General features: G+C 71.1%; 222 protein-coding genes, 1 tRNA gene, 1 rRNA gene, 2 pseudogenes and 1 riboswitch (1 of these 227 cut by a window edge). Of the genes and pseudogenes, 115 read left to right on the top strand and 111 right to left on the bottom strand.

Going from position 1 to position 221548, the window contains the following annotated elements:
* A protein-coding gene (serC, locus tag ACIRD7_RS24805; protein WP_403456857.1) for a phosphoserine transaminase crosses the window boundary here: on the top strand, window positions 1–978 show its 3' portion. It extends 141 nt beyond the left edge of the window; the window shows 978 of its 1119 coding nt (coding positions 142–1119); its start codon lies beyond the left edge, outside the window; its stop codon occupies window positions 976–978.
* A 78-nt stretch (window positions 979–1056) separates the two neighbouring features.
* On the opposite strand, the gene ACIRD7_RS24800 is transcribed toward serC, so the two are convergent.
* Window positions 1057–1878: an ABC transporter permease gene (locus tag ACIRD7_RS24800; protein ID WP_403456856.1), complete on the bottom strand. Its 822-nt coding sequence runs from the start codon at window positions 1876–1878 to the stop codon at window positions 1057–1059.
* Window positions 1875–2867 (bottom strand): ATP-binding cassette domain-containing protein, encoded by a 993-nt coding sequence (locus ACIRD7_RS24795; RefSeq protein WP_403456854.1) that lies wholly within the window; start codon window positions 2865–2867, stop codon window positions 1875–1877. Before ACIRD7_RS24795 ends, ACIRD7_RS24800 begins: the two co-directional genes overlap by 4 nt.
* An 87-nt stretch (window positions 2868–2954) precedes the next feature.
* On the opposite strand from ACIRD7_RS24795, the gene ACIRD7_RS24790 reads away from it, so the two are divergent.
* On the top strand, window positions 2955–3752 hold the full coding sequence (locus ACIRD7_RS24790) for a TetR/AcrR family transcriptional regulator (protein ID WP_403456853.1): 798 nt from the start codon (window positions 2955–2957) through the stop codon (window positions 3750–3752).
* 105 nt (window positions 3753–3857) lie between these two features.
* Here ACIRD7_RS24790 and ACIRD7_RS24785 read toward each other — a convergent pair whose 3' ends face one another.
* Window positions 3858–4826, bottom strand: a complete 969-nt coding sequence (locus ACIRD7_RS24785) for a WD40 repeat domain-containing protein (RefSeq protein ID WP_403456852.1) — start codon at window positions 4824–4826, stop codon at window positions 3858–3860.
* Window positions 4827–4925: 99 nt separating this feature from the next.
* Between ACIRD7_RS24785 and ACIRD7_RS24780 the strand changes: the two genes are divergently transcribed.
* Complete coding sequence (locus tag ACIRD7_RS24780; RefSeq protein ID WP_403456850.1) at window positions 4926–5609, top strand: SGNH/GDSL hydrolase family protein; 684 nt, start codon at window positions 4926–4928, stop codon at window positions 5607–5609.
* 160 nt (window positions 5610–5769) lie between these two features.
* Here ACIRD7_RS24780 and ACIRD7_RS24775 read toward each other — a convergent pair.
* The 4 genes and pseudogenes from ACIRD7_RS24775 to ACIRD7_RS24760 form a co-directional block, all read right to left on the bottom strand.
* Window positions 5770–6804 (bottom strand): annotated as a pseudogene (locus ACIRD7_RS24775) (MFS transporter); the annotation flags it as partial.
* A gap of 90 nt (window positions 6805–6894) precedes the next feature.
* On the bottom strand, window positions 6895–8040 hold the full coding sequence (locus tag ACIRD7_RS24770) for a hypothetical protein (RefSeq protein ID WP_403456848.1): 1146 nt from the start codon (window positions 8038–8040) through the stop codon (window positions 6895–6897).
* 178 nt (window positions 8041–8218) lie between these two features.
* Complete coding sequence (locus ACIRD7_RS24765; RefSeq protein ID WP_403457494.1) at window positions 8219–8854, bottom strand: cysteine hydrolase family protein; 636 nt, start codon at window positions 8852–8854, stop codon at window positions 8219–8221.
* 97 nt (window positions 8855–8951) lie between these two features.
* Window positions 8952–9530, bottom strand: a complete 579-nt coding sequence (locus ACIRD7_RS24760) for an isochorismatase family protein (RefSeq protein WP_403456846.1) — start codon at window positions 9528–9530, stop codon at window positions 8952–8954.
* 159 nt (window positions 9531–9689) lie between these two features.
* On the opposite strand from ACIRD7_RS24760, the gene ACIRD7_RS24755 reads away from it, so the two are divergent.
* Window positions 9690–10682, top strand: coding sequence for a GlxA family transcriptional regulator (locus tag ACIRD7_RS24755; RefSeq protein ID WP_403456845.1), 993 nt, complete (start codon window positions 9690–9692; stop codon window positions 10680–10682).
* 66 nt (window positions 10683–10748) lie between these two features.
* Window positions 10749–11741: an aldo/keto reductase gene (locus ACIRD7_RS24750; protein WP_403456843.1), complete on the top strand. Its 993-nt coding sequence runs from the start codon at window positions 10749–10751 to the stop codon at window positions 11739–11741.
* A 131-nt stretch (window positions 11742–11872) separates the two neighbouring features.
* On the opposite strand, the gene thpR is transcribed toward ACIRD7_RS24750, so the two are convergent.
* Window positions 11873–12445: an RNA 2',3'-cyclic phosphodiesterase gene (thpR, locus tag ACIRD7_RS24745; RefSeq protein ID WP_403456840.1), complete on the bottom strand. Its 573-nt coding sequence runs from the start codon at window positions 12443–12445 to the stop codon at window positions 11873–11875.
* Between the two features lie 25 nt (window positions 12446–12470).
* Between thpR and ACIRD7_RS24740 the strand changes: the two genes are divergently transcribed.
* Together ACIRD7_RS24740 and ACIRD7_RS24735 are read left to right on the top strand one after the other, a co-directional pair.
* Window positions 12471–12989: a GNAT family N-acetyltransferase gene (locus ACIRD7_RS24740; RefSeq protein WP_403456836.1), complete on the top strand. Its 519-nt coding sequence runs from the start codon at window positions 12471–12473 to the stop codon at window positions 12987–12989.
* A gap of 108 nt (window positions 12990–13097) precedes the next feature.
* Complete coding sequence (locus tag ACIRD7_RS24735) at window positions 13098–13688, top strand: Uma2 family endonuclease (protein WP_403456835.1); 591 nt, start codon at window positions 13098–13100, stop codon at window positions 13686–13688.
* Between the two features lie 15 nt (window positions 13689–13703).
* On the opposite strand, the gene ACIRD7_RS24730 is transcribed toward ACIRD7_RS24735, so the two are convergent.
* Window positions 13704–14975, bottom strand: a complete 1272-nt coding sequence (locus ACIRD7_RS24730) for an MFS transporter (protein WP_403456832.1) — start codon at window positions 14973–14975, stop codon at window positions 13704–13706.
* Between the two features lie 102 nt (window positions 14976–15077).
* Window positions 15078–15515: a MarR family winged helix-turn-helix transcriptional regulator gene (locus tag ACIRD7_RS24725; RefSeq protein WP_093904463.1), complete on the bottom strand. Its 438-nt coding sequence runs from the start codon at window positions 15513–15515 to the stop codon at window positions 15078–15080.
* Between the two features lie 119 nt (window positions 15516–15634).
* On the opposite strand from ACIRD7_RS24725, the gene ACIRD7_RS24720 reads away from it, so the two are divergent.
* The gene (locus ACIRD7_RS24720; RefSeq protein WP_030048376.1) at window positions 15635–15817 is read left to right on the top strand and encodes a ribbon-helix-helix protein, CopG family; all 183 of its coding nucleotides are present in this window, start codon (window positions 15635–15637) and stop codon (window positions 15815–15817) included.
* Window positions 15818–15865: 48 nt separating this feature from the next.
* On the opposite strand, the gene ACIRD7_RS24715 is transcribed toward ACIRD7_RS24720, so the two are convergent.
* Complete coding sequence (locus ACIRD7_RS24715) at window positions 15866–17317, bottom strand: NCS2 family permease (RefSeq protein ID WP_403456828.1); 1452 nt, start codon at window positions 17315–17317, stop codon at window positions 15866–15868.
* Between the two features lie 118 nt (window positions 17318–17435).
* On the opposite strand from ACIRD7_RS24715, the gene ACIRD7_RS24710 reads away from it, so the two are divergent.
* Together ACIRD7_RS24710 and ACIRD7_RS24705 are read left to right on the top strand one after the other, a co-directional pair.
* Window positions 17436–17732 (top strand): DUF2530 domain-containing protein, encoded by a 297-nt coding sequence (locus ACIRD7_RS24710; RefSeq protein WP_403456826.1) that lies wholly within the window; start codon window positions 17436–17438, stop codon window positions 17730–17732.
* 104 nt (window positions 17733–17836) lie between these two features.
* On the top strand, window positions 17837–20233 hold the full coding sequence (locus ACIRD7_RS24705; protein ID WP_403456823.1) for a cation-translocating P-type ATPase: 2397 nt from the start codon (window positions 17837–17839) through the stop codon (window positions 20231–20233).
* Window positions 20234–20261: 28 nt separating this feature from the next.
* Here ACIRD7_RS24705 and ACIRD7_RS24700 read toward each other — a convergent pair whose 3' ends face one another.
* From ACIRD7_RS24700 to ACIRD7_RS24690, 3 genes are all read right to left on the bottom strand, one after another.
* Window positions 20262–21152 carry a hypothetical protein gene (locus ACIRD7_RS24700; protein ID WP_403456822.1) on the bottom strand — a complete coding sequence of 297 codons (891 nt, stop codon included), beginning with the start codon at window positions 21150–21152 and terminating at the stop codon, window positions 20262–20264.
* Window positions 21153–21404: 252 nt separating this feature from the next.
* The gene (locus ACIRD7_RS24695) at window positions 21405–22952 is read right to left on the bottom strand and encodes an FG-GAP-like repeat-containing protein (RefSeq protein ID WP_403456821.1); all 1548 of its coding nucleotides are present in this window, start codon (window positions 22950–22952) and stop codon (window positions 21405–21407) included.
* Between the two features lie 158 nt (window positions 22953–23110).
* On the bottom strand, window positions 23111–23578 hold the full coding sequence (locus ACIRD7_RS24690) for a hypothetical protein (protein WP_403456819.1): 468 nt from the start codon (window positions 23576–23578) through the stop codon (window positions 23111–23113).
* A 475-nt stretch (window positions 23579–24053) separates the two neighbouring features.
* Here ACIRD7_RS24690 and ACIRD7_RS24685 point away from each other — a divergent pair, with 475 nt between their 5' ends.
* A complete protein-coding gene (locus ACIRD7_RS24685) occupies window positions 24054–27521 on the top strand; it encodes a colicin E3/pyocin S6 family cytotoxin (RefSeq protein ID WP_403456816.1) in 3468 nt (1155 codons plus the stop codon).
* The gene (locus tag ACIRD7_RS24680) at window positions 27518–27748 is read left to right on the top strand and encodes a hypothetical protein (protein ID WP_403456813.1); all 231 of its coding nucleotides are present in this window, start codon (window positions 27518–27520) and stop codon (window positions 27746–27748) included. Before ACIRD7_RS24685 ends, ACIRD7_RS24680 begins: the two co-directional genes overlap by 4 nt.
* Window positions 27749–27804: 56 nt before the next feature.
* On the opposite strand, the gene ACIRD7_RS24675 is transcribed toward ACIRD7_RS24680, so the two are convergent.
* The 3 genes from ACIRD7_RS24675 to ACIRD7_RS24665 all read right to left on the bottom strand — a co-directional run bounded on the left by ACIRD7_RS24675 (window position 27805) and on the right by ACIRD7_RS24665 (window position 33847).
* Window positions 27805–30954 (bottom strand): sacsin N-terminal ATP-binding-like domain-containing protein, encoded by a 3150-nt coding sequence (locus tag ACIRD7_RS24675; protein WP_403456812.1) that lies wholly within the window; start codon window positions 30952–30954, stop codon window positions 27805–27807.
* Window positions 30955–31067: 113 nt separating this feature from the next.
* Window positions 31068–33275 (bottom strand): trypsin-like serine protease, encoded by a 2208-nt coding sequence (locus ACIRD7_RS24670; protein ID WP_403456809.1) that lies wholly within the window; start codon window positions 33273–33275, stop codon window positions 31068–31070.
* A gap of 83 nt (window positions 33276–33358) precedes the next feature.
* Complete coding sequence (locus tag ACIRD7_RS24665) at window positions 33359–33847, bottom strand: hypothetical protein (RefSeq protein ID WP_403456807.1); 489 nt, start codon at window positions 33845–33847, stop codon at window positions 33359–33361.
* Between the two features lie 361 nt (window positions 33848–34208).
* Between ACIRD7_RS24665 and ACIRD7_RS24660 the strand changes: the two genes are divergently transcribed.
* The 3 genes from ACIRD7_RS24660 to ACIRD7_RS24650 all read left to right on the top strand — a co-directional run bounded on the left by ACIRD7_RS24660 (window position 34209) and on the right by ACIRD7_RS24650 (window position 38483).
* A complete protein-coding gene (locus ACIRD7_RS24660; RefSeq protein WP_403456806.1) occupies window positions 34209–37499 on the top strand; it encodes a hypothetical protein in 3291 nt (1096 codons plus the stop codon).
* A gap of 100 nt (window positions 37500–37599) precedes the next feature.
* The gene (locus tag ACIRD7_RS24655; protein ID WP_403456805.1) at window positions 37600–37983 is read left to right on the top strand and encodes a hypothetical protein; all 384 of its coding nucleotides are present in this window, start codon (window positions 37600–37602) and stop codon (window positions 37981–37983) included.
* 68 nt (window positions 37984–38051) lie between these two features.
* Window positions 38052–38483, top strand: coding sequence for a hypothetical protein (locus tag ACIRD7_RS24650; RefSeq protein ID WP_403456803.1), 432 nt, complete (start codon window positions 38052–38054; stop codon window positions 38481–38483).
* 10 nt (window positions 38484–38493) lie between these two features.
* Here the strand turns inward: ACIRD7_RS24650 and ACIRD7_RS24645 are convergent.
* The 3 genes and pseudogenes from ACIRD7_RS24645 to ACIRD7_RS24635 form a co-directional block, all read right to left on the bottom strand.
* A pseudogene (locus ACIRD7_RS24645) lies at window positions 38494–39031 on the bottom strand (class I SAM-dependent methyltransferase).
* An 81-nt stretch (window positions 39032–39112) separates the two neighbouring features.
* Complete coding sequence (locus ACIRD7_RS24640) at window positions 39113–39334, bottom strand: DUF397 domain-containing protein (protein ID WP_403456800.1); 222 nt, start codon at window positions 39332–39334, stop codon at window positions 39113–39115.
* Window positions 39331–40206, bottom strand: coding sequence for a helix-turn-helix domain-containing protein (locus ACIRD7_RS24635; protein WP_403457493.1), 876 nt, complete (start codon window positions 40204–40206; stop codon window positions 39331–39333). Before ACIRD7_RS24635 ends, ACIRD7_RS24640 begins: the two co-directional genes overlap by 4 nt.
* Before the next feature lie 156 nt (window positions 40207–40362).
* Between ACIRD7_RS24635 and ACIRD7_RS24630 the strand changes: the two genes are divergently transcribed.
* From ACIRD7_RS24630 to ACIRD7_RS24620, 3 genes are all read left to right on the top strand, one after another.
* Window positions 40363–40896, top strand: a complete 534-nt coding sequence (locus tag ACIRD7_RS24630) for an ATP-binding protein (RefSeq protein ID WP_403456798.1) — start codon at window positions 40363–40365, stop codon at window positions 40894–40896.
* Between the two features lie 140 nt (window positions 40897–41036).
* On the top strand, window positions 41037–41894 hold the full coding sequence (locus tag ACIRD7_RS24625; RefSeq protein WP_403456796.1) for a helix-turn-helix domain-containing protein: 858 nt from the start codon (window positions 41037–41039) through the stop codon (window positions 41892–41894).
* A 166-nt stretch (window positions 41895–42060) separates the two neighbouring features.
* The gene (locus ACIRD7_RS24620) at window positions 42061–42609 is read left to right on the top strand and encodes a Uma2 family endonuclease (RefSeq protein WP_403457490.1); all 549 of its coding nucleotides are present in this window, start codon (window positions 42061–42063) and stop codon (window positions 42607–42609) included.
* A gap of 3 nt (window positions 42610–42612) precedes the next feature.
* Here ACIRD7_RS24620 and ACIRD7_RS24615 read toward each other — a convergent pair whose 3' ends face one another.
* Window positions 42613–43539 carry a DUF3027 domain-containing protein gene (locus ACIRD7_RS24615; protein ID WP_403456794.1) on the bottom strand — a complete coding sequence of 309 codons (927 nt, stop codon included), beginning with the start codon at window positions 43537–43539 and terminating at the stop codon, window positions 42613–42615.
* A 336-nt stretch (window positions 43540–43875) separates the two neighbouring features.
* On the opposite strand from ACIRD7_RS24615, the gene ACIRD7_RS24610 reads away from it, so the two are divergent.
* The 4 genes from ACIRD7_RS24610 to ACIRD7_RS24595 all read left to right on the top strand — a co-directional run bounded on the left by ACIRD7_RS24610 (window position 43876) and on the right by ACIRD7_RS24595 (window position 47372).
* Window positions 43876–45303, top strand: coding sequence for an MFS transporter (locus tag ACIRD7_RS24610; protein WP_403456793.1), 1428 nt, complete (start codon window positions 43876–43878; stop codon window positions 45301–45303).
* Between the two features lie 83 nt (window positions 45304–45386).
* A complete protein-coding gene (locus ACIRD7_RS24605) occupies window positions 45387–45860 on the top strand; it encodes a DUF2771 domain-containing protein (protein ID WP_403456791.1) in 474 nt (157 codons plus the stop codon).
* Window positions 45830–46534 (top strand): futalosine hydrolase, encoded by a 705-nt coding sequence (locus ACIRD7_RS24600; RefSeq protein WP_403456788.1) that lies wholly within the window; start codon window positions 45830–45832, stop codon window positions 46532–46534. Before ACIRD7_RS24605 ends, ACIRD7_RS24600 begins: the two co-directional genes overlap by 31 nt.
* A complete protein-coding gene (locus ACIRD7_RS24595) occupies window positions 46524–47372 on the top strand; it encodes a 1,4-dihydroxy-6-naphthoate synthase (RefSeq protein WP_403456785.1) in 849 nt (282 codons plus the stop codon). The genes ACIRD7_RS24600 and ACIRD7_RS24595 overlap by 11 nt, the downstream gene beginning before the upstream one ends.
* Window positions 47373–47385: 13 nt before the next feature.
* Here ACIRD7_RS24595 and ACIRD7_RS24590 read toward each other — a convergent pair whose 3' ends face one another.
* Window positions 47386–47769: a cold-shock protein gene (locus ACIRD7_RS24590; RefSeq protein ID WP_383414030.1), complete on the bottom strand. Its 384-nt coding sequence runs from the start codon at window positions 47767–47769 to the stop codon at window positions 47386–47388.
* A gap of 165 nt (window positions 47770–47934) precedes the next feature.
* Here ACIRD7_RS24590 and ACIRD7_RS24585 point away from each other — a divergent pair, with 165 nt between their 5' ends.
* A complete protein-coding gene (locus ACIRD7_RS24585; RefSeq protein ID WP_403456784.1) occupies window positions 47935–48186 on the top strand; it encodes a hypothetical protein in 252 nt (83 codons plus the stop codon).
* On the opposite strand, the gene ACIRD7_RS24580 is transcribed toward ACIRD7_RS24585, so the two are convergent.
* From ACIRD7_RS24580 to ACIRD7_RS24570, 3 genes are all read right to left on the bottom strand, one after another.
* Complete coding sequence (locus ACIRD7_RS24580; protein ID WP_403456782.1) at window positions 48162–48779, bottom strand: HAD family hydrolase; 618 nt, start codon at window positions 48777–48779, stop codon at window positions 48162–48164. The two genes, ACIRD7_RS24585 and ACIRD7_RS24580, sit on opposite strands and share 25 nt — an antisense overlap.
* Window positions 48780–48869: 90 nt before the next feature.
* Window positions 48870–49883: a hypothetical protein gene (locus ACIRD7_RS24575; RefSeq protein WP_403456780.1), complete on the bottom strand. Its 1014-nt coding sequence runs from the start codon at window positions 49881–49883 to the stop codon at window positions 48870–48872.
* Between the two features lie 75 nt (window positions 49884–49958).
* Window positions 49959–51617, bottom strand: a complete 1659-nt coding sequence (locus tag ACIRD7_RS24570; protein ID WP_403456777.1) for a substrate-binding domain-containing protein — start codon at window positions 51615–51617, stop codon at window positions 49959–49961.
* 211 nt (window positions 51618–51828) lie between these two features.
* Between ACIRD7_RS24570 and ACIRD7_RS24565 the strand changes: the two genes are divergently transcribed.
* The 3 genes from ACIRD7_RS24565 (at window position 51829) to ACIRD7_RS24555 (ending at window position 55203) form a co-directional block, all read left to right on the top strand.
* Entirely contained in the window at window positions 51829–54606 is a 2778-nt protein-coding gene (locus ACIRD7_RS24565; RefSeq protein WP_403456775.1) for a helicase-associated domain-containing protein, read from the top strand.
* Window positions 54607–54782: 176 nt separating this feature from the next.
* On the top strand, window positions 54783–54911 hold the full coding sequence (locus tag ACIRD7_RS24560; RefSeq protein ID WP_403456774.1) for a hypothetical protein: 129 nt from the start codon (window positions 54783–54785) through the stop codon (window positions 54909–54911).
* A gap of 76 nt (window positions 54912–54987) precedes the next feature.
* Complete coding sequence (locus tag ACIRD7_RS24555) at window positions 54988–55203, top strand: hypothetical protein (protein ID WP_403456772.1); 216 nt, start codon at window positions 54988–54990, stop codon at window positions 55201–55203.
* Here ACIRD7_RS24555 and istB read toward each other — a convergent pair.
* Window positions 55181–56398: an IS21-like element helper ATPase IstB gene (gene istB, locus ACIRD7_RS24550; RefSeq protein ID WP_403456770.1), complete on the bottom strand. Its 1218-nt coding sequence runs from the start codon at window positions 56396–56398 to the stop codon at window positions 55181–55183. The two genes, ACIRD7_RS24555 and istB, sit on opposite strands and share 23 nt — an antisense overlap.
* A 141-nt stretch (window positions 56399–56539) precedes the next feature.
* On the opposite strand from istB, the gene ACIRD7_RS24545 reads away from it, so the two are divergent.
* The gene (locus ACIRD7_RS24545) at window positions 56540–58183 is read left to right on the top strand and encodes a DNA repair helicase XPB (RefSeq protein ID WP_403456768.1); all 1644 of its coding nucleotides are present in this window, start codon (window positions 56540–56542) and stop codon (window positions 58181–58183) included.
* A gap of 49 nt (window positions 58184–58232) precedes the next feature.
* Here the strand turns inward: ACIRD7_RS24545 and ACIRD7_RS24540 are convergent, their stop codons facing one another.
* Complete coding sequence (locus tag ACIRD7_RS24540; protein WP_403456765.1) at window positions 58233–58412, bottom strand: hypothetical protein; 180 nt, start codon at window positions 58410–58412, stop codon at window positions 58233–58235.
* A gap of 404 nt (window positions 58413–58816) precedes the next feature.
* Here ACIRD7_RS24540 and ACIRD7_RS24535 point away from each other — a divergent pair, with 404 nt between their 5' ends.
* On the top strand, window positions 58817–60865 hold the full coding sequence (locus ACIRD7_RS24535; protein ID WP_403456763.1) for a HelD family protein: 2049 nt from the start codon (window positions 58817–58819) through the stop codon (window positions 60863–60865).
* 373 nt (window positions 60866–61238) lie between these two features.
* Here the strand turns inward: ACIRD7_RS24535 and ACIRD7_RS24530 are convergent, their stop codons facing one another.
* Window positions 61239–61934 carry a copper homeostasis protein CutC gene (locus ACIRD7_RS24530; RefSeq protein WP_403456762.1) on the bottom strand — a complete coding sequence of 232 codons (696 nt, stop codon included), beginning with the start codon at window positions 61932–61934 and terminating at the stop codon, window positions 61239–61241.
* A gap of 118 nt (window positions 61935–62052) precedes the next feature.
* Window positions 62053–62727: a maleylpyruvate isomerase family mycothiol-dependent enzyme gene (locus ACIRD7_RS24525; protein WP_403456760.1), complete on the bottom strand. Its 675-nt coding sequence runs from the start codon at window positions 62725–62727 to the stop codon at window positions 62053–62055.
* Between the two features lie 217 nt (window positions 62728–62944).
* Here ACIRD7_RS24525 and ACIRD7_RS24520 point away from each other — a divergent pair, with 217 nt between their 5' ends.
* From ACIRD7_RS24520 to ACIRD7_RS24510, 3 genes are all read left to right on the top strand, one after another.
* Window positions 62945–63595: an HD domain-containing protein gene (locus tag ACIRD7_RS24520; protein WP_403456759.1), complete on the top strand. Its 651-nt coding sequence runs from the start codon at window positions 62945–62947 to the stop codon at window positions 63593–63595.
* Between the two features lie 27 nt (window positions 63596–63622).
* The gene (locus ACIRD7_RS24515; RefSeq protein WP_403456757.1) at window positions 63623–64744 is read left to right on the top strand and encodes a GNAT family N-acetyltransferase; all 1122 of its coding nucleotides are present in this window, start codon (window positions 63623–63625) and stop codon (window positions 64742–64744) included.
* Window positions 64745–64836: 92 nt separating this feature from the next.
* Window positions 64837–65325 carry a carboxymuconolactone decarboxylase family protein gene (locus ACIRD7_RS24510; protein WP_403456754.1) on the top strand — a complete coding sequence of 163 codons (489 nt, stop codon included), beginning with the start codon at window positions 64837–64839 and terminating at the stop codon, window positions 65323–65325.
* Here ACIRD7_RS24510 and ACIRD7_RS24505 read toward each other — a convergent pair.
* Window positions 65322–65591: a DUF4031 domain-containing protein gene (locus tag ACIRD7_RS24505; RefSeq protein ID WP_403456753.1), complete on the bottom strand. Its 270-nt coding sequence runs from the start codon at window positions 65589–65591 to the stop codon at window positions 65322–65324. The genes ACIRD7_RS24510 and ACIRD7_RS24505 overlap by 4 nt on opposite strands.
* Window positions 65588–65974 (bottom strand): hypothetical protein, encoded by a 387-nt coding sequence (locus ACIRD7_RS24500; RefSeq protein ID WP_403456750.1) that lies wholly within the window; start codon window positions 65972–65974, stop codon window positions 65588–65590. The genes ACIRD7_RS24505 and ACIRD7_RS24500 overlap by 4 nt, the downstream gene beginning before the upstream one ends.
* 55 nt (window positions 65975–66029) lie before the next feature.
* Here ACIRD7_RS24500 and ACIRD7_RS24495 point away from each other — a divergent pair, with 55 nt between their 5' ends.
* From ACIRD7_RS24495 to ACIRD7_RS24475, 5 genes are all read left to right on the top strand, one after another.
* Entirely contained in the window at window positions 66030–66932 is a 903-nt protein-coding gene (locus tag ACIRD7_RS24495; protein WP_403456748.1) for a MurR/RpiR family transcriptional regulator, read from the top strand.
* A gap of 61 nt (window positions 66933–66993) precedes the next feature.
* Entirely contained in the window at window positions 66994–67929 is a 936-nt protein-coding gene (murQ, locus tag ACIRD7_RS24490) for an N-acetylmuramic acid 6-phosphate etherase (RefSeq protein WP_403456745.1), read from the top strand.
* Between the two features lie 25 nt (window positions 67930–67954).
* The gene (locus ACIRD7_RS24485; protein WP_403456743.1) at window positions 67955–68809 is read left to right on the top strand and encodes an aldo/keto reductase; all 855 of its coding nucleotides are present in this window, start codon (window positions 67955–67957) and stop codon (window positions 68807–68809) included.
* Between the two features lie 84 nt (window positions 68810–68893).
* Complete coding sequence (locus tag ACIRD7_RS24480; RefSeq protein WP_403456742.1) at window positions 68894–69427, top strand: DinB family protein; 534 nt, start codon at window positions 68894–68896, stop codon at window positions 69425–69427.
* 29 nt (window positions 69428–69456) lie between these two features.
* Window positions 69457–70029 (top strand): hypothetical protein, encoded by a 573-nt coding sequence (locus ACIRD7_RS24475; RefSeq protein ID WP_403456740.1) that lies wholly within the window; start codon window positions 69457–69459, stop codon window positions 70027–70029.
* Window positions 70030–70032: 3 nt separating this feature from the next.
* Here ACIRD7_RS24475 and ACIRD7_RS24470 read toward each other — a convergent pair whose 3' ends face one another.
* The 6 genes from ACIRD7_RS24470 to thrC all read right to left on the bottom strand — a co-directional run bounded on the left by ACIRD7_RS24470 (window position 70033) and on the right by thrC (window position 77311).
* Window positions 70033–71481 carry an MFS transporter gene (locus ACIRD7_RS24470; RefSeq protein WP_403456738.1) on the bottom strand — a complete coding sequence of 483 codons (1449 nt, stop codon included), beginning with the start codon at window positions 71479–71481 and terminating at the stop codon, window positions 70033–70035.
* 139 nt (window positions 71482–71620) lie between these two features.
* The gene (locus ACIRD7_RS24465; protein WP_403456735.1) at window positions 71621–72748 is read right to left on the bottom strand and encodes an NADH:flavin oxidoreductase; all 1128 of its coding nucleotides are present in this window, start codon (window positions 72746–72748) and stop codon (window positions 71621–71623) included.
* 335 nt (window positions 72749–73083) lie between these two features.
* Complete coding sequence (groL, locus tag ACIRD7_RS24460; protein WP_403456733.1) at window positions 73084–74706, bottom strand: chaperonin GroEL; 1623 nt, start codon at window positions 74704–74706, stop codon at window positions 73084–73086.
* A 347-nt stretch (window positions 74707–75053) separates the two neighbouring features.
* On the bottom strand, window positions 75054–75260 hold the full coding sequence (locus ACIRD7_RS24455; RefSeq protein ID WP_019057200.1) for a cold-shock protein: 207 nt from the start codon (window positions 75258–75260) through the stop codon (window positions 75054–75056).
* Window positions 75261–75702: 442 nt separating this feature from the next.
* Complete coding sequence (locus ACIRD7_RS24450) at window positions 75703–75978, bottom strand: ubiquitin-like small modifier protein 1 (protein ID WP_128432056.1); 276 nt, start codon at window positions 75976–75978, stop codon at window positions 75703–75705.
* 46 nt (window positions 75979–76024) lie between these two features.
* On the bottom strand, window positions 76025–77311 hold the full coding sequence (thrC, locus tag ACIRD7_RS24445; protein WP_403456731.1) for a threonine synthase: 1287 nt from the start codon (window positions 77309–77311) through the stop codon (window positions 76025–76027).
* Window positions 77312–77329: 18 nt separating this feature from the next.
* Window positions 77330–77499: riboswitch (SAM riboswitch) on the bottom strand.
* A gap of 131 nt (window positions 77500–77630) precedes the next feature.
* Between thrC and ACIRD7_RS24440 the strand changes: the two genes are divergently transcribed.
* Complete coding sequence (locus tag ACIRD7_RS24440) at window positions 77631–78575, top strand: glucosyl-3-phosphoglycerate synthase (protein WP_403456729.1); 945 nt, start codon at window positions 77631–77633, stop codon at window positions 78573–78575.
* Between the two features lie 95 nt (window positions 78576–78670).
* Complete coding sequence (locus ACIRD7_RS24435; RefSeq protein WP_403456728.1) at window positions 78671–80104, top strand: trehalose-6-phosphate synthase; 1434 nt, start codon at window positions 78671–78673, stop codon at window positions 80102–80104.
* On the opposite strand, the gene otsB is transcribed toward ACIRD7_RS24435, so the two are convergent.
* The 3 genes from otsB to ACIRD7_RS24420 all read right to left on the bottom strand — a co-directional run bounded on the left by otsB (window position 80092) and on the right by ACIRD7_RS24420 (window position 82716).
* Window positions 80092–80958: a trehalose-phosphatase gene (gene otsB, locus ACIRD7_RS24430; protein WP_403456726.1), complete on the bottom strand. Its 867-nt coding sequence runs from the start codon at window positions 80956–80958 to the stop codon at window positions 80092–80094. The genes ACIRD7_RS24435 and otsB overlap by 13 nt on opposite strands.
* A gap of 156 nt (window positions 80959–81114) precedes the next feature.
* Window positions 81115–81366, bottom strand: a complete 252-nt coding sequence (locus ACIRD7_RS24425) for a DUF3263 domain-containing protein (RefSeq protein WP_403456724.1) — start codon at window positions 81364–81366, stop codon at window positions 81115–81117.
* Window positions 81367–81417: 51 nt separating this feature from the next.
* On the bottom strand, window positions 81418–82716 hold the full coding sequence (locus ACIRD7_RS24420) for an ABC transporter substrate-binding protein (protein WP_403456721.1): 1299 nt from the start codon (window positions 82714–82716) through the stop codon (window positions 81418–81420).
* Window positions 82717–82826: 110 nt separating this feature from the next.
* On the opposite strand from ACIRD7_RS24420, the gene ACIRD7_RS24415 reads away from it, so the two are divergent.
* From ACIRD7_RS24415 to ACIRD7_RS24395, 5 genes are all read left to right on the top strand, one after another.
* Window positions 82827–83771 (top strand): ROK family protein, encoded by a 945-nt coding sequence (locus ACIRD7_RS24415; RefSeq protein ID WP_403456720.1) that lies wholly within the window; start codon window positions 82827–82829, stop codon window positions 83769–83771.
* 131 nt (window positions 83772–83902) lie between these two features.
* Window positions 83903–85009, top strand: a complete 1107-nt coding sequence (gene nagA / locus ACIRD7_RS24410) for an N-acetylglucosamine-6-phosphate deacetylase (protein ID WP_403456717.1) — start codon at window positions 83903–83905, stop codon at window positions 85007–85009.
* A 144-nt stretch (window positions 85010–85153) separates the two neighbouring features.
* Window positions 85154–86071 (top strand): 1-phosphofructokinase family hexose kinase, encoded by a 918-nt coding sequence (locus ACIRD7_RS24405; RefSeq protein ID WP_403456715.1) that lies wholly within the window; start codon window positions 85154–85156, stop codon window positions 86069–86071.
* 137 nt (window positions 86072–86208) lie between these two features.
* On the top strand, window positions 86209–86565 hold the full coding sequence (locus ACIRD7_RS24400) for a peptidase inhibitor family I36 protein (RefSeq protein WP_403456713.1): 357 nt from the start codon (window positions 86209–86211) through the stop codon (window positions 86563–86565).
* 312 nt (window positions 86566–86877) lie between these two features.
* On the top strand, window positions 86878–87192 hold the full coding sequence (locus tag ACIRD7_RS24395) for an SH3 domain-containing protein (protein WP_403456711.1): 315 nt from the start codon (window positions 86878–86880) through the stop codon (window positions 87190–87192).
* Window positions 87193–87266: 74 nt separating this feature from the next.
* On the opposite strand, the gene ACIRD7_RS24390 is transcribed toward ACIRD7_RS24395, so the two are convergent.
* Both ACIRD7_RS24390 and cdgB read right to left on the bottom strand, forming a co-directional pair.
* Complete coding sequence (locus tag ACIRD7_RS24390) at window positions 87267–88214, bottom strand: CBM35 domain-containing protein (RefSeq protein ID WP_403456709.1); 948 nt, start codon at window positions 88212–88214, stop codon at window positions 87267–87269.
* Window positions 88215–88332: 118 nt separating this feature from the next.
* On the bottom strand, window positions 88333–90024 hold the full coding sequence (gene cdgB, locus ACIRD7_RS24385) for a diguanylate cyclase CdgB (protein WP_403456706.1): 1692 nt from the start codon (window positions 90022–90024) through the stop codon (window positions 88333–88335).
* A 337-nt stretch (window positions 90025–90361) separates the two neighbouring features.
* Here cdgB and ACIRD7_RS24380 point away from each other — a divergent pair, with 337 nt between their 5' ends.
* Together ACIRD7_RS24380 and ACIRD7_RS24375 are read left to right on the top strand one after the other, a co-directional pair.
* Window positions 90362–90961 carry a flavin reductase family protein gene (locus tag ACIRD7_RS24380; protein WP_403456703.1) on the top strand — a complete coding sequence of 200 codons (600 nt, stop codon included), beginning with the start codon at window positions 90362–90364 and terminating at the stop codon, window positions 90959–90961.
* Between the two features lie 107 nt (window positions 90962–91068).
* Window positions 91069–91575 (top strand): GNAT family N-acetyltransferase, encoded by a 507-nt coding sequence (locus ACIRD7_RS24375; RefSeq protein ID WP_403456701.1) that lies wholly within the window; start codon window positions 91069–91071, stop codon window positions 91573–91575.
* On the opposite strand, the gene ACIRD7_RS24370 is transcribed toward ACIRD7_RS24375, so the two are convergent.
* Together ACIRD7_RS24370 and arfB are read right to left on the bottom strand one after the other, a co-directional pair.
* Window positions 91572–92462 carry a sigma-70 family RNA polymerase sigma factor gene (locus ACIRD7_RS24370; RefSeq protein WP_403456700.1) on the bottom strand — a complete coding sequence of 297 codons (891 nt, stop codon included), beginning with the start codon at window positions 92460–92462 and terminating at the stop codon, window positions 91572–91574. The genes ACIRD7_RS24375 and ACIRD7_RS24370 overlap by 4 nt on opposite strands.
* A 586-nt stretch (window positions 92463–93048) precedes the next feature.
* Entirely contained in the window at window positions 93049–93477 is a 429-nt protein-coding gene (gene arfB / locus ACIRD7_RS24365) for an alternative ribosome rescue aminoacyl-tRNA hydrolase ArfB (RefSeq protein WP_403456698.1), read from the bottom strand.
* Window positions 93478–93653: 176 nt separating this feature from the next.
* Between arfB and ACIRD7_RS24360 the strand changes: the two genes are divergently transcribed.
* The 3 genes from ACIRD7_RS24360 to ACIRD7_RS24350 all read left to right on the top strand — a co-directional run bounded on the left by ACIRD7_RS24360 (window position 93654) and on the right by ACIRD7_RS24350 (window position 95328).
* On the top strand, window positions 93654–94229 hold the full coding sequence (locus ACIRD7_RS24360; protein ID WP_030050335.1) for a TerD family protein: 576 nt from the start codon (window positions 93654–93656) through the stop codon (window positions 94227–94229).
* A 76-nt stretch (window positions 94230–94305) separates the two neighbouring features.
* Window positions 94306–94848: a GNAT family N-acetyltransferase gene (locus tag ACIRD7_RS24355; protein ID WP_403456696.1), complete on the top strand. Its 543-nt coding sequence runs from the start codon at window positions 94306–94308 to the stop codon at window positions 94846–94848.
* 6 nt (window positions 94849–94854) lie between these two features.
* A complete protein-coding gene (locus tag ACIRD7_RS24350) occupies window positions 94855–95328 on the top strand; it encodes a hypothetical protein (RefSeq protein WP_403456695.1) in 474 nt (157 codons plus the stop codon).
* A gap of 70 nt (window positions 95329–95398) precedes the next feature.
* Here the strand turns inward: ACIRD7_RS24350 and ACIRD7_RS24345 are convergent, their stop codons facing one another.
* Window positions 95399–96862 (bottom strand): M1 family metallopeptidase, encoded by a 1464-nt coding sequence (locus ACIRD7_RS24345; RefSeq protein WP_403457488.1) that lies wholly within the window; start codon window positions 96860–96862, stop codon window positions 95399–95401.
* A gap of 7 nt (window positions 96863–96869) precedes the next feature.
* Here ACIRD7_RS24345 and ACIRD7_RS24340 point away from each other — a divergent pair, with 7 nt between their 5' ends.
* Window positions 96870–97370 carry a hypothetical protein gene (locus ACIRD7_RS24340; RefSeq protein WP_403456694.1) on the top strand — a complete coding sequence of 167 codons (501 nt, stop codon included), beginning with the start codon at window positions 96870–96872 and terminating at the stop codon, window positions 97368–97370.
* Between the two features lie 47 nt (window positions 97371–97417).
* Here the strand turns inward: ACIRD7_RS24340 and ACIRD7_RS24335 are convergent, their stop codons facing one another.
* On the bottom strand, window positions 97418–98095 hold the full coding sequence (locus tag ACIRD7_RS24335) for a pentapeptide repeat-containing protein (protein ID WP_403456693.1): 678 nt from the start codon (window positions 98093–98095) through the stop codon (window positions 97418–97420).
* 167 nt (window positions 98096–98262) lie between these two features.
* Between ACIRD7_RS24335 and ACIRD7_RS24330 the strand changes: the two genes are divergently transcribed.
* Both ACIRD7_RS24330 and ACIRD7_RS24325 read left to right on the top strand, forming a co-directional pair.
* Window positions 98263–99441 (top strand): FAD-dependent oxidoreductase, encoded by a 1179-nt coding sequence (locus tag ACIRD7_RS24330; RefSeq protein WP_403456691.1) that lies wholly within the window; start codon window positions 98263–98265, stop codon window positions 99439–99441.
* Between the two features lie 78 nt (window positions 99442–99519).
* Window positions 99520–100500 carry a zinc-binding dehydrogenase gene (locus ACIRD7_RS24325; RefSeq protein WP_403456688.1) on the top strand — a complete coding sequence of 327 codons (981 nt, stop codon included), beginning with the start codon at window positions 99520–99522 and terminating at the stop codon, window positions 100498–100500.
* Between the two features lie 88 nt (window positions 100501–100588).
* On the opposite strand, the gene ACIRD7_RS24320 is transcribed toward ACIRD7_RS24325, so the two are convergent.
* Both ACIRD7_RS24320 and ACIRD7_RS24315 read right to left on the bottom strand, forming a co-directional pair.
* Entirely contained in the window at window positions 100589–103786 is a 3198-nt protein-coding gene (locus tag ACIRD7_RS24320; RefSeq protein ID WP_403456685.1) for a Tat pathway signal protein, read from the bottom strand.
* A gap of 184 nt (window positions 103787–103970) precedes the next feature.
* Window positions 103971–105377 carry an NAD(P)/FAD-dependent oxidoreductase gene (locus ACIRD7_RS24315; protein ID WP_403456682.1) on the bottom strand — a complete coding sequence of 469 codons (1407 nt, stop codon included), beginning with the start codon at window positions 105375–105377 and terminating at the stop codon, window positions 103971–103973.
* Between the two features lie 54 nt (window positions 105378–105431).
* Between ACIRD7_RS24315 and ACIRD7_RS24310 the strand changes: the two genes are divergently transcribed.
* From ACIRD7_RS24310 to ACIRD7_RS24300, 3 genes are read left to right on the top strand one after another with little or no spacing between them, the layout of a single operon-like run.
* The gene (locus ACIRD7_RS24310; RefSeq protein WP_403456679.1) at window positions 105432–106319 is read left to right on the top strand and encodes an aminoglycoside phosphotransferase family protein; all 888 of its coding nucleotides are present in this window, start codon (window positions 105432–105434) and stop codon (window positions 106317–106319) included.
* A gap of 9 nt (window positions 106320–106328) precedes the next feature.
* Complete coding sequence (locus ACIRD7_RS24305; protein WP_403456676.1) at window positions 106329–106823, top strand: GNAT family N-acetyltransferase; 495 nt, start codon at window positions 106329–106331, stop codon at window positions 106821–106823.
* A gap of 45 nt (window positions 106824–106868) precedes the next feature.
* Entirely contained in the window at window positions 106869–108008 is a 1140-nt protein-coding gene (locus ACIRD7_RS24300; protein ID WP_403456673.1) for a DUF4037 domain-containing protein, read from the top strand.
* On the opposite strand, the gene ACIRD7_RS24295 is transcribed toward ACIRD7_RS24300, so the two are convergent.
* The 6 genes from ACIRD7_RS24295 to ACIRD7_RS24270 all read right to left on the bottom strand — a co-directional run bounded on the left by ACIRD7_RS24295 (window position 108005) and on the right by ACIRD7_RS24270 (window position 113282).
* Entirely contained in the window at window positions 108005–109267 is a 1263-nt protein-coding gene (locus ACIRD7_RS24295) for a wax ester/triacylglycerol synthase domain-containing protein (protein WP_403456670.1), read from the bottom strand. The genes ACIRD7_RS24300 and ACIRD7_RS24295 overlap by 4 nt on opposite strands.
* A gap of 69 nt (window positions 109268–109336) precedes the next feature.
* A complete protein-coding gene (locus ACIRD7_RS24290) occupies window positions 109337–110545 on the bottom strand; it encodes a beta-ketoacyl-[acyl-carrier-protein] synthase family protein (RefSeq protein ID WP_403456668.1) in 1209 nt (402 codons plus the stop codon).
* Window positions 110542–110832, bottom strand: a complete 291-nt coding sequence (locus tag ACIRD7_RS24285; RefSeq protein WP_403456666.1) for an acyl carrier protein — start codon at window positions 110830–110832, stop codon at window positions 110542–110544. The genes ACIRD7_RS24290 and ACIRD7_RS24285 overlap by 4 nt, the downstream gene beginning before the upstream one ends.
* A gap of 26 nt (window positions 110833–110858) precedes the next feature.
* The gene (locus ACIRD7_RS24280) at window positions 110859–112109 is read right to left on the bottom strand and encodes a WS/DGAT domain-containing protein (protein ID WP_403456664.1); all 1251 of its coding nucleotides are present in this window, start codon (window positions 112107–112109) and stop codon (window positions 110859–110861) included.
* A 79-nt stretch (window positions 112110–112188) separates the two neighbouring features.
* On the bottom strand, window positions 112189–112470 hold the full coding sequence (locus ACIRD7_RS24275) for a hypothetical protein (protein WP_403456662.1): 282 nt from the start codon (window positions 112468–112470) through the stop codon (window positions 112189–112191).
* A gap of 71 nt (window positions 112471–112541) precedes the next feature.
* A complete protein-coding gene (locus tag ACIRD7_RS24270) occupies window positions 112542–113282 on the bottom strand; it encodes a hypothetical protein (RefSeq protein WP_403456660.1) in 741 nt (246 codons plus the stop codon).
* 366 nt (window positions 113283–113648) lie between these two features.
* Here ACIRD7_RS24270 and ACIRD7_RS24265 point away from each other — a divergent pair, with 366 nt between their 5' ends.
* From ACIRD7_RS24265 to ACIRD7_RS24255, 3 genes are all read left to right on the top strand, one after another.
* On the top strand, window positions 113649–114131 hold the full coding sequence (locus tag ACIRD7_RS24265) for a hypothetical protein (RefSeq protein WP_403456659.1): 483 nt from the start codon (window positions 113649–113651) through the stop codon (window positions 114129–114131).
* A 190-nt stretch (window positions 114132–114321) separates the two neighbouring features.
* Entirely contained in the window at window positions 114322–114615 is a 294-nt protein-coding gene (locus tag ACIRD7_RS24260; protein WP_403456656.1) for a hypothetical protein, read from the top strand.
* A gap of 253 nt (window positions 114616–114868) precedes the next feature.
* Complete coding sequence (locus ACIRD7_RS24255) at window positions 114869–115162, top strand: hypothetical protein (RefSeq protein ID WP_403456655.1); 294 nt, start codon at window positions 114869–114871, stop codon at window positions 115160–115162.
* Between the two features lie 113 nt (window positions 115163–115275).
* On the opposite strand, the gene ACIRD7_RS24250 is transcribed toward ACIRD7_RS24255, so the two are convergent.
* From ACIRD7_RS24250 to ACIRD7_RS24230, 5 genes are all read right to left on the bottom strand, one after another.
* Entirely contained in the window at window positions 115276–115623 is a 348-nt protein-coding gene (locus ACIRD7_RS24250) for a hypothetical protein (RefSeq protein ID WP_403456654.1), read from the bottom strand.
* Between the two features lie 235 nt (window positions 115624–115858).
* Window positions 115859–116215: a hypothetical protein gene (locus ACIRD7_RS24245; protein ID WP_403456651.1), complete on the bottom strand. Its 357-nt coding sequence runs from the start codon at window positions 116213–116215 to the stop codon at window positions 115859–115861.
* Window positions 116216–116511: 296 nt separating this feature from the next.
* Complete coding sequence (locus ACIRD7_RS24240) at window positions 116512–116895, bottom strand: hypothetical protein (protein ID WP_403456648.1); 384 nt, start codon at window positions 116893–116895, stop codon at window positions 116512–116514.
* Between the two features lie 286 nt (window positions 116896–117181).
* Window positions 117182–117418 carry a hypothetical protein gene (locus ACIRD7_RS24235; RefSeq protein ID WP_194044498.1) on the bottom strand — a complete coding sequence of 79 codons (237 nt, stop codon included), beginning with the start codon at window positions 117416–117418 and terminating at the stop codon, window positions 117182–117184.
* Between the two features lie 188 nt (window positions 117419–117606).
* Window positions 117607–117681, bottom strand: a tRNA-Thr gene (locus tag ACIRD7_RS24230).
* A 217-nt stretch (window positions 117682–117898) separates the two neighbouring features.
* On the opposite strand from ACIRD7_RS24230, the gene ACIRD7_RS24225 reads away from it, so the two are divergent.
* The 3 genes from ACIRD7_RS24225 (at window position 117899) to ACIRD7_RS24215 (ending at window position 120477) form a co-directional block, all read left to right on the top strand.
* A complete protein-coding gene (locus ACIRD7_RS24225; protein WP_403456646.1) occupies window positions 117899–118990 on the top strand; it encodes an ABC transporter ATP-binding protein in 1092 nt (363 codons plus the stop codon).
* A gap of 228 nt (window positions 118991–119218) precedes the next feature.
* The gene (locus ACIRD7_RS24220; RefSeq protein WP_403456643.1) at window positions 119219–119677 is read left to right on the top strand and encodes a hypothetical protein; all 459 of its coding nucleotides are present in this window, start codon (window positions 119219–119221) and stop codon (window positions 119675–119677) included.
* Between the two features lie 68 nt (window positions 119678–119745).
* Window positions 119746–120477: an NDP-sugar synthase gene (locus ACIRD7_RS24215; protein ID WP_403456640.1), complete on the top strand. Its 732-nt coding sequence runs from the start codon at window positions 119746–119748 to the stop codon at window positions 120475–120477.
* A 145-nt stretch (window positions 120478–120622) separates the two neighbouring features.
* Here the strand turns inward: ACIRD7_RS24215 and ACIRD7_RS24210 are convergent, their stop codons facing one another.
* The 6 genes from ACIRD7_RS24210 to ACIRD7_RS24185 all read right to left on the bottom strand — a co-directional run bounded on the left by ACIRD7_RS24210 (window position 120623) and on the right by ACIRD7_RS24185 (window position 126924).
* Window positions 120623–122260 (bottom strand): DoxX family membrane protein, encoded by a 1638-nt coding sequence (locus tag ACIRD7_RS24210; RefSeq protein ID WP_403456637.1) that lies wholly within the window; start codon window positions 122258–122260, stop codon window positions 120623–120625.
* 134 nt (window positions 122261–122394) lie between these two features.
* Window positions 122395–123336: a 23S rRNA (guanosine(2251)-2'-O)-methyltransferase RlmB gene (rlmB, locus tag ACIRD7_RS24205; RefSeq protein WP_403456634.1), complete on the bottom strand. Its 942-nt coding sequence runs from the start codon at window positions 123334–123336 to the stop codon at window positions 122395–122397.
* Between the two features lie 102 nt (window positions 123337–123438).
* Window positions 123439–124836 carry a cysteine--tRNA ligase gene (gene cysS, locus ACIRD7_RS24200; protein ID WP_403456632.1) on the bottom strand — a complete coding sequence of 466 codons (1398 nt, stop codon included), beginning with the start codon at window positions 124834–124836 and terminating at the stop codon, window positions 123439–123441.
* Between the two features lie 52 nt (window positions 124837–124888).
* The gene (gene ispF / locus ACIRD7_RS24195; RefSeq protein ID WP_403456629.1) at window positions 124889–125386 is read right to left on the bottom strand and encodes a 2-C-methyl-D-erythritol 2,4-cyclodiphosphate synthase; all 498 of its coding nucleotides are present in this window, start codon (window positions 125384–125386) and stop codon (window positions 124889–124891) included.
* Window positions 125376–126152 carry a 2-C-methyl-D-erythritol 4-phosphate cytidylyltransferase gene (gene ispD / locus ACIRD7_RS24190; protein WP_403456626.1) on the bottom strand — a complete coding sequence of 259 codons (777 nt, stop codon included), beginning with the start codon at window positions 126150–126152 and terminating at the stop codon, window positions 125376–125378. The genes ispF and ispD overlap by 11 nt, the downstream gene beginning before the upstream one ends.
* Before the next feature lie 289 nt (window positions 126153–126441).
* On the bottom strand, window positions 126442–126924 hold the full coding sequence (locus tag ACIRD7_RS24185; protein WP_003953493.1) for a CarD family transcriptional regulator: 483 nt from the start codon (window positions 126922–126924) through the stop codon (window positions 126442–126444).
* Window positions 126925–127538: 614 nt separating this feature from the next.
* Here ACIRD7_RS24185 and ACIRD7_RS24180 point away from each other — a divergent pair.
* The gene (locus ACIRD7_RS24180; RefSeq protein ID WP_403456623.1) at window positions 127539–128249 is read left to right on the top strand and encodes a DUF461 domain-containing protein; all 711 of its coding nucleotides are present in this window, start codon (window positions 127539–127541) and stop codon (window positions 128247–128249) included.
* A gap of 110 nt (window positions 128250–128359) precedes the next feature.
* On the opposite strand, the gene ACIRD7_RS24175 is transcribed toward ACIRD7_RS24180, so the two are convergent.
* Together ACIRD7_RS24175 and ACIRD7_RS24170 are read right to left on the bottom strand one after the other, a co-directional pair.
* A complete protein-coding gene (locus ACIRD7_RS24175) occupies window positions 128360–129040 on the bottom strand; it encodes a response regulator transcription factor (protein WP_015659563.1) in 681 nt (226 codons plus the stop codon).
* Window positions 129037–130314 carry a sensor histidine kinase gene (locus tag ACIRD7_RS24170; protein WP_403456618.1) on the bottom strand — a complete coding sequence of 426 codons (1278 nt, stop codon included), beginning with the start codon at window positions 130312–130314 and terminating at the stop codon, window positions 129037–129039. Before ACIRD7_RS24170 ends, ACIRD7_RS24175 begins: the two co-directional genes overlap by 4 nt.
* 368 nt (window positions 130315–130682) lie before the next feature.
* Here ACIRD7_RS24170 and phoU point away from each other — a divergent pair, with 368 nt between their 5' ends.
* Window positions 130683–131381: a phosphate signaling complex protein PhoU gene (gene phoU / locus ACIRD7_RS24165; RefSeq protein ID WP_403456616.1), complete on the top strand. Its 699-nt coding sequence runs from the start codon at window positions 130683–130685 to the stop codon at window positions 131379–131381.
* 311 nt (window positions 131382–131692) lie between these two features.
* Window positions 131693–131857, top strand: coding sequence for a hypothetical protein (locus ACIRD7_RS24160; RefSeq protein ID WP_403456614.1), 165 nt, complete (start codon window positions 131693–131695; stop codon window positions 131855–131857).
* A 124-nt stretch (window positions 131858–131981) separates the two neighbouring features.
* Here the strand turns inward: ACIRD7_RS24160 and ACIRD7_RS24155 are convergent, their stop codons facing one another.
* Window positions 131982–134738 (bottom strand): SpoIIE family protein phosphatase, encoded by a 2757-nt coding sequence (locus tag ACIRD7_RS24155; protein ID WP_403456613.1) that lies wholly within the window; start codon window positions 134736–134738, stop codon window positions 131982–131984.
* A 339-nt stretch (window positions 134739–135077) separates the two neighbouring features.
* Between ACIRD7_RS24155 and ACIRD7_RS24150 the strand changes: the two genes are divergently transcribed.
* The 3 genes from ACIRD7_RS24150 (at window position 135078) to ACIRD7_RS24140 (ending at window position 136969) form a co-directional block, all read left to right on the top strand.
* Window positions 135078–135920 (top strand): hypothetical protein, encoded by an 843-nt coding sequence (locus tag ACIRD7_RS24150; protein WP_403456610.1) that lies wholly within the window; start codon window positions 135078–135080, stop codon window positions 135918–135920.
* A 147-nt stretch (window positions 135921–136067) separates the two neighbouring features.
* A complete protein-coding gene (locus tag ACIRD7_RS24145; RefSeq protein WP_403456609.1) occupies window positions 136068–136316 on the top strand; it encodes an SCO4226 family nickel-binding protein in 249 nt (82 codons plus the stop codon).
* Between the two features lie 158 nt (window positions 136317–136474).
* Window positions 136475–136969: a DUF5959 family protein gene (locus ACIRD7_RS24140; protein ID WP_403456608.1), complete on the top strand. Its 495-nt coding sequence runs from the start codon at window positions 136475–136477 to the stop codon at window positions 136967–136969.
* 104 nt (window positions 136970–137073) lie between these two features.
* Here ACIRD7_RS24140 and ACIRD7_RS24135 read toward each other — a convergent pair whose 3' ends face one another.
* Window positions 137074–137835: a phosphoglyceromutase gene (locus ACIRD7_RS24135; RefSeq protein WP_403456607.1), complete on the bottom strand. Its 762-nt coding sequence runs from the start codon at window positions 137833–137835 to the stop codon at window positions 137074–137076.
* Window positions 137836–138048: 213 nt separating this feature from the next.
* On the opposite strand from ACIRD7_RS24135, the gene ACIRD7_RS24130 reads away from it, so the two are divergent.
* Window positions 138049–139305, top strand: a complete 1257-nt coding sequence (locus ACIRD7_RS24130) for an MDR family MFS transporter (RefSeq protein WP_403456605.1) — start codon at window positions 138049–138051, stop codon at window positions 139303–139305.
* A 58-nt stretch (window positions 139306–139363) separates the two neighbouring features.
* Here the strand turns inward: ACIRD7_RS24130 and ACIRD7_RS24125 are convergent, their stop codons facing one another.
* Window positions 139364–139801, bottom strand: a complete 438-nt coding sequence (locus ACIRD7_RS24125; RefSeq protein ID WP_403456603.1) for a DUF2000 family protein — start codon at window positions 139799–139801, stop codon at window positions 139364–139366.
* A gap of 49 nt (window positions 139802–139850) precedes the next feature.
* Here ACIRD7_RS24125 and ACIRD7_RS24120 point away from each other — a divergent pair, with 49 nt between their 5' ends.
* A complete protein-coding gene (locus tag ACIRD7_RS24120; RefSeq protein ID WP_403456601.1) occupies window positions 139851–140657 on the top strand; it encodes an AraC family transcriptional regulator in 807 nt (268 codons plus the stop codon).
* Here ACIRD7_RS24120 and ACIRD7_RS24115 read toward each other — a convergent pair.
* The 3 genes from ACIRD7_RS24115 to mshA form a co-directional block, all read right to left on the bottom strand.
* Entirely contained in the window at window positions 140636–142321 is a 1686-nt protein-coding gene (locus ACIRD7_RS24115) for a glycosyl hydrolase family 28-related protein (protein WP_403456600.1), read from the bottom strand. The genes ACIRD7_RS24120 and ACIRD7_RS24115 overlap by 22 nt on opposite strands.
* A gap of 147 nt (window positions 142322–142468) precedes the next feature.
* On the bottom strand, window positions 142469–142969 hold the full coding sequence (locus ACIRD7_RS24110; RefSeq protein WP_403456599.1) for a YbjN domain-containing protein: 501 nt from the start codon (window positions 142967–142969) through the stop codon (window positions 142469–142471).
* The gene (gene mshA / locus ACIRD7_RS24105) at window positions 142962–144299 is read right to left on the bottom strand and encodes a D-inositol-3-phosphate glycosyltransferase (RefSeq protein WP_403456598.1); all 1338 of its coding nucleotides are present in this window, start codon (window positions 144297–144299) and stop codon (window positions 142962–142964) included. Before mshA ends, ACIRD7_RS24110 begins: the two co-directional genes overlap by 8 nt.
* A gap of 420 nt (window positions 144300–144719) precedes the next feature.
* Between mshA and ACIRD7_RS24100 the strand changes: the two genes are divergently transcribed.
* The 3 genes from ACIRD7_RS24100 (at window position 144720) to ACIRD7_RS24090 (ending at window position 148402) form a co-directional block, all read left to right on the top strand.
* The gene (locus ACIRD7_RS24100) at window positions 144720–145538 is read left to right on the top strand and encodes a class I SAM-dependent methyltransferase (RefSeq protein WP_403456596.1); all 819 of its coding nucleotides are present in this window, start codon (window positions 144720–144722) and stop codon (window positions 145536–145538) included.
* A 208-nt stretch (window positions 145539–145746) separates the two neighbouring features.
* Window positions 145747–146817, top strand: coding sequence for an NlpC/P60 family protein (locus ACIRD7_RS24095; protein WP_403456594.1), 1071 nt, complete (start codon window positions 145747–145749; stop codon window positions 146815–146817).
* 283 nt (window positions 146818–147100) lie between these two features.
* Window positions 147101–148402 carry a PP2C family protein-serine/threonine phosphatase gene (locus tag ACIRD7_RS24090; protein WP_403456592.1) on the top strand — a complete coding sequence of 434 codons (1302 nt, stop codon included), beginning with the start codon at window positions 147101–147103 and terminating at the stop codon, window positions 148400–148402.
* Window positions 148403–148543: 141 nt separating this feature from the next.
* Here the strand turns inward: ACIRD7_RS24090 and ACIRD7_RS24085 are convergent, their stop codons facing one another.
* The 3 genes from ACIRD7_RS24085 to ACIRD7_RS24075 form a co-directional block, all read right to left on the bottom strand.
* On the bottom strand, window positions 148544–148876 hold the full coding sequence (locus tag ACIRD7_RS24085) for a DUF2516 family protein (protein WP_403456591.1): 333 nt from the start codon (window positions 148874–148876) through the stop codon (window positions 148544–148546).
* 141 nt (window positions 148877–149017) lie between these two features.
* Entirely contained in the window at window positions 149018–149719 is a 702-nt protein-coding gene (locus ACIRD7_RS24080; protein ID WP_403456589.1) for a hypothetical protein, read from the bottom strand.
* 113 nt (window positions 149720–149832) lie between these two features.
* Complete coding sequence (locus ACIRD7_RS24075) at window positions 149833–150483, bottom strand: helix-turn-helix domain-containing protein (RefSeq protein WP_403456586.1); 651 nt, start codon at window positions 150481–150483, stop codon at window positions 149833–149835.
* 220 nt (window positions 150484–150703) lie between these two features.
* Between ACIRD7_RS24075 and ACIRD7_RS24070 the strand changes: the two genes are divergently transcribed.
* Window positions 150704–150847, top strand: a complete 144-nt coding sequence (locus ACIRD7_RS24070) for a hypothetical protein (protein ID WP_403456584.1) — start codon at window positions 150704–150706, stop codon at window positions 150845–150847.
* 18 nt (window positions 150848–150865) lie between these two features.
* Here the strand turns inward: ACIRD7_RS24070 and ACIRD7_RS24065 are convergent, their stop codons facing one another.
* On the bottom strand, window positions 150866–151687 hold the full coding sequence (locus tag ACIRD7_RS24065) for an alpha/beta fold hydrolase (RefSeq protein WP_403456582.1): 822 nt from the start codon (window positions 151685–151687) through the stop codon (window positions 150866–150868).
* A 147-nt stretch (window positions 151688–151834) separates the two neighbouring features.
* Between ACIRD7_RS24065 and ACIRD7_RS24060 the strand changes: the two genes are divergently transcribed.
* Window positions 151835–152770, top strand: a complete 936-nt coding sequence (locus ACIRD7_RS24060; RefSeq protein WP_403456581.1) for an NAD-dependent epimerase/dehydratase family protein — start codon at window positions 151835–151837, stop codon at window positions 152768–152770.
* Window positions 152771–152890: 120 nt separating this feature from the next.
* On the opposite strand, the gene ACIRD7_RS24055 is transcribed toward ACIRD7_RS24060, so the two are convergent.
* Window positions 152891–153238 (bottom strand): winged helix-turn-helix transcriptional regulator, encoded by a 348-nt coding sequence (locus tag ACIRD7_RS24055; RefSeq protein ID WP_403456579.1) that lies wholly within the window; start codon window positions 153236–153238, stop codon window positions 152891–152893.
* Window positions 153239–153295: 57 nt separating this feature from the next.
* Between ACIRD7_RS24055 and ACIRD7_RS24050 the strand changes: the two genes are divergently transcribed.
* The gene (locus ACIRD7_RS24050) at window positions 153296–154201 is read left to right on the top strand and encodes an NAD(P)-dependent oxidoreductase (protein ID WP_403456578.1); all 906 of its coding nucleotides are present in this window, start codon (window positions 153296–153298) and stop codon (window positions 154199–154201) included.
* On the opposite strand, the gene ACIRD7_RS24045 is transcribed toward ACIRD7_RS24050, so the two are convergent.
* The gene (locus ACIRD7_RS24045) at window positions 154170–154688 is read right to left on the bottom strand and encodes an HAD domain-containing protein (protein WP_403456575.1); all 519 of its coding nucleotides are present in this window, start codon (window positions 154686–154688) and stop codon (window positions 154170–154172) included. The genes ACIRD7_RS24050 and ACIRD7_RS24045 overlap by 32 nt on opposite strands.
* A 274-nt stretch (window positions 154689–154962) precedes the next feature.
* Between ACIRD7_RS24045 and ACIRD7_RS24040 the strand changes: the two genes are divergently transcribed.
* Window positions 154963–155814 (top strand): nitroreductase/quinone reductase family protein, encoded by an 852-nt coding sequence (locus tag ACIRD7_RS24040; RefSeq protein WP_403456574.1) that lies wholly within the window; start codon window positions 154963–154965, stop codon window positions 155812–155814.
* A 9-nt stretch (window positions 155815–155823) separates the two neighbouring features.
* Here the strand turns inward: ACIRD7_RS24040 and ACIRD7_RS24035 are convergent, their stop codons facing one another.
* Together ACIRD7_RS24035 and ACIRD7_RS24030 are read right to left on the bottom strand one after the other, a co-directional pair.
* On the bottom strand, window positions 155824–157995 hold the full coding sequence (locus tag ACIRD7_RS24035; protein WP_403456572.1) for an aminoglycoside phosphotransferase family protein: 2172 nt from the start codon (window positions 157993–157995) through the stop codon (window positions 155824–155826).
* Window positions 157996–158095: 100 nt separating this feature from the next.
* Window positions 158096–159172 (bottom strand): phosphotransferase, encoded by a 1077-nt coding sequence (locus ACIRD7_RS24030; protein ID WP_403456570.1) that lies wholly within the window; start codon window positions 159170–159172, stop codon window positions 158096–158098.
* A gap of 255 nt (window positions 159173–159427) precedes the next feature.
* Between ACIRD7_RS24030 and ACIRD7_RS24025 the strand changes: the two genes are divergently transcribed.
* The gene (locus tag ACIRD7_RS24025; protein WP_403456567.1) at window positions 159428–160174 is read left to right on the top strand and encodes an HAD family hydrolase; all 747 of its coding nucleotides are present in this window, start codon (window positions 159428–159430) and stop codon (window positions 160172–160174) included.
* Window positions 160175–160179: 5 nt separating this feature from the next.
* Here ACIRD7_RS24025 and ACIRD7_RS24020 read toward each other — a convergent pair whose 3' ends face one another.
* Window positions 160180–161067 (bottom strand): winged helix-turn-helix domain-containing protein, encoded by an 888-nt coding sequence (locus ACIRD7_RS24020; RefSeq protein ID WP_403456566.1) that lies wholly within the window; start codon window positions 161065–161067, stop codon window positions 160180–160182.
* Between the two features lie 174 nt (window positions 161068–161241).
* Here ACIRD7_RS24020 and ACIRD7_RS24015 point away from each other — a divergent pair, with 174 nt between their 5' ends.
* Window positions 161242–161424: a hypothetical protein gene (locus ACIRD7_RS24015; protein WP_403456563.1), complete on the top strand. Its 183-nt coding sequence runs from the start codon at window positions 161242–161244 to the stop codon at window positions 161422–161424.
* Here ACIRD7_RS24015 and ACIRD7_RS24010 read toward each other — a convergent pair.
* Window positions 161415–162152: an HAD family hydrolase gene (locus ACIRD7_RS24010; RefSeq protein WP_403456561.1), complete on the bottom strand. Its 738-nt coding sequence runs from the start codon at window positions 162150–162152 to the stop codon at window positions 161415–161417. The two genes, ACIRD7_RS24015 and ACIRD7_RS24010, sit on opposite strands and share 10 nt — an antisense overlap.
* 29 nt (window positions 162153–162181) lie before the next feature.
* A complete protein-coding gene (locus tag ACIRD7_RS24005) occupies window positions 162182–163060 on the bottom strand; it encodes a winged helix-turn-helix domain-containing protein (RefSeq protein ID WP_403456558.1) in 879 nt (292 codons plus the stop codon).
* Between the two features lie 154 nt (window positions 163061–163214).
* On the opposite strand from ACIRD7_RS24005, the gene ACIRD7_RS24000 reads away from it, so the two are divergent.
* Window positions 163215–163403: a hypothetical protein gene (locus ACIRD7_RS24000; protein WP_128432251.1), complete on the top strand. Its 189-nt coding sequence runs from the start codon at window positions 163215–163217 to the stop codon at window positions 163401–163403.
* 39 nt (window positions 163404–163442) lie between these two features.
* Here ACIRD7_RS24000 and ACIRD7_RS23995 read toward each other — a convergent pair whose 3' ends face one another.
* The gene (locus tag ACIRD7_RS23995; RefSeq protein WP_403456555.1) at window positions 163443–164360 is read right to left on the bottom strand and encodes a winged helix-turn-helix domain-containing protein; all 918 of its coding nucleotides are present in this window, start codon (window positions 164358–164360) and stop codon (window positions 163443–163445) included.
* Between the two features lie 175 nt (window positions 164361–164535).
* On the opposite strand from ACIRD7_RS23995, the gene ACIRD7_RS23990 reads away from it, so the two are divergent.
* Entirely contained in the window at window positions 164536–164715 is a 180-nt protein-coding gene (locus ACIRD7_RS23990; RefSeq protein WP_403456552.1) for a hypothetical protein, read from the top strand.
* 206 nt (window positions 164716–164921) lie between these two features.
* Here ACIRD7_RS23990 and ACIRD7_RS23985 read toward each other — a convergent pair whose 3' ends face one another.
* Both ACIRD7_RS23985 and ACIRD7_RS23980 read right to left on the bottom strand, forming a co-directional pair.
* Window positions 164922–166181 (bottom strand): GNAT family N-acetyltransferase, encoded by a 1260-nt coding sequence (locus ACIRD7_RS23985; RefSeq protein ID WP_403456550.1) that lies wholly within the window; start codon window positions 166179–166181, stop codon window positions 164922–164924.
* Window positions 166182–166283: 102 nt separating this feature from the next.
* The gene (locus ACIRD7_RS23980; protein WP_403456548.1) at window positions 166284–166904 is read right to left on the bottom strand and encodes an aerial mycelium formation protein; all 621 of its coding nucleotides are present in this window, start codon (window positions 166902–166904) and stop codon (window positions 166284–166286) included.
* 169 nt (window positions 166905–167073) lie between these two features.
* Here ACIRD7_RS23980 and dtd point away from each other — a divergent pair, with 169 nt between their 5' ends.
* Window positions 167074–167499, top strand: a complete 426-nt coding sequence (gene dtd / locus ACIRD7_RS23975; RefSeq protein WP_403456545.1) for a D-aminoacyl-tRNA deacylase — start codon at window positions 167074–167076, stop codon at window positions 167497–167499.
* Window positions 167500–167523: 24 nt separating this feature from the next.
* Here the strand turns inward: dtd and ACIRD7_RS23970 are convergent, their stop codons facing one another.
* The 3 genes from ACIRD7_RS23970 to ACIRD7_RS23960 are packed head-to-tail and all read right to left on the bottom strand — an operon-like array spanning window position 167524 to window position 169528.
* A complete protein-coding gene (locus ACIRD7_RS23970; protein ID WP_403456542.1) occupies window positions 167524–168489 on the bottom strand; it encodes a YgfZ/GcvT domain-containing protein in 966 nt (321 codons plus the stop codon).
* Window positions 168490–168498: 9 nt separating this feature from the next.
* Complete coding sequence (locus tag ACIRD7_RS23965; protein WP_403456539.1) at window positions 168499–168936, bottom strand: Fur family transcriptional regulator; 438 nt, start codon at window positions 168934–168936, stop codon at window positions 168499–168501.
* A 16-nt stretch (window positions 168937–168952) separates the two neighbouring features.
* Entirely contained in the window at window positions 168953–169528 is a 576-nt protein-coding gene (locus ACIRD7_RS23960) for an FABP family protein (RefSeq protein WP_403456536.1), read from the bottom strand.
* 266 nt (window positions 169529–169794) lie between these two features.
* Between ACIRD7_RS23960 and ACIRD7_RS23955 the strand changes: the two genes are divergently transcribed.
* On the top strand, window positions 169795–170157 hold the full coding sequence (locus ACIRD7_RS23955) for a DsrE family protein (protein WP_403456535.1): 363 nt from the start codon (window positions 169795–169797) through the stop codon (window positions 170155–170157).
* 8 nt (window positions 170158–170165) lie between these two features.
* Here the strand turns inward: ACIRD7_RS23955 and ACIRD7_RS23950 are convergent, their stop codons facing one another.
* The 8 genes from ACIRD7_RS23950 to ACIRD7_RS23915 form a co-directional block, all read right to left on the bottom strand.
* Window positions 170166–170429, bottom strand: coding sequence for a DUF3099 domain-containing protein (locus ACIRD7_RS23950; RefSeq protein ID WP_403456532.1), 264 nt, complete (start codon window positions 170427–170429; stop codon window positions 170166–170168).
* Window positions 170430–170853: 424 nt separating this feature from the next.
* Entirely contained in the window at window positions 170854–171141 is a 288-nt protein-coding gene (locus ACIRD7_RS23945) for a DUF1416 domain-containing protein (RefSeq protein WP_004986406.1), read from the bottom strand.
* Between the two features lie 63 nt (window positions 171142–171204).
* Complete coding sequence (locus tag ACIRD7_RS23940; RefSeq protein WP_403456530.1) at window positions 171205–172044, bottom strand: sulfurtransferase; 840 nt, start codon at window positions 172042–172044, stop codon at window positions 171205–171207.
* A gap of 127 nt (window positions 172045–172171) precedes the next feature.
* A complete protein-coding gene (locus ACIRD7_RS23935) occupies window positions 172172–172252 on the bottom strand; it encodes an Ms5788A family Cys-rich leader peptide (RefSeq protein ID WP_350751515.1) in 81 nt (26 codons plus the stop codon).
* A gap of 225 nt (window positions 172253–172477) precedes the next feature.
* Window positions 172478–173215: a DUF2993 domain-containing protein gene (locus ACIRD7_RS23930; protein ID WP_403456528.1), complete on the bottom strand. Its 738-nt coding sequence runs from the start codon at window positions 173213–173215 to the stop codon at window positions 172478–172480.
* Between the two features lie 210 nt (window positions 173216–173425).
* Window positions 173426–174634 carry a hypothetical protein gene (locus tag ACIRD7_RS23925; RefSeq protein ID WP_403456526.1) on the bottom strand — a complete coding sequence of 403 codons (1209 nt, stop codon included), beginning with the start codon at window positions 174632–174634 and terminating at the stop codon, window positions 173426–173428.
* A gap of 1 nt (window position 174635) precedes the next feature.
* Window positions 174636–174890: a MoaD/ThiS family protein gene (locus ACIRD7_RS23920; RefSeq protein WP_403456524.1), complete on the bottom strand. Its 255-nt coding sequence runs from the start codon at window positions 174888–174890 to the stop codon at window positions 174636–174638.
* 72 nt (window positions 174891–174962) lie between these two features.
* Entirely contained in the window at window positions 174963–175850 is an 888-nt protein-coding gene (locus tag ACIRD7_RS23915) for an alpha/beta hydrolase family protein (protein ID WP_403456522.1), read from the bottom strand.
* A gap of 182 nt (window positions 175851–176032) precedes the next feature.
* On the opposite strand from ACIRD7_RS23915, the gene ACIRD7_RS23910 reads away from it, so the two are divergent.
* The 7 genes from ACIRD7_RS23910 (at window position 176033) to ACIRD7_RS23880 (ending at window position 182562) form a co-directional block, all read left to right on the top strand.
* Complete coding sequence (locus ACIRD7_RS23910; protein WP_403456521.1) at window positions 176033–176800, top strand: winged-helix domain-containing protein; 768 nt, start codon at window positions 176033–176035, stop codon at window positions 176798–176800.
* Window positions 176801–176917: 117 nt separating this feature from the next.
* Window positions 176918–177940 carry a LacI family DNA-binding transcriptional regulator gene (locus tag ACIRD7_RS23905; RefSeq protein ID WP_403456520.1) on the top strand — a complete coding sequence of 341 codons (1023 nt, stop codon included), beginning with the start codon at window positions 176918–176920 and terminating at the stop codon, window positions 177938–177940.
* 145 nt (window positions 177941–178085) lie between these two features.
* Window positions 178086–179147, top strand: coding sequence for a S1C family serine protease (locus tag ACIRD7_RS23900; RefSeq protein WP_403456518.1), 1062 nt, complete (start codon window positions 178086–178088; stop codon window positions 179145–179147).
* 11 nt (window positions 179148–179158) lie between these two features.
* The gene (locus ACIRD7_RS23895) at window positions 179159–179347 is read left to right on the top strand and encodes a hypothetical protein (protein ID WP_403456516.1); all 189 of its coding nucleotides are present in this window, start codon (window positions 179159–179161) and stop codon (window positions 179345–179347) included.
* Between the two features lie 96 nt (window positions 179348–179443).
* Window positions 179444–180181, top strand: a complete 738-nt coding sequence (locus tag ACIRD7_RS23890) for a response regulator transcription factor (RefSeq protein ID WP_403456514.1) — start codon at window positions 179444–179446, stop codon at window positions 180179–180181.
* Window positions 180178–181611, top strand: coding sequence for a sensor histidine kinase (locus ACIRD7_RS23885; protein ID WP_403456512.1), 1434 nt, complete (start codon window positions 180178–180180; stop codon window positions 181609–181611). The genes ACIRD7_RS23890 and ACIRD7_RS23885 overlap by 4 nt, the downstream gene beginning before the upstream one ends.
* A 177-nt stretch (window positions 181612–181788) precedes the next feature.
* The gene (locus ACIRD7_RS23880) at window positions 181789–182562 is read left to right on the top strand and encodes a carbonic anhydrase (RefSeq protein ID WP_403456510.1); all 774 of its coding nucleotides are present in this window, start codon (window positions 181789–181791) and stop codon (window positions 182560–182562) included.
* 97 nt (window positions 182563–182659) lie between these two features.
* Here the strand turns inward: ACIRD7_RS23880 and ACIRD7_RS23875 are convergent, their stop codons facing one another.
* Window positions 182660–183892 (bottom strand): DUF2993 domain-containing protein, encoded by a 1233-nt coding sequence (locus ACIRD7_RS23875; protein ID WP_403456509.1) that lies wholly within the window; start codon window positions 183890–183892, stop codon window positions 182660–182662.
* A 95-nt stretch (window positions 183893–183987) separates the two neighbouring features.
* Window positions 183988–185796: a bifunctional metallophosphatase/5'-nucleotidase gene (locus ACIRD7_RS23870; RefSeq protein ID WP_403456507.1), complete on the bottom strand. Its 1809-nt coding sequence runs from the start codon at window positions 185794–185796 to the stop codon at window positions 183988–183990.
* 145 nt (window positions 185797–185941) lie between these two features.
* Here ACIRD7_RS23870 and mshD point away from each other — a divergent pair, with 145 nt between their 5' ends.
* The 12 genes from mshD to pstB all read left to right on the top strand — a co-directional run bounded on the left by mshD (window position 185942) and on the right by pstB (window position 198676).
* Window positions 185942–186868, top strand: a complete 927-nt coding sequence (mshD, locus tag ACIRD7_RS23865; protein ID WP_403456505.1) for a mycothiol synthase — start codon at window positions 185942–185944, stop codon at window positions 186866–186868.
* A 133-nt stretch (window positions 186869–187001) separates the two neighbouring features.
* Window positions 187002–187388, top strand: a complete 387-nt coding sequence (locus tag ACIRD7_RS23860; protein WP_403456504.1) for a GntR family transcriptional regulator — start codon at window positions 187002–187004, stop codon at window positions 187386–187388.
* Window positions 187385–188272 carry an ABC transporter ATP-binding protein gene (locus ACIRD7_RS23855; RefSeq protein WP_403456503.1) on the top strand — a complete coding sequence of 296 codons (888 nt, stop codon included), beginning with the start codon at window positions 187385–187387 and terminating at the stop codon, window positions 188270–188272. The genes ACIRD7_RS23860 and ACIRD7_RS23855 overlap by 4 nt, the downstream gene beginning before the upstream one ends.
* Entirely contained in the window at window positions 188269–189270 is a 1002-nt protein-coding gene (locus ACIRD7_RS23850; protein WP_403456501.1) for an ABC transporter permease, read from the top strand. The genes ACIRD7_RS23855 and ACIRD7_RS23850 overlap by 4 nt, the downstream gene beginning before the upstream one ends.
* Window positions 189267–190175: a hypothetical protein gene (locus ACIRD7_RS23845; protein ID WP_403456500.1), complete on the top strand. Its 909-nt coding sequence runs from the start codon at window positions 189267–189269 to the stop codon at window positions 190173–190175. The genes ACIRD7_RS23850 and ACIRD7_RS23845 overlap by 4 nt, the downstream gene beginning before the upstream one ends.
* A 283-nt stretch (window positions 190176–190458) precedes the next feature.
* Window positions 190459–192696, top strand: coding sequence for an RNA degradosome polyphosphate kinase (locus ACIRD7_RS23840; protein WP_403456498.1), 2238 nt, complete (start codon window positions 190459–190461; stop codon window positions 192694–192696).
* The gene (locus ACIRD7_RS23835; RefSeq protein WP_403456496.1) at window positions 192677–193828 is read left to right on the top strand and encodes a CHAD domain-containing protein; all 1152 of its coding nucleotides are present in this window, start codon (window positions 192677–192679) and stop codon (window positions 193826–193828) included. The genes ACIRD7_RS23840 and ACIRD7_RS23835 overlap by 20 nt, the downstream gene beginning before the upstream one ends.
* A 65-nt stretch (window positions 193829–193893) precedes the next feature.
* Entirely contained in the window at window positions 193894–194316 is a 423-nt protein-coding gene (locus ACIRD7_RS23830) for an NUDIX hydrolase (protein WP_403456495.1), read from the top strand.
* Window positions 194317–194562: 246 nt separating this feature from the next.
* Window positions 194563–195687 carry a phosphate ABC transporter substrate-binding protein PstS gene (pstS, locus tag ACIRD7_RS23825; protein ID WP_403456493.1) on the top strand — a complete coding sequence of 375 codons (1125 nt, stop codon included), beginning with the start codon at window positions 194563–194565 and terminating at the stop codon, window positions 195685–195687.
* A gap of 104 nt (window positions 195688–195791) precedes the next feature.
* Window positions 195792–196793: a phosphate ABC transporter permease subunit PstC gene (gene pstC / locus ACIRD7_RS23820; RefSeq protein ID WP_403456491.1), complete on the top strand. Its 1002-nt coding sequence runs from the start codon at window positions 195792–195794 to the stop codon at window positions 196791–196793.
* Window positions 196790–197845, top strand: coding sequence for a phosphate ABC transporter permease PstA (gene pstA / locus ACIRD7_RS23815; RefSeq protein WP_403456489.1), 1056 nt, complete (start codon window positions 196790–196792; stop codon window positions 197843–197845). Before pstC ends, pstA begins: the two co-directional genes overlap by 4 nt.
* A gap of 54 nt (window positions 197846–197899) precedes the next feature.
* A complete protein-coding gene (gene pstB / locus ACIRD7_RS23810; RefSeq protein ID WP_403456487.1) occupies window positions 197900–198676 on the top strand; it encodes a phosphate ABC transporter ATP-binding protein PstB in 777 nt (258 codons plus the stop codon).
* An 89-nt stretch (window positions 198677–198765) separates the two neighbouring features.
* On the opposite strand, the gene ACIRD7_RS23805 is transcribed toward pstB, so the two are convergent.
* Entirely contained in the window at window positions 198766–198945 is a 180-nt protein-coding gene (locus ACIRD7_RS23805; protein ID WP_403456485.1) for a hypothetical protein, read from the bottom strand.
* A gap of 126 nt (window positions 198946–199071) precedes the next feature.
* Here ACIRD7_RS23805 and ACIRD7_RS23800 point away from each other — a divergent pair, with 126 nt between their 5' ends.
* Window positions 199072–199908, top strand: a complete 837-nt coding sequence (locus tag ACIRD7_RS23800; RefSeq protein ID WP_403456483.1) for a hypothetical protein — start codon at window positions 199072–199074, stop codon at window positions 199906–199908.
* Between the two features lie 119 nt (window positions 199909–200027).
* Complete coding sequence (locus tag ACIRD7_RS23795; RefSeq protein ID WP_403456481.1) at window positions 200028–200207, top strand: hypothetical protein; 180 nt, start codon at window positions 200028–200030, stop codon at window positions 200205–200207.
* Between the two features lie 13 nt (window positions 200208–200220).
* Here ACIRD7_RS23795 and ACIRD7_RS23790 read toward each other — a convergent pair whose 3' ends face one another.
* Window positions 200221–200598, bottom strand: a complete 378-nt coding sequence (locus tag ACIRD7_RS23790) for a metal-sensitive transcriptional regulator (protein ID WP_403456479.1) — start codon at window positions 200596–200598, stop codon at window positions 200221–200223.
* A 242-nt stretch (window positions 200599–200840) separates the two neighbouring features.
* Here ACIRD7_RS23790 and ACIRD7_RS23785 point away from each other — a divergent pair, with 242 nt between their 5' ends.
* Both ACIRD7_RS23785 and ACIRD7_RS23780 read left to right on the top strand, forming a co-directional pair.
* Window positions 200841–201461 carry a DUF47 domain-containing protein gene (locus ACIRD7_RS23785; protein ID WP_403456477.1) on the top strand — a complete coding sequence of 207 codons (621 nt, stop codon included), beginning with the start codon at window positions 200841–200843 and terminating at the stop codon, window positions 201459–201461.
* Between the two features lie 7 nt (window positions 201462–201468).
* Window positions 201469–202467, top strand: a complete 999-nt coding sequence (locus ACIRD7_RS23780) for an anion permease (protein WP_403456476.1) — start codon at window positions 201469–201471, stop codon at window positions 202465–202467.
* A gap of 33 nt (window positions 202468–202500) precedes the next feature.
* On the opposite strand, the gene ACIRD7_RS23775 is transcribed toward ACIRD7_RS23780, so the two are convergent.
* Window positions 202501–203634 carry a hypothetical protein gene (locus tag ACIRD7_RS23775; RefSeq protein ID WP_403456475.1) on the bottom strand — a complete coding sequence of 378 codons (1134 nt, stop codon included), beginning with the start codon at window positions 203632–203634 and terminating at the stop codon, window positions 202501–202503.
* A gap of 137 nt (window positions 203635–203771) precedes the next feature.
* Here ACIRD7_RS23775 and ACIRD7_RS23770 point away from each other — a divergent pair, with 137 nt between their 5' ends.
* The gene (locus ACIRD7_RS23770; protein ID WP_403456473.1) at window positions 203772–205328 is read left to right on the top strand and encodes an FAD-binding oxidoreductase; all 1557 of its coding nucleotides are present in this window, start codon (window positions 203772–203774) and stop codon (window positions 205326–205328) included.
* A 41-nt stretch (window positions 205329–205369) separates the two neighbouring features.
* On the opposite strand, the gene ACIRD7_RS23765 is transcribed toward ACIRD7_RS23770, so the two are convergent.
* From ACIRD7_RS23765 to ACIRD7_RS23755, 3 genes are all read right to left on the bottom strand, one after another.
* Complete coding sequence (locus ACIRD7_RS23765) at window positions 205370–206080, bottom strand: phosphatase PAP2 family protein (RefSeq protein WP_403456470.1); 711 nt, start codon at window positions 206078–206080, stop codon at window positions 205370–205372.
* Between the two features lie 197 nt (window positions 206081–206277).
* The gene (locus ACIRD7_RS23760; protein WP_403456468.1) at window positions 206278–207285 is read right to left on the bottom strand and encodes an NlpC/P60 family protein; all 1008 of its coding nucleotides are present in this window, start codon (window positions 207283–207285) and stop codon (window positions 206278–206280) included.
* A 36-nt stretch (window positions 207286–207321) separates the two neighbouring features.
* Window positions 207322–208104, bottom strand: a complete 783-nt coding sequence (locus ACIRD7_RS23755) for a trypsin-like serine peptidase (protein WP_403456465.1) — start codon at window positions 208102–208104, stop codon at window positions 207322–207324.
* Between the two features lie 169 nt (window positions 208105–208273).
* Between ACIRD7_RS23755 and ACIRD7_RS23750 the strand changes: the two genes are divergently transcribed.
* Window positions 208274–208621 (top strand): DUF1330 domain-containing protein, encoded by a 348-nt coding sequence (locus tag ACIRD7_RS23750; RefSeq protein WP_403456463.1) that lies wholly within the window; start codon window positions 208274–208276, stop codon window positions 208619–208621.
* 16 nt (window positions 208622–208637) lie between these two features.
* Here the strand turns inward: ACIRD7_RS23750 and ACIRD7_RS23745 are convergent, their stop codons facing one another.
* Window positions 208638–209402 carry a PIG-L deacetylase family protein gene (locus tag ACIRD7_RS23745; protein WP_403456461.1) on the bottom strand — a complete coding sequence of 255 codons (765 nt, stop codon included), beginning with the start codon at window positions 209400–209402 and terminating at the stop codon, window positions 208638–208640.
* Between the two features lie 125 nt (window positions 209403–209527).
* Here ACIRD7_RS23745 and ACIRD7_RS23740 point away from each other — a divergent pair, with 125 nt between their 5' ends.
* Complete coding sequence (locus tag ACIRD7_RS23740; protein WP_403456459.1) at window positions 209528–209944, top strand: hypothetical protein; 417 nt, start codon at window positions 209528–209530, stop codon at window positions 209942–209944.
* Window positions 209945–209987: 43 nt separating this feature from the next.
* Here ACIRD7_RS23740 and ACIRD7_RS23735 read toward each other — a convergent pair whose 3' ends face one another.
* Window positions 209988–210920: an oxidoreductase gene (locus ACIRD7_RS23735; RefSeq protein ID WP_403456457.1), complete on the bottom strand. Its 933-nt coding sequence runs from the start codon at window positions 210918–210920 to the stop codon at window positions 209988–209990.
* A 90-nt stretch (window positions 210921–211010) separates the two neighbouring features.
* On the opposite strand from ACIRD7_RS23735, the gene ACIRD7_RS23730 reads away from it, so the two are divergent.
* A complete protein-coding gene (locus tag ACIRD7_RS23730; protein ID WP_403456453.1) occupies window positions 211011–211613 on the top strand; it encodes a TetR/AcrR family transcriptional regulator in 603 nt (200 codons plus the stop codon).
* Between the two features lie 21 nt (window positions 211614–211634).
* On the opposite strand, the gene ACIRD7_RS23725 is transcribed toward ACIRD7_RS23730, so the two are convergent.
* Window positions 211635–212600, bottom strand: coding sequence for an alpha/beta hydrolase (locus tag ACIRD7_RS23725; protein WP_403456451.1), 966 nt, complete (start codon window positions 212598–212600; stop codon window positions 211635–211637).
* Window positions 212601–212796: 196 nt separating this feature from the next.
* Between ACIRD7_RS23725 and ACIRD7_RS23720 the strand changes: the two genes are divergently transcribed.
* The 7 genes from ACIRD7_RS23720 to ACIRD7_RS23690 all read left to right on the top strand — a co-directional run bounded on the left by ACIRD7_RS23720 (window position 212797) and on the right by ACIRD7_RS23690 (window position 220810).
* Complete coding sequence (locus ACIRD7_RS23720) at window positions 212797–213282, top strand: MarR family winged helix-turn-helix transcriptional regulator (protein ID WP_403456449.1); 486 nt, start codon at window positions 212797–212799, stop codon at window positions 213280–213282.
* 364 nt (window positions 213283–213646) lie between these two features.
* The gene (locus tag ACIRD7_RS23715; protein ID WP_030950340.1) at window positions 213647–213955 is read left to right on the top strand and encodes a hypothetical protein; all 309 of its coding nucleotides are present in this window, start codon (window positions 213647–213649) and stop codon (window positions 213953–213955) included.
* 198 nt (window positions 213956–214153) lie between these two features.
* Window positions 214154–214987 carry a hypothetical protein gene (locus tag ACIRD7_RS23710; RefSeq protein ID WP_403456447.1) on the top strand — a complete coding sequence of 278 codons (834 nt, stop codon included), beginning with the start codon at window positions 214154–214156 and terminating at the stop codon, window positions 214985–214987.
* Complete coding sequence (locus ACIRD7_RS23705; RefSeq protein WP_403456444.1) at window positions 214977–216290, top strand: hypothetical protein; 1314 nt, start codon at window positions 214977–214979, stop codon at window positions 216288–216290. Before ACIRD7_RS23710 ends, ACIRD7_RS23705 begins: the two co-directional genes overlap by 11 nt.
* Complete coding sequence (locus ACIRD7_RS23700; RefSeq protein ID WP_403456441.1) at window positions 216287–217843, top strand: SCO6880 family protein; 1557 nt, start codon at window positions 216287–216289, stop codon at window positions 217841–217843. Before ACIRD7_RS23705 ends, ACIRD7_RS23700 begins: the two co-directional genes overlap by 4 nt.
* A 6-nt stretch (window positions 217844–217849) precedes the next feature.
* A complete protein-coding gene (locus ACIRD7_RS23695) occupies window positions 217850–219265 on the top strand; it encodes an ATP-binding protein (RefSeq protein ID WP_403456440.1) in 1416 nt (471 codons plus the stop codon).
* Between the two features lie 15 nt (window positions 219266–219280).
* Window positions 219281–220810, top strand: a complete 1530-nt coding sequence (locus ACIRD7_RS23690; protein ID WP_403456438.1) for a TraM recognition domain-containing protein — start codon at window positions 219281–219283, stop codon at window positions 220808–220810.
* 34 nt (window positions 220811–220844) lie between these two features.
* On the opposite strand, the gene ACIRD7_RS23685 is transcribed toward ACIRD7_RS23690, so the two are convergent.
* A complete protein-coding gene (locus ACIRD7_RS23685; RefSeq protein WP_403456436.1) occupies window positions 220845–221387 on the bottom strand; it encodes a GNAT family N-acetyltransferase in 543 nt (180 codons plus the stop codon).
* A 68-nt stretch (window positions 221388–221455) separates the two neighbouring features.
* A 5S ribosomal RNA gene (gene rrf / locus ACIRD7_RS23680) occupies window positions 221456–221548 on the bottom strand; the annotation flags it as partial.

The following is a 221548-nucleotide window of genomic DNA, read 5'->3' as shown; positions in this document are numbered from 1 at the left end:
CCGGTCAAGAACCTGGTCGGGCAGGTGCGCGAGGGCATCCGCGAGCTGTTCCAGCTGCCCGACGGCTACGAGGTCGTCCTCGGCAACGGCGGCTCGACGGCCTTCTGGGACATCGCGACGCACGGCCTGATCGAGAACAGGTCGCAGCACCTCACCTTCGGTGAGTTCAGCTCGAAGTTCGCGAAGGCCGCCAAGCTCGCCCCGTGGCTCGCGGAGCCGGACGTCATCACCAGCGAGCCGGGCACGCACCCGGAGCCGGTCGCCCAGTCGGGCGTCGACGTCTACGCCTTCACCCACAACGAGACCTCGACGGGCGTGGCCATGCCCATCAAGCGGGTCGCGGGCGCCGACGAGGGCGCGCTGGTCCTGGTCGACGCCACCTCGGGCGCCGGCGGCCTCCCGGTCGACGTCTCCGAGACCGACGTCTACTACTTCGCCCCGCAGAAGTCCTTCGCCTCCGACGGCGGCCTGTGGATCGGCGTCTTCTCGCCGGCCGCGATCGAGCGTGCCGAGCGCGTGCACGCGTCCGGCCGCCACGTCCCGGAGTTCTTCTCGCTGCCCACGGCGATCGACAACTCCCGCAAGAACCAGACGTACAACACCCCGGCTCTCGCGACCCTCTTCCTGCTCAACCAGCAGCTGGAGTGGATCAACGGCCAGGGGGGCCTGGACTGGGCGGTGCGCCGCACGGCCACCTCCGCGCGCACGCTGTACGGCTGGGCCGAGGACAGCAAGTACGCCAACCCGTTCGTCACCGACCCGGCCAAGCGCTCGGCGGTCATCGGCACGATCGACTTCACGGACGAGATCGACGCCGCCGCCGTCGCGAAGGTCCTGCGCGCCAACGGCATCGTCGACACGGAGCCGTACCGCAAGCTTGGCCGCAACCAGCTCCGCGTGGCGATGTTCCCGGCGATCGACCCGGCGGACATCGAGGCGCTGACGAAGTGCGTCGACTACGTGATCGAGAAGCTGTAACCACTCCGGCCACCTTGTGCGAAGGGCGCCCGGCGGATCACCGCGGGGCGCCCTTCGCGCGTCCGTGAGCGCTGCTTCTCACCGGCTCAGCTTCTGGAACCTCCGTACCGCCAGCGGCAGGAAGATCGCCGTGAGGATCACCGGCCACACGCCGGCCATCAGCAGCGCGTGCTGCTCGACCCAGGAGTCCCCGCCCCCGGCCGGCGTGCCGAACAGGTCACGGGCGGCCGCGGCCGTGGAGGAGATCGGGTTCCACGCCGCCACCCAGCCCAGCCAGTCCGGCATCAGCTGCGGCGCGACGAAGATGCTGGAGATCATCGTGAGCGGGAAGGCGACGGCGAACAGGCCGCCGGCGGCCTCCGGGTTGGGAACCAGCAGACCCAGCCAGACCCCGATCCAGATCAGCGCGAACCGCAGCCACAGCAGCAGCCCGAAGGCGCCGAGGAAGCCGAGTCCGCCGTCCGGGCGCCAGCCCATCGCGAAGGCCGTCAGCATCATGATCGCCAACTCCGCGCACGCGGCGAGCAGATCGGTGATGCCCCGGCCGGCGACGACGGCCGACGAGGCCATCGGCATCGAGCGGAAGCGGTCGATGACACCCTTCGTCGAGTCGTACACGACGAGCGTCGCGGTGTTGATGAAGCCGAACGCCATGGTCATCACGAACATGCCCGGCATCAGGAAGTCCTTGTAGTCCCCGCCGCCGGGCACCTTCATGGCGCTGCCGAAGACATAGCCGTAGAGCAGGACGGACAGGATGGGGAAGCCCAGCTGCCAGGCGATGTTGACGGGTTGGCGCTGGTAGTGGGTCAGGCCTCGGCGGACGATGTTCCAGACGTCGGCGAGGGTCCAGTACAGGCGGCCGCGCGTGGCCGGGACGGTCAGGTCTACGGCGGTCATGCGACGGCCCCCTTGCCGGTCTTGTCGGTCCGGTCGGTCTTCTCGGTGCGGTGTCCGGTCAGGCGCAGGAACACGTCGTCGAGGCTGGGCCTGCGCAGTCCGATGTCCTCGACCTGGACGCCCTCGTCCTGGAGCGTGCGCGCGACGTCCGTGAGGGCGGACACCCGGTCGGTCACCGGGGCGTGCACCCGCGACTCCTCCTCGTCCGCCTCGGGTTCGCCGTCCGAGACACGGGCGATCACCTTCACCACGCGCGGGATGTCGGACCGCTCGGCGACCACGACCTCGATACGGTCGCCGCCGACGAGGTTCTTCAGCCCGTCGGGGGTGTCGTCGGCGATGGCCCGCCCCTGGTCGATGACGGTGATCTGCGAGGCCAGCTTGTCGGCCTCCTCCAGGTACTGCGTGGTCAGCAGCACGGTCGTGCCGCCCGCCACCAACGCCCGTACGGACTCCCAGACTTCGCCCCGGCTGCGCGGGTCGAGTCCCGTCGTGGGCTCGTCGAGGAAGAGCACGGCGGGCGCCAGGATCATCGACGCGGCGAGGTCGAGGCGGCGCCGCATGCCGCCGCTGTACTTGCCGACGCCCTTGTCGGCGGCGTCGGTCAGATCGAACTGCTCCAGCAGCTCGGTGGCCCGCAGCTTCGCGCGCCTGCCGCCCAGGTGGAAGAGCCGGCCGAACATCTCCAGGTTCTGCCGGCCGGTGAGCACCTCGTCCACGGCGGCGTACTGCCCGGTGAGTCCGATCCGCGCCCGGACCTCGCGCGGCTGCCGGGCCACGTCCAGGCCGGCCACCCTCGCCCGGCCGCCGTCCAGCCTGATCAGCGTGGTCAGGATGCGTACGGCCGTGGTCTTGCCGGCGCCGTTCGGGCCGAGCAGCCCGTGCACCGTGCCCTCGCGGACGGTCAGATCGAAGCCGTCGAGTGCGCGCTTGTCGCCGTAGCGCTTCTCCAGCCCCTCGGCCCGCACCGCGTATCCGTCGTCCCCCATGGGTCCCCCTTTCAGTAATTGAGTACACCGTACCCGATTACGCGTACGCCGTACCCAGTTTTTTCGGCAGGACTTAAGCTGAACCGCATGACGAGCGGCAAGGGCGGCACGAGCGGTACGGAGACCAGCGGCAGCGGCGACATCGTCCGCACGTTGGAGCTGCTGTGGGACACGGGCCGGCGCCCGAGTCGCGGGCCCAAGCCGGCCCTGAGCCTGGACCAGATCGTGGAAGCGGCCGTCCGGGTCGCGGACGGCGAGGGGCTGGAGTCGGTGTCGATGCGCCGGGTGGCCACCGAGCTGGGCACCGGCACGATGTCGCTGTACCGCTATCTCCCCGGCAAGGCCGAACTGCTGGACCTGATGCTGGACCGCGTCCAGCGCCCCTCCGAGAACCCGGCCGACCTCGGCGACGGCGGCTGGCGCTCGGCGCTGGAGGCGATGGGCCGCGCGACGCTGGCCCTCTACCGCCGCCACCCCTGGCTGCTCCAGGTCAACCAGTCCCGTCCGATCCTCGGCCCGAGCGCCCTCGACGGCATGGAGAAGGTCCTCGACCGCATCAAGCCGATGGGCCTCACCGACCCCGAACTGGTCTCCGCGATCATCATGATCGACGGCTACGTCGTCGGCGCCGCGCGCACCCAGCTGTACCAGCGCGAGGCCGAGCGCCGAACGGGCCTGACCGACACGGAGTTCTGGGAGGCCCAGACCCCGGTGCTGGAGAAGATCATGGCCTCGGGCCGCTACCCCCTGCTCGCCTCCCTGGACCAGAACACCTGGGGCCCCGACTTCGACCACTTCGAGTTCGGCCTGCAGCGCATCCTGGACGGCCTGGAGGTCTTCGTGGCCCGGCGCGCGGGTACTTCTGGCGGCGCCGACGGAGCCTAGGGCGACGGCTGCGCGACCTCAGCGGGCGTCGGCGGCGGTGCCGCCGACGGGCGTGAAGTCGCCGCCACAGACGTAGGCACCGGCCCCGTACGGCCCCGCCCCCCGTCACCTGCGTCGCAGCACCCGCCCCAGCCCGAACAGGACGACGCACGCCACGACCACCACGACCGCTCCGACCTTGATGTCGCCGATCGGGCCGTCGCCGGAGTCGTTGTCGGAGGAGGCCGAACTGCCGCCTGCCGAGGACGAGTCGGCGGAGCCGGGTGCGTCCTCGGCCACCACCGCGCTGCCCGCTCCCTCGCTGCCGAGCATGAGTTTGCTGCCGTCGCGTGAGTAGCTGGCCGACTCGCCCTGGCCGAGGGGCACGTTGATGCGTTCCAGGCGTTTGAGGTCGCCGTTGTTCCAGTCGTACGCGATGCCGCCGAAGTAGCCGCGCACGGCCAGCGTCCTGCCGTCCGGGGAGAAGGCGGCGTCGGTGGCCCACAGGTCCACGGGGGTGGTGGGCCTGAAGGTGTTGGTGCCGGAGGGGGAGAGTTTCGCCGGGCCCTCGTACAGATGCCCGCCGTCCTCCTGCTTGTCGATGATGTAGACGCGGCCGGTCTTGGGATGGACGACGAGCGACTCGGCGTCGCGGCTTCCGTCGGTGTACTTCACGACGTACTGCGTGGCCCGGACCGACTGGTCCTTGAGTGTCTTGGGCTCGGGGAGGCGGTAGATCCAGACGTACGGCCACTGCACACCGTCGTTGTCGCCGATGTCGCCGACCCACAGCTCGTTGTCCGGACCCATGGAGATCGCCTCCACGTCCCTGGGGGTGCCCACGCCCGTCATCGTGATCGTGGCGACCGTCTCGCCGGTGCTGCTGTCGACGGCGTAGAGGTTCGCTCCCGCGTCGTCCTGGTCGTTGTGCGTCCAGTAGATGCCCGGGTGCTGGCGTGAGGCGGCGAGGCCGCTGGACTCCGTGATCCGCGGGTCCTTGATCGTGAAGTCCTCGTCGCCGTCGGCGGCGGAGGCGGGCAGGGTGAGCGCACCGGTGAGAAGGACTCCGGCGAGGATGGCTAGCGGTCGGCGCATGCCCCAAGCCTGCCATCCGCCCTGCCCGTTCGGGCGGCGTGTCAGGCTTCACACCCCGCCGGCCCCTACCGGCGGGTAGCGATCGTTCATCATGAGCGGATGCTCAGGTTCATGCCCGTCGGCGACTCCATGACCATCGGCAGCGCCGGCGAACACACATGGCGCTTCCGCATGTGGCAGCACCTGCGTGAGACGTACGGCGGCCCCTTCACCCTCGTCGGCCCGCGCGAGACGCTGTACGACAAGGAGCTGGACGCCCCCACCTCGTACGAGTACGCCGACCCCGACCCGGCCTTCCCACGGGCGCACCTGGCCGGCTGGGGCGAGGGCTGGCTGCACATGGCGCCGCTGGTCGGCGAGGCGGTGCGGCAGTGCCGGGCCGATGTGCTGCTCGTGTCGCTGGGCCTGATCGACCTGGGCTTCTACACGAACGCGCGGCAGACCGCGGACAACGCGCGCGACTTCGTCGCCGGGGCCCGCGCGGCGAACCCGCGGGTGCGGATGGTGGTCCTGCCGGTGATCCCGAACGTCCGCGCCGAGTCGGACCCGCCCTTCGGCGCCGAGGTCGCCCGCTTCAACGAGCTGCTGGCGAAGACGGTGGCGGACCTGGACGAGCCGCGCTCACCGCTTCTGCTGGCGTCCCCGCCACCGTCGTACGACATCCATCGCGACACCTACGACGGCACGCACCCGAACGCGAGCGGGGAGCGCAAGATCGCGGGGGCGTACGCGGAGGCGATGTATCAGGCGTGGGGGCTGGGCGAGCCGTACGACGGCGACTGACGGCCCGCTCGCCGCGGTCGCGGAGGTGTACGTGTCCGGGGCGGGCCGCGAACAGCCCGGCGACCGCCTCCGGCACCAGCAGGGCGATCAGGACGGCGACGGGCACCCCCCAGCCGCCGGTGACGTCGTGCAGCACCCCCACGGCCAACGGGCCGAGGCCGGCCAGCAGATAGCCGGTCGTCTGCGCCATGCCCGACAGCTCGGCGGCGGCCCCCGGGCCGTGCGTGCGCAGCCCGAGCAGCGTGATGGCCAGCGGGAAGGCGCTGCCGGTCGCCACGCCGAGCAGGCACACCCACACCCAGCCGAGAGCGGGGACCAGCAGCAGACCCGCGAGGGAGACCCCCTTCGCCACGACGATGGCGAGGACCAGGAGGCGCTGGCCCCGCATACGGGCGGCGGCGAGCGGGACGACGAAGGCCAGCGGGATGCCGATGGTCAGCATCACCGACATCATCAGCCCGGCCCGGCCGGCGCTCTGCCCGCTCGCCCGCATGATCTGCGGCAGCCACGCCACCAGCACGTAGAACATCAGCGACACCAGCCCGAGGAACGCCGACACCCACCAGGCGAGCGGGCAGCCCAGCAGCGATCCGTCGGCCGGCGCTCCGGGCGCCCGGGGCGGCGGCGTCCCGCGCCGGCGGCCGCCGGCCCCCGGTGCGGCCAGCAGCCCCCACACCGCCGCGGCCAGTACGGCGGGCACCGCCCACACCGCGAGCGCGAACTGCCATCCGGCCGCGGTGCTCACCGGCACCGCGACCGCGGCGGCGAGTGCACCGGAGACCGCCATGAGCGTCATGGTCAGGCCCGTGAACAGGCCGATCCGGCGGCCGAAGTGGTCCTTGACGACCGCGGGCATCAGGACGTTCCCGACGGCGATGCCGGCCCCGGACAGCACCGTCCCCGCGAAGAGCGCCGCCGGCCACGGGGCCGCGCGCAGGGCCGCGCCGAACGCCAGCAGCACGGCCGCGGCGAACACGGCGGCCAGTGTGCCGAGCCGACGGGACAGGCGGGGTGCGAGCCAGGCGAAGGCGCCCAGGCACAGCACGGGTAACGTCGCCAGCACGCCGACCTGGGTGCCGGAAAGTGCGAGCGCCCGCTGGACCTCGCCCATGAGAGGCGGCGTCCCGGTGATCGCCGCGCGCAGATTGATGGCGAGCAGGATCAGGCCGACGACAAGCCACAGCCTGGTGGTCACGTGTGTTCCCCCGTTGTTCCCCCCGCGGCCGTGACGACGGCCCCCTCCTCCGTCCAGGAGAGGGCCGCCTGCCTTCGGGGTGCGGTGCGGTCAGATGCTCACGCTGTGGTTGACCGGGCACTTCGCCCTGCCCGCGGTGCGGAACGCGACACCGGTGGCCCCGGCGGCGACGGGCGTGCCGAGCTGCTTGAGGATCTCGTCGGACAGCAGGTCCTCCTTGCCCTTCAGGGCGTCGGCGACCTTGGTGTCGGAGACGAACACCAGCTCCGCGGCGATGTTGTCCTGGACGATCCGCGCCAGGTTGTCCAGGGCCACCCCGATCGGGTCCGACGGCAGCTGTGCCGTGGGGATGTCGATCAGGTGGGTGTCGACCTTCTTCTGGTTCATCATCGGCTTGATGATGATCTCGGCCTGGTTCAGCACCGACGTCGTCCAGATCGACAGCACCACCGTGTACAGGTCGGCCCAGGCGGCCTCGCCGATCTGCGTCCGCCACTTGCGGCACAGCCGCTGCACGCCGGAGATCTGCGCCTCGGCGGCGTACGTCATGTTCACCCGGATCGACGGATAGACACGTGCCGCGAACCGCTGGAACGAGGCGATGTCGAAGGCGCGGGCGCGGATGGAGTCGGCGATGAAGGTCAGCGCCTCGTCGAGGATCTTCGCGCAGGAGTTCTGCAGGTCCTGCGGCAGCCGCGCCGCGGGCAGGTTGTTCCGCGCGGTGATCAGGGTGTCCGCGAACGCCTGGAGCGGCGTCGTCCAGGCGTCGGTGCCGGGGCCCTTCATCGCCACCATGTCGAGGTCGTGGGCGTCGATCCGGTCGGCGTTGCCGACGTTGGGGACCTTGTCGGAGAGGTACTCCGCGAGCGTGGAGTAGATCCCGAGCGGCACATGGGCGATGGACTTCGCCAGCTCGAACTCCTCGGCCACCGGGTGCTCGACGTACCGCTTGCCCTCGTGGACGAGGGTGAAGGTGCCGCCCTTCGCGTCGTTCTGCACGACGATGACCGGCCCGAGGTTCTTGACCAAGTCGGCTTTGAGCGCCGCGTAGTTGGTGCGCATCGCGGCGTTCACCGCGCGGATGGAGTCCCGGGCCGCGGTCTGGGCGCTCGCCGCGTCCGTGACGGGCTCCGCGTCGAGGGCGGCCGCCGTGGCCGGCTGGGCGACGCTCTGGCCCAGGATGGTGGCGGCGCCGATGCCACTCGCGCCGCCGATGAATGTCCGGCGTGTTGCCATGACTTGCTCTCCGTAACGAATCGGCCGTCAGGTGTTCCCGCCGTGGGGGAAGCGGTGGCGTGGGGGGAACTGACCCGCCGGGAGCCGCGAAGGGCCGGGACGCGGGGAGCAATGAAAGAGGTGTTCCCTCTCCGGCGGCGTGGGGCTGGAGGGAGGCCGGAGAGGGGGACGCGGGACGTCAGCCCAGCGCGGAACGGGACGGGACGACGACGCCGTACAGGTCGGCGATCGTCGCGAGCGCGGCCCGGTGGATCTGGTCGGCGGGCAGTCCGCCGGCGACCGACGGCAGCGGCCGCGTGGCGCAGGCGTCGGCGACCACGGTGGGCCTGTTCCCGCGCAGGAACGCGCCCTCGGCGGTGAACGTCACGCACATGTGCGTCATGAACCCGGCGATGACGAGGTTCTCGTTCCCGGCCCGGTCGACGAGGCTGCCGAGCTCGGTGTCCACGAAGGCGTTGGGGGCCTTCTTCACCACGGTCGGCTCTCCCGTGGCGGGCCTGACCGTGTCGTGGATCCGGCCGATCGGCCGGCGGATGTCGTAAGGGGTGCCCCTACCGCCGTCGTTGACGACGTGGATGACCTTCCCGCCCGCCGCCCGGGCCGCGCCGAGCAGCTCGGCCGCGGCGTCCAGGGCCGGCCGCCAGCCGTCCAGCTCCATCACGCCGCGGGTGTAGGTGTTCTGGTAGTCGACCATGATCAGGGTGGCGGAGGCGAGTGAAGCCGGCTGCTCGGCAAGGTCGTTGAGCTTGCGCAGCGTCGTCGTGCCCGAGGTGTCCGCGTCCGTGTCCGCCGCCTGCGCCGGGGTGTCGCCCAGGCGGGTGGCGCCGAACACCGCGGCGCCGCCGACGACTGCCGCACCACCGGCTCTCAGCACCCCGCGGCGGGACAGGCCGCTCCGCTGCCCGGGCACGTCAGGCCAGCTCCTTCGCGGAGGCGACGACGACGCCGTACGCGTCGGCGATGGCCGCCAGCGCGCTGCGGTGCAGCTCGTCGGCGGACACGTCCACGATCGAGCGGGTGGCGCACGCGTCGGCCGGGACGGTGGGCCTGTTCCCGCGCAGGGCCGCGGACGCCGAGGTGTAGGCGATGCACATGTGGGTCATGAACCCGGCGACGATCACGGTCTCGTGGCCGGCCCCGTCCACGAGTTCGCCGAGTTCGGTGCCGTGGAAGGCGTCCGGGGCCCGCTTGACGACCACGGACTCGCCCTCGACCGGCGCCATGGACGGGTGGATACGGCCGATCTCCGCGCCGATGTCGTAGGGGGAGCCCGCGCCGCCGTCGTGCTGGACGTGGATGACCGTGGCTCCGGCCGCGCGGGCGCGGGCGAGCAGGTCCGCCGCCGCTTCGAGGGCGGGCTGCCAGCCGTCGAGCTCCATCACACCGCGGGTGTAGGTGTTCTGGTAGTCGACGAGGACGAGCGTCGAGGACGCGAGGGCCGCGGGGGTGTCGTCGGCACCGCCGAGTTCGCGCAGCGTCTTGCTGGTCACAGATCTCCTCCAGGTTCCGGGAGTTGAAGGGTTCTCAGGCGCGTTCAACAACCTGTTGAACACACATGCGACGCTATGGCCGGAACCGGTGCGTCGGCAATGACGCGCTCTTTGCAGAAACCGACGCTCATGTCGGCGAGCGAAACAGGGGGTTATCAGGTGGGGACCGTGAACCGGTTGATCGTGATCGTGCTGTTCGAGGGCGTCGACCTGCTCGACGTCACCGGACCGCCGGAGGTGTTCTCCCTCGTCCCGCGCGAGACCACCGGGCGGGACGGCTACGAGGTCGTCCTGGCCGCCGAGACGAGGGAGCCGGTGCGCACGGCGGCCGGCGTGCGGATCCTGCCCGACGCCACGCTCCAGGAGGTCGCCGCGCGCGCCATCGACACCCTGCTGGTGCCGGGCTCGGTCGAGGTGGACGACGAACGCCGGGTCCACCCCATCACCGAACCCGGCACGGTGGCCTGGGTGAAGGCGCTGGCCGGCCGTTCCCGACGGGTGGCCTCGGTGTGCGTCGGCGCCCACATCCTCGCCGCCGCGGGCCTCCTCGACGGCAAGCGGGCGACCACGCACTGGTCGACCGCGCCGCGGCTCGCCGCCGACCATCCCGCGGTGACCGTCGACCCGGACCCGATCTTCATCCGCGAGGACGGCGAGGTGTGGACCGGCGCGGGGATCAGCGCCTGCCTGGACCTGTCCCTCGCGCTGGTCGCACAGGACTTCGGCGAGCAGATCGCGCTGCGGGTCGCCCGCCAGCTGGTGATGTACCTCAAGCGGCCGGGCGGCCAGTCGCAGTTCAGCGTCCCGCTGGAGCCGGTGTCCGCGACGCGGCGCATCGAGGACCTGCGGCTGCACATCCTGAACCACATCGACGAGCGGCTCACCGTCACCGACCTGGCCGCGCACGCCCACGTCAGCGACCGCCAGCTGACCCGGATCTTCAAGACCGAACTGGGGGTGACACCGCACGCCTACATCGAGTCGGCGCGGGTCGAACTGGCCGGCAACCTGCTGGAGACGACCGACCACACGCTTGAACGGGTGGCCTCCGCCTGCGGGTTCGGCACCGTCGACACCCTCATACGGGCCTTCCACCGCCGACTCGCGACGACGCCGAGCGAGTACCGGGCGCGGTTCCGGGGCCGGGGGTGAGGCGGCCCGGAGTGAGCGGCTGGAACCCTTGCCTAGAGCGCACTCCACGTCGCTAGCGTGCACTCCATGAAGTACACGCAGCTCGGACGCACGGGACTCAAGGTCAGCCGACTGGTCCTCGGCACCATGAACTTCGGCCCACAGACCGACGAAGCTGACAGCCACGCGATCATGGACGCGGCGCTGGACGCGGGCATCAACTTCTTCGACACCGCCAACGTGTACGGCTGGGGCGACAACAAGGGCCGTACCGAGGAGATCATCGGCAGCTGGTTCGCCAAGAACGCGGCCCACCGCGACAAGGTCGTCCTCGCCACCAAGGTCTACGGCAACATGGCCGCCGACGGCGAGGCGTGGCCCAACCACGACAAGCTGTCGGCGGTGAACATCCGCCGGGCCGTGGACGCCTCGCTCAAGCGGCTGCGGACCGACCACATCGACGTCTACCAGTTCCACCACATCGACCGGGCCACCGGCTTCGACGAGATCTGGCAGGCGATCGACGTCCTGGTCCAGCAGGGCAAGATCCTGTACGCCGGCTCCAGCAACTTCCCCGGCTACAAGATCGCCCAGGCCAACGAGGCCGCCGTCCGCCGCGGCGGCACCATCGGCCTGGTCAGCGAGCAGTGCCTGTACAACCTCTTCGAGCGCCGCGCCGAGATGGAGGTCATCCCGGCCGCGCGGGACTACGGCCTCGGCGTCATCCCGTGGTCGCCGCTGCACGGCGGACTGCTCGGCGGTGTGATCAAGAAGGAGGTCCAGGGCGTGCGCCGGGCGTCCGGGCGGGCCGCCGAAACCCTCGCCGACCCCGCCGCACGCGCGCGGATCCAGGCCTACGAGGACCTGCTCGACAAGCATGGTCTGGAGCCCGGCGAGGCCGCCCTGGCGTGGCTGCTCACCCGTCCCGGTGTGACGGGCCCGATCGTCGGCCCGCGCACCGCCGGGCAGCTGGAGTCCGCGCTGCGGGCGGCGGAGCTGGAGCTGAGCGAGGAACTGCTGGCGGGCCTTGACGAGGTGTTCCCGGGGCCCGGGCCGTCGCCGGAGGCGTTCGCCTGGTAGGCGGTCGCACGGGCACGGCGGTGGCCCTCGGTCACTTACCGAGGGCCGCCGCCAGCGCCACCAGAACGAACATCAACACAAGCGCACCGGCCATGATCCGGTTCCGGGTTTTCGGGTCCACGCCTTTGAGCCTAACCGGCGCCCGTGAGCGCCCATCGGGCGACCGCCTCGTACCGGGGCTGCTCGCCCGCGATCCCGGACGTCGGCAGCGTGCTGCGCACCAGGGCCAGGTCGTCCACCGTCCAGGTCCGGCTGGTGAACGTGTCGAGGGCGGCGACATACGGCCGTACGTCCACCGCCGCCCGGCTCCTGGCCACCGTCAGGTGGGGCTTGTAGCGCCGGTGCTCCCCCATCGGCACGCCGGCCTTGCGCGCCGCCGCCTCACTGCGGTCCGCCAGCAGCCGAAGGGTCGCCAGGTCCCCCTCGGCTCCCGCCCACAGGGCCCGCCCGTGCCCGAACTGCCCGCCGCGGCTCAGCGCCAGCGGGAAGGGCGGCGTACGGTGCGCGACGCGCTCCAGGCGGGCCGACAGATCGGGTACGAGGTCGTCGTCGACCTCTCCGTAGAACGCGAGGGTGAAGTGCCAGCCGGGGCGGCCGGTCCAGCGCAGCCCGTCCGCGCCCGGAAGCCTCCTCAACTCGGCGACCTCGGCGGCCAGTTCACGGGTGACGTCCTCGGGCGGCAGCACGGCGGCGAAGAGTCTCATGGGTCCAGCCTGGCATCATGAGGCGATGACGATCACCATCCGGGAAGGCGGACCCGGTGACATCCCCGCGATACTCGGCATGCTCGACAGCTGTGTGGAGTGGCTGGTCGCTCAGGGGCGGCCGGGGCAGTGGGGGACGCAGCCGCTGTCCCGGAGCCCGAGAACCGTGGAGTCGGTCACCCGGACCGTGGAAGAGGGCAGTGTCTTCATCGCCGAGGTGGACGGCGCCGCGGCCGCCTCCCTCACCCTCACCGGCTCCCCCGGCCCCTCCCTGTCCCACCTCCCGCCGCCCGGCGAGCCCGAGCGCTACATCCACTGGCTCGCCTCCGACCGCCGCTTCAAGGGCCACGGCGCGGGCAGCGCCCTGCTCGCACACGCCGCCGAGGTGACGCGGCGGGCGGGCGTCTCGCTGCTGCGGGTGGACTGTTACGCGGGGGACGACGGGAAGCTGGTCCGCTTCTACGAGAGCAACGGATTCGTGCGGACCGAGACGTACGCGGGCACGGACGGGTGGCCGGGCCAGGTGCTGGCCAGGCGCGTCTAGGGCGTGGGCCATGAGCGTGACCATGGCCACACGTGCCCCGGTCACCGTGCGTATCGTTGTACTGCGCGGCTGCACTTGTCCGAGTGGTGGCCGGGGAGGAGCGCCACGATGACCGTCCTTGAAGACAGGATCGCGATGGCCCAGAGCGACGACACGTACTGGCTCGACGACATGTTCGAGCGGCTCGAGAAGATGCCCGTCCCCGAGGGATACAAGGTCGAGATCGTCGAGGGGACCATCTACATGTCGCCGCAGCGGGACATCCACTGGGACACCATTCGCAGGATCGTCCGAGCCCTTGAAGACACATTCGGCATGGACGTCAAGGCGTTCTCGGACGTCCGCATCGACTTTCCCGGCCGCAAGAACGGTCTCGCCCCGGACGTCGCGAAGTTGCGCGACGGTGCCGAGAAGACCTCCGAAGGCCGCTGGCGCCACGAGGACGTCGAGTTCATCGCCGAAGTCATCTCCGCGGACACGGCCAAGAACGACTACGGCCCCAAGAAGACCGCATACGCCCTCGCAGAAGTCCCCGTCTATCTCATCGCCGACCCCTACACCGGCAAGTGCCGCCTGTTCACCCAGCCCAAGGAAGGCGACTACATGAGCGTCACGTCTGTCACCTACGGCGGCGACGTCGACATGACGACCACTCACCTTGGTCTCGTCCTCAAGACCGACAAGTTCCCCCGCGACTGACTCAGGTCACCGCCCCTACCCCACCGTCGCCAACTCCTCCCGCTCCCGCGGCATGAACCGCACCCGCGGATGTCCGCGGTTCCAGCCCACCGACAGCCGCAGACCCCCCACCCGGGCCAGTACCAGGGCGATCGTCACCGCTGCGGTCGCCGTGATCGCGCCGCCCACCGCCAGGCCCGCGCGGACGCCGTACGCGTCCGTGATCCAGCCGGCGATCGGTGCGCCCAGGGGCGCTCCGCCCATGAAGACCATCATGTACAGGGCCATCACCCGGCCCCGCATGCTCGGGTCGGTGGCCATCTGGATGCTGCTGTTGGCGGTGACGTTCACCGTCATGCCGAACATGCCGATCGGCGCCATGAGCAGGGCGAAGAGCCACAGGGACGGGGCGAACGCGGCCACGATCTCCATCGTGCCGAAGGCCACCGCCCCCGCCACCAGCACCCGCATCCGGGCCGTACCGCGCCGGGCCGCGAGCAGCGCGCCCGCCAGCGAGCCGACCGCCATCAGCGTGTTGAAGAGGCTGTAGGAACCGGCGCCCGCGTGGAAGACGTCGTCGGCGAAGGCCGAGAGGTAGACGGGGAAGTTGAAGCCGAAGGTGCTGACGAACCCCGCGAGGACGATGGTCCAGATCAGCTCGGGGCGGCCAGCGACGTACCGCAGACCCTCCCGCAGTTGGCCCTTGCCGCGCGGGGCGCGCTGCACCGGGTACAGCTCACGCGCCCGCATCAGCAGCAGCCCGGCGATCGGCGCGACGAACGACAGGCCGTTGGCGAGGAACGCCCACCCCGTGCCGACACCGGTGATCATCAGGCCGGCCACGGCGGGGCCGACCAGCCGGGCCGACTGGAAGTTGGCGGAGTTCAGGCTGACCGCGTTCTGGAGCTGGTCGGGACCGACCATCTCGGAGACGAAGGACTGCCGGGCCGGGTTGTCGACGACGGTCGCCAGGCCGACGGCGAGGGCGGCGAGGTAGACGTGCCAGACCTGGACGTGGCCGGTGAGCGTGAGGACGGCGAGCGCGACACCGGTGACCGCCATCGAGGTCTGGGTGATCAGCAGCGTACGGCGCTTGGGCAGGCGGTCGACGAGGACGCCGCCATAGAGGCCGAAGAGCAGCATCGGCAGGAACTGGAGGGCCGTCGTGATGCCGACGGCCGTGGCGGAGCCGGTGAGGCTGAGCACCAGCCAGTCCTGGGCGATGCGCTGCATCCAGGTGCCGGTGTTGGAGACGACCTGTCCGAGGAAGAACAGTCGGTAGTTCCTGACCTTGAGCGAGCTGAACATCGAGGACTTGCGGGGGCCAGGGGTAGTGGGGGTGGTCGGTGCGGGTGCGGAAGCTGCTCCGGGTCCCGAACTCAAAAGTGTTCGCCTCCTCGCGGTGACTGCTTACAGGTGTGCGAGCTTCTCCAGCACGGGGGCGGCGGCGCGCAGTTTCGCCCACTCGTCCTCGTCGAGGCCCTCGACCAGGGTGGCCAGGAAGGCGTTGCGCTTGCGGCGGCTCTCCTCGAGCATCGCCTCGGCCTGCTCCGTCTTCGTGACGACCTTCTGGCGCCGGTCCTCGGGGTGCGGCTCCAGGCGGACCAGTCCCTTGGACTCCAGCAGCGCGACGATACGGGTCATCGACGGCGGCTGGACGTGCTCCTTGCGGGCCAGCTCACCGGGGGTGGCCTTGCCGCACAGGGAGAGGGTGCCCAGGACCGACATCTCGGTGGGGCTCAGCGACTCGTCGACCCGCTGGTGCTTGAGCCGACGCGACAGTCGCATCACGGCGGAGCGCAGAGAGTTCACGGCGGCAGCGTCGTCGCCATGGGTAAGGTCCGACATGTTCTTTAGAGTAACTCATTACCCTGACTAAAGACCACCTGGTCCGATGTCACTCATCCGGGTGATCCGGTGGCGGAACGTGACACGCGGCACCGACGTGTGCAGCGACCCTCGTGTCCATGGGGACCAGCGTGCTCAGCCTGCGGATAGACCATGAGCTGCTCGAGCGACTCAAAGAGCATGCGGCGAAAAGAGGAATGAGCGTCCAGGACTACGTGGTCCGGACGCTCATCCGCGATGACTTCGACGAGCGGTTCCAGTCCGCCGTCGAGGAGACAGAGAAGTTCTACGGGCTTACGTGAGGGGGCTTACGTGAGACGGCTTACGTGAGACGGCTTACGTAAGACGGCTTATGTGAGCCCCAGCGCCGGCATCAGGTAGTAGAAGGCGAAGACCGCCGAGACGACGTACATCGCCACCGGCACCTCCTTGCCCCGCCCGGCGGCCAGGCGCAGCACCGCGAAGGTGATGAAGCCCATGCCGATGCCGTTGGTGATCGAGTAGGTGAACGGCATCATCACCATCGTCACGAAGGCCGGGATCGCGATCGTGTAGTCGGCCCAGTCGATCTCCTTGACGGAGTTCGCGAGGATCAGGAAGCCGACCGCCAGCAGCGCCGGGGTGGCCGCCTGCGACGGGACCATGGTGGCGACCGGCGTCAGGAACAGCGCCACGCCGAAGAGCGCGCCGGTGACGACGTTCGCGAAGCCGGTACGGGCGCCCTCGCCGACGCCGGCCGTGGACTCCACGAAGGCGGTGGTCGCCGAGGAGGAGCTGGCACCGCCCGCCGCGACGGCGAGGCCGTCGACGAAGAGGACCTTGTTGATGCCCGGCATCTGCCCCTGGGCGTCGGTCAGCTTCGCCTCGTCGCTGACACCCATGATCGTGCCCATGGCGTCGAAGAAGCAGGACAGCAGGACGGTGAAGACGAAGAGGACGCCGGTCAGCGCGCCGACCTTGTCGAAGCCGCCGAACAGGCTGACCTCGCCGATCAGACCGAAGTCGGGGCTGGCGACGGGGTTGCCGGGCCACTTCGGGGTCGTCAGGCCCCAGGACGGCACGTTCGCGACCGCCTCGATGATCACCGCGAGCACGGTCATCGTGACGATCGAGATGAGGATCGCGCCGGGGACCTTGCGGACGATCAGGGCGAGGGTGAGCAGCGCGCCGAGGATGAAGACCAGCACAGGCCAGCCGTTGAGGTGACCGTCGGCGCCGAGCTGGAGCGGGACCGTGGTCTGGGCGACGTCCGGGATGCGGGAGACGAAACCGGAGTCGACGAGGCCGATCAGCATGATGAACAGGCCGATACCGATGGAGATGGCCTTGCGCAGGCTGTAGGGCACGGCGTTCATGACGCGCTCGCGCAGCCCGGTGGCGACCAGCAGCATGACCACGAAGCCGGCCAGCACCACCATGCCCATGGCGTCCGGCCAGGACATCCGGGGCGCGAGCTGGAGCGCGACGACCGAGTTCACGCCGAGACCGGCGGCGAGCGCGATCGGCACATTGCCGATGACACCCATCAGCAGCGTGGTGAACGCCGCCGTCAGGGCCGTCGCGGTGACGAGCTGGCCGTTGTCCAGCTGATGGCCGTACATGTCCTTCGCGCTGCCGAGGATGATCGGGTTCAGCACGATGATGTACGCCATCGCGAAGAAGGTGGCGAGACCGCCACGGATCTCACGGGGCAGCGTGCTGCCGCGCTCGGAGATCTTGAAGAAGCGGTCGAGTGCGCCGTAGGCGGGCCCGGCTCCCGGCTGTTCAGGGGTGGGGGCCTTGGCAGGAGCCGAGGTGGACATGCTTTTGTTGTTTCCTACGAAGAGAAGTGGTCAGACACAAACCGTTTCAGTATGAACATATAAAGCCCCGAACGGCCATCTCCGCGCGTAGACCTGATCGCCTCGTAAGCTGTCCCCCATGGCCGGATTTTTCACGGGACCCATCAAGCACGAGGCACCCGAGCCCCTGGAGGGGCCGGTGGTCCCCACCATCGTGGGCGGCACGATCATCTGGTTCGTCCTCTTCCTCGTGCAGCTCCCGTTCTACGGCTGGTTCGACGACCACGGCCACACCTGGTGGGTGTGGACCTGCCTGGCCGGCGGCGGCCTCGGCCTGATCGGCATCTGGTACGTCCGCGGCCGCGACGCGGCCCTCAAGCGCGCCGCGGCCCTGGAAGCCGAGCGGGAAACCAGCGGCGAACCCCAGTCGCCCTGACGCCGCGCGCCCTACAACCAGGGCACGAGACCCTGTCCTCCCCAAGTCGGAACTTCCGCTCACTCAGCGGGTGAAGGCGTAAATCCGCACGTACCGTCGAATGCATGACGCATACCGACGCGGGCGCCCAAGTGGACTCATCGGTGCACCCCGCCTACGTCCCGGTGGCGACGAGCGGGCTCACCGCCGCGGAGGTGGCCGAGCGGGTCGCGCGCGGGCAGGTCAACGACATACCCGTACGCAGCAGCCGCTCGACGGTGGAGATCGTCCGGGCCAACGTCTTCACCCGGTTCAACGCGATCATCGGCGTGCTCTGGCTGATCATGCTGTTCGTCGCGCCGATCCAGGACAGCCTGTTCGGCTTCGTGATCCTCGCCAACACCGGCATCGGGATCATCCAGGAGTGGCGGGCGAAGAAGACCCTCGACTCGCTCGCGGTGATCGGCGAGGCCCGGCCCACGGTACGGCGGGACGGGCTCGCGGCCGAGGTCAGCACCTCCGAGATCGTGCTGGACGACCTGATCGAGATCGGGCCGGGCGACAAGGCCGTCGTGGACGGGGTGTGCGTCGAGGCCGACGGGCTGGAGATCGACGAGTCGCTGCTCACCGGTGAGGCCGACCCGGTCGTCAAACGGCCCGGCGACCCGGTCCTCTCCGGCAGCTTCGTCGTCGCGGGCGGCGGCGCCTTCCAGGCCACCAAGGTCGGCCGTGAGGCCTACGCCGCCCAGCTCGCCGAGGAGGCCTCCCGCTTCACCCTCGTCCAGTCCGAGCTGCGCTCCGGTATCTCCACCATCCTCAAGTACGTGACGTGGATGATGGTCCCGGCCGCGATCGGCCTGATCGTCACCCAGCTCGTCGTGAAGAACAAGGACCTCGACGACTCGATCGCCCGCACCGTCGGCGGCATCGTCCCGATGGTCCCCGAGGGGCTGGTCCTGCTCACCTCCGTCGCCTTCGCGATCGGCGTCATCCGGCTCGGCCGCAAGCAGTGCCTGGTCCAGGAGCTCCCCGCCATCGAGGGCCTCGCCCGCGTCGACACCGTCTGCCTGGACAAGACCGGCACCCTCACCGAGGGCGGCATGGACGTCACCGAGCTGCGCGCCCTCGGCGGCACCGACGAGGACTACGCCCGCAAGGTGCTCGGCGCCCTCGGCGAGTCCGATCCCCGCCCGAACGCCTCCCTGCAGGCCATCATCGACGCCTACCCCGACGCCGAGGACTGGCGCTGCACCGAGTCCCTGCCCTTCTCCTCCGCCCGCAAGTACAGCGGCGCCACCTTCAGCGAGGGTGACGGCGAGACCAGTACGTGGCTGCTGGGCGCCCCCGATGTGCTGCTGGCCGCCGACGACCCGGCCCTGGCCGAAACCGATCGCCTCAACGAGCAGGGGCTGCGCGTGCTGCTGCTCGCCCGCGCCGGCCGCGAGCTGGACGATCCCGAGGTGGCCGAGGGCGCCAAGCCCGCCGCCCTCGTCGTACTGGAGCAGCGGCTGCGGCCCGACGCCGCCGACACCCTGCGCTACTTCGCGGAGCAGAACGTCCGGGCCAAGGTGATCTCCGGGGACAACGCGGTGTCCGTGGGCGCGGTGGCGACCAAGCTCGGCCTGTCCGGCACCACGGTCGACGCCCGCACCCTCCCCCAGGACAAGGACGGGATGGCGACTGCCCTCGACGACGGCACGGTGTTCGGCCGGGTCACCCCGCAGCAGAAGCGGGACATGGTGGGCGCGCTCCAGTCCCACGGGCACACCGTCGCCATGACCGGCGACGGCGTGAACGACGTCCTCGCCCTGAAGGACGCCGACATCGGCGTGGCGATGGGCTCGGGGTCGGAGGCGACCCGGGCGGTGGCGCAGATCGTGCTGCTGAACAACAGCTTCGCGACGCTGCCGTCGGTGGTGGCCGAGGGGCGCCGGGTGATCGGCAACATCACGCGCGTGGCGACCCTGTTCCTGGTCAAGACGGTCTATTCGGTGCTGCTGGCGCTGATGGTGGTGTTCTGGCAGGTGGAGTACCCGTTCCTGCCGCGCCATCTGACCCTGCTGTCCACCCTCACGATCGGCGTCCCGGCCTTCTTCCTGGCCCTCGCGCCCAACAAGGAGCGCGCGAAGCCGCACTTCGTACGGCGGGTCATGCGGTACTCGATCCCGGGCGGCGTGGTGGCGGGGATCGCGACCTTCGGGACGTATCTGATCGCCCGGCACTACTACACGGGCGAGGGTTCGCTGGACGCCGAGACGAGCGTCGCCACCCTGACGCTCTTCCTGATCTCGATGTGGGTGCTGGCCATCATCGCCCGGCCGTACACCTGGTGGCGGGTCGCCCTGGTCGCCGCGATGGGTCTCGGGTTCCTGGTGGTGCTGGTCGTGCCGTGGCTCCAGGAGTTCTTCGCGCTGAAGCTGGTCGGGATGACGATGCCGTGGATCGCGGTGGGGATCTCGGCGGGGGCGGCGGTCGCCCTGGAGGTCGCTTGGAGGTGGGTCGACCGCCGGTTCCCCGACTAGGCCGTGTCCGACCTAGGGGCGGCAGTGACTACCGCACGTCGACGTAGTCACCCGCCGGAGTGGCCGCCGGAGTCGTCGTCGTGCCCGCGAAGGTGAAGCGGAAGTAGCCGTCCTCGGTGGCCGTGACCGTGGTCTTCAGATTGCCCGTGGCGTTGGTCTTGACGGTCTTCAGCGTCGTGTAGGTGTCGCCGTCCTTCTTGCGGAACTGCAGCTTCACCGGCTGCTCGACATAGCCGTTGTACGTGCCGCGGTCCCAGTTGGCACGGGACAGCTTGCCGGTGACGGTGATCGGCTTGCCCTTCTTCACCGGCTCCGGCGAGGCGTCGACGGTCAGCTTCGAGGCGCGCTGGACCAGCGTGGTGCCGCGATTGGCCTGGGTCTTGTAGCCGACCTTGCTGATGTCGAAGGTCTCGCCGGCCGGGTCCTGCCCGTTGAAGGCGGTCGCCTCGGCCGCGGCCCGCCAGGTGCCGGCGTCCGTGTTGAGCAGCTCGTGGGCGGCCGGGTAGACCTCGATCGTGCCCTTGCAGTCGGCGGTGGTCGCCGAGGTCGCGGTGCACTTGGCCGGCTTGTCACCGAAGAGCCTGTGGTCCGGCCGGAGGTCGGAACCCCGGTAGATGAAGGCGTCGGTGACGAAGTCGGCGGCCTTGATGTTCACGTCCGTGCCATGGGTCAGCGTGTAGGTCACGGCGGTGGAGACGCGGCCGGTGGTACCGACCTTGACCGCCTTGGCGATCTTGACGTTGGAGAAGCTGACGTTCAGGGCGTACGGCTCGCCCTCCGCCCGGACGGACGTGGCCTCGCGGACCTTGGCGACGTCCGGGTAGGAGGCGGCGGAGTCGTCGGCCTGGGCGGCCGGGACGGCGAGGGCGGAAAGGGCCAGGGCGCCGGAGACGGCGGCCACGGTGGCTCTGGTGCGCATGCGTTCCCCTGCTACGGAAAGGGGCCCCGCTGGTCACGTCGGGGCCCGGGTGATCGTGGAGCCTGATGACTCAAGTGATCAGATACGAGGCAGGCGTTGCGGGTTGTGCGGCCACCGCGGAACTTGCGTGAGCTTCGTCACGAACCCGCCGCGCACAACGGGAAGTTCGCGACGAATGCCTTTCCCCGCGCGGGCGAGGGCCGGCTCCGCGGCTCGGAGCCGGCCCTCTCGCACGGTGCCCGGGGTTTGCCCCTAGATCTTGGGCCACATGGTCTTACCGGCCGCCAGAGCGCCCTTGCCGTCGCCCGCGTACCAGCGCAGGTCTCCGGTGCCGGTCAGGGCGGCGAGATCGGCCTTCCCGTCGCCGTCGAAGTCGCCGCCGGCCAAGGCGCGCATGCTGCCCCAGGTCTTGTCGTGCCACATCGAACGGGCCTTGTCGAAGGTGCCGTCGGCCTTGCCCGCGTAGAGGTGGAGCGCTCCGTCGGCGGCGATGGCGGCGATGTCGTCCCGGCCGTCAACGTTGAAGTCGCCGGTGGCGATGTGCTTCTTCTTCCAGGTCTTGTCGGGCCACATGGACTTCTTCTGGTTGACCAGCTTGCCGTTCGCGTCCCGCTTGTACGTGTAGAGGGAACCGTCGGGCCACTGGAAGACGAGCGTGTCCCGGCCGGGCTTGCCGGTCCTGAGCGCGGCGACGGGCAGGCTGTTCTTCCAGGTGGCGTCCGTCCACAGGGGGTCGTGCTGCCAGCCGCCGGGCAGGCCGGGCAGGCGCTGGGTGGCCAGCGAGAGGCGGCCCTCCTTGTCGACCGAGATCGCCTCGAGGCGCTTGCCGTCCCCGAAGTCACCCGCGATGAGGTCCTTGTGCGTGGACCGGCCCAGAGCGCGCAGGGAGTCGCCGTACTGCAGGGTCGCGTCGGGGCGGCTGGAGAAGTAATGCGCGTACCCTCCGGTCAGCAGGGCCGCGATGTCCGTACGCCCGTCACCGTCGAAGTCGGCTGCCGTCATGGCGTCGGTCAGGTGCTTCTGACGCGTCGTCAACCGAACCTGCTGCACCCAGTCGGCGATGTCGTCGACACGAGTGGCGACGGCGCCGGTGCGGGTCTCGTCGGAGTTGAGGCATCCGCCGTCCCAGGACCGGGTGACCACGGCGACGACCCTGCTGTTGGAGTCGAGCACCGGGCCGCCGGCGTCCCCCTTGCACAGGGCGCTTCCCGGAGCGGAGGGCGAGATCGCAAGCGTCGTGGGGTTGACGAGATCCACGCCGAAGGAGCTGGCATGGGCCCGCTCGGGGACCCACTCCGCCTTGGTGCGGCCGTATCCCGCCCCCGTGAGCAGGCCGCCCTGGATCGGCGCGGTGCCGCTGACGTCGGCCGAGGCGATGTCGGGGAACGGCCCGTCCAGTGGGTTGGCCGCGGTGGTCACGTCGTCGAGGCGGGCCATGAGCAGATCGCGGCCGGGGTAGGGCACGATCTCGCGCACCCGCTGCTTCAGATCGGAGACACCCGGCACGGGCGCGTTGCCGTCGGCGGTGACCACCGCGGGCAGCGGTGGCGCGCCGCGGGTGAGCTCGGTGGCCTGCTGGGGGTCGGCGGCGAAGCAGCTGGCGGAGGTGAGGACCCACTGAGTGTCGACCAGGGTCCCGGAGCAGGCACGTTCCTTGTCGGTGCCGCCGGCGATGTGGACCTTGACCACGTACTGATGGTTTCCGTCCGCGACCTGGTCACCGACGACGGACTGGGCCGGGGCCGCGGCCAGCAGACCCGTCGTCAGACCGGTGGCCGCGACTCCGACGACCCACACCATGCGCGTCCTGCCTGGACGGGCGTCTTTCACGTTTCCCTCGAATCAGAATGTCGGCTTCCGCACGGTGCGCCCAGTGCGCGCCACGGTGCGGAGGAGCGGATGGAAGTGCGTTCCGCACGCGCCGGGCGTGCCGGTACGAACGGTGGCGGCTCGGCGGATCAGCCGGTCACTCGCAGCTCGACGAGGACCGAGGGGGCACCGCCCTCGCCCTCGCCGACGGACTCGAACCCACCCTTGGCGACGGTCACCGAGGTGGTCTTCCCATTGGCCGTCAGCTCGGCGCGGATCGGGTGGTCCGCGGCCTCCACGGCGAAGACCTGGGGCAGTTCCAGGGTGAGGCGGCCCGTCTTGGCCGTCGCCCTGAAGCAGTAGGTGCCGGCCCGGTTGACGGAGTCGTCCTTGCGCGTGAGCACACGGATCTGCTGGGCGGCGGGATCGCAGTCGGCCAAGAGAATGCGCCCGTCGCCCTTCTTCAGCCGGATTCCCTTTTCTGTGAGAATCCGGTCGGCGCCGGGATAGCCGTAGTCCTCGACCGCGACGGGCGGGGTCGAATCAGCCGGGGATTGCGGCGGATCGTCGGCCGAAGCGGCGGTAATTCCGGCCAGCGTGACACACGCGACCGCCATTCCGAAAACAACGAGATTTCGGGCACGGAAAGGCACCGAAGAGTCCCTTCAGGCACGGACCCTCGCATCGAGAGGCCCCCGCCGGGATGCGATGAAAAAAGTGGACATACGTGGGCCGCGACCGCGTACGGCCGCCAGATATACCCAGATCATCCGGCTGCGCACACGCGCAGCCGGCCCCCTTTACCCCCTGTAGATAAGAGCTCGCGGCACCCCCGGGCTGGTCAGGCCCCGCCGCAAAAGCAAAGTCGAGTCACAGAGTAAGGACGAATCCGTCCGCCGTCAACTCTCAGCCACTGCGCACCCTTTCGAACGAGCCCGCCTATGCTTACCCATCGACCATTCGGCGACTCGCATTTCGGGGGTCGTCGCCGATATCCGAGACAGGTACTCAGTGAATCGAAGAACTGACCAGTTCGATGCCACCGGGAAAGCGAGACGCCTGATACGCGGCGCGGCTCTGACCGTGTTGCCCATGGCGATCGCCGCCGGTCTGCTCGGCCCCGCTCCGGCGGCCTCGGCCGCCGGCTCCGCCGCCGACGTCGCCGCTCCGGCCGGTGACGCGGTTTCGGACCGCGGCCGGGTCCTGGATCTGTGGAAGCAGGGCGGTCCCGGTCTGCGGGCCGCCGCGGAAGCCGTCCTCACGGGCGGCGACAACGACGTACGGCACTTCCTCGACGACGTCGCGCCGGAGATCGCGTACCAGGACGACCGCGTCCAGACCGCGCAGCTCGTGAGCATCGGCGGACGGGGGCTGCAGGAGGCCGCCCGCAAGGCGCTGACCGGCAGCCAGGACGATCTGCAGGCGTTCCTGAAGGACGGCTGGAAGGCTCCTCTGGAGCAGGACCAGCGTGTCCGCGTCAGCCAGATCATCGACGCGGGCGGGCCCGCCGTACAGAAGGCAGGCCGGGCCGCACTGGCCGGCACGCCCACCGATCTGGCCGACTTCCTCAACGACGGCCAGTACACCCAGCGCGAGGACGACGAGCGGGTCCAGCTCGTACAGATCGTGAGCACGGGCGGCACCAACGTGCGGGCGGCCGGCCGGGTCGCCCTGGACGGAACCGCCGCCGACATCCGCGAGTTCCTCCAGGTCGGCCAGTACGTCGCACGCTCGCGCGACCAGGAACACGCCACGGTCGCCCAGCTCGCCGCCCAGGCCAAGGAGGCCGGACGCCAGGCGAAGGCGGAGACGGAAGCGGCCAAGGACGCCTCGGCGCGGGCCATCGCCGCGTCGGCGCTCGCCAAGGAGGCCGCGCAGAAGGCCGCGGCCGAGACGGAGGCCGCGCGCAAGGACTCGGTGCGCGCCGCGGGCGCCGCCTCCCGCGCGGCCACCGCCGCCAACCAGGCCGCCCGCGCGGCCCAGCAGGCCATCAACGCGGCCCGCTCGGCCAACAACTCGGCCCGCACCGCCGCCAGCGCGGCCACCCAGGCGGCTTCCGCCGCGGCCGGCGCCGCCCAGTCCGCCAGCCGGGCCCGGGGCGCTGCCGCGGACGCGGCGGCGGACCACAGCAAGGCGACGGCGGCCCGCAAGGCCGCCGACGACGCCAACCTCGCGGCCAAGGGTGCCGAACTCGCGGCGGACGCCGCCCACCAGGCCGGTCTGGCCGCGACCGCGGCCGGGGACGCGGCGAAGGCCGCGACGAGCGCGGGCAACAACGCCAACGCCGCCGCCGGCGCCGCGGAGGACGCCAGCCGCTTCGCGGACCAGGCCGGCGCCCACTCCGCCGAGGCCAGTGCCGCCGCAGCGGCGGCGCGCGCCCAGGCCGCGGAGGCCACGCGAGCCGCGAATGCCGCGGAGAGCCTGGCCCGCAAGGCCGCGACCGCCGCGTACGAGGCCCGCGACGCGGCCAAGTCGGCCGCCACGCACGCGAGGAACTCGGCCAAGGCGGCCAATGAGGCCGCCGACCACGCCACGGATTCCTCGAAGGCCGCGGCCCAGGCGACCGCTCATGCGAAGGCCGCCAAGGAGGCGGCGAACACCGCGAGCTCGGCCGTAGCCAGAGCCCGGACGGTGTTCGCGCTGGCCCGTGAGATCGAGGCCGAGGAGCTGACCACCCGTACCAACGAATCGGTCGCGCGGGCCAAACAGTCCAAGTCGCAGGAGGAGCGGCAGCAGGCGGCACAAGCCGCCGTGGCGCAGGGGTCCGTGGCTCTGGAGTCGGACGCCCGGCGGCTGAGCACCGAGGCCTCCGCACCGGACGCCGATGTGCGGCGGGTGGCCGACGAAGGCCGTGAGGTGGCGCTGCGCACCCTGAAGTCCCGTGGCCCCTGGAGCCGCGCGGCGGCGGAGCAGGCGCTGTCCGGTGGTGCCGCCGACGTCGTGACGTACGTCCGTTCCGGGCGGGCCGAGGCCGCGCAGCAGGACCGGCGGTCCCGGGTGGAGACGCTGGCCATGGCGTCGCCGTCGGCCGCCGTGCGCGGCGGGGCCGAGCAGGCCCTGGCCGAGAACTCGGCAGCCGTCGACTCGTTCCTGCAGGACGGTCAGTACGCGACGATGGCGCAGGACATGCGCGTCTACATCACGCGGGTCGTCTCCAACGGCGGTCCCGGCGTCCGGGAAGCGGGGCGCACGGCGCTGAACTCCAACTCCGTGGACCGGTTCCGCTCCTTCATCACCGACGGACAGTACGCGGCCCGCACCGAGGACGAGCGGGTACGCGCGACGCAGCTCATCAACAGCGGCGGCCCCGAGGTCAAGGCCGCGGCCCGGATCGCGCTGGAGGGACCCACGCCGCTACTGCACGCCTTCATCCAGCGTGGCCAGTACCAGGCGCAGCGCAAGGACCAGCTCGCCGCGAGCCATGTCGCCCTGGTGCAGGAAATGATCGCCGGGGCCGCTTCCGTGGCCGCCACCGCACAGAAGAACGCGGCCGAGGCGGCCGTGGTGGCCGCGAAGGCCCGCAAGGCGGCCGAGGACGCCGCCAGGTACGCCAAGGAGGCGGACGAGTCACGGAAGGCCGCCGACGGGTACGCCGACGACGCCAGGAGGTCCGCCGAGGCCGCGAAGAAGTCCGCGGAGAACGCGGCCGCCTCGGCCCGGACGGCGCGTGCCGCCGAGACCGATGCGCATGCGGCGGCGGCCCGGGCCGTCACCTCGGCCACTCGGGCACAGGCGTCCGCGAACTGGGCCCGGGGCTCCGCCGACGAGGCGTGGAGCGCGGCCAACGAGGCGCGGGCGTCGGCGACGGCCGCGGGCAAGGACTCCGCTGCGGCCGGCAAGGCCATGCTGGAGGCCTTCCAGACGGCGGTCGCGAAGCAGGTGCAGGAGGAGGCCGAGTTCCGCAGGACGGAGGAGGCCTGGCGCACCGCCCCGGACCCGGAGGGCCAGCAGGAAGAGGCCGACGAGGGCTGGGTCCCGGACTGGCTGGAGGACAAGGCGGACACCGTCCTCATCTACGGCGAGGCCATCCTCACCAACCAGGATCTGTGGACGGGGCTCGCCGAGACGGGTACCGGTGTCCTGATGATGGGGGTCGGCGCGAGCGGTGATCTCGCCGGTGGGGCCCTGTGCATCACCGGAGTCGGCTGCCTCGCCGGCGCTCCGGCCATCGCCGCGAGCACCTCCCTGATCGTGGGCGGCGGATTCACCACCGCCGACGGCGTCGGCCGGTTCAGCGACGGCCTGGGCCAGGCGCTGCGCGAGGCGCAGAGCAAGAGCAGCGCGGTCCAGAAGGCGCAGACCGGACCGAAGCCCGCGCCGAAGGGCGGACTGCCCGGGTTCCCCAGCGCGGCGAAGGCCAAGCCGAAGACGCCGGTGCAGGGCGGCGGCGGTATGCGCAAGCGCTGGAAGGACCCCAAGTCCGGTGAGATATACGAGTGGGACTCCCAGCACGGCACGGTCGAGAAGTACAACAAGCGCGGCAAGCACCTCGGGGAGTACGACCCGGACACTGGAGCCCAGACCAAGCCCGCGGACCCCACCCGGAAGGTAACGCCGTGATCTTCCTTGTCACCCGCTATCTCAAGGACGAGGACTTCCCCGACTCGTCCACCGACGTCACCGCGGTCGGCGCGGAAGCCTTCGGAGAGCTCCTGGGGATGCCGGCGGACCAGCTGGCCGACGTGTATCCGCTGAAGCGAGAGCACGCCGAGCGCTTCCAGCAGCTGACCGGTATCGCGCTCGACCTGGAGAAGTACGACTACTTCCTGGAACCCGAGGCGGACTGACACCACCAGCAGGGCCGTCCGACCGACCGAAAGGGCGGTCGGACGGCCCCGTTGGCTCAGTCGAACCAGCGGTCGCGAGCCAGTTCCCCGGTCCGCGACGGATCCTCCAGCAGCGCCGCCACCTCGAACCGCCGCGGCCACTGCCGTGCCGCCCACGCCAGGCCCGCGGCCACGCCCTCCAGGGTCGAGGCGTGCAGGGTGCCGTCGTCGGTGAGGCGCCAGTCGATCTCCACGCCGTCCACGACGAGTTCCTCGTGCTCGACGTACGTCTCGGGGGTGCGCGCCCCGAGCAGCGCCCGCACCGACTCCGGTACGTCGTGCTCGGTGCCCTCGCTGGTCACCCGGCCGGTGACGGACTCGCTCAGCCGCCGCACCTGGAACAGCTCGGCCAGCTCGGCGGCCCGCGTCGGCCGTACCGGAAGCAGCGGGACGCCCTCGGTGAAGGGCAGCAGGTCCGGCGAGTCGACGACCACCGCGTCGGCCGCGTCCACGACCTCGACCCGCCCGTCGACCACGGCCCGCAGCTCGTCCGGCAGGGTCACCTGCTCGGGGTCCAGCTCGGCCAGGGCGCCGTACAGGGCGTGCAACTGGGCGGAGCCGACGGGTCGTTCCGGGTCGGCCAGGCGGTCCAGCAGTTCGGCGGCGCCGCCCGGCTCGTCGAGCAGCGCGGCGACGGACGTCCGCACGCCCAGCGCCCGCAGCACCTGCTCGTCGTCGAAGCCGGTCGCGTCCGCCTCGTCGTACAGACCGCGCAGGAGCGGGTCGCCGCCCGAGGCGAGGAGCCCGGCCGGGCGGCGGCCGTCCAGCACCGGGTTGCCGCGCAGCCACCAGGCCGTGTACGGCCGTACGACCTCGTGGGTGCCGTCGGGCAGCAGGATCCGCACCTGCTGGGTGAGGGCGTCCCGCAGCGGCGGCTGGGCGAGCAGGGCGAGGGCCTGCGGCCACTTGTCGTCGTCCACCAGGTCCAGATCGCGTACGGCGATCAGCTCGGTGGCGACCGGCGGTACGGGAGTCTCCGGGAAGCGGTCCAGGATGTCCTCGCACCAGACGTCGACGGCGTCCAGCAGCCCCGCGTCGTCGGGCTCGGCGAAGTCGCCCTCGCGGGGCTCCAGTTCGTCCGGGTCGAGGACGACGTCCGTGGCGCGGACCAGGGCGAAGTTGGCGAGGACGCCGCAGGCGGCGAGCGGCTGCTCGCCCCACTTCTGTGCCAACTCGGCGTCGATGAAGGCGAGTTCGTCCTCGCGCATGACCTGGGCGAAGGGGCTGCCGGGGAGGACGAGTTCGCCGGCGGGGGCGAGCTCACCCTCCTCGTCCGGCAGCGCGAGCGCGCCCAGCCACGGCTCGTCACCGGGTTCCAGGTTCGCGTCGCGCACCAGCGCGAGCACGGTGTCGGCCAGTTCCTCGGCGTCGGGAGCGTCCTCCTCCCAGCTCACCCCGCCGTCGTCGTCGAGCGAGGCGGCGACGGCGGCGCGGACCTGGGGCGTGGTGAGGACCGCGCGGGGCGTGGCCGGGAGGGCACCGAGCTTCTCCAGGAGGGGATGCGCGGCGTCCGGGTGGGCGACCTTGAGGCCGAGGCGGGCCAGGATCTCCGGGTCGATCCGGACGGCGTCCGGCGTGGGCAGCAGGATCTGCCGGGGCCCGATCGTCGTCCGCCCGTCGGCCAACGGCACCGGCAGGCCGGACAGCCGGTCCGGGTCGACCCCGGCGAGGCTGTCGTAGAGCCGCCGCCACCAGCCGGGCTCCTTCTCCAGCCCGGCCAGGCGGTCGATCGCGTCGGTGAGCGGGACCCGGGCGACGCCCAGTGTGCGCAGTTCCACGCGCCGTTCGAGCCCGGCGGGCAGGAGGGTGGGCAGCACCTCGCCCAGCACGAGCACGGTGTCGGCGCCGGCGCCCTCGACGATCTCGGCGTCCCTCGGCCGCAGCGACTCGGGCAGCTCGGAGTCGGCCTCGCGCGCGACGGCGGTGGGCGGGAGGGCGGGCGGGAGGAACTCCGTACGGGGCAGCCGCTCCAGGATCGCCTGGCGCAGGGCCCCGTCCAGTTCGCCCTTGCCGAGCGGGCCGGGCACGAGCCCGATGATGCCCTCGCCCACCGGGCGCCAGTCGGCGAGCAGTTCGGCGTACGCGTCCGCCGCGCGCTGCACGAGGAAGTCGGTCAGCGGGCCGGGGGCGGCGTGCCGGCGGGTGGTGTCGAGCGGGAAGGAGGCGATGAGGAGGGCGGGGACGCCGAGGGGTTCGTCGCTGGGCGTGGGCGCGTGGACGACGGGGGCGGTGCGGGGCCGGTCGGGCGTGCTGTCGGCGGCGTCCACGGGCACGGCCCAGGTGAGCGACCAGCTGGGGCGCAGCCGCTCCTCGACCGGGCGGTCGGCGAGCAGATCGGGCGTGAGCGGGCCGTGGGCGGTGGACGTACGCCAGTGGGTGACGCCGGCCCGGGAGTCCTCCACGACCGTGAAGGCGCCGTCGACGCGGCGGCGCAGGGTGCGCGGCTCGTCGTCGCCGACCTCGATCACGACCTCCTCCATACCGGGGAGGGCGAGGAGCAGCGCGTCGTCGACGGCGTGCAGCAGGCGCTCGGCGAGGTCGGCGGCCGCGGTGTCGCGCAGCGGAAGGATGACGGCCGTGTCGTACGGGTCCGGGGCGGAGCCCTCGGCGGCGAAGGGGAGCCGCAGGAGGGGCACGTGTCCGTCGCGGCGCCGGATCTCGTCCCCGAGCCCGGGGCTGTGGCGGGCGGTCTGCGTCGCCAGCTCCCGCGCCTCGGCGAGCGCCCATCGCACACCGCCGTGCCGGCCGACGACGGCGGGCTCGTCGGTGACGGCGAGGACGGCGGCGAACCCGACGCCGAACCGGCCCACGGAGGCCGTGTCCCGCTTGGCGGAGGCACGCAGGGTGGACAGCGACTCGACACCGGCGGCGTCCAGCGGGGCGCCGGTGTTGGCGGCGACGAGAACACCTTCGCGAAGGGTCAGCCGGAGCCGTCCGGTCACTCCCGCGCGGGCGGCGGCGTCGGCGGCGTTCTGAGCGAGCTCGACGACGAGCCGGTCCCGGTACCCGCCGAGGACGAGGTCCTCCTCGGCGTTGGCGTCCTCCCGGAAACGGGCGGGACTGGTGGCCCAGGCATCCAGCACTCCGCGACGCAGCCGGGCCGTGCCGAAGGGGTCGGCGCCCTCGGGCGCGGGCCGCACGAACTTGCTCACGTTGACTCTCCTCATCGGCGTGATGATGAAGGTACCGCGCGCGGGAGGGGCCGTGACTCGGAGAGGGGTGACGGGCGGCGAGTGTCCCTTTCGCCGCCCGTCGGTGTTGCCGTGTCCTGCGACCGGCCCTAGCGGGCCGCGCGGCCGAACGCGGTTCCCGCGGCCGGGAGTCCGCCCGTACCGGGCTGGTAGGCGGTCACGGAGGCGACCGTGCCGCCGGCGGTCACGTTGGACATCGGCAGCGCGTACAGGGCGCCGGACGAGGACGGGCCGTCGGGCAGGCCCACGTACAGGTTCGTGCCGGTGAAGTGGACGCTGCTGCCCACCTGGTGCCCCGCGGCCGGGGTGCCGGGGATGCCGTCGCCGTCGCCCGCCTCGAGCCAGCGGTCGTTCGCGCCGGGGGTGCCCAGCAGGGAGAACGTGTGGACCGCGCCGGCCTTGGTGGCCGTACCGATGGCCTCGCCGGGGACGCCGACCGCGAGCTTCATCGTCGCCGTGGTGCTCACCGCACGCGGGGCGGTGTTGACCGCGGTGACGGCCTCGCCCATGCGGTCGCCGGCCTCGGAGGTGCCGGAGACGTCGTCGGTGCCGTTGCCCTGGATGAGCTCGGGCAGCTCGGTGCCGGTGCCCGCGGCGGTGACACGGAACAGCACGACACGGCCGGCGTCGGCCTTGGCGGCGCCGTCGATGGTGAGGTCCTCGCCGGGCGAGCCGATAGCGAGGATCGAGTCGGTGGCGGCGCCGGCCCCGGAGGGGCGGTACTCGGTCAGCGAGAGCGACGTGGCGAACTCGTCGCCCGCCTCGGCGGCGCCGGAGACGGTGTCGAGGTCCTGGTCGAGACCGAGCAGCGGCTTGGGGTGGCCGTCGGCGTGCAGGGTGTGCGAGAAGACCGCGAGGTTGCCGGAGGCCGCGTCGCCGCCGATGTCCTCGTTGGGCGCGCCGATGGCGATGTGGTTCGCGTTCGCGGCGACCGAGGTACCGAAGCCGTCGTTCGCCTCGGCGGTGCCGGGGACGTCGGTCTTGTCCTGGTGGACCGAGATGTTGGTGCTGCCGCGCAGGTAGAAGGCCATACCCGCCTTGGTGATGGTGCCGAGGGCCTCACCGGGGACGCCGATCACCAGGTAGGGCTCGCCCACGGCGGTGTGGCCCGCGGCGACGGCGTGGCCCATGCGGTCGCCGGCCTCTGACGCGGACGCGCCGATGGCTCCCGAGCCGGTGCCCTGCTCGAAGTGGGTGTCCTTCTGGACCCCGGTGCCCAGGCCGCCGGCGGCGCCGTAGAGGACGTCGGCCATGCCCGCGTCGGCGAGGGTGCCGATGTCGTCGCCGGGGGTGCCGACGACCAGGTCGGTGTAGCCGTCCTCGTTGTAGTCGACGGTGTCGACGGTCGACCCGAATCCGTCGCTCGCCTCGGCGGAACCGGGTACCCAGTCGAGGTCCTGGTTGATCTCGGCGGTGCCCTTGCCTCCGCCGTACACGACGCGGACCAGGCCCGCCTTGGCGACGCCGCCCACGGTGGCCTCGGGGTCGGTGATCGCGATGTCCTCCACGCCGTCGCCGTTGAAGTCGGTGATGCGGGTGGCGCCGGTCTTGGAGTTCACCCAGGCGGCGAGGTCGTCGACCCGGGTGGTGATGCCGCCGGTGCGCGTCTCGGTGGCGTCCACGCCGAAGCAACCGCCCTGGAAGGAACGGCTGTTGAGGGCGACGAGGGTGGCCGTGCCGCCTGCCCCGCGGATCACCGGGCCGCCGGAGTCGCCCATGCAGGCGGCGACCCCGTCCTTGCCGGTGACGGTGGCGGTGGTCGCTGCGGCCGAGTCCACCGTGTAGGCGCCGGTGTGCAGCTTCAGGGGCGCCCACTCGTCCTTGGTGCGGCCGTATCCGGCGAAGGTGAGCTGTTCGCCGGCGGTGGGCGCGGTGGTGGCGAGGGAGATGGGGGCGACCGTGGTGACGGGGCGGTTGAGGCGGGCCAGGACCAGGTCGCGGTCGCCGCGCGGGACCAGCTCCACGACCGTCCGCTCCACGCCCTGGGTGCCGGTCAGGTCGGCGCGCCCGATGACGGCGGTGGTCCTCAGCTTCGGGGCGCCTGCGGGCACGGCGAGGCTCGCGGCGGGGTCGTCGACGAAGCAGCCGGCCGCGGTGAGCAGCCACTCGGCGTCGACGAGGGTGCCGGAGCAGCCGCGGGTGCCGTCACCGATGTCCAGGCGGGCGGTGTAGCCGTAGGTGGTGTCGGTGGACTCGGCTCCGGTGACAGCGGCGGCGGGCGCGGCGCACAGGGCGATCGGGCCCGCGACCAGCGCCGCGGCGAGCGCGGCGAGGCGAAGGGGTCTGGTGTGACGCATGACCTTGGTTTCTGTGGTGAGGAAGCTGCGCGGCGAGGAGTCACCGGGGCGCAGCAAGGCGGGTGAGGAGCGGCGGCCGGGCGTTACTTGGCGGACCTGATCTCCACGAGCATGAACTCGCGGCCCTGTTCGTCCGCGCTCTCGCCGACCGCGGTCCAGGCGTTCTCGGCGACGTCGAAGCTCGTCTCCTCGGTGCCGACGGTCATGTCGACCTGGGTCGCGTATTCATTGCCCTTGACGCCGTAGACGGAGGGGATCTCCATCGTCAGGTAGCCGCTGTCGCCGGTGACGCGGAAGCAGATCTTGTCCTTGCTGCGGGCCCAGACCTCAAGGAGTCCGGTCTGGCTCGCACAGTCGGCGAGGACGATGTGGCCGTCGCCGCGCTTGAGGGTGATGCCCTGCTCGGCGAGGATCTTGTCGGCCTGCGGGTAGTCGAAGTCCTCGACGGTGTAGCCCGGGGCGTCGTCGGCGACGGCTTCGGTGGTGCCGCCCTGGGCCGAGGCGACCCATGCCAGAGCGCCCACTGCCGTGGCGATCCCCAGATTGCGCACGAGCGCGCTACGTACCTTCATCACTGTCCTAGTTCGTAGATTCCTGTCCGGGGGGCGCAGGAAAAGCCGGGGCTTGAAATACCCCCGGAAGAATTTGCCGAAGAAACGCAAAAGGCGTGACCTGCGGCCGACACATGGAAGCTCAGATTCCGGTTTGAGTCCACCGGATGAACACTGAAAAACTGGACATACCTGCAGCTCAAGTGGTGATGTGCGCCATGATCCGTGAAGGTTGTATGGGATTCTATTAAAGATCGGTTTACGAAAAGTTTAGAATCGATAACGCCCCACCCCTCGCCTAATTCACGCCAGCAACGTGTGTGATCCTGCTCCGGCGATTGAGGGTCATACGGCCCTTTGAATTCCCTGGAGCCTCTTAGTAATGAACATGCTCAAACGGCGGCGACGCGGTGGAAGATCCATATCCGCCCTGGCGCTGACCCTTTCCGTGGCCGTGGTGGGCACGGCCTGGGGCGAGTCCGCGGCGGCGGCCGAGGTCGGCCTGCCCGACAACGCCCGTACCCAGGTCCTCGACGCCTGGCAGCTCGGCGGCCGGGCGGTCCGCACCGAAGCGGAGACCGCGCTGGCCGGCACCGACGACGCCCTGAAGTCCTTCCTCGACTCGGGGTACGCCCGTGCCCGCGCCGAGGATGAGCGCGCCGCCGTCCTCGCCGTCCTCAACTACGCGGGACCCGGTGTGCGGGCCAAGGCCCAGGAAGCCCTCTCCGGCACCGACACGGACGTCCACGCGTTCATCACCGAGGGGTACAAGGGTCCGCTCGCGGACGACCGCAGGATCGCGGTGCTGACCGTCCTCGGCACCGGCGGCACGGCCGTGGTCCGGGAGGCGAACAAGGCCCTCGACGCCGGTACCCCCGAGGCCCTGCAGACCTTCCTCGACTCCGGCCAGTACACCGCCCGGCAGGAGGACGAGCGCGCCGAGGCCACCGCGATGCTCGTCGGCGCGGGCCCGAACCTCACCCTGGCGGTCAACCGGGCCCTCGACGGCACCGCGACCGATGTGAGCGTGTTCCTGGAGAAGGGCCAGCACCTCGCGCGGGCCCGCGACCAGGAGTCGCTGACGATCGACCAGCTGGTGCAGCAGGCCCAGAACGCGGGCAAGCGCGCCGCCACCGCCACCGTCGCCGCGAAGGAGGCCTCCGACCGGGCCGAGGCTGCCTCGGGCGAGGCCAAGAAGGCCGCGCTGAAGGCGGCCGAGGAGTCCAAGGCCGCGCAGTCCGACGCGGTCAAGGCCTCGCGCGCCGCCGGTCGCGCGGCGGACGCCGCCGAGGGTGCCGCCGACGCCGCCCGTACGGCGGTCACCGCCTCGCGCACGGCGATCACCGCCGCCCGGACCGCCGCCGACGCCGCCCAGGCCGCCGCGGCCGCCGCGGCGGCTGCCTCCTCGGCCTCCGTGCGCGCCTGGAACGCCGCTTCCGCCGCGTCCAAGGACAGCGGGCAGGCGACCGCCGCCCGGGACGCCGCGAAGGCCGCCCTGGAAACGGCCGAGAAGGCCCGCAGTGCCGCGACCGCGGCCAAGTCGGCCGCCACCGCGAGCAGCAAGGCGCAGGAGTCCAGCGCCGCCGCCGCGCGGGCCGGCCAGAACGCGGCCGCCTCGGCCGACGCCGCCGCCGACGCCGCCGAGGCCTCCGGGGTCTCCCAGGCCCAGGCCAAGCGGGCCCGGGACGCGGCCAACCTCGCCCGCTCCGCCGCCGACACCGCGACGGCCGCCGCCAACCGGGCCGGCACGCTGGCCGGCAAGGCCGCCCAGGCCGCGAACGAGGCCCACACGGCCGCCAACAGCGCCGCCGACCACGCGAAGGCCGCGGGCGACGCCGCCAATGCCGCCGCCGACGCGGCGGGCGAGGCCGTGGACTGGGCCAACAAGGCCACCTCCAACGCGAACGCGGCCATCACCGCCGCTACGGACGCGAACAGCGCGCTCACGCAGGCCCAGACGGTCGCCCAGCTCGCCCGCGACACCGAGGCCGCGCAGGTGGCGGAGGACCGGGCACTGGCCATCGAGGTCGCCCAGTACGCCGAGACCGTCGAGGACCGCTCCCAGACGGACATGCGCAAGACCCAGGCGGTGCAGGCGGCGACCAGCCAGGAGACCAAGGACCTGCTCGCGCAGGCGGCCGCCGAGAGCGACACCGCCGCGGCGGCCGCGCTCGGCCGCAAGGCCGCGGTCAACCTGATGGACGACCACTCGATCTGGACCCGACAGGCCGCGCAGCAGGCGCTGACCGGCGGCAACCAGGACGTCGTCGACTGGGTGGAGACCGGGTACGCCGAGGCCGCCGGGCTCGACGACCGCGAGAAGGTCCTCACCCTGGCCCGCCTCAACCGGGTCGTCGTCTCGGAGGCGGCGCAGAAGGTGCTGGAGAGCACCGACCCGAAGGCTGTGAGCGACTTCCTGCTCAAGGGCGCCAAGGACGTGCAGGCCGACGACTACCGCATGGCCGTATTCAAGACGATGAGCGGCGCGGGCAAGGCCGTCACCGCCGCCGCCAACGCGGCGCTGAACGACGGCAGTGTCGAGGCATTGCACAAGTACCTGATCTCCGGCTACTCCACCGCGAAGACCGAGGACGACCGGCAGACCACCGTCGCCGCCCTCGCCACCGCGGGCCCCAACGTCGAGGCCGCGGCCCAGGCCGCGCTGGAGGGCCCGGAGTGGATGCTCCACAAGTTCGTCAGCTACGCCCGTTACGAGGCGCAACAGGCAGACCAGGACACGGCCACCCATGTGGCGTCCATCGACACGCAGATCGCCGCGGCGGGCCGTGTCGTTGCCACCGCGTACAAGAACGCGGCGGAGGCCGCCATGGCCGCGGCCGAGGCCCGCCAGGACGCCGAGGACGCCGTTAAGTGGTCGAACGAGGCGCAGACGTCGGCGACGACCGCTCAGAACTGGTCCGACAAGGCGACAGCCTCCGCCACGGCCGCCGACAAGTCCGCCGCCGACGCCGAGGCCTCGGCCGCCACCGCCGCGAAGGCGGCCTCGGCCGCCCGCACCGCGAGCCGCCAGGCCAATTACAAGGCGAACCAGGCCGCCACCTCGGCCAAGTCCGCGGTGGACTCGGCCATGAGCGCACAGGCCGCCTCCGACCAGGCGTACGCCGACGCGATCGCCGCGGGCAAGTCCGCGGCGGAGGCGAAGCAGGCGGCGAACGACGCGAAGAAGGTCGTCGAGCGCAAGCGCCAGGAGGAGATCGCCGCCGAGGCCGCCAAGGCGGCGGCGGAGGCCCGCTACAACAAGGCCAACGGCATCGATCCGGCCAACAACGTGGGCAACGACATGGTCACCGTCGCCTACGAGGAGCCCGCGAACGACCAGAGCGCCGCACAGACGGCCGATGCGCTGGGCACGATCTCCATGGCCCTCGGTCTGGGCGCCGCCGCTACGGCGTTCGTCCCGGGCCTCCAGCCCCTTTCGGCGGCGCTCGCCGGAGCATCATTGGTGTTCACGGCCGCCGGCCTCATCTACACGGGCAAGGCATACGGCTTCGGCAGCGACAAGTTCGTCCAGGAAGCCGCCGGCGCGGTGCTCGGCATGGGCCTCGGTTCCATCGGCGCCCTGGCCGCGTCCCAGGTCACCAGCCATTACGCCGGCGCGGCGCTCGGAGGCATCCACGCCGGTGTCTCCGGGATCATCGACTTCTTCGGCTGAGCCGCTCGGTGCCCGGGGCCGGACGGCGGGGTCCAGGACTCCCGCCGCCCGGCCCCACCCGGCACCACACCTACGATAGAAAGCCACAGAAAGGGCAAAGATGCCGGACAAAACCTCACCACTGTGGTGGCTCTTCGCAGCGCTCAGCGCGGCCGCCTTCATCGCCGCGATGGTCCCTGGCATGGTCAACCGGCGCCAGAAGATCTTCGTCTCCAATGGCCCCGCGTTCACGTTCCTGGTCCTTCTGGGCTTCGCCGGGGTCTACGACAAGTCCGTCACCGAGTGGCTCCCCGTCTACAGCGCCGTTCTCATCGCCTGCGCCCTCTGCGTGGTGGGCCACTGGAAGGCCATGCGCACCTTCATGACCTGGCGCGCGGAGAACCCCGGCAAGCCGGACAACGAAGGCCCGGACACCCCCTGGGTTCTCCAGTTCATCGTCACCCTGCCGGTGTGCCTGATCCCGGCGATCCTGTACGTCCTCTGAGGGGCAAGAAACGTAGGCACCGCTGCGCGTCTGGTGTGGTGGGCCTTGAATCTTCTGGAGGCCCGGCCATGCGGTTCGTCTGCCGAGAGTTCGGACTGTCGGATCTGCCCCGACGCGGTCTCGTTCCGCAGGAGGCTCCCCTGGAAGTCCTGCTCCTCGACATCGAAGCGGAGCTGTCGATCCGGGAAGAGGGGCAGGTGGTGTGGTCCGAGGAGGGGTTCCCGGTGGCCGAACCGGCATACCACCTGGCGTTCTGGCTCCGGGGTCCCGATGCCGGCCGGGAGGACTTCGAGCTCGACTCGATGCAGGCGGAGGAGGGGCTGATCCGCATCGTGGAGTCCGAGCAGGGCCGGCGGGTGGGCTCCATCCACCCACCGGACTTCTGGACCTCACCCGTCGCCTGGGATGTTCTTGTGACGGAGATCGGACAGTTCATCCGGTCCGTGCGTGAGGGCATTGCCGCGATGGGCATCGATCCCGCCTTCATCCCGGAGTCCTGACAGGAGGCGCCTACCCTTCGGGCTTGCGGGCCAGCAGGCAGGCGTGCGGTCTGTTCACCCGTCCGCCGGGCTCCTGCTCCACCCTCGCGGTGACGACGAACCCGGCCTCCTCAAGCAGGCCGGCCATGCGGTCCAGTGGCAGGAGGTACGACTCGTAGGACACCGGACGGCCATAGCCCTGGGTCGGCTGCAGCCGTTCGTCGCCGACGTAGTCTCCCCAGAGCAGGTGGCCGCCGGGCGCGAGCGTGCGATGGAACTCGGCGAACACCGCCGGCAGCCACCGCGGGGGCGTGGGGTGGGTGGAGTACCAGGCCAGGATGCCGCCGAGCTCGTCGTCCCTCATCTCCAGCGCCGTCATCGAGCCCTCGGTGAACCGCAGGTTCGGATAGGCGTGCCGGGCCAGCCCGATCATCTTCGGCGACAGATCGACGCCGAAGCCGGACACCCCCAGCCCCGCCAGGTGCGCCGTCACACGGCCGGGGCCGCAGCCCGGCCGTCCGCACCAGCTCGGCAAACCCCGCCAGCATCGCGCGTGACAGCGGGTCCAACTCGGCGGGAGGCGGAACACGTTCGACGTAATCAGCGGCGACCGTGTCGTACGACTCGCGGACGGCGGTCAGAAGGAGGGCTCAGCCACGCAGGCCATTCGCCGCGTACGGCACGAAGGCCGACCAGGTCTGCGGTGTGAGGGCGAGACGGGGGCCGGCGTCGGGGTGCTTGGAGTCGCGGACGTGGATGGTGCGGGGGGTTATCGCGATCTCGACGCAGGAGTTGCCGTCGTTGCCGCCGCTGTAACTGCTCTTGAACCACGCCAGGTCGGAGGCGTCTCCGGCGGAGGCCTTGCGGATCATGTCTCTCCCAGCAGTTGCTCGATGAAGGCCAATGACTCCCCCGGGGGGAGGGCCTGCGCTCGGATGGTGCCATACCGCAGCTCAAGGATGCGCAGCTGCCTCAGGTCAGTGACAGGACGCCCGTTGAACGCACCGTCGGAGCGCCCCACCGCCGTACCGTCCGCGAACTTCAGCAGCTCGATCCTGCCGTCCAGACCGGAATGGACCTCGCGGTGCGTAGGCATTACCTGGAGGGTGACGCTCCGCATCTGACCCACCTCCAGCAGACGTTCGAGCTGCCGTCGCCACACCATTGTGCCTCCAAGAGGGCGCCTCAGCGGTGCCTCTTCCAGCACGAAGCCGAGCGCGGGCACAGGATCCCGCTCGAAGATGGACTGGCGGGCAACGCGAGCGGCCACCATCCGCTCCACATCGTCCTGCGAGTACGGAGGTTGTGCCGCCTCGATCGCCGCGCGGGCATGCTCCGGCGTCTGCAACAGCCCAGCGATGATGTTGCACTCGTACAGGCCGATCTCCACCGCCTTGGCCTCCATCTCACCCAGCGCCCGAACCTTCTTCGGATACCGGACCTTCTTCACGTCCTCCCACGCGGCGGCGATGAGCCCACCCGCCCCCAACACCTCATCGGCCCGGTCCAGATACTCCTGCCGAGGAATCCGCTTCCCGCCCTCGATCTTGTAGACCAGATCCTCGCCGTACCCGACCGCGCTCCCGAACTCGGCGGCCCGCATCCCCACCGCCTCCCGCCGCAGCTTCAACTGCCGCCCTACGGTCGTGATGACGGCGACACCCCACTCGTCGTCCGGATCCACCTCCCACCCCGGCTCGTCCGCCTCCGTCTTGAGCCGTCCCGCGTCCGCCTCGACCGACATCCCGTACCCCTCCGTCGTACCGCCGCAGTGCAGCAGCGCCCTACCCATGCGCAACGCCCCGACAGCCCGGACACGACCGGACAAGCTCCGGACAGTCACCGTACGCACCCGCCGAGTCACTGTTCACAGTAGGCACGCACGACCACGCTGAGTGACGTGAACCAGGAATCCGCCGAACTCGCCACCCGTGTCCGCAACTTCAGCGTGCAGCTGTCCCCCACCCCACGCGGCGCCCGCCTCGCCCGCCTCCTCGCCACCGAGCAACTCCGCAGCTGGGGGCTGCCCTTGGACACGGCCTCACACATCGTGGCGGAGCTGGCGGCCAACGCGGTCACACACGGCCGGGTGCCAGGCCGGGACTTCCGGATCCTCCTCTACGTCGTCGGCGACACCCTCCGTATCGAGGTCACCGACACCCGAGCCGACCGTCTGCCCCATGCCGTACGCCCCACCCCCGGAGCCGAGTCCGGCCGCGGCCTCGCCATCGTCGACGCCCTGGCCGACCGCTGGGGCGTCACACCGGGGCTGCCGCCGCGCAAGACGGTCTGGGCGGAAGTGGACCTCGCACCGGAACCCGGAAACCCGTGCTCCGGTGGCACGGGCGGTCACCCACAAAGGAATCCGAGGGTGAAAGAACCCCACCGAACCCCACCCCTCCCTCCCGCGGCCCGCACTCACCCTCGAGGGTGAAAATCACCAACTCGACTGGATTTAGGGCTGGTTGCCTGACTTACGCTCAGCGCGACACAACCGCAGACATGCAACGGCCCTCGCCGGGACTGCAATCCCAGTGCGAGGGCCTGACCACCAAGGAAGAAAGCCCCTTCCCGATGGATACGCGAAACCCTAGCGCGCCCCCGCGCGCCCAGTCCCGCCTTGCCGCCAACAACCACCCGAACCGGCGGCACGACCATTCCGGCGGCCTGGTCCACGACAACACCCGCCACACCACCCGCTTCACGGTGATCGGCAACCACCTCGCCCAGCACGCGGAGCTGTCACTGCTCGCGATCGGCCTGGGCGTCCACATCCAGTCCCTGCCCAAGGGCGCCCGCGTCTGCATCAAGACCCTCGCCGGCCGCTTCCCCGAGGGCACCACCCGGATCGCCGCCGCCCTGCGCGAACTGGAGACCCACGGCTACCTGCGCCGCGAGCGCGAACGCATCCCCGGCGGCCAGATCGTCACCCGCACGATCTCGTGCAACCAGCCCGGCAGCCGCCGCCTTGCCCAGGCCACCCCGGCGGCCCCGCCCAGGAAGAAGCGAGCTCCGGGACCCCGCAAACCCCTCCCCGCCGTGCCGCAGCCCGCCTACTCGGCCCCCGCCCTCCTCCAGACGGCCACGGACCTCCTCGCGGACCTCCGCCGCCAAGACCCCCGTCTGCTGCTCTCCGCCTGCGACACAGCCCACCTCGCCCCCGCCGTCGCGGCCTGGCTGGAACGGGACGTCACCCCCGCGTGCGTACACCACGCGCTGACCACGGACCTGCCTCCCGAGCCCCTGTGCCGCCCGGCAGCCCTCCTGGCCCACCGCCTCATCACCCAGCTACCGCCCCCACCCCCATTCGCCCCGCCACCTGCCGTCCGGCACCCCTTCCAGACCTGCGAAGACTGCGACCGCGCCTTCCGCTCACCCACCCCAGGAGTCTGCCGTGACTGCCGGAGCACTCCCCTTGCCACCGCCGCCTGAGCCCGTTCCAGCCGGGGCACGCATCAGGCACCGCTCGCCGAGTGAGGACATCAACTACGCTGACGCCAGGTGTTCGGGCCGTGTCCGTGACCCGGGATCAGGGCCCCAGACCGCCGCTCCCTTGAAGCGCCTGGAGGAAGCCGTGACCGCCGAACTTCCCGACTGGATGATCCCGCCCAGGCCGAGCGGCTGGGAAGCGGACGACCTCGACCACCTCCCGCAGGCACCGCGGCACACCGAACTCATCGACGGAGCCCTGATCTTCATGATGTCGCCGCAGCGGTCCTGGCACTCCCGGCTGGTGGAGAACCTGACCTTCGCGCTCCGGCAATCCGCCCCCGAGGGATTCGAGGTCGAGCGCGAGATGACCGTCCGGCTCGACAAGAAGAGCCGCCCGGAGCCCGACATCCTGGTCACCACCGCCGCATACGACCCCGACCGCACCTGGTACGCACCTGACGACGTCGCCCTGGTCATCGAGGTCGTCTCGGAAGAGTCGGCGGACCGCGACCGGTCCCTGAAGCCCTTCAAGTACGCGCAGGCCAGGATCCCCCACTTCTGGCGCATCGAGGACGAGGCCGGCCACCCCACCGTCCACATCTACGAGCTCGACACCATGACCGGCGCGTACGTTGCCACCGGAATTCACCGTGAGCGTCTGAAGGCCGCCGTCCCCTTCCCGACCGACATCGACCTCGGGAACCTCGTGCCCTGACCCCTACGAGTGCCCCAACTCCGCCGAGTCCTCGTCCACCCCCACCGAAACCGACCCCGAGTCCGCCGCGGGCCGCAGCGGGAACGGGTCGACGCGGGTCTCGTCGATCACCGGAGGCGCCGGGCGGGGCGGCTTCGGCATCACCGCGGCCTCGGAGTGGCCCCCGCAGCCGTACGTCAGGGAGACGACCCGGCCGTCCGCCGGGGAGAACTCGTTCGCGCAGACTCCGAACGCCTGGCCCAGTGAGCCGCCGATCGGGGCGAGGAAGCCGCAGGTGACACAGGAGGCGGGGGCCGCCTGGGCCATGGGGGTCTTCGCGCCGAACGACTCCTCCCAGCGGTCCGCGGCGACGTGCAGGCCGTAGCGGGACAGGACGCGGGCGCGGCGCATGCCCAGTTCCTCGGCGACCGCGGCGATCGAGCCCCGGGACGGGGTCACCGGCAGGTTCGCCGGAGCGCCCGCCGTGACCTCCGCGTCCTCGGCCTCCACCAGCTCGGCCATCTCGTGGGAGACGGCGGAACTCGCCACCGGCTCGTCCTCGCCGGAGTAGCCGGGCTCCAGGCGCAGGTCCTCGGCGTCCGTCGGCAGCAGGTCGCCGGGGCCCATGTCGCCGGGGCGCAGCCGCTCGCTCCAGGGCACCCACTCGGGGGCGAGGAGGGCGTCCGGGCCGGGGAGCAGGACCACCTCGTCGAGCGTGACGACCTTCGCGCGGGACGCGCGGGCCACCGTCACCGCCCAGCGCCAGCCGCGGTACCCGAGCTCCTTGCACTCGAAGAAGTGCGTGACAACACGGTCGCCCTCCGAGGACAGACCCGCGTGCTCGCCCACGACGCCGGGCGCGGCGGCCTCCTCGGCGGCGCTGCGGGCGAGGTCCACGGCCTCGGCGCACAGACGGTCGGGGGTGCGGCTTCGCGTTGTCGCTGCGCTCACAGGTATCGCTTCTCTCCTACGCCGTCTCTCGGGTGCGGCTGCCTGAAGGCGGCGGAGCGAACGGAGCGGACCTGTGGGCCGCGTCGACGTCCGCGTCCGAATCGCGCTCGGGCGCACCTACGTCATCCATTGTGCGGGATGGCTGAGATACGCACGCTACCTGTTCGAGAGCCGTGGGCCTACACCGACGGCCCTTTCACCGTGCGCGGCGGCCGGTGGAACCGGTGCCGCCGACCCGAGAGTTGCCTTCGGCCAACTTGTGACCTTGCCCAGGAAGTGCCCCCCATACGCGCCGTAACCGCACTAGCCACCCCCATCTCGGGGCACTATTGCGTCGTGGCAACCGCGAGGACGCCCCAAGGAGCCACCGGAGTCGGTGGCGCCAAGGGCGGCCGGAGTCGAGGTGGCGGAACGGGCCGGATGAGCGGCTCCCTCCGCGCGGTCGGCCGTGCCCTGCACTTCCCGGTGACCGGTCCCGCGCGCGGCATCCGCAAGGCCACGCACGCCCAGGGGGCCGGCGAGTCCGGCCTCGGCAAGCTGATCGAGCTGCACGCGGTGAACGGCGCCGGGGACATGATGATCACCGTCGCCCTCGCCTCGACCGTCTTCTTCTCCGTGCCGACGGACGAGGCCCGCGGGCGCGTCGCGCTCTACCTCGGCATCACCATGGCGCCCTTCACGCTGCTCGCCCCGGTGATCGGCCCGCTCCTCGACCGCCTCCCGCACGGCCGCCGCGCGGCGATGGCCGGCGCGATGCTGGCGCGGGCGCTGCTCGCGCTGGTGCTGTCCAGCGCGGTCGTCAGCGGCGATCTCCAGCTGTATCCGGCGGCGCTCGGGGTGCTGGTCGCCTCGAAGGCGTACGGCGTCGTCAGAAGCGCCGTGGTGCCCCGTCTGCTGCCACCCCGCTTCTCCCTGGTGAAGGCGAACTCACGGGTGACCCTGGGAGGGCTGCTCGCCACCGGCATCGCGGCGCCCATCGGCGCCGGGCTCCAGGCGATCGGGCCGCGCTGGCCGCTGTACGGCGCCTTCGTGATCTTCATCGCCGGTACGTTCCTGTCCTTCTCGCTGCCGCCGAAGGTCGACTCGGCCAAGGGTGAGGACCGGGCACTGCTGGCGGCCGACGAACAGCATCTGCACGGGCCGCACCGCAAGCCCGTCAAACGCCCCGGGCTGCGCACGGTCGGCATCGCCGTCACCCACGCCCTGGGCGCCAACGCCGCCCTGCGCTGTCTGTCCGGGTTCCTGATCTTCTTCCTCGCGTTCCTGCTGCGCGAGCACCCGATGTCCGGGCAGAGCGCCGCCGTGTCGCTGGGCGTGGTCGCCGTCTCGGCGGGGGTCGGGAACGCGCTCGGTACGGCTGTCGGGGCGTGGCTCAGGTCCCGGGCGCCGGAGATCATCATCGTGACGGTCGTGGGCTTCGTGCTGGCCGTGGCGATCACGGCGGCGCTCTTCTTCAGCGCCGTCCTGGTCGCCTGCCTCGCGGCGGCCGCCGGGTTCGCGCAGGCGCTGGCCAAGCTGTCCCTCGACGCCCTGATCCAGCGGGACGTGCCCGAACTGGTCCGTACGTCGGCGTTCGCCCGCTCCGAGACGCTGCTGCAGATGTCCTGGGTGCTCGGCGGCGCGATCGGCATCGTGCTGCCGCTGAAGGGCTCGCTGGGCCTGCTGGTCGGCGCGGCCATCGTCGCCACCGGTTGGCTGACCACCGTCAAGGGCTTGATCGGATCGGCCCGGCACGCCGGTCACGCCCGCCCCCGGGTGGAGTGAGACACCTCCTGGCCCTGCCGTGACGTACGGCACGCCGCCCCCCGCGTGGGGAGAGCCTCGCACCCGCCCGATAGCCTTCGGCCATGACCACGCTGCAATCCGATGTGCGACGCCGCCGCGCCGTCGCCGCCGCCGGCGCCGTTTCCGCCGGACTGCTCGTCCTGTCGGCCTGCGACAAGCCGACGCCGATGGCCACGATCACGGTGGGCACCGCGTCCGTCCACTCGCAGGCCACCTGCGGTGGTGAGGGCGACGCCCTGCAGACCGCGGACCTCGCGAAGTGCCTGAAGGACAAGGGCATCGAGTCCATCAAGGTGGACCCGGACGACACCGTGCGCTTCGGTGTCGACCCGGAGATCGCCGACGAGGGCTGGACCATCCTCATGAACGGCCAGCCGCTCACCGACTCCAGCACCAAGACGTACCGCACCGTCCCGGGCAGCGTGTTCTTCAACGCCCAGTACGGCGCCAGCGGCAACTCCACGCTGGTGTCGATCAAGGAGGGCGAGCGGGACGTCACGGGCCTGTGGTCCTTCAAGCTCAAGAAGGACAGCTGACCACGTCCGCTGCAGCCGTCCTGGTGGCCACCGCGGTCCCCGCCGAGCGGGACGCGGTGGCCCGGGCGCTCGACGGGCTGCCCGGCGTCGACGTGATCGCCGCCGGTGTCGGCCCCGCGCTCGCCGCCGCGGCCACCGCCACCGCCCTCACCACCGCGGCGCACGCGGGCACCCCCTACGGCCTGGTCGTCTCCACCGGCATCGCGGGCGGCTTCGCGCCCCACGCCCCCGTCGGCTCGCTCGTCGTCGCCGACGAGATCACGGCGGCCGACCTCGGCGCGGAGACCTCCGACGGCTTTCTGCCGGTCACCGAACTGGGCTTCGGCACCGTCACCCACCGTCCGCCGGAAACACTCGTACGAGAGGTCGCGACCGCCACCGGCGCGCGCACCGGCGCCGTCCTCACCGTCTCCACCGTGACCGGCACCGCCGTCCGCGCCGCACAGTTGCGCGAGCGCCACCCGACCGCCCTCGCCGAGGCCATGGAGGGCTTCGGCGTCGCCGAGGCCGCGAGCGCGCACCGCACAGCCGTACTGGAGCTGCGCGCGATCTCCAACCCCGTGGGCCCCCGCGACCGCGCCGCCTGGCGCATCGGCGACGCGCTGGCCGCGCTGACGGACGGTTTCGGGAAGCTCGCGCCCGTTCTTCGGAGTTGGAACCCACATGACAGCTGAGCCGTTGCAGATCGCGTACTCGCCCTGCCCGAACGACACCTTCGTCTTCGACGCCCTCGCCCACGGCCGCGTCCCCGGCGCCCCCGCGCTCGACGTCACCTTCGCCGACATCGACATCACCAACGGCATGGCCGAGCGCGGCGAGTTCGACGTGCTGAAGGTGTCGTACGCCGTGCTGCCGTACGTCCTCGACGAGTACGCGCTGCTGCCCTGCGGGGGTGCGCTGGGCAGGGGCTGCGGCCCGCTGGTGCTGACCCGTGAGGCGGACGTCGACCTGACGGGCCGTACGGTCGCGGTGCCGAGCGAGAAGTCGACGGCGTATCTGCTGTTCCGGCTGTGGACGGCGGACACCGTCCCCGGCGGGGTGGGCGAGATCGTCGTGATGCCGTTCCACGAGATCATGCCGGCCGTGCGGGACGGGAAGGTCGACGCGGGGCTCGTGATCCACGAGGCGCGCTTCACGTACCAGAACTACGGGCTGCACAAGCTCGCCGACATGGGCGAGCACTGGGAGAGCAGCACCGGGCTGCCGATCCCGCTGGGCGCGATCATCGCCAAGCGGTCACTGGGCGCGGAGACGCTGACGCTGCTGGCGGACTCGATCCGTACGTCCGTGCGTGCCGCCTGGGACGACCCCGAGGCCTCCCGCCCGTACGTCATGGAACACGCACAGGAGATGGACCCGGCCGTCGCCGACCAGCACATCGGGCTGTACGTCAACGAGTTCACGGCCGGCCTCGGCGAGGACGGCTACGCCGCCGTGCGCGGGCTGCTCACACGCGCGGCGGCCGAGGGGCTGCTACCGCCCCTCGGCCCGGATGCGTTGAATTTCCCCTGAGCCGGTCCGGCCCCTATACGTCGAGCTGGTCGGCGACCGCGCGCAGCAGTCCGGCGATCTTCTTGCCGGAGGCCTTGTCGGGATAACGGCCCTTTTCGAGCATGGGCGTGATGTTCTCGAGAAGGGTCGTCAGGTCCTGGACGATGGACGCCAGCTCGTCCGGCTTCTTGCGCTGGGCGGCCGCCACGGAGGGCGTCGGGTCGAGAATGACGACCGAGAGTGCCTGGTCACCGCGCTGACCGGCAACCACGCCGAACTCCACTCGCTGTCCCGGCTTGAGTACGTCTACTCCGGCGGGGAGGACCGAGGAATGAACGAAGACGTCACCGCCGTCGTCGCGGGAGAGAAAGCCGAAGCCCTTCTCGCTGTTGAACCACTTGACCTTGCCGGTAGGCACGTCTGTCCTCGTCCTCGTACTCGTCGGAAAACTGCTTCGGAAAACGGCTCTTGATAGCACTACAGCGGGTCGACCTTGACCCGCCGGTACCAAGGCTAATGGTCCCCGGGCGGGTGACAAGACGTCGCCCGGTACTTCCCTCGCGCAGGGAACTACCCTGGTCCGGTGCGTGACAAAACCCAAACGAATTCCACCGCTCCCGGTGACCGACTGATCCGTGCCGGTGCGGTCCTGTTCTTCATCGGTGCCGTGGCCACTCTGGTCACGGTGGCCCCGTTCCTGCTCGGCACGACGCCATTTCCGACCTACATGTTCGGATTGAGCATGCTCATGGGCGTCGGATTCCTCGTCGCCGGCGCGGGGGTGTTCCAGTCGATCGCCGCGGGGCGGCGTCAGGCGCGCGGCGCCTCCAGGTAGCGGGTGAGCCAGTCCGGGAACCGGGACAGGTCGGCGAGGACCACGTCCGCGCCGAGCGCGCCCAGCTGGTCTGCGGTGTACGGGCCGGTGGCCACGGTGACCGACAGGGCGTCGGCCGCGCGGGCGGCCCGTATGTCGCCCTGGTGGTCACCGACGTAGACGCCCGCCGCGTACTCGCGCAGGGCCTCGGCCTTCTGCTCGGCCCACAGGTTGCCGATGACGGCGTCCGGGGCGATGCCGAGGTGCTTCAGGTGCAGCTTGGCGTTCGGCTCGTACTTCGCGGTGACGACGATCGCGCGCCCGCCGGCCTCCCGCACGGCGGCGATGGCCTCGCGGGCGCCGGGCAGGGCGGGGGTCGCCGCGATGGCGATCGTCGGGTACATCTCGCGGTACACGTCGGCGATGGCCGCGACCTGCTCCGCCGGGAACCAGTTGACCAGTTCCTCCTCCAGCGGGGGTCCCAGCCTTGTGATCGCGAGGTCGGCGTCGATGTACGTGCCCGTCCGCTCGGCGAGTGCCGTGTAGCAGGCGTGGATGCCGGGGCGGGAGTCGATGAGGGTCATGTCGAGGTCGAAGCCGACGGTGAGTGCCATGGGGGCCATTGTGCCGCCCAGTAACCAGGTCCCAGCGGTTGAGTGGCGGCTGCCGGGCTGTGGGGGCTGATCGCGCAGTTACCCGCGCCCCTAGGGGCGTCTCTGTGAGCGCCACACGATGAACAACGCCGATGCCACCGCCGCGCCGCGCACCACCCAGGGCCAGGTCTCGGCGATCGCCGCGTTCGTCTGCCCCTCCGCGATGGGGTCGCCCCAGCGTTCGTTGACGCGGCCCCAGATCCAGACGGCGCCGGCCGTCAGGGAGAGGCCGGGCAGGATCATCACCGCCCACTTGGTCTCGGCGTCGCTCAGGCGGCGGGAGCCCCAGGCGATGAGCCAGCCGAGGAGGAGGACGAGGAGGTTGCCGAGGAACGCGCCGGCGACGAGGAGGGCGGCGGCGAGCAGGAGGAGGGGGTTGCTCCAGCGGCCGGAGGGGAGGGCCGGGCGGCGCAGCAGGCGGCGGCGCCGGGGTTCCTCCGGCTCCGCCTCCTCTGCGGCCTCCTCGGCCGCTTCCACCGCGGCCTCCTTCTTCCGGAGCCGCGCCTCCTCCTCCGTCTCCTTCGCGGGCGGACGCCTGAGCATCTCGGGGATCTCGATGCCGCCGACGAATCCCGGGACGTCCTCGCCGGGCCCGAAGGAACTGCTGTCCACCCGCCACCAGTCGGGCTGGGTCGCGCTGCTCCCGAGGTCCGCGGTGCTCGCGAGGTGGGGCGGCGCGGGCGCGTCGTCACGCGGGGCCGGGGGCTCGGCGGGGCGCGGGCGCGGCACGAGCCGGCGCAGGCCCTTGGGGCTCTGCTCGTCGGTCTCCTCGGCCCGGCTGTCCGGCCGCACGGGCACGGGGGCGGGGGCGGCCGGCGGCCGGGGTGCGGGCGCGCCGCCTCCGCCGGCGGCCGAGACGACCTCGTCCGGGCTGCCGAGCCGGGCGATGATGCGGCGGACGGCGGCGGGGCTGTCGACGGGCGCCTTGGCGCGGCGCCGGTCGATCTCCCCGCGCAACTCGTTGACCAGGCGCATCCGAGTGGAAGACGGCAGCTGCCGCTGCTGCGCCACGTCGCCGACGCGGCTCAGATACTCGTAGACGACCTGGTCGCTCTCGATCCCCACGAAGTCCCCTCCGGGGTGGGTGCGTTGGATACCCCGTGGGACGACGTTAGCGCAGGACAGGACGGGTCGGGTCGGTCAGATCGGCCGGCACTCGCCGGAGTTCTCCGCTTCGGAGCACAGGCCGTGGCCGTGCTCGTGGATGATGTCGCGGCCGCTCTGCTGGGTGAGGAAGTTCAGGAAGGCGGCCGCGACGGAGCCCGCCGGGGCCTCGCCGTAGGTGTAGGCGTACTCCGTCTGCCAGTACGGGTAGTTGGTGTCCTCGACGCCTTCCGCCGTGGGCTCCCTGCCGTCGATCCGCAGCTTGGCGAGCTTCTTCGCGGCCTTGTGCCCGCCGACTCCCGCGGCCTCGCTGTAGCCGATGGCGCCGGGTGTCGCGGCGGTCGTGTTCAGCATGGTGTCCGTGCTGGTGACCTCGCAGCGGCCGTACCGGTTCGCCTTCAGGGCCGCGCAGTCGGTCACGGTGAACTGCGGCGGCTCGTGGCCGGCCAGGACCTTGGCGACGAGCGTCCGGCGGGTGCCCGAGCCGGGGTCGCGGTTGATCAGGTGGACGGGGACGTCGTTCCCGCCGACCTCGGACCAGTTCTTCACCCGGCCGGCGAAGAGGTCGCGGATCTGGCCCAGTCTCAGGTTCTCCACGCCCGCGTCCGTGTTGACGACCAGGGTGAACACGGAGAAGGCGACGGGCTTGGGGACCAGCCGGGGGTGGCCGTCGGAGGCGACGCCGTCGGTGAAGGTGATGTGGTCACGCAGACCGTCGCCGACCTTGATGCCGGCGGCCGCGCCGGCCTGGTCCAGATCGGTGACCCCGTCGGTGCTGCCCTTGAAGGGGTTGTCCTCGAGCGGAATGGCCAGGGAGTCCGCCCCCTCGCACCGCTTGAGGTAGTCCTCGGCGGCGGCGCGCACCGCGGGTCCGAAGGCCGTGGAGCCGCTGAGGTGCAGGGTTCCGCCGACGCAGTCCAGCGGGGGCCGGCGGTCGTCGCGGACGAGCAGCGTGAAGGAGGCCTGCACGGCGACGGCCGCGATCAGGATCCAGATGACCCACCAGGCGGGCCGGGAGGCGAAGACATGGCTCTCGGTCCTGGTCGCCTTCAGCTTCAGGAGCCGTACCAGCGGGTCGTACCAGCGGCCCGGCCCCTCGGTGCCCTCCACGAGCGGATCGGGGAAGGGGTCCTTGGTGCCGTCCTCGGGCCAGCGTTCCAGCACGACGAGCACCTTGTACTCGGCTCCCCGCAGCAGCGTCACCTTCGGCAGCCGGATGATGCCCGTGCGCTCCTCCGGGATGTTCTCGCGGCTGAAGCCTTCCTTGGCGACGAAGCGGGTTCGTTCGGTGCCGTCGTCCGCCTGGTAGCTCTCGCGCCGGAAGAAGAAGTCGCGCAGCACGCCCTGGCTCGGATCGGTGAGCACCACCGCCGCGACCTGGCGGGCCCGGAAGGTGACCTTGATGCCGGAGGCGTCGTTGGGGTCGGCCAGGTAGTCATCGGACCCGATCTTGGCCGAGCCGGCGTTCTCGATGCGCAGCAGGACGAACGAGGGGTCCTTGAGCTCGTGGTCGTCGTGCTTCATGTCGCTCAGGACGCCGGCGTACGGCTTGCCGGCCGCGTCCGCGGCCAGGGTGTCCATCTGCACCCGGTAGCCGAGCCGCTTGCGGCCGATGATGGCGAACTCCCAGAGGAACGCCGCGACGGGAAACGCGAGACTCAGGATCGCGATCCACCGCTCGACCTGCTCGCCCATCGCAGGAACCCCCGAATTCCCTTGCGCCATGAAGTAGTTGACGGTGTGCCCAGGGTGACGAGTGGGTGCGCGGGGTTGCCAGGGGTGCCGGATTCCTCCGGATGATGTTCATCCGGGGGCCATCTGTGCAACGTTCCGTTCGCCGGCCGGGCGGCGATCCGCCTCCTCGGCGCTCCCCCCGCCCCGGCCCCCACCCGCTAGATTTGGTCGGATGAGCGACCCGGCTACACCGCCGCCCCGTTCCCTCGCGGAAGCCCTCCGCGCGCGGGACGACGCCTCGCTGGCCCTGCTCCTGCGCAGCCGGCCCGATCTCATCACGCCCGTCCCCACCGACCTCACCCAGCTCGCGACCCGCGCCGGCACCCGGGCCTCGGTGGTGCGCGCCCTGGAGCGGCTGGACCGTTTCGCGCTGCAGACGGCGGAGGCGCTGGCGGTGGCGGCGGACCCGGCGACCTACGACGAGCTGCTCGGCCTGATGGCCGGCGACGAGGGCGACCCGGCGGTCGCGGGCGCGCTGCCGCACGCGCTCGGCACCCTGCGCGAGCAGGCCCTGGTGTGGGGCGCCGACGACCGGCTGCGCCTGGTGCGCACGGCCCGCGAGCTGCTGGCGCCCTCGCCGCAGCACCCCTCGCCGACCGGGCTGGGCCCGACCGTGCAGGAGGCCGCGGCCGGCATGTCGCCGGGCCGGATCCAGGCGATCGTGGCGACGGCCGGGCTGCCCTCGACCCACGACGCGGTGTCCGCCTTGTCCTCGCTCGGCGCCCTGTTCACCGACCGGCGCCGCATGGCGGCCCTGCTGGGCGACGCGCCGGAGGAGTCCCTGGAGGTGCTGTCCCGGCTGGTGTGGGGGCCGCCGTACGGCCAGGTCACCGCCGACCCGGCGCCCCGGCTGCGCTGGCTGCTGGACCGCGGCCTGCTGCTGCCGACGACGCCCGGCACGGTCGTCCTCCCCCGCGAGGTGGCCCTGCATCTGCGGGCCGGCCGCGCGCACCGCACCACCGAGCCGCTGCCGCCGCCCGTCGAGCCGGCCGCCACGCACCGTCCACAGGTTGTGGACGCGACGGCGGCCGGGCAGGCGTACACGGCGCTGGCCACCGTCGAGGAGCTGCTGAAGGACTGGGACGAGGGCGGTCCGGCCGTGCTGCGGGCCGGCGGGCTGAGCGTGCGCGACCTCAAGCGCACCGCCGTCGCCCTCGACGTGCCCGAGCCGACCGCCGCGTTCTGGGTCGAGCTGGCCTACGCGGCGGGCCTGCTGGCCTCCGACGGCGAGGCCGACGAGCGGTACGCCGCGACGCCCGCCCACGACGAGTGGCTGGAGCAGCCCCCCGCCGAGCGCTGGGCGCGGCTGGCGGAGGCGTGGCTGACGGCGACCCGCACGCCGGGGCTGATCGGCGGCCGGGACGCGAAGGACCGTACGTTGTCGGCGCTCGGTCCGGGACTGGACCGCTCCGCCGCCCCGGAGGTACGGCACCGGGTGCTGACCCTGCTGGCCGGGCTGCCGGAGGGCGTGTCCCCGTCGGCCGAGTCGGTGCTGGCCCGGCTGCGCTGGGAACGCCCCCTGCGCGGCCCGCAGCGCGAGGACGATCTGCGCGGCCGCCTCGCCCGGTGGACGCTGAGCGAGGCGGAGCTGCTCGGGGTGACCGGGCGGGGGGCGCTGTCGGCACACGGGCGGGCGCTGCTGGGAGCGGCGGCGAAGGCCGGCGGGGGAACCGCGGGAAGCGGCCGTGCCGCGAGCCCGTCGGCCACCGGGCCGTCGGCAGCGGCTCACGACAGCGTCGGCGGGCACCGGCCGGCGCCGACGACGCCCGCCGGGAGGACCGCGGGAAGCGGCCATGTCGCCGGCCCGTCGGCGGCGGCCCACGACGCCACCGCCCGCCTCGCACCGGCCCCGTCCGGCGGCTCGCCCACCAGCCCCGGCCACCCCACACCGACCACACCCGGCAGCCCTCCCACGGGCCCCGGCGACAAGCTCCCCGTCCACCACGAGCACCCCCGCCCGGCCGGCCCGCCCGAGCCGCTCACCCCGGCCGAGCAGTCCGTCGCCTCCGCCACCGCCGCCCGGCTGCTGGCCCCGCTGCTGCCCGAGCCGCTCGACCACGTCCTGCTCCAGGCCGACCTCACGGCCGTGGCACCCGGCCCGCTCCAGCGGCCGCTCGCCGACATGCTGGACGTGCTCGGGGACGTCGAGTCGAAGGGCGGGGCGACGGTGTACCGGTTCACGCCCGGCTCGGTGCGCCGCGCGCTGGACGCCGGACGCAGCGCCTCCGACCTGCACGCCTTCCTCGCCCAGCACTCGCGTACGCCGGTGCCGCAGCCGCTGGCGTATCTCATCGACGACGTGGCCCGTAAGCACGGCCATCTGCGGGTGGGCGCGGCTTCGGCGTACGTCCGCTGCGACGACGACGCGGTGCTGAACGAGATCCTCGCCGACAAACGGGCCGCCGGCCTGCGCCTGCGGCGGCTGGCGCCCACGGTGCTCGCCGCCCAGGCCGACCCGGCCGCGCTGCTGGAGGGCCTGCGCTCGATGGGCTTCGCGCCGGCCGCCGAGTCGGCGGAGGGCGACGTCCTGATCACCCGCGCCGACGCCCACCGCACCCCGCCGCGCACGGCCCCCGAGCCGGTCCCGGACGGCCCGCCGACACCGGACGCCACCCTGCTGGCCGCCGCGATCCGCGCGATCCGGGCGGGCGACCTCGCCTCCACGACCCCGCGCAAGCCGAGCACCGACACGGCCCCGGTCACCAGCGGCGAACTGCCCCGCACGACCTCCGCCGAGACCCTCGCCACCATGCAGGCGGCCGTCCTGACCGGCGCGGCGCTGTGGATCGGGTACGTCAACGCCGAAGGCGCCGCCAGTCAGCGGGTGATCGCTCCGGTGCGGGTCGAGGGCGGGTTCGTGACGGCGTACGACCACACGGCGGACGAGGTGCGGACGTACCCGCTGCACCGGATCACCGGAGTCGCGGAGCTCGCGGACGACCAGATCTGAGGCCGGGCCGCACGGCTCACTCGTTCGGGCGTACGCGGCGGTTCATGTACGCCACGCCGGGCTTTTCCAACTCTTGAGGGACCTTTCGGACCATTCCGCATCGCGCCGGGGGGTGCCGGGCAGCCACTCGATGTCCTGATCACGCTCAAGTGAGCGCAACAGAGAGGTAGTTGTCCATGCGCACAGCTCGTCGTCTTGCCACCGTCCTGGCCGCCGCGGCCATGATGATCGGTGCCCTCACCACCCAGGCCGCGGCGATCGGCATCGACGTCGCAGGGCTGGTGATCGAGACGCCGCAGGTCTGACGCGACCGCAGTGCACCCGTCGGGCCGGTCCGGCGAAAGGACCGGCCCGCCCTCTCCGAAAGGCCCTGAAGTCCGCATGCGTTCCAAGCGCCGCGTCCGCGCCCGTTCCGCCGCCCTCACCGCCCTGCTGTCGGCGACCGCGCTGGTCACCGCCCTCGCCCCGGAGGCCGCCGCGGCCGCTTCCGCCCTGCCGCTGCCCCTCCCGGCCCCCGCCGGGGAGTCCCTGATCACCGAGGGGCTCACCGTCGAGGGACCGCTGATCAACAATGTCAGTCTGCCCATGCTGAAGTAGCCCGCCGCATCCGGTAGCTGTCGCCCTCGATCGGCACGAACTCGGCGTGGTGGACCAGCCGGTCCACCATCGCCGGCGCGGAGGGGCCGGCGAAGATCTCGTCCCAGCGGCCGAGCGGGCGGTCGCCGGTCACGATCAGCGAGGCCCGTTCGTAGCGGTGGGCGACCAGCTGGAAGAAGAGCGTGGTGGTGTCCGCGTCGAAGGGCGTGTAGCCGACCTCGTCGACGATCAGGAGGGGGTGTTCGTCGAGTGCGGTCAGCTCCTCGGCCAGCCGCCCGGCGTCCCGCGCGCCGGCCAGCCGCGCGGCCCACTGGGCGGCGCTCGCGAACAGCACCGAGTACCCGGCCTGGCAGGCCCGCACGCCCAGGCCGACGGCCAGGTGCGTCTTGCCGGTGCCGGGCGGGCCGACGAAGAGCACGTTCCGTCCGGCGGTGACGAAGTCCAGCTTGCCGAGCCGGGCCACCGCCTCCCGGTCGAAGGAGCGGGGGTGCTCGGAGTCGAAGTCCTCCAGCAGCTTGCGGGCGGGGAACCCGGCGGCGCGCAGCCGCTCCTCGGCACTCGGCTCGTCCTCGCGCGAGGCGGCCTGCGCCGGCACGAAGGCCTTCGCGGGCGGCTCCTCGGGGGTGTGCTCGTGGTGCGCCTGCTGATGGGCCCGCTCGGCCTGCGCGGCCATCGGACCCGACATGTACGCGAGGATCGCCGCCGAGACGATGAACGCCATGTGGATCACCGTGCCCCACAGCAGGGAGTGGTGCGAGGTGCGGTGGACGTCCACGAACATCTGGAGCAGATGGACCGAGGAGATCCCCACGATGGCGGTGGCGAGCTTGACCTTCAGCACGTTGGAGTTGACGTGCGAGAGCCATTCGGGCTGGTCGCGGTGGCCCTGGAGGCCGATGCGGGACACAAAGGTCTCGTAGCCGCCGACGATCACCATGATCAGCAGATTGGCGATCATCACGACGTCGACGAGCTTGAGCACGGCGAGCATGACGTAGGTCTCTGTCGCCTGCCCGGTCACACAGCGGAGAATTAAGGCCCAGAGTTCGTTGAAGAACTTGTAGACGTACACCCCCTGGGCGGCCACGAGGCCGAAGTAGAGCGGGGCCTGCAGCCAGCGGGTGGCGAACAGGGCGTACCCGAGGGTGGTGGTCGGCGGGGACGGGTCACGGTCGATGGCCTGCACGCTCGGCATTCTTCGCAGCCGCCGCCGGATAGGTGAAACCACGCCACTCACAGGAATGAAAAGACATCCTGTAGGACTCCGGATTCGATCAGGAATCGATCAGGCACACTGGACGTTTGGTCGGGCGGTCGAGCGGAAGGACACACGCACGTGAACGGACCACTGATCGTCCAGTCGGACAAGACCCTGCTCCTGGAGGTCGATCACGAGCAGGCCGACGAGTGCCGTCGGGCGATCGCGGCGTTCGCCGAGCTGGAGCGGGCGCCCGAGCACATCCACACCTACCGGGTGACCCCGCTCGGCCTGTGGAACGCGCGCGCGGCCGGGCACGACGCCGAGCAGGTCGTCGACGCGCTGGTGACGTACAGCCGCTACCCGGTGCCGCACGCCCTGCTGGTCGACATCGCCGACACGATGGACCGCTACGGCCGCCTCACGCTCTCCAAGCACCCCGCGCACGGCCTCGTCCTCACCACCACCGACCGCCCGGTGCTGGAGGAGGTGCTGCGCTCGAAGCGGATCGCGCCGCTGGTCGGCAACCGCATCGACCCGGACACCGTCGCCGTGCACCCCTCCGAGCGCGGGCAGATCAAGCAGACGCTGCTGAAGCTGGGCTGGCCGGCCGAGGACCTCGCCGGATACGTCGACGGCGAGGCGCACCCGATCGAGCTGGCCGAGGACGGCTGGGCACTACGGCCCTACCAGAAGCAGGCCGTGGAGAACTTCTGGCACGGCGGCAGCGGTGTCGTCGTCCTGCCCTGCGGCGCCGGCAAGACCCTCGTCGGTGCCGGTTCGATGGCGCAGGCGAAGTCGACCACCCTCATCCTCGTCACCAACACCGTCTCGGCCCGGCAGTGGAAGCACGAGCTGGTCAAGCGGACCTCGCTCACCGAGGACGAGATCGGTGAGTACAGCGGGACGCGCAAGGAGATCCGCCCGGTCACCATCGCCACGTACCAGGTGCTGACGACCAGGCGGAAGGGCGTCTACCCGCACCTGGAGCTGTTCGACTCCCGGGACTGGGGGCTCATCGTCTACGACGAGGTGCATCTGCTGCCCGCGCCGGTCTTCAAGTTCACCGCCGACCTCCAGGCCCGCCGCCGGCTGGGCCTGACGGCCACCCTCGTGCGCGAGGACGGGCGCGAGTCGGACGTGTTCTCGCTGATCGGCCCGAAGCGTTTCGACGCTCCCTGGAAGGAGATCGAGGCGCAGGGGTACATCGCTCCCGCCGACTGTGTCGAGGTCCGGGTCAACCTCACCGACTCCGAGCGGCTCGCGTACGCCACCGCCGAGCAGGAGGAGAAGTACCGCTTCTGCGCGACCACCGACACCAAGCGGAAGGTCACCGAGGCGCTGGTCCGCCGGTTCGCCGGGCAGCAGATCCTGGTGATCGGCCAGTACATCGACCAGCTCGACGAGCTGGGTGAGCATCTGAACGCCCCCGTGATCAAGGGCGAGACGTCCAACGCGCAGCGCGAGAAGCTCTTCGACGCCTTCCGGGAGGGCGAGATCAGTGTGCTCGTGGTGTCGAAGGTCGCGAACTTCTCGATCGACCTGCCGGAGGCCACGGTCGCCATCCAGGTCTCGGGCACCTTCGGCTCCCGCCAGGAGGAGGCGCAGCGGCTGGGGCGGGTGCTGCGGCCGAAGGCCGACGGCCATCAGGCCCACTTCTACTCGGTGGTCGCCCGCGACACGATCGACCAGGACTTCGCCGCCCACCGCCAGCGGTTCCTGGCGGAGCAGGGCTACGCGTACCGGATCGTGGACGCCGACGAGCTTCTCGCGGAGGAGTGACGGAGCAGGGGCGGAGGAGCAGGCGTGCGGAACGGGCGTCCCGCGACGGTCACTTACGGCGGACGCCCGCTTCCTCTCCGTACTCACCGAGGACGATCACGTCGAAGGCGGCGCCCGCGAACACCCTGACGGCACGCAGGGCTTCGCCGAGGCGATGACGGTGGCTCCCCTGGAGTGCCGTTGCTCCACGGGGGCCCGCGGGGGCTGTGTGGATGGTTGCTGCGCTCATGTCTCCATGATGCGTTCGCGCACATAAAGGACGCATCGGTCTGCGGGCCGAAGCCGCACACCGCCCGCGTACGTCTCGGGACGGACCGCACACCCTCAAGGAGGAGGGCGCGTCCCCTAGGGGTCGTCGGCAAGGGGGACGGGGATCAGCGGGCGCGGATCAGGGGACGGGGATCAGAGTACGGGGATCAGGGGACGAGGATCAGCGGGCGCGGATCAGGGGACGAGGATCAGACGGAGGGCTCGGGGAGGGGAAACCCGGGGCGGGAAAACCATTGGCATCCGCCGCCGACGCTCACCTAAAATCTCCGCTCTTGCCCGCCTCCGTTCACGGAGTGCCGCCGTCCGGACGGAAACCGGTCGGCTCTCTCGACCACTTTCCGCAGGTCCTCCGGAGGCACCCCCTTGTCCACGCCCGTCGACGACCCCCTGGACCCGCTCCAGCGAGAGCGTTCCCACCTCGCCTCCTCCCGTGCCGCCCTGCGCGCCATGCGGGAGGACGTCGAGTCCCTCGACATCCGTGACGTCACCGCCAACTGGGTCAACGCCGAAGTCCTCGCCCGCCAGATCGACGAGCGCATCAAGGCCCTGGCCGACCTCAGCGACACCCCCCTGTTCTTCGGCCGGCTCGACTACCTGCACGCCCCAGGCGCCGACCGGGCCGAGGGAGCGGAAGGTGAGCGCTTCTACATCGGGCGCCGGCATGTGCACGACGCCGAGGGCGACCCCATGGTCATCGACTGGCGGGCGCCGGTGTCGCAGCCGTTCTACCGGGCGTCCAAGAAGGACCCACTGGACATCGCGCTGCGCCGCCGCTTCGGTTACACGGGCGGCGATCTGACGGCGTACGAGGACGAGCACCTCTCCGACCCCGCCGAGGCGGCCCGCACCAGCAAGCTGCTCCAGCAGGAGATCGAGCGCCCGCGCGTCGGTCCGATGCGGGACATCGTGGCGACGATCCAGCCCGAGCAGGACGAGATCGTACGGTCCGGACTCGGCGGGACGGTGTGCGTGCAGGGCGGACCGGGCACCGGGAAGACGGCCGTGGGCCTGCACCGGGTGGCCTATCTCCTCTACGCCCACCGCGAGCGGCTCGCCCGCACCGGCACCCTCGTCATCGGGCCGAACAAGTCCTTCCTGCACTACATCGAGCAAGTGCTTCCGGCGCTGGGCGAGTTGACGGTCCGCCAGGCGACGGTGGACGACCTGGTCGCCCATGTGGAGGTGCGCGGCACGGACGACACGGCGGCCGCGGTGATCAAGGGCGACGCGCGGATGGCGGAGGTGCTGCGGCGGGCGGTCTACGCGCAGGTGAGCATGCCGACGGAGGCGGTGGTCGTCGTCCGCGGGTCGCGGCGGTGGCGGGTGCCGGCGTACGAAGTGGAGGAGATCGTCCGCGAGTTGCTGACCCGCGAGATCCGCTACGGGGCCGCCCGCGAGGCCCTTCCGCAGCGCATCGCGCATGCCGTGCTGGTGCAGATGGAGCGGTCGGGCGAGGCGCCGGACGACCGGGTGCAGGACGCGGTGGCGCGCAACAGCGCGGTGAAGGCGGCCGTGAAGGCGATCTGGCCGCCGGCGGACCCGGCGAAGCTGGTGCTGCGTCTGCTGACGGACGCGGACTTCCTGGCGGAGCACGCGGCCGGGGTGCTGTCGGAGGACGAGCAGAAGACGATCCTGTGGGCGAAGCCGGTGCGGTCGGTGAAGTCGGCGAAGTGGTCGGCGGCGGACGCGGTGCTGATCGACGAGGCGCAGGACATCGTGGCGCGTACGCCGTCCCTCGGGCATGTCGTCCTCGACGAGGCGCAGGACCTGTCGCCGATGCAGTACCGGGCGGTGGGCCGGCGCTGCACGACCGGTTCGGCGACGGTCCTCGGTGACCTGGCGCAGGGCACGACGCCGTGGGCGACGCGCAGCTGGGACGAGGCGCTGGCCCACCTCGGCAAGTCGGACGGGGTCGTCGAGGAGCTGACGGCCGGCTTCCGCGTCCCGACGGACGTCATCACCTACGCCTCCCGCCTGCTCCCGCACATCGCGCCGGGCCTGACGCCGGTCGCGTCGATCCGCGAGAACCCGGGGTTCTTCGAGATCCGTGCCGTGTCGAGTACGGCCGAAGTCGTCGCGGCGTGCGTTGAGTTGCTGGGCAAGGAGGGGTCGGTGGGTCTGATCGCCGCGGATGCCCGGGTGCCGGGGCTGGCGGAGGCGCTGGCGGAGGCGGGCATCGGGTACCTGGCGCCCGGCGAGGAGACGACGGAACAGACCCGCCTGACGCTGGTGCCGGCGTCGCTCGCGAAGGGTCTGGAGTACGACTATGTCGTGCTGGACGAGCCGGCGGCGGTGGTGGACGGGGAGCCGGATGAGCGGACGGGGTTGCGGCGGTTGTATGTCGCGCTGACTCGGGCGGTTTCGGGGTTGGTCGTGGCGCATGGGGGGTTGTTGCCGGAGCAGTTGGGGTGAGGGGCGGGGGTGGTTGGGGGTGATGTCTCGTTGCCGGCTGCGGGTGGGCGGGGGCTGATCGCGCAGTTCCCCGCGCCCCTGTTGTGCCCGGCCGCGGGTGGGCGGGGGCTGATCGCGCAGTTCCCCGCGCCCCTGTTGTGCCCGGCTGCGGGTCGGTGGGGGCTGGTCGCGCAGTTCCCCGCGCCCCTAAGGGGCTGCACTCCCGCACGCCTTCGAGTCGCCCCGCCATAGCCGCGGGCATGCGTGCCGCCTGGGGCGGCACGGGTGGGCGCGGGCGGCGCCCCGTTAGCGCCGGGCTGCGCGACCCACCTCTGCCTCGACCCTGGCGCCGGGCTGCGCGACCCACCCTGCCCCGGCCCCGGCACCGGGGCGTCTAAGAAACCCCGTCCAGCGCAGCCCGCCACTCCGCCACCGCCGTCACCGACACCGGCTCGGCCCAACCCCCGGGTCGTGCCGCGCCGCCGATGTGGAACGCGTCGATGCCGGCCGCCAGCAGGCCCGGGACGTGGTCGAGCCGGAGGCCTCCGCCCACCAGGATGCGCTGCTCGTACCCGGGCTCCCCGGCGCGTGCCGCCTCCGTGAGGAGTGTGGACAGGCCGTCGTCGACCCCGTCCGCCGAACCGGCCGTCAGGTACGTGTCCAGGCCCGGCATCCCGTCCAGCTGCTTGCGCAGCGCGTCCCGGTCGGCGGCGCGGTCGATGGCGCGGTGGAAGGTCCACCGGCATCCGTCCAGCTCCCCGACCACCCGCTCGACGGCCTCCATGTCCACCCCGCCGTCGGCGTCGAGGAACCCGAGCACGAACTCCTCCGCTCCGGCCCCGCGCAGCTCACGGGCCGCCCGCACCACCCGCTCGACGTCCCCGACCGCGAACCCGTCCCCCAGCCGCAGCATCACGCGCAGATCGATGTCGACGGCGGATCGGATCCCCGCGAAGGTCTCGACCGGCGGGGTCAGCCCGTCCGCCGCCATGTCGGTGACCAGTTCGAGCCGGTCCGCACCCCCGGCCTGGGCGGCGACCGCGTCCTCGACGCCGAGGGCGATCACCTCCAGGACTGCACGCTTGCTCATGGGACCCCATTCCTCGGCATTCGACGGCGGTACAGGTCTAGTCCAATCCAATCCAGGGTACGCCTGCCCCGCCGAAGATCCGCTCAACCCCATGACGCCCATGACGCCCATGACGCCGTCACCCGAAGATGTTCAGCTCCCCCGCCGTCGCCCCCGCCAGCTCGTACGACGCCTCCTGCGCCGGCCGCCCCGCGTACAGCCGCACCAGCGTCGCCGCGTCCCCGATGTACCGCGCCGGCGGCCGGGGAGCCGCAGCCTCGCCGAGCCGCAGCGGTTCGTCGACGTCGTCCAGGTCGGCGTGGAGCGGGACGTGCCGTCGCTCCCGGGTCAGCCACGCGAGCAGCCGCAGCGCGTCGGGCAGCCCGGCCCCGCCGTACGCCCCCGGCTCCCCGAGCACGTCCCGTACGTCCCCGGCGTGCACCCACTCCCCCAACGCGATCCCGTCCAGCGCCCCGCCCGCCGCGGCGATCACCGGCCCTGCCTCCGTCATGCCGCGCTCCAGCTCGTCGACGACCCGCGCGTTGGTCCAGTCGGCCCGCTCGGCGATGTCCCGGTCGTTGGACTCGGGCGAGAACACGCCCTCCTCGAACCGGTTCTCCACCACCCGCATGAGCGCGGCCGAGGAGTGCGCCAGCACATCCCGCACCGACCACCCCGGACACGCCGCGGTCGGCAACGCGAAGTCGGCGTCCGGCCGCCCCCGCAGCAGCGGAACCAGCGCGTCCCGCTCGACGACCAGCAACCGCCCGGGCAGCCCGGGATCCCGTACCTCGTGCACATCAGCAGAAGTCATGGCCTCCACGCTAGGGGCTGCCGTTTGGATCATCCCGGCGTCGCGGGCCCTGGCACGCACTCCCCCAGGCTCTTCGAGCAGGGAGGGACCCCCATCGCCCCCGCTCGGCTCAGCCGAGAGAAACCGAACCTCGCAGCCGGGCCGATCCAAACGGCAGGCCCTGGGCGCCCGACCCCAAGCCCGGGAGAACGCAGGCCGCACCCGTCACAATGACGCCATGGCCGATCCCCAAGCCCTCGACGCCCTGCGTACCCGCTTCAGCCGAGCCATCGACGCGGTCCGCCCCACCAACACCCCCGACCCGGCCCCGTACGCCGACAACCTCCTCGCCCGCTGGCAGGAGCCCCAGCGCCACTACCACACGCTCACCCATCTCACCGCGGTCCTGGACCGCATCGACGAGTTGGCCGAGCACGCCGACGACCCGGATGTCGTACGCCTCGCCGCCTGGTTCCACGACGCCGTCTACCTCCCCGACCGATCGGAGAACGAGGAGCGCTCCGCCCGTCTCGCCGAGCGTGCCCTGTCCGAGGCCGGGGTCCCCGCGGAGCGCGTCGCCGAGGTGGCCCGGCTGGTGCGGCTCACCGTCAGCCACGACCCGGCGCCGGACGACCGCGACGGCCAGGTCCTGTGCGACGCCGACCTCGCGATCCTCGCCGCCCCGCCCTCCGCGTACGCCGCCTACACGGCCGCCGTCCGCGAGGAGTACCACTTCGTCCCCAGCGACGCCTTCCGCGCGGGCCGCTCCGCGATCCTGCGCCAACTCCTCGATCTGCCCAGCCTGTTCCGCACCCCGCACGGCAGGCGGGAGTGGGAGGCCACCGCCCGCTACAACCTCGCCGCCGAGCTGGAAATGCTGTCGCTCTGACCGGTCCGGGCCCGTAGCCTGCCGCACATGCGACACATGGGTGGGGAACGCGTGACCGAGGCCGTGGCGAGCTGCCTGGCGCTGCTGCGCACGGTGGTGGACCAGGACTGGGCAGGGGTGAAGGCCGGCCGACTGGACTGGAACTGCCGTCAGACGGCCGAACACATCGCCGGCGATCTCATCGCCTACGCCGGCCAGTTGGCGGGCCGCGCCCAGCACGACTACGTCCCCTTCGAGATCACCCTCGACGAGGGCACCGACAACCAAGGGCACCTCCACGTCATCGAGACGACCGGCGCCCTCCTCACCGCCGCCCTCCGCACCACCCCGCCCGACGTCCGCGCGTTCCACCCGTACCCCTTCCGCAGCGCGAACGGCGAGGGCTTCGCCGCGATGGGCGTCGCCGAGGTGCTGCTGCACACGCACGACATCGCCGAGGGGCTGGGGGTCGCGTACGAACCGCCCGCCGAGCTCCCCGAGTTCGTCCTGACGACGATCTTCCCGCAGGTCCGCCCCGGCCCGGACCACTGGCGCACCCTGCTGTGGGCCACCGGCCGCGGCGATCTGCCCGGCCGCCCGCCCGTCACCGAGTGGCGCTGGAACAACAACCTCGTCCTGCCGACCGACCGCCTCACCCTCCAGGGCGTCACCCCCGCGGCCGCCGCCGACCTCCGCGCAGGCGGCGACGGCGGTTTCGAGTGGATCGACGGCGGCCCCTTCCAGGGCACGCGCGACGCCGCCGGCATGATGACGAAGGCGTACGAGGAGGGCGTGCACCGGCCCGAGTGGGGGCTGTTCGTCCTGGTGCGGCGGGAGGACGGGCGAGCGGTGGGCGGCATGGGCTTCCACGGCGTACCGGACGAGGAGGGCCAGGCCGAGGTCGGCTACGACCTCGCCGAGGCCGCCCGGGGTCACGGTTACGCGTCCGAGGCCCTGAGCGCGCTCTCGGAGCATGCCCTGGCCAGGGACGACGTCGACGCCCTGGTCGCGGCCATCCACGAGGACAACGTCCCCTCGCAGGGCGTCGCCGTGCGCGCGGGGTATGTGCGGGCGGGCGTCGAGGAGGAGCGCACCGCGCACGAGGAGCGGGACATGGACCGGGAGCTGAGGCTGTACGTCCGCCGGCGCGCGGCCGCGAACAGCGAGTGACTCAGGTCACATTTGCTCACGTCACACTCGGGTGAGCCCCTCCGTCATAGCTGTGTAACCACCGATCACGGCCAATGACAGAGGAGTTCGTCATGAACGCCCGTTTGAACGCCCTTGAGATCCCGACCGTCGCCAAGTTCGTGAAGCACATCGTCGCGGCGAGCAAGGTGCTCCATGACTCGGGGCTGCCCACCGCGACGGCGAACCTGGTGACCCTGCGCGCCAGCCAGATCAACGGCTGCGGCTTCTGCACCGACATGCACTTCAAGGACGCCGTCGCCGCCGGTGAGGACACGGTCCGTCTCAATCTCGTCGCCGCCTGGCGCGAGGCCACCGTCTTCACCGAGCCCGAGCGCGCCGCGCTGGAGCTGACGGAGGAGGGCACCCGGATCGCCGACGCGGCCGGCGGGGTACCGGACGACGTCTGGGAGAACGCCGCCAAGCACTACGACGAGGAGCAACTCGGCGCGCTGGTGTCCCTGATCGCCCTGATCAACGCCTTCAACCGGCTGAACGTCCTGGTCCAGCAGCCGGCCGGCTCCTACCAGCCGGGCCAGTTCGCCCAGCCCCGGTCCGTCTAGCTCCAGTCACGCCCTTTGGGCCTTCGCAGGCCGGACCCCTGCAACAGCCGCACCACCTCTCGGCTGCTGACCTCCACCGCGCCGGCGCGTACCGCGTCGGCGTAGCGGTGGGCGGGGATGTCGTAGTGGTCCCGCTCGAAGGCCCGCCGGGGGACGCCCAACTCCTCGGCGAACGTGTGCAGTTCGTCGTAGGACAGGTCGCTCACGAGGTGGGACCACATCCGGCCGTGGCCCGGCCAGGTGGGCGGGTCGATGTAGATCGTCACGAGGACGGCGCCCCGCCCGCCACGGCCGGCCCCAACGAGCCCACGGGGGCGACCTTCACCCCGGCCTTGTGGCACACCCAGTGCGGATCGGGCCCGAGGTCCGGCTCGACGTCCAGCGCGTGCGGGTCACCGGTGCCGCACACCGGGCACAGCGGCCAGCGGCCGTAGCGGTCCAGCAGCGCGTCCTGCACGTCCTGGGCGACCAGGCCGGCCACGTACTCCACGCCGTCCGGCCACTGCTCCACCCACCAGCGCCGCTGTACGACCGCCTCCTCGACCAGCGAGACGACGTCCGCCTCGGCGACGTCACCGGTGGCCAGGTCGGCGAGCACCAGGGCGCGGGCGGTGTGCAGCGCCTGTTCCAGCGGGGTCACGGGGTCCATGCTCCTATTGTGCGCACTCTTGACCACGGCCCGGTTCTGAAAATACCTTTCAGATGTGACCCGTCAAGTGAAGGAAACTTTCGACCGCGCCCCCGCACCCGCCGCCCTCGCGGCCAAGGTGCGCACGCTCGCCCCGTCGATGACCCGCTCCATGCAGCGCGTCGCCGAAGCGGTCGCGAACGACCCGGCGGGCTGCGCGGCCCTCACGGTCACCGGCCTCGCCGAACTCACCGGCACCAGCGAGGCCACGGTCGTACGCACCGCCCGCCTGCTCGGTTACCCCGGCTACCGCGATCTGCGCCTCGCCCTCGCCGGCCTCGCCGCCCAGCAGCAGTCGGGCCGCGCCCCCGCCATAACGACCGACATCGCGGTGGACGACCCGATCGCCGACGTGGTCGCCAAACTCGCCTACGACGAACAGCAGACCCTCGCGGACACGGCCGCCGGCCTGGACACCGTGCAGCTGGGCGCCGCCGTCGCGGCCGCCGCCGGGGCCCGGCGCATCGACGTGTACGGCGTCGGGGCGAGCGGGCTGGTCGCCCAGGACCTCACCCAGAAGCTGCTGCGGATAGGGCTGATAGCCCATGCCCACAGCGATCCGCATCTCGCCGTGACGAACGCGGTGCAGCTGCGCGCGGGTGACGTGGCCATCGCCATCACCCACTCGGGGTCCACCGGTGACGTCATAGAGCCGTTGCGGGTCGCTTTCGAGCACGGGGCCACGACGGTCGCCATCACCGGGCGGCCGGACGGAGCGGTGACCCAGTACGCCGACCACATCCTCACCACGTCGACGGCCCGGGAGAGCGAATTGCGTCCCGCGGCGATGTCGTCCCGTACCAGTCAGCTTCTCGTCGTGGACTGTCTGTTCGTGGGGGTCGCCCAGCGGACCTACGACACGGCGGCGCCCGCGCTGTCGGCTTCCTACGAGGCGCTGGCGCATCGGCACCGCCGGTAGAACAGCTGCCCGCGCCCCTCAGGTACGTCAGCACACCGGAGTTGAAAAGAGCCGTCTGCTCATGACCTCTGCATCCACCCCCCGTGATCTCCGCGCGGAGTTGGAGACCCTCACCACCGAGGCGTTCCGGCCCGAGCTCGCCGAGATCGATCAGCTCCCCACCCTCGACATCGCCCGGCTCATGAACGGCGAGGACGCCTCCGTGCCCACCGCCGTGGCCTCGCGCCTCCCTGAGATCGCCGCCGCCATCGACGCCGTCGCGCAGCGGATGGCGCGCGGCGGACGGCTCGTCTACGCGGGCGCCGGCACCGCCGGCCGGCTCGGTGTGCTCGACGCCTCCGAGTGCCCGCCCACCTTCAACACCGCCCCCGACCAGGTCGTCGGCCTCATCGCGGGCGGCCCGGAGGCGATGGTCACCTCGGTCGAGGGCGCCGAGGACTCCGCGGATCTCGCCCGCGCCGACCTCGACGCCCTCGCGCTCACCCCCCGCGACACGGTCGTCGGCGTCTCCGCCTCCGGGCGCACCCCCTACGCGATCGGCGCGGTCGAACACGCGCGCACGCGGGGCGCGCTGACGATCGGGCTGTCCTGCAACCCCGGCAGCGCCCTCGCCGCGGCCGCCGAGCACGGCATCGAGATCGTCGTGGGGCCCGAGCTGCTGACCGGCTCGACCCGGCTGAAGGCCGGCACCGCACAGAAGCTCGTGCTCAACATGCTGTCGACGATCACGATGATCCGGCTCGGCAAGACCTACGGGAACCTGATGGTCGACGTCCGCGCCTCCAACGACAAGCTGCGGGCCCGCTCCCGCCGGATCGTCGCCCTGGCCACCGGCGCCGCCGACGCCGACATCGAGCGGGCCCTGACCGAGGCGGACGGCGAGGTGAAGACGGCGATCCTCGTCCTGCTGGCGGACCTGGACGGACCCACCGCGACCGGGCTCCTGGCCGACGCCGACGGCCATCTGCGCGCGGCGCTGAAATCGGCGGGAGACTGACCAACTCCCCTGTTAGCGTGGCCGTATGACGGCACCGACGACGTTCCGCATCGGCGGCGACCTGGAGGTGCGGCGGCTCGGGTTCGGGGCGATGCGGCTGCGCCCGGAGACCGCGCGGGAGCGCGCCGAATGCCTCGCGGTCGCCCGGCGTGCCGTCGAACTCGGCGTCACGCTGATCGACACCGCGCACCTGTACGGCTGGGGCGCCAACGAGGACCTGCTCGCCGAGGCCCTGCACCCGTACCCGGAGGGGCTCCTGATCGCCACGAAGGTCGGGATCCGGCGGACCACCTCGGGCGAGGGCTGGCGGCACGCGGGCGCGCCGGCCGATCTGCGCGCCCAGGTCGACGAGGCCCTGCTGCGCCTGCGCCTCGACCACATCGAGCTCCTCCAGATGCACCGCCTCGACCCGGACGTACCCCTCCCCGAGCAGCTCGGCGCCCTCCGTGACCTGCGCGACGAGGGCAAGATCGCCCATATCGGCCTGTCCGAGGTGACCGTCGCCGAACTCACCGAGGCACGCGCCGTCGTGGACATCGCGAGCGTCCAGAACCGCTACAACCTGCTCGACCGCGAGTACGAGCCCGTCCTGACGGCGTGCGAGGAGGCTGGCATCGCCTTCCTGCCGTGGCGCCCGGCGGCGGCCGGCACCTCGGGGGCACGCTCGGCGCGGATCGCCGCGATCGCGAAGGAACTCGACGCCACCCCGACCCAGGTCGCCCTGGCCTGGCTCCTCGCCCACTCCCCGGTGATCCTCCCGATCCCGGGCACGGCGAGCACGGCGCACCTGGAGGAGAACGTCGGCGCCGACACCGTGCGCCTCACCCGGGACCAGTACGACCGCCTGAACCGTCTGACTTCCCTGCCGGCCGACGGCTGACAACTTCACGACTGACGCGACGAACTTTGCCGGCGCTCGTCGATGCGGACAGGATCTGACCTAATCGGTTCCTACGGTAGTCCCATGACTGAGACCACGAACGACACCGTCACCGACGAGCGCGCCGACCTCCTGGAGACGCTGGCCAAGCACCGGCACTTCCTGCGGTTCACCACCCGTGACCTCACCGACGAGCAGGCCGCGCAGCGGACCACGGCCAGTGAGCTGTGTCTGGGCGGTCTGATCAAGCACGTCGCGTCGACGGAGCGGAACTGGGCGGAGTTCATCCTGCGGGGCCCGTCGGCGATGGGCGACTTCAGCGCCATGACCGAGGCCGACTTCGCCAAGCGGGCCGACGACTTCCGGCTGCTGCCCGGCGAGACGCTGGCCGGGGTGCTGGCCGAGTACGAGGAAGTGGCCCGGCGCACGGACGAGTTGGTCGCCAAGCTGCCCGACCTCGGCGTCTCCCACCCGCTGCCTTCGGCCCCGTGGTTTGAGCCCGGCGCCCGCTGGTCGGCCCGCAGGGCGCTGCTGCACATCATCGCCGAGACGGCCCAGCACGCCGGGCACGCCGACATCCTCCGGGAGTCCCTGGACGGGGCGAAGAGCATGGGCTGACCCTGGGCCCAGCAGGCAGACTGGCTTCCATGAACCACGCGCAACTGACGGCACTGGGCCGAGCCCTCCGCCTCCTCGGCGAGCACGGCGAGGCCCTCACCGCCGACACCCCGGACGCCAGGCTGCACGAGGTCAAGGCGGACCTGCGCCGCGCCCTCGACCTGCTGGACGAGAGCGTCACCGCCGCCCGGACGACCCGGTGTCCGGAGCATCCGGGCGGCCCGGTGGACCCCGCCGCCCCGGACCTCTGCCTGCTCTGCGAGACCCGGCGCCGGGCGGCCCGCCGCTCCGAGTACAACGGCTCGGGCCCGGCGGCCCCCCGCACTCCGGAGCACACCGCCCCGTCCCGCTACGGCGTCCGCGGCGACCGCCCGCAGCCCCAGCAGCGCTGGCTGCCGGAGCTGTGGAACGGGCAGGAGTGGCAGCTGTGCGGCACCCCGCGCCGCGACCGCCGGGAGGCGGAGCTGTATCTCGCCGCCCAGCGTCGCGGACCGCGTCCCGCCATGGCCTACCGGCTTGTGCACGAGTTCACCGACTACGAGGTGCTGCGCGTCTGGGGCACTCCGGTGAAGGTCGACATCGAGCCGCTGGGCAACCTTTAGCCCCTACTCGGCCGTCGCTCCGGCCGGCTCCGCCGCCTCCCGCGCGACCGGCTCCCCGGGGGTGGCCGGCCCCTGCCGCGGAATGAACGACGCCACCACGAACGCCAGCAGCGCCGCCCCGGCGCCGACCGCCAGGACCACCTTGAAGCCGTTCTCGGACGGGAGCGCGTACCCGCCGAGGTCCGTCGTCATCTGGGCGAGGATGACGCCCGCGACGGCGCTCGCCGTGGACGTACCGAGGGAACGCATCAGCGTGTTGAGGCTGTTCGCCGCGGCCGTCTCCGACGCGGGCACGGCGCTCATGATGAGGGCGGGCATGGAGCCGTAGGCGAATCCGATGCCCGCGCCGATGACGCAGGCGACCAGAACGAAGTGCCAGACCTGGGACATCAGGACGATGTTGAGGCCGTAGCCGACGGCCACGATCAGCACGCCGATCATCAGCGTGACCTTGGGACCCCTGGCCCGGGAGATGGCCGCCGACACCGGGGCCGTGGCCATCATGACCAAGCCGGAGGGCGCCAGGCACAGGCCCGCGACCAGCATCGACCTGCCGAGGCCGTAACCCGTCTGCGCGGGGAGCTGGAGGAGCTGCGGCAGGACGAGGCTCATCGCGAACATCGCGAAGCCCACCGCGATCGAGGCCAGGTTGGTGACCAGCACCTGACGGCGGGCGGTCGTCCGGAGATCGACCAGCGGCTGATCGGCACGCAGCTCCCACCAGCCCCAGGCGAGCAGGATCACCACGGCCGCCAGGCACAGGCCGATCGTCGTGCCGCTGGTCCAGCCCCAGTCGGCGCCCTTGGAGATGGCGAGCAGGAGGCAGACCAGCCCGGCCGCCATGCCGATGCCGCCGACCAGGTCGAAGCGGCCGCCGGAGCGCACCCGGGACTCGGGCACGAACAGCACCACGCACACCAGCGCGACGACACCCATGGCGGCCGACGTCCAGAACAGGACGTGCCAGTCGAAGTTGTCCGCGATGAGGGCGGCGGCCGGGAGGCCGAGCGCGCCGCCGATGCCGAGCGAGGCGCTCATCAGGGCGGTGGCGGACCCGAGGCGCTCGGCGGGGAGCTCGTCGCGCATGATGCTGATGCCGAGCGGGATCACACCGGAGGCCAGGCCCTGGAGCACCCGTCCGACGATCATCGGCACGAGCGAGTCGCTGAGCCCGCAGACGACGGACCCGCCGATCAGCATGACGACGCTGACCAGCAGCATCCGCCGCTTGCCGTACATGTCGCCGAGCCGGCCCATCACGGGGGTGGCCACGGCGGCCGCGAGCAGGGTCGCCGTGACCGCCCAGGCGGTGTCCGAGGCCGGAGCGTCCAGCAGCTTCGGCAGCTCCGGGACGATCGGGATGACCAGCGTCTGCATCAGCGAGACGACGATCCCGGCGAAGGCCAGCACCGCCACCACGGCGTTCGGCCTCGGCGATGGGGGGTGGGACATGGCGGAGCCTCCGTCGGCGCTCGAGCAAGGCGAGGGTGTCTGATCGACCCATTCTGATTGACTCAGGCAACCTTAAGTCAGTTGATTGACTTACTCAAGCAACGCAGGCCACCCCCGTCGAGGGGGTGACCAGGGGACGTCAGCTCAGGGTCTTCAGCGAGGCCGCGTCGTACGCCGCCAGCTCACCGAAACGCCCGTCCAGCACCTTCGCCGCCCACTCCGGGTCCTGGAGCAGCGCGCGGCCGACGGCGACGAAGTCGAACTCCTCGGCCTCCAGGCGGTCCAGGAGGTCGTCGATGCCCTTGAGCCCGGAGCCCTGGCCGACGAACGCGCCGAGGAACTCACCGTCCAGGCCGACCGAGCCGACGGTGATGGTGGGCCGGCCGGTCAGCTTCTTCGTCCAGCCCGCGAGGTTGAGGTCGGAGCCGTCGAACTCCGGGATCCAGTAGCGGCGGGTGGAGGCGTGGAAGGCGTCGACGCCGGCCGCGGCGAGCGGGGCCAGGATGGCCTCCAGCTCCTCCGGGGTCTCGGCGAGCCGGGCGTCGTAGGCCTCCTGCTTCCACTGCGAGTAGCGGAAGATGACGGGGAAGTCCGGGGAGACCTTCTCGCGGACGGCGGCCACGATCTCCGCGCCGAACTGCGTACGGGCGACGGGGTCACCGCCGTAGGCGTCCGTACGGCGGTTCGTCCCCGCCCACAGGAACTGGTCGACCAGGTAGCCGTGGGCGCCGTGGATCTCCACGCCGTCGAAGCCGATGCGCTCGGCGTCGGCGGCGGCCTCGGCGAAGGCGCCGATCACGTCGTCCAGGTCCTTCCGGGTCATCGCCCGCCCGGTGACCTCGTCGGAGCCGATGCGCAGCCCGGAGGGACCGACGGCCGGGGCCTCCGCGTACGGCGGCTGGCCCTGCTGGCGCACCATGCCGATGTGCCACAGCTGCGGCACGATCGTCCCGCCCGCGGCGTGCACGGCGTCGGCGACCTTCGCCCACCCGGCCAGCTGCTCCTCGCCGTGGAACCGCGGCACCCGGTCGCTCTGCCCGGCGGACTCGTGACCGACGTACGTCCCCTCGGTCACGATCAGCCCCACCCCGGCGGCGGCCCGGCGCGCGTAGTACGACAGCACGTCCTCACCGGGAACGCCGCCCGGCGAGAACATCCGGGTCATCGGCGCCATCACGATGCGGTTCGGGACGGTGAGGCCGTTGATCGCGGTCGGCCGGGACAGGATCTGGGCCGCGCGGGAGGCGGCGGGCTGGGTGACGGTCACGTGGAGGGCTCCTCGGGAGTGGGGGGCGGCTAACCGCCCAGTATGTGCGCACGCATTGTTGCACTCTCTTAAGCAACTGATCTCACGAGGCCGCACATTCCCGAAAAGGGGGTTCTCTTTGTCGGCGGGTGCGGGCGGTCGTGGGCTGGTCGCGCAGTTCCCCGCGCCCCTGAGGTACGTGCAGTGCATGCCGCTCAGGGGCGCGGGGAACTGCGCGAGCAACCACGAACCACCCGCACCCGCCAAACGCACCGAGGGCGGCACCCCCTGTCGCCACAGGAAGTACCGCCCTCGGTAAGGACGTTGATCAACCGGAGTCGAAACCCCGAGGTCGATCAGAAGTCCATGTCACCGCCCGGCATACCGCCACCGGCGGGCGCGGCGGCCTTCTCCGGCTTGTCGGCGATGACGGCCTCGGTGGTGAGGAACAGCGCGGCGATCGACGCGGCGTTCTGCAGCGCGGAGCGCGTCACCTTCGCCGGGTCGATGATGCCCTCGGCGACCAGGTCGACGTACTCACCGGTCGCGGCGTTCAGGCCGTGACCCGGGGTGAGGTTGCGGACCTTCTCCACCACGACGCCGCCCTCGAGGCCGGCGTTGACGGCGATCTGCTTCAGCGGGGCCTCAAGGGCGAGCTTGACGGCGGCAGCGCCGGTCGCCTCGTCACCCTCCAGCTCCAGCTTCTCGAAGACACCGGAAGCCTGGAGCAGAGCCACGCCACCACCGGCGACGATGCCCTCCTCGACGGCCGCCTTGGCGTTGCGCACGGCGTCCTCGATGCGGTGCTTGCGCTCCTTGAGCTCGACCTCGGTCGCGGCACCGGCCTTGATGACGGCGACGCCACCGGCGAGCTTGGCCAGGCGCTCCTGGAGCTTCTCGCGGTCGTAGTCCGAGTCGCTGTTCTCGATCTCGGCGCGGATCTGGTTGACCCGGCCCTGGACCTGCTCGGAGGAGCCGGCACCGTCGACGATGGTGGTCTCGTCCTTGGTGATGACGACCTTGCGGGCCTTGCCCAGGAGGTCCAGGGAGGTGTTCTCGAGCTTGAGACCGACCTCCTCGGAGATGACCTCGCCACCGGTGAGGATGGCGATGTCGTTCAGCATCGCCTTGCGGCGGTCGCCGAAGCCCGGGGCCTTGACGGCGACGGACTTGAAGGTGCCGCGGATCTTGTTGACGACCAGGGTCGACAGGGCCTCGCCCTCGACGTCCTCGGCGATGATCAGCAGCGGCTTGCCCGACTGCATGACCTTCTCCAGCAGCGGGAGGAGGTCCTTGACCGCGGAGATCTTGGAGTTGGCGATCAGGATGTACGGGTCGTCGAGGACGGCCTCCATACGCTCCATGTCGGTGGCGAAGTACGCCGAGATGTAGCCCTTGTCGAAGCGCATACCCTCGGTGAGCTCCAGCTCCAGACCGAAGGTCTGGGACTCCTCGACGGTGATGACGCCTTCCTTGCCGACCTTGTCCATCGCCTCGGCGATGAGCTCGCCGATCTGGGTGTCGGCGGCGGAGATGGAGGCCGTGGAGGCGATCTGCTCCTTGGTCTCGACGTCCTTCGCCTGCTCCAGCAGGGCGGCGGAGACGGCCTCGACGGCGCGCTCGATACCGCGCTTGAGGGCCATCGGGTTGGCGCCGGCGGCTACGTTGCGCAGGCCTTCCTTGACCAGGGCCTGGGCGAGAACGGTCGCGGTGGTCGTACCGTCACCGGCGACGTCGTCCGTCTTCTTGGCGACTTCCTTGACCAGCTCGGCGCCGATCTTCTCGTACGGGTCCTCGAGCTCGATCTCCTTGGCGATGGAGACACCATCGTTGGTGATCGTGGGGGCGCCCCACTTCTTCTCGAGGACGACGTTGCGGCCCTTGGGGCCGAGCGTCACCTTGACGGCGTCCGCGAGCTGGTTCATGCCGCGCTCGAGGCCGCGCCGCGCCTCCTCGTCGAACGCGATGATCTTGGCCATGTGAAGTGGTCCCTCCAGGACTGGGGGTGATTCCTTCGGACCGCGCCCGCGCCCGCGACGGACGGCTCGCCTGCCTCGTGGGTTCCTTCCCCACCCGGCCTGCGGGCCTCACCGACCCGGTCCTTCGTTGTCACTCTCACCTTCAGAGTGCTAACGCCAATGATTAGCACTCGGCCCATGAGAGTGCAAGCAGCTCTCGGGGATCGGGCCCCCTTGGGGGGTCTCCGGGACCGGCCCCCGGGGCACGGCGAAGGGGGCCGGCCTCCCGGGGCACGGCGAAGGGCCCGCACCCCGGGAGGTGCGGGCCCTTCGAAGAAGAACGTCGCTGCTTTAAGTCGACGCGTGCTTCAGCTGGTCGCCAGCCGGACCATGTCCGCCTGCGGCCCCTTCTGACCCTGCGAGATCTCGAAATCGACCCGCTGGCCCTCTTCCAGGGTGCGGTACCCGTCCATCTGGATCGCGCTGTAGTGGACGAAAACATCCGCACCACCGTCGACCGCGATGAAGCCGTACCCCTTCTCCGCGTTGAACCACTTGACGGTGCCCTGAGCCATGCCTAACTCCCCTATTACTGGCCCTTGCACAGATCCACACTTCGCGGATCCGGGTCAGACCTCACCCCCCATCGGTCGGGGGCGTGCGCCGGAACGCGTCGACCGCGGCTGAATGTATCTGCCCAACTGCCGTCTGCAACAGGTCAATCGGACGAGAAATCCGGGCACGACCGGTCGGGAATGTGGGGACAATTCCGCTGACTTCAGGTCAAGTCGGACCCGGCAAACGGAACAAAAGCCGCATAAAACCCGCACACTTTGGCTACTTCTTGTCGGGCTTACGGCAGAAATCAAGGGCAACCGACTCGGAGATCGGCGGCACGTTCCCCAACTGTACCTCGCTCAACCACACAGAATTGCCCCCTCCGCTTCTCTCACGGAGGGGGCAATTCGATGAACTCTTGGTGACCGGGGTTACCGATGGTAATGATCGGTCATTCGGTCAGCCGCCGGCGACGGCCGGAATGATGGAGACGCCGGCGCCGTCCGGGGTGGCGGTCTCCAGGCCCTGCTCGAAACGCACGTCGTCGTCATTGACGTACACATTCACGAACCGGCGCAGCTTGCCCTGGTCGTCGAGCACGCGGGCGGCGATCCCGGTGTGGTTCTTCTCCAGGTCGGCGATGACCTCGCCGAGGGTGGCACCTTCGGCGGCGACCTCGGCCTGCCCGCCGGTGTAGGTGCGCAGGATGGTGGGGATGCGGACGTTGACGCTCATGCGGTGTGACCTCCGGTCGGTGTGCGGCTTCGGTGGGACGGACAGCTCAGACGAGGCCTGCCTCGCGGAACGATTCCAGGTTGGGACGAATCGTCGCAGTGAGCCCCGTACCGGCCACCGCATCCAACGTCTTGAGCCCGTCGCCGGTGTTGAGCACGACGGTCGTGAGGTTCGGGTCGAGCACACCGTTGTCGATGAGCTTCTTGGTGACACCGACGGTCACCCCGCCCGCGGTCTCCGCGAAGATGCCCTCGGTCCGGGCGAGCACCTTGATCGCGTCGACGACCTGCTCGTCGGTCACGTCCTCCACCGCACCGCCGGTACGGCGGGCGATGTCGAGGACGTACGGGCCGTCCGCCGGGTTGCCGATCGCCAGCGACTTGGCGATGGTGTTCGGCTTCTGGGGGCGGACGACGTCGTGCCCCGCCTTGTACGCGGCCGACACCGGCGAGCAGCCCTCGGCCTGCGCACCGAAGATCTTGTACGGCTTGTCCTCGACCAGCCCGAGCTTGATCAGCTCCTGCAGCCCCTTGTCGATCTTCGTGAGCTGCGAGCCGGAGGCGATCGGGACGACGATCTGGTCGGGCAGCCGCCAGCCGAGCTGCTCGCAGATCTCGTAGGCCAGGGTCTTGGAGCCCTCGGCGTAGTACGGCCGCAGGTTGACGTTCACGAAGCCCCAGCCCTCACCGGCCGGGTCGCCGATCAGCTCGGAGCAGAAACGGTTCACGTCGTCGTAGTTGCCCTCGATGCCGACGAGCTCGCCGCCGTAGACCGCGGCCATGACGACCTTGCCCTGCTCCAGGTCGTGCGGGATGAACACGCACGAGCGGAAGCCGGCGCGGGCCGCCGCGGCACCCACCGCACCGGCCAGGTTGCCGGTGGAGGAGCAGGAGAGGGTGGTGAAGCCGAAGGCGCGGGCGGCCTCCAGGGCCTGGGCGACGACACGGTCCTTGAAGGAGTGCGTCGGGTTGCCGGAGTCGTCCTTGACGAAGAGCTTGCCGGCGTCGACGCCGAGCTCACGCGCGAGGTTGTCGGCCTGGACGAGCTTGGTCCAGCCGGGGTTGAGGTTCGGCTTGGTGGCCACGTCGGCGGGGACGGGCAGCAGGGGCGCGTAGCGCCAGATGTTCGCGGGGCCCGCTTCGATCCGCTTGCGGAGCTCCTCGGTGTCGTAGGCCGAGAAGTCGTAGGCGATCTCCAGCGGGCCGAAACACTCCTCGCACGCGAAGACCGGGCCGAGCGGTACCCGGTGGCCGCACTCGCGGCAGGACAGCGCCGCGGCGGGACCGAGGTCTACGGTGGAGTCGGTGGTGCTTGCAACAGTCTGCACAGCCATGTGAGGCGAGGCCCTTTCTCCTCATCTTCCTCACGACGCATCTCGTCGTGAGACGGATTTGGCACCTTCCCTAGCCGGGAGCCTCGCGAAGACGATCAACTGTGACGATCGACGCTGATCTACGAGAACCGACTGGAGGGTTGCCGGGGCTTCATCGGGCCGTATCCCTCTGCCCCTCTGGATGAGCGGTATTCGGTTGTTGACGACGGACGGCCTCGGACATGCGATGGTCATCCGCGTTGTTCAAGACTGTAACCGAACGCCAGGACAGTTGAGAGAGCAGTCCGTAACGCGAGACAACCGTGAGGAGCCGCCAACCGTGCTGGAAGAAGTCGAGCGCTGGCTGAGCAGCCGCTCCTGGTCCGTCACCGACCGCCCGCCACATCACATCCTGGCCGCCAAGCAGCGAACGGGCCAGTCGGTCTCCGTGGTGCTGCCCGCGCTCAACGAGGAGGAGACGGTCGGCGAGATCGTCGCGGTCATCGCCCATGACCTCGTACGGCAGGTCCCGCTGGTCGACGAGATCGTCGTGGTGGACTCCGGCTCCACCGACCGCACCGCCGAGGTCGCCGCCGCGGCGGGCGCGCGGGTGGTGCACCGGGACGAGATCCTCCCGCGCATCCCGGCCGTGCCCGGCAAGGGCGAGGTGCTGTGGCGCTCGCTGCTGGTCACCAGCGGGGACATCGTCTGCTTCGTCGACGCCGACCTGAAGGAGTTCTCCTCCGACTTCGTCTCCGGGATCGTGGGCCCGCTGCTCACCGACCCGGGCGTGGATCTGGTCAAGGCGATGTACGACCGCCCGCTCGGCTCGGCGGCCGGACAGGGCGGCCGGGTCACCGAGCTGATGGCGCGCCCGCTGCTGAACATGCACTGGCCGCAGCTGGCCGGTTTCGTGCAGCCGCTGGGCGGCGAGTACGCGGCGCGCAGGTCGCTGCTGGAGCAGCTCCCGTTCCCGGTGGGATACGGCGTCGAGCTGGGCATGCTGGTCGACGCCCTGCACCTGGTGGGCCTGGACTCGCTCGCCCAGGTCGACGTGGGGGTGCGCAAGCACCGGCACCAGGACGGGCAGGCGCTCGGCCGGATGTCCGCCGCGATCTACCGCACGGCACAGCTGCGGCTGGCGCGCGGGCACATGGTGCGGCCGTCGCTGACCCAGTTCGAGCGCGGCGAGGACGGTTTCGAGCCGCGTACGTACTCCGTGGACACCGAGGAGCGGCCGCCCATGGTGGAGATCGCCGAGTACGCGACAAGGAAGGTCGCGTAAACGCCGGAAACCGGCCGTATACAGGGCGTACAAGTGCCCCCCACTGAGCGGAACCGTACGTTTGAGCGTTTCCGGGGAGGGCTAGGTTGAGGCGTATGGCTTCCACGCAGGATGCGCACGATGCTGCCAAGGTCCTGGTCGCCTCGAACCGCGGCCCGGTCTCGTACGAGGTGCGGGGCGACGGCTCGCTGCACTCCAAACGGGGCGGCGGCGGAGTCGTCTCCGGACTGTCGGCGATCGGACCGGACGCGGGCGCCCTGTGGGTGTGCTCGGCGCTGTCCGACGGGGACCGCGAGGCGGTGCGGCGCGGGGTCGGCGAGGACGGCGTGCTGATGCTGGACATCCCGGCCGACGTGCACGCGGACGCGTACAACGGCATCGCGAACTCGGTGCTGTGGTTCGTCCACCACATGCTGTACCAGACGCCACTGGAGCCGGTCTTCGACGCGCAGTTCCGGCAGCAGTGGGCGTCGTACGAGACCTACAACCGCGCCTTCGCCGAGGCGCTGGCCGCGCGGGCGGCGCCGGGGGCGGCGGTCCTGGTCCAGGACTACCACCTGACGCTGGTGCCCGGGATGCTCCGCGAACTGCGCCCCGACCTGCGGATCGGCCACTTCTCACACACCCCGTGGGCGCCGCCGGAGTACTTCCGGATGCTGCCGGACGACATCGCCGGGCAGGTGCTGCGCGGGATGCTCGGCGCGGACCGGCTGGGGTTCCTGACCCGGCGCTGGGCGGACGCGTTCGAGGAGTGCTGCGCGCGGTTCGCGGGAGGGCTCGGGGACACGCGGGTCGGCGTGCACGGCCTGGGGGCGGACGCGGACTTCCTGCGGGCACGTGCGCACGAGGCCGACGTGGCCGAGCGGACGGCGGCGCTGAAGGACGAGATCGGCACCGCCCCGGACGGCACGGCCCGCCGGACGATCGTGCGGGTCGACCGGACCGAGCTGTCCAAGAACATCGTGCGCGGCCTGCTGGCGTACCGGCAGCTGCTCGACGACCACCCCGAGTGGCGCGAGCGGGTGGTGCACGTGGCGTTCGCGTACCCCTCCCGGCAGGACCTGGCGGTGTACCGCGACTACACGGCGGAGGTCCAGCGGCTGGCCGAGGAGATCAACTCCCGGTACGGGACGTCGGGTTGGACCCCGATCGTGCTCCACGTCAAGGACGACTTCGCCCGCTCGCTGGCCGCCTACCGGCTGGCGGACGTGGCGCTGGTCAACCCCATCCGGGACGGCATGAACCTCGTCGCGAAGGAGGTGCCGCTCGTCTCGGACGAGGGATGCGCCCTGGTGCTGTCCCGGGAGGCCGGGGCCTTCGAGGAACTCGGCGAGGACGCGATCCCCGTCAACCCCTACGACGTGATCGGCACGGCACGGGCGCTGCACGAGGCGTTGACCATGGGGCCGGAGGAGCGGGCGGAGCGGGCGAAGCGACTGGCTGCGGCCGCGACGGCGCTGCCGCCGGCCCAGTGGTTCCTGGACCAGCTGCGCGCGCTGGAGGAGGGGGCGGGCGCTCAGCCCACCTGATCCGCGATCGCCCGCAGCAGCCGTACGACCCCCGCCGGACCGTCGACCACGGCGTCCGCCCGCTTCGACAGCTCGGTGACCTCCTCGCTGCCGCTGCACACCAGGAGGCCGGGGGTGCCGTCGGAGCGCAGGCGGTCGACGGCGGCGTAGGCGGGGAGGTCGCCGAGGTCGTCGCCGGCGTAGAGGACGCACTCGGCGCCGAGTTCGCGGACGTACTCGCTCAGCGCGACGCCCTTGTCCATGCCGGGCGGCCGCAGTTCGAGGACCATGCGGCCGGGTTCGACGATCAGGCCGTTGCGGCCGGCGAGGTCGGTGAGGGGTCCGCGGAGGGCGTCGAAGGTCCCCTGCGGGTCGGCCGCGCGTCGTGTGTGCACGGCGATGGCGTGGCCCTTGTCCTCGGTCCAGGTGCCCTGTCCTTCGAGCAGCCCGGGCAGTTCCGCCCGGACGGCGGCGACGCCGGGGTGCGGGTCGGGGGCGGTGACCTCGCCGCTGACGGCGTCCCAGCGTTCGGCGCCGTAGTGCCCGAGCACGACGAGGTGCTCCAGTCCGGCGACGCCGGCGAAGCCGCCGTAGCGGACCGCCACCTCGGCCGGGCGGCCGGTGATCACCGCGACGGCGGCGACCTTCGGGGCGAGCGCCGCGAGCGCCGGGAGGGCGTCGGGGTGCGCCCTGGCCTGCTCCGGGTCCGGCACGATCGGCGCGAGGGTCCCGTCGAAGTCGAGCGCGACCACCGCGTGTGCGGGGCGCGCGAGGATGGCGGCCAGGCCGTCGCGGCCGGGCTGGGTGGTCGGGGTCGCGAGGGGGTCCGTGGAGTTGGTCGATCCGGAGTCGGTCAGATCCTTGTGACTGCCCATGCGGCGACCCTATCCACTTTTCTCGCCCCCGCCGCCCCTACCCGTCCCGCTGGAAATCCGGCCCCTCCGGCGTTTGAGGAGCGGGGTCTGGGGCGGAGCCCCAGAAGGATGGGACGGGTAGGGGCGGCGGGGGCGAAAAACATCCCGCCCGCCCCGTCAGCGCTCCCCCCGCCGCCCCTCCCGCACCCGCCGCAACCGATTCACCGTCACCGGATCATGGGCCAGCGCCCTCGGATCGTCCAGCAGGGCGTTCAGCAGCTGGTAGTAGCGGACGGGAGCCAGTCCCAGCTCCTCACGGATCGCCCGCTCCTTGGCGCCGGGGCCCGAAAAGCCCCGGCGTTCCAGAGCCAGGATGGCCTTCTCACGGTCGGCGAGAGCGGCGGCGGGGTCGGGAACGTCCTCGGTCATGCCTCGCACCGTAGCCCCCACCTCCGACAACCGAACCCCGGCCACCGGCACCTACTCGGCGCTCTCCGCCCGCGTAGCCGTCGACTGCAGCTGTCCCAGGACCGCCGACGGGCTGCCGCCCGAGGACACGGCCTTGCCGATGCGCTGCTTGACGTCCGCGCTGACCGCGGCCCAGGACGTGCGGCCCACCGGGTACAGCTCGGACAGCGGCAGCTCCTCCAGGAAGGGCTTGAGGTCGGCGTCCTGCTTGGCCGCGGTCATCACCCGGGACGCCGAGTTGGTGACGGGAAGCAGGTCGTACTGACGGGAGAAGTCCAGGACGTTCTGCTCGGAGTAGACGAAGTCGAGGAACTCGCCGACCTGCTCCGCGTGCCCGTTCTCCTTGAAGGCCATCATCCAGTCGGCCACACCCATGGAGACCTTGCTCGGCCCCTCCGCCCCGGGCATCGGCACCATGCCGTACTTCACGCCCTTCTTCCCGGCCATCTGCATCAGGGACGGGTGGCCGTTGAGCATGCCGACGTCCCCCGCCGCGAAGGCGGAGAACGCGTCGGCCCGGTTCAGCTCGGCCGGCGCGACCGGGCCGGTGAGCCCCTTGCCGACCAGGTCGTTCTTGAGCCAGTTGAAGGTGGCGACGTTCTCCGCGGAGTCGATGCTGTACGTGCCGAGGTTGGTGTCGGTGTACCCGCCCCCGCCGCTGAGCAGCCACTGCATCGTCTCGGCCTGCGCCTCCTCGGGCCCGAGCGGCAGCGCGTACGGGTACTTCACCCCGTCCGCCTTGAGCGCCTGGGCGTCGGCGGCCAGCTCCTTCCAGGTGGTCGGCGCGCTGATGCCGGCCTTCTCGAAGAGGCTCTTGTTGTAGAAGAGCAGGCGCGTGGAGGAGGCGAACGGTATGCCGTACTGCACCCCCTTCACCTGCCCCGCGTCCGCGAACTGGGCGACGAAGTCGGCCTGGACGGGGATGGAGAGCAGTTCGTCGGCCTGGTACAGCTGGTCCTTCGCGGCGTAGTCGGCGTAGGCGCCGATCTGCGCCATGTCCGGCGCGTTCCCCGCGTCGACCATCTTCTTGACCTCGGCGTCGACGTCGTTCCAGGAGTACACGGTGACGTCCACCGACACGTCGGGGTGCTCGGCCTCGTACGCCTTGACGAGCTTGTCCCAGTACTTCTGAGAGCTGTTGCCCGCGCTGTCCCCGTAGTCCGCGGCGACCAGCCTCAGCGTCACCTCGTCCGAGCCACCGGTCAGCCCACAGCCGCCCAGGGCCACCGTCAGGCCCAGCGCGGACACCGCCGCGATCGCTGCCCCATGCCTACGACTACGCCGCTGCACGCAAAACCGCCCCACACCCATGTTCGAAACATCGTGATGAATTTTCGAAACGTCATACATATTGCCCCCTAAGGTCTACACCACGTAAGTGGACTAGACCTCTCGCGGGTGCGCAAGACACACTGTCCCCCGTGAGACATGTCATCGCCCTCGATGTGGGCGGCACCGGGATGAAGGCCGCCCTGGCCGGGGCGAGCGGTGAGCTGCTTTACCAGGCCCGCCGCCCGACCGGGCGCGAGCGCGGGCCGGACGCGGTCGTCGAGGGCATCCTCGACTTCGCCGCCGAGCTGCGCGCGTACGGCGAACAGCACCTCGGCGAGCCCGCGGCGGCCGTCGGCGTCGCCGTCCCCGGCATCGTCGACGAGGAGCGGGGCATCGCCGCCTACGCGGCCAACCTGGGCTGGCGGGACGTACCCCTGCGCCGCCTGATGGCCGAACGGCTCGACGGCGTCCCCGTCGCCCTCGGCCACGACGTGCGCACCGGTGGGCTCGCCGAGGGCCGGATCGGCGCGGGCAAGGGCGCCGACCGCTTCCTGTTCGTGCCGCTCGGCACCGGCATCGCGGGCGCCATCGGCATCGACGGCCGGGTGGAGGCGGGCGCGCACGGCTTCGCGGGCGAGATCGGCCACATCGTCGTACGGCCCGGCGGCGCCCCCTGCCCGTGCGGACAGCGCGGCTGCCTGGAGCGGTTCGCGTCGGCCGCGGCGGTGAGCGAGGCGTGGGCCGCCGCCTGCGGGGATCCCGAGGCCGACGCCGCGGACTGCGCCAAGGCCGTCGTGTCCGGCGACCCGAACGCCGTACGGGTCTGGCAGCGGGCCGTGGAAGCCCTCGCCGACGGACTGGTCACCGCGCTCACCCTGCTGGACCCCCGCACCCTGATCATCGGTGGCGGCCTGGCCGAGGCGGGGGAAACCTTGTTCACACCGCTGCGGGACGCCGTCCGGCGGCGGGTCACTTTCCAGAAGCTGCCGTCCATCGTCCCCGCGGCCCTGGGTGACACGGCCGGCTGCCTCGGCGCCGGGCTGCTGGCCTGGGATCTCCTCGACCACACCGACCGTACGGAGGTAACCCCCTGATGGCGAACGCCCTAGGGGCGCGGGACAGCGCTGAATCTGCGGCTACCGCCGCGCGAGCGCGACAAGCCACAGACAACCCGCAGCCCGCCTCCGGCCATGCGCCCCTCGTCCTGTCCGGCGCCACCGCGGTCATGCCCACCGGACCCGTCAAGGACGCCCAGGTGGTCGTCGACGGCCCCCGAATCGCCGGCACCGCCCCAGAGAACGCCCAGGTGATCGACCTCCACGGCCACTACGTAGTGCCCGGCTTCGTGGACATCCACAACCACGGCGGCGGCGGAGCCTCCTTCACCTCGGGCACGGTCGACGACGTACTCAAGGGCATCCACACCCACCGCCTGCACGGCACCACCACCCTCGTCGCCTCCACCGTCACCGGCGACATGGACTTCCTCACCCGCCGCGCGGGCCTGCTGGCGGAACTCGCCGAGCAGGGCGACATCGCGGGCATCCACTTCGAGGGGCCGTTCATCTCCCCGTGCCGCAAGGGCGCGCACTCCGAGGAGCTGCTGCGCGACCCGGACCCGGCGGAGGTCCGCAAACTGATCGACGCGGCGCGCGGCCACGCGACGATGGTCACCCTCGCCACCGAACTGCCGGGCGGCATCGACTCCGTACGCCTGCTCGCCGACCACGGCGTCATCGCGGCGATCGGGCACACGGACGCGACGTACGAGCAGACGGTGGAGGCGATCGAGGCGGGCGCCACGGTCGCCACGCACCTCTTCAACGCGATGCCGCCGCTCGGCCACCGCGAGCCGGGCCCGATCGCGGCCCTGCTGGAGGACGAGCGCATCACGGTCGAGCTGATCAACGACGGCACACACCTGCACCCGGCGTCCTTGCAGCTGGCCTTCCACCACGCGGGTGCCGGCCGGGTCGCGTTCATCACGGACGCGATGGACGCGGCCGGCTTCGGCGACGGCCGCTACATGCTCGGCCCGCTGGAGGTGGAGGTCGCGGACGGCGTGGCCCGCCTGGTGGAGGGCGGTTCGATCGCCGGCTCCACCCTCACGCTCGACCGCGCCTTCAAGCGGGCGGTGACGATCGACCGGCTGCCGGTGGAGCACGCGGTGGCGGCGCTGTCGTCGAACCCCGCCAAGCTGCTCGGCCGCTACGACCGCATCGGCTCGCTGGAGGCCGGCAAGGACGCCGACCTCGTCGTACTGGACTCCGACTTCGAGCTGAAGGGCGTGATGCGCCGGGGTGAATGGGTGGTCGATCCCCAACTGGGGTGATGTGTCCGCCTGTTGAGGGCGGTGGTTGTCCTGCGAGACTGGGCCGACCGCCGCCCGTTTGGCATGATCGGCATCTGCCGGAGGGAACAACCGGCAGACGGACGGCGCACGCATGCTGAACTCTTCGGGGGAGGTCGAGTACAGGTGATCCTCACGGTAACGCTCAACACCGCGCTCGACATCACCTATCGCGTACGGTCGCTACGGCCGCACGCCTCCCACCGCGTCTCCGAGGTGACGGAGCGACCCGGCGGCAAGGGCCTGAACGTGGCCCGGGTGCTGGCGGCCCTCGGCCACGAGGTGACGGTCACGGGCTTCACGGGCGGCGCGACGGGCCGGGTGGTCCAGGAACAGCTCACGGCCACACCCGGCGTGGCGGACGCGCTGGTCCCGGTGACGGGCCCGACCCGCCGCACGATCGCCGTCGTCGACGAGCGCACGGGCGACACGACCCAGCTCAACGAACCCGGCCCGACGATCACGCCCCGCGAGTGGTCCGCCTTCCAGGAGGCGTACGAGGATCTCCTCGCGTCCGCCTCGGCGGTGGCCCTGTGCGGCAGCCTGCCGCCTGGGGTGCCGGTGGGGGCGTACGCCGGCCTGGTCCGCTCCGCGAAGGCGGCCGAGGTCCCCGTCCTGCTGGACACGAGCGGCGAGGCGCTGCGCCGGGGCGTCGCCGCCCGCCCGGACATCATCAAGCCCAACGCCGACGAACTGGCGGAACTGACCGGCTCCCACGAGCCCCTGCGCGCGACCCAGGACGCCCGCAGACGAGGCGCCCGCACGGTGGTGGCCTCCCTCGGCGAGGCGGGCCTGCTCGCCGTAACCCCCGAGGGCCGCTGGCGCGCAACTCCCCCGACCCGCCTGCACGGCAACCCGACCGGCGCGGGCGACGCGGCGGTGGCGGGCCTGCTGTCGGGGTTGGTGGAGAAGCTGCCGTGGCCGGACCGCCTCACCCGAGCAGTCGCTTTGTCAGCCGCCGCCGTACGGTCCGCGACTGCGGGCGACTTCGACCGCGAAGCCTACGAGAAACTCCTGGCGCACGTGTCAATGACGGCGGCGTGAAAGTATGGCGAATCTCGCGGGCCGACCCGAGCCGCAGTGTCGACCGGAACCAACTTGCCTCTCACATAAGCCGGATGATCAGATGATCAAACGCTTCGGTGTATGACCAGCACCGAGAGATGCAAGGGGAATCTCATATGAGCATGCTCAAGAAAAGCCTGACGACCGCTGCTGTGGCCGGCGTGTTGCTGAGCGGCGCTTTCGCCACACCGGCTGCGGCGGCTGATCCCAATACCTGCCCGAATGGGAAGGTCTGCGGATGGTCGGGGAAGAACAGGACTGGCACCAGGACTGTCCTCTCTGTAACACCGGGCTGCGAGCCCTTCACTGGTGCCCGGTCTGTCTCGAACCAGACGTCCTATCGCATCGAGTTCTGGCACATCACTCCCGGCACCGGCTGCGGAGTCGGCACCAAGCTGGTCACTCTGAAGCCGCACACCTACTCGAACGACGTCCACGGCACTGCTACCGGGATCGGGGTCTACGGAGGTTAGTGCCGAGGCCTCTGGCCCGGGGGCCGAGCCTGAGGTGCACCGACGGTGCTCAGCCCATCACGGGCTGAGCACCGCACTTGTATTGGCCCGGCCCGTTCATGGGCAGGCCGTGTTCCAACCCGACGCAAAATGCCAGGGCAGCCCAAGCCCACCCTGCCGACAAAACAAGGTGCAGCGCGTTAGCTGCAGGGATTTTGACCGGTCCAAGGAGCGGGGCGACAGCCCCGAGTGCCACGCCGGCAATCAGCGCGGCCAAGGAAGTTCGCGCGCCTCACGGCCGTCGGCGTGGCCTCCGTTGGCCTCCTCGCGACCATGAATGCGTCGGCGACGGCGGAGACGCAGAGTGTCACGAGCCCGGCCGCCTTCCGGGACTGGAGCGGCGGCTGGAACAACGACCGGGACGTCAGCATCCGGGAGAAGCCCAGCACCACCGCCCTCAAGGTCGGCACCCTGAAGAAGGGCAAGATCGTGAAGTGCTGGGTCGCCGGGTGCAGCGGTACGCACAACGGCGGTTCCTACAAGTGCACCAGCAACTCGCCGACGGAGAAGGACTGGCACGAGGTGCGCTGGAACGGAAAGAAGGCCTGGGCCGCGAGCCGTTGCCTGGAGTGGGGCCGCGTCGAGTGACGTAAGCACGGGTCACACACACGACGGCGGTCGCTCCCCCCACACAGGGCGAGGAGCGACCGCCGTCACATCACTCAGCCCTCGTCCGTGGTGAGGTACAGCTGGTCGAGGACCGCGTCACACTGATTGCCGTCGTTGCAGGCGATCTCGATCGTGTTCGTGCCCTTGTTCAGGTTCACGTTGGCCCAGGTGGTCTTCCAGCCCTTTTCCCAGTCACCCTCGGGCGTCTTGCCGAAGTTCTCCATGTTCAGCGGCTGCGCGTTGGCCGTGCCATTGACCACCAGCGTCGCGTTGGCGTCCTTGCCCGGGACGCCGTAGCGCACGTACAGCCGGTACGTTCCGGCCTTCTCGATGCCGTTGGCAGTCCAGGTGACCTTGGCGCCGACCTGGTTGAAGTTCGTGACGTAGACGCCGCCGTCCGCCTCTGCGCCCTTGAAGTCGGAGGCTGTGGCAGCCCCGCCCTCCAGACGAAGTGCCTTCGCGTCGATCTTCGGAAGGTCCGCCTTGCCCTCTGCGCTGCTGCTCGCCGACGGACTCGACTCCGCGCTCTCGGACTGCGTCGGCGTCGACCCCGCCGCGTCGTCCTTCTTGTCCTTCTCGCCGTCCCCCCCGAGCATCGCCACGCTGATGCCGATGACGACCGCCGCGACGACGGCGATGGCGCCGATCAGCAGGCCCTTGGTGTTGGGGCCCCGGCCACGGCCGTTTCCGCTGCCGCCGGTGTACGACGGCTGGTGCTGCTGGGCCGTGGTCGCTCCGCCGGGCAGGGTCTCCGGTGCCGCGTAGTGGGCGTTCGGCTGGCCGTATGTGCCCTGCTGCTGCGGGACCTGGCCGTAGGCGGCCGTCGGGGCCGCCTGCTGGCCGTACTGGCGCTGGCCGACGGCGCGGACGCGGTTGACCGAGTTCGGGTAGCCGTAGCCACCGGACGGCGGCTGGGCGCCGTTGGCCTGCCCGTCGGCGTAGAGGTAGCCGAACGGGTCGTCGTCCTCGGGCGTGCTGGCGCCGTTGTTGCCGGACGTCATCCCTTGGTACTCCTCACCAGGTGCGGGCGTTGCGATAGCACGGTCAGAATGGCGAGCCTACCCGCTCCTGCTGGCCCAAACGGGTGACTCAGACCGCATCAGCTCGCTGACCTGGGGTTCATCCCGCGCGTCTGTGTTGTTTGGGACGAGATCGTTTCTCTACGTACATGCGCTCGTCAGCGGACTTCAACACTTCGTCCGCGGTCATCCCGCAGTGTGCCCACCCGATGCCGAAGCTGGCGCCCACACGTACGGCACGGCCCTCGGCCCGGATCGGCTGGATGATCTCGTTACGCAGACGTACGGCGAGGTCCTGGGCGTCGGCACGGCCGAGCCCGTCGGCGAGGATCACGAACTCGTCGCCGCCGAGCCGGGCGACGGTGTCGCCGTCCCGGACCCCGCGCGAGAGCCGCCGCGCGACCTCGATGAGCACCGCGTCACCCGCGTTGTGCCCGAACCGGTCGTTGATCGACTTGAAGCCGTCGAGGTCGCAGAAGAGCACCGCGAGCCCCTTGGAGCCGTCGTCGCGCTCGGCCTCGTCCGGGGAGACCGTGTGGACGTGGTGGTCGTAGGCGTCGAAGGCCGCCACACCCGGGAAGTCGAAGCCGTGCCCGTTGGCGTCGAAGACGGCCGGGTGGCCGTAGGCCGCGTCCATCGGCTCCAGTGCACCCGTCGGCCCTCCGGCCCGCGCGGCGTCCGGACCCTGCGCGAGGGCGGGGCGCCTGCACAGCCGGGAGGACAGCCGCGAGCGCAGCTCCGCGGAGTTCGGCAGGCCGGTGAGCGAGTCGTGCGAGGCCCGGTGGGCGAGCTGGAGCTCGCGGCGCTTGCGGTCCTCGATGTCCTCGACGTGGGTGAGCAGGAAGCGGGGCCCGTCGGCCGCGTCGGCGACGACGGAGTTGCGCAGCGAGACCCAGACGTAGGTGCCGTCGCGGCGCCCGAGCCTGAGCTCCGCCCGTCCGCCCTCCGCCGAGGTCCGCAGCAGGGTGCCGATGTCCTCGGGGTGGACGAGGTCGGAGAAGGAGTAGCGGCGCATCGCGGAGGCCGGGCGGCCGAGGAGACGGCAGAGCGCGTCGTTGGTGCGCAGGATCCGGCCGTGCTGGTCGCCGCCCATCTCGGCGATGGCCATGCCGGAGGGGGCGTACTCGAAGGCCTGCCTGAAGCTTTCCTCGCTGGCGCGCAGGGCCTGCTGGTCGCGTTCGAGCCTGACCAGTGCCCGCTGCATATTCGCGCGTAGACGTGCGTTGCTGATGGCGATGGCGGCCTGGAACGCGTACATCTGGAGCGCCTCGCGCCCCCACGCGCCCGGCAGCCGGCCGTTGCGCGGCCGGTCCACGGACAGGACCCCGATGAGCTCGCCGCAGGCGCCGCCCTGCACGCCGGGCGTGTACATCGGCGCGAAGAGGCGGTCCGAGGGGTGCCACTCGTCCTCGAAGCGGGGCGCAGGGCCGTCGGTGTACCACTGCGGGACGTCGTCGTCGTCGAGGATCCAGCCCTCGGTGTGCGGTATGAAGACCAGGTCGCCCCAGTGCTGCCCCATGTTCAGCCGGCGCTCCCACGACTCGCGCGAGCCCACCCGGCCGGTGATGAGCGCCTCGGCGGCGGGATTGCCGGCGAAGGCGGCGACGACGAGATCGCCGTCGGGGCGTACGAGGTTGACGCACGCGAGCTCGTAGCCGAGGCCGGTCACGACGCCGTCGGCGACGGTCTGCAGCGTGTCCGCCAGGCTCCGGGCCGTGTTCATGTCAGCCATGACCTGGTGCAGTTGTCGCAGGGTCGCAAGACGGACGTACGGCTCCGACTCGGTCTCCATGCTCGCCCTCCCCCCGAGACCTCGCAGTGAATCAAGGGTTCTACTCCGGCGTAACGTCCCTTGCTAGTTCCCCGCCACTGAATCACAGCGCGCTGCCCACTCGGTACACAGGGTCAACAATTAATGGCCCTTGTGACTCAAGTCACAGGTAAACGTGAACAATTGAGCGGTGTTTCTGCGTTTTTCCTGTGTGTTTACTGAACGCAAAGCGGGTGCGCTCGTGGAGATGGCACGAATCGCCGCGCCCAGTTCCGCGCGGATCCGACCGCGGTCCTAGGTCCGCTCTCGGGCGGAGGCCCGATGTGGAGTGCGCGGGACCGACATTAGCGTTTCCGGCGTGCCGAACACTTCTCCGCCAGCGCAGCCCGTGACCGCCGCCCTCCCCGCCTCCCGCAGCCCCGTTGGGCATGCTGAGGGAGTGAGCAACGACGAGTTCCGTGCCGCCATGTCGCGGCTGGCCGCGGGTGTGGTCCTGGTGACCGCGCTCGAGCCGCCGCTGGACCCCGACGATCCGCACGCGCCGGCCGGCGAGGACGTCGGCATGACCGCCACGGCGTTCATGTCGGTCTCCCTGGACCCGCCGTTGGTGCTGGTCAGCCTGCGTGAGGGGTCCCGCATGGACGACCTGCTCGACGAACAGCCGCTGTGGGCGGTCTCGGTCCTCGCCGAGAGCCAGCGCCACATCGCCGGCCGCTTCGCCATGAAGGGCCGGGTCAGCGACCGGCTGCTGTTCGCCGACATCCCGTACGTCCGCGGCAGGGAGACCGGTGCCCCGCTGGTGGGCGGCGCCCTCGCCACCCTGGAGTGCCGCACCGAGCAGCGGGTGACGGCCGGCGACCACACCCTGGTGATCGGCCGCGTCCTGTCGGCCTCGCTGCCGAGTGCGGACGGGGGGCCGCTGACGTATTTCCGGGGCCGTTACCGGCAGTTGGGCTGACGGCAGTTGGGCTGATTTCCGCGCGGCCGGGTCCGACGGGAATCGGGCGGGCGGGAGCGGACGTAATTCCGTGGCCCGCAAATGATCATCCGGCTTATCGTGCGCGGATGACGTCGACCACTTCCGCGATACGCCTCGAAAACATCACACCTGCGAATTTCGACGCCGCCACCGGCATCCGGGTCCGCCCCGACCAGGAACACGCGGTCTCCCCCGTGATGCAGTCCCTCGCCGAGGCGTACGTCCACCCCGAAGGCGTCGCCTGGCCCCGGCTGATCGTCGACGGCGACCGCCCGGTCGGGTTCCTGATGGCCTTCCTCGACATCGACTGGCGCGGGGACGGCACCCTGTTCCGCTCCGGGCTGTGGCGACTGAACATCGACGCGCGGGAGCAGGGGCGGGGGTACGGGCGGTTCGCCGTCGCGTCCGTGGCCGACGAGGTCCGCCGCCGGGGCGGCCGGGAGCTGTACGTCACCTGGCATCCGGGTCCTGACGGCCCGGAGGGCTTCTACCTGGGACTGGGCTTCCGGCCGACCGGGGAGACGTCCGGCGGGCAGACCGTGGGGGTGCTGGAACTGGAGCCGGAACGGGAAGCGGACGGGCGGAGGGCCTAGACCGGGGCGATGTCCAGGCGGGCGACGCGCTCCGGGTCCGTCACGATGTCGATCACGGCGATCCGATCCCGTACGAACGCAAACCTCAACGCCCGCTCCACCCGCCCGTCCACCAGCACCGCGACCCCGACCGCTCCGTCGACCAGTGCGTGCCGGGAAACCGGCGTCGGCCGGGCCGTGAGGGCGGCGGAGCCGAACGCCGACGCGCCCCGCGCCACGGCCGCCGCGCCCGTCGTCACCCCGGCCTCGCTCCGGACGACGACATCCGGGTCGAGGACGTCGAGCAGCCCCTCGAAGTCACCGTTCCTCGCGGCCGCGAGGAAGGCGTCCACGATCTCCCGGTGCCTGCGCCGCCGCACCCGGTCGTCCTCGGGCACGTCGGCGCCCCGCACCCGGCGCCGGGCACGGCTGGCGAGTTGCCGTGCGGCGGCCGGCGTGCGGTCCACGACGGCCGCGACCTCCTCGTACGGCACCGCGAACAGGTCGTGCAGCACGAACGCGAGCCGTTCTGCGGGAGTCAGGGTGTCGAGTACGACGAGCAGGGCGGCGCCCACCGAGTCGGCGAGGAGGGCGTCCTGCTCGGGGTCGGCGGGGGCCGCGTGAGCGGGCGAGGGGGGTGCGCCGTGCGGGGTGCTGTCCAGGGGCTCCTCCGCGCGGGACTTGCGGGAGCGGAGCATGTCCAGGCAGACGCGGCCGACGACGGTCGTCAGCCAGCCGCCGAGGTTGTCGACGCGGTCGGTGTCGGACCTGCTGACCCGGAACCAGGCCTCCTGCACCGCGTCCTCGGCCTCGGCGGCGGAACCGAGCATGCGGTGGGCGACGGCGCGCAGATGTCCGCGATGCGCCTCGAAGCGCTGGGCGAGGAAGTCGGTGTCGTCGGCGCTCATCGGTCGTCAGCCTCTCGTCGTGGTCGGTCGTCACTGGGCTGACGGATGGGGAGGCGCGGGTGTGACGGACGGCGAGGGGGGCGGGTGGGACGGATGGCGAGGGGCACGGGTGTGACAGACGGGGGAGGCGCGGGCGTAACGGACGGCGGGGTGCACGGATGTCACAGATGGCGCGGGGTGCGCGGGTGGCGCAGACGGCGTGAGGCGCGGGTGACACAGACGGCGAGGGGCATGGGTGCGACAGACCGCGTGAGGCGCGGGCGCGACGGACGGCGAGGGGCACGGGCGCGGCGGACGGCGAGGGGCACGGATGTCACAGTCCGCGCGGGGCGCGGGTGGCACAGACGGCGGGGTGCGCGGGTAACACAGACAGCGAGGGGCACGGGTGTGACAGACCGCGTGAGGCGCGGGCGCGACGGACAGCGAGGGGCACGGATGTCACAGTCCGCGCGGGGCGGGTGGCACAGACGGCGGGGTGCGCGGGTGGCGCAGACGGCGTGAGGCGCGGGCGAGACGGACAGCGTGGGGCGCGGGCGAGACGGATGGCGGGGTGCGCGGGTGCGGAGGGATTGAAGGGTTGAGGGACTTACGTCCAGTCCCGCCCCGACCGGCCCCGCTTGGTGTCCGAGCGCTGCTTCTTCTCCCTCAGCCGGCGCTCGTTGATCCCTCGGGGGATGCGGGTCGGCCTGCGCGGCTTCGGCGGTGGGGCCGTCGCTTCGGCGAGGAGCGCCGCGAGGCGTACGGCGGCGGCCTCGCGGTTGCGCCACTGGGAGCGGTGTTCGGAGGCGCGGACGGTGATGACGCCGTCGACGAGCCTGTCGGCCAGGCGTTCGAGAGCCCGGCTCTTCCACACCTCGGGCAGCGCCTCGGTCTTCGCCAGGTCGAGGCTCAGCTCCACCCTGGAGTCACTGGTGTTGACGTGCTGGCCACCCGGCCCGCTCGACCTGGAGAAACGCCACATGAGCTCGGCCTCGGGCAGGGAGACGGAGCCACGGATGACGTAAGGACCGGACATGCCTCCATGGTCCCGCGTCTGTCCGGTCCACGTCACGCGAATATCCCGTGTCTCCCCTACGGGTGCTCTTTGGCAAAGAAAGTAAAGACACCTGGAACCTGAGGTACCCCTCTCCGCGTTCATAGGGGTAGCTGTAGCTTCTAGCCGTACCGCAACGAGGGAAGGGACTCCCAACAATGGCTGTAAGCCTGTCCAAGGGTGGCAACGTCTCGCTCACCAAGGAGGCTCCGGGCCTGACCGCCGTCACCGTGGGCCTCGGCTGGGACGTCCGCACCACCACCGGCACGGACTTCGACCTCGACGCCTCGGCGATCGCGGTCAACCCCACGGGCAAGGTCTACTCGGACGCCCACTTCGTCTTCTTCAACAACAAGCAGACGCCGGACAGCACGATCGTCCACACCGGTGACAACCGCACCGGCGAGGGCGCGGGCGACGACGAGGCGATCAACGTCAACCTCGCCGGCCTCCCGGCCGACGTCGACAAGATCGTCTTCCCGGTCTCGATCTACGACGCGGAGAACCGCTCGCAGAACTTCGGCCAGGTCCGCAACGCCTACATCCGCATCGTCAACCAGGCCGGCGGCGCCGAGATCGCCCGCTACGACCTGTCGGAGGACGCGGCCACCGAGACCGCCATGGTCTTCGGCGAGCTGTACCGCAACGGCGCGGAGTGGAAGTTCCGCGCGGTCGGCCAGGGCTACGCCTCGGGCCTGGTCGGCATCGCCCAGGACTTCGGCGTGAACGTCTGACGGACACCCCGCTGTACCGGAACCCCTGGCCTCGGCCGGGGGTTTCGGCGTTCGGGCCCTTCGATAGGTTGCCCGAATGATCCTCGACGCCCTCGCGCTCACCCCCGATCACGACATCCCCGCCCCGGTCCTCACCGAACTGACCGCCCTCTACGCCTCCAACCGCGACTTCCACGCGCTCAGCGGCGACTTCCCGGACCCGGACGACATCCGCCCGGAGCAGGTGGCCACCGCCCTGGCGGACGAACTGGCGGTACCCGGGGCGGAGGTCCTTCTCGCACGCAGCGAGGGCCGGCTGGTGGGCATCGTGGTGACCTTGGCGCAGCATCCGGACCCCGTCGACCCGGACCCGTGGATCGGCCTGCTGATGGTCGACGGAGCGGCCCACCGCCGGGGATTCGGCCGGCAACTGGCCACCCTCGTCGAGGACCGCTTCCGCGCGACGGACCGCACCGCCGTACGCCTGGCCGTCCTGGACAACAACCCCGACGCCCTCGCCTTCTGGACGTCCCTCGGCTACGAAACCATCGGCTACGGCAGAGACCGCCAACTCGACCGCGCGTGCACGGTCCTGCGCAAGGAACTGACGCCGTCCGCACCCGGCACCGACGGGGTCTGAACCGGCGTGGACTGGACGACCCTGGCCGCAACCTGGCTCGGTGCTCTCGTCGGTGTCGGTTCGACGCTGCTCGCGGACCGCGTCCGCTGGCGCCGCGATCTGGCCGACCGGACCCGGCAGGAACGCAAGCAGCTCTACGTGACCGTGCTGACGAAGTACCGGCTGGCCTATGAGGCCATGCACACGGCGGCGGTGACGGGGCGCGACCAGGAGGACCGGGCGCGGGAGGCGGCCGTACGGGAGGCGTTCCGGGCGTCGGGGTGCGACGAGGCCCGGGAGAGCGCGCTGATCGGCGCCCCGCAGGAGATGTCGGACGTGCTCGAGGAGGTGTACTCGACCCTGCGGGACCTCCAGGACGCCTTCGCCGCCGGTGATCCGCCGCTCGACTCACCGGAGTTGCAGGCGCGGCGGCTCAAGCACGCCGAGGCCGTCTGGGCCGCGCGTGCGGCGATGCGGCGGGATCTGGCGGGGGCGGGGTGAAGAACAGGGCGGGGTGAAGAGCAGGGCGGGGTGAAGAGCGGGGCGAGGGTGTCATGGTCGGAGGGGTGTGTCACGGGCGGTCGGGCTTTCCGTCGCCGTACAGCCAGTCCCGCCAGATGGAAGTGAAGTCCTCGTCCGGCGCCTTCTTCTCCACATACGCCGTGAAGTCGTCCGTGTCCGCGTTCCCGTGGCGGTGGGCCGCCGTCCAGCCCTGGACGATGTCGTAGAAGGCGTCGTCGCCCACGGCCTGGCGGATCTTGTGCAGGACCATCGCCCCGCGCTCGTACACCGGCGAGTCGGAGATGTGCGCGGCGCTCGAGGGCTCGGCCGGCGGGAAGGCCCACAGGTCCTCGTGGTCGTCCTCGCCGTGGTCGTAGAGCGCGTCGAAGGTCTCCTGCGCGCTGTCGCCCCCGTTGTCCTCCTCCCACAGCCACTCCGCGTAGGTCGCGAAGCCCTCGTTCAGCCACATGTCGCGCCAGCTCTTCGGCGTCACGGAGTTGCCGAACCACTGGTGGGCGAGTTCGTGGACGAGGAGGTCGGTGCTGGGGGCGCCGGGGAAGACGGGGCGGTTCTGGGTCTCCAGGGCGTAGTCGGAGGTCCCCTCGTCGGCGACGATCACCCCGGTGGAGGAGAAGGGGTAAGGGCCGAAGTTGTACTCCGCCCACTCCATGATCTCCGGGAGCCGGGCCAGCACCTTGCGGGCGGGCGCGGCCTGGGAGGGGGCCACCGCCGTGAGCACCGGCAGCCCGCCGCCCGCCGCGCCGGGGATCGTGGAGCGGCGGATGGCGTAGTCGCCGATGGCCAGCGTCGCCAGATAGCCGGCCATCGGTTCGGCGGTACGCCAGTGGAAGGTCGTCCGGCCCCCGTGGGTGCTCCGGTCGGCCAACTCCCCGTTGGAGACCACCTGGAGCTTCTCCGGCACGGTGACCGAGATGTCGTACGACGCCTTGTCCGACGGGTGGTGGTTGCCGGGGAACCACGCCATGGACCCCGTCGGCTCCCCGAGCGCGAGCGCGCCCCCGGCGCCGGGCAGCCAGCCCTCCTTCGACCCGTCGGGGTCGGTGAGGGTCCGCGGCGTCCCGCAGTAGCGGACGGTGATCCGGAAGGTCTCCCCCTCGTCGAGGTCGTCGTGCGGCCGGATCACCAGCTCCTGGCCGTTACGGCTCCAGCGGGCGCGCTCGCCCTCCACCGTGACCCCTTCGACGTCCATCCCCTCGAGGTCGAGGTCGAAGGCGGAGAGGTCCTGGCCGGCGCGTGCGGTGATCTCGGCGGTGCCGGCGAGGTGGCGTGCCTCGGGGTCGTAGTCGAGGTCCAGGGCGTAGTGGCTGACGTCGTAGCCGCTGTTGCCCGCCTTGGGGAAGTACGGGTCGCGTACGCCGGAGCCGCCGGGCGTGCCGTGGACGCCACCGCCGCACGCGGTCACCGCGAGGGCGAGCAGGGCACAGCCGGCGGCCGGGAGAGACCGGACGGTCGGGATAAGGGGCGCGGAACGGGGCACACCCGTGATCCTATGAGCGGCCGGGCGTGACACCATCACCTCCGTGCTCGACATCGGCTACGCCCTCTCCACCCGCTTCCCGGACCCCCCGCAGACGGACTACCGCCGCGCGGACGTGCATGCCCTGCGCCACGACCTGTTCTGCGGGGACGTGTATCTCGCCGACACCAAGGCGGACCGGGAGTTGTCCACAGCCTGGGGATGGGTGCCGGTGCTCGACTTCGCCTGGGCCCTGTGCGACATCGTCGAGCGGCTGGACCGGGACCCGGCCGGCTCCCGCGCCTCCCGCCCCCAGCACGCGGAGCTGGACTTCACCGAGTCCACGGACCGCATGCTCTTCGAGCGCCGCTTCGGCTGGGTGGACGTCGAGGCCGACTGGATGCCGGCCGAGGAACCCCCGCTCACCTTCTCCCACGCCGAACTGCGCCGCGAGGCCCGCGACTTCCTGCACGACCTGGTCGCCGACCTGATCGACCTGCACGACGACCTGGGCGAGAACCCGGCGATCTGGACACTCCAGGCCCGCTTTCCCCGAGTGTCCTGACCCCTCCCGGGCTCCAAAAGCACGGCTCGCCAAACCCCCCACCCCCTTCACCCCTCCACGCGAATCCCCCACTGAGCCGCCAACACCGGTGCCAGATCCAGCAGCTGAGCCGTACTGACCACCGCCCCGGCCAGCCGGTCCACCCCCCGCGCGATCTCCAGCTCCGCCGCCCCTCTCAGATCGACGTCCGCCAGCGTCGCCCCGGTGAGGTCCACCCCCTTCACCGCGCAGTCCGTGAACTCCACCCGCTCCAGCCGGGCTCCCCCGAAGTCCGGCTCGACCAGCACGCACCCCTCGAAGACGACGTCTCTGAGCCGGGCCTTGCGCATGTTCAGGTAGTCGATCTTGCCGCCCCGGAACACGACCCGCTCCAGAACGGCCCCGTGCAGCTGAACCCCGCCCAGGCGGGCGTCGATCACCTCCACGTCCCGCAGCGTCGACTCCGCCAGGTCGGTGCCGACACCCCGTGGCGCGGTGAGGACGCAGTCGAGGATCCGGGCGTGGTGAAACCCCGTCTCGTCGAGGACGCAGCCCTTCAGCGCGCAGTCCATGAAACGGGCCCCTCGGCCGTTCTGACCGGTGAGGTCCTCCTCCCGGAACTCCAGGCCGTCATAGTCCCCGTCCGGCTCCAACCCCCCGTCCCGGTAGGCCTCCAGCGCCGGCAACCGCACCTCCGGCCGCCGCGCCCCTTTCACCGCGCCCTCACCCGTCGCTCTCCTCGCCATGCCCCCATGCTGGACCCCGCCACTGACAATCCCTCTGACCTGCGCGGTCACCGCCGATGTCACATTCCGGGTGCCGTGTTCCGTCGTACTCGCGGAAGGCAGAAAGACAAAGGCAGAAAAGACAGCAACACAGACAGGCGCACCCGAGCACGAGGGAGACCCCAGCCATGCACCGCATCACCGTCGTCGGCGGCGGCTTCGCCGGACTCACCGCGGCCATCACCGCCGCCGAGGCGGGCGCCAAGGTCACCGTGTACGAAGCCCACCACACCCTCGGCGGGCGGGCACGGACCGCGGACGGGCCGTACCGGACCAACGAGGGGCCGCACGCCCTGTACAGCGGCGGCCCGCACTGGGCGTGGCTCAAGCAGCGGGGCCTCATCGGGCCGCTCGCCGCGATCCCGCCCCTGGAGGCAGCCCGGCTCCGGCTGCGGCACCGCGGCGTCCTGCGCCGCACCCCGCCCTTCGCCATGCTGAAGCTGCTGCGGCCCGCCCTGCCGCCGGCCCCCGTGGACGTCGACTTCATGACCTGGGCCACGTCCGTGGCCGGCGAGGAGGGCGCCCGTGCCGCCGCGCACTACTCCGCCGTCGCGCTGTTCCACCACGACCCCGGCGCGCTGTCCGCCGCTTTCGTGCAGGAGCGGCTGCGCCGGGCCACCAAGCTGCCGCCGGAGGCGCACTATCCGGTGGGCGGATGGGCGAGCCTCATCGACCGGATGGCGGCACGGGCGTGGAACCTCGGGGTGCGGATGGAGACCCTCGCCCGCGTCGACAGCCTCGACAGTCTGGACGGGGTGACGAGCGAGGCGCCCGTCATCGTCGCCACCTCCCTCGACGCCGCCCGCCGCCTGCTCAAGGACGACTCCCTGACCTGGACGAGCGGTCGTACGGCGCTGATCGATCTGGCGGTGCGCACCCGGCGCGGGGACGCCTTCGTCGTGTCCGACCTCGACGAGACGGGGTGGATCGAGCGGTTCACCGCGCAGGACCGGTCCCTGGCGCCGGCCGGTGAGCAGCTGATCCAGGGGCAGATCCCGATCGCCCCGCACGAGTCCAGGGCCGACGGCATCGCGCGGGCCGAGCAGCTCCTCGACCTCGGCTTCCCCGGCTGGCGCGAGCGCGTCACATGGCGCCGCGAGGCCGTCGCGAACGGCCGTACCGGCGCCGTGGACCTGCCCGGCACGAGCTGGCGGGACCGCCCCGCCGTCGACCGCGGCGACGGCGTCTACCTCGCGGGCGACCAGGTCGCGGCGCCCGGCGTGCTCTCCGAGGTGTCCTTCAACAGCGCGCTCACGGCGGTCTCCCTGGCTCTCGGCCGGCACACCCTTGACCTCAAGCAAGCTTGAGGTCGGAACATCGACGTGCCGCCCCGGCGACGGGCCGGGCGGCCCGACGACCCGAGTTCCGATCGATGGGGGACCCCGATGCACGCCATCCGTCTGCACGCCTTCGGCCCTGCCGAGAACCTCTCCTACGAGAAGACCGACGACCCCGTACCAGGGCCCGGACAGGTCCGTGTCGCCGTCGCAGCGGCCGGCGTCCACCTCCTCGACACGGCCCTGCGCGAGGGCGTCCAGGGCCCGGCGCCCGCACCGCCGACGCTGCCCACGATCCCCGGCCGTGAGGTCGCGGGAGTCGTCGAGTCCCTCGGCGAGGGCGTCGCGGACCTCTGGCTCGGCAAGCGCGTCGTGGCCCACCTCGGCTTCGCCCCGGGCGGCTACGCCGAACTCGCGGTCACCGACGTCGACCGCGTCCACGAGATCCCGGCCAACCTGGACTTCGCCGAGGCCGTCGCCATGATCGGCACGGGCCGTACGACGATGGGGATCCTCCAGTTCGCCGACCTCGGCCCGGACGCGGTGGCCGTGATCCCGGCGGCCGCCGGCGGCATCGGCACCCTGCTCGTGCAGTACGCCAAGAACGCCGGCGCGGTCGTCGTCGGGCTGGCGGGCGGACCGGAGAAGGCCGCCCGGGTGCGCGACAACGGCGCCGATCTCGCCGTCGACTACACCGACCCGGGGTGGCCCGAGAAGGTCCGCGCGTTCCTGGGCGGCCGCGGCGCCACGGTCGTCTTCGACGGCGTCGGCGGCGACGTGGCCCGCGCGTGTGTCGCCCTGCTCGCGCCGGGCGGCCGGCACCTCGTCTTCGGCTGGTCCGGGCAGGGGCTGCACGACGGTGAGCCCTACCTGGTCGAGGGCGTCTCCGAGAACGTCCTCGGCCCCGCGATGATGCGCCGGGCCGGCGGCCCCAACCCCGTGCAGACCCTCGAACTGCGCGCCCTCGCCGAGGCCGCGGCCGGCCGCCTCACCCCGGCCGTGCAGCGCTTCCCGCTGGCCGAGGCGACGGCCGCCCATCGCGCCCTCGAGACCCGCGCGACCACCGGAAAGGTGGTGCTGGAGCCGTAACCACCGCACCGGCAGACAGGGAGGGGAGGGACCCCGCCGCGGAGCCCCTCCCCCACCCTCCGTCGAGGGCCGGCCTGCTGTCGCAGGGTCAGCCGGCGACCGCCTTCGTCGCCTTGCTCACCGCCGACCCGTCCAGGTGACCCGTACGGCGCGCGACCACCTTCACGGTGATCTTCTTGCCCTTCTGCGCCGCCTTCAGCACGAGCGACGACTTCGTCGCCCCGCTGATCACCTTGCCGTTCGCGTACCACTGGTACGCGTACGAAGTCGGCGCGGGACTCCACGTCCCCTTGGATGCCTTCAGCGTCTTGCCGACCTTCGCCGTCCCGCTGATCTCCGGCAGCTTGGTCGCCTTGGGCGCGTCCCCCTTGGCCACGGTCACCGCCGCCGAGGTCGCCGACCCGCTGACCCAGCCGGGCCTGACCGCGGTGACGGTCACGGTGAGCTTCTTGCCGACCGCCGAGGCGGGGACCGTGTACGTCGACGCGGTCGCCCCGCTGATCGCCGCCCCGTTCGCCTTCCACTGGTACGTGTACGACGACGGCGTCGCCGACCAACTGCCGGTCGTGGCCGTGACCTTGGCACCCGTCTTGGCCGTGCCGGTGACCTTGGGGGCGGCCGTGTTCTCCAGCCTGGGCTGGGGGCTCACGGTGAAGGTGCCCCGCTGGTACTCCCAGCCGCGCGTGATCACGCTGACGTTCCAGGTGCCCGTGGCCGCGCCGGTCAGGTCGAGGGTCGCGGTCACCGTCCGGTTGTCCGCGGTGACGGAGTCCGCCTTCGCCTCGACCGTCTTCCCGGACCGGCTCAGCCGGACGGTGACGTCCGGACCGAGCGCGGTCCCGGTGACCGTGAGCTTCACCTTGGCGCCGACGGCCCCGGTGGCGGGGCTGACCGCGGTGACGTCCGTGTCCTCGGTGCCGCACGGCGTGGAGGTGCAGTTCAGCCGGGCGCTGTAGGCCGTGCCGGCCGCCTTCTCGGGCAGGCCCAGCAGGAACAGCGTCGGCGTGCTCTGCGAGGAGGAGCCCTGCGCGTCGCAGTCGTAGCCCTCCGGGATGTAGTGCGTGCAGCCGTTGGCCCAGGTCGAGGTGTTGTACAGCACTGGCACCGCCGTGGTGGCGGCACCGCCGGTGTCCTTGATGTCGGTCTCGAAGCGGTCGAACCCGGCGGTCGGCAGCGCCGCGCACACCGCGGTGCGCGACTCGTCCAGCGTGCCGGTGACCGGCCCGTACCCGTACGCCACGGACGGCACCTTCACGCACTCCGGCGCCGGACCGTCGGCGGTCGCGATCCGCAGGGCGTCCAGGCGGTACTCGGGCGCCGCCTTCAGCGTGGCGGGCGTCTGCACCAGGACCTGGTGGGTGGTGGACCCGGTGGCCGCGCAGGAGGTGTTGCGGAAGGCGCACTCCACACGCCCGTCCCCGGCGAAGACCGCGGAGTTGGCGGTGCCGAGGGCGTCGCGCACGTTGACGTGCACGACGTCGGTGGCCGCGGCCGTGGTCACCTGGTGGCAGTCGAGGGTGCCGGGACCGGCGTAGCCGCTCTTCACGGAGGGCCCGCCGACCTTGCCCGCCGCGGTCTTCGTGCAGCCCGCCGAGGAGGCGCTCGCGGTGACGTCACGCCGGGTCAGGGTGTAGGTGGCGGCCTCGTCGCGGCCGTTCACCAGCACGGTGTGGGCCTTGCCCGGGGTCAGGGAGCAGAGCGTCCAGCCGTTGGTGGTGGCGAAGCGCTCGCAGACCCGCTTGCCGTCGGAGTCCAGCACCGAGAACGCCGCCGAGGCGGTCCCGGAGGTGGCGATCAGCTGGAAGACCTCGGCGTCCGTGTGCGCGTTCGCCGGGATGCCCAGGCAGTGCGAGAAGACGCCGCCGCCGGTGGTCAGCGTGGCCTTGGCGCCGCCCGCCCCGAAGCTGCCGGCGGGCAGGACGGGGCAGCCCTCCACGGCGTCGGTGCGGTGGAAGGCCACCGCGTAGGCGCCCGTCGCCGAGTCGCCGCGGTCCTCGGTGTGCACCAGCGCCCGGTAGGGGGCCTCACCGCTGAGCGCGCAGTCGCCGCCCCGGAGCTTGTCCTCGTCGCACTGCGGGGTGCCGGTGCGGTCCAGGACCTCCACCTCGGGGGTCAGACCGGCCGAGGAGAGCGAGGTGAGCGCGGCGATCCGGGCGCCCTGCGGGGCGTCCAGCGTCAGGCAGTCGTACTGCCCGACCGTGCTCAACTCGCCCTTGTGCAGCCCGGTCCCGGCCGCCACGCACCCGGCGTCGGAGGCACGGTCGAGGACGACCAGGCCGGCGCGGGTGTCGCGGAAGGGGTACCTGCCGTCGTCGAGGACGGCCGTGTAGGTGCCCGGCGTCTTGATCCGGCACGGGTCGGCGCCGTACCGGCACACGCTCAGCCCGGCCGCGTCGTACACCCGGGCCACCCCGACCTCCCGGTCCTCGCCCACCGAGTGCACGGTGTACGGGCCCGCCGCTCCGGCGGTGAAGGTGAAGCACGGGTTGGCGGTGACGTCCTGCGGCTTCAACTCCCCGAACGGGCGGACCGGGGCCGCGGTGCAGCCCTGCGGGTCGCTGAGCCGGCGCACCTTCACCGCGAACTCGGCGGGGAAGCCGTTCTCCGACCGGGACACCGTGGAGATCACCCGGTAGGGGCCGTCGCCGGGCAGGACGCAGCTGTCCTCGTCGTTCTCCGGGAACCGCTCGCAGATCCGCCTGCCGGTCGCGTCGGTGATCCAGGCGAGCGAGTCGCCGTACACCTTCGAGCCGTAGGTGAGCCGGACCCGGTCACCGCGCTCGCCCTCGAAGGGCTGGCAGTCGACCTCCACCCGGCTCACGGTCGTGCGGGTGAGGTCGGGCTGGTCCCATTCGGTGCCAACTGGAGCCGCGCAGCCCCGCGTCGAGCCGAGCGGCACGAAAGTGACCGAGGCGGCCTTGTCCTCCCAGTCGTTGTTGAGGACCTTCAGCGTGTAGGTGCCGGCCGCGGGCACGGCGCACATGCCGTACGTGGCGTACTCGTCGCCGTAGCAGTCCACCTCGCTGCCGTCGGCGGCGAGCAGTTGCCTGGTCATCGTGTTGCCGCTGCCGTCCAGCGCCGGTGCCAGATACAGGCCCGGGGTCTCGACGGTGACGGTGTAGCAGACGCTGGAGTCAGGTGCGACGGTCGCCTTGCCGACGGCGTCCCCCGGGTCGCCGAACGGCGTGAGCGCGAGCGGCGCGCACGCCTCGTCGACGGCGACGGCGGGGCTCGCCCCGGTCAGGGTCAGCAATGAGGCGAACAGCGAGACGAGAGCGGCGAACACGGCCGGAAACACGGCCGTCCGCCGCCCCCGTCTGCCGGAAGGACGAGAATCGTCCTCGGACACGGAATCCCCCCTGGATCAGTGGTCGTTGAGGCGATGGTCGCACACAGGTGCGACAACACACTCACGAGTATTCAGGGGCGGAAAGCAGCTGTCCGGGGGCGGCCGCCGGCGAAGGTTTCCGTCAGTGCCGCCCCGTCACCCGGTCGGCGATCCGCGCCAGCCTCGACGCCTCGACGCTGCTGCTGACGCGCTCCCGCCGATCCGCCGCCCGGTAGGTGGCGTACAGCCCGTGCACGCCCAGCCAGCGCAGCGGCTCCGGCTCCCACTTGCGCACCTTGTGCCCGACCCACGGCAGGTCGGTGAGCTCGGTGCGCACGCCCTGTCCCGAGTCGATCTGCACGAGGTCCCGCAGGGTGCGCGCCGCGAGGTTCGCGGTGGCGACGCCGGAGCCGACGTAACCGCCCGCCCAGCCCAGCCCGCTCGTCCGGTCCAGCGTGACGGTCGCGCACCAGTCGCGCGGCACGCCCAGCACCCCCGACCACGCGTGCGCGATCCCCACACCGGCCAGCGACGGGAAGAACCCGACCAGGATCTCCCGCAGCGCCTCGATGGTCTCCGGCTGCGTGCGCCCGTCGTTGTCGGTCCGCGACCCGAAGCGGTACGGCACCCCGCGCCCGCCCAGCGCGATCCGCCCGTCGGCCGTGCGCTGGGCGTACATGTAGGCGTGCGCCATGTCGCCGAGCGTCTCGCGCCCGTCCCAGCCGACCGACTCCCACTGCTCGTCGGTCAGCGGCTCGGTGGCGATCATCGAGGAGTTCATCGGCAGCCAGGTCCGGTGCTGGCCCTTGAGGTTCGCCGTGAATCCCTCGGTGCAGCGCAGGACGTAGGGCGCGCGGACGGTGCCGTACGGGGTGACCGCGTGCTTGGGCCGGATCTCGGTGACCGGCGTCAGCTCGTGGATGGTCACGCCGAGCGCCTCGACGGCCGCCGCGAGCCCCTTGACCAGCTTCACCGGGTGCACCCGCGCCCCGTGCGGCGTCCACGTCGAGCCGACCGCGTCGGCCACCTTGATCCGCTCGGCGGTCCGCCGGGCGTCGTACAGCTCCCGGTCCTTCTCGCCGAACGCCAGCTCCTGCTCGTGGAACGCCTTCAGCCGCGCCAACTGGGCGGGCGTACGGGCGACCTCGAGCACACCGCCCTTGTGGACACCGGCGTCGAAACCCTCCGCCTCCACGACCCGGATGACCTCGTCCACGGTGTCGTTCATGGCCCGCTGAAGCCGTACGGCCGCCTCGTGGCCGTGCAGCTTCGCGTACCGGTCGCGGCCCGCGATGCCGTTGTACAGCCAGCCGCCGTTGCGCCCGGAGGCCCCGTATCCGCAGAACTTCTGCTCCAGGACGGTGATCCGCAGAAAGGGAACGGCCTTCTTCAGGTAGTAGGCCGTCCACAGTCCCGTGTATCCACCGCCCACGATCACCACATCCGCGGAGGTGTCCCCGCCGAGCGGCTCGCGCGCCGCAGGGAGGCCGTCGTCCGCGTACCAGAAGGAGATCCCGCCGTTCACGGCGTCACTGACCGAGCTGCTCATGGCGAGGACGTTAATTCGCGTGAGCCGATTCCGGCACCCCAGTAGGGTCGCGAAGTGATCGACATTCCGGACGAGCTCATCGCCCAGCACGTGCGCTACGACGGAGAGGCGGGCCGCGCCTACGTCGCCTCGCTCGCCGAACGCGGCACACACTTCCTGGAGCACTGGCGGCTGCGCCCGGACGGGCCGACGATGTACGGCCGCTGCGCGCTGGTCCTGCCGGTGCTGCGGGCCGACGGGACACGGGCCGTGCTCAAGCTCCAGGACACCGACGAGGAGACCGTCGGCGAGCCGGTCGCACTGCGGGCGTGGCACGGCGACGGAGCGGTCCGGCTCCTCGACTCCGACGACGCCACCGGCACCCTGCTCCTGGAACGCCTGAACCCGGACCGCCTCCTGGACGACCTCCCGGACACCCGCGAGGCCACCCTGGTCGTCGCCCGCCTGCTGGCCCACCTCACCACCACCCAGGCCCCACCGGACCTGCGCCGCCTGGGCGACCTCGCCGACGCCATGCTGGCCGACACGCCCGCCGCCCTGAAGGAAATCCCCGACCCCGCCACCCGCCGCCTCATCGCGGACTGCGCGGCGGCCGTACGCGAGGTCGCGGACGCCCCCGGCGACCGCCTCCTCCACTGGGACCTGCACTTCGAGAACGTCCTCGCCGCCGACCGGGCCCCCTGGCTCGCCATCGACCCCAAGCCCCTGGCGGGCGACCCCGGCTTCGACCTCTTCCCGGCCCTGTGGAACCGCTTCGACGCCGGCGAGGTGCTCTGGCGCTTCGACGCCATGACGGAGGTCCTCGGCCTGGACCGCGCCCGGGCCCGCGCCTGGACACTGGGCCGCGTGCTCCAGAACTCCCTGTGGCAGATCGACGAGGGCGACACCCCGCTCGACGCCCACATGGAGATCGCACGGCGCCTGCGCGACCACCCCGGTTAGCCTCGCCCCATGATCCGACCCGCCACACCCGCAGACATCCCCGCCCTGCACGCCCTGATCCGCGAACTCGCCGAGTACGAGAAGGCGCTGGAAGAGGCCAAGGCCACCGAGGAGCAGCTCCACGAGGCCCTCTTCGGTGACCGCCCCGCCGCCTACGCCCACATCGCGGCCGACGACGCGACCGGCGAGACCGTCGGCTGCGCCATCTGGTTCCTGAACTTCTCCACCTGGCGCGGAGTCCACGGCATCTACCTGGAGGACCTCTACGTCCGCCCCACCGCCCGCGGCGCCGGCCACGGCAAGGCCCTGCTCACCGAACTGGCCCGGCTCTGCGTGGAACGCGGCTACCAGCGCCTGGAGTGGTCCGTACTGAACTGGAACACCCCCTCCATCGCCTTCTACGAGTCCCTCGGCGCCCGCCCGCAGGACGAGTGGACGGTGTACCGCCTGACGGACGAGGCCCTGACGAAGCTCGGCTCCGATCCCCGGCCCCCGACCGTGTGAACGTCGTGCGCATGACCGCCCACCGATTGGGCACGGCTCCCTGGCATGAGCCCCACGAATATGCGCCGCCCCTCCCGATCCACCACGCCCGAGGCCGAGTTCGTCCCCGGCCTCGAACTGTCCCGGCGCTTCTACACCGACGCCGTGCGCCCGCTGCTGGAGGAGGCGGCCCCCGGCGTCCCCCACTCGGCCGCCCGCATCGGCAGCGGCTCGGAGGTCCTCGGCTACGACACCCCGCGCTCCGCCGACCACGAGTGGGGCCCGCGCCTGCAGGTCTTCCTGCACCGGCACGACGTATCGCGGCACGCGGCCCGCATCAGACACGTACTCGCCGAGCACCTGCCGAAGACCTTCCTGGGCCACCCGACGAACTTCGCCCGCACGGACGAGGCGGACGGAGACATCCGCGTCATGCGTCCGAGCGACGGCCCCGCCCACCACCGCGTCGAAGTGACCGGCACCTCCGCCTGGTTCACCGACACCCTGGGCTTCGACCCGGCCCAGGGCCTCACCACGGCCGACTGGCTGGCAACCCCCGCCCAGCTGCTGGCCGAGGTCACCGCGGGCGCCGTCTTCCACGACGGACTGCACACCCTCACCCCGTTACGCCGCGCGCTGCGCTGGTACCCCCACGACGTCTGGCTGTACGTCCTGGCCTGCCAGTGGCGGCGCATCGCACAGGAGGAGGCGTTCGTGGGCCGCGCCGGCGAGGTCGGCGACGAACTGGGCTCCGCCGTCACCGCCGCCCGCCTCGCCCGCGACCTGATGCGGCTGTGCCTGCTGATGGACCGCCGCTACCCGCCGTACGGCAAATGGCTCGGCACCGCCTTCGCCCGCACCGCCTCCGCCCCGCGCCTGTCCCCCGTCCTGACGGCCGCGCTCGCCGCCCCGGACCGGCACACCCGTGAACGCCATCTCGCGCACGCGTACGAGATCGTCGCGCACCAGCACAACGACCTGCGCCTGACCGATCGCGTCGCCCCCACCACGCGCCCGTACCACTCCCGCCCCTTCCAGGTCCTGCGCGCCGACCGCTTCACCGCCGCCCTGCTCGCCCGCGTCGACGACCCGGCCCTGAAGGACCAGCCGCCACTCGGCACGGTCGACCAGTTCGTCGACCGCACGGACGCGCTGACCCGCCCGGCCCTGGCCCGCGCCCTGAGCCACGACGCGCGCAAGTACTAGGCCGTACGGGATCCGCGCAGCGCCTGCGCGGCCGGCGCCCCGGCCGCCGCGAGCGACTCCAGCTCCCGGACCACGGCGTCGCCGATCAGCCCGGCGTCGCCCGACAGAAGATGGCTGACGACGGTGAGCGTGTAGGCGTCGCCGGTGTGCACGAGGCAGAGGTTGGCGGTGCCCGGCGGGGAGAGCTGCGGCAGCGGGACGACGCGCGCGAGGCGGCGGCCGTACAAGTGACTCGGGTTGTCCCGCCACTTGAAGGCCGTGCACAGGCTCGTGGTCAGCTCGGGGCGCGCCAGGCGCCTGGCCATCACCCCGGCCAGCAACGGCACGGTACGCGCGGCGCCCTGGAGGGCGGGAAGGATCGCGCGGTGGGCGTCGCAGCGCTGCTCGAACGCCGCGACCTGCTCCTGACAGGCCCGCAGCCGGGCCAGCGGCGAATCGAGGTCGACGGGCAGCGGGACCCGCAGCGCGGTGACGCCGTTGCCGAGCCGCTGCGCGTCCTGGCGGGTCCGCAGGTCGACCGGCACGGTGGCGTACAGCAGGTCGCGCCCCTTCGGCCAGGCGCGCAGGGCACCGGCGTACGTGCTCAGGAGCAGTTCGTTGAGCGTCGCCCCGCGCCCGCCGGCCGGCTGCCGCCTGGCCGCCCGCATCACCTGCGGGTCGATCCCGACCACGGCCACCGACGGCCGCGGTTCACCGGCGGACGACAGCGGCACAGGCCGGCCGAGGGCCCCGATGCGCCGCAGCTCCCGGCAGACGGCGGCCAGCGGGACCCGCGGCCGCGCCCCGGCGGCCGGCGCCGGCCGCGGCGGCGGCACGGCGTCGTCCATCAGCATCCGGAACAGCGTCTCCAGGGACCGGCCGTCCAGCAGCGCGTGATGGGCGAGCAGCACCACGGCGTGTTCCCCGGCCGGGGTGGCGGGCCGGGTCACCAGCAGCTTCCACAGGGGCCGCCCCGGCGGCAGGGGCTCCGCGACACCTTCGGACAGCAGCGAGTCGACGTCCCGGTCGGTGACGGCGATGTGCGCGGCCGGGTCGAACGGCCGCTCGGCCGACCACCGGTGGCCCGACACCGCGGACGGCCCGGCGGGAGGCACCGGCACCAGGCTCATCCGGTCCAGCGCGCCCCATCTGTCGAGCACCCGGTCCCGCACCTGCGCCAGGCCGAACGGCCCACCGCCCGAGGGGAACACCGCGGCGATGCCGACCGTCCCCGGCAGCCCGTTGCGCAGATGCCCTTCCTCGATGGCCGTCAGCCTCATCCTCCACAGCCTCCCGTTCGCAAGGCCCCCCAGAGCCCCCGCCCCCGCCCCCACCCCCGCCGGCGCCGTTCAGACGTGGGGGGAGTCGAACACGACACAGGCGTTGTGGCCGCCGAAGGCGAAACTGTTGCTGATCACCGGGCCGTCCGGGATCTTGCGTGCCTCGCCGGTGACCACGTCCAGCTCGCAACGGGGGTCCAGGCGCGTGAGATGCGCGGTCGGGGGCGCGAGCCCCTCCCGCACCGACAGGACCGTGATCACCGCCTCCAGCGCTCCCGCCAGTCCCAGCCCGTGCCCGGTCACCGCCTTCGGCGCGGTCACGGGCACCGCGCGCGACCCGAACAGGGCGCTGATGGCCCGCGCCTCGGCGAGGTCGTTCAGCTCGGTGCCGGTGCCGTGCGCGTTGACATGGGTGACGGCCTCCGCCGACGTACCGGCGTCGGCGAGCGCCTGCTCCATGCACGCCCGCGCGCCCGCCCCGTCGGGATGCGGTGCCGTCAGGTGGTGGGCGTCGGAGGTGCGGCCGTACCCGGTGAGCGTGGCGTGGATACGGGCGCCGCGCTCACGGGCGAGGTCCAGCCGCTCCAGCACCAGGAACGCCGCCCCTTCGGCGAGGACGAACCCGCGCCGGGCGATGTCGAACGGCCGTGACGCGCGGGCGGCGTCCTCGCGCTCGGTGACCATCGCCCCGGCCCGCCCGAAGGCCAGCGCGGTCGTCGGGGTCAGCGGGCTGTCGTGCCCGCCCGCCACCACCACGTCCGCGCACCCGGCCCGGATCATCTGCATCGCCTCGCCCACCGCGTGCGTCCCGGAGGCACAGGCGGTGGAGATCGTCAGACTGGGCCCGGTCACCGCGAGCCGCGCGCTGATCCAGTACGCGCCCGCGTTGTTCATCAGCCGGGGCGCGTAGAGCACGTCGGGATGCCCGATCCCGGCCTCCTGGCTGATCACCCCGCCGTATCCGGTGCCGGTGACCACCGCCCGCCGCGCGGAGGGCACCCGCAGCCCGCCGGCGTCCTCGACGGCGTCCACCGCCGCGCACAGGGCCAGCTGCACCGACCGGTCCGCCCGCCGGGTCTCCTTGGCGGTCAGATACCCGGAAGCATCGAAGCCGGGCATCGCGGCGGCGGGGTGGACGACGGTCCCCTCGTCGTCGAAGACGTGCAGCGAGGTCGCCGAGCGGCCCTCCAGCAGGCTCTCCCACAGCTCCCGCGGTGTCGCCCCGGCCCCGCAGCGGACGCCGAGTCCGGTGACGGCGACGGCGTGCCGGCCGGTCATCGGACCAGGGGGCTGTGGGCGTCACGGGCGCCGGCCCGCATCCGCACGACGAGGTCGGCGACATCGCCCACGGTGGACACCCCTGACTTGTCGGTCCCGCGCAGCGACACCCCGAACAACTCCTCGGCCGCCGCCTCCAGTTCGGTGATGTCCAGGCTGTCGGCCCCCAGATCGGCGACCAGCCGGGCCTCCGGCACGACCGCCTCCGTCGGCACCGACATCACCCGCGCGCACAGCGGGCGCAGCCCTTCCCATACGTCGCCCGTGTCCCGGCGTTCGGCTTCCATGCAACTGCCTCCCTGTCCTGGTGCCGTCAGAGCACCGACGGCGTCGCCGTCCGAGCCCATGTCTCGAACTCCGTGACGACCGCGTCGGCGAGCCGACCCGCGTCGTCCGGACCCCCGTTGCCCACCGCGGTGAGCGTGAACGCGTCCCCTGCCTGTGCCACCGCGAAGCTGACGGTGCCCGGGCGCTGCAGGGGCGGCAGCCCGACGACGCGCACGAGCCGGCAGCCCTGGAACGCGCTCGCGGCGCCGGGCCACTTCATGGCGGTCGTCGCGGTCGCCGCGAAACAGGAGTGCCGGCCGCTGCTGGTCAGCAGCCGGGTCACCCAGGGCCCCGTACGCCGTGCCGCCTCCGCCGCCGGAAACAGCACGGAGGCGTGTACGGCGGCCCGCTCGGGAACCCCCGCCAGCGCGTCCTGGCACGCCCGCAGCCGCGCCAGCGGACCGTCCACGTCGACGGGCAGCGGGACCCGCACGACGGTGACGGTGTTGCCCAGTTCCCCCGGATTCCCGCGGGAGCGCAGATCGCACGGTACGGCCGTGTAAGCGGGCACCTCCCGCTGGCGCCACCCGCGCACCGGGCCGTACCGGGCCCGCAGCGCCCCGGCCACCGCGCCCACCAGCAGCTCGTTCAGCGTCGCGCCCCGGCCGTCGGCGGGCTGCCGGCGCGCGGATCGTACGGTGTGCGCGGGCAGTTCGCGCACGGCGACCGAGGCGTACGCCTCACCGGGCGTCCGCGTCGGAAGGGCCTGCCCCGGCGCCGTCATCGCCCTGAGTTCCCGCCCGGCCGCCCGCAGCCCGCCGCGCGGCGACGGCACCGGCCGGCCCCGCTCCCGCACCGGCTCGGGCTCGTCCATCAGCGCGCGCATCAAGGTCGCCAGCGACCGCCCGTCCAGCAGCGTGTGCTGGGCGAGCAGCGCCAGGGCGAAGTCACCGCCGTGCGCGGCCGCGTCCGGGACCACGAAGAGCCGCCAGGGCGGCGTCCCGTCGGGCAGCGGCCGGTCCACGTTCCACGCCCACAGCTCGTCCAACTCGTTCCGTGTCACGGCGACCTGCTCGACGGGATCGAACGGCGCCGGTACGGCCCACCGCGCACGCCCCCGCGGCCCGGCCGGCCGGTCGAGCACGCGGCTCATCCGCTCCAGGCCCGCCCACCGCTCGACGACACGCGCCCGCACCCGGTCCACGTCGGGCCGCTCACCGGAGAGGACCACCGCCAGGCCGATGACTCCCGGGCACCCGTTCAGCAGCAGCATCTCGTCGGCACAGGACAGTCTCACGGGTCGCTCCGGATCTTGAGGGCCAGCATCAACGCCCGCCCCGTGACGGAGCGGGCGTTGAACCGGACGCTTCGTACGGTTACTTGAGCGCCTGGCTGTTGCAGCCCATGTCCGAGCCGAGGTGGCTGGGCTGGGCGCCCGGCGAGCCCTCGCCGTTGAGCGCGTTGGCCAGCACGCTGTTGAGAGCGCCGACATTGCCGAGGATGTCGATGTTCATGTCGTGCGAACGGCACTCGATGCCCTGCGTGATGTCCACGTCGTGGGCCCTCGCCTCACCGTGGCCGAAGGCGGTGCCCACGCCGAGGGAGCCGACACTGCCGAGGACGGCACCCACGAAGGCGGCCTTCTGGAGCTTGCGCATTTCTTCTCCTGGTCGAACGGAAGGGTTGTGCAGCGAACGGAGTTGGATCAGTGGCCTCTGGCGGGAAGCCGTCAGCCGAGCCGGGGCAGACCCAGCTGGCCCACGGGAGGCGCCGCGACCTGTCCGAGGCCGAGCCCGGGCACCTGCGGGGCGCTGGCCGGCGAGACCAGCGGGTTGATCAGCGGGTTCACCTCGGGGTTCACCTGCGGGTTCACCTGCGGCGCGACCCGCGGGGCGGGCTCCGGGTTGAAGACCTGCGGAGCGGAGACCTGCGGAGCGACCTGCGGCATGACCTGCGGGGCCGTCTGCGGGGTGACCTGCGGCACGACCTGCGGAACCGACTGCTGCGGTGCGGAGCGCGGCCCGTTGACGGCCTCCGCGAAGCCGCCCGACGAGGCCGAGGCGGTGGCGTAACCGGTCTCCTCGCGCGGGGCGGGCTGCGGAGCCGCGTACTGCGGCGCCGGCTGCGGCTGGTAGTGCGGCCGGCTGACCTGTGCCGTCCCCGTCGCCCGCGTCGACGCCACGGCCTGCGGGGCGGGCGGCGCGTAGTGGGGAGCGGGCGCCGGGGCGTACTGCGGCTGCGGAGCGTACTGCGGCGCCGGAGCGTACTGGGGGGCCGGAGCGTAGTACTGGGGCTGCGGAGCGTACTGCGGAGCGGGAGCGTACTGAGGTGCCGGGTACTCGGGAGCGGGCGCCGGAGCGGCACCGGCGTACCCGACGGGATATTCGGCCGCCTCGCTGACGCCGGCGCCGATGGCGGTCAGACCGCCGGCCGCTGCGACGACGAGCGCGGCCTTGTGAAGCTTGCGCATGGAACCCTCGGCCCTTCATTACCTGTACAGGGAAATCCGTTGTATTTCAGTGCAGTCTTGCGTGCGCTCAGTCTGATATTCGTACTGCGTCCCTTACAGGGGTAATGCCTGAGCTGTCATGTGGACTTCACGCCGGACCCTCTCTCACCGGGCAACGACATTTAGCGGGCCAAGTCACGGGATCTGCAATTCCGTCACTCCATTGCCATTCATCGGATTTACACAACCTGCTGGCAATTGGGTGACCGCACCTTTACCCACGTGACCGAAATCGCGGCCGTCTCGTTCCGCACCAGGAGAGAGCGAGTCCATCGCAGACGCATTTCCATACGTTCATACACAGGTCGATGAAGGGCCGGAGTTTCCATGCGCAAGCTTCACCAGGTCGCGCTCGTCGTAGCAGCAGCCAGTGGTCTGTCGGGGATCGGCGCCGGCCCGAGCGTCGCCGACGCGCCCGCCTACAACGGGACCGTCCCGCCGTCCGCCGGACAGCAGGACCTCCAGGCCACCTCATGGAGCCGCACCCAGGCCAACGCACAGTCCTCCAACCTGCCCCGCGCCCAGCGACAGGCGGCACCGCCGGAGCGCGGCGCCGAGGTCACCCCGCAGCTCAACCCCCAACTCAGCCCGAAGATCAGCCCGCAGGTCAACCCGCAGCCCTCCGTGGCGCCGTCCGGGCCGATCGAGCAGGCCAACCTGTTCCGCCCGTACCAGGAGTGCAGCCCGCAGTCGCTGCTCAACGCGGCCGTCCCGGTCGCCGTACTCGGCGCGGCCGAGACCGAGGGTGTCGACTGCGACCAGGCCAACAGCCAGGCGAACTCCCTCGCGCACGCCCGCTACACGCGCTGAGCGGCACCGACAGCCGGGCACCCGGGGCCCGTTCACCGCGATGCGACTTCCGGGTGCTTCCCGCGCGAGATCACACACCTCGGCGCGTCGCTCCGACATGTCCATATACTTCCTATTAATCTCCGGTAACTGTACGAAGTCGATCGCTTACCGATCGCGATCGCACCCACCTCACTCCACCGGAGATGACATGCACAAGCTTCGCAAGGCTGCCGTCGTGGTCGCCGCCCTCGGCACCGTCGGACTCCTGGGCGCCGGCACGGCCACCGCCGACGGCCACGGCGGTCACGGCAAGAAGGACGGCGACAAGTTCAGCGTGCTGCAGAGCTCCAACTGCAAGTCGCACGACCTGAACGTCGACGTCCTCGGCCAGGTCGGCGTCCTCAACGGCCTGCTGGGCAGCGCGCTCAACGGCGAGGGCCACCCGGGCAAGCAGGACACGCACCTGGGCTCGTCGATGGGCTGCAACAACAGCGCCTTCTAAGGCACTCACGGTCGCCTGGCCGACCGAAGCGGGAACAAGTCCCGGTACCGAGCCCCAAGCCCGGTACCGGGACTCCTTTTTGTGCCCGATTCATCTGCCCCGCTCGACAATTCACGGCCATCGGCCAAGGTGGTGAGACTTTTCCGAATTCGGGCGTGCCGCCGATTGCGTTTGAATACTTCCTATTAGCCTCCGTAATTGTACGAAGTCGATCTGCAACAGATCGATCCACTCCACTCCACCGGAGATGAACATGCACAAGCTCCGCACGGCCGCCGTTGTGTTCGCCGCCCTCGGAAGCGTCGGACTCCTGGGCGCCGGCGCCGCACACGCCGACGGCGACTTCGGCAAGAAGGGCGGCGACAGCATCAGCGTCCTCCAGAGCAGCACCTGCCGCTCGCACGACGCCAACGTCGACATCCTCGGCCAGGTCGGCATCGCCAACGGCCTGGGCGGCAACCTGCTGAACGGCGAGGGCGACCCGGGCGCGCAGGAGACCGGGCTGGGCTCGAGCATGGGCTGCAGCAACAGCGCTCTCGGCAAGTGACATAAGCCGAGTCCGCTCCCGGTGCCCCGGCCACAGGCCGGGGCACCGGTCTTTTCCGGACATGCGAATGCCGGATCGGGATCGCTCCCGATCCGGCATTCGCCGTCGGTACCTCAGAACTTGAATTTGGGGAGCTTGACGCCCTTGGGCAGTTCAGCCCTGTTGTTGCATTCCACGACCGGGCCCACGTCGACGGACCCGCCCTCCGTCAGACGCTCCTGGGCGCCGATGAAGCGCGGCCGCTCGGTCGTGGAGCAGTCCTGCTTCTGCAGGACGACGTACCCGTCGCGCTTGTCCTTGTGCACGACCTCGCTCTTCTTGACACACACGATGTCTCCCTGGGCGGTGATCGTGCAGTTGCCCTTGGGGTCATCGGCGTACGCCGGCGCGGCGCCGCTGTAGATCACGGCGAGCGCCCCGAGCAGCCCCGAGACGGTTGCGATCTTCTGTCGACGGATCATGTGCTGCGTTCCTTTTCCCTTGGTGAAGGTGGAAATGCCACAGCCCGGCCGCGCTCCCTGATGGGTCTGCCGCGCGTCCGGGCTGTGTCGCTAAGGGTGTTGTCCAGCACACCGTTGAACAGCCCACCTGATCCAGGAGTTGAGGCGTTCAGATCGTGCGCCATGCATACGGTGTTCCGACGGATGTCGATGCGCCTGAGCCCTGAGATGCGCGCATCGACGCTCGGCTTCTTTCTTACTGAGCGGCGTAGGGCGCCGGGGCGGCGGCCGGAGCGGCGGCGGGGGCGGCGGCGGGAGCGGAGTACTCGCCGTAGCCGTAGTCCGGAGCGGCGGCCTTGGGAGCGGCCTCCGGAGCGGCGGCCTCGGGAGCGGCGACCGGCGCGGCGACGGGCGCGGCCTCCGGAGCAGCGGCGGCCTTGTCGTACGGGGCACCCCAGTTGGCCACGGCGTTGGCCGTCGAGGTGGACACCGCGGTGACAGCCTGGCCGTCCCAGTCGTCCTCGTGGGCGAAGGCGCTACCCGCACCCACGCCGAAGGCGGACAGCCCTGCGACCGCGGCGGCTACGACGGCAACGCGCTGAAACCTGCGCATAGTTAGACCCTTTCTTCCCGGGCAAGAAGCCCTGGCTTGACTACTTAATGTGAGCATATACAAACAATCCGTAGCAATTTGGGACCTTCGCCCTTCTCTGTGTCGTGTCGGCACACATGCCAAGAGACCGGTGCGCACACCGATTTCCCTGCACGGAAAACGACGCCTCCCCGTGGTCGCGTCACGGTCGGCGCGGGCCGGTCACCCGTTTGCCGACAACTCCGTTGCGCAGACACGAAAACGGCGGATGGCCGGACCGGGTCGTCCCGGTCCGGCCATCCGCCGCGCGCGAAGCCTCAGCCCAACAGGCGGGCGAGCAGCGGGCTGGTCTCGTCCCTGTCGTTGCTGTTGTCGGAGATGGGGGCGGGCGCCTCGGCCACGGGGGTGGAGCCGTCGGCGCACGTGATGTGGGGCCCGATCCGCGTCTGTCCGCCGGACAGCACGCCGGCGGTGGGCAGGCTCAAGGGCTCCGTCGGCTGGCAGTTCACCGAACGACGCAGGACAAAGCCGTCACCCTCGGGGGTCTGCCCGGTGATCTGCTGAGTGCAGATGATGTTGCCCTGGGGGTCGAGGCTGCAGACACCCGGGCCCGCCGCGTGGGCCTGGGTCACTCCGAAACAGGTCATGGCGAGGCCGCCGAGAAGCCCTGAGACAGCCATGAACTTCTTCCCGGTGAACATGCGTTGTGTCTCCTTTGTGGGGGTGTTCTGTGGGGGTGTTCGCTTACGAATGTGGGGGTGTTCGCATACGAAATGAAGAACCGACCTGACAAGGACCAACCCGCGAGCGGCCATATCGCACGGGACCAACCGCTCTTTGCCGCACCGCTAGTTCAGGGGCCGCCGGCGCCCCGCACGGGCCGCAGGAGCGAGAAAGCGCTCCGGGCCACCGCACAGGGACGGGCCCCTTCGGGGGTGACCCCGAAGGGGCCCGCAAGAGGCGTCGCGCACGACTATGCCGCCGACCTCAGCCGGTGAAGGCGTTGTTGAACTGACCGCAAGTGGTGTCGAAGGTCTCGGAGAGGCCGAGCACGGCGACCGGGACATCGGTCGCGGCCACCGTCTGGGGGCTGCACTCCTGGTACGGGCGGTAGAGGTCCGACACGGACGGCGTGGCGTCGTAGGCGACACTCGTGCCGGCACCGATGGCGGACAGGCCGCCGGCAGCCGCTGCGGCGATCATGACCTGGTGAAGCTTGCGCATGGAACCCTCGGATTTCATTACATGTACATTGAGGCTGATTGCCCACTGTGACGGGACGAACACTAGCAGTAGCGATCCTATTCCACGGCGGTGCATGTCCCGTGTCCCAAGGGGGACATGGGGACTCGAAAACGAGTGGGAAAAGACGTGCGGGGCGGTGTCATTCGACAACCGCCCCGCATTGCGAGAGCCCCCTGTCGGATTCGAACCGACGACCTGCTGTTTACAAGACAGCCGCTCTGGACCAACTGAGCTAAGGAGGCCTGCACGCGCTGTCACGCACGCGCCCGTGCAGTGTACCCAGGTTCCGAGTGGGCCCTGTCGAAAATTTCCGCGAAGTTCACATGCCCCCAGGTACTGACAGACCAGGCGAACGCCAGGTACCGTCCAGAGCCAGTCCGCACATGTGGACTAAACCAACCACCTTCCTACAACGGATCGTCCGGCACGTTCCTGCCGGTAGAAGGGGGCCCATTCACCATGGCCACTGTCTCGTTCGACAAGGCGACCCGGATCTACCCGGGCACCGAGAAGCCCGCCGTGGACGCGCTCGACATCCACATCGAGGACGGAGAGTTCCTCGTACTGGTCGGCCCGTCCGGCTGCGGCAAGTCCACCTCGCTCCGCATGCTGGCGGGGCTCGAGGACGTCAACGGCGGCGCCATCCGTATCGGTGACCGCGACGTCACGCACCTGCCGCCGAAGGACCGGGACATCGCCATGGTGTTCCAGAACTACGCGCTGTACCCGCACATGACCGTCGCCGACAACATGGGCTTCGCGCTCAAGATCGCCGGCGTCAACAAGGCGGACATCCGCAAGAAGGTCGAGGAGGCCGCGAAGATCCTCGACCTCACCGAGTACCTGGACCGCAAGCCGAAGGCCCTCTCCGGCGGTCAGCGCCAGCGTGTCGCGATGGGCCGCGCCATCGTGCGTGAGCCGCAGGTCTTCCTCATGGACGAGCCGCTGTCGAACCTCGACGCCAAGCTCCGTGTCTCGACCCGTACGCAGATCGCGTCGCTCCAGCGCCGCCTCGGCATCACCACCGTCTACGTCACCCACGACCAGGTCGAGGCCATGACGATGGGCGACCGCGTGGCCGTCCTCAAGGACGGCCTGCTCCAGCAGGTCGACACCCCGCGCAACATGTACGACCGTCCGGCCAACCTCTTCGTCGCCGGCTTCATCGGCTCCCCGGCCATGAACCTGGTCGAGGTCCCGATCACCGACGGCGGTGTGAAGTTCGGCAACTCGGTCGTCCCGGTCGACCGTGAGGCGCTCTCCGCCGCCACCGACAAGACCGTCACCGTCGGTGTCCGCCCCGAGCACTTCGACGTGGCCGGCTCCGAGTCGGAGCAGGGTCTTGCCGTCACCGTCAACGTGGTCGAGGAGCTCGGCGCCGACGCGTACGTCTACGGCACCGCCAAGGTCGGCGGCGACGACTCCAAGGACCTCGTCGTCCGCGTCAGCGGCCGTGACGTCCCGGAGAAGGGCAGCACGCTGCACATCGTCCCGCGATCGGGCGAGACCCACGTGTTCTCCACCTCCACCGGTGAGCGCCTCTCCGACTGAGCGCAACCCGAGGACATCCAGGCAGGACAACCGGGGTAATTCACCCAGGTTGACGAAGAGGGCCCCGCAGAGTGCTGCGGGGCCCTTCTCGTTGTCGACAAATACCCCGGCATACCGGTCATTTCGAGCAGCGTGCGTCAACACGAGACCCTGGTTTGAAGGCACTCTCGTCCCCCGAACCGGTGACTAAATGTCGCCATATCAGCACCGAACGCTACTCTCACTCGCGTGAAGCACTCCACCACCCAACAGACACGACGCGGCCACCGGGGCCCCGCCCGCCAGCTCGGCCGCACCATCGCCCTCGTCCTGCCCGTCGTCCTGGTGCTCTCCGGGACGCTCGCGGTCACCCGGGTCAACTGGTCGGGGAACCCCTCGGACTCGGTGCTCGCCGCGACCGACGTATCGAGCGCGGGCGACGCCAAGAACGCCGCCCCGCGCGCCCCCCAGGACGTGCTGCGCGACCAGCTGCTGACCGAGCTGCAGGAGAAGGACCCGGGCGTCGCCCTCACCCACCTCCAGCAGGCCGTCGACGAGCGGCCGTCCCTCACCCGGCACTGCGCCTCGATCGCCCGCGCGCTCGGGCGGGCGGCGGTCCGCGTGTACGGCCCCACGCGGGCGCAGTCCTACTCGCGTCCCGTGTGCGACACGGCGTTCGCCTCGGGCGTCGCCGCGGCGCACGGATAGCCTCGGGGCCTCTTCAAGGAACGGTTGCCGGCGAATGCCGCGAGCGGGGCGCCGCGTACAGTTCGGGCATGACTGATCCGAACGCCGCGTCCCGCCCCGTTCAAGCCGTCATCCTGGCCGGGGGCCAGGGGTCCCGGCTGCGCCCCTACACCGACGACCGGCCCAAGCCGATGGTCGAGATCCCCGGCACGGGGACTCCGATCATCGGCCATCAGCTTTCCTGGCTCGCCGAGGAGGGTGTGACGGACGTCGTGGTCAGCTGCGGTCATCTCGCCGAGGTGCTGCAGGACTGGCTGAAGTCGGCCGACCTCCCGGTGCGGGTCACGACCGTCGTCGAGACGGAGCCCCTCGGGCGCGGTGGCGGGCTGAAGTACGCGGCGGCGCATCTGCCGCATCCGGAGAAGCCCTGGTACGCGACGAACGGTGACATCTGGACCCGGTTCTCGCTGCGGGACATGGCCGACTTCCACACCGAGCGGGACGCGGTGGCGACGCTCGCTCTGGCCCGGCCGCGCATTCCGTGGGGCGCCGTGCAGACGGACGGCTTCGGGCACATCACGGACTTCATCGAGTCCCCGCCGTCGACGTTCGAGATCAACGCGGGTGTGTACGTCTTCTCGCCCGCCTTCGCCGGCCTGCTGCCCGAGCGCGGCGACCACGAACGTACGACGTTTCCCCATCTCGCCCGGGAGCGGCGCTTGGCCGGCTTCCCGATCCCTCAGGGTGCGTACTGGCGGGCCATCGACACCGCCAAGGACCTGACCGAGGCCGCGAAGGAACTGGCGGCGCTGGGCCGCTGAGCGGGCTGCCGGCGGCGGCCGGTCTCCGTGCCGGACATGACGAAGGGCCCTGGACGGAATCGCGTCCGGGGCCCTTCGTCGTGTTCGGCGGCGTCGTCGTGTCAGCCGGTGGGACCTTTGCCGAGGAGGTCGCCCACCGGCCCGCCTACCCCAACAGGCCGCCTACCAGGCCCGGTTCGTCCTCCCCGGAGCCGCCCGTGGAGCCGCCGCCGGAGGTGGGCCCGCCGGACGTGGGGCCGGTCGTGGTGCTGGGGGCCTCGTCGGCGGGGGCGGTCTGCTGCGGCGGGGCCTGCCCCTCCGTGCCCTGCGTCTGGCTCGGCGTGCCCACGCCCGTCGAGCCCGTGTCGCTCGTGGCACCCGGCGTCGTCGCGGCACCGGACGGGGTGGCCGCCCCCGAGGTGGCTCCCTGGGTGGGCGAGTTGGAGGCCGACGGCGTCCTGTCCTGCTGCTTCTGCGACTCCTCCGGCAGCGGGGAGCCCGGGAGCTCGTTGCGCGGGGCCTCGCCCGGCCCGGGGACCACCACGCGGTCGGCGTCGCGGACCGCGCCACCGAGGAGCGAGCCGATCAGCAGGGTCAGGCCCGTGACGATCGCCGTGATCAGGGCGCCGCGGCGCAGCACGTACTGACGCAGCTCCCAGATGTCCGAGCGCGGCCCCAGCCGGCGCCAGGCCATGCCCGCGAGGCGGCCGTCGATGGAGTAGACGGGAGCACCGGCGATGATCAACGGGGACCAGGCGGCGAGGTAGATGATGTCGGGGGCGTCGTAGACCGGGACGCTCTTCCAGCTGACGGTGAGCAGGAGCGCGGCCGACAGCAGGGCGCCGACGACCGCCGCGACCCGCTGCCAGCACCCCAGGACCGTGAGCACACCCACGATGACCTGGAAGAAGGCGATGACCAGGCCGGAGCCCACGGGGTGTTCGAGGGCGAACTGGCGCAGGGGCTCCGCCACTTCCCAGGGGTGCAGGGTGTTCAGCCACTTGACCATGGAGCCGCGCTGGCCGCCGTCGAAGTAGACGGGGTCGCACAGCTTGCCCATGCCGGCGTAGATGGAGATGAAGCCGAGGAAGACCCGCAGGGGGAGCAGGACGACACCGAGGTTCATGCGGCGGCCGGGGTAGTAGGCGTGCCGCGCCGGGTCGTCGCCGAGGCGCTTCGGCGGGGTGCCGGTGTCCTCCGGCTCGTCGGCCTCCTCGAACTCCTCGGCCGCGTACGCGAACTCCTCGTCGTACGCGCTCTCGACCCTGCGCATGTTCGGCAGCAGCCTGGTCTCGAGGGATTCGTGGGTGCGCTGCGGTCCCACGATCGGCGTTTCGACCGTCTGCGCCATCTCGTCGTCGTAGCCGTCGCCGTACGGGCCGCCATAGCCGCCGACGTCGACGCGCGGGATGACCTGCGTGCCCCCTGCGGCCGGGCCGGGTTCGTCGCCATGCCGGACACTGCCGTCCCGCACGGCCTGGAGCAGGCGGTGGGCGCCGGTGTCGTCGGGAGCCGACGTGCCGTTCCAGACGGCGACCCGGCGGCGGGGGCCGGGAGCCGCGCCCGCTCTGCCGGCCGCGCCCATGGCCGGGATACGGGCGGTGTCCTCGCCGGCGCTCAAGTGCCGGGCGATCTGCGCAGATTTGGTGCGCCCGGTCGACGCGCCCAGCAGCACGCGGAAGCTCGCGTGATTGACGATGATCTGCGCCGGATCGCTCGGCACCTTCACCATGCTCAGCGCGGGAGCGTCGTCGTATCCCGACGAGCGGTCCCCCGTGGGTGTGCGGGGTGTTCTGGTGTCCACACTCAACTAACCGAGTGACATGTGGTTAGGACACTGCTTTGACCGGTCCGATCTGTCCGGACCGCGTCAAAGATGCGCAGGTCGCACCACTGTCACCAGAATTAACCCGCACGGGTGACGCAGCGGACGTCTGTTCAGACGCGTCGACGAGCCGCCTCGTACAGCACGATGCCCGCCGCCACACCGGCGTTCAGCGACTCCGCGCCGCCCGGCATCGGAATGCGGACCCGGAAGTCGCAGGTCTCGCCGACGAGTCGGGACAGGCCCTTGCCCTCGCTGCCCACGACGATCACGACCGGGCCGTCCAGAGCCTCCAGCTCGCCGATCTCGGCCTCGCCGTCGGCGGCCAGGCCGACGACCACGATGCCCGCCTTCTTGTACGCCTCCAGGGCGCGGGTCAGGTTCGTGGCGCGGGCGACCGGGGTGCGCGCCGCCGTGCCCGCGGACGTCTTCCAGGCGCCGGCCGTCATGCCGGCGGCGCGACGCTCGGGCACGACGACTCCGTGGCCGCCGAACGCCGAGACCGAGCGGACGACCGCGCCGAGGTTCCGCGGGTCCGTCACCCCGTCGAGCGCCACGATGAGCGGGTCCTCCCCCGCGTCGGCGGCGGCGCCGGCGAGGTCCTCGGGGTGGGCGTACTCGTACGGCGGGACCTGCAGGACCAGGCCCTGGTGGTTCAGGCCGTTGGTCATGCGGTCCAGCTCGGGGCGCGGGGCCTCCATGAGGTTGATGCCGCCGCGCTCGGCGGCGAGCTGGAGGGCCTCGCGGACGCGCTCGTCGTTGTCGATGAACTGCTGGACGTAGAGCGTGGACGCCGGGACGCCCTCGCGCAGCGCCTCGACGACCGGGTTGCGGCCGACGACCAGCTCCGAGGTGCCCTTGCCGCCGCGCCCACGGGGCGCGGGACGGCGTACGGACTGCTTCGCCTTGGCATTGGCGATGCGGTTCTTCTTGTGTCCCTTGCGCATCTCGGCGGGCGGGGTCGGGCCCTTACCTTCCAGGCCCTTGCGTCGCTGGCCGCCACTGCCGACCTGCGCGCCCTTCTTGCCGGACATGCGGCGGTTGTTCGCGGCCATGACTTACCTGTCCTACCCGTCTGTCGTGAAGCTTTTCGTACGTACGTCTATGCAGTGTGCCGCCCGGAGGGCCGGACGGCACAATCGATCACCGACCGGTGGCTACCGCGGGCCGAGACTCCAGCGCGGTCCCTGCGGGCTGTCCTCGATGACGAGGCCCGACTGGCCGAGCTGGTCGCGGATGGCGTCGGCGGTGGCCCAGTCCTTGCGGGAGCGGGCGGCCTCGCGCTGGTCGAGGACCATGCGGACGAGGCTGTCGACCACGCCGTGCAGATCCTCGCCGCGGTCGGTCTCGCCGGCCCAGTGCGGGTCCAGCGGGTCGAGGCCGAGGACGCCGAGCATGGCGCGCACCTCGGCGAGGCGGGCCACGGCGGCTTCCTTGTCGTCGGCGGCCAGCGCGCTGTTGCCCTGCCTGACGGTGGTGTGCACGACCGCCAGCGCCTGCGGGACGCCCAGGTCGTCGTCCATCGCCTCGGCGAAGGCAAGCGGGACCTCGGGGGCCGGTTCGACGACGCCCGCCTTCTCCACCACGCGCTGCACGAAGCCCTCGATGCGCGCGAACGCGGACTCGGCCTCGCGCAGGGCCTCCTCGCTGTACTCGATGGTCGAGCGGTAGTGCGGGGTGCCCAGGTAGTAGCGCAGGACGATCGGGCGCCACTGCTTGACCATCTCGGACACCAGCACGCTGTTGCCGAGCGACTTCGACATCTTCTCGCCGCTCATGGTGACCCAGGCGTTGTGCACCCAGTACTTGGCGAAGTCGTCACCGTAGGCCTTGGCCTGGGCGATCTCGTTCTCGTGGTGCGGGAAGATCAGGTCGAGGCCGCCGCCGTGGATGTCGAAGGCGGAGCCGAGGTACTTGTGCGCCATCGCAGAGCACTCCAGGTGCCAGCCCGGCCGGCCCCGGCCCCACGGCGTCTCCCAGTCGGGCTCCCCCGGCTTGGCGGCCTTCCACATCGCGAAGTCGCGCGGGTCGCGCTTCCCGGAGATGCCCTCCTCGGCGGGCTGCCGCATCTCGTCGAGGTCCTGCCGGGACAGCTCCAGGTAGGCGGGCCAGGAGCGGACGTCGAAGTAGACGCTGCCGTCCGCCTCGTAGGCGTGTCCGCGCTCGATGAGCCCGCGCATCATCTCGACCATCTCGGTGATGTGGCCGGTGGCGCGGGGCTCGTAGGTCGGCGGGAGGCAGCCGAGGGCGGTGTAGCCGTCGGTGAAGGCGCGCTCGTTCTCGTAGCCGATGGACCACCAAGGGCGGTGCTGCTCGGCGGACTTGGCGATGATCTTGTCGTCGATGTCCGTGACGTTCCTGATGAACGTCACGTCATAGCCGCGGTAGGCGAACCAGCGGCGCATGATGTCGAAGTTGAGACCGGAGCGGATGTGCCCGATGTGGGGCGCGGCCTGCACGGTGGCGCCACAGAGGTAGATCGAGACACAGCCCGGCGTGAGCGGGGTGAAGTCACGGATCTGCCGGGCGCTGGTGTCGTACAGGCGAATAGTCACGGGTCCAGGGTAGTCGGCGATGCCCGGTGCCTCGGACGGTTGTGGATAACAGTCAGATCGTGGTCCGCACCACGAGCGCCGTGGCCACGGCCATCAGCCCTTCACCCCTACCGGGGAACCCCAGTCCGTCGGTCGTCGCGCCCGACACCGACACCGGCGCGCCCGCGGCCTCCGAAAGGATCTTCTGCGCCTCGTCGCGGCGCTTGCCGATCTTCGGGCGGGGGCCGACGACCTGCACCGCGACGTTGCCGATGCGGAAGCCCGCCTCGCGCACGATCCGGGCCGCCTCGGTCAGGAGCACGACCCCGGAGGCGCCGGACCACTCCGGCCGTCCCGTGCCGAAGTGCTGCCCCAGGTCACCGAGGCCGGCCGCCGAGAAGAGCGCGTTGCACGCCGCGTGGGCGACGACGTCCGCGTCGGAGTGGCCGGCCAGTCCCGGGCCCTCGCCCTCCCACTTCAGGCCGGCGCACCACAACTCGCGGCCCTCCTCGAACGCGTGGATGTCGGTGCCGATGCCGACCTGGGGAAGCAGGGGTGCGTCAGAAGCCATCGTTGAGCCTCCGGCGGGCCAGGACCGCCTCCGCCAGGACCAGGTCCAGCGGGCGGGTGACCTTGAAGGCCTCCTCGTGGCCGGGGACGACCACGACGGTCAGGCCGAGTTTCTCGACCATGCCGGCGTCGTCGGTGACGTCGTCGGTCACCTTCTCGTGGGCGCGGATCAGCGTGGCGCGGTCGAAGCCCTGCGGAGTCTGTACGGCACGCAGGCGGGAGCGCGGCGGGGTGGCCACCACGGGCTCGGGGTCCCCCGGGTTCGCCGCGGGCTCGACCTCCTTGACCGTGTCGGCGAGGGGCAGCGCGGGCACCACGGCCGGCGCGCCGTCCCGTACCGCCTCGATCACCGCGTCGACCGTGTCCACCGGCACCAGCGGGCGGGCCGCGTCGTGCACCAGGACGATGCCGCAGTCCGGCGGCAGCGCGTCGAGGCCGAGCTTGACGGACTCCTGGCGACTCTCGCCGCCGGGGACCACGAGGAAGTCGGTGCGCTCGGGCAGCGCGTGCGCGTCGAGCAGCGACTTGACCTCGGCGGCGCCGTCGGGCGGGGCGACCACGACCACCAGCGAGACCGCGCGGGACGCGGCCAGTGCGCGGACGGCGTGGATGAGCATCGGCGTGCCGTTCAGCGCCCGAAGCGCTTTGGGGGCGCCCGGGCCGAGGCGCACGCCCCGTCCGGCGGCCGGAATCACTACGGCCGTACGGGTGCCGGCGGAGGTTCCGGTGCGGGCTTCCGTGGGCGAAGGGCGCGAATCGTCAGACATCGGTTCCCGTCAGGTTTGTGTGCTCGGCCTAGGTGGGTATGGCCTCAGCGTGCCGGGTGGGACGCCTCGACCGAACCCTTCCGTGACAACGGTCGAGCGAGCTGCCCGGACCCGGCACATCAAGTATCGGGGATACCCCCGAGGCAGGACGTACGGCCGAGGCAGGACGTACGGCGTCTGTGAGCGAACATGCCGCAGCGCCCGGCGACAGCAAAGACGTCATCGGGCACCGCGGCACTTTTTTAAGTCAACACAGCCACTGTGCTGAAACTGAGGCGGATGGACCGCGTCAGGACGCGAGAACCTCGTCGAGCAGGGCCTCGGCCTTGTCCTCGTTGGTGTTCTCCGCGAGGGCGAGCTCGCTCACCAGGATCTGGCGGGCCTTGGCGAGCATGCGCTTCTCACCGGCGGAGAGTCCGCGCTCGCGCTCACGACGCCACAGGTCACGCACGACTTCCGCGACCTTGATGACATCGCCGGAGGCGAGCTTCTCCAGATTTGCCTTGTATCGACGCGACCAGTTCGTGGGCTCCTCGGCGTACGGCGCGCGCAGCACCTCGAAGACCCGGTCCAGCCCGTCCTGACCGACCACATCACGCACGCCGACGAACTCCGCATTGTCCGCTGGCACACGTACCGTCAGGTCACCCTGGGCGACCTTCAGCACCAAGTAGGTCTTGTCCACGCCTTTGATCTGGCGAGTTTCGATGGCCTCGATCAGCGCGGCCCCGTGATGGGGATAGACCACGGTGTCGCCAACCTTGAACGTCATGTGACAGGTACCCCTTCCGTGGCTATCCAGGGTAACACGGAAACGGCGGGTTCTGAATGGCGTTTTCGCAGGTCAGGGCATATCTCGGGGCTTGACAACTCTAACCGGAACGTGCTGCGCGGGCCGACCGGAAGAAGGTATTCGCAGGTGGGAGCGGCTCTGCGGGCGAGGTGAAACGCGTACGTTACACACATCCGGCGGCGCCTCCGAGTGGCCGAACGTACACATATGTCCGGTTCCAAGTGTGCGACTTCCGCTACTCCGTTCGGCGTCCCGAGTCGAGTGCCGGACGATTCCCGGAATTGATCACGACCAGGTCGGCCGGGTGCTCGGTGATCAATTCCGGGAGGGCCGCGCATTCCTTCACGGAAATTTTGCGGGGGTGCTCGCGAGGGGCTTATGTGAATGACGGACGAGCGGGCCCGCAATGTGACTCCCGGGTCACTGGTGGGTGAAGAGCCGGGTGTGGAAGAGGTACTTCGACGGCACTTGGGTCCCTGAGGGGAGGGTCGGGTGCGGTCGCGCGGGAACGGCTCGGTAACCTAAGGCCGCTGACAGACACTTAGGGCGGCTTCACGCGCCCGCCCCGTTCGAGTCAAGGAGTTGCCGCCGCCGTGAGCAGCAGCCTTCGACGCGGCGCACTCGCCGCCGCCGCCCTCGCGTTCTCGATCACCTCGCTCGCCGCTTGCGCCGCCGGCAACAACGCCCAGACGCTGGAGATCAAGCCGGACAACGCGGCCACCACCGTCGGTGACATCAAGATCCAGAACGCCGTGGTGATCACCCAGCCCGACCTGGAGTCGACCGGCCCGGCCGCGATCTCCGCCACCCTGTTCAACTCGGGCAAGACCGCCCAGACGCTGGACGCGATCAAGGTCGACGACACCGACAAGACCGCCGAGCTCAAGGCCGCCAAGGGGGGCAGCCTGACCATCCCGGCCGGCGGCTCGCTGATCCTCGGCGGCAAGGACAACGCCGCCGCGACGCTGCCCAGCAGCCGTGAGGCGGTCAAGGACGGCAACGCCCAGAAGATCACCTTCACCTTCAGCAAGACCGGTGACGTGAGCCTGCGTGCCTTCGTCGTGCCGGCCGAGCACTACTTCGAGAGCTGGGGGCCGAGCGAGGTCCCGTCGGCGCCGGGTACGTCCTCGCCGGGCGGTTCGCCGAGCGCTACCCCGGGCGAAGGCGCCGGGGCCACGCCGACCGGCGAGGCCTCCGGGAGCGGCACGGAGACCGCCGGTGCCGGTACGAGTGCCGGCGCGGGCGACGGGGCCGGGACGCCGACCGCGACCGACAGCGCCTCGCAGTCGGCCGCCGGTCACTGAGCGGACGTACGCTGCTGTGTACGTACACAGCAGAAAGGGCGGGCCCTCCGGATTCGGAGGGCCCGCCCTTTCTGCTTCTGGCTACGGCGCTGTCGGGCGCCGCGGCGTCTTTACGGCTCGAACTTGTAGCCGAGGCCACGCACCGTCACCAGGTACCGCGGCGCGCCCGGGTCCGGCTCGATCTTGGCGCGCAGGCGCTTGACGTGGACGTCGAGGGTCTTGGTGTCACCGACGTAGTCGGCACCCCAGACGCGGTCGATGAGCTGCATGCGGGTCAGCACCCGGCCCGCGTTGCGCAGCAGCATCTCCAGCAGGTCGAACTCCTTCAGCGGAAGGTCGACCTTGGAGCCGGAGACCGTCACCACGTGACGGTCCACGTCCATCCGGACCGGGCCCGCCTCCAGGGCGGCCGGGGTCACCTCCTCCGGCTCGCCGCGGCGGCGCAGGACGGCCCGGATGCGGGCGACCAGCTCACGCGACGAGAACGGCTTGGTGACGTAGTCGTCGGCTCCTATTTCCAGGCCGACCACCTTGTCGATCTCACTGTCCTTGGCGGTGACCATGATCACCGGGACGTTGGAACGGCCGCGCAGCTGGCGGCAGACCTCCGTACCCGGCAGGCCGGGCAGCATCAGGTCGAGGAGGACGAGGTCGGCGCCGTTGCGCTCGAACTCGTCGAGTCCGTCGGGCCCGGTGGTCGCGACCGCGACCTCGAAGCCCTCCTTGCGGAGCATGTACGACAGGGCGTCGGAGAAGGACTCCTCGTCCTCGACGACAAGCACTCGGGTCACGGAAGGACCTCCGGGGCGGAAAGCGTTTCGTACGCAGGTGAGTCGGGGGAAGTGGGGGATTTCGATAGTGCGGCCTGCCCGGTCTCGTCGTCGAGATCGGGGTGCTGCTGAGCACGGTCGCGTGCCGCACCCGCCTCCGGCAGCCGCAGGGTGAACGTGGAGCCCTGTCCCTCGGAGCTCCACACCGTGACCTCCCCGCCGTGCGAGGCGGCCACGTGCTTGACGATCGCGAGACCGAGGCCGGTGCCACCCGTGGCACGGGAACGAGCCGGGTCGACGCGGTAGAAGCGCTCGAAGATGCGCTCCTTGTCCTTGTCCGAGATGCCGATGCCCTGGTCGGTCACGGCGATCTCGATGTGGTCCCCGCCCGGTGCGGTGAGCCGGCGAGCGGCGATGCCGACGCGGGTGCGGGCGGGCGAGTAGTTGACGGCGTTCTCGACGAGGTTGCCGAGGGCGGCGGCCAGCTGGCCGCGGTTGCCCCAGATGCTGAGCTCCTCGGTGCCGCCCGCGGCCATGGTGATCTGCTTCGTCCCGGCGGCGTGCCGGCAGCGGTCCATGGCCTCGGCGACGAGCTCGTCCACGCGGACGGGCTCGGCGTCCTCCAGCGGGTCGTCGTTCTGCACCCGGGACAGGTCGATGAGCTCCTGCACCAGGTTGGTCAGCCGGGTCGCCTCGATCTGCATGCGCCCGGCGAACCGCTCGACGGCCTCCGGGTCGTCGGAGGCGTCCATGACCGCCTCGGACAGCAGGGAGAGCGCGCCGACCGGCGTCTTCAGCTCATGGCTCACATTGGCGACGAAATCACGCCGGACCGCCTCTATGCGCCGGGCCTCGGTGAGGTCCTCGACGAGGAGGAGGACGAGGCGGGAGCCGAGAGGCGCGACACGGGCGGACACGGCGAGCGCCTCGCCGCGTCCGGTGCCACGCCTGGGCAGATCCAGCTCGACCTGCCTTATCTCACCGTCACGTCTGGTGTCCCGGGCCATCTGCAGCATGGGCTCGACCGAGAGCTTGCCGCCGCGCACCAGGCCGAGGGCGTACGCCGCCGAGCTGGCCTTGACGACGGCGTCCCCTTCGTCGAGGACGACCGCCGACGAGCGCAGCACCGACAGAACCGTGTCCACGCCGGGAGGCAGGACCGGGTCGGTGTGCAGAGAGGTCCGGGTGGGTCGCTTCAGGTCGCGTTCGCTCCAGCGGAACGCCAGCATGGCGATCACGCCGGTGAGCACCCCGGCGATCGCTGCCGCTGCGGCGACCGCCGCGTTCACGTCCATGCACCCAGGTTAGGCATGACGCGGGCGGTGCCCACAGCCGTCGGAGTGCGAGCTCGAACACTCGTCGCCCAGAGTTCACCTTGGAGCCAGTATTGGTTCATTTGGGGTGGCGGAAACGGACGCGTACAGCCCGGATCGTAGGGGCGTGGGGTTCGCACGGCCGGTTCTACGCATAGATCACACCGTCGGTTTAGCGTAGGAACCGCACTGGCGGTTTCACGACAGTCCGACTGTCGTTTTCACGACCGTCTTACTGTCGGAGGTCCTGACCGTAAGACTGCCGGTCCGAATCAACGACAGGACTGCCGGTCCGACGACAGTCTCCTGGCCCCCGGAACCCCCGAGGCAGACGTAAGAGAGGGACCCTGATGCGGGACGCGTACCACGAGGAACTGGACTCGATCGGCGACAGTCTGGTGGAGATGGCCCGGCTGGTCGGCTCGGCGATCGGGCGCGCCACGGCGGCGATCCTCGACTCCGACCTGAAGCTGGCCGAGAGCGTGATCGAGGGCGACGCGAAGGTCGACGACCTTCAGCACGACCTGGAGGCCCGGGCCATAGCCCTGCTGGCGCGGCAGCAGCCGGTGGCGACCGACCTGCGGATAGTGGTCACCTCGCTGCGCATGTCGGCGGACCTGGAGCGGTCGGGCGACCTCGCCCAGCACGTGGCGAAGCTCACGCGACTGCGCTACCCCGAGCGCGCCATCCCGGTGGACCTGCACGCCACGATCCTGGAGATGGGTCAGCTCGCACAGCGCCTGATGGCGAAGGCGGCCGAGGTGATCGTCACGAAGGACGTCGACCTCGCGCTGCAGCTGGAGCAGGACGACGACGAGATGGACCTCCTGCACCGCACGCTCTTCCAGCACCTGATGGACGAGCGCTGGAAGCACGGCATCGAGACGGCGGTCGACGTTACGCTGCTCGGCCGCTACTACGAGCGGTACGCCGACCACGCGGTGGCGGTCGCCAAGCGCGTGGTCTACCTGGTGACGGGTGAGCACGCGGACGAGATCCAGCCCGACATCCAGCCGGACATCCAGCCGGTTTCGGGCGAGGGGGCGTAGCTCCTCTCGGCGCACGAGGGGCGTAGCTCCTCTCGGCGGGCACGCGTACCAGGGCTTTTTGCACCAGCCCGGGGGCCGGCTTCGCTCCCGGCGGGAGTACGGCGGTCCCGGCTGGGCACCCGCGTGGAGCGCGCGCCCGTCCTGGCTGGGGCGCCCGGACGGGCGCGCGCCGATTCCGTTCGAGGCCGGCGCGGGCTCGTGAGCGGGCATGCGGAAGGCTGATCGGGGCGCGTGCAAGCCTCTGTGCGCCGTTGATGCGCCTGGCGAAGCGGGCATGGAATGGGCACAGGCACCAGCCTTGAGGAGGGACCATGGCCGAATCCCCCAGCACCCCCGGCACCACGCCCGACCCCGCCCAGGAACGCCCGACCGAGCAGCCCGCCGACATCAGGAGCCTCCCGCTCTTCGGCGCCTGCGGCTGCGGCTCGGGCTGCGGGTGTGGGTGCCAGTCCGGAAATCCCTGCCAGTGCGGGTGAGGGCGTAGCGGGCGGGACACACCACGGCGTACGGCGCCGTGGATCTCGTACGAAGAGGAGGGCCCCGGCGTGAGGGACGCGCCGGGGTCCTTCGCCGTGCGGGGGCTCCGCTGCCGCCGAGCGCTCACTCCGGCGGCGGGGCGGGACGGCGGGCGGGCGGGTCCGGGGTGTCCGGGGCCGGGGCGTCAGGGTCCGGGGTGTCCGGGTTCTCCGGGAGTGCCTGTTCGGCCCAGATCACCTTGCCCTGGGAGGTGTAGCGGGTGCCCCAGCGCTCGGTCATCTGCGAGACCAGGAACAGGCCCCGGCCGCCCTCGTCGGTCGTCGCGGCGTAGCGCAGATGCGGCGAGGTGCTGCTGCCGTCCGTCACCTCGCAGATGAGGGTGCGGTCGCGGATCAGCCGTATGTGGATCGGCCCGCAGCCGTAGCGGATGGCGTTGGTGACGAGTTCGCTCAGGACGAGTTCCGTGGCGAAGCCCAGTTCGGCCAGGCCCCAGGCGTCGAGCTTGGCCGACACGGCCTCGCGCATCCCCGACACGGCCGCCGGGTCGGGCGGCACGTCCCAGGTGGCGACGTGGTCCGGCGGCAGGGCCCGGGTGCGGGCGATGAGCAGGGCGACGTCGTCCTTGGGGCCGGTGGGAAGCAGTTCGTCCACCACCGCGCGGCAGCTGTCCTCCGGCGTCCGGTCGGGATGGCCGGCGAGCGCCCGGCGCAGCAGTTCCTGGCCCACGTCCAGGTCGCGGGCGCGGTCCTCGATGAGGCCGTCGGTGTACAGGACGAGCTGGGTGCCGTCGGCGAGGTCGAGCTCGGCCGTCTCGAACGGCATGCCGCCGAGGCCGAGCGGGGGCCCGCCCGGCAGGTCGGGGTAGGTGACCTGCCCGTCGGGGCCAACCAGCGCCGGCGCCGGATGGCCGGCCCGCGACATGGCACAGCGGCGCGTCACGGGGTCGTAGATCGCGTACAGGCAGGTGGCGCCCACGACCTCCGCGGCCGTCTCCGCGGCGTCCTCGTCCTGGTCGATGCGGCCGACCAGCTCGTCGAGGTGGCCGAGGAGCTCGTCCGGCGGCAGGTCCAGCGTGGAGAAGTTGTGCACCGCGGTCCGCAGCCGTCCCATCGTCGCGGCGGCGTGCAGGCCGTGGCCGACGACGTCGCCGACGACCAGCGCCACCCTGCTCCCCGGCAGCGGGATCACGTCGAACCAGTCCCCGCTCACGCCCGACTGGGCCGGGATGTAACGGGAGCCGACGTCGAGCGCGCTCTGCTCGGGCAGGGCCCGCGGCAGCAGGCTGCGCTGGAGGGTGACCGCCAGGGCGTGCTCGCGGGTGAAGCGGCGGGCGTTGTCGATGCTGACCGCGGCCCGCGCCACCAGCTCGTCCGCCAGCGACAGCTCCTCCTCGTCGAACGGGTCGTGCTGCTTGGCCCGCCAGAAGTTGACCATGCCCAGCACGGCACCGCGGGCCCGGATCGGGGCGGCGATGAGCGAGTGGATGCCGTAGTCGATGATCTGCCGGGTGCGTTCGGGGTCCTGCGCCTGCCAGCCCGTCGCGGTCGACAGGTCGGGGACCAGCTCGGAGCGGCCGGTGCCGTAGCCGCGGGCCTGGGGGGTGGAGGGCAGGAAGCCGATCAGCCGGCCCTCTTCGTAGAGCGGATGGTCGTCCTCGATGCCGTGCACGGAGACCCGCCGCATGTCGGTCGTCGCGGGGGCGGGCTCCTCGCCCTGCACCACGCCTTCGACCAGGTCGACGGTGACGAAGTCGGCGAAGCGGGGGACGGCGATCCGGGCCAGCTCGTCGGCCGTGCTGATCACGTCGAGGTCGGTGCCGACGCCCAGCCCCGCGTCGTACAGCAGCTTGAGCCGCCCACGCGCGACCTCTGCCCGGCCGGAGACCGCCTGGAGCTCGGTGGAGTCGCGGAGCGTCACCACGGTTCCGCCGATGCCCCCGCCCCGGTCCGTGGGCCGCTGGTTGATCGCCAGCAGGCGATCCCCGGCGAAGTGCACCTCGTCGCTGGCCTCCCGGCCGGAGACGAGCAGGTCGGTGGTCTCGGCGTCGAGGCCGGGCAGCCGGCCGACGTGGCATCCCTCGGCGTCCGGGGACAGCGCGAGCAGCCGCCTGGCCTCGTCGTTGGCCAGCAGGAGCCTGCGGTCGTCGTCGATGATGAGCACGCCCTCGCGCACGGAGTGCAGCACCGTGTCGTGGTGCTCATACATGCTGCGCATCTCGTCCGCGGCCAGGCTGTGGGTCTGGCGGCGCAGCCTTCTGCTCACCAGGGCCGTCCCGCCGGTCGTCACCAGGAGGGCGCCGGCCCCGGCGCCCACGATGATCGGCAGCTGGCGGTTGACCTGGCTGGTGACGTTCTCGACCTTCAGGCCGGCGGAGACCAGGGCCGTGACCCTGCCGTCGGCGTCGCTGATCGGGACGGTCGCCTGCACCTCGTGGCCGAGCGGGCCGTGGACGCTCTCGGTGTACACCTTGCCCGCGAGCGACGGCTCGATCGTGCCGACGAACCGCTTTCCGATCCGGTCCGGCATGGGGTGGGTGTAGCGGATCCCGTTGGTGTCCATGACGACGATGAAGTCCACGCCGGCGGTGCTGCGGCCCGCCTCGGTGAGCGGCTGGAGCACAGACGAGGGGTCGGGGGCCTTCAGCGCCGTAAGGACGCCCGGGGAGTGCGCGAAGGTCTGCGCCACCGCGATGGAACGGCGCTTCGCCTCGGTCTGGGTGTCCCGGCTCGACTGAAGGATCAGGGCGACGACGCCGCAGACCACGAGCAGCAGGACCAGAGCCGCCTGGAGCACGAACACCTGGCCGGCGACGCTCCGGGGGCTCCTCCCGACCAGCGAGCGAAGCCGGGAGCGCGCAAACCGGTCGAATCGGTCCGACATGCGGGCATTTCTAGCATCAGTGATATGGGATGGCTATGGGCTGTCCACGCAATGGACCATATTGCGGGCGCGCGGGGGTCACGGATGCTGTGGCGGGTGGGGCCTGGGGTGTTACGTGGTGCTGCGTTTCGCTCGTGGGACGGTCCAGGTGGTGCTGCGTTTCGCTCGTGGGACGGGCTGGTCGGACGCTGTGGCGGGTGGGACCTGTGGGTCACCTGGTGCTGCGTTTCACTCGTGGGGCAGGCCGGGCGAGACGCCGTGGCGGGTGGGGCCTGTGGGTCATCTGGTGCTGCGTTTCGCTCGTGGGACGGGTCGGGTGGGGGCCTCTACGCTCGGCCCGTGGGAGAACCCGAGCAGCGCGCCGAGGGTGCGGGACCCTTCACCACCCGGCTCACCTGGCGCGCACCCGACGGGGGCACGGCCGTGTGGGAGTCACGGCCCGCCCGCCGAAGGGGCGTCATCACCGTCCGCCCGCCGGGGGCGGCCACCGGCCGGCGCACCCGCGCCGACGAGGCCACGCTCCGCCGACTGCGCCGGCTGAACGCCACCGCCGCGACCGCCTTCGTCATCGGCGGAGCCCTCTTCGCGGCCGGCGCGGGCGTCGCCCAGCTCGGCTCCGGCGACCCCACCGCCTCCGCCTCGATCTACTTCGCCGGCGGCCTCTTCTTCAACGCCGGCGGTTACGTCTCCCTGCTCCAGGTCGTCAACGCCCCGCGCCACGTCCCCGGCGGGGAAGGCCGACTGGTATCCCGCGGCTGGCGCTGGTGGAGCTACGAGCCGGGACGGGTGGACTGGCTGAGCACGTTCGTGCTGTTCGCCGGGACCCTGGTGTTCGCCGTCGACCTGCTGGACTCCTTCCTCCACGGTCTGAGCGTCCAGCAGATCAACCGGCTGATCTGGGCCCCGGACGTGATCGGCTGCGTGCTCTTCCTGATCTCCGGGCACCTCGCGTTCGTCGAGACCTGCCACGGCCGGTTCTGCGTCCACCCCCGCGATCTCGGCTGGTCCATCGTCGCCGTGAACCAGCTCGGCTCCGCCCTCTTCATGACCTCGGCCATCGCCGCCTTCACCCGCCCCATGACGGGAAGCCTGGTCGACGAGGGGATCGCGAACTGGGCGACGCTTGTCGGGGCGTTGTGTTTTTGCGTGGGGGGTGTGCTTCAGCTTGGTGAGCGGCCGTGAGTCGAGGGGCGGTGGAAGTTACGCCACCGCTACACAGGCTGGGGCCCCTCGTCGTGCTGCTCCTCGCGGACGGGCGCAGCATGGAAGGAGAGCAGGCGAACGCACTCCGCGGACGGGCAGTCCGAGGATCATGAGGAGGTGCGAGGCATGGCTCAGTTCATGGACGTACACCACAACATGAAGGGCGTCACGGCCGACCAACTGCGCGAGGCCCACAACGCCGACCTCGCCATAGAGGAGGACGAGCGCGTGCACTTCCAGCAGGCGTGGGCCGACCCCGAGTCCGGCGTCGTCTACTGCCTCTCCGAGGCACCCTCGGCCGAAGCGGTCCAGCGCATCCACGAACGCGCCGGGCACAAGGCGGACGAGATCCATCCGGTGCCGCTGACGGTCTGAACCTGAACAGCAGCAAGCCCTCTGCCCGCAGGGAAGCGTCGGGCAGAGGGCTTGTGCCAGGACTACTTCTTCTTGCCGTGCGTCCTGCCGGGGGGCTTGGGGAGGCCCGGGACCGGTGAGGCAGGATCCTTGATCCGGGCGCTTCGGGGAGGGAACCCATGGACTCGAAAGATGATGTCCTCGATTTGATCCACCTGGCTGATCGGCCAGGAACGAGCGGGCACAGCGTCGCCGTACAAGTGCTGGGGCGTTCGCAGACCGGAGTGCTGTTCGGCCACGACTTCCTCGAGTGCGAGATCGTCATCACGGCGGAGCCCGTCACGGCGACCTTCTCGGTGACACTCCTCCCTGAGGACCTGGAGGACTGGGAGAACACATTGGCGACGCTGGAGTCCCGGCGGTTCGCCATATGGCTCGACTCAGGGCGGACTCCCTCGATGAAGTTCAAGCCCGACGCAAGTGGAGGGCTCTGGGTCTCGGTGCACGACGGGCCGTCCTCAGGCGTCACGGTCACCGTCCCGTTGTTCGTCCCTCCTGCGAGGTGGATCAGCGACCAGCGCGACCTGCTCGCCCGAGTGCGCGCGCACTACCCCTGCGAAGTCGTCGAGACGTCCCCCGGTGCCTACGAGTGGCGGCGGGACAACGACGCATGACGGCCCGGGCGGTCAGCCTCTGGCGGCCCCAGTGACGGGCCCCAGTACAGCAACAAGGCCCCCACCCGCGGAGAAACCGCAGGCAGGAGCCTTGTCAGTAGGGCTTACTTCTTCTTGCCCTGATTCTTGACCGCCTCAATAGCAGCCGCAGCCGCCTCCGGGTCCAGGTACCGGCCGCCCGGAGTCACCGGCTTGAAGTCCGCGTCGAGCTCGTAGTACAGGGGGATGCCCGTCGGGATGTTCAGGCCCGCGATGTCGGCGTCGGAGATGCCGTCCAGGTGCTTGACCAGGGCGCGGAGGCTGTTGCCGTGGGCGGCTACGAGGACCGTGCGGCCGGACAGGAGGTCCGGGACGATGCCGTCGTACCAGTACGGGAGCATGCGGACGACGACGTCCTTCAGGCACTCGGTGCGGGGGCGCAGCTCCGGGGGGATGGAGGAGTAGCGCGGGTCGTCCGACTGGGAGAACTCGGTGCCGTCCTCAAGCGGGGGCGGCGGGGTGTCGTAGGAGCGGCGCCACAGCATGAACTGCTCCTCGCCGAATTCCGCGAGGGTCTGCGCCTTGTCCTTGCCCTGGAGGGCGCCGTAGTGGCGCTCGTTCAGACGCCAGGAGCGGTGGACGGGGATCCAGTGGCGGTCGGCCGACTCCAGCGCCAGCTGCGCCGTGCGGATCGCCCGCTTCTGGAGGGACGTGTGGACCACGTCGGGCAGGAGGTCGGCGTCCTTCAGGAGCTCGCCACCGCGGACCGCCTCCTTCTCGCCCTTCTCGTTGAGGTTGACGTCCACCCAGCCGGTGAACAGGTTCTTCGCGTTCCATTCGCTCTCGCCGTGGCGGAGGAGGATCAGCTTGTACGGTGCGTCGGCCATGAGTCAGAGCGTAATCCACGTATTCGGGGCTCAGGAGGGCCGCCCACCAGCCGGACAGCGGCCTGACAGTTGACGGGATCCGCTAATTGAGTGGCTTCGCCAGGCCACCCCTTTGTAAGTTGCGGGTGCCGCCTTGGCTGCTTACATCTCGGCAATGGCCAGGGCGCGCGCCGCCGTCCGCCGCTCGCCGCCGCTTCACTCGTGGGGAACCCTATGCCGCTCGCTGCCCTGAGACGCGCCACCCGGGAAACCGTCTCCGGGCTCCCCCGCGAGTTCTGGTGGCTGTGGACCAGCACCCTGGTCAACCGGCTCGGCGCCTTCGTCGCCACCTTCATGGCGCTCTACCTCACCCTCGACCGCGGCTACTCCGCCTCCTACGCCGGCCTGGTCGCCGCGCTCCACGGACTCGGCGGGGTCGTCTCGTCGATCGGCGCCGGCGTCATGACCGACCGGCTCGGGCGCCGGCCTACCCTGCTCATCGCCCAGTCCGCCACCGCCCTGTCCGTGGCCGTGCTCGGGTTCATGCAGCACCCCGGCGCCATCGCAGCCGTCGCCTTCGTCGTCGGCGCGGCCTCCAACGCCTCCCGGCCCGCCGTGCAGGCGATGATGGCCGACATCGTGCGGCCCGAGGACCGGGTGCGCGCCTTCTCGCTCAACTACTGGGCCATCAACCTCGGGTTCGCGATCTCGTCCATGGCCGCCGGGTTCATCGCCGAGGTCAGCTACCTCGCCGGATTCCTGATCGAAGCCGGCATGACGGCCGTTTGCGCGGTCGTGATCTTCGTGAAGCTTCCGGAGTCCCAGCCCGAGAAGGCGGACCCGGGTAAGGCCGACGAGGAGGTCGGGCTCGGCACCGTGCTGCGCGACGGGCGCTTCATGAGCGTCGTCGGGCTGTCCTTCCTCGTCGCCCTCGTCTTCCAGCAGGGCTCGGTCGGGCTGCCGATCGCGATGGGTGACGCCGGGTTCTCGCCCGCCGACTACGGCCTCGCCATCGCCATCAACGGCGTCCTGATCGTCGCCCTGCAGATCCCGGTCACGCGGTTCATCGAACGCCGGGACCCCGGCCGGATCCTCGTCGTGTCGTCCCTGCTCGCCGGGTACGGCTTCGGACTCACCGCGTTCGCCGGCTCGGTCGGCGTCTTCGCCCTGACGGTGTGCGTGTGGACCCTCGGCGAGATGCTGAACGCGCCCACCCAGACCGGCCTCGTGGTCCGCCTCTCGCCCGCGCACGGACGCGGCCGCTACCAGGGCATGTACACCCTGTCCTGGGCGGTCGCGGCCCTGGTCGCCCCACTGATGTCCGGCTTCGTCATCGACCACCTCGGCGCCGAGTGGCTGTGGGGGCTGTGCGCGGTCGTCGGGACGGCGGCAGCCATCGGGTACGGCGCCCTGATGCGCCGCCTGCCGGCCGAGGCACCCGCCACCGCAGGCCCCCCGGCCGACGCGAAGCCTGAGGTCAGCGCGGCCTGACCCGCCGCCGGCCGGCGTGCGTCCCGGGCAGCGGCTGCGCAGCGAACTGCGCGGCTGCCTACGGGTGCATTCGCGCCCCCTTGATCACCTTGTCCACCGCGTTGCGCGGCCCGTACACCGCCATCCCCACCAGATCCAGCTCGCCGGTGGACACGGCCCGCACCGCCGCTCGGTTGTCCCGGTCGTTGCCCGTGGTGAACAGGTCGGACGTGAAGACCGCGCGCGGCAGCGACCGGGACAACGCGCGCGCGTGGGCCGTCGTCAGCGTCTCCTTCGTGGCCTCGAAGACCAGCACCGGCTGGCGGAACATCGGCAGGTACGGGACGCCGTCCGCGTCCTCGTAGGGCTCGCCGATCACTTCCGGGACCTGCGAACCGAGGCCGCTGACCAGGAACGCCGTGACGTTCAGCCGCTGCCAGGGCTCCAGGTCCGCGCGCAGCACAACGGCGATCTTGGTGTCGAAACGGACGGGGGCCTGATCGGTCGTATCGCTCATAGGACGAGACTGTCGGCGGCCGTACACCGACGTCTTGTACGTTCTTTGCATGGCCGCCGCCCGGAACAGCCGGGAAGTCTCCGCGTGGCGCCCCTCCGTCCCGGGCGTCACCGAGGTCTTCCACGCCCACTACACCGAGTACGCGTATCCGATGCACGTCCACGAGGCGTGGACGCTGCTCATCGTCGACGACGGCGCCGTGCGCTACGACCTCGACCGGCACGAGCACGGCACCCCGCTCGACACCGTGTCCCTCCTGCCGCCGCACGTCCCCCACAACGGCTCGCCCGCCACCCCGCACGGCTTCCGCAAACGGGTCCTCTACCTGGACAGCACCCGGCTGGGAGACGACCTGATCGGTCCGGCGGTGGACTCGCCCGACCTCGCCGATCCGGTGCTCCGGCTGCGCGTCGGACAACTGCACGCCGCGCTCGCGCAGCCTGGTGACGAGCTGGAGGCGGACAGCCGGCTCACCCTCATCGGGGGCCGGCTGCGCGCCCACCTGCTTCCCAGGACGGTCACCGACGTACCGCGCCGCGACCCCGCCCTGGCCCGCCGGCTGCGCGAACTCCTCGACGAGCGGGTCGTCCCGGGCGTCGCCCTCGGCGAGGCCGCGGCGCTCGTCCAGGCCCATCCCGCCCATCTCGTACGGTCGTTCAGCACGGCGTACGGCATCGCCCCGCACCAGTACCTGATGTCCCGCCGGGTCGGCCGGGCCCGTCAGCTGCTCCTGGAGGGCCGGTCGCCGGCCGAGGTGGCCGTGGCGACCGGGTTCTACGACCAGTCCCATCTGACCCGCCACTTCCGGAAACTGGTGGGCGTGCCCCCGGGGCGCTATCGCGACAGCGTGCGCTGAGCGTCGTACAGATTGCGCGGGCGTACGACGTCGGTGGTGCCGTACAGCTCCAGGCGGGAGTGCAGGTCGCCCGCGAAGTCGGGTACGTCGATCTGGTCGAACTCCCTGACCTCGCCCAGGCCGACGGTGGCCGAGTACGGCGCCAGGCCGTCGAGGCGGATCATGCCCGCGCGGCCGTTGGTGACCCGGACGTTCCAGTGCGTGAAGCGGGCGCCGAACAGCGGGCCGGCGCTCGCGTCGCCGCCGTGGCGGCCGTTGTTGTCGACCGTGATGTCGGTGCGGACGTTGGCGAAGGGCAGGCCGCGGTGGCTGTCGAAGGTGCCCATCCGCATGTCGCCGCGCGACCAGACGTTGTAGGACGACAGGCCCTCGACGTTGATGCCGTGCAGCTGGGTGCCGGACGGGGCGGGCGTGCTGCGGGCCTCGATCGTGAAGTCCTCGACCAGGTTGTCGTGCGAGCCCTCGCGGCAGAAGTAGGGGTGGTGGCTGCCCCGGCCCGCCACGCGCGTGCGGCGGAGCGTGCAGGCGGAGGCCGCCACCAGGCCGAAGCCGTTGTCGACGTGACGGACCGTCAAGTCGTCGGCCCAGCAGTCGTAGGCACACTGGAAGACCACGCCGTTGTAGCCCTTGTCCAGGAGGTGCGGCTGCTGTGGGGTCTGGACGGCCTCCAGGGTCAGGCCCTCCACGCCCGATCCGGTCAACTCGCCCACGTGGGTCGTCAGTCGCGGGTCCCATTCGGGGCGTACGTCGAGCGGCAGCGGGCGTTCGAGGGTGACCTTGCGGCCCTGGACGCCGGCGATGCGCACCGGCCACTCGTAGGGGACGTACGACGTCAGCTTCGTCTTGTCGTCCCAGGTGTACGACTCGGGGCCGGGCCCGCCGCCGCACATGTGCTCCAGGAGAGTGTGGCCTGCGTCGTCGGCGAGGCGGAGCAGGACCAGGGCGCCGGCGCGCAGGGACGAGGGGTCCGTGACCGTCACCGTCCAGGAGCCCCGCCGCGCCGGGGCCAGGGTCGTGAGTGTGCGCCACTCGTCACGCCGGTTGCCCGTCCAGCCCTCGAAGGGCCAGGCCTTCGCCCTGATCGCGGCCACCAGGGAGTCCCAACGGGCCTCGGGGGCCAGCCAGATCAGACCGCCCGCCCAGGACCAGGACGACTTGTCGCCGCCGTAGCGGGAGCCGTAGGGGCCGACGATTTCGGTGAGGCTCCGCGTCGCGTGGAGCTTCGTACGGGTGCTGCCCGCGCCGCGCAGGACCACGTTCGAGTGGCCGACGCGGATCACGTCGTCGATGCGGAACGTGCCGGGCGGGATGGTGACCGTGCCACCGCCGGCCCTTCCGGCGGCGGCGATGGCACGGTTGATCGCGGGGGCGGAGTCGGTCGTGCCGTCCGCCACGGCGCCGAAGTCCCGTACGTCGGCGACGACCCGGCGGCGCGGGAGGCGGCGCGCTCCGCCGCGGCAGCCGGCCCGGCCGACGTAGGGGATCTGGGGGTGGGTGAACGGGCTGCGGGTGAACTCGCGCCACAGGGGCGGGACTTCGGCTTCGGCCGCGCTCGCGGTGTCGCTCGCGATGCCGGTCGCGGCGCCGAGCGCCACGGCCGTGGCCCCGGCCAGCAGATTCCGTCTGGTGAGATGCGCATTGCCCATGTCCGTGCGCCCTTCCATGCGGCTTCCATGCGGATTTTCATGCGGATTTTCATGAATGTGAACGGCGTTCAGATGTGCGGTGGGCGCGAGCATGCCATGCCGCCCGTGCGACGTGGAAGAGGTCGTACGGGGGGAGTTGGTGCGGACCTTTGCGCGGTCGCTAGGTCAGTTCGAGGGCCGCTGGGTCAGGTGAGTGAACGCGTCCAGATTGCGCGTCGACTCGCCGCGTGCCACCCGCCACTCGTACTCCTTGCGGATCGCGGACGCGAAGCCCAGCTCCAGGAGGGTGTTGAAGGCGCCGTCCGCCGCTTCCAGGACCTGCCCGAGCAGGCGGTCGATCTCGTCGGCCGTGACGGCGGCGAGGGGCAGCTTGGCGGTGACGTAGACGTCGCCGAGCCGGTCCACGGCGTAGCTCACGCCGTACAGCTTGAGGTTGCGCTCCAGGAGCCAGCGGTGGACGCCCGACTCGTTCTCGTCGGGGTGGCGGATGACGAAGGCGTTCAGCGACAGGGAGTGGCGGCCGACGATCAGGGAGACCGTCGTGGACAGCTTGCGGGTGCCGGGGAGCTTGACGACGTAGGTGCCGGACGCGGGGCTCTCCCACTCCAGCTCGGCGTCCTCCAGGGCTCCCTCGACGACCTGCGCCGCCTTCTGTGCGTCAGCCATGGTGGGAGCGTACGCGACGCCGGTGGGCCTGGGTCGCGGCCGTGTACACGTCCGCCGTGGCGGCGGCCGCGGTGTCCCAGCCGAAGGACTGGGCGTGCCGGGCGGCGGCGTCGCCGAGCCGCGGCGACAGGTGCGGGTCCTCGGCGAAGGCGTGCAGCACGCGCGCGTAGTCGGCCGGGTTGTGGCCCTGGACCAGGAATCCGGTACGGCCGTCCCGGACCGCCACCGGCAGACCGCCCACCGCGGCCGCGAGCACCGGCGTGCCCGCCGCCTGCGCCTCGATGGCCACCAGCCCGAAGGACTCGCTGTACGACGGCATGACCAGCACCGACGCGGCCCGGAACCAGTCGGCGAGCTGCTCCTGGCCGACGGGCGGGCGGAACCGTACGACGTCCGCGATGCCCAGGCGGGCGGCCAGCTTCTGCAGGCCCTCGGGCTTGGCGAGGCCGCTGCCGCTGGGGCCGCCGACGATCGGGACGAGGATGCGGGAGCGCAGCTCGGGGTGCTCGTCGAGGAGGACGGCCACCGCCCGCAGGAGGATGTCCGGGGCCTTTAGAGGCTGGATGCGGCCGGCGAAGAGGGGGATCAGGGCGTCCTGCGGGAGGCCGAGGCGGGCCCGTGCGGCGGCTCGGCCGTCGGCGGGCGAGAAGCGGCTGAGGTTGACGCCGGGGTGGACGACGGCGACCTTGCCTGGCTCGGCGGCGTAGTGCCGTACGAGCTGGTCGGCCTCTTCCTCCGTGTTGGCGATGAGGCGGTCGGCGGCGGCGACGATCTGGGTCTCGCCGATCACCCGGGCGGCGGGCTCGGGTGTGTCGCCGTCGGCCAGGTTGGCGTTCTTGACCTTGGCCATGGTGTGCATGGCGTGCACCAGGGGCGCGCCCCAGCGCTGGGCGGCGAGCCAGCCGACGTGGCCGGAGAGCCAGTAGTGGGAGTGGACCAGGTCGTAGTAGCCGGGGCGGTGACCGGCCCAGGCCTGCATCACGCCGTGCGTGAAGGCGCAGAGCTGGGCGGGGAGGTCCTCCTTGTTCAGGCCCTCGTAGGGGCCCGCGTCGACGTGCCGGACCAGGACGCCGGGCGCCAGGTCGACGACGGGCGGGAGGTCGGTGGCGGTCGTGCGCGTGAAGATCTCGACCTCGATGTTGATCGCGGCGAGGCGCTGGGCCAGCTCCACGATGTATACGTTCATGCCGCCGGCGTCGCCCGTGCCGGGCTGGTGGAGGGGTGAGGTGTGCACGGAGAGCATGGCCACACGGCGGGGGCGGCGGTGGAGCCTGAGCCGCGCGGGGGTCGCCGGGGAGCGGTGCCTGAGCCTGCTTACGTACTGGCTCACGTGGCGTTCCTCCTTGGCTGCGGGCATGCCTGCTGGAGGGTTGAGCGCCCTCCAGGGCTTCCAACACCGGAGGAAGTGGTTCCAATTCCGGGTGTCGGGGTTTTTGCCTAGGCGTTACCGAGGGTCGCTCAACTGTTCGGGGCTTGGGTGCGTTGGGGGCTTGGGGGGAGTGCCTGCCGGGGGGTGCAGTGCCTGCGGCGGCCCGTGCGGGTTTGGTGGGGTGCGCGTCGCGCACTACTCGTGCGTCGTGGGTCGGGGCCGTGCCGGGGGGTGTCCGTCCTCGGTCGGGCGGTTGCCGTCGGTCCGTTCGAGCCCTGCGTTGACGCCCGCCGCTGCGGGCGGACACCCCCCGGCACGTCCCCTACTCGCCGTTGCGCCGGCGCGGGAGAGGCCCCGGCTGATGCGCTTACCCTCGTATGCATGACTGCCCGCGCCGCCGTTCGTCCCGTGGGAACGGTGACACGCGGGACCACCAATCCCAACCGCCTGCGCCGCATGGACCGCTGGATCGCGGCGGCCCACGGTGCCGAGCTGCGCCGGGCCGCCGATCCGGTCGCCGTCGATCTCGGGTACGGCGCTGCCCCCTGGACGGCGGTCGAACTCCTGACCCGGCTTCGGGTGACGGCGCCGCACGCGCGCGTGGTCGGCGTGGAGATCGAACCGGCACGGGTCGCCGCCGCCCGGCCGTACGAGCGCGAGGGGCTTGCCTTCCGGCACGGCGGGTTCGAGATCCCTATCGCGCAGCGCCCGCTCCTCGTCCGCGCCGCCAACGTGCTGCGGCAGTACGACGAGGACGAGGTCGCCGCTGTCTGGCAGCGGCTGTGCGCGCGGCTCGCGCCGGCCGACCCGGTCTCCGGGTCCCGGGGCGGGCTGCTCGTGGAGGGGACGTGCGACGAGATCGGGCGCCGGCACGTGTGGGTCGCGCTCGGGCCGGAGGGGCCGCGTACGGTGACCCTCGCGACCCGGCTGAGCTCGCTGGAGCGGCCCTCGGACCTCGCCGAGCGGCTGCCGAAGGCGCTGATCCACCGCAACGTCCCCGGCGAGCCCGTGCACGCGTTTTTGCGCGACTTCGACCGTGCCTGGGCCGCCGCGGCGCCCTACGCGTCCTACGGCGCGCGCCAGCGCTGGATCCGGGCCGTGCGGGACCTGAGCGCCGACTGGCCGGTGACGGACGGGCCGGGTCGCTGGCGGCAGGGCGAAGTGACGGTGCGGTGGGCGGCGTTGGCGCCGCGGTCGTAGGCGACCGGGGACCCTTTCCCTTGTGTTTCCCTGATCGCCCCCGGATCACGGAACGATCTCCGCGAGTCGTACGTCACATAGGCGGGGAGATCGACATGACGGGGAGGGAACGGGGGGAAGCAGACCTCTGTCGCTTTGCGCGTCGTCGTGGCACGATCCCCCGGACGCTCGTAAGTTACTGACGAGACATCAGTTTGGGGGCACGGGTATGGGTCCGGGCAAGCGCGGTCTGATCACGGCTGCCGTGACGGTCGTCTGCGCCATCACCGTACTGGCGGCGCCGGGTACGGCCTTCGCGGCACCCGACCCGAGCCCGTCCCCCTCCTCGCCGACCGCCGTGTCGACCAAGGAGCTTGAGGAGATCCGGGCCAGACTGGAAAAGCTCTACCACTCCGCGGCCGTCGCCACCGACGAGTACAACGCCGCCGAGGAGGCGGCCGAGAAGCAATCCGCCGAGATCGTGTCGCTGGCCAGAAAAATCGTCAAAGGCCAGGAGCGGCTGGCCGAGTTGAAGGAACGCGCCGGGGCCGCGGCCGCCGCCCAGTACCGCTCGGGCGGCCTGCCCGACGAGGCGCACCTGATGCTCAGCGACAACCCCGGAGCCTTCCTCGACGGGGCCGGGCGGGTGATCCAGGGACAGCGCGCGACCAAGGGGCTGCTCGCGGAGATGACCCGCACCCAGCAGGACTTGGAGCTGTACGCCAAGGACGCCTCCGCCCAGTGGCGGAAGCTGGAAGCCGGCCGCAAGGCCAAGGCCGCCGCCCAGAAGCGGATCGAGAAGCAGATCAAGGCGGCCGAACAGCTGGAGTCCCAGCTGGAGAAGGAGGAGCGGGCGCGCCTCGCCGAGCTGGAGGAGGCCGCCGCCCGCAAGGCGCAGACCGCCTGGCTGGACTCCGGCGTCCTGAAGGACATCAAGAGCAAGGCCTCCGAGCAGGGCCGCAAGGCTGTCGAGTACGCCACTGCACAATTGGGCAAACCGTATGAATGGGGCGCCGAGGGTCCGAAGACGTACGACTGTTCAGGGCTGACGTCCCAGGCCTGGGCCAGTGCCGGGAGCGGGATTCCCCGGACCTCGCAGGAGCAGTGGAAGCAGCTCGAGCGCGTCGACATCAAGGACATGCGCCCCGGCGACCTCATCATCTACAACGGCGACGCCAGCCACGTCGCCCTGTACATCGGCGACGGCGCCATCATCCACGCCCCGCGCCCCGGACGGACCGTGACGGTCGCGGGGGCCGGCTCGATGCCGATCCTCGGGGTGGTCCGTCCCGATGCGTGAGGTTTCAGGACGTCTTGTGACCTGCGACTCGTGACCCGCACCACGTGACCCACGGCACGTCACATCGCCACCAAACCAAGCCCCGACGTGACGTTCGTCATCCCCGCAGGTCACCCGGCCTGTCCAACTGCGGTACGGAACGCGGCATATGACAGCGGCGAGCGTGAAGCCGGCGTGCCCCACACCATTCCGCTGCGGCGCCGACACCCGCTATGGTCCCCGTCGGTGGATCGAGGTCCCTCGTTCCCACCAGCCCTCGGGGGGAGGGAAGGAACTCAACACGATGCCCGTACCCGTACCGCGGCAGAGAGCGATCCCGGCCGTGGAGACTGGTCAGGCGCCGGCCGCGTCCCCAGGCGGCACCTCCAGGCAGGTGACCCCGCGCAAGGAAGAAACGGTCGATAACACCACGCACACCAACCTGACCCTGCTGCTGATCGAGGACGATCCCGGCGGCTCGGCGATCGTGCCCGAAATGCTCGACTCGGCCGGCAAGCCCATCCGCGTGCGCACCGCCCGCAACCTCACCGAGGCCGAGCGGCTGCTCACCGACGACGTCCACTGCATCCTGCTGGACCTCGCGCTGGCGGCGCCCGGCCGGGTCGCGGACGACGACGAGCTCGCCGTACTCAGGCATGTGCTGGAGCTCGCGCCCCGGCATGCCGTCCTCGCCCTCACCGCCTCCGGCGACGCCGAGCGCGGCGCCGAGGCCGTGCGCGTCGGCGCGCAGGACTATCTGTTCCGCGACGAGCTGGACGGGCGGCTGCTGAGCCGCGCGATCCGGTACGCCGTGGAGAGGAAACGTTCCGACACCGCCGAGCGGCGGCTCGCCGAGGGCCGGATGCGCGCCCAGGAGAACCGTCGCCTTGAGCGCGGCCTGCTGCCGACGCCGCTGCTGGAGGGCTCCTCGCTGCGGTTCGCAGCCCGCTACCGCCCGGGGCGCTCGCGTGCCCTGCTGGGCGGCGACTTCTACGACGTCGTCCGCACCGCCGACGGCACCGTGCACGCCATGATCGGTGACGTGTGCGGGCACGGGCCCGACGAGGCCGCCCTCGGGGTGGAGCTGCGGATCGCCTGGCGGGCGCTGACGCTGGCCGGGCTGTGCGGCGACGCGCTGCTGGGGACGCTTCAGAAGGTGCTCGAGCACGAGCGGGCCGACGACGAGATCTTCGCGACCCTGTGCACGGTGGACATCGCCCCGGACGGCCGACGGGCGGGGCTGTGCCTGGCGGGCCATCCCTCGCCGCTGCTCGCCCGGCCCGGACGGCCGGCTCAGCTGCTGCCCTACGACAACAACGGGCCCGCGCTCGGTCTGCTGCCCAAAGCACGGTGGCCTCGGATGGAGGTCAAGCTGGGGGCGGAGTGGAGCCTGATGCTCTACACCGACGGCCTGATCGAGGGCCGCGTCGGCGAGGGCCGGGAGCGGCTCGGGCAGGACGGCATGGTGGAGATGGTGCGCCGCCAGCTCTCCGAGGGGTTGCGCGGGGAGGCGTTGTTGCGGGCCGCCGTGAATGAGGTGCGGGACCTCAACGGTGGGGAGCTGACGGATGACGTGGCTGTGTTGTTGCTGGACCGGGGGGTCTGAGCGGGGCGGGGCGCTCCGCGGGTGCGGGGTTCCTTTGGCGGGGGCGCCGTAGGGGTGCTGTTGTGTGGCGGCTGCGGGTGCTTTGTGGCTGGTCGCGCAGTTCCCCGCGCCCCTACGGGGGCTCCGCCCCCCTAGGGTTGATCAGCGGCCGCCGTTCCAGGGGCCGTAGGGGCCGTCGCTGCTGGAGCCTTTTCTGCTGCGGCCGCCGCCCGGGAGGCCCTTGATCGCGGGGCGGACGTCGACCATGTACACGATCGTCGCGATGAGGCCGATGATCGGCAGGAACGACAGGATGTTGAAGATCAGGTTCACCACGAAGGCGAGCCCGAGGACGATCAGCCAGAAGGCCTTGCTCTGCTTGTCGGCCGCGCGGTAGGCGTCCTCCCGGCGAATGGCCGCGTCAATCAGCGCGAAGCCGCTGAAGAGGATCAGGGCCACGCTCAGCAGCCACATGAACCCCGCGAAGCCCTGCATCAGCACAACGTCCACCACCCGATTCGGCTCGTATCCACGCGGTCACCGTACCCGCAACCTCAGGACCGCTACCCGAACAACGGGCCGAGCACTCCGTAAGTGCCCGGCCCGTGTTCTGCGGTCCCTTTTCACCCGTCCGTGCTACTTGGCGGGCGGGGTCGTCTTCTTGGCCGTGGGCTTGCGGGCCGGAGCCTTCTTGGCCGGGGCCTTCTTCTCCGAAGCGGCCTCGGCGGCGGGCTTGACCGCGGCCGGCTTGGCCTCGGCGTTGGCGCCCTTGTCCTCCTTGACCTCGACCGGCTCGGCCTTCGGCTCGACGGCGATCGCCAGGTCCTCGATCTCCTCGGCCGCCTCGCCGCGCCAGGTCCGCACGGTCTGCTCGCCGTGCTCGGCGACCTTCTCGTAGGTCTCGCGGGCCTTGACGGCGTACTCGGCGGCGACACCGATGGTGCGCAGCGCGAAGTCCTGGGCGCTCTCGCCGAACTTCTTCAGGTCGGCGTCGAGGCTGCTGCCGAACTTCTTGAAGTCCGCGTCCAGGTTGCTGCCGAGCTTCTTGATGTCGGCGTCCAGGCTGCTGACGAACTCGTTGACCTTGGTCTGGAAGCCCTCCTGCGCCTCCTTGGCCTTGGCGCCGGCCTCCTTGGCACGGGTGGCGGCCTTCTCCTGGACGGCCTTCGGGTCGGTGTTGCGAACGGCCTCGAACCGGGCCGGCGCCTCGGCGCGCAGCTGCTCCACCAGGGCGGGCACCTTCCTGGCCTGCTGGAGGGCCAGGTCGGCGGTGCCGGCGGCGAAGTAGAGCGGGGTCGGGTCGCTGAGGGTCTTACGCAGGTCGTCGGTGATGGCCATGGTGATGGTCCTCCCGGGTTGCTTTGAGGTGAGGGTTTTGGGTCCCCCGCGGTCGGCCGGCTGACGCCTGACGGCCGCCTGCCCGTACGCATAACGCGCCAGGCGGCTCAAGGTCAGCCTGCGGACTGCTGAGGGTCGGTCGGGTTCTCCGGGTCGGCGTCGTTGCCGTCGGACGTACGGGTGGTGCGGGGGGTGCGAGGGGTGCGGGTGGTGCCGCTGCGGCGCGGGGCGGACTTGCGGCCGCCGCCGGCCGTGCCGTTCTTACGGGCCGTACGACCGCGGCTTGCGTCGGCCTCGTCGCCCTGGGCGTCTCCCTGCGGGGAGTCCTCGTCCGTGGGGCCGCCGTCGGCCATGGCCGACTCGACCACCGACTCGACCACCGAACCGATCGCCGCGTCCTCCTCGGGCGCTATCCCGAATCCGTTCTCCTTGCGGAAGGACTCGTAGATCTGGAGCAGCACCTGCTTCTGCCGCTCGTTCAGCGTGGGATCGGCGAGGATGACGGCACGCGTCTCCACCTCGTCCCGGTCCCGCTCGGCGTCGAGGATGCCGGCGCGGACGTACAGCGTCTCGGCGGAGATCCGCAGCGCCTTGGCGACCTGCTGCAGCACCTCCGCGCTCGGCTTGCGCAGCCCGCGCTCGATCTGGCTCAGATACGGATTGGACACCCCGGCGGCATCGGCGAGCTGCCGCAACGACAGCTGCGCATTGCGCCGCTGCTCGCGCAGGTACTCACCGAGATTGCCGACGTTGAGCGTTGCCATACCCCCACCTTGCCGCACCGTCGCTAACTTTTGCAAGCACCCGCTTGCAAAAGTGCGCCACACCACTCCGCGGCGCTGCCGAGCGGCTGAAGTCGCGGGCCGGGCGGCGTGTCCGGGTGGGCGGGAACGTACGTGCGGCGCAGGGTGGTCGACACCGTCGTGGTTCTTGGTTCCTGGTTCACCGTAGTTGTTCGTGGTTCGTGGTCGTCGAGGAGGCATCGTGGTGGGTCGTGTCGTCGCAGCTCTGGCCGTGGTCGTCGCCGGGCTGATGCTGGTCGCCGGGCCGGCCGTGGCCCTGGACGACCACGGAAACATCGAGCGGAACGAGTGGAACATCCCTATCGCCAACCTCCGGGTGCTGTAACGGGAGAGCTCCCGGCGGTCAGTCGAGGAACTCTGTCACCAGCGGCAGCAGCAGGGACGTACGCCGCATGAGCGTCATGTGGGTGGTGGCGGGCAGGACGGCCAGCCGGGCCCCGGGGATCAGCCGCCGCATCTCGGCCGCGTGCTCGACGAGGACGAAGTCGGTGTCGCCGATGACCAGCAGCGTGGGCGCCCGCACCCCGCGCAGGTCGTCGGCGGTCCAGGGCAGCGGGGCGTTCGCCGCGGCCGAGATCTTGGCGAGGAAGTCCTGGAAGTGCCCGGGGTCCGGCGCGCAGGCCGCGTACGCCTCGGCCATCTCCTGGAAGTCCGCCTCGCTGGGCAGCCGCGGCGAGGCGAAGTCGCCGGAGCGTACGTCGTCGTGGACGCCCTCCTGGCTGTACTGCGTTGCGGCGAGCACGATCCGGCCCACCCGCTCGGGGTGCCTGACGGCGATGTCGAGCGCGGTGAGCCCGCCGAGGCTGTACCCGAGGAAGTCGGCCTGCCGGATGCCGAGTTCGTCGAGGAGCGCCACGACGTCGGAGGCGAGGTTCGGCACGGTCAGGGCGCGTTCGATGTCGGCGGTGTGTCCGTGTCCCTGGAGTTCGGGAGCGACGATGCGCCGGTCGGCGGCGAGGGCGGGCAGCACGGCCGCGAAGGACAGGCCGATGGTGGTGACGCCGCCGTGCAGCAGTACCAGTGGGCGGCGGTCGTCCCGGCCGGCGCCCTGGATCTCGCCGTGGATCACGCCGTGGATCACGCCGTGCATCTCGCCGTGGATCTCGTAGTACATCTCCAGGCCGTTGACCTTGGCGTAGCCGGAGCTGGTCGGCGTGCTCGGCATGGTCGGCACTTCCTTCCGCGGGGGTCGCGTCGTGCGGGAGACCGCTCGGACGGGCGGAATTCATCGGTCCGGGAATGTCACAAAACGGGCGGTCCGGCTCGTCCAAGGTTACGAAGGACGTATTCCGGATTCGGGACGGTGAGTGTCATGCGGGTGTTCGTGGCAGGTGGGACCGGCGTCATCGGGCGGCGGCTGGTGCCGATGCTCGTGGAGCGGGGGCACCAGGTGACGGCCACGACGACGAGCGCGGCCAAGCTCGACCTGGTGAAGCGGATGGGCGCGGAGGGGGTGGTGATGGACGGACTCGACCGGGGGGCGGTCGTCGACGCGGTAGCCGCGGCGCGGCCGGACGTGGTCGTGCACCAGATGACGGCGATCTCCGCGTCCCACTCCGGCAAGCCCGACATCAGGCACTTCGACCGCTGGTTCGCCACCACCAACCGGCTGCGCACCGAGGGCACCGACCATCTGCTGGCCGCAGCGGAGGCGGCCGGGGTCCCCCATGTGGTCGCGCAGAGCGCCGCCATCTGGAACGGCATCCGCGAGGGCGGCTGGGTGAAGACCGAGGAGGATCCGCTGCCCGTGGAGACCGGCAGGCTGCGCGAGCTCGGGGACAGTGTCCGGCACATCCAGGCCGCGGTTCTCAAGGCCGACGGGACGGTCCTGCGGTACGGCGGGTTCTACGGCCCCGGCGCCACCGACGACCAGGTCGAACTCGTACGCAAGCGGCAGTTTCCGCTGGTCGGGGGCGGCACCGGCTACTTCTCCTGGGTCCATCTCGACGACGCGGCCAGCGCCACCGTCCTGGCCGTGGAGCAGGGGACGCGGGGCGTGTTCAACATCGTCGACGACGAGCCGGCGCCTGCCCGTGAGTGGCTGCCGTATCTGGCCGCCTGCGCGGGAGCGAAGCCGCCGCTGCGGGTGCCGAAATGGCTGGCCCGGCTGCTGGCCGGGGAAGTGGTGGTGACGATGATGACCGAGGGGCGCGCGTTCTCCAACGCGAAGGCGCGGCGGGAGCTCGGCTGGGAGCCGCGTTACCCGTCGTGGCGGCAGGGATTCCGGGCGGAGCTGGGGCGGTCGTAGGGGATCGCCGTGCGGACGACCGGCGCCTACCCACCTTTTTGTGGGTACTTGGCAGCGCGCCCACGCCGTTCGACCCTTGAGGGGTGATCGACGCGGCGGCGGACGGAGGTGGGGTGCGGGTCAGGAGGCCGGCTGGGTGGCGGTCAGTCTCTCCAGGCGGCGGTGGCCCCAGTCGGCGAGCGGGGCGAGAGCGTCGGCCAGGTCGCGGCCGAACCCGGTCAGCGAGTAGAGGGTCTTCAGGGGCAGCTCGTCGAACACCTCTCGGTGGACCAGGCCGTCCGCCTCCATCTCCCGCAACGCCTGGGTCAGCACCTTCTCGCTGAGGCCCGGCAGCAGGCGGCGCAGTTCCGCCGGGCGGCGCGGGCCGGACTCCAGCAGCCACAGCAGGGCCGTCTTCCACTTGCCGTCGATCACCGCGATCGCGGCGGTCACCCCGCAGACGTTCGGGTCGAATCGCCGACGCACCATACCCCCACCCCTATCCCTTTTGTCATCAATCATCCTCACTCTACAGGGAGTTGAGCCGTGCCCACCCACGAATACGAATCCCCGGCATCCGCCTCCGTCACCGTCCTCGGCCTCGGGCCGATGGGGCGCGCCCTGGCCGGTGCCTTCCTGGACGCGGGGCTGCGGGTCACCGTCTGGAACCGCACCCCGGGGCGGGACCGGGAACTCACCGGCCGCGGTGCCGCGTCGGCCGCCTCCCCGGCGGAGGCGGTCGCCGCCAGCGCGCTGACCGTCGTCTGTGTGGTGAACTACGACGCCGCCGACGCCGTCCTGCGCCAGGACACCGTCACCGAGGCGCTGAAGGGCCGTACGGTCGTGAACCTGACCGCCGACACCCCGGCCCGCGCCCGGGACACCGCCGGATGGGCGGCCGCGCACGGCATCGGCTACCTCGACGGCGCGATCATGACTCCGGCCACGACCATCGGCACACCGGACGCGGTGTTCCTGCTCAGCGGCCCCGAGGAGCTGCACCGCGAGCACCGGCCCGTCCTGGACACGCTCGGCGGCACCCACACCCACCTCGGCGAGGACGTCGGCCGGGCCGCCGCGTACGACATCGCCCTGCTCGACATCTTCTGGACGGCGATGGCCGGCTACGCGCACGCCCTGGCCGTGGCCCGGGCCGAGGGCATCACCGCACGGGAGCTGGCCCCCTTCGCACAGGGCATCGGCGCGATCCTGCCGCCGATCTTCGAGGAGTTCGCGGGGGACATCGACGACGGCACCTACTCGGGCGAACTGAACCCCCTCACCTCCGCCGTCTCCTCCATGGCCCACATCGTCCAGACCTCCGAGTCGCACGGCATCGACGCGAGCGTGCTGCGCGCGGCGGAGGGCCAGGCCCGGCGGGTCATCGGGCTGGGCCACGGGTCGGACGGCTTCACCCGGGTCAGCGAGCTGCTGAGCCACTCCTGGCGGTGATCCACTCCTCCAGTACGGCGAAGTCCCGGGCGGTGAGTCCGCGGCGGGGGTCGACGCGGTGAAGGAGGGCGGAGGCGGGGTGTTGGCCGGCCACCCAAGCCCGGTCGACGTCGGTGATCTCGTCGTCGACCCAGACGAACGGACGCCCCGCCGCCCGGGCCACGAGCGGCCGGGTCTTCCAGTGCCGGGCGCGGGGCCCGAGCGCGGGTTCCGCGCCCTCGTCCGGCCAGTCCACGAGGGGCAATGGGGGCAGGCCGAGCCAGGGGGCGAGGACGGTGTTCGCGTCGTCCATCCAGGTCGTGGCCCACACCAGCTCGCAACCGAGCGCTGCGAGCCGCCGCAGCCGCGTGCCGAGCGCGGGGTCGACGCGGGTGAGCAGGGGGTGGGCCGGAGGCCCGGGGAGCGCGGCGGGCGGTTCGTACACGGGATACGGCCGCTCCGCCCCGAAGGGGATGAGCGTTCCGTCGACATCGAGGAAGAGGAGCATCGAGGAAGAGGAGCATCGAGGAACAGGATCTCCCCCGGCGTCGAAAAACACGATGCCCCTCCGCGGGCTTCGCGTTACTGTCAGCCCCATGACTGCCGGGTCGGCCATGTGCCGTGAGCGAGTTGGGTGTTGCCCGGCCTCTGATTGAGGCCGTGGCGGCGGGCCAGGGGTCCGCCTCTTTCTCATCGCCTTTTCCCTCCGTACCGAACCAGCGAGTACGGAGCTCAGCGAGTACGGAAACCAGCGACCGAGAAAGAGACAGAGAAAGCAGAGCATGCCCAACGACTTCAATCAGCAGGTCATCGAGGAGTTCCGCGCCAACAAGGGCCGCGTCGGCGGCTACTTCGAAGGCGCCCGCCTCCTTCTGCTCACCACCACCGGCGCCCGCACCGGCCGCCCTCACACCACCCCCGTCGGCTATCTCCCCGACGGCGGCGAACGCGTCCTCGTCATCGCGTCGGCGGGCGGCGCGCCGACCCACCCGGCGTGGTTCCACAACCTCGTCGCCAACCCCGAAGTCACCGTCGAAAGCGGCGCGTTCACGTACGAGGCGCGGGCGGTCGTCCTCGAACGCGAGGAGCGGGACCGGGCCTTCGCGCGGGCCGTGGAGGCGGACCCGGGGTGGGCGGAATACCAGGAGAAGACGACGCGGGTGATCCCCGTGGTCGCCCTGCACAGCATCACGGACGGCGGCCCCGGCAACATCAACGCCTCCTCCATGGGCGAGGCCATCAAGGTCGTCCATGACGCCTTCCGCCGCGAACTCGCCCTGATCCGCGAGGAGATGGCTGGCACCGCAGCCAACGGCGGCTCCACCCTCGGCGCCCAGCTCCGGGTCAACTGCCTCACCGTCTGCGCCGGCCTGCACAACCACCACACCGGCGAGGACACCGCACTGTTCCCCTTCCTGGCCGACCGCTACCCCGAACTCGCCCCGACCTTCACCCGCCTGCGCGAGGAGCACGAACGCATCGCCGAACTCGTCGAGGCCCTGCGGGACGCCCTCGCACCCGGGCATCCGGATCCGGGTGCGGCGCGGGGTGAGGTGGAGCGGCTGGCGGCGGAGTTGGAGGCTCATCTGGCTTATGAGGAAGAGCAGTTGGTGCCCTTGCTCGACGTGGGGTAGCGAGAAGACCTACTGCGGCAGGGCGCGCAACAGGTAGGGATTGCCGCCGCGGGGTTCGAGGTTCAGCTCGGCCAGGGCGGCCTGGAGGGTCCAGGCGTACGACTCCACGGCCGTACGGACGCGGGGGACGTCCCGGTGCCGGCCCGAGACCAGGCTGCCCAGGTCCTCGTAAGCGGCCCGGACGATCTCCAGGCGCTCGTACTTGCTCCAGTCCGACAGCCAGCCCCTGGTGTAGTGGCGGGCCAGGGTGCGCTCCCAGTGGCGTTTCACGAAGTGCTTGCGACGGTCGTCGGTCCGGGCGAGGCAGGTGTGCCGCACCAGGTCGTACAGCGGGTCGCCCACCCTGGCCCGGTCCCAGCCGACGAGGCTGATGCCGAAACGTTCGTCGGAGGTGCGCACCAGGTTCCACGGGTGCAGGTCGGCGTGCAGCAGTGTCGGTGTGCGGCGCTCGACCGTGTACTGCCTCAGGATCTCGCGGAGCTGCCGGTAATCGGGCAGGCCGAGGCTCTCGGCCAGGGCGCCTACCTCGTCGGGCAGCCGCCGGACGGTGGCGACGAGTTCGTTCGTCAGCCTCGTGTAGAAGCCGTCGGCCGTCGCCGTGGGGTCCAGGGCCAGGTAGTCCACCCTGGTCAGCTCGTTCAGCTGATCGACCAGGCTCTCGGCCTCGTGCGGCCGCAGCCCGTCCGTCGGGAACTCGGGTGCCGAGCCGTCGCCCGGGCCCAGGTAGGTGTGCACGGCGAAGGTGCCGGCGTTTCGGCCGCCGCGCCCCAGCGCGAGCAGGCGCGGCGCCGCTACCCGCACGTTCTCCTGTTCGAGAACCCGCAGGACCGTGTGCTCGTCGAGCCGCCCCGGCTCACCGCGGCGCTCGGGCCGTGCCACTCGACGCCGTACGACGACCGGGACGTCCGCCTCGCCGACCCGCGCCACCACGACGGCGTTGACATGCCTCGTGCCCCGCAGCAGCCGGCTCTCGGGGGCCCGGCACTCGTCGGCGAGGGCCTTGTCCACGCTGGGGCCACGGAACTCCGGGCGGCCCGGATGCGCCCGGTCGGGGGTCCACTGCACGGGCACGCGGCGGACGCGGTCGATCGGGGCACCGTGGGCGTACTGCGTCCACCGCTCCAGCACCCACCGGATCTCGGCAAGGGACGGGACACGCTCGACGGCGAGCCCGACGGCGGCGGCCGTCAGCGCGCCGTGGACCCGGAAGGTGGCCGCCCGCAGCCGCTGGTCGCTCGGGGTGTGCTTCTCCAGGGAGTCCAGGGTCCGCATCACGTCCGGGAAGACGGACAGCGTCCTCTCGAGCGCGATGTAGTGCCTCAGATCCTCGGCCAGTCCCTTCGCGGCCTCGGGCCGCCACTCCTGGACGGCCCTGGTCCAGGCGGTGACCGCCGCGTCCCGCTGGGCCGGGGTGTGCCCTGTGCGGACCAGATGGACGGCGAGGTCGTACAGCGGGTCGCCGTAGGAGGCGAGTTCCCAGTCGACGAAGACGAGCGGCGGCTCCCCGCGGCTGGTCACGATGACGTTGTCGCGGTGCAGGTCGCCGTGGAGGAGGCTGAAAGGCCGCTCGGTCAGCCGGGGCACCTGGTTGGCGAGCTTCCGCAGGGCGCCGGCCCGCACCCCGAGCCGTTCGAAGGTCCTTCCGAAGTAGTCCCAGTTGGGCTCCGTGACGTCCCGCTCCGTCAGTTCCACGACGGTGCGCAGGAAGTCACGGCTCTGCCCGGGCCCCGGCCAATGCGGCGGCAGCGGGGGAACGGCGTCGACGTCGACCCGGGTCAGCCGGGCGAGCCCCTCGGCCATCGCCGTGATCAGCGAGCGGTCGACCTTCGCCATGTCGTCGCAGGCCCTCGACAGCGGCATGCCCGGCACATAGGTGTGGACGGCCGAGCTCATCCAGTCATGGGCCAGGCAGACCGGAGCGTGGTCCACCGTGCCGTTGATGGCGTCGAGGACGGCCGTCTCGTCGTCCCAGGTCTTGAACACGACACGCAAGGTGTCGCGGCGGGGTATCCGCACCAGGACGGGCGTTCCCACGGCCAAGCGCAGGAGCGACGCCATTTCCGAGGTGAGCGGCGCACGGTAATTGGTGTGGTGATGCCCTTGCAGCGGCTGTCCGCTCTCCTCGGCGTACCGGACGAACTCCGCGTACACGGTGGGCGGACGTGCGAGTCGTGCGTTCAAATGTCGTTCCTGTGCTGCGCGTTCCTGAGGCAGGGAGAACAGGTAGTCGAGACTGTAGAGCACGTTGTCGTGCCACGCGGGCAAAGTCGTTCTGTCGACGTTATGACGTGCGTCGCGTACCGCGCAGTCTGTACCAGTCGAGCAGTGAGGCGGCCACGGTCCGCAGGCTCGGCACGTCGTCCAGCCCCAGCGGCACCGCCGCCCGGGCCAGTACCCGCTGCACCTTCATGGCCTCGGCCGGCCATCGCCGCCAGTTGAACGCCCGGCCGGTGTCCAGGATCTGGGTCGCCCGGACGACGTCGGTGAACACGCTCTGGGCCCGCTTGAAGTCCAGCAGCCTCGGCAGGTCGTGCTGCCAGCCCTCGCTGCTGCCGGGACGGTTCTCCTCGGCCACCGCACGCCACCGCTCGATCAACCGGGCTTCCTGTTCGGCCGGATAATCCATCAGGTACAGATGCGTGGCGAGGTCGTAGAGCGGGTCGCCCAGCATGGCCAGCTCCCAATCGATGGTCCACAGGCGGGCGGCCGGGTCGAGGACGAAGTTCTCGCGGTGCAGGTCGGCGTGGAGCAGGCTGAAGGGTCGTTCCGCCAGACCCGGGACCACGACGTGTTTGCGCAGCGAGCGGAAGGAGTCCTCGTCCACGCCCAGCGCGCCGAACAGTCCCTCGAAGTCAGCGAGGTTGTCCTGGTAGACGCGCTCCTCGGCGAACCGGATGAGGCCCTCCAGGAAGCCCGCGCAGTCCCCGTCCTCGGCACGGTCCTTCTCCAGACAGCGTCGCTCGGCCGCCACGGACTCCGGGGAGATCCGGATCAACTGCCGGAAGAGGTCCAGGATCTGGTCGAGCACGCGTTCGGGGACCATACGCCCGGTGGCGTACCGCGAGCCCAGCGTCCGGCCCTCGATGAACCGCTGCAGCCGGATGGGGCCGACCTCGATGAGCTCGGGGATCCCGGTGATCCGGCCCTGAAGAGCCTCCAGGAGCTGTTCCTCCGAGGCGAAGCAGCGCCGGTCGAGCCACAGCAGTCCGCCACGCGGCGCTCTGCACTTGGCCCGCACTGGGTCCGAGTCCTCGTCTTCCTCGTCCTCGCCCGCCGCGGCGGGCAGGGGGATGACGTAGGTCTCGTGGTGATAGCCCTTGAGCGGCCCTACGACCGCGCCGGCGTCACCGCCGCTCATCCGGACTGCTTGTTCCCGTGTCGGGGACACCGCTTCGGCTGACATCGCCCGCTCTCTCGACCGGTCCCCGCACGAGTGGCGGAGAAGTGTTGCTCGGCACACCCCCCTGTGTGAGCGCATCGTGCCAGAAGTAAGGGGCCGCGGCGCGGGGAACCCCTGAGTCGAGTGAGCCGCCGTTGCGCCGTACGAGCGCCTCGGGCGGCGACACCCCAGGTCACGGCACCGGCGCCGATCCGGGCCACGCACCATGTGCCGGTGACAACGATTTGCACCCGGTACGACGCCCACGGCGAGGCGGACACGCTGCGCGACCTCCTGCGGCGGACGAAAGCCGTACTGCTCGACTTCGACGGCCCTGTGTGCGACCTGTTCGGCGGCGCCTGCACGGCGTACATCGCCGACGAGGTCAAGGAGCGGGCCCAACGCGAGTGGGGGCGGCTCGACCCCCGGGTGAGGGACTGCGCCGACTCCCACGGCGTGCTGCGCCGTCTGGCCGAACGGCGCCCGGACGGCCCCGCCGGGGCACGGCTGGACTGGGCGGACGCCATCGTCACCCGGCACGAGTACACGGCGGTGCGGCAGGCGGCGGCCACGCCCGGCGCGGACGAGCTGGTGCTCGCGCTGGCGCGGCTCGAAAAGGCTCTGCTGATCGCGAGCAACAACTCCGAGGGGCCGGTGCGCGAGTACCTCGAACGGCGGTATCTCCTCGGGCACTTCACGGCGGTGTGCGGCCGCGATCCGAACGAACCCGGTCTGATGAAGCCGCATCCCGACGTGGTCCGCCGTGCCCTGTCCAAGATCGACGGCATTCACCCGTCCCGGACCCTGCTGATCGGCGACCAGCTCACGGACCTCGCGGCGGCACGGGCCGAGGGGGTCCCGTTTCTCGGCTTCACACGGGACGAGGGGACGGCGGCGGAGATGCGGCGCCTGGGCGCGCGGAGTGTGGTCGGCTCGTTCGAGCCGGTCGTGGGCGCGCTCTCGACGCCTCAGCCCTGCTGAGTGGATCAGGCCGCCGGCGAGGTCGCGAGGTGCTCCCAGACCGAGTCGAACCAGGTCTGCCGCTCGCTCACGAAGACGGAGCCCGGCGACTCCGGGTCGTCCTCCGTCACGAAGTGCTCCAGGACGGCGCCGAGCCCGACGACGTCGATGGCGGGTATCGTCCCGTCGTCCAGCACGATGGGACGTTCGACCACGTTGTACATGCCGTGCACCGCTTCCGTGCGGTTGAACAGGTAGAGCTTGAACGTCGGGGTGATCGGCGCCCGCCGGACCTCGACGTCGACCTCTCCCACCAGCCGCTCGGCCTTCAGCTCCTCCAGGCTCAGCCGCAGCGACTGGGTGTTGCGCCGCGTTATGTCGCGCAGCCGCTCCAGCGGCCGGGGATCCTGCGGATCCCCGATGGCGCGCGGATAGGGCAACGGCATGTCCTCCGAGGGCAGCAGCATGCGCAGGGCGATCCGTCGCGGGGCGATCGTGCCGGAGCGGATCCGCTCGACCTGCAGCCAGATGTGCCCGGCCAGGGACTCGGAGGTGAGGGTGAAGACGTCCAGGGCCACCTCGGGCCGCCCGAACGCTCTCTCTATGTGCGGCCCCAGGGTCGTACGGCCCGGACGTTCCGCCCGCACAACGGGCTGCTGTCCCGCCCGCGGCGGCGGGGTCCCGATCACACGGGATCCGCTGCCCTGCCGTGACTCGACGAGCCCTCGCTCGGAGAGCTCCCTGAGCACCCGCTGCACGGTGTCCCGGGAGACCTCCAGATCATGGGCCAGTTCGCGCTGCGGCGGCAGCAGGGAGCCCAGGGAGTAGGTCCCGTCGGACATACGGAGGAGGAGTGCGTCCAGCACCCGCTCGAACTCTTTGCCGCCCCCCTCGGCGGCCCGCTGTCCACCCACATGCCGACCGTACCGCTTCTCACCCAGCTGCACACAAATTCCAGTCAAGTCGACCCTTCAACTGCCAGTCCAGTTAAGGGATCTAGCCGTTCGGGAAGACCAATCTCAGGCAACCCGCCCAATTGCTAGGTCAGTTGGGCGCCTTGGATGACGCGAAGGATTCGGGTGGGGGACATGGTGCTCTTTCAGGCGTCGTGGGCATTAGCCGAGTTGACGCTGGGCCTGATGGCGCAGGCGAGGCTGGGGGCCGTGGGACTGGTCGTCCTGTCGGCCGTGTTCATCGGCATCAGGGCCCGGCACAGCCGGCTCGCCGTCGGAGCCGTTGTGCTGTTCGTGATCCTGATGAGTCAGGCCTGAGCGCGCACCGCTTGCAGCAGCGGCAGCAGTGAGCCCACGACGTGGCCGACGCCGGCCTGGCGGAGCTGCTTCTCCTTGCGCTCGTTACGCGCGTAGCCGAGGAACGGCACGCCGGCCTCCCGTGCGGCCTCCCAGTCCGTGGGGGCATCGCCGATGAACAGCGCGTGGGCCGGCGCCACCCCCATCGCGCTCAGGGCGCGGATGAGGTAGTGCGGGTGGGGCTTGAGGAACTGCAGGTCCTGGGTGCGGCCGTATATGTGGGGCTGGAAGCAGTCGAGCAGCCCGCGGCCGGTGAGGTAGGCGCGCACCACCTCTGGGGAGTTGTTCGTCGCGATGGCCAGCCGGGAGCCGACCGCCTTCCAGGTGCGGATCAGCGGGTCGGCGTACTCGGTCGGCATGGCCTTGGCGGCGGCGCGCATCTCCTCCTTGGTGAGGCGCTGCTCCAGCTCGGTCACCAGGTCGCTGCCCGGGTGCCGGCGGTCCACGGCGCGCAGCACGACGTGCGGGTCGAGGGACTCCCGTTCGGCCTCGCTGAGCAGTGCGTGCAGACCGCGTCCCTCCAGCCACCGCACCAGGTCGACGGCCACTCCCTCGGCCGAATGCCCGGCGAACAGACGGCAGATCGGTCCGTCGAAGTCCCACAGCACCACCCGCGCGTGCGCGATGACGTGCCGAAGGTCCCCGGTCTCGGTCTCGTTCTCGTTCTCGTTCTCCGTGTGTGCTGCCACCGCTTCAGTGTGCGTCGTATCAGAAGTCACTAGGAGAGTGTCAGGTCAGTCGTGATGGTTTCCCAGAGGGCGTTGAACCACTTCTGGGATTCGTCCACGAACGCGGCGTCGCGCTGACCGGCCTGACGGACGAAGGAGAAGAGGAGGGACTTGGAGCCCAGGGCGTCGTACATGTCCAGCGTCTGGCTCTCGTATTCCTCCCGGCGCTCGGTGAGGACGTAGTAGCCGATCAGCGCCTCGTCGCCGTTGAGCAGGTAGAGCTTCACGGGGGGCGTGAACGGCAGTGCGCGGAAGGTGACGCGGACATCGATGCCGAGGGTGGAGCGCATGGCGTGGAGGTTGTGGCGGAGTACCTGAAGCTGGGCGTTCCGCATACTCAACCACCGCTCGTGAACCGGATCATCTTCCCCCCGCCCCTCAACCAGCACCGGAAACGCGAGATTGATGTCCCGCGAAGGCAGCAGAAGGCGGACGTCGATCGACTCGGGGCGGATCGTGCCCTCGTGGATCAGGCGGAGCGGCTCGCCGAGGGCCAGCATCAGGGTCTCCGAGGTGTGGCACACGACGTCCACGCGCACGTGCGGGGCCGCGAAGGCCTCCGTCAGGCGGGGGGCCAGGCTGACCATCGTCGGCTGCGGGGCGCCCCGCGTCGGGGTGGGCAGGGCGATCCTCGGCGGGCTCCCCTTGCTCACGTTGGTGAGCAGCCCGTCCTCCTGGAGCGCGCGCAGGGCCTGGCGCACGGTGCCTCGCTCCACGCCGAACTCCTCGGCCAGCTCGGCCTGCGTGGGCAGGCGGTCGCCCGCCTTGAGGTCTCCGACGCGGATCCGTTCCCGCAGGATGTCGGCGATCTCCTGCGGCGAGAGTCTCCTGCTGCCGTTCACTGCCACGTTCTCCTGGGTCACGACCAAAACGCTACAACTTGCTCCCATCTAGTGGGAGTTGTTTGTAGCTTGTTTCAAAGTAGGGGCCAAGTGGGGACAACTTAGTCAGAGTTGGCGTCAAGTTGGTTGAGTTGGCGGAAGTAATCGTTCCATCCCCAGGAGCACGAAGGAGGAAACACCGATGCCCGTCCTCGCACTCCTCTCCGCCGTCTTCGTCGTCGGCGTCGAGCAGACCCTCCAGTGGAAGTACGGCGCCACCGGCATCATCGGCCTGCTCCTGCTCACCATAGGCATCAAGGCCAAGAGCCCGGCCGTCAGCTCCATCGGAGCCGTCGTCCTCGCGCTTCTGGTCTCGGGCCCGGCCCTGTGAGCCGCGACGAACACCCAGGTCAAACGCTGTGGGGGACGATCAGCTCGTGAGCACGAGCTCCGAACTGATCGTCTCCCACAGTGCGTTGAACCACACATGCGACTGCTCCACGAACGTCATGTCCCGCAGCCCGGCGCCCTGCTCGAAGGCGAACAGCGTGGACTGGATGCCCGGGGCGTCGTACATCTCCAGATGCTGCTGCCCGATCTCCACCTCGCGACGGCTGAGGGTGTAGTAGGCGAAGAGCGCCTCCGTGCCGTTGAGCAGGTACAGCTTCACCGGCGGGGTGAACGGCAGGGCCCGGAAGGTGATCCGCACGTCGATGCCGTGCGTGGAGCGCAGCGCCTGCAGATTGTGCCGGAGCACCTGGCCCTGGGCGTTGCGCTGGGCGAGCCAGCGGCGGCGCAGCTGCTCGTCGGCGTCGTCCGGCGAGTCGTCCACCGGCGTCGGGAAGGCGAGCGGGATGTCCCGGCTCGGCAGCAGCACGCGGACGTCGACCTTGGCCGGTTTCAGCTGTCCGGCGTGGATCTGGCGGAGCGGTTCGCCGATGGCGAGCGTGAGGGAGACCGCGGTGAGGCACAGGGCGTCGATCTCGACGTGCGGGGCCGCGAAGGCGGAGGCGATGCGCGGCGCGAGGGCCACCATGGTGGGGGCCGGCGGGGCTCCGGGGCCGGTCAGCGCCTTGCCGAGGTCGGGAGCGACGGTGGCCGGGGCGCCCTTGGAGACGTTGGTGAGCAGATGCTCCGACTGCAGGATGCGCAGCGCCTGCCGTACGGCTCCGCGCTCGACGCCGAACTCGTCCGCCAACTTGGCCTGGGTGGGCATGCGCTGGCCGGGCCGCAACTCGCCCGAGCGGATCCGGGCGCGCAGCTCGTCGGCCACCTCCCGATGTGACTTCTGTGGCCGCTGTGACCTCTTCCGTCCATTGACGGAGGCGTGTTTCGGCTCCACGACCAAACACTACAACTTCCCGCCATCTTTAGGCAGTTCCAGGGAAGGTGGTTATGAGACGCTTCCAAGCGGTCATAAGTACAGTGAAGTTGGTCGCCAACTTAAGCAACATGGTCAAACTTCAAGGAGGTTGGCCAGCGGAGTCGGTTCTGTCGACCGTCGTCCCCGAAAGGAGACCGGCATGCCGCTCATCTACCTCGCCGTCGCCGCGCTCGTCATTGGATTCGAGCAACTCATCCAGTGGAAGTACGGGCCGATGGGCATCATCGCCTTTCTCGCCCTGTCCATCGGCATCAAGGCCAAGAACACCATGATCGGCGGCATCGGCGCGGTGATCCTCGTCATGTTGCTCGCCCAGTAGGCCTTCGCACGAGGGCCCCGGGGACCAGGTTCGGCTGGCCGGGCTCCCTTCCGGAGGGGAGCCGGGAGCCCGGTCAGTCTGCACAGTCACAACTTCACACCGACAACCGAATACCGTCCCGACCGCACAGCCACAACTGAACAGCTCGCTACGGATGAGCAGAGATGAGCAGATCAGCGGAGTCGTCGTCAGCAGCAAGGGAGGTCTCAGAACACGTCCGGGCACCACGGTCGCCTGGACGTACGCAGCAGGGCGTCGGCCAACCGGGCGGCGCCCGCTCGTTCTTCCCGGACCCGTCCCAGCGCGGCCAGCCGTACGGCGGACTCGTCGCCGAGCCAGAGCGCCGCCAGGTCGGCCACGTCGAGGGTGAGTTCGGCGGCGGCCGTGGTCGGCGCGCAGGACGCCCCGTCCGTGGACGCCTCCAGCCGGTAGCGGCCGCCGGTCAGTCCGGCGTCGTCCACGACCTCGATGACCAGGGTGCCCTGCCCCTCGTACGTCCGCGCCTCCAGAGCCCGTACGACATCCAGGATCCGCACCCACAGCCAGTCCGCGAGCGTCGTGACCCGTGCGGCGCGGGGGTCGGGGAAGAAGTGCGGCAGCAGGTCGTCGGGGGCTCGCCAGCCCGTCTTCACCGTGGTGATCCAGTCGATCGAGCAGAGGTAGCGCCACAGGGCGCGCTCGGCGGCCGGGGTCGAGGCGTCCAGCCAGTTGACGGTCGCCGTGTTGAGCGGCTGCTTGCCGTCGCCCCAGTGGTCGTCCGCCTTGTACGACACGAGCCCCTCGACCTCGCCGCCGGCCGAGCGGTACACGGCGAAGAACGGCTCGCTCCACGGCGACCGGTCCAGGCGCAGCACTCCCGTGACCACCTGCCACCAGCGCTCGTCCCGGTCGACGGCGCCGGGCTGGGCGCGGCGCACCCGCTCGAACAGCTCCGGGCCGAGCTTGCGGACGTCCGCGCCGTCCACGATGTCGATACGGCCGCCGTCCTCGGGGCCGGCCCAGCGCGGGTCCAGGCCGGTGCGCGGGACGTCGATCGTCCACTGGGCGGTGGAGGTGGCGGGGCCGAAGCCGTAGCGGCCGTAGATCGGGTACTCGGCGGCGATCAGCGTCGCCACGACGTCTCCGCGCTCCTTCGCCGCCGCGAGGTCGTGGGCCATCATGCGGGTGAGCAGGCCGCGACGGCGGTGGGTGGGCGTGACGGTGACGTTCGAGATGGCGTCCGCCGGGACGGTCGCGCCGCCCACGGTGGTGAGCTCCTGGGCGAAGGAGCGGAAGGTGGCGACGCAGCGGCCGTTGTCGAAGGCGCCGAGGGTGCGGGCCGGGACGATGTACGACGCCCGGTCCGCGACCTCCGCCTCGGAGACGTCGGGGGTGCGCAGGAAGCCGGTGTTCAGGGCCCGGGTCCAGTCGGGGATGTCGGCCTCGCCGATCGGGCGGACGTCGATGTGGGGTTCGGGACGGCTCATGGGGCCACGGTAGGTGGGTGAGTGCGGGGGTGTCGCCGCCTTTTTCCCCGCCCCCACCACCGCCCGTAGCCGTCCCTGGCCGTCCCGGGCCGTACCCGAGGGCTACGTCAGCAGGTCGTCCACCTGCGCCTCGCCCTCGCGGTACCGCCGCGTGATCTCCGCCCCGCACTCGTCCGCCGTCCGCTGCAGGCTCTGGCGGCGGCCCGACACCTGCTGCTCGTAGCGGACGAGGCGGCCCATCGCCGTGGTCAGTTCGGCGTCCGTGCGGGCCGTCAGGTCGGAGAGTTCCACCTCGGCCAGCATCTCGGCCGCCAGCCGCCGGTACTCCTCGCTCTGCGGCGTGCCCAGCGTCACGTGGCGGGCCGAGGAGCGGTGGCGGGCGGGGGCGTCCGTGAGGATCTCCGGGAGGCGGTCCACGACCGACGCCGCGCCCGCCGGGGAGCGCCGCGCGAGCTCCGCCCGCAGGATGTCGATACGGCCCTGCAGCAGTCGCCGTACATAACTCAGGTCCGCCTCGTCACTCTGGGCGTCCCGCCGCAGGGTGCGCAGTTCGGGCAGACTGAGCACGGTCAGGTCCTGCTCGGGCGGCTCCACGGGCAGCGGCGCGTGCGGCCCCGGGCCGGGATCCTCGGCGGTGCGCTGCGTGGGCGGCCTGAAGCCGTCCAGGCCCGTATGCGTCAACACGACAGCCCCGGGAGGCTGCTCCGTACTCGGTGTGCTCATGTGCCTCTACCGTCCCCTCGACCGGCGCGTGGAAGCATGGTGCCATCCCAAGTGGCCGCTATGTGACCGAGTGCCCATGAACAGCCCCAGATGGGGGGTTAAGGATCAATAAAGAAGCCCCTTATGAGGCACCTGCGGCACACCTGTGTCCACACGGCATGATGGCGGCATGCGAGCAGTGGTGCAGAGGGTGGACAGCGCGAGTGTCGTCGTGGACGGCGAGACGGTCGGGGAGATCACCGGCGAGGGACTGTGCGTCCTCGTCGGCGTGACCCACGAGGACACCAAGGAGAAGGCGGCCCAACTCGCCCGCAAGCTCTGGTCGATCCGCATGCTGGACGACGAGAAGTCGTGCAGCGACATCGCCGCCCCGCTCCTCGTCATCAGCCAGTTCACCCTCTACGGCGACGCGCGCAAGGGCCGCCGGCCCACCTGGAACGCCGCCGCCCCCGGTGACGTCGCCGAGCCGCTCGTCGACGAGGTCGTCGCCCAACTGCGCGCCCTGGGCGCCACGGTGGCCACGGGCCGGTTCGGCGCCAAGATGCGCGTGTCCCTGACGAACGACGGGCCGTTCACGGTCCTCGTCGAGATCTAACACGCCGTACGGCCCGCCGACGGGCTACGGCTGCACGACCGCTTCCTGCGCCGCCGCCGTGTCCCCCGCCACCAGCCGCGCGTCCACCGGCACGTTCCGCTTGACCAGCGCCAGCGCGACCGGGCCCAGCTCGTGGTGGCGTACGGACGTCGTGATGAAGCCGATCTTGCGGCCGTCGGGGTCCTCGTCGGCCAGCCGGATCTCGGTGCCGGGCGTCGGCAGATGCACCTCGCTGCCGTCCAGGTGCAGGAAGACCAGGCGGCGCGGGGGCTTGCCGAGGTTCTGGACCCGGGCGACCGTCTCCTGGCCGCGGTAGCAGCCCTTCTGCAGATGCACCGCGGTACCGATCCAGCCCAGCTCGTGCGGGATGGTGCGGTGGTCCGTCTCGAAGCCGAGGCGCGGGCGGTGCTGCTCGACGCGCAGCGCCTCGTGGGCGAGGATGCCGGCCGGCGGGCCCGCCTTCTCCGCGTACGACTCCAGGTCGGCGCGCGGGAGGAACAGGTCACGGCCGTACGCCGTCTCGCGTACGACGACGCCCTCCGGCACCTCCGCGATCGAGCCCGCGGGCAGGTGCACGACGGCGAAGTCGGCCGTCCGGTCGGCGACTTCCACCCGGTAGAAGAACTTCATCGACTCCAGGTACGCGATCAGCGCCTCCTGGGTGCCGGGCTCGACATGGGCCCAGACGGTCGTTCCGTCGTCGACCAGATACAGCGCGTGTTCGATGTGGCCGTGCGCCGAGAGGATCAGCGCCTCGGTGGCCTCGCCCGTCGGCAGCTCGCTGACGTGCTGGGTGAGCAGCAGATGCAGCCAGCTCAGCCGGTCGTCGCCGGTGACGGCGACGACTCCGCGGTGCGACAGGTCGACGAAACCGGTGCCGTCGGCGAGGGCGCGCTGCTCGCGGAACAGATCGCCGTAGTGGGCGGCGACGCCTTCGTCCACGCCCTCGGCGGGCACGGCGCCGGGCAGGGTCAGCAGGGGGCTCTTCATGAGGCAAGCCTACGACGTGGTAGTTGAACCCTTCAGGGAACAGTCCTTGCAGCGGCCGAAGATCGCGAAGTGCTTCATGTCGGTGTCGAAACCGAACTGCTCGCGCAGCTTGGCCGTGAAGTCCGCCGCCACCGCCACGTCCGCCTCGATGACGTTCTCGCAGTCCCGGCACACGAGGTGCAGATGATGGTGGCGGTCGGCGAGGTGGTAGGTCGGAGCGCCGTGGCCGAGGTGGGCGTGGCTGACCAGGCCCAGCTCCTCCAGCAGCTCCAGCGTGCGGTAGACGGTGGAGATGTTGACCCCCGACGCCGTCTTCCTCACCTCACCGAGGATGTCGTCGGGGGTCGCGTGCTCAAGGGTGTCCACGGCTTCGAGCACGAGTTGCCGCTGCGGCGTCAGCCGGTAGCCGCGCTGCCTGAGGTCGCTCTTCCAGTCGGTGCTCACCACACCGACGAGTCTAGGTCTACTTGAAGAAGGCGATGCCGTCGTCGGGCATGTCGTCGGGAAGGGCCTTGGCCCAGCGCTCGACCTCTTCCGGGGTGACGACCTTCTTCAGGTGGGCCGACATGTAGGGGCGCAGCTCGACCTCGGGGGTCTGCTTCTCGCCGACCCACATCAGGTCGCTCTTGACGTAGCCGTACAGCCGCTTGCCGCCGCTGTACGGGCCGGAGGCGGCCGTGCGGGCCACGGCGTCCGTGACCAGGTCGATCTGCGGCTTCTTCTCGGCCATCTCGCCGTACCAGATCTCGACGACACCGTCGTCGCGGACCATGGTCACCTCGACCTTGCGGTCGGCGTCGATGCGCCAGAAGCCGTGCTCGGACTCCAGGGGCCGGACCTTGTTCCCCTCGTTGTCCAGCACCCAGGTGTGGGACTGGTACTCCAGGAAGTCCCGGCCGTCGTGGGTGAAGGTGACCTCCTGCCCGAAGTTGCACTTCTCGGAGCCGGGGAAGTCGTGTACGCCCGCGCCCGCCCAGTTGCCGAGCAGGAAGGCGAGGGGGACGAGGTCCTTGTGGAGGTCGGACGGGATCTCGATCATGAGCTTGGTTTCCTGGGTATGGGTCAGCGCTGGCCCTGGTACAGCTTCTTCACGGCCAGCCCGGCGAAGGCGAGGACGCCGACGCAGACCAGGACCAGCAGGGTTTCGAAGAAGATCTCCACGGGGTGCTCCTCGATTGAGCGGAGGTTGAGCGGTACGTACAAGGGCCGGGCCCCAGCTTACGCGGCCGAGGGCCGGCCCTCCCTGTGAGGTACGCCCTCGGGTCGGCCCGGCGGCGCGCCGGGAGACCTGTCTACGATTCCGCCATGGCGAAGAAGCTGGTGATCAAGATGACGGCGGGGGCGGACGCCCCCGAACGCTGCTCACAGGCCTTCACGGTCGCGGCCGTGGCCGTGGCGAGCGGGGTCGAGGTCTCCGTATGGCTGACCGGCGAGTCCGCCTGGTTCGCCCTGCCGGGCCGGGCCGCCGAGTTCGAACTCCCGCACGCCGCCCCGCTCCCCGACCTGATCGACTCGGTCCTCGCGGGCGGCCGGCTCACCCTGTGCACCCAGTGCGCGGCCCGTCGGGACATCACGGAGAAGGACGTCATCGAGGGCGTGCGCATCGCGGGCGCACAGGTCTTCGTGCACGAGGCGATGGAGGACGGGACGCAGGCGCTCGTCTACTGATACGACCGCTACGGGTGGGGGCGTTTCTTGCCGTCCAGCTCGTCCCACCACTCGTCGGACTGCGGATCGCCGGAGGGATCGTCCCACCAGCGGTCCTCCGGCCCCCGCCGGTTCGCGACCATCGCTGCGAGCGGCGGTATCACCATGGCGACCACACACATGGCCACGGCCGCCGGAATCGACCAGAGGCGTACGACGCCCCAGGCCAGGACGAAGAGCGCGATGCACGTCCCCATCATGGCGAAGTACAGGTGACGTCGCCGTGCGTACATAGGTCCAGGGTAGGTCCGGGCCGGCGGATGAGCGCGATCTCGACGGGCCCGGCGCCGGGCGCATGGAGCCAGCGCTCCGCAGCCGACCGACGGAGTCCGGCGCAGCGACCCGCAGCCTGCGAAGCAGCGTCAGGAAGGGGCCAGGTGACGTCGCCGTGCGTACCTACGTCCAGGGCAGGTCCGGGCCGGCGGACTAGCGCGATCTCGACGGAGCCGGCGCCCGGCGCATGGAGACAGCGCCCTGCACCCACCAACGGAGTCCGCGCAGCGGCCCCGCAGCCTGCGAAGCAGCGTCAGGAGGGGCCAGGTGACGCGCCGGGACTGTGTGCGTCCTGGGTAGGCCCAGTCGCCGCGCACGCATGCCGAAGGGCCGCATCCCCGGCGTCCAACCCTTGGGATGCGGCCCTTCAGGACCCGAGTCGCGTCAGACCGCGATGGCCACCTCGGCCAGGCCGCCCTGCTGGGCGACGACCGTGCGGTCGGCGGTGCCGCCGGGGACCAGGGCGCGTACGGTCCAGGTGCCCTCGGCCGCGTAGAAGCGGAACTGGCCCGTGGCGGAGGTGGGGACCTCCGCGGTGAACTCGCCGGTCGAGTCCAGCAGGCGGACGTAGCCCGTCACCGGCTCGCCGTCGCGGGTCACCTGGCCCTGGATCGTGGTCTCACCGGGCTTGATCGTCGAGGCGTCGGGGCCGCCGGCCTTCGCTCCACACATGTCTTTCTCCAGATAGGGGTCTGACCGGAAGGAAGGCCGGTCGGGTTTGCTTGCGGGGCTGGGTTACTTGTTGGCGCCGAGCTCGATCGGGACGCCGACGAGGCTGCCGTACTCGGTCCAGGAGCCGTCGTAGTTCTTGACGTTCTCCACGCCGAGCAGCTCGTGCAGCACGAACCAGGTCAGCGCGGAGCGCTCACCGATACGGCAGTAGGCGATGGTGTCCTTCGCCAGGTCGACCTGCTCCTCGGCGTAGAGCTCCTTGAGCTCGTCGTCCGACTTGAAGGTGCCGTCGTCGTTGGCGTTCTTCGACCACGGGATGTTGCGGGCGCTCGGGACGTGGCCCGGGCGCTGCGACTGCTCCTGCGGCAGGTGGGCCGGGGCGAGCAGCTTGCCGGAGAACTCGTCGGGCGAACGGACGTCGACCAGGTTCTGCGAACCGATGGCCGCCACGACGTCGTCGCGGAAGGCGCGGATGGCGGTGTTCTGCGGCTTGGCCTTGTAGACGGTCTCGGCGCGCTCCGGGACCTCCTCGACCAGCTCGCGGGCGTCCAGCTCCCACTTCTTGCGGCCGCCGTCGAGAAGCTTGACGTTCTCGTGGCCGTAGAGCTTGAAGTACCAGTAGGCGTAGGACGCGAACCAGTTGTTGTTGCCGCCGTAGAGGATCACCAGCGTGTCGTTGGCGATGCCCTTCGCCGACAGGAGCTTCTCGAAGCCCTCCTGGTCGATGAAGTCACGGCGGACCGGGTCCTGCAGGTCCTTCGTCCAGTCGATGCGGATCGCGTTCTTGATGTGGTTCTTCTCGTAGGCGGACGTGTCTTCGTCCACCTCCACGATCGCGATACCGGGGTTGTCCAGGTTCTCCTGGACCCAGTCGGCGTCGACGAGGACGTCGCTGCGGCTCATGCTCTTCTCTCCTCCGGGGCAGTTGCGGCGGGGCGTACGAGTGCGAGGGGGTGCGCGGGCTCGTGCCGAGACGGCGCACCTGTGCCCTGGTCAGGGCAGGGGGAAACGCAGAAGTCGGAGCTTCCGCTCAGAAGGGGCGACAGAGCATGGCGGCAACGCGGCAGAGGTCTACTGCCCGCCGCTTCGTGAGATCCGCCTGTCGCTTCATGGCCTCGATCGTAGGGAGCGACAGGCAGGCGTGTCACCGGTGTGTCGCATCCTGAGACGCGATCGTCCGCAATGTGGGAAGGTGAGGCCCTCGAGGCCGCCGCCGCACGGCTTCCGGAGACATGCGTCTCCCGGCCCATCTACGGTACGGACGACGCCGTCTCGCCAATTGGACGCCGTACGTTCACCGCCCCGGGACTTGGTACGTCCGCCGCCCGCCGCCGTACTACCCGGCGAGGCGGACGTTCGAACCCCGCACCGTGATCTCGACGCCGTCCTTGGCCGCCTGGACGCTGTCGAGCTGGATGCCGCCGGGCAGGCCGTCGATCTTCTGCTCGAAGTCGGTGATCGCGCGGGCGCGGTTCTCGGCGATGTCGGCGCCGCCGAAGCTGGGCAGGGTGTCGGCCTTCACGCGCACGGTGTCGCCCTGGGCGGTGACCGAGCTGAGGACGTAGACCGGGTTGGGCAGCTTGGTGCCGAGGACGGTGGCCTCGACGGCGACCTTGATCTTGCCGTCGCCGCCGTCGGCGAGGCCGACGACGTTCGCGGTGACGCCGGGGGCGACCTGGGTGGGCTCGGACTTGGCCGTCTTCAGCAGCTCGGCGTAGGTGACGGACGCGGTGCCGGTGGCGCTGGCCGCGGTGGCGGAGCTGTAGTCGCCGGAGAACTCGACGCCCTTCATGTTCGCCTTGAGGTCGTCGATCCGGATCGTCTTGCCCTCGGCGCCGGCCGTGGCCTCGTAGTCCTTGATGCCGACCTCGACGTCGTCGAGCGTGCCGCTCGCGACCTGGGTGAGGAACGGGAAGCCCTTGATGGACACGTCGGGGGCGGCGGCGAGGTTCTCGGTCGCCTGGAGCTTCCCGGCCGCCTCGTCCTCGGCGAACCCGACGGCGAGCCGGTCGGCCAGCACGAAGAGGCCGCCCAGGATCACGACGACTATCAGCAGTATCCGCAGGGCGCGCATGTTGTGGTGTTCCCCCCACCTGAACGGTCATCAACGACGACGGTCACCGACGACCGGGTGGCCGTCCCAGCGCGAGCGTAACCCTGGGACGGCGGACGACCGGGACATTGTCGATCATCTGTGACAGGCGGGGCCTCGGCGCCTGAGGTCTGCCAGGCCACGCGGAGCAGGCGGGGATCTGCCGAGCAGGCCCCGCCCCGGCCCTTAGAACTAGATCAGCGCCCGCCCCAGCACATAGACCACCGGCGCCGCGGCGGCCAGTGGCAGGGCGACGCCTGCGGTGAAGTGGACGAAGCGTGACGGGTAGTCGTAGCTGGCCACCCGGTGCCCGATCAGCGCGCACACCGCCGCGCCTCCGCCGAGCAGGGCCCCGCCGGACCCCATGTCGGTGATCGCGCCGACCACGGCGCCCGCGCCCACGCCCGCGAGCAGCGCCACGGCCATGGACGCCGGCGTGGGCAGCGGCAACGCGCGCACCACGATCGCGACGGCGACCGCCGCCGCGCCGACGGTCACCGCGTCCGCCTCCGCCGCGAGGTACCCGGACGCCACGATCGCGAGGGCCGCCGAGGCCACCGTCGCCATCAGGCCGTACATCCGCTCGTCCGGATCGGCGTGCGAGCGCAGCTGGAGGACCAGCGTCAGCAGCACCCAGACCCCCAGCGTGCCGAGGATCGCCGCCGGCGCGCGGTCGGCCACGAACAGCGCGACGTCCGCCGTGAGCGCCCCCGCGAAGGCCAGGGCGATGCCCTGCCGGGCGGGCCACATGCCGTTCAGCCGGAACCAGCCGGCCGCCGTCACCGCCTGCAGCGCCACGAGGGGGACGAGAAGGGCGTACGACCCGACGGCCGCCGTCGCCGAGAGCAGCAGCCCCAGCAGCGCCGTGAGTCCGGCCGGCTGGATGCCCGGCTCGATGATCGGGGAACGGCCCTCCTGGCGCGCCCGCTGGGCGTCGGTGACCCGGGAGTTCCCCGCGAGGGTCGCGGGGCCGTAGCCCTGCTCGTCGTCCGCGTCCGTGTCGGGCTGGGGCGGCTGGGCCTGCGGCGGCTGTGGCTGGGGCTGGGCGTGGGCCTGAGGCGCGGCCTGCCAACCGCCGCCCGTCTGATAGCCGGACTGCTGCTGGTATGCCGACGCCTGCTGGTGCCCGGACGACTGGGCGCCCCAACCGCCCTGCGGCGGCAGATAAGCCGTCTCCTCGGCCGAGGCCGAGGCCGGGGCCGGGGCCGTGGCCGAGGGCTGCGCAGGAGTCACGGGCTGGTGCACCTGGGTCTCCCAGGTCTGCCCCTGCCACTCCTGCGTGTACTGCTGGGCGGCGTGCGGATCGTCGTACGCCTGCTGCTGCGCGGGCCACCCCTGCGGCGCGGGCTCCTGCTGATAGGGGTCGTACCCGTCGTACCCCTGATACGGCTGGTTGGTCATCTCACCCTCCTGCGAACGGCGGGAGCACCTCGACCGTGCCGCCGTCGGCCAGCCGTACCGTCTCATGTCCGCGGGTGCCCACGGGGTCACCGTCGATCAGGAACGAGCATCGCCGCAGGACGCGCGACAGTTCCCCGGGGTGTCGCGCACGCACCGCGTCGAGCGCCTCGGCGAGCGTGGCCGCGTCGTACGGCTCCTCGGCGACCCCGGCGGCGGCCTTCGCGGCAGCCCAGTAGCGCACCGTGACCTTTGCCATCTGGTTCCTCAATCGATTGACGTGATCACCGCCAGGACGCCGGCAGGCAAGGGGCGGTGAGCATCGCCCAGGCTAGCCCGCCCTGCGGACGGCCCAGTCCCCGATCCGGGCCAGCAGGTCCTCGGAGGCCGCGTGCTCGGCGTGCCCCATGCCGGGCTCCAGCCAGAGTTCACCGTGGTCACCGGCGGCGTCCGCCAGCATGCGGGGGTGGTCCAGGGGGAAGTAGCCGTCGAGATCGCCGTGCACGATCAGCAGCGGCGTGGGCGCGATCCTCGGGACGGCCTGCACCGGGGAGATCGGCACCGGGTCCCAGCCCCGGTGATGGATCCGGGTCCGGAACCCGTAGCGGCCCACCAGGCGGCCCTCGGGCCGGGTCACCAGCCAGTGCAGCCGGCGCATCCGGGGCGTGCCCCGGTAGTACCAGCGCGCCGGGGCGCTGACCGACACCACGGCGTCCGTGTGCGCCCCGGCGGCCTGCCCCGTCCCTTCCTGTCCGGCAGCGCCCTCCTTCTCGCCGTAGAGCGCCGCGTGCCGCAGCACCACCGAGCCGCCCATGGAGAAGCCGACGGTCACCACGCGCGTGTGCCCCAGTTCGCGGGCCCAGCGCACCGCGGCCGCCAGGTCGAGCACCTCGCGGTCCCCGACCGTGGAGCGCCCGCCGGACGCGCCGTGGCCCCTGAAGGAGAAGGTGACGACGGCCGCGTGCCGCTTGAGGGCCGCCACCACCCTTCGTACGTGCGGCCGGTCCACATCGCCCGTGAAGCCGTGGGCGACGACGAACGCGAGGTCACCGGCGGATGGACGGGAGGCGTCGTATACGACCGAGCCCGGGTCGTATACGGAATCGATGGCCACACCGTCGTCGGTAGCCAGAATCGTCCGCAAAGGTGCACGTCTGACCGTCTCAGAGTTCGGACGAACCGTCGATCGTGCCACATGACCTGCCGTGCCAGCGCCCATGTCGGCTATTCTGCTGGACAGAGGACTCGGGCAGCGTAGCCCCCGGGTCCTTTTGTGCTTTCGGAAGCGTTGTATACGAAGCGGGAAACTCCAGGTGACCGCAGGTGTACAGGCCCCCCGGGATCGCAGAGCAGGTGACGTACCCCACACGTCCTCGCAGGGACCGAGGAGGAACCAGACGTATGAGTTCACTGCTGCTCCTGACCAATGCCCTCCAGCCGTCGACGGAGGTGCTCCCGGCACTCGGCCTGCTGCTGCACAACGTGCGTGTGGCTCCGGCGGAGGGCCCCGCCCTCGTCGACACCCCGGGCGCCGACGTGATCCTCGTCGACGGCCGCCGTGATCTGCCCCAGGTGCGCAGCCTGTGTCAGCTGCTGCGGTCCACCGGTCCGGGCTGTCCGCTCGTCCTCGTCGTGACGGAGGGCGGCCTCGCGGCCGTCACCGCCGACTGGGGCATCGACGACGTGCTCCTCGACACCGCCGGTCCGGCGGAGGTGGAGGCGCGGCTGCGGCTCGCCATGGGCCGCCAGCAGATCGTCAACGACGACTCCCCCATGGAGATCCGCAACGGCGACCTGTCGGTCGACGAGGCGACGTACTCCGCCAAACTCAAGGGCCGGGTCCTCGACCTGACCTTCAAGGAGTTCGAGCTCCTGAAGTACCTCGCCCAGCACCCGGGCCGCGTCTTCACCCGCGCCCAGCTGCTGCAGGAGGTCTGGGGCTACGACTACTTCGGCGGCACCCGGACGGTCGACGTGCACGTACGGCGACTGCGCGCGAAGCTCGGCCCCGAGCACGAGTCGCTGATCGGGACCGTCCGGAACGTCGGTTATCGATTCGTTACGCCGGAGAAGGGCGACCGGTCCGGCGACGAGGCCAAGCCCAAGAGCGACCAGGCAAAGCCGGAGGATGTGGACGCAACGGCCGCCCTGGACGGCGCCGAGGTCTAGCGGCCGGCCGGGCAGGGCGCCACCGGCGTTGCGTTCGCACAGCCGGGTGAAGGCCGGGGCACAGGGAACCTCCTTCACGCCCTGCCCAGAGCGGGTCCATCCGCGTAGACTCCGCGCGTGGCCAAGGTGACTCGCGATGACGTCGCGCGACTGGCAGGGACTTCCACTGCCGTTGTCAGCTACGTCATCAACAACGGACCCCGGCCGGTCGCCCCGGCCACGCGCGAGCGTGTACTCGCCGCGATCAAGGAACTGGGGTACCGGCCCGACCGGGTCGCCCAGGCCATGGCGTCGCGGCGCACGGATCTCATAGGCCTGATCGTCCCGGACGCCCGCCAGCCCTTCTTCGGGGAGATGGCGCACGCGGTCGAGTGGGCCGCCGCCGAGCGCGGAAAGATGGTTCTCGTCGGCAACTCCGACTACGTCGGCGAGCGCGAGGTGCACTATCTGCGCGCCTTCCTCGGCATGCGCGTCTCGGGCCTGATCCTCGTCTCCCACGCGCTGAACGACCTGGCCGCCGCCGAGATCGAGGCGTGGGACGCCCGGGTCGTCCTGCTCCACGAGCGCCCGGAGGCCATCGACGACGTCGCCGTCGTCACCGACGACCTCGGCGGCGCCCAGCTCGCCGTACGCCACCTCCTGGAGCACGGCTACGAGTACGTCGCCTGTATGGGCGGCACCGCGGAGACCCCGGCGGTCGGCGACCCGGTCTCCGACCACGTCGAGGGCTGGCGGCGCGCCATGGCCGAGGCGCGGATCCCCACCGAGGGGCGGCTCTTCGAGGCGCCGTACAACCGCTACGACGCGTACCGCATAGCGCTCGAGGTGCTCGCCGGACCGCAACGCCCGCCGGCGATCTTCTGCTCCACCGACGACCAGGCCATCGGTGTGCTGCGCGCGGCGCGCGAGCTGCGGATCGATGTGCCGGGGGAGCTGGCGGTCGCCGGGTTCGACGACATCAAGGAAGCGGCGCTGGCGGATCCTCCGCTCACCACCGTCGCCTCGGACCGGTCCGCCATGGCCCGGGCCGCCGTGGACCTGGTGCTGGACGACGGGTTGCGGGTCGCGGGGTCGCGGCGGGAGCGGCTGAAGGTGTTTCCGTCGCGGCTCGTCGCCCGACGGTCGTGCGGGTGCGCCTGACGGTCGTGACGGAGCTTCTCTGAGCGTTCCCTGAGAGGGGCCGGCGCTCTGCCAGAGGCGTCCTTACTTCGGGCATACGGCCTTCTGCCGGGCTTCTCAGGCGGCGCTCAGGAAGCTCTCATGGTCGGGCGGGAGGCTCATTGCCATGACCGAGAGCTTCCGCCGCAGCGGCGATGACGAGAACCCGTACCCGGGCGCCCAGCAGCACGCCTCCTCCCCCGTGAACCCGGAGTGGCCGCCCCCGCCGGCGCACGAGCCGACGGTCCAGGCGGGCGGCGGAGCTCCGACCGCGCTCCTCAGCGAGCCCGTCGCCCAGCGGCCGCGGTCGCGGCGCCGCCCCCGGGGCCCGGTCGCCCTCCTCGCCGCCGTGGCGATCGTGGCCGCGGCCGTCGGAGGCGGTACGGCGTACGGCATCCAGGAGCTGACCGGCAACGACACCGTCGCCGCCGCCGGGTCCTCCACCACCACCAACGTCGTCCCCTCCAGCCAGAAGGGCACGGTCTCCGGGGTCGCCAAGGCGGTCAGCCCGAGCATCGTCGAGATCAACGCCCAGTCCAACGCCGGTTCCTCCACCGGCTCCGGCGTGATCATCACCGGTGACGGCGAGATCATCACCAACAACCACGTCGTCGCGGGCGCCTCCTCGGTGAAGGTGCGGACCAGCGACGACAAGGAGTACACCGCCAAGGTCGTCGGCACCGACAGCAGCAAGGACCTCGCGCTGATCAAGCTCGAGAACGCCTCCGGGCTGACGGTGGCCACCCTCGGCAACTCCGACGGCGTCCAGGTCGGCGACGAGGTCGTGGCGATCGGCTCGCCCGAGGGCCTGACCGGCACGGTGACCAGCGGCATCGTGTCCGCCCTCGACCGCGACGTGACCGTCTCGACGGACGAGGGTCAGGGGCAGCAGCAACAGCAGGGCGGCGGCGGGTGGCCCTTCGAGTTCGGCGGCCAGCAGTTCAACGGCGACACCGGGTCCTCGACGACGACGTACAAGGCCATCCAGACGGACGCCTCCCTGAACCCCGGCAACTCCGGAGGCGCGCTGATCGACATGAAAGGCAACATCATCGGCATCAACTCGGCCATGTACTCGGCGTCCGGCTCGGGCTCGTCCGACGCCGGCAGCGTCGGCCTCGGCTTCGCCATCCCGATCAACACCGTCAAGTCCGACCTGGCCACGTTGCGCTCGGGCGCGCAGAACTGAGGGAGCACGCGATGATCCGGCAGATCGAGCACACCACGGCCGGCGTCGGCCCGGCCGACCTCGCCCTGGCCCTCGCCGTCGCCGGCGCCCTGCACGCCCCGACGGCTCCGTCCCGGGCGCCCGAGCTGGCCACCGCCCGCACGAGCGCGGGTCGCCGCGGCGCCGCAGCCCGCGGCCGTCGCCGTACCGTACGCGGCTGAGAAAGCCGAGAATCATGCGAGGCTGAAGGCGCTGAACCACTGAAGGCGTTGAGCCACTCAGCCCCCGTCCCCACCGCACCCGAGGATCCCGAGCCCATGAGCCCCGCCGATGGCGACCGTGACCCCCAGCGCATCCTGATCGTCGACGACGAGCCGGCGGTGCGTGAAGCACTTCAGCGCAGCCTCGCCTTCGAGGGGTACGACACCGAGGTCGCGGTCGACGGCGCGGACGCCCTGGAGAAGGCGGCCGCCTACCGGCCCGACCTCGTGGTCCTCGACATCCAGATGCCCCGCATGGACGGCCTCACCGCCGCCCGGCGCATCCGCGGCACCGGAGACACCACCCCGATCCTCATGCTGACCGCCCGCGACACGGTCGGCGACCGCGTGACCGGGCTGGACGCCGGGGCGGACGACTACCTGGTCAAGCCTTTCGAACTGGACGAACTCTTCGCCCGCGTCCGTGCCCTCCTGCGGCGCAGCTCCTACGCCGCGGCGGCGGGCGCGGGCCCGGCGGAGGAGGACGAGGCGTTGACCTTCGCCGACCTGCGCATGGACCTGGCGACGCGGGAGGTGACGCGGGGCGGGCGGCCGGTGGAGCTGACCCGCACGGAGTTCACCCTCCTGGAGATGTTCATGGCGCACCCGCGCCAGGTGCTCACGCGGGAGCAGATCCTGAAGGCGGTGTGGGGCTTCGACTTCGAGCCCTCGTCGAACTCCCTCGACGTGTACGTGATGTACCTGCGCCGCAAGACGGAGGCAGGCGGCGAGCCGCGGCTCGTGCACACGGTGCGGGGCGTGGGGTATGTGCTGCGGCAGGGTGGAGCGGAGTGAGCAGGGTCCTGCGCCGGTTCCGGTCCCTGCCGATCCGGTCCCGTCTGGCGCTGCTGGTGGCGGCGGCGGTGGCGTTCGCGGTGGCGGCGGTTTCGGTGACCTGTTGGTTCATTGTGCAGGGGAAGCTGTACGAGCAGCTGAACGCTGATCTGAAGGACATGGCACGCAGGCCCGGCACGGTCGCCTCGCTCCTGCAGAGCTGTACGCAGAGCCCCCTGGAGAACACCCAGGTGTTCCCCGGCCGGAACGACTACGTCCAGGCGATCAAGGAGGAGGGCGACCCCTGCGTCGACCCGAACTCCCCGGGGGCGGTCAAGGTCACCGGCTCCGACGAGGACGTGATCAAGGGCGCGAACGCCAACGAGATCTACTTCCGCAACGGCACCGACGCCGACGGCAACGCCGTACGTGTGCTGACCCGGTACCTGGGCGTGGACCAGAACGACTCCAAGGGGGTCGCCCTGCAGCTCGCGGTCCCCCTCAAGGGCACTGAGTCCACCCTCAACGACCTCGCCCTGATCCTCCTCCTCGTCTCCGGCGTAGGAGTGGTGGGCGCCGGCGCGGCCGGCCTCGCGGTCGCCCGCGCGGGCCTGCGCCCCGTCGACAAGCTCACCGAAGCCGTCGAACACGTGGCCAGGACCGAGGACCTGAACATCCGCATCCCCGTCGAGGACGACTCCGAGGACGAGGTGGCCCGCCTCTCCCGCTCCTTCAACTCCATGACCTCCGCCCTGGCCAGCTCCCACGAGCTCCAGCAGCAGCTCATCGCGGACGCCGGCCACGAGCTGCGCACCCCCCTCACCTCCCTCCGCACGAACATCGAACTCCTCACCCGCAGCGAGGAGACGGGCCGCCCGATCCCGGAGGCGGACCGCAAGGCCCTGCTCGCCTCGGTCAAGGCACAGATGACCGAACTGGCCTCCCTCATAGGGGACCTCCAGGAGCTGTCCCGCTCGGAGGGCCAGCGCGGCGAGCGCGTCCAGGTGATCTCGCTGGAGGACACGGTCGAGTCCGCCCTGCGCCGCGCCCGCCTCCGCGGCCCCGAGCTGACCATCACCGCCGACCTCCAGCCTTGGTACGTACGCGCGGAACCGGCGGCCCTGGAGCGCGCGGTGGTCAACATCCTCGACAACGCGGTGAAGTTCAGCCCCGAGGGCGGCACCATCGAGGTCGCCCTGGCCGACGGTGTCCTCACCGTCCGCGACCACGGCCCCGGCATCCCCGCCGACGAACTCCCCCACGTCTTCGACCGCTTCTGGCGCTCCCCCAGCGCCCGCGCCCTGCCCGGCTCCGGCCTCGGCCTGTCCATCGTGGCCCGCACGGTCGAGCAGTCCGGCGGCCAGGTCACCCTCACGCACGCGGAGGGCGGCGGCACGGTGGCGACGGTACGGCTGCCGGGGGCGCCGACGGCTCCCCCCGAGGTGCCCTGAAGCACGTCAGCGGGCGGCTTCCTGAGGCGACGGCAGGTGCCGGAGCGGCCCTGAAGGTCAAGGCGGGTGCGGGAGAACACCAAGAACGGACCAACGATCGATCATGGCTTCCCCGCGCCCGGCCATGATTCCGTAACACGAACAGTTGTCCTGTCATTCGAGCGTACGTTCCTGGCCGTGAACGCTGATAGATCCGTCGGCGCCGAGCCGACCGCATCCGCCCACAAGCGGTTCGCCCTCCCTTCGCCCGCCCGCCGCGCACTCCTGCGGTACGGGCTGACCGGGGCCGCGGCGCTGGGAACCACCGCCGCCCTCGGCGCAGCTCCCGCCTCTGCCACTCCCACCTCCCCCACCAGCCGGCACCGCCCCGGCACCCCCGAGGAAGCCCTGCGCGAGCTGTCCGCGGGCAACCGGCGCTGGCGCACCTTCCGGCAGCGGCATCCGGACGAATCACCCGCGGTGCGCCAGAGCCTGACTTCGGGTCAGCACCCCTTCGCCGTCGTCCTCGGCTGCATCGACTCCCGCGTGCCGCCGGAGCTGGTCTTCGACCAGGGCCTCGGCGACCTGCTGACCGTGCGCTCCGCAGGTGAGGTCCTGGACGAGGCCGTACTCGGCAGCGTCGCCTACGGGGTGCTCGAACTGGACATCCCGCTGGTGCTGGTGCTCGGGCACCAGTCGTGCGGGGCGGTGAAGGCCGCCGTCGCCGCGGACGAGTCCGGCGAGCCGCTCCCGGCGCACATCCAGTACATAGCCGACCGGATAGCCCCGAACATAGACCGCACCAAGGAAGGGGACGCCCGCGTCGACTCGACCATCGACGCCAACGTACGGGCCGTCCGCGCCGCTCTCGCCGCCGAGCCCGACCTCGCCGCGAAGGTGGCCGCCGGCGAACTCGCCATTGTCGGCGCCCGCTACGAACTGACCAGCCAGCTCGTCCACCGGCTCGCCTGAGGACCGGAAGCGTCCCAGGCACCGGCATGCTCGGCCGACGCTGACGCCGAGCATGCCGGTGCGGGTCACTGCCCAGAGTTCGTGCCGGCGACGTTCCCTACGAGCGGCCCACCGCCAGGTCGGCCCCTTCCAGCCGCACCCTGATCCCGTCCTTCTCCACCCGCACGTCCCGCAGCCGCAGCTGGCCGCTCGGCGGCTCCGGGAGGCGGAAGCCCAGGGAGAGCTGGTCGGCCAGGACCGGGCGGGTGAGGCGGGGCAGGGCGTCGAGCAGGGCGGGGTCGAAGCCGAGGAGGGACAGCAGCCGCGGGTGGTCCAGGGCCAGGTCGACGAGGTTCAGACGCATGGCCTGGCGGACGAAGCGCGGCGTACCGGTGATCTCGGTGAGCCTGTCCTCGTTGCGCAGCGCCTCGCGGACGAGGGAGTCGGGCACCCCCAGGCGTCGTACCACCGCCGGGATCGACAGCAGTGCCTTGGCCTTGCGGGTCTCGTGCGCGAGCCGGGCCGCCGACTTCCCGCTCAGGTGCAGGCCCTGCGAGGTGCGGGCGCCGGGGCGGTACGTGGCCAGGTCCCCGATGTCCAGGCGCATACCGCCGATGTGCGTCGCGATGCCGCGGTCGCCGTCACGCACGATGCGGGCCTCGGCGCGCAGCCGCAGATCGTGCCCGGCGACCGGCAAAGTGCCGCGCGCCCGGACCCGGTCATGGCCCTCCCCGGTGAACGTCACCTGGGACGCGCCGAGTTCGCGGTTCAGGTCGGCGAAGGAGAGCAGGACGTCACCCTCCAGCCGGGGGACGTCGGCGCCGTGCACCGAGGTGGGGCCGTCGGCGTCCAGCCGTACGTCCGACGCCGTCGCGGTCACCTGGGCCAGCGAGACCCGGTCGGCGGCCACGTCGGGGACGGTCACCTTGACCGAGTCCAGCCGCTCGTCGGCGAGTTGGGTGAGGAAGGGGAAGCCGTCGATCTCGACCTCGGGAGCGGCCGCTAGGTCGAGGCGGGTCTTGAGGGTGTCCGCCGCTCTGCGCTCGGCGTAGAGGAGGGCCCAGCGGTCGGCGAGGCCCAGGAAGGAGGCGAGGACGACCAATGCGACGACCGCCTTCAGCGCGAGGGGAAGGCCCGCCAGGCGGCCGCGCCGCTTGCGCCGGCCGCCTCGGCGGTGGTTGGGCGGGGCCCAGGGATCGTCCTGGGCGCCCGCCTCCTCCCGCTCACGCTCCGTGTCCTCGACGAGGAACTCGTCCAGCGGACCTGCGTCCAGCGGACCTTCGTCCAGACTGGCCAGTTCTTCGTAGGGGTTTGTATAGGGATGCGCCGTTATGTGGTGGGGGGAACGCATCGGCCCATCCGACCATGCGCACGCCCCCCACCCGCAACCTCTACCGGAGGTTTGCGATCTAGTTCACGTCACTTCACGCACTGTTGCCCAGTGAACTACTTGACGACCGTGATCCGGTTCGCCGCCGGCGGCGTAATCGGGTTGGTGGCCGAGGAGTTGGCCGTCAGGTACTTCTCCAGCACCGTCAGGTCGTCCGTGCCCACCAGGTCGTTGGTGCCCTGGCCCAGCGTGGTGAAGCCGTCGCCGCCGCCCGCGAGGAAGTTGTTCATCGCGACGCGGTAGGTGGCCGCCGGGTCGACCGCCGCACCGTTCAGCTTGATCGAGTCCGTCACCACACGGTCGGCGCCCGACTTCGTCAGGTCCAGCGTGTAGGTCAGGCCCGAGGAGATCTGGAGGATCTTCGGGGAGGCCGCGTTCGTGCCGCTCACCTGCTCCTTGAGCACCTGGATCAGCTGCGCGCCGGTGAGGTCCTGGAGGTTCACCGTGTTGGAGAACGGCTGCACCGTGAAGCCCTCGGCGTAGGTCACCACGCCGTCGCCCTCACTGCCCTTGGCCGCGTAGGTCAGCGGTGCCCGGATGCCGCCGGGGTTCATCAGCGCCAGGTCCGTCTCCGGGTCCAGCTCCTTGCCGTACGCCAGCTGCGCGTCGGCGATCAGGTCGCCGAGCGGGGACTCGGTGCCGGAGTTCGGGATGTCGGCGGAGATGTAGCCGATCGCGCGGTTGCCGATCGGCGCCGCGAGGGTGTTCCACCCGCTGATCAGCTCGGTCATGTCGGGCGCCTTGGCGACGGTCCGGGTGACCACGTGGTTCGCGGACTTCACGGCCGTACGCGCGATGTCGCCGGTGAAGCGGTCGTACGTCAGCGTGGTGTCCGTGTAGAGCCGGCCGAAGGACGCGGCCGAGGTGACCATGCGGGGCTTGCCCGAGGGGTCGGGGATGGTGCAGACGTACGCCGCGTGCGTGTGGCCCGTCACCAGCGCGTCCACCGACGGCGTGATGTTCTTGGCGATGTCGGCGATCGGGCCGGAGATTCCGTCGCCCGCGCCCGGGGAGTCGCAGTTGTAGTTGTACGCGCCCGAGGCCGGCAGGCCGCCCTCGTGGATGAGCGCGACGATCGACTTCACGCCCTGGGCCTGGAGCACCTTGGCGTACTTGTTGATCGTCTCGACCTCGTCCTTGAACTTCAGGCCCTTGACGCCTTCGGCGGAGACGACGCCCGGGGTGTCCTCCAGGGTCACGCCGATGAAGCCGACCTTGACGTCCTTCTTCTTCCACACCCAGTAGGGCTTGAGGATCGGACGGCCGGTCTTCTCGTTGAGGACGTTGGCCGCGAGGTAGGGGAAGTCGGCGCCCTGGAACTCCTCGTCCGTGTAGCAGCCGGCCGTCGGGTGGCAGCCGCCGTTCTGCAGGCGGGCCAGTTCCTTCGGGCCCTCGTCGAACTCGTGGTTGCCCACCGAGGTGACGTCCAGGTCGAGCTTGTTCAGCGCCTCGATGGTGGGCTCGTCGTGGAAGAGGCCCGAGATCAGCGGGGAGGCGCCGACCATGTCGCCGCCGGCCGCGGTGATCGAGTACTTCTTGCCCTCACGGGCCTGGCGCAGGTGAGTGGCGAGGTACTCCACACCGCCCGCGTCGATGGTCTTGGTCGTGCCGTCCGCCTGAAGCTCGGTGACCCGGCCCGAGGAGCCGGCCGGCGGCTCCAGGTTGCCGTGCAGGTCGTTGAAGGACAGCAGTTGCACGTCCTGGTAGCGGCTGTAGTCGTGACCGCCGTGCCGCTGGGAGTCCTCGCCGGCCGACGCCGTCGCGGGCAGCGCCGCGGCCAGGGCGCCCGCGGTGGCGAGCGCGGCGGCGCCCGCGATCAGTGCGTAGGTGCGTCTGCGGTGGTGCTGGTGGGATGTGGCTGACATCCGCCCCCCTGTGGGTCGTGAGTGACATGGCCCCGTCGGGCGGCAGCCTAGAGTCAACGCGCGTAGCGCGACAGGGGGTTCCCGGTTACACCTTGATTGCTTCTGTGCCGGGACTTTGCCCCAACCGCCCTTTACCCTCGTACGCATGACCAGCGACGACACCGCGCGCCCCCTCCCCACCCGTTCCATCGAGACCTACTCCGCGCTCGCCCCCGAGCAGACCGAGGCCGTACTGGAACTGCTGGCGGAGGCCGCCCGGAACGACGGGCAGCAGGCGGTGTCCGAGCAGGGCCGACTCCAGCTGCGCGGGGGAGAGCGCGAGGGCGTCTCGCATCTGCTGCTGAGCGTGGGCGGCGAACTCGTCGGATACGCCCAGCTGGAGGACACCGACCCGGTGGAGGCCCCGGCCGCCGAACTCGTCGTCCACCCCTCGCACCGCGGTCACGGCCACGGCCGGGCGCTGGGCTCGGCCCTGCTCGCCGCGTCCGGCAAGCGGCTGCGGGTGTGGGCCCACGGCGGCCACTCCGCCGCCCGCCATCTCTCCCAGGTGCTCGGCCTGACCCTGTTCCGCGAACTGCGCCAGATGCGCCGCCCGCTGGCGGACCTCAACCTGGCGGACCCGGTGCTTCCCGAGGGCGTCACGGTCCGCGCCTTCGTGCCCGGCCAGGACGACACGGCCTGGCTCGCGGTCAACGCCGCCGCCTTCGCCCACCACCCCGAGCAGGGCTCGCTCACCCAGCGCGACCTCGACGACCGCAAGGCCGAGCCGTGGTTCGACCCCTCCGGGTTCTTCCTGGCGGAGCGCGCGGGCGAACTCGTCGGCTTCCACTGGACGAAGGTCCACGCGGAGGAGGGCATCGGCGAGGTGTACGTCCTCGGGGTGCGGCCGGGCGCCCAGGGCGGGGGCCTGGGCAAGGCCCTGACGACGATCGGGCTGAGGCACCTGGCGGCGCAGGGGCTGCCGACGGCGATGCTCTACGTCGACGCCGACAACAAGGCGGCGGTGTCGGTGTACGAGCGGCTGGGGTTCACGACGTACGAGACGGACCTCATGTACCGCACGGAGACCTGATCACCCGGCACGGAGACCTGATCACCCGGTTCATATACCCGACATAACTCCTGTAAGGGGCGGCGATCTTGACGCCGCCCCTTCTTTTGCACCACCCTTTCACTACTCAATTAGTGAAAGGGTGGTGGAACGGATGGTCGAGTACCGCATCGACCGGCGCTCCGGCGTCGCCACCTACGTGCAGATCGTCCAGCAGACCAAACAGGCCCTGCGTCTTGGCCTGTTGGAGCCGGGCGACAAGCTGCCGACGGCCCGCGAGGTGGTCGAGGCGACCGCCATCAACCCCAACACCGTGCTCAAGGCCTACCGCGAACTGGAACGCGAGGGCCTGGTCGAGGCACGGCGAGGGCTCGGCACGTTCGTGCGGCGCGGTCTGAACACCGCGCCAGCGGACTCGCCGCTGCGCACCGAACTGGACGCCTGGGCCGTACGGGCCCGCGAGGCCGGGCTGGACCGCGACGACGTGGACGCGCTCTTCACTTCCGTACTGGAAACGCACTTCAAGGGGGACGAGTCATGACCGAGACCGCCATCGAGGCGGCCGCGCTGAGCAAGAGGTTCGGACGGCGGGACAAGGCGGCGCTGGACGGATGCGCCTTCCGGCTGCCGGCCGGCAGCGTGTGCGCCGTCGTCGGCCCGAACGGCGCCGGCAAGTCGACGCTGCTCTCCCTCGCCGCGGGCCTCGCACGGCCCACCGAGGGCACGCTCACCGTCCTCGGCCTGGCCCCGGCCGCGGCCCGCGAGCGGATCGCGTACGTCGCCCAGGACAAGCCCCTGCACCCCCAGCTCACCGTCGCCGACACCCTGCGCTTCGGCCGTGAACTCAACCCCGGCCGCTGGGACGCCCGGGTCGCCGAGCGGGTCGTGGAGGAGGGCGCCCTGGAACCGGACGCCAGGATCCGCACCCTCTCCGGCGGCCAGCGCACCCGCGTCGCGCTCGCCCTCGCCCTCGGCAAGCGCCCCGAAGTGCTGCTGCTGGACGAGCCGATGGCCGACCTCGACCCGCTGGCCCGGCATCAGCTGATGGCGGCGCTCATGGCGGACGCGGCCGAGCACGGCACCACGGTCGTCATGTCCTCGCACGTCGTGGCCGAACTGGACGGCGCCTGCGACCACCTCCTGCTGCTCGGCGAGGGCCGGGTCCGGCTCGCCGGCCCGCTGGACGAGGTGCTCGCCGCGCACACCCTCGTGACCGGCCGGGCCGACGCGTCCCTGGACCCGCACACCGTGGTCGAGTCCCGCACCACCGGCCGCCAACTCACGGCGCTCATACGGCCTTCGGGCCCGCTCGCCGACTCCTGGCAGACCGCCGCCCCCACCCTGGAGGAGCTGGTCCTGGCGCATCTGCGCGCCCCGCAGGCCCCGGCCCTCCGCCTCGACGACGTGCGGGAGGCCGCCGTATGACCGCCGTGACGACCCTCGACACGACCACCGCCGCCGCGCCCTCCCGGGTCCCGCGCGGGCTGCTCTGGACGATGCTGCGGCTGCACCGCTCGGCCCTGTGGTTCTGGGTGCTGCTGGTGGCCTTCGGCGCCGGAGCACTGCTGTGGGCCTACGGACCGGGCGCGGACGCCGCCTGGGCCGAGTACCGCGGGCTGGGGTGCGACTCGGGGCAACCGGGCCTGGGCTGCGACGACCCCGGCCCCGCGTACGGCCGCTACGGCACGGCCCTGAGCCTGGGCGCCGGAGTGCTCGGCCTCGCCCCGTTCCTCGCCGCCGTCTGGGCGGGCAGCGCGCTCATCGGGCGCGAACTGGAGCAGGGGACCGCCCAGTTGGCGTGGACCCAGTCCATCTCCCCGGCCCGGTGGCTGGCCGCCAAGCTCGCCGTCCCCGCCGCCCTGCTGGTCTGCGGCACGCTCCTGCTCACGCTGCTGCACCGCATGCTCTGGTCGACGGACAGCACACTGCGCCTGGCAAGCGGCTCGCGGGACTGGCACGAGAGCGCCACCTTCGAGGCCAACGGCACCCTCGCCACCGCCTACGCCCTGCTCGGCCTCGCGATCGGCGTCCTCGCGGGCCTGCTCCACCGCCGCGCCCTGCCCGCGCTCGGCACCTCGTTCGTCACCCTGGCCGTCCTGATGTCCGCGCTCGGCTCGCTGCGCCCGCACCTGTGGCCGGTCGAGACGCTCACGAACAAGCACGAGTACCCCGAGTACATCGGCATGGTCACCGCCGAGGGCGCGCTCACCTCCACCGGCGCCCGCGTGGCGGACCCCATCTGCGTCGACGACGCCAAGTGCGCGGCCGCGCACGACATCGCCGGCTTCTACCGCGACTACCACCCCTCCTCCCATTTCTGGCCCCTGCAGCTGGTGGAGACGGGCATCGTCCTCGCCGTCGCGGCCGTGGTGGTCCTGGTCGCCTTCCGGCTGCTGCGCCGCCGCACCGGAGCCGCCGTATGACCGCCGCACTCCCCGCGGCGGCGCCCGGCACCCGTGGCCTGATCTGGACCGTCCTGCGGGTGCACCGCACGGCCCTGGTCCTCTGGGCGCTGGCCTTGACGGGCGCGGTCGCCGTGCTGATCTGGATGTACGCCATCGGCGACGAGGCCCGCAGGGGCGGCGTCCCGTGTCTGACACCGGCCGGCGAGGGCTTCGCCGGCTGTATAGGCCTCCAGTCGGTCACCGCCGACGACGTCTACGCCGGCTGGATGGAGTCGGTCAGCGTCGCCCTGGCCTACGCGGTCTTTCCCGTGGCCGCCTGGGCCGGCGCCGCGCTCGTCGGACGCGAGCTGGAGAACGGCACCGCGCGGCTGGCCTGGACCCAGTCGGTCACGCCGGTCCGCTGGCTGGCCGCCAAGCTCGCCGTCCCCGCCGCCCTGCTCACCGCCTCCACCGGCACGGTCATGGCGCTGCTGCGCTGGGCGCGCCTGCCCGGCGACCCGGGCCTGGCCGGCCACTGGTACTACCCGGATGTCTTCGTCGCCGTCGGACCCACCGCCGTCGCCTACCCCTTGGCCGGCCTCGCCCTCGGCGCACTCGCCGGACTGCTGCTGCGCCGGGCCCTGCCCGCCGCCGGGGTGGGTGCCGCCGCCTCACTCGTCCTCTACATCGCGCTGGAACGGTTCCGCGAGGACCTGTGGCCGAAGGCCACCCGGACCGCGACCGGGGAGCTCGAACTGCCCGGCTCGGTCTTCGTCGCGGACTGGCACACCTCGACCACGCACGGCGTCCGGCACACCCGCGCGACGTACCACCCCGAGTCACACTTCTGGCCGCTCCAGTACGTCGAGGCGGGCATCCTCCTCGCCGTCGCCGCCGCCGGCACCCTCGCCGCCTTCTGGCTGCTGCGCCGCCGCACGCCGTAGATTCCGCCGCACGCCCCTCCACGAGGGGAGGGACGTGCGGGTGGACAAATGTCCGGACACGTAGTCGCCCGCGAGCCGCCCCCCGCTATCCCGCACGCCATGTCTCCGTAACCATTGGTTCAGACGGACTTGCGAGGCTCGGCCAATGACCGCCGCCGTGCCAGAGCCTTCGCTTCCCGCGCAGGGAAGCGCGGGGAACGGGGACGCACGACGCCTCCCCGCGTCCATCCCACCCGCGCTTTCCGACGCGCCCATAAACGTCGGCACGCGGAACAATGGGCATATGAGCCAGTCCACCAACGCCCAGACCCAGGTCCAGCACGCGCAGCCCTCCGTGGGCTCCATAGCGGCGCACCGCCCGCACACGGTCACCTCGGCGGTCGTCTCCGATCTGGAACCCGACATCGACGCCGACCTCGACGCGTACGAGGTCACGCCGGTCGAGGGTGTCCAGCTGCCCCAGGGCCGGTTCCTGGACCGGGAGCGCAGCTGGCTCGCGTTCAACGAGCGCGTCCTCGAACTCGCCGAGGACCCGAACACCCCGCTCCTGGAGCGGGCCAACTTCCTGGCCATCTTCGCCAGCAACCTGGACGAGTTCTTCATGGTCCGCGTGGCCGGACTGAAGCGCCGTATCGCCACCGGTGTCGCCACCCGGTCCGCGTCGGGCCTGCAGCCCCGCGAGGTCCTGGAGATGATCTGGGCGCGCTCCCGTGAGCTGATGGCCCGGCACGCCGCGTGCTACCACGAGGACGTCGCCCCCGCGCTCGCGGAGGAGGGCATCCACCTCGTCCGCTGGAACGAGCTGACGGAGAAGGAGCAGGCCCGCCTCTTCACGCTCTTCCGGCACCAGATCTTCCCGGTGCTGACCCCGCTGGCGGTCGACCCGGCGCACCCGTTCCCGTACATCTCCGGCCTCTCCCTGAACCTGGCCGTGCGCGTACGGAACCCCGTCACCGGCACCCCGCACTTCGCCCGGGTGAAGGTGCCGCCGCTGCTCTCCCGCTTCCTGGAGTCCTCCCCCGGCCGATTCGTCCCGATCGAGGACGTGATCGCCGCGCACCTGGAGGAGCTGTTCCCGGGCATGGAGGTGCTGGAGCACCACGCCTTCCGGGTCACCCGCAACGAGGACCTGGAGGTCGAGGAGGACGACGCGGAGAACCTCCTGCAGGCCCTGGAGAAGGAGCTCATGCGGCGCCGCTTCGGGCCGCCGGTGCGCCTGGAGGTCGAGGAGAACATCAACCAGGAGGTCCTGGACCTGCTGGTGCGCGAGCTGAAGATCAGCGAGGCCGAGGTCTACCCGCTGACCGGCCCCCTGGACCTCACCGGCCTCTTCCGCATCGCCTCCATCGACCGGCCCGAGCTGAAGTACCCGAAGTTCGTCGCGGGCACCCATCGCGATCTCGCCGAGGTCGAGTCGGCGTCCGCGCCGGACATCTTCGCCGCGCTGCGCAACCGGGACGTGCTGCTGCACCACCCGTACGACTCGTTCTCCACGTCCGTGCAGGCCTTCCTGGAGCAGGCCGCCGACGATCCGGACGTCCTCGCGATCAAGCAGACGCTGTACCGCACCTCCGGTGACTCCCCGATCGTCAACGCGCTCATCGACGCAGCCGAGGCCGGCAAGCAGGTCCTGGTGCTGGTGGAGATCAAGGCCCGCTTCGACGAGCACGCCAACATCAAGTGGGCGCGCAAGCTGGAGGAGGCCGGCTGCCACGTGGTCTACGGCCTCGTCGGTCTGAAGACCCACTGCAAGCTGTCGCTGGTGGTCCGCCAGGAGGGCGAGACGCTGCGGCGCTACAGCCACGTCGGCACCGGCAACTACCACCCGAAGACGGCGCGGCTCTACGAGGACCTGGGTCTGCTGACGGCCGACCCGCAGGTCGGCGCGGACCTGTCCGACCTGTTCAACCGCCTGTCCGGCTACTCGCGCCGGGAGACCTACCGGCGGCTGCTGGTCGCCCCGAAGTCCCTGCGCGACGGGCTGATCGCGCGGATCAACAAGGAGGTCCAGCACCACCGTGCCGGACGTCCCGCCTACATCCGCATCAAGGTCAACTCCATCGTCGACGAGGCGATCATCGACGCCTGCTACGGCGCGTCCCAGGCGGGCGTGCCGGTCGACATCTGGGTCCGCGGCATCTGCGCGGTCCGTCCGGGCGTGACCGGACTGTCGGACAACATCCGCGTCCGCTCGGTCCTCGGCCGCTTCCTCGAGCACTCCCGGGTCTTCGCCTTCGGCAACGGCGGCGAGCCCGAGGTGTGGATCGGCAGCGCCGACATGATGCACCGCAACCTCGACCGCCGTATCGAGGCCCTGGTCAGGGTCACCGACCCGGCCCACCGCGCCGCGCTGAACCGGCTGCTGGAGACCGGTATGTCGGACACCACCGCCTCCTGGCACCTGGGCCCGGACGGCGAGTGGACCCGGCACGCGACGGACGCGGAGGGCCAGCCCCTGCGCAACGTCCAGGAGATGCTCATAGACGCCCGGAGGCGCCGGCGTGGCACAGCAACACCTTGATCCGACGGACCCCACGGCCGGGCCTGTGTCCGGGGACGCCCTCGCGGGCTACCTGCGCGCCCAGGCCACGGAGTTCCTGCGCGCCCTGCGCCAGCACCGGGAGACCGGCGGCGACGCGGGCGGCCCCGCCCGCACGCGGGCGCGGGTGGGGGACAACGGCTCGGAGGAGGCCGTCGACGCGGCGCGGGCGCTGCGCCGCTCCGCCCGGCGCATCAGCGCCAGCCTGCACACGTTCCGCCCGCTGCTGGACGCCGACTGGTCGGAGGCGATGCGCCCCGAGCTGGCCTGGCTCTCCGGCACGCTGGCGATGGAGCACGCCTACGCGGCCCGCCTGGAGCGGCTGTTGCTGGCGCTGCACCGGTTGTCGGGCGCGACGGCGCTGCCCGCGCAGGCGGGTGTGCTCGGCGTGCCCGGATCCGACGCGGCTCCGGGCGGGCGGACCGCCGCGATCAAAGGGGCACCGGCCGACTCCGGTCCCCCGAGCCACCCGGCGGCCGCCCCGGAGCGCGGCAACCTGACCGTGGGAGCGGCGAAGGCGGGCGCCCTGCTCGAACGCCAGCTGACCCTGGCCCGGACGCGCGCCCATTCCAGCGCCCTGCAGGCCCTCGGCTCCTCCCGCTTCCACGCCGTCGCCGACAGCATCGCCTTACTGGCCAGCGAGGTCCCGCTGACCCCGGCGGCGGCCACCGCCGACCTGCGCCCCCTCGCGGCGGCGGCCGAGGAGCGGCTCACCGACGCGGTGGCGGCGCTGCCGCTGGTGACCGCGGGCAGCCCGTACAACGCGGAAGCCCTGATCCACGGGCTGTCCCCGGACCCGGCCCCGCATCCGCAGGACGCGCCCTGGCACCAGGTCCGCCTGCTGCTGCGCCTGCACCGCTACGGCCGTGAGGTCCTGCACGGCGAGAACTGCCCGGTCGACGTACGACTGCTCGGTGCCGGCCAGTCCCTCAACCGGCACCGGGACGCCTCCGAGGCGGCGGCAGCCGCGGCCCAGGCGGCCCGCACCCCGCGGATCGCCCCGGCGACGGCGTACGCCCTCGGGGTGCTGCACGCCGACCAGCGGCACGAGGTGGAGGCGGCCCGGTTCGCGTTCCAGCAGTCGTGGCAGATGCAGACGGTGGGCACGCCCTAGCGCATCCGGGGCACGCCCTGGGTACCCCTGAACCGCAGGCAGTCCTTGAAGGAGGCACACACCCGGTGACGCATCCGAAGGACCTCACCGTCCATGCGGCCGGCTGCGTCCTGTGGCGCCGTTCGCCGGTAGACGGTGAGCTGGAGATATGCCTCGTGCACCGACCGAAGTACGACGACTGGTCACACCCCAAGGGCAAGCTCAAGCGCGGCGAGGACCCCCTCGCCGGCGCTCTGCGGGAGGTGTCGGAGGAGACGGGACACTCCGCCGAGCCGGGCGCCGAGCTGCCCACCATGCGCTATCCGGCCAACGGCCGCCCCAAGGAGGTCCGCTACTGGGCCGCGGAGGCGGGCGCCGGCACGTTCGTCCCGAACGACGAGGTGGACCGTGTGCTGTGGCTGTCCCCGACGGCCGCTCGCGGGCGTCTGACCCAACCGAGGGATCGCCTGCTCGTGGACGCGCTGCTGGAATCGCTGCGGCTGGCATAGTCCGAATCAACCCCGACAAAGTCTCGGAATACACCCGTGTCCCCAACGTAAGCGTTCCGTTACCTCACCGCACCGACGGCAGGGGTTCACCCGCCGTTCATTTACGCCCTTCGGCGCCTTCATCTGATCTGCCTAATTTCGGCCCTGCAAGATGACGGACCCAGTCCCGGGGGACGCGTCCGCATCGCCCATTCTTCGCACGCCGCCGAATTTCAGGACGGCGGCTCCTGGAAGGAACTCCCTCAAGTGAAGCTTCAGCGCAAGAACCGGCGCGTCCTCGCTCTCGGCGCTCTCGCCGTCTCCGGCGCCCTGGCCCTCACGGCGTGCGGCTCCGACGACACCGGCTCGAGCAACGGCGGGGACAGCTCCGCCCCCGCTTCCGCCGGCTCGATCAAGTGCGATGACGCCAAGGGCCAGCTCCTGGCCGACGGCTCGTCCGCGCAGAAGAACGCCATCGACGCCTGGGTGAAGCAGTTCTCGGCCGCCTGCTCCGGCGTCCAGATCAACTACAAGGGCGGCGGCTCCGGCGCCGGTGTCACCGCGTTCAACCAGGGCACGGTCGCCTTCGCCGGCTCGGACTCCGCGCTGAAGCCCGAGGAGATCACCGAGTCCAAGAAGACCTGCACCGGCGGTCAGGGCATCGACCTGCCGATGGTCGGCGGCGCCATCGCCCTCGCCTACAACGTCCCGGGTGTCGACAACCTCGTCCTGGACGCGCCGACGATCGCCAAGATCTTCAGCGGCAAGATCAAGACCTGGGACGACGCCGCGATCAAGAAGCTGAACCCCGACGCGACGCTGCCCAGCACCAAGATCCAGGCGTTCCACCGCTCGGACGAGTCCGGCACCACGGACAACTTCACCAAGTACCTGACGGCCGCCACCCCGGACAACTGGAAGTTCGAGGGCGGCAAGGCGTGGACCGCTCCGGGTGGCCAGGCCGCGTCCGGCTCCTCCGGTGTGGCCCAGGCGGTCAAGCAGACCGCCGGCGCCATCAGCTACATGGAGGAGTCCTACGCCAAGGACCTGACGAGCGTCGCCATCGCCACGGGCGCGGCCCAGCCGGTCAAGCCCTCCTCCGACAGCGCCACCGCCGCCATCGCGGACGCCAAGGTCGTCGGCACCGGCAAGGACCTCGCGCTCCAGATCAACTACACGACCAAGGCCGAAGGCGCCTACCCGATCACCCTGGTCACGTACGAGATCGTCTGCGACAAGGGCAACAAGCCCGAGACGCTGCCGACCGTCAAGGCGTTCCTGACCTACATCGCCAGCGAGGACGGGCAGGGCATTCTCGCCGAGAACGGCTACGCCCCGATCCCCGCCGACATCATCTCCAAGGTCCGCACCACCGTCGCGGGCCTGAGCTGATCTGAGTGTGCGGCCCGGTCCCACCGAGGACCGGGCCGCACCGTCCGGTGCACCGCCGCCATGGATCCGTACGTCGCGTACGGCTCCGCAGACCGGAGAACCCGATGGACATAACTACCCAAGACGCACCTCCCCCCACGCCCCAGCCGACCGAGGGCGAGCGCAAGCGCGCCGCCCGCGGCGCCACCCGCCCCGGAGACCGGGTCTTCCTCGGTCTCGCCCGTGGGTCGGGCATCTTCCTGCTGGTCGTCATGGCCGCCATCGCGGCCTTCCTCACCTGGCGGGCCGTCCTCGCCATCAGCGAGGACGAGGGCAACTTCCTCACGACCTTCGAGTGGAACACCGGAACGAAGCCGCCGGTCTTCGGTATCGCGGTGCTGGCCTACGGCACGATCATCTCCTCGATCATCGCCATGGCCATCGCCGTCCCGATCGCCGTCGCCATCGCGCTCTTCATCACCCACTACGCCCCGCGCAGGCTGGCCGGCCCGGTCGCGTACGTGATCGACCTGCTCGCCGCCGTGCCGTCCATCGTGTACGGCCTCTGGGGCGCCCTGATCCTCGTACCGCACATGAACGGCCTGTTCGGCTGGCTGAACGACTACTTCAGCTGGACCGGCATCTTCTCCTGGGACGAGGGTCCCGCGCGCTCGATGCTCACCGTCGGCATCCTGCTCGCGATCATGATCCTGCCGATCATCACGAACGTCAGCCGCGAAGTCTTCAACCAGGTTCCGCGGATGCACGAGGAGGCGGCCCTGGCTCTCGGCGCCACGCGCTGGGAGGTCATCCGCATGTCGGTGCTGCCCTTCGGCCGCTCCGGCGTGATCTCCGCCTCGATGCTCGGCCTCGGCCGCGCGCTCGGCGAGACGATGGCCGTCGCCACCGTCCTCTCCCCGGACTTCCTGATCCACCTCAGCCTGCTGAACGGCGGAGGCGGCACCTTCGCCCAGAACATCGCCGCCAAGTTCCCCGAGGCGGACGAGTTCGGCCGTGACGCGCTGATCGCCTCCGGTCTGGTCCTGTTCGTCATCACCCTGCTGGTCAACGGCGCGGCACGCATGATCATCGCCCGCCGCAAGGAGTACTCGGGGGCCAACGCATGAGCACCGCAACCGCCAAGCGCCCGAACTCCCTGCAGGGCGGCCGACTGCCGAAGTGGTCCCCGCTCGCGATCGCCGCGGGTTCGCTCGCCCTCTCCATCGGCCTCAGCCTGGCCACCGGGATCGAGAGCAAGATCCAGTGGGGCCTGATCGCCGCGATCCTCTACATCGCCGGTACGTACGTCATCTCGGCGCGCGTCGAGAACAGCCGCCAGGCCAAGGACCGCATCGCGACCTCGCTGGTCTGGGTCGCCTTCCTGCTCGCCGTGGTGCCGCTGGCGTCGCTGATCTGGACGACCATCGTGCGCGGCATCAAGGTCCTCGACGGATACTTCCTGAGCCACTCGATGGGCGTCGTCGGCAACTCCGAGCCGGGCGGCGGTGTCTACGCCGCCATCATCGGCACCCTGGAGCAGGTCGGCATCGCCACCCTGATCGCCGCGCCGATCGGTGTGCTCACCGCGATCTACCTGGTGGAGTACGGGCGCGGTGCGCTCGCCCGTGCCGTCACCTTCTTCGTCGACGTGATGACCGGTATCCCGTCGATCGTCGCCGGTCTGTTCATCCTCAGCATCCTGCTCGCCTTCGACATCGAGTTCTCCGGCTTCGCCGGCGCGCTCGCGCTGACGATCCTGATGCTGCCGATCGTGGTCCGCTCCACCGAGGAGATGCTCAAGCTCGTCCCGAACGAGCTGCGTGAGGCGTCCCTGGCCCTCGGCATCCCGAAGTGGCGCACGATCCTGAAGGTGGTCCTGCCGACCGCGATCGGCGGTATCACCACCGGCATCATGCTGGCCGTGGCCCGTATCGCCGGTGAGACCGCGCCCGTGCTGCTGGTGGTGTTCGGCAACCCGTTCATCAACAACAACCCCTTCGAGGGTCCGCAGGCGTCGCTGCCGCTGTACATCTACCAGCAGTACTCGCTGAGCGCCGGTTCGGACGCGGGCATCGACCGCGCCTGGGCCGCGGCCCTCACGCTGATCATCTTCGTGATGATCCTGAACCTGGCGGCCCGGGCCCTGGCCCGCTGGAAGGCCCCGAAGACCGGTCGCTGACGCGGCCAAGTGTGAACAGTCAGCGACTCGGATCCGAAAGAAGCAGTGATACCCATGGCCAAGCGAATTGACGTCAGCGGCCTGCACGCCTACTACGGCTCGTTCCGGGCCATCGAGGACATCTCGATGACCGTCGAGCCCCGCTCCGTGACGGCCTTCATCGGCCCGTCCGGCTGCGGCAAGTCCACCTTCCTGCGCACCCTCAACCGCATGCACGAGGTCACCCCCGGCGGCCGGGTCGAGGGCAAGGTCATGCTCGACGACGAGAACCTGTACGGCGCCGGCGTCGACCCGGTCACCGTGCGGCGCGAGGTCGGCATGGTCTTCCAGCGCCCCAACCCGTTCCCGACCATGTCGGTGTACGAGAACGTGGCGGCCGGCCTCAAGCTGAACGGCTCGTACAAGAAGTCCCAGCTGGACGACATCGTCGAGAAGTCCCTCAAGGGCGCCAACCTCTGGAACGAGGTGAAGGACCGCCTGAACAAGCCGGGCTCCGGCCTCTCCGGCGGTCAGCAGCAGCGTCTGTGCATCGCCCGCGCGATCGCGGTCGAGCCGAAGGTCCTGCTGATGGACGAGCCCTGCTCGGCCCTCGACCCGATCTCGACGCTGGCGATCGAGGACCTGATCGGTGAGCTGAAGGAGCGCTTCACGATCGTCATCGTGACGCACAACATGCAGCAGGCGGCGCGCGTCTCCGACCGCACGGCCTTCTTCAACCTGGCGGCCGTCGGCCAGCCCGGCAAGCTGATCGAGATCGACGACACGGAGCGCATCTTCTCCAACCCGTCGGTCCAGGCCACCGAGGACTACATCTCCGGCCGCTTCGGCTGACAGACCCCTCGCGGTGCTGCATGGCGGTGCCACCGCGAGGCAGATAAAGGGCCCGCCCCCCGGCTCCCGGGGGGCGGGCCCCTGTCTGTTCAGCCCTGTACATGCCCCAGCGCGTCCGCCCTGGCCAGGCTGCGCGCCCGTCTGGCCGGCCCGCGCCAGCCGCAGACGCACTGAGCTGTGCAGAAGGGCCCCTTCTCCACCGTCGTCGTGCGGTGCTCCGAGAAGCTGCCCTGTTTCGTAGGAGAGGTCGGTCCGTCCTGCTGCGCCACACCGACAACGTTACCCAGGGCAAGTAGGCCCTACGACTCCCGCGTGCGTGACGAGGGCACCTACCCGTCGTTAACCGAAACGACAGGGGGCCCGTGACGGACGTACCGGCTGGGGGTAGGCAGGCGATGACGGAGCGGCAGCAGCACCGGAGGCGTGGGGCGGGCGTCGCGGCTGGGGTCTTGTGTGTCTGCCTGGCCGGCAGCGGGTGCGCCGAGCGCGGCGCCGCCGCCGAGGACGCACAGGGCGAGGGCGCGGTCGAGGTGGTGCGCCGCGCCGCGGACGCCCTCGTCGGGGCCCGCAGTTCCAAGGCCACCACCTCCATGGAGATGGCCACCGGCGGCACCCGGGTCACCATCCGGGGCGAGGGCGTGTACAACTTCCGCGAACAGCTCGGCCGGCTGAAAGTGCTGCTGCCGCAGGATCCGGCCGGCGCGACCGCCCATCGGCCGATCATGGAGCTGCTCGCCCCCGGGGCGCTGTTCATGAAGAACCGCGGTGCCGGGGTGCCCACCGACAAGTGGGTGCGCGTCGACACCCGGTCGCTGTCCGACGGCAACCTCGTCACCGGCGGCGCCACCGATCCGTACGCCGCCGCCGAGGTGCTGCGCGGGGCGCGCACCGTGAAGCTGGTCGGCGACGAGGAGATCGCCGGCACGCCCGTGCGGCACTACCGGGGCACCGCTGACCTGCGGGCCGCCGCACGCAAGGCCTCCAAGGGGAACGCGGACGCGTTGGCGGCGGCGGCGAAAGGGTTCGCCACGGATCAGGTACCGTTCGACGTCTTCCTCGACGACGAGGGGCGGATCCGCAAGGTCCGGCACCGGTTCAGCTTCGTCAACGGGCAGCAGCAGGACGCGGTCGCCGTGGCCTCGACGACCCTGCTGTACGACTTCGGCACCCCCGCCGACGTGCGGTTGCCCGACGGCGACGACATCTACGCCGGCCGGATCGCCGAGCAGTGAGGGCCGCGGCAGCCGCTGCGTACGTGGGTGACGGGCGTCAAGAACTAGCCCGTCCGTGCCATGCGCGGTGTGTAGGCCGCTCCCTACTCTAGGAAGTCGGTAACGGCAGAGAAGAGGTGATGCGCGTGGCTCCGGTCGGCGGTACGGCAGTTCAGGACCACGTGGCCCTCGCCGAGATCGAGCTGTGCGGAGAGCTGATCATCGCGGCCTCGGCCGCCCGTGAGGAACGGCTCAGTCTGGAAGACATCGACGAGGTGCTGCGCGTCGCCGAGGAGCGGGAAACCACCCCCGGCCGGTGAGTGAGGGCGGACCTCACGTCCGCAGCAGCCGGCCGATCGCCTTCGTGGCCTCCTCGACCTTCGCGTCGATCTCCGCACCGCCCTTGAGGGCCGCGTCCGCGACGCAGTGGCGCAGGTGTTCCTCCAGGAGCTGGAGGGCGAAGGACTGCAGGGCCTTGGTCGAGGCGGACACCTGCGTGAGTATGTCGATGCAGTAGACGTCCTCGTCGACCATGCGCTGCAGGCCCCGGATCTGGCCCTCGATCCGGCGCAGTCGTTTGAGGTGCTCGTCCTTCTGCTTGTGGTAGCCGTGGATGCCCCGGTCGTGGTCGGTCACGATCTCCGTGGCGGCCGGTTCCGCACCCTGGTCAGCGGCGGAGGGCGCTCCGGCCCCGGCATCGGTGGTCGTCATCGCGTCCTCCAGACGTAAACCGCTACACATACCCCTACTGGGTATATCGTATCGAACTTTGCTGGGTATAGGCCCTGTGGCCGACGCCGCGACCGGCCGACCACGCTGGACTGGACCACTGGGCAGCCCCCGTGCCGACCACGGTGAACGATGGGCGACACTGGAGGACGGCCCATTAGCCGTGGCCGGATGATGCACTTAGCATCAGCCTGACCGAAACCGATGCTTCTTGAGGACCCCACGTGCGATTTCGTCTGACCCCCCGGGAGACGAGCTTCTACGACATGTTCGCCGCATCCGCGGACAACATCGTCACGGGCTCGAAGCTCCTGATGGAACTGCTCGGGGCGGACACCGCCGGCCGGGCCGAGATCGCAGAGCGTATGCGGGCCGCGGAACACGCAGGTGACGACGCCACACACGCGATCTTTCACCAGTTGAACTCCTCGTTCATCACGCCGTTCGACCGCGAGGACATCTACGCCCTCGCATCGTCCCTCGACGACATCATGGACTTCATGGAGGAGGCCGTCGACCTGGTCGTCCTCTACAACGTCGAGGAACTGCCCAAGGGCGTCGAGCAGCAGATCGAGGTGCTGGCGCGCGCGGCCGACCTGACGGCCGAGGCGATGCCGAACCTGCGCACGATGGACAACCTCACCGAGTACTGGATCGAGGTCAACCGCCTCGAGAACCAGGCCGACCAGATACATCGCAAGCTCCTCGCCCACCTCTTCAACGGCAAGTACGACGCCATCGAGGTCCTCAAGCTCAAGCAGATCGTGGATGTGCTCGAGGAAGCGGCGGACGCCTTCGAGCACGTGGCGAACACGGTGGAGACCATCGCCGTCAAGGAGTCCTGAACCCTTCATGGACACCTTCGCCCTGGTCGTGACCATCGCGGTCGCGCTCTTCTTCACGTACACCAACGGCTTCCACGACTCGGCCAACGCCATCGCCACGTCCGTCTCGACACGGGCGCTGACGCCGCGGGCCGCGCTGCTGATGGCCGCGGTGATGAACCTCGGCGGCGCCTTCCTCGGTTCGGGCGTGGCCAAGACGGTCAGCGAGGGCCTGATCCAGACACCGGAGGGCTCGAAGGGGATGGGGATCCTCTTCGCGGCGCTGGTGGGCGCGATCACCTGGAACCTGATCACGTGGTACTTCGGCCTGCCGTCCTCCTCCTCCCATGCCCTGTTCGGCGGCATGGTGGGAGCCGCGCTGGCCGGCGGGACGACGGTGTACTGGAGCGGCGTACTCGAGAAGATCGTCATCCCGATGTTCGTGTCGCCGATCGTGGGCCTGTGCGTGGGCTATCTGGTGATGACGGCGATCATGTGGATCTTCCGTCGGGCCAACCCGCACAAGGCCAAGCGCGGCTTCCGTATAGCGCAGACGGTCTCGGCCGCCGGCATGGCCCTCGGCCACGGCCTCCAGGACGCCCAGAAGACCATGGGCATCGTCGTCATGGCCCTGGTCATCGCCGACGTCGAGGACTACGGCGACCCGATCCCGGTGTGGGTGAAGATCGCGTGCGCCGTGATGCTGTCACTCGGCACCTACGCGGGCGGCTGGCGCATCATGCGTACCCTCGGCCGCAAGATCATCGAACTCGACCCGCCCCAGGGTTTCGCCGCGGAGACGACCGGCGCGTCGATCATGTTCACCACGGCCTTCCTCTTCAAGGCCCCCATCTCCACGACCCACGTCATCACCTCCGCCATCATGGGCGTCGGCGCGACCAAGCGCGTGAACGCCGTGCGCTGGGGCGTGGCCAAGAACATCGTCCTGGGCTGGTTCATCACCATGCCGGCCGCCGCGCTGGTGGCTGCGGGGGCGTTCGGGATCGTGCATCTGGCGTTCCTGTAGCTGAGCCCCCCGGGGAAATGACGGCAGCGCGGATCAGACCGCCGCGAGCGCTTCGTCTATCCGCCGCAGCGTCCCCCTGTGCGTGACCCACCGTCTCAAGGTGTCCAGCTCCGCCCGTGCCGTCCGGTCTCCGATCAGGGCCAGGGCGACGACGCCCGCCTTCGCCACCTGCGGTGAGCGGGGAGTGTCGCCGGACCGCTGGTCCAGGGCGGTCTCGACGAGGCCGGCCAGGGCATGGGTCGTGTCCGGCAGCGGCGGCAGAAGGGCGAGCATCCAGGCGAGTCCGCGCAGCACGTGGGAGTTGTAGGGGTCGAAGGCGGCATTCACGTCGAACGGGAGATGTGGATGCCCGACCAGCGGAAAGGTGCGAGCACGCTCGGCCAGCTCGAACCACCCCATCACAGCCCGTCGCACCTCCTCAGGCCCGACGGCGTCCAACACAGCCTCCCCGGTCCGTCTCCACTTCGCCGAGGGCGCGTCGGCACCGGCGGGGGCGGCATGCGCCAACAGCCGCTGCCACGGCTCGCCTCCAGCGGTCGCCTCCTGGAGAGCCGCGTCGGCCCAGGCCTCACCGGGATTGAGCACCGGCCCCGGGAAGCGGGCCAGCAGTTCTCGCATACCGGGCTCCGCGCCATTGGCCGCCGCGTGCGTGCGACGGAGACCCGGGAGGCTCACCGCCGCACTCGTACGCCGGAAAGCGGCGAGGACGGCACCGTCGGGCACCCGCCCGGCCGCGATCTCCGCATCGGCCAGTTCCCAGACCCGGTGGGTCGACCAGACGAGGTACTGGTCCCTCAGCAGTGAGAGCCGTTCCTGACGCTCGCCGGCCAACAGGTCCCCGTCCAGCCCGCGGGCAACTCCCGAGGCGACCATGAGCAGTTCGGTACGGAGATATCCCGCATCGCGCCGGAACTCCTCGGCCGTCCACTCGTCCTCCACGTGGGCATACCAACGGGCCCAGATCCCGACGAGCTCCAACCGGTCCGCGTCGGGCAGCGCCCGCAGCAACTCCATGTTCTCGCCCCCCACACCCGTCATGGACCCGTTGGCACAGGCGGCCCGCACGACAACACGAGCCAGCTCCGCCAGTTCCCCGCGCCCGGCGAGGGTCCGGTACTGGGCGGCCTGTTCCAGCAGGACCTGGTCGCTCCTCAGCCATCTGCTCATGACCGGCAGCGTAGAAGTACCGCGGTGCCCCGCCCCGGTACACATCCGAACCAACCCTCGACGAAACCATCCGCCACGCCAGGGAACCCCACCCCTCACCACCCCGTCTCGTTCCACGTAACCCTCCAGGAGGCGACATGGAACGGCGTACCTTCATCGGCGGTACCGCGGCAGCGGTCACCGCCCTGGCGGCGACCGGCTGCAACGGCAGTGGCACCAGCGGCACAACCGCCCGTACGCAGGCGACCGTCGCGGGCACCGGTACCGCCTCGTTCGCCGCCCCCGCCAACTGGGCCGCCCTCGCCCGGGACCTCGACGGGCGGCTCATCCGTCCCGGCGACGCCGACTGGAAGACCGCCCACCAGCTCTACAACACGCGCTTCGACTCGCTGAAGCCCGCCGCCGTCGCCTACGTCGCTCACCCCGACGACATACGCACCACTCTCGCCTACGCCCGCGCCCACCACCTCAAGGTCGCGATACGCAACGGCGGCCACTCCTACGGCGGCTGGTCCTCCGGCAACGACCGCCTGATCATCGACGTCTCCAAGCTCAACCGCATCCGAGCCACCGGCAACTCCGCCGTCGTCGGCGCCGGTTCCAAGCTCATCGACGTCTACCGCACCCTGGCCGCCAAGGGCACCACCATCCCCGCCGGCTCCTGCCCCACCGTCGGCGTCTCCGGCCTCACCCTCGGCGGCGGCCACGGTGTGACCTCCCGCGCCTACGGCCTGACCTGCGACAGCCTGACGCAGGCCACGCTCATCACCGCCGACGGCAAGCAGCTCACCGCCAACGCCACCACGAACAAGGACCTCTTCTGGGCCCTGCGCGGCGCCGGCAACGGCAACTTCGGCGTCGTGACGGAACTGCGGTTCAAGACCCACGCCGCCCCCCAGGCCGTGACGGCGTACATGACCTGGCCCTGGTCGAAGGCGACCGCGCTGATCAAGGCCTGGCAGGAGTGGGGCCCGAGCCAGCCCGACGAGATCTGGTCGTCCCTGCACCTGTCCAACCGCGAGGGCGGCACCCCGACGATCTCCGTCGCCGCGTTCTCCCTCGGCACCTACGGCGAGCTCCAGAACGCGGTGGACCGCCTCGCCGACCGCCCCGGCGGCCCCGGCCCGGCGAGCAGCGTCACGCTCAAGCGCCGTTCCTACGAGGAGTCGATGGAGCTGTACGCCGGCTGCTCGTCGTTCGCCACGGACGCGCAGTGCCACCTCCCCGGCTCGACACCCGGCCGCTCCACCCAGGGCGCGCTCGGCCGCGAGACCTACGCGGCGAAGTCGGACTTCTTCGACCGCTCGCTCTCGGCGGCCGGCATACAGACGCTGCTGAAGCAGATGCAGTCGGTCCGCGGCGGCTCCGGCAGCATCGCCTTCACGGCCCTCGGCGGAGCCGTCAACCGCGTCTCCCCCACGGCGACGGCCTTCGTGCACCGCCGTTCGCGCATGCTGGCCCAGTACCTCGCCTCCTGGCGGGCGGGCACGACGGGCTCCGCGGCCCAGGCCTGGCTGACGTCGGCCCACAACGCGATGGGCCCCCACGCCTCGGGCGCCGCGTACCAGAACTACGCGGACCCGGCCCTGCGGGACTGGCGCAAGGCGTACTACGGGGATGCGGCGACGCGCCTGACCCGGCTGAAGAAGCAGTACGACCCGGAGGGGTTCTTCAGCTACCCGCAGGCGCTGTGACAGCCCGTCGGGCCTAGCCGAGCGGCGAAGCGGCCATGCGGCTACGCCGCGAGGTCCCGCTCCTCGGTCCCCGCGCTCTCCTGCCGAGCGCCGGGGATGAGCGCCTCCTGCCCGTCCGCCCCGGACCGCCCCCGCGCCCTGATCAGCCACCCGCCCCTGGACGAGCGCTCGACGGCGGTCATCAGCGGCGTCAGCAGCGCCATGGCCAGCGGCGACAGCAGCAGCGCGACCGCCGTGCCGAGCGCGAAACCGCCGACGACGTCGGTCGGGTAGTGCACGCCCATGTACACCCGGCAGAAGCCTTCGAGCAGCGCCAGCCCGATGCCGAGCAGCCCGAACTTCCGGTTGGCGACGAACAGCCCGACCCCGAGGGCCATGGCGATGGTCGCGTGATCACTCACGAAGGAGTAGTCGGTCTTGCCGGTCACCAGGACTTCGAGCCCCTGGTGGTCGTTGAAGGGCCGGGGCCGCTCGACGAACCCCCGTATCGGCACGTTCACCAGCACCGCGACGGCGGCGGCCAGCGGCGCCCACACCAGCGCGGCCACCGAGGAGGCGGCATCCGCCTCACCGCGCCGCCGCACGGACCACCAGCACCACACCACGAGCAGGACGAGGGCGAACAGCAGCCCGTACTCACCGACGTACTCCATGACCCGGTCGAACCAGCGCGGTGCGTCCTTGGCCAGGCCATTGATGTCGTAGAGCAGCTCGACGTCGGGGTTCGACCCGGATGCTGCGAGTCCAGCCATGATGCCGCGGCCCCTTCATCGTCTCTCGGCGCAGTTTCGCGTACGCCGTTCCGCCCACCCCCGTGGTTGTAGATCCGGCTACGACACCAGGAACGCACGGCCCCTGTTGATACGTTCCACACTCCACTGAATGATCACGCAGACGTTATCGAAGAGAGACCCATCGCCGCAGCTCAGGGGGTGGGTTCACGCTCCGTCTACACCGTGGTGGGCAGCGCTTTCGCGCCATCCTCCGTCACTCGCGTGGCCCCGAAGTAGTCAGGGGTGTCGATCGGGTCGAACCGGATCACAGCACCCGTTCTCGGCGCGTCGATCATGTACCCGCCACCGACATAAATCCCGACATGCCGGATGGCCCGGGAGTTGCCGAGGTCGTCCGAGAAGAACACGAGATCCCCCGGGAGCAGTTCGTCCCTGGCCGGATGCGGCCCGGCGTTCCACTGGTCGTTGGCCACCCGCGGCAGCGTTATCCCGACGCTCTCGTACGCGGCCTGCGTCAGCCCCGAGCAGTCGAACCGCCCGCCGTCCGCGGCGGAACCCTCACCGCCCCAGAGGTAGGGCGTGCCCAGCTTCTTCTGCGCGTAGTAGATGGCCCCGGCGGCCTGCTTGCTGGGATCCACCCGGCTGACGGGCGCGGCGAAGCTCTCCTCCAGGGTCGTGATGATCTTCACGTAGTTCTGGGTCTCCTTGTACGGCGGCACGCCCCCGTACTTGATGACCGCGTACGCCCCCGCGTTGTAAGACGCGAGCATGTTCTTCGTCGCGTCGCCGGGCACGTCCTTCACGTACGAGGCGAGCTTGCAGTCGTACGACGCGGCCGACGGAATCGCGTCCTTCGGATCCCACACGTCACGGTCGCCGTCGCCGTCCCCGTCGATCCCGTGCGTGGCCCACGTCCCCGGGATGAACTGCGCGATGCCCTGCGCGGCCGCCGGGCTCTGCGCCTTCGGGTTGAAGCCGCTCTCCTGGTACAGCTGGGCGGCGAGCAGCGCGGGGTTGATGGCGGAGCACAGGTTGCCCCACTTCTGCACGATGTCCCGGTAGGCGGCCGGCACCGCGCCCTTGGCCAGCGCCTTCGACGCCCCGCCCACCCCTCCGGCGAGGTTCCCGGCGACGACGTAGACCCCGACGACGAGCAGCATCACGAAGCTGAGCCCCACCGCAAGGGCGGCACCCGCCACGATCCATGCCTTACGCACCGTCAACCGCCCCTCGCCCACCGGGAGTCCGCCCGCGCCAGTCTAGGAGCTTCCCGGCCGGGACTCCCCGCAACCGGCACTCGCGCGATACAGCGCGGCCGCCTCGGCCCCGAACACCACGCTGTAGGACACATCGGCGGTGGCCCCGCCGTCCTCGTCCCCGCCGAGCACCCCCACGACCTGCCCGTCCCCGTTCACCCACGGGCTCCCGCTCGTCCCGCCGCCGAAGCCGGGGCAGTGGACGCGTTGTTGCGTACGGTGGTGAGGGCGCGGCTTGTCGGTGCAACTGACCGGCGCATCCAGCGAGTTGGGATACGCCGTGACGGTCACGGGGGTCGCCGCCCCCACGGCCGTGTCCGCTGCGAACCGGTTCCCGCCGACGGCGTCCTCGACCCCCTTGCCGCCCCGCCGCTCGACCACCCCGAACGCCACGTCGCTGTCCTCGTCCCGCCCCTCGGCCCAACCGTCCGGCACGAACCACCTCCCGACCGTCCACACCCCGTACGGCGCAACGCCGTCCCGGTATCCGGGCACGAACACGAGCGTCTCCTTCTTGCCGTTCAGGCAGTGGGCGGCGGTGACGACGAGGTCGTGCCGGGGGCTGTGCACGACGGACGCGGTGCAGAAATGGCCACCGCGCAGGTGCTCGCGCCGGCCGGCCACGAACAGCGCACCGACCCGCGCGCTGCGCGCCGTCGCCGCGGCGGTGACGGTCATGCCGAAGGGCCCACCGGCGTCGGCGGCCGCGGCGGAGGCCGAGGGGACGGCGAGCAGCACGGCGGCGGCGTACAGGGGCAGGCGTGAGGTGTGTGGTGTCGGGGGCATCGGCGCCACTGTGGCCGACGAAGGTGAGAGGAGTGTCAAGGGCGGGCATGTGCGCGTGCCGAACGGCGGCCCCCGGCGCGGGCATTACCTGCCAGGTCATCGCCTCCCGTGAGCCCTCCTGCCAGGATCGTCGGCACAGGGAGCGATCCCCGCCGACAGGGAGGACACCATGCCCGCCTACGCCATCGCCCACCTCCGCGACGCCGCCCCGCACCCGGAGATAGCGGAGTACATCGAGCGCATCACCGCCACCTTCGAGCCGTACGGCGGCCGCTTCCTCGTGCATGCCACGCCGCACGAGACGAAGGAGGGCAGCTGGCCCGGCGCCGTGGTGATGATCGGCTTCCCGGGCATCGCACAGGCGCGGGCCTGGTGGGACTCGCCCGCCTACCAGGAGATCGCGCCCCTGCGCACCCGGCACATCGAGGGCGACATCATCCTGGTCGAGGGCGTGCCCGACGGATACGACCCGGCGGTCACCGCGAAGGCCCTGCGGGACGCGCTGCCCGCCGAGTAGCGCCCGCGCCCAACGCTCAGGGAGTCAGTTCCGTCCGGCCGGACTGCGCGGAGACGGTGTCCTGCCTGATGTACCACTCGGTGCCGAGGATCCCTTCCCGCACGGACTCCGGGAAGCCGGCGAGGAGGCCGGGCGCGGCTCCCCGCTCCACCTCGGTGCGGTGGGCGAGTACGGCGGCCCACTTCCGCTCCAGCCAGGGGCGCACGTCGACGGTCGCGGAGACCAGCTCGTCGGGGACCGTGTTCATGCCCTTGCCCGCGAGAGCCAGTGCGCTCAGCGCGGGCAGGGCCGAGTGGGGGTGCGTGGCGAGGTAGAGGGCGTCGGGCCGCCAGGGGGCGTCGGCGTCGGGGTAGAGCCGTTCGAGGCCGGCGGCCTGGACGGCGAGCGTGGTCAGACGGTGGGTGTGCACGTGGTCGGGGTGGCCGGTCAGGCCGCCGTAGGCGTCGTGAGTGATCACGATCCGCGGCCGGAACCGCCGTATGTGGGCGACGAGCCGGCCCACCGCCTCGTCCAGCGGCGCGTCCCGCAGGCGCGGGCGGCCCGGGGCGGAGTGCGGCACCCGGTCGTCGGCGTAGCCCAGCATCCTCGGTTCTCCGGCCCCCAGGATCCGCAGCGCCTCGGCGAGTTCGGCGCCCCGCCGTGTCCCCGGGGTCCAGGTCGCCGTCACCACGGCGGTGGGCGCGCCCGCCGCGGCATGCCGGGCGAGAACGCCGCCCGCGGACAGGGACTCGTCGTCGGGGTGCGCGAACACCCCGAGCAGACCGGGCTTCGCCGTCTCCATCGATCGCCACCTCCGCGTGCGGCCTCCTGAGTACGGATACTCAGGCACCGGGTCGTCCCACCCGACAGACTGTGTCACGCCCGGTCAACTGCCGGGCGTACAAGCCGACTTCAGGGGGAACGACCATGAGACACACCCGCCGGACCATCGCCGTGACGGCACTGGCGGCCTGCGCGCTGACAGGTATCGCGACCGGGCCCGCCGCCGCGTCGACCGATGTCCTGCTGCCGCATCCCGGACCGGAGGGCCTGGTGTGGGTGCCGGAGCAGACGGGGGACGGCGGTGTCGCGTCCGGTGGCGCGTGGGAGGGGCTGCCGACCGTGCTCACGGTGGCGTGCGAGGGGGGCGGTCAGGTGCGGGTGACGATGTCACAGGAGACGGAGGTCGCCGCGCTCACGGTCGACTGCCCCGCCGGGAAGACCGGAGTGGGCTCGGTGGCCATGGATCCGGGTGTGGTCCACTTCGGCTCCTTCAGCATCGGCGTCGACGCCTCGAAGGACGACATCCGGTGGGCCCTGACCGTGACGCAGCCGGAGTCCTGAGCCCACCGGCGAGCAGATCCACGGGAGGGGAGGGCCGGACGCACTAGCGCTCGGCCGTCACCCGCTCCCCGGCCGTCAACGGCCAGCGCGCGCCGGTGAGTTCCTCCGACACGTTCCACAGCCGCCGGGCCACCTCGGCGTCACTCGCCGCCGCGCTGCGCCCGACCAGCGTCGGCCCGCCCCGCATCTCGCCCCACCCGTCGGGTCCGACGTAGCTCGCGCCGGGCAGGTCCTGCGTGGCGGCGTACAGCGTCGGCAGGGCGCCGGCCTTGTCGTCCTGGGCGAAGACCCGGTTGCCGATCTTCATGAACCCGCGCATCACGGGGTTGCCCGCGTGGCTCTGGAGGTTGGTGGCCGCATAGCCGGGATGGGCCGCGAAAGCACGCACGGGGGAGCCGGCCTGCGCGAGCCGGCGCTGGAGTTCCAGCGTGAACAGCAGGTTGGCCAGCTTCGACTGGGCGTACGCCCGGTTCGCGTCGTACCCGGACGTGAAGTCGAGGTCCTCGAACCGGATCCGCGCGTCGAACCAGCGGTGCGCGCCGGACGACAGCGTCACCACCCGGTCCGTGACGTACGGCAGCAGCAGGTTCGTCAGCGCGAAGTGCCCGAGGTGGTTCGTTCCGAACTGCATCTCGAAGCCGTCCGCGGTCCGCTGCCGCGGCACCATCATCACGCCCGCGTTGTTGATCAGCAGATCCACGGGCCGCCCCTGCCAGGCGTCGGCGAACTCGCGTACGGACGACAGGTCCGCCAGGTCGAGGCGTCGCACCTCGGTGCTGCCGTTCACGGTCGCCGCGGCCGCCCGCCCGCGCTCCAGGTCCCGTACGGCGAGCACGACGTGCGCGCCCGCGCGGGCCAGCGCGTCGGCGGCGGTGCGGCCGATGCCGCTGTTGGCGCCGGTGACGACGGCGGTGCGGCCGGTGAGGTCGGGGAGGCGGGTCGCGTCCCACTTCTTGGTCTTCGTGTTGTCAGCCATGCAAACGAATGTAGGCGCCGCCAACAATGCTGTCAATGACAACAATGGTGACGACGCCAACAAAGATGGCAACGACAACATCAAGCTACGATGGTCCGCATGCCCGAGAGCCGCCCCTACCACCACGGAGACCTGCGCGCCGCCCTGCTCGCGGCGGCGGAACGCACGCTGCGCGACAAGGGCGTCGGCGCCCTCTCCCTGCGCGAACTGGCCCGCGAGGTCGGTGTCAGTCACGCCGCCCCGGGCCGACACTTCAAGGACAAGCAGGCCCTGCTCAACGCCCTGGCCCTGGCCGGGTACGAACGGCTCGGCCGGGCCCTGAGCAGCGCCGACGACCCCGCGCTCCCACTGGAACCCCGGCTCACCGCACTGGCCCGCGCCTACCTCGGCTTCGCGGTCGACAACGCCGAGCTCCTGGAGCTCATGTACGCCCGCAAGCACGACCCGGACGCCTCGGCGCAGCTGGCGTCGGCCGTCGAGCACACGATCGGCAGCCTCGAACGTGTCCTCGCGGACGCCCAGCGACGAGGTGAGGTCATCGGGGGCGACCCCGAGGAGCTCAACCTCGTCACGGGCGCCGCCCTCCAGGGCATGGCCGCCTTCATCGCGGGCGGCTGGCTGACGTCGGAGGCGGCACTGGCGGGGGTGGAGCGCCTGGTCCATCACCTGCTGCACGGCCTGAAGCCACGCTGACGCACCCGCCCCCTACGGGGCTCAGCCCTCGAAAACCCCACGCAGCACACTCACCGCCTGCCCTATCGCGGCCTCCGCGGCCCGCGTCTCCCGCAGCGCGTTCAGCATCACGAAGTCGTGGATGATGCCCTGGTACCGCACCGCGGTGACCGGCACACCGGCCTCCCGCAGCTTGTTCGCGTACGCCTCACCCTCGTCCCGCAGCACATCGGCCTCGGCGGTGATGACGAGCGCCGGCGGCAGCCCGGCCAGCTGCTCCGCCGTGGCCCGCAGCGGCGACGCCGTGATCTGCGCCCGCTCGGCCTCATCGGTCGTGTACTGGTCCCAGAACCACTGCATGGCGTCCCGCCGCAGGAAGTACCCCTCGGCGAACTGCCGGTAGGACCCGGTGTCGAACGACGCGTCGGTGACCGGGTAGAAGAGCACCTGCTGCACGAGCGGCACGTCCCCGCGCTCCTTGGCCATCAGGGTCAGCGCGGCCGTCATGTTGCCGCCCACCGAGTCCCCGGCGACGGCGATACGCGTGGCATCCAGGCCGTTGGCCGCCCCCTCGCCGACGATCCACCGCGCAACGGCGTAGTTCTGCTCGATGGCGACGGGGTAACGCGCCTCGGGAGAGAGGTCGTACTCAGGGAAGACGACCGCGGCACCGGTGCCGACGGCGAGCTCGCGCACGAGCCGGTCGTGGGTGTGGGCGTTGCCGAACACCCAGCCGGCGCCGTGGATGTAGAGGATCACCGGCAGTGTCCCGGTGGCCCCGGCCGGCCGGACGACCCGGGCCCTGACCTCGCCGGTCGGCCCGCCGGAGACGGTGACCCACTCCTCGTCGACGGCAGGCTTGGCGATCTCCCCGGACTGCACCTCGTCGACGGCCTTGCGCCCCTCGGCCGGCCCGAGGTCGAACAGGTACGGCGGATTCGCGGTCGCCTCGGCGAAGGCCTGTGCGGCGGGCTCCAGGACGGGGCGGACGGGGTTGACGTCGGTCATGGCGATCTCCTCGGATCGGGTGCCGCGGGAAGCCTGCCCGGCTGGACTGGCCGGGTGCGGCGGCACACCCAGAAAGTAGCGCGCTATTAAGTAGCGCGCAACTGATTAGGGCACGATGCCCTACGGCCCGATAGAATCGAGGCCACTGAGACCCATCCACGCCAGGGCCGGAGCACCAGCCCCCAGGAGCGCCCCCATGAAGCCGAAGCCGACCGCCGAACCGACACCCCCCACCGCTTCCCCAGGGGGCTCCCTCCTCCTCGAAGACCAGCTCTGCTTCGCGCTCTACGCCGCCTCCCGCGCCGTGACCGCCCGCTACCGCCCCCTGCTCGACGAACTGGGCCTGACCTACCCGCAGTACCTGGTCATGCTGGTCCTCTGGGAACAGGACTCGATCTCCGTACGCGACCTGGGCACGGCCCTCCAACTGGAGTCCAGCACCCTGTCACCCCTGCTCAAGCGCCTCGAGGCGGCCGGCCTGCTGCACCGCGAACGCCGCCCCGACGACGAGCGTTCCGTCGCCCTGCGCCTCACCGAGGCCGGCACGCGGCTCCGCGACCGCGCGCACACGGTCCCGCTCGCCATCGGCGACGCGATGGGCCTGACCCCGCAGCAGGACGCCCTGGCCAAGCAGCTCCTGCGCCTGATCACCACGAACGCCACCGAGGGCCTCCCTCACTGACACCCCGTCACCACAGGCCGCCCACACCGGCCCACGACACGAACCCCGCGAGGTCCGATTCACCGACCCGGGATAGCCTTCACCCGCAGAACACCGGCACGACCACTCACCCGACCGGCCGTCAGAAACGGCACTCGGCGTGAAGGGGGCTAACGACAGAGCCACACGACAGGTTCCGCTCAGGCCTCGTTGCCCGGCGTGACCTGCCGTGATACACAGAGTGACCGTGCGAGGTATTCGTACGAATCCCGCCCATCAATGACGGCAAGTCGACATACGACGGCAGCATTGTCGGCGAGAATGATGCCTGACCTCTGCGCACCGCAGGGGACCGCGGAACTACCCAACAGGGGCGGTGACTTACATGCTCTTTGCGGCCGACAAGGGCGACATCAACACCATCATCGGCGGGATCGCCCCTGACTGGGGCCCCTTCGGGGCACTGGGGAACGAAGCGAAGACGATGATCCAGGTGGTCATGGCGGTCGCCATCCTGATCTGCCTCGGCATCGCCATCTGGGGGGCGGCCAAACAGCGCATCGGCGCCACGGCCTTGCGCGACACCTTCAGCGCCGAGCAGGGCAAGGGGCTGATCGTCGCCGGTCTGACGGGCGTCTTCATCATCGGCTCGCTGGGCACGCTGTTCACCATCGTGTACGGCATGGCGGTATAGCCGCCCCCGCACCACCGCTGCCCTCCGTCCGCTCCGGGCACGCCCGGTCCTCCAAGTCCCCCACCCACCCGTCGTGCCCACCGGCTGAGGTTGCGTTTCCCTGATGTCGAGTCACCACACCGCGCCCATGCGGGAACCAGCACGGCTACCGTCGTACTCCAACGTGTATCTGTCCGACGTCGAGGGGGCGTACGCGGCATGAGTCTCGGAGACGAACGGGAGTCCTCCGGCGGCTACGGAGGCACCGGTCAGACCCGTACACGGCTGCCCGAGAGCAGCGGTGACGTGTACGGCGGAGCACGGCGGGGCGGCCGCTCGTCCTCCCGGAGCCTGGTCACCGTCGTCGGCGTGGTCGTCGTCCTCATCGCCGCGATCGCCTTCGCGAACCGTGGAGGAGACGACTCCACTTCCACGGCCGGGGACGAAAACCAGCCGAAATCCGCGACGACGGCAGCGAGCGGGACCCGTCCGGTGGACGGGAAGGCCGGGGGGATTCCCGGGGGGTTCGCTCGGGATGAGCAGGGGGCGCAGAGTGCGGCGGCGAACTACTCCGTGACGCTCGGGTCGGCGGACATGTTCGACACGGCCAGACGGCACGAGATCGTCAACACGGTCTACGCGCCCGATGTGGCCGCCGACCGGCAGGCGGACCTGGACAGCGCCTACTCCAGCGAGAAGTTCCTGGCGAACATCGGCCTCGGCAACGACGGTGCGGCGCCGACGGGGCAGACGTTCGTCTCGCGGGTCATCCCCGTCGGCACCAAGGCCACGTCGTTCAGCGCGAATGCCGCCACCGTGGAGGTCTGGTACACGTCGCTCTTCGGGCTGTCCGGTGAGGGCTCGACCAACCCGGTGTCCGAGAGCTGGTACACCACGACCTACAAGCTGAAGTGGGTCGCAGGCGACTGGAAAGTCACCGACTTCCAGCAGAAGGACGGACCCGTGCCGGTGGGGCGGGACCAGCGAGCCTCCAGTGCCGACGACATGACGAAGGCTGTCGAGGAGTACGGAGGCTTCACGTATGCGCGCTAACCGCCGCTTCCTCAAGCTCACCGCGGCCCTGGCCACAGTGCAGGCCACAGCCGTACTGCTGGCCACCCGCGCTGTCGCCGCGCCCACCCCCTCCCCCACCCCCTCGGGGAGCAACGACCCCTGCGACCTCATCCGCGGCCCCGCCAAGGACTACTGCGAAAAAGACAACGGCCGCTCCGGCGGAGGCTCCACCCTCAACGACCCCACCGCCACCCTCGACCCCCTCTCCTCCCTCGCCAAGGGCTGCGCGGACGCCGCCTCCTGGACCGTCAAGCAGCTCAGCGAGGCGGTCAAGGAGACCGCGAACGTCGACTTCACGAACGCCAAGTTCCTCCAGCAGTACGCGGTCGTCTTCGCGGCGTCCACGATCCTCACCCTCCTCCTGTGGCTGCTGGCCGTGGCCAAGCGAGCGGTGAGGGGCGTGCCCCTCACCACCGCCATCAGCGAAGCGATCGGCTTCCTCTGGCTCACCGTCCTCGCCTCCGCGTTCACCCCGCTGATCCTCTACACGGTCGTATCGGCCACCGACGGCGTCACGGACGTCCTCGCGAAGACGACAGGCGACCAGACGGACACCTTCTTCGGCACCTTCGCCGCCGCCCTGGAAAAGGGCGAGGACATCGGCGGCGGCCCGATCATGCTGATCGTCGTCTCGCTGGTCAGCATCCTCGCCGCCGGCGTCCTCTGGCTGGAGCTCGTCATCCGCGCCGCCCTGCTCTACGTCGGCGCCCTCCTCGGCACCGTCGTCTACGCCGGCCTGGTCGACAAGAACCTCTGGGGCCACGTCCGCCGCTGGGCCGGCATCATGATCGCCGTCATCCTCGTGAAACCGGTGATCGTGATAGTCCTCGGCCTGGCCGGCGCACTCTCCGCGGACGACGGCCCGAACGCCTTCTCGGCGGTCGTCTCCGGCCTCGCCATCATCCTGCTCGCCATCTTCGCGAGCGCGATGATCTACCGCTTCGTCCCCGGCTTCGGCGACGAGATCGCGGGCTCCCGCAACAACCGCCTCATGCAGGGCGCCGAAGGCAAGGCAGCCGCGGTCATCAGCTCCCCCGCCACCCTCGTCGCCCAGGGCATCAAGACACACAGCTCCCGCGCCGACAACAACGGCGGAGGCCAGTCCAACGCCCGCCCCTCCAACCCCGCCTCCGGCGGCGTCGCCGCGCACAGCTCGCGCGGCGCGAACGGCGGCGGATCCGTCCCCTCCGCCGCACCCGCACCCCGTTCCGGCAGCCCCGTGAACACCCCGCACGCCAGCAACACCCGCAACAGCAACCGTTCAGGAGGTGACGGGCGTTGACGACGCAGTCCCACGTGTCCCATCCGGTCACGCCCCGCCGTACATATCTGATCGGCCGCGCCCGGCCGAACGCGATCGTCGGACGCAACCGCGAGACCGGCGAGATCGCGCTGATCATCGTGGGCGCGTTCCTCGGCATGATGTGCGGACTCCTCGTCCCCGTCCTGTCCCTGCGGATCGTGCTGCTGACGGGCTTCCCGCTGCTCGCGCTGGCCGCGGTCTACGTGCCGTACAAGCACCGGACCTTCTACAAGTGGTTCGAGATCAACCGCAGCTACAAGCGCACCCTGCGCCAGGGCACGACGTACCGCTCCGGCGTCATGGAGGCCGGCACGAGCATGGCCGGGCGCGAGGTCGAGATCGGCCCGCCCCCGGGCATCGGCCGCATCACCTGGCTCGCCGCCCCGTTCGGGCCCGACGAGATCGCCGTACTGCTGCACGCCGACCGCAGAACCGTCACCGCCGCCATCGAGATCGAGGGCCCCGGCGTCGGCCTGCGCGACTCCGAGGACCAGGAGGCCCTCGTCGACCGCTTCGGCACCCTGCTGAAGCACGTCGCCAACGGGGACGGCTTCGTCACCCGCCTCCAGATGCTCGCGCGCACCCTGCCCGCCGACCCCGACGCCCACGCCAAGGACGTAGCTGTGCGCGGCGACGAGCGCTCCCCGGCCTGGTTGCAGCAGTCGTACGACCAGCTCCAGTCCATGGTGTCGACGAGCAGCGAGCAGCACCGCGCCTACCTCGTCGCCTGCATGCACTACACGCGCGAACTGGCCGCCGAAGCCGTGGCGATGGCCCGCGCGGCCCGCCCGCACGGCGGCAAGGTCGACCGGGACGCGGGCCTCGCGGTCGTCATGGCCCGCGAGCTGACCGACATCTGCTCGCGCCTGCAGGAGGCGGACATCCGCGTACGGCAGCCGCTCGGCCAGGGCCGCCTCGCCTCCCTCATCCACTCCATGTACGACCCGGACCACCCGATCGACCACATCCAGGCGATGACGAAACGTAATGCCTGGCCCGCCGAGCTGGACGCGATGGAGCCGACGTTCCTCCAGGCGAAGACCCGGGAGTCCTCCACCCGCGCCCCCTGGTGCCACGCCACCGCCTGGGTGAAGGAGTGGCCGATGACCCCGGTCGGCGTCAACTTCCTGGCGCCCCTGCTCGTCCACACCCCCGACGTCATCCGCACGGTCGCCGTCACGATGGACCTCGAACCCACCGAGGTCGCCATCGAACGCATGCTCACCGAGAAGACGAACGACGAGGCCGAGGCGAGCCGCGCCGCCAAGATGAACCGCACCGTCGACCCCCGCGACGTCGCCGCCCACACCCGCCTCGACCAGCGCGGCGAGGACCTCGCGAGCGGCGCCGCCGGCGTCAACCTGGTCGGCTACATCACCGTCTCCTCCCGCTCCCCCGAGGCCCTCGCGCGCGACAAGCGGACCATCCGGGCGTCAGCCGGAAAGTCGTATCTGAAGCTGGAATGGTGCGACCGAGAGCACCACCGGGCATTCGTGAACACACTCCCCTTCGCCACCGGCATTCGGAGGTAGGACCTGATGCGGGACCCGCTGTCCGTCCTCACCGACGCCTTCACGGCCTTCCTCTTCGGGAAGGTCGAGACGACCCGGCTGCCGGTGCGCACGTCCACGGGCCAGGCCCAGGCGGTCTACCTCCCCACCGCCGCCCCCGGCCTCGGCGACTCGGGCGTCATCATCGGCCGCGAGGTGTACTCCGGGAAGGGCTACATCTACGACCCCTTCCAGCTCTACGGCCAGCAGCTCCCCGCCCCCCACTGGCTGGTCCTCGGCGAGTCCGGCAACGGCAAGTCGGCGCTGGAGAAGACGTACGTCCTGCGCCAGCTCCGCTTCCGCGACCGCCAGGTCGTCGTCCTGGACGCCCAGGGCGAGGACGGCGTCGGCGAGTGGAACCTCATCGCGCAGGAGCTGGGGATAACTCCCATCCGCCTGGACCCGACGGCGGCCCTGGACATGGGCATCCGCCTCAACCCCCTCGACCCCTCGATCACGACGACGGGCCAGCTCGCGCTGCTCCGCACGATCATCGAGGTCGCGATGGGCCACGGCCTCGACGAGCGCTCCGGCTTCGCCCTGAAGGTCGCGCACGCCTACGTCAACGAGACCATCGTCGAACGCCAGCCCGTCCTGACCGACATCGTCGAGCAGCTACGGCACCCCGAGCCGGAGTCGGCGGAGGCGATGAACGTCGCCATAGACGACGTACGGGCGTGGGGCTTGGACGTGGCGCTGGTGCTCGACCGACTGGTCGACGGTGACCTGAGGGGCATGTTCGACGGCCCCACCACGGTCGGCATCGATCTGGACGCGCCCCTCATTGTGTTCGATTTGTCCCACATCGACCGCAACTCCATCGCCATGCCGATCCTGATGGCGATCGTGGGTGTCTGGCTGGAGCACACCTGGATCCGCCCCGACCGGAAGAAGCGCATCTTCCTGGTCGAGGAGGCCTGGCACATCATCAACAGCCCGTTCGTGGCCCAGCTCTTCCAGCGCCTGCTGAAGTTCGGCCGCCGCCTCGGCCTGTCCTTCGTGGCGGTCGTCCACCACCTGTCCGACGTGGTGGACGGAGCGGCGGCGAAGGAAGCCGCCGCGATCCTGAAGATGGCGTCGACCCGGACGATCTACGCCCAGAAGGCCGACGAGGCACGGGCCACGGGCCGGGTCCTGGGCCTGCCCCGCTGGGCGGTGGAGATCATCCCGACCCTCACCCCGGGCATCGCGGTGTGGGACGTCAACGGCAACGTCCAGGTGGTCAAGCACCTGATCACCGAGACCGAACGCCCCCTGGTCTTCACCGACCGCGCGATGACCGAGTCGTCCGCCGACCGCGAACTGACCGACGACGCCCTGCGCGCCGCCGAACTGGAGGCCGAGGAGCGGGCCGCGGCCTTCGTGGAGCAACACCTGGGCGACTCCGAATCGACGGTGGCGTAGGGGCGAGGGGGCAGCGTGAGACCGGACGACCGTCGAGGACACCGGGACAACAGGGACGGCCAGGGGGGCATCCCGGACGGCCTGTTGATCGGCATCCTCGCCTTCCTCCTCGGCATGACCCTGCTGGTCTGGACGGCGACGGGCCTCGCCGCCTGGTTCGCCCACGGCGCCTGGCCCACCGGAGTCACGTTCACCCGCACCCCGCTGGCCATGCGCGCCCTGATCGCCGACCCCCACGACATCCCGGGAGCCTGGCCCGACACTCCGGCCGGCCAGCTGTCCGGCTACGGCCTGTTCTGGGGCCTGTTCATCGGCCAGTTGATGGTCCTCGTCGTCCTGACCGTGTTCGTGCTGGGGACGGTGGCCCGGTGGCGGGCCGTGCGCGCCGGCCGACGGACCGGGAAGCCCGAGAAGTCAGGGCAGCGGGAAGTACGGGAAGACGAGCCGGAATCGAGCACGGTGGCCCCGACCGCCGTGCGGGGCGAGGTCCCCGCCCCACGGAGGGAACCCGACCCGAGCACGCTGCCGGAGACGCCCGAGGCACCTCAGCAGCCACCCCTGGCCCCCGTGGCCGCGGAGCCCGAGCCCCCCACCCCGCTGCTCACCGAACGAGTCGGCGGATGGGACAGAATCCAGGTAGCCCCCAGAGAAAGCCGCCAGGCGACCGCCACTACGGCCGTACGTGACGCCGAGGGTCCGGCCCTCGTCATCACCTCGAACCAGGCCCTCTGGGAGCAGACGAAGGACGCCCGCGCCAAACTAGGCCCGGTCCTCCTCTACGACCCCACCCACCTCTGCGACACCCCGGCACGCCTCCACTGGTCCCCCACCAGCGGCTGCGAGGACAAGCAGACAGCGATCTCACGGGCCGCCGCCCTCCTCACCCCGGTCCGCCCCACCTCACGGCTGGACCAGGCGGTCAGCGACACGGCCGAAACGCTCCTGCGCAGCTACTTGCACGCCGCCGCCATCGACGGCCGCACCATCCGCCACGTCCACCGCTGGTCCCAGGGCAGCCAGATCCAGGACGCCGTACGCATCCTCCGCACCAACCCCAAGGCGGCCCCCGGCGCGGCCGGCGAACTCGAAGCGGCCCTCACGGCCCACCCGGAACGCCGTGACATGGCCCAGGAGTTGACCACCAGGGCGCTCTCCGCCCTCTCCACGGTCAACATCCGGGAGTCGTGCACTCCCAACCGAACTGATGCCCTCACCTTGGATTCCTTCGTCCACGAAGGGGGCACGCTTTATGTGGTGGGTGAATCCATCGAGGACCCCCGAGCCAACCCGGGCGCCATGCCACTCCTGACGGCCCTCGCCGCAAGCGTGGTCGAGCGCGGCCGGCACATGGCCGAACGGTCATCCTCCGGTCGCCTCGACCCACCAATGACGCTCGTCCTGGACGACGTCGCCGCCGTGGCTCCGCTTCCCCAGCTGCCGGAGCTGCTGGCCACCGGAGCGGACCGGGGCATGCCGACCCTGGCCCTGCTCCGGTCCCGCGAACAGGCCCGCTCCCGCTGGCCGCACGACGAACTCCCGGTGTAGCGGCCCGGCTCACCGAACCGCGCCCCGCGGACTACTACCGCTCGAGAACGAACTCCAGCTCCTTCTCCTCCGGCTTCCCGGACAACGGCACGACAAGGCCGCTCGGCACGAACCCCACCCTCCGGTAGAACCGCAGGGCCCGTCCGTTCTCCTCGTGCACGATGAGCCGTATCCGCTCGGCGCCACGCCCCCAGGCCCACTCCAGGCCGGCGTCGAACAGCACCTCGGTCAGCCCACCGCCACGCTCCTCGGGCCGCACGAACACACCGACGACATGCCCTTGCAGCCGCTCCACCGGATACCCGGCCCAGTCGGTCGTCCCCGGCTCCTCGATCAGCACGGTCAAGGTCCCGACCCAACGGCCGTCCGGCGCCTCGACGATGATCTGCTGCGCCTTCTCGGCCCCTTCACAGGCCCCAGCGGCCCGCTCCATCCAGAACGTGTCAGGCTGAGCCAGAGCGTCCTCGTACGTCTCCAGAAAGGCGAGGTGCGCGACCGGGTCCTGCAACGCCGCGAGCCGCAGCTCCTTGGCCGCCGGCCACTCGTCGGCGCGGATGGATCGGATGACGTAGTTCATACGCCTCAAACTAACGGAAAAACAAAAAGGCCCACACCTGTTTAAGGTGTGGGCCTTTTTCACAATTTGTTCGGCGGTGTCCTACTCTCCCACAGGGTCCCCCCTGCAGTACCATCGGCGCTGTAAGGCTTAGCTTCCGGGTTCGGAATGTAACCGGGCGT

Source organism: Streptomyces sp. NPDC093568, from assembly GCF_044764945.1.
In the GTDB taxonomy this organism is placed as follows: domain Bacteria; phylum Actinomycetota; class Actinomycetes; order Streptomycetales; family Streptomycetaceae; genus Streptomyces.
The sequence above is the reverse complement of the archived record's forward strand: the minus strand, read 5'-3'. Positions and strand labels throughout refer to the sequence as shown.

Bases quoted from the DNA above. Each gene is read 5' to 3' on its own strand.
- ACIRD7_RS24515 (WP_403456757.1), top strand. From the start codon at position 63,623: ATGCGACACATGGGTGGGGAACGCGTGACCGAGGCCGTGGCGAGCTGC.
- ACIRD7_RS23860 (WP_403456504.1), top strand. From the start codon at position 187,002: ATGGTCGAGTACCGCATCGACCGGCGCTCCGGCGTCGCCACCTACGTG.
- ACIRD7_RS24290 (WP_403456668.1), bottom strand. From the start codon at position 110,545: ATGACCGGCCGGCACGCCGTCGCCGTCACCGGACTCGGCGTCCGCTGC.
- ACIRD7_RS23750 (WP_403456463.1), top strand. From the start codon at position 208,274: ATGCCCGCCTACGCCATCGCCCACCTCCGCGACGCCGCCCCGCACCCG.
- ACIRD7_RS24655 (WP_403456805.1), top strand. From the start codon at position 37,600: ATGCCGGACAAAACCTCACCACTGTGGTGGCTCTTCGCAGCGCTCAGC.
- ACIRD7_RS23735 (WP_403456457.1), bottom strand. From the start codon at position 210,920: ATGGCTGACAACACGAAGACCAAGAAGTGGGACGCGACCCGCCTCCCC.
- ACIRD7_RS24120 (WP_403456601.1), top strand. From the start codon at position 139,851: ATGGCCGCCGCCCGGAACAGCCGGGAAGTCTCCGCGTGGCGCCCCTCC.
- ACIRD7_RS23930 (WP_403456528.1), bottom strand. From the start codon at position 173,215: ATGCGCGCCCTGCGGATACTGCTGATAGTCGTCGTGATCCTGGGCGGC.
- ACIRD7_RS24125 (WP_403456603.1), bottom strand. From the start codon at position 139,801: ATGAGCGATACGACCGATCAGGCCCCCGTCCGTTTCGACACCAAGATC.
- ACIRD7_RS24660 (WP_403456806.1), top strand. From the start codon at position 34,209: ATGAACATGCTCAAACGGCGGCGACGCGGTGGAAGATCCATATCCGCC.
- ACIRD7_RS24095 (WP_403456594.1), top strand. From the start codon at position 145,747: ATGGGTCCGGGCAAGCGCGGTCTGATCACGGCTGCCGTGACGGTCGTC.
- ACIRD7_RS24720 (WP_030048376.1), top strand. From the start codon at position 15,635: ATGGGGACCAGCGTGCTCAGCCTGCGGATAGACCATGAGCTGCTCGAG.
- ACIRD7_RS24015 (WP_403456563.1), top strand. From the start codon at position 161,242: ATGGTGCTCTTTCAGGCGTCGTGGGCATTAGCCGAGTTGACGCTGGGC.
- ACIRD7_RS24625 (WP_403456796.1), top strand. From the start codon at position 41,037: ATGGATACGCGAAACCCTAGCGCGCCCCCGCGCGCCCAGTCCCGCCTT.
- ACIRD7_RS24240 (WP_403456648.1), bottom strand. From the start codon at position 116,895: ATGTTCACCGGGAAGAAGTTCATGGCTGTCTCAGGGCTTCTCGGCGGC.
- ACIRD7_RS24260 (WP_403456656.1), top strand. From the start codon at position 114,322: ATGCACAAGCTTCGCAAGGCTGCCGTCGTGGTCGCCGCCCTCGGCACC.
- ACIRD7_RS23920 (WP_403456524.1), bottom strand. From the start codon at position 174,890: ATGGCAAAGGTCACGGTGCGCTACTGGGCTGCCGCGAAGGCCGCCGCC.
- ACIRD7_RS24790 (WP_403456853.1), top strand. From the start codon at position 2,955: ATGACGAGCGGCAAGGGCGGCACGAGCGGTACGGAGACCAGCGGCAGC.
- ACIRD7_RS23955 (WP_403456535.1), top strand. From the start codon at position 169,795: ATGGCGAAGAAGCTGGTGATCAAGATGACGGCGGGGGCGGACGCCCCC.
- ACIRD7_RS24235 (WP_194044498.1), bottom strand. From the start codon at position 117,418: ATGCGCAAGCTTCACCAGGTCATGATCGCCGCAGCGGCTGCCGGCGGC.
- ACIRD7_RS24315 (WP_403456682.1), bottom strand. From the start codon at position 105,377: ATGAGCAGCTCGGTCAGTGACGCCGTGAACGGCGGGATCTCCTTCTGG.
- ACIRD7_RS23890 (WP_403456514.1), top strand. From the start codon at position 179,444: ATGAGCCCCGCCGATGGCGACCGTGACCCCCAGCGCATCCTGATCGTC.
- ACIRD7_RS24155 (WP_403456613.1), bottom strand. From the start codon at position 134,738: ATGTCGGACCGATTCGACCGGTTTGCGCGCTCCCGGCTTCGCTCGCTG.
- ACIRD7_RS23740 (WP_403456459.1), top strand. From the start codon at position 209,528: ATGAGACACACCCGCCGGACCATCGCCGTGACGGCACTGGCGGCCTGC.
- ACIRD7_RS24520 (WP_403456759.1), top strand. From the start codon at position 62,945: ATGGCCGATCCCCAAGCCCTCGACGCCCTGCGTACCCGCTTCAGCCGA.
- ACIRD7_RS24690 (WP_403456819.1), bottom strand. From the start codon at position 23,578: ATGGCGGTCGCGTGTGTCACGCTGGCCGGAATTACCGCCGCTTCGGCC.
- ACIRD7_RS24435 (WP_403456728.1), top strand. From the start codon at position 78,671: ATGGCTTCCACGCAGGATGCGCACGATGCTGCCAAGGTCCTGGTCGCC.
- ACIRD7_RS24085 (WP_403456591.1), bottom strand. From the start codon at position 148,876: ATGCAGGGCTTCGCGGGGTTCATGTGGCTGCTGAGCGTGGCCCTGATC.
- ACIRD7_RS24470 (WP_403456738.1), bottom strand. From the start codon at position 71,481: ATGTCCCACCCCCCATCGCCGAGGCCGAACGCCGTGGTGGCGGTGCTG.
- ACIRD7_RS24560 (WP_403456774.1), top strand. From the start codon at position 54,783: ATGCGCACAGCTCGTCGTCTTGCCACCGTCCTGGCCGCCGCGGCCATG.
- ACIRD7_RS24185 (WP_003953493.1), bottom strand. From the start codon at position 126,924: ATGACGTTCAAGGTTGGCGACACCGTGGTCTATCCCCATCACGGGGCC.
- ACIRD7_RS24700 (WP_403456822.1), bottom strand. From the start codon at position 21,152: ATGCGCACCAGAGCCACCGTGGCCGCCGTCTCCGGCGCCCTGGCCCTT.
- thrC (WP_403456731.1), bottom strand. From the start codon at position 77,311: ATGGCTGTGCAGACTGTTGCAAGCACCACCGACTCCACCGTAGACCTC.
- ACIRD7_RS24215 (WP_403456640.1), top strand. From the start codon at position 119,746: ATGACTGATCCGAACGCCGCGTCCCGCCCCGTTCAAGCCGTCATCCTG.
- ACIRD7_RS23970 (WP_403456542.1), bottom strand. From the start codon at position 168,489: ATGAAGAGCCCCCTGCTGACCCTGCCCGGCGCCGTGCCCGCCGAGGGC.
- ACIRD7_RS23730 (WP_403456453.1), top strand. From the start codon at position 211,011: ATGGTCCGCATGCCCGAGAGCCGCCCCTACCACCACGGAGACCTGCGC.
- ACIRD7_RS23770 (WP_403456473.1), top strand. From the start codon at position 203,772: ATGGAACGGCGTACCTTCATCGGCGGTACCGCGGCAGCGGTCACCGCC.
- ACIRD7_RS24665 (WP_403456807.1), bottom strand. From the start codon at position 33,847: ATGAAGGTACGTAGCGCGCTCGTGCGCAATCTGGGGATCGCCACGGCA.
- ACIRD7_RS24395 (WP_403456711.1), top strand. From the start codon at position 86,878: ATGAATGCGTCGGCGACGGCGGAGACGCAGAGTGTCACGAGCCCGGCC.
- ACIRD7_RS24335 (WP_403456693.1), bottom strand. From the start codon at position 98,095: ATGGCGAGGAGAGCGACGGGTGAGGGCGCGGTGAAAGGGGCGCGGCGG.
- ACIRD7_RS24565 (WP_403456775.1), top strand. From the start codon at position 51,829: ATGAGCGACCCGGCTACACCGCCGCCCCGTTCCCTCGCGGAAGCCCTC.
- ACIRD7_RS24140 (WP_403456608.1), top strand. From the start codon at position 136,475: ATGGACTCGAAAGATGATGTCCTCGATTTGATCCACCTGGCTGATCGG.
- ACIRD7_RS23725 (WP_403456451.1), bottom strand. From the start codon at position 212,600: ATGACCGACGTCAACCCCGTCCGCCCCGTCCTGGAGCCCGCCGCACAG.
- ACIRD7_RS23850 (WP_403456501.1), top strand. From the start codon at position 188,269: ATGACCGCCGTGACGACCCTCGACACGACCACCGCCGCCGCGCCCTCC.
- murQ (WP_403456745.1), top strand. From the start codon at position 66,994: ATGACCTCTGCATCCACCCCCCGTGATCTCCGCGCGGAGTTGGAGACC.
- ACIRD7_RS24300 (WP_403456673.1), top strand. From the start codon at position 106,869: ATGAGCCCCACGAATATGCGCCGCCCCTCCCGATCCACCACGCCCGAG.
- ACIRD7_RS23775 (WP_403456475.1), bottom strand. From the start codon at position 203,634: ATGAGCAGATGGCTGAGGAGCGACCAGGTCCTGCTGGAACAGGCCGCC.
- ACIRD7_RS24540 (WP_403456765.1), bottom strand. From the start codon at position 58,412: ATGAGCGCAGCAACCATCCACACAGCCCCCGCGGGCCCCCGTGGAGCA.
- ACIRD7_RS24705 (WP_403456823.1), top strand. From the start codon at position 17,837: ATGACGCATACCGACGCGGGCGCCCAAGTGGACTCATCGGTGCACCCC.
- dtd (WP_403456545.1), top strand. From the start codon at position 167,074: ATGCGAGCAGTGGTGCAGAGGGTGGACAGCGCGAGTGTCGTCGTGGAC.
- ACIRD7_RS24555 (WP_403456772.1), top strand. From the start codon at position 54,988: ATGCGTTCCAAGCGCCGCGTCCGCGCCCGTTCCGCCGCCCTCACCGCC.
- ACIRD7_RS24525 (WP_403456760.1), bottom strand. From the start codon at position 62,727: ATGACTTCTGCTGATGTGCACGAGGTACGGGATCCCGGGCTGCCCGGG.
- ACIRD7_RS24740 (WP_403456836.1), top strand. From the start codon at position 12,471: ATGACGATCACCATCCGGGAAGGCGGACCCGGTGACATCCCCGCGATA.
- ACIRD7_RS24670 (WP_403456809.1), bottom strand. From the start codon at position 33,275: ATGCGTCACACCAGACCCCTTCGCCTCGCCGCGCTCGCCGCGGCGCTG.
- istB (WP_403456770.1), bottom strand. From the start codon at position 56,398: ATGCCGAGCGTGCAGGCCATCGACCGTGACCCGTCCCCGCCGACCACC.
- ACIRD7_RS24635 (WP_403457493.1), bottom strand. From the start codon at position 40,206: ATGTCGGTCGAGGCGGACGCGGGACGGCTCAAGACGGAGGCGGACGAG.
- ACIRD7_RS24780 (WP_403456850.1), top strand. From the start codon at position 4,926: ATGCTCAGGTTCATGCCCGTCGGCGACTCCATGACCATCGGCAGCGCC.
- ACIRD7_RS24500 (WP_403456750.1), bottom strand. From the start codon at position 65,974: ATGGACCCCGTGACCCCGCTGGAACAGGCGCTGCACACCGCCCGCGCC.
- ACIRD7_RS24595 (WP_403456785.1), top strand. From the start codon at position 46,524: ATGACAGCTGAGCCGTTGCAGATCGCGTACTCGCCCTGCCCGAACGAC.
- ACIRD7_RS24075 (WP_403456586.1), bottom strand. From the start codon at position 150,483: ATGGCAACGCTCAACGTCGGCAATCTCGGTGAGTACCTGCGCGAGCAG.
- ACIRD7_RS24400 (WP_403456713.1), top strand. From the start codon at position 86,209: ATGAGCATGCTCAAGAAAAGCCTGACGACCGCTGCTGTGGCCGGCGTG.
- pstC (WP_403456491.1), top strand. From the start codon at position 195,792: ATGGACATAACTACCCAAGACGCACCTCCCCCCACGCCCCAGCCGACC.
- ACIRD7_RS23790 (WP_403456479.1), bottom strand. From the start codon at position 200,598: ATGACGACCACCGATGCCGGGGCCGGAGCGCCCTCCGCCGCTGACCAG.
- ACIRD7_RS24160 (WP_403456614.1), top strand. From the start codon at position 131,693: ATGGCCGAATCCCCCAGCACCCCCGGCACCACGCCCGACCCCGCCCAG.
- ACIRD7_RS24480 (WP_403456742.1), top strand. From the start codon at position 68,894: ATGACTGAGACCACGAACGACACCGTCACCGACGAGCGCGCCGACCTC.
- ACIRD7_RS24355 (WP_403456696.1), top strand. From the start codon at position 94,306: ATGATCCTCGACGCCCTCGCGCTCACCCCCGATCACGACATCCCCGCC.
- ACIRD7_RS23800 (WP_403456483.1), top strand. From the start codon at position 199,072: ATGACGGAGCGGCAGCAGCACCGGAGGCGTGGGGCGGGCGTCGCGGCT.
- ACIRD7_RS24040 (WP_403456574.1), top strand. From the start codon at position 154,963: ATGCCCAACGACTTCAATCAGCAGGTCATCGAGGAGTTCCGCGCCAAC.
- groL (WP_403456733.1), bottom strand. From the start codon at position 74,706: ATGGCCAAGATCATCGCGTTCGACGAGGAGGCGCGGCGCGGCCTCGAG.
- ACIRD7_RS24330 (WP_403456691.1), top strand. From the start codon at position 98,263: ATGCACCGCATCACCGTCGTCGGCGGCGGCTTCGCCGGACTCACCGCG.
- ACIRD7_RS23900 (WP_403456518.1), top strand. From the start codon at position 178,086: ATGACCGAGAGCTTCCGCCGCAGCGGCGATGACGAGAACCCGTACCCG.
- ACIRD7_RS24785 (WP_403456852.1), bottom strand. From the start codon at position 4,826: ATGCGCCGACCGCTAGCCATCCTCGCCGGAGTCCTTCTCACCGGTGCG.
- cdgB (WP_403456706.1), bottom strand. From the start codon at position 90,024: ATGGAGACCGAGTCGGAGCCGTACGTCCGTCTTGCGACCCTGCGACAA.
- ACIRD7_RS24735 (WP_403456835.1), top strand. From the start codon at position 13,098: ATGACCGTCCTTGAAGACAGGATCGCGATGGCCCAGAGCGACGACACG.
- ACIRD7_RS23915 (WP_403456522.1), bottom strand. From the start codon at position 175,850: ATGGGCGCTGGCACGGCAGGTCATGTGGCACGATCGACGGTTCGTCCG.
- ACIRD7_RS24485 (WP_403456743.1), top strand. From the start codon at position 67,955: ATGACGGCACCGACGACGTTCCGCATCGGCGGCGACCTGGAGGTGCGG.
- ACIRD7_RS24305 (WP_403456676.1), top strand. From the start codon at position 106,329: ATGATCCGACCCGCCACACCCGCAGACATCCCCGCCCTGCACGCCCTG.
- ispF (WP_403456629.1), bottom strand. From the start codon at position 125,386: ATGGCTTCTGACGCACCCCTGCTTCCCCAGGTCGGCATCGGCACCGAC.
- ACIRD7_RS24170 (WP_403456618.1), bottom strand. From the start codon at position 130,314: ATGGACGTGAACGCGGCGGTCGCCGCAGCGGCAGCGATCGCCGGGGTG.
- ACIRD7_RS24250 (WP_403456654.1), bottom strand. From the start codon at position 115,623: ATGATCCGTCGACAGAAGATCGCAACCGTCTCGGGGCTGCTCGGGGCG.
- ACIRD7_RS23755 (WP_403456465.1), bottom strand. From the start codon at position 208,104: ATGCCCCCGACACCACACACCTCACGCCTGCCCCTGTACGCCGCCGCC.
- ACIRD7_RS24370 (WP_403456700.1), bottom strand. From the start codon at position 92,462: ATGAGCGCCGACGACACCGACTTCCTCGCCCAGCGCTTCGAGGCGCAT.
- ACIRD7_RS24325 (WP_403456688.1), top strand. From the start codon at position 99,520: ATGCACGCCATCCGTCTGCACGCCTTCGGCCCTGCCGAGAACCTCTCC.
- ACIRD7_RS24580 (WP_403456782.1), bottom strand. From the start codon at position 48,779: ATGGCACTCACCGTCGGCTTCGACCTCGACATGACCCTCATCGACTCC.
- ACIRD7_RS24045 (WP_403456575.1), bottom strand. From the start codon at position 154,688: ATGCTCCTCTTCCTCGATGTCGACGGAACGCTCATCCCCTTCGGGGCG.
- ACIRD7_RS23985 (WP_403456550.1), bottom strand. From the start codon at position 166,181: ATGAGCCGTCCCGAACCCCACATCGACGTCCGCCCGATCGGCGAGGCC.
- ACIRD7_RS23960 (WP_403456536.1), bottom strand. From the start codon at position 169,528: ATGATCGAGATCCCGTCCGACCTCCACAAGGACCTCGTCCCCCTCGCC.
- ACIRD7_RS24510 (WP_403456754.1), top strand. From the start codon at position 64,837: ATGAACGCCCGTTTGAACGCCCTTGAGATCCCGACCGTCGCCAAGTTC.
- ACIRD7_RS24055 (WP_403456579.1), bottom strand. From the start codon at position 153,238: ATGGTGCGTCGGCGATTCGACCCGAACGTCTGCGGGGTGACCGCCGCG.
- ACIRD7_RS24650 (WP_403456803.1), top strand. From the start codon at position 38,052: ATGCGGTTCGTCTGCCGAGAGTTCGGACTGTCGGATCTGCCCCGACGC.
- thpR (WP_403456840.1), bottom strand. From the start codon at position 12,445: ATGAGACTCTTCGCCGCCGTGCTGCCGCCCGAGGACGTCACCCGTGAA.
- ACIRD7_RS24285 (WP_403456666.1), bottom strand. From the start codon at position 110,832: ATGGAAGCCGAACGCCGGGACACGGGCGACGTATGGGAAGGGCTGCGC.
- ACIRD7_RS24795 (WP_403456854.1), bottom strand. From the start codon at position 2,867: ATGGGGGACGACGGATACGCGGTGCGGGCCGAGGGGCTGGAGAAGCGC.
- ACIRD7_RS24360 (WP_030050335.1), top strand. From the start codon at position 93,654: ATGGCTGTAAGCCTGTCCAAGGGTGGCAACGTCTCGCTCACCAAGGAG.
- pstA (WP_403456489.1), top strand. From the start codon at position 196,790: ATGAGCACCGCAACCGCCAAGCGCCCGAACTCCCTGCAGGGCGGCCGA.
- pstB (WP_403456487.1), top strand. From the start codon at position 197,900: ATGGCCAAGCGAATTGACGTCAGCGGCCTGCACGCCTACTACGGCTCG.
- ispD (WP_403456626.1), bottom strand. From the start codon at position 126,152: ATGTCTGACGATTCGCGCCCTTCGCCCACGGAAGCCCGCACCGGAACC.
- ACIRD7_RS23840 (WP_403456498.1), top strand. From the start codon at position 190,459: ATGAGCCAGTCCACCAACGCCCAGACCCAGGTCCAGCACGCGCAGCCC.
- ACIRD7_RS24270 (WP_403456660.1), bottom strand. From the start codon at position 113,282: ATGCGCAAGCTTCACAAGGCCGCGCTCGTCGTCGCAGCGGCCGGCGGT.
- ACIRD7_RS24675 (WP_403456812.1), bottom strand. From the start codon at position 30,954: ATGAGGAGAGTCAACGTGAGCAAGTTCGTGCGGCCCGCGCCCGAGGGC.
- ACIRD7_RS23925 (WP_403456526.1), bottom strand. From the start codon at position 174,634: ATGACCAACCAGCCGTATCAGGGGTACGACGGGTACGACCCCTATCAG.
- ACIRD7_RS24640 (WP_403456800.1), bottom strand. From the start codon at position 39,334: ATGATCCGCAAGGCCTCCGCCGGAGACGCCTCCGACCTGGCGTGGTTC.
- nagA (WP_403456717.1), top strand. From the start codon at position 83,903: ATGCCCACCGGACCCGTCAAGGACGCCCAGGTGGTCGTCGACGGCCCC.
- ACIRD7_RS24455 (WP_019057200.1), bottom strand. From the start codon at position 75,260: ATGGCTCAGGGCACCGTCAAGTGGTTCAACGCGGAGAAGGGGTACGGC.
- ACIRD7_RS23870 (WP_403456507.1), bottom strand. From the start codon at position 185,796: ATGTCAGCCACATCCCACCAGCACCACCGCAGACGCACCTACGCACTG.
- ACIRD7_RS24710 (WP_403456826.1), top strand. From the start codon at position 17,436: ATGGCCGGATTTTTCACGGGACCCATCAAGCACGAGGCACCCGAGCCC.
- ACIRD7_RS23695 (WP_403456440.1), top strand. From the start codon at position 217,850: ATGCGGGACCCGCTGTCCGTCCTCACCGACGCCTTCACGGCCTTCCTC.
- ACIRD7_RS24255 (WP_403456655.1), top strand. From the start codon at position 114,869: ATGCACAAGCTCCGCACGGCCGCCGTTGTGTTCGCCGCCCTCGGAAGC.
- ACIRD7_RS24475 (WP_403456740.1), top strand. From the start codon at position 69,457: ATGAACCACGCGCAACTGACGGCACTGGGCCGAGCCCTCCGCCTCCTC.
- ACIRD7_RS24295 (WP_403456670.1), bottom strand. From the start codon at position 109,267: ATGAGGCTGACGGCCATCGAGGAAGGGCATCTGCGCAACGGGCTGCCG.
- ACIRD7_RS24730 (WP_403456832.1), bottom strand. From the start codon at position 14,975: ATGTTCAGCTCGCTCAAGGTCAGGAACTACCGACTGTTCTTCCTCGGA.
- ACIRD7_RS23940 (WP_403456530.1), bottom strand. From the start codon at position 172,044: ATGAGCCGCAGCGACGTCCTCGTCGACGCCGACTGGGTCCAGGAGAAC.
- ACIRD7_RS23780 (WP_403456476.1), top strand. From the start codon at position 201,469: ATGGACACCTTCGCCCTGGTCGTGACCATCGCGGTCGCGCTCTTCTTC.
- ACIRD7_RS24000 (WP_128432251.1), top strand. From the start codon at position 163,215: ATGCCCGTCCTCGCACTCCTCTCCGCCGTCTTCGTCGTCGGCGTCGAG.
- ACIRD7_RS24100 (WP_403456596.1), top strand. From the start codon at position 144,720: ATGACTGCCCGCGCCGCCGTTCGTCCCGTGGGAACGGTGACACGCGGG.
- ACIRD7_RS24110 (WP_403456599.1), bottom strand. From the start codon at position 142,969: ATGGCTGACGCACAGAAGGCGGCGCAGGTCGTCGAGGGAGCCCTGGAG.
- rlmB (WP_403456634.1), bottom strand. From the start codon at position 123,336: ATGGCCGCGAACAACCGCCGCATGTCCGGCAAGAAGGGCGCGCAGGTC.
- ACIRD7_RS23710 (WP_403456447.1), top strand. From the start codon at position 214,154: ATGAGTCTCGGAGACGAACGGGAGTCCTCCGGCGGCTACGGAGGCACC.
- ACIRD7_RS23875 (WP_403456509.1), bottom strand. From the start codon at position 183,892: ATGCGTTCCCCCCACCACATAACGGCGCATCCCTATACAAACCCCTAC.
- ACIRD7_RS23685 (WP_403456436.1), bottom strand. From the start codon at position 221,387: ATGAACTACGTCATCCGATCCATCCGCGCCGACGAGTGGCCGGCGGCC.
- ACIRD7_RS24115 (WP_403456600.1), bottom strand. From the start codon at position 142,321: ATGGAAGGGCGCACGGACATGGGCAATGCGCATCTCACCAGACGGAAT.
- ACIRD7_RS24605 (WP_403456791.1), top strand. From the start codon at position 45,387: ATGACCACGCTGCAATCCGATGTGCGACGCCGCCGCGCCGTCGCCGCC.
- ACIRD7_RS24145 (WP_403456609.1), top strand. From the start codon at position 136,068: ATGGCTCAGTTCATGGACGTACACCACAACATGAAGGGCGTCACGGCC.
- arfB (WP_403456698.1), bottom strand. From the start codon at position 93,477: ATGTCCGGTCCTTACGTCATCCGTGGCTCCGTCTCCCTGCCCGAGGCC.
- mshD (WP_403456505.1), top strand. From the start codon at position 185,942: ATGACCAGCGACGACACCGCGCGCCCCCTCCCCACCCGTTCCATCGAG.
- ACIRD7_RS23765 (WP_403456470.1), bottom strand. From the start codon at position 206,080: ATGGCTGGACTCGCAGCATCCGGGTCGAACCCCGACGTCGAGCTGCTC.
- ACIRD7_RS23990 (WP_403456552.1), top strand. From the start codon at position 164,536: ATGCCGCTCATCTACCTCGCCGTCGCCGCGCTCGTCATTGGATTCGAG.
- ACIRD7_RS23980 (WP_403456548.1), bottom strand. From the start codon at position 166,904: ATGAGCACACCGAGTACGGAGCAGCCTCCCGGGGCTGTCGTGTTGACG.
- ACIRD7_RS24090 (WP_403456592.1), top strand. From the start codon at position 147,101: ATGCCCGTACCCGTACCGCGGCAGAGAGCGATCCCGGCCGTGGAGACT.
- ACIRD7_RS23795 (WP_403456481.1), top strand. From the start codon at position 200,028: ATGCGCGTGGCTCCGGTCGGCGGTACGGCAGTTCAGGACCACGTGGCC.
- ACIRD7_RS24570 (WP_403456777.1), bottom strand. From the start codon at position 51,617: ATGGGCGAGCAGGTCGAGCGGTGGATCGCGATCCTGAGTCTCGCGTTT.
- ACIRD7_RS24225 (WP_403456646.1), top strand. From the start codon at position 117,899: ATGGCCACTGTCTCGTTCGACAAGGCGACCCGGATCTACCCGGGCACC.
- ACIRD7_RS24390 (WP_403456709.1), bottom strand. From the start codon at position 88,214: ATGACGTCCGGCAACAACGGCGCCAGCACGCCCGAGGACGACGACCCG.
- ACIRD7_RS24265 (WP_403456659.1), top strand. From the start codon at position 113,649: ATGCGCAAGCTTCACCAGGTCGCGCTCGTCGTAGCAGCAGCCAGTGGT.
- ACIRD7_RS24530 (WP_403456762.1), bottom strand. From the start codon at position 61,934: ATGAGCAAGCGTGCAGTCCTGGAGGTGATCGCCCTCGGCGTCGAGGAC.
- ACIRD7_RS23745 (WP_403456461.1), bottom strand. From the start codon at position 209,402: ATGGAGACGGCGAAGCCCGGTCTGCTCGGGGTGTTCGCGCACCCCGAC.
- ACIRD7_RS24420 (WP_403456721.1), bottom strand. From the start codon at position 82,716: ATGGGTGTGGGGCGGTTTTGCGTGCAGCGGCGTAGTCGTAGGCATGGG.
- ACIRD7_RS24135 (WP_403456607.1), bottom strand. From the start codon at position 137,835: ATGGCCGACGCACCGTACAAGCTGATCCTCCTCCGCCACGGCGAGAGC.
- ACIRD7_RS24620 (WP_403457490.1), top strand. From the start codon at position 42,061: ATGATCCCGCCCAGGCCGAGCGGCTGGGAAGCGGACGACCTCGACCAC.
- ACIRD7_RS24715 (WP_403456828.1), bottom strand. From the start codon at position 17,317: ATGTCCACCTCGGCTCCTGCCAAGGCCCCCACCCCTGAACAGCCGGGA.
- ACIRD7_RS23715 (WP_030950340.1), top strand. From the start codon at position 213,647: ATGCTCTTTGCGGCCGACAAGGGCGACATCAACACCATCATCGGCGGG.
- ACIRD7_RS24450 (WP_128432056.1), bottom strand. From the start codon at position 75,978: ATGAGCGTCAACGTCCGCATCCCCACCATCCTGCGCACCTACACCGGC.
- ACIRD7_RS24345 (WP_403457488.1), bottom strand. From the start codon at position 96,862: ATGGTGTCACGCCCGGCCGCTCATAGGATCACGGGTGTGCCCCGTTCC.
- ACIRD7_RS23855 (WP_403456503.1), top strand. From the start codon at position 187,385: ATGACCGAGACCGCCATCGAGGCGGCCGCGCTGAGCAAGAGGTTCGGA.
- ACIRD7_RS24375 (WP_403456701.1), top strand. From the start codon at position 91,069: ATGACGTCGACCACTTCCGCGATACGCCTCGAAAACATCACACCTGCG.
- ACIRD7_RS24080 (WP_403456589.1), bottom strand. From the start codon at position 149,719: ATGGCCATCACCGACGACCTGCGTAAGACCCTCAGCGACCCGACCCCG.
- ACIRD7_RS24275 (WP_403456662.1), bottom strand. From the start codon at position 112,470: ATGCGCAAGCTCCAGAAGGCCGCCTTCGTGGGTGCCGTCCTCGGCAGT.
- ACIRD7_RS24770 (WP_403456848.1), bottom strand. From the start codon at position 8,040: ATGGCAACACGCCGGACATTCATCGGCGGCGCGAGTGGCATCGGCGCC.
- ACIRD7_RS24685 (WP_403456816.1), top strand. From the start codon at position 24,054: ATGGCGATCGCCGCCGGTCTGCTCGGCCCCGCTCCGGCGGCCTCGGCC.
- ACIRD7_RS24030 (WP_403456570.1), bottom strand. From the start codon at position 159,172: ATGAGCGGCGGTGACGCCGGCGCGGTCGTAGGGCCGCTCAAGGGCTAT.
- ACIRD7_RS23945 (WP_004986406.1), bottom strand. From the start codon at position 171,141: ATGTGTGGAGCGAAGGCCGGCGGCCCCGACGCCTCGACGATCAAGCCC.
- ACIRD7_RS24130 (WP_403456605.1), top strand. From the start codon at position 138,049: ATGCCGCTCGCTGCCCTGAGACGCGCCACCCGGGAAACCGTCTCCGGG.
- ACIRD7_RS23935 (WP_350751515.1), bottom strand. From the start codon at position 172,252: ATGAAGCGACAGGCGGATCTCACGAAGCGGCGGGCAGTAGACCTCTGC.
- ACIRD7_RS24060 (WP_403456581.1), top strand. From the start codon at position 151,835: ATGCGGGTGTTCGTGGCAGGTGGGACCGGCGTCATCGGGCGGCGGCTG.
- ACIRD7_RS23705 (WP_403456444.1), top strand. From the start codon at position 214,977: ATGCGCGCTAACCGCCGCTTCCTCAAGCTCACCGCGGCCCTGGCCACA.
- ACIRD7_RS24725 (WP_093904463.1), bottom strand. From the start codon at position 15,515: ATGTCGGACCTTACCCATGGCGACGACGCTGCCGCCGTGAACTCTCTG.
- otsB (WP_403456726.1), bottom strand. From the start codon at position 80,958: ATGGGCAGTCACAAGGATCTGACCGACTCCGGATCGACCAACTCCACG.
- ACIRD7_RS24695 (WP_403456821.1), bottom strand. From the start codon at position 22,952: ATGGTGTGGGTCGTCGGAGTCGCGGCCACCGGTCTGACGACGGGTCTG.
- ACIRD7_RS23950 (WP_403456532.1), bottom strand. From the start codon at position 170,429: ATGTACGCACGGCGACGTCACCTGTACTTCGCCATGATGGGGACGTGC.
- ACIRD7_RS24425 (WP_403456724.1), bottom strand. From the start codon at position 81,366: ATGACCGAGGACGTTCCCGACCCCGCCGCCGCTCTCGCCGACCGTGAG.
- ACIRD7_RS24800 (WP_403456856.1), bottom strand. From the start codon at position 1,878: ATGACCGCCGTAGACCTGACCGTCCCGGCCACGCGCGGCCGCCTGTAC.
- ACIRD7_RS23845 (WP_403456500.1), top strand. From the start codon at position 189,267: ATGACCGCCGCACTCCCCGCGGCGGCGCCCGGCACCCGTGGCCTGATC.
- phoU (WP_403456616.1), top strand. From the start codon at position 130,683: ATGCGGGACGCGTACCACGAGGAACTGGACTCGATCGGCGACAGTCTG.
- ACIRD7_RS24245 (WP_403456651.1), bottom strand. From the start codon at position 116,215: ATGCGCAGGTTTCAGCGCGTTGCCGTCGTAGCCGCCGCGGTCGCAGGG.
- ACIRD7_RS23910 (WP_403456521.1), top strand. From the start codon at position 176,033: ATGAGTTCACTGCTGCTCCTGACCAATGCCCTCCAGCCGTCGACGGAG.
- ACIRD7_RS23720 (WP_403456449.1), top strand. From the start codon at position 212,797: ATGAAGCCGAAGCCGACCGCCGAACCGACACCCCCCACCGCTTCCCCA.
- ACIRD7_RS23895 (WP_403456516.1), top strand. From the start codon at position 179,159: ATGATCCGGCAGATCGAGCACACCACGGCCGGCGTCGGCCCGGCCGAC.
- ACIRD7_RS24750 (WP_403456843.1), top strand. From the start codon at position 10,749: ATGAAGTACACGCAGCTCGGACGCACGGGACTCAAGGTCAGCCGACTG.
- ACIRD7_RS24065 (WP_403456582.1), bottom strand. From the start codon at position 151,687: ATGCCGAGCACGCCGACCAGCTCCGGCTACGCCAAGGTCAACGGCCTG.